The organism is Agrobacterium sp. 22-3639C2 (genome assembly GCF_053522105.1).
The window spans coordinates 171,344-402,029 of record NZ_JBNWDB010000005.1; the positions used below are offsets into that span (position 1 = coordinate 171,344).

Here is a 230,686-nt window from a genome sequence, read left to right on the forward strand (position 1 = left end):
AAATTCGATTGTCATGGTGTGTCCCTGGGAAAATTAGGCAGAAAGACCGCAGGCGTTCAGCATGGTCTTGAGCTTGGTCTGCACCTCGGCCCATTCGGATTCGGGTTCCGAGGCTTCAACGATGCCGGCGCCTGCGAACAGCCGCACGGTTTGCCGCTGCACGGTGCCGCAACGGATTGTCACCACCCATTCGCCGTTACCCTCGGCATCCGTCCAGCCGACCATGCCGGTGAACAGCCCACGCTCGAAAGGCTCGACGAAGCGAATAAGCCTGCGGGCACGCTCGGTGGGGAAACCGCAAACAGCAGGTGTGGGATGCAGCAGGCACGCGAGTTGCAGCGCATTGGTCTCGGGATCAGCAAGGCGACCCTCGATGCGCGTCGAAAGATGCCAGAGAGCGGCCGTGTTGATGAGGGAGGGCTTTTCGGGAACGTCGATTTCAGTGCAGCAAGGCGTAAGCAGCGAGCGTATATCTTCGATCACGAGGCTATGCTCGTAATGGTCTTTTTCCGAAGCCGAAAGCCGGTCTGCATTGGCCTTGTCCGCCACCGGGTCAGCCATGCGTTTTGCCGAGCCCGCGAGCGGGTTCGAGATGACTTTTTCACCCTGCTTGCGGATGAGGAGTTCGGGGCTCACGCCGATCAGATCGCCGCCATCGGGTAGCGGAATGCGGAACTGATAACCCTCGCGGTTCTGTTTGGCGAGGCTGGCCAGCAATCTTTCGACATTGACCTCGGAGGCGAAGGTCAGTTCGCGCATGACCGAAAGCACTGCCTTGCGGACATCGGAATGGCGGAAATTGACGATGGCATGCTCGACGGCGCGCTTGAAACCATTTTCATCGGGCAGGCTGTTCTGGCCGACAAGCGCTGGCATGGCCGAATCAGTCGAGATCGAAGCGATACCCTTCGTATTCCACTCATGGTTGTTGGGAATGTACAAGCAGGATGGCTCGTTGACGTCGAAGGGGATGGCGCCAATGGCGATGGGATTGTCCTGTCCGGCCCTGCGCGCCCTCTCAAAAGCGGCCTTTATCGCCTTCTGCAAAGGGCTTCCCGCGTCTTCAGCGCCATGGGCAGGAATCGTTATCCTTTCGCGAATGCCTCTGGCACGCAGTTCGCCCGAGCCAGAAGTGAACAGAAATTCTCTATCAAAATCAGTAATTTCGTCGGAATCGACGTCATTCGTCCTGAGTGCTCCCGTTTTCATGGGATGCCTCCTGTGCGAGTGGTTGACGGTGGCTTATACTTGATTATGATAATCATGTTTTGTCAATCGGTGCAAATTCACATGCTAAATTTAACCCCCATGCAGGTTGCCTACTGGGTCGGCCGAGAGGCGGACGGGATACTCGGAAAAGTTACGCCGCATCTCTATCTCGAGTTCGAAGGCAGGGGGCTGGAGGCGGAAAGACTGGCCGTCGCGGTCGAAAGGCTTTGCCGGCGTCACCCCATGCTCAGCCTCAGGATTGATGCGGAAGGGCGACAGACGGTGGACCCCGCCGGCCGACCGCTCGGCCTCGACGTGGAGGACATGGCGTCTCTCAATGAGGAGGCGCTTGCGCACCGTCTTGCCGCCAAACGTGAGGCGTGGAGCCATCGCCAGATCGATCTGCGCGTTGCCCCGCCGGCGGCGGTGTCGCTCAGCCTGCTGCCCGCAGGTCGCGCCAGGCTGCATGTGGATACCGACATGCTGGCCATCGATCCCGCCAGTATGCGTATCGTGCTGGAAGATCTCGCCCGCTTTTATGAAGCTGACGCGGACGAACTCGAGCCATTGGGGGATACACCACCATCGTTTTTCAGCTGGGCGGAACGTCTTGCATCCGATCCGGAACTCAAAGCCCAGCGTGAAAGGGACCGGCTGTGGTGGCGGCAACATATTGCCGATATTCCGGAGGCACCGCCATTGCCGTTTTTGCCCGAGGACCCGTCACGCGCCGTTCACACCGATCGCCTTGCAGCAAGACTTTCTCCGGCTGAACGCAGCAGTCTGGAACGGATGGCGCGGCGCTGCGGCGTGACCACGTCGACCCTGTTGCTTGGTATCTTTGCAGTGGTGCTTTCGCAGGCGACGAATACGGAAAAGTTCCGGCTTTCCGTGCCGGCTTTCTGGCGCGCGCCGCTGGTGGAAGGGGTCGATGGCATCGTCGGCGAATTCTCCAATGTGCTCATTCTTGGCGTTGATATCCGGCCTGAGGAAAGCCTTGAGCGACTGCTTGGACGGCTGCTCGGAGAGATGAACGGGCTTCTGGCGCACCAGTCCTATCCCGGGGTCAGCGTCATGCGCGACCTGTCCCGCCTGCGCGGCGGTTTGCAGACCTCACCGGTTGTCTTTACCGCGGGTGTCGATTTGCCCGGGGGCGAGTTGTTTTCGGAAAATGTGGCGCGCGTGTTCGGCCCGATGATCCACACCGTTTCGCAGGGGCCTGGAGTTGCGCTGGATGCGCAGGTCGCAGCGCTCGATGGCGGGCTTTTGATCAACTGGGATGTGCGGCTCGATGCGCTGCCGGAAAGCTGGCTGCGAGCCCTGTTCGACGCCCATACCGCCCTTCTTCGCCACCTCGCCGCCAGCCCCGATCTCGTTTCCGAGACCGTGGAGCGATTAGGCTTGCAAGCGCCGGAAGCGACAGTGCAGACAAAAGGAAAATCCATGGAACGGCCACTCTCAGCCTTGCAAAAGGCCTATCTGCTCGGTCGCGGCACCCATCTGCCGCTGAGCGGCGTGGCGATGCAGGAGTTCCGCGAATATCGCGGCAATATCGATCCGGCATTGCTTCGCTCGCGCCTCACCGCAATGGTCGAGCGGCATGAAAGCCTGCGCACCCACATCGATGAGCGGCGTCTGGTGCAGGTGGTCTCGAATGAGCCGAAGCTAAACCTTGATATTGTTGATCTTTCGCACCTGTCCGCTGCCGAAGCCGAACAGCGGATCGGCACCGTGCGGCAGGATTTCTCCCATGCCCATTTCGATCTTGCCGCTTCTCCCTGGCAGGTCACGGTCTTTCGTCTGCCGGAGGTTGCGGTGGGGGACAGCGTGGCGGTCTTCCTGCGCTTCGACGCCCTCATTCTCGACGGACGGGGAATAGCCAGCCTTGCGGCGGAACTCTTCGATGATGTCGTGCCGCCCGCACCAGCCGTCGCAGCCACCGCCGCGCAGCAAGATGTAGCAGCGGCCCGTGCCGAGGATGCCGCATACTGGGCTGAGAAACTTGAGGGTGCGGAAGTGCCCTCGCAACTGCCGTGGAAAGCCCCGCTCGAAACCATTGCCGTTTCGCGTTACAGCCGCCAGAGCCTGACCGTGGAAAAACAACGCTTTACCACCTTTTCACGGATCGGCGCGAAAGAGCGGCTGTTCAAAAATTCGGCGCTGACGGCGGTAATCCTCGATGTGCTATCGTTTTGGCTGAACGAAGGTGCCCTCGTCGTCGGCATTCCCGTCGCCCCGCAGGTGGAAGGCGCGTTTGCCAATCGCTCGAGCTTCATCGCAGTCAAATGGGATGCGGCCAAGGGCGATTTTGCGGAGCGGGCCGCAGCTTTGCAAACCGATGTGCTTGAGGGCCTCAATCATCTGGCTTTTTCAGGGATCGATCTCAATCGCATCCTTCTCAACGCCAATCCGGGTGGGCTCGCCCTGCCTGTCGTCATCACCAACGGTCTTTCATGGCCCACGCTGTCGCAAGCTTCGACGCTTCGGTGGACGGACGGGCTTACCCAGACGCCCCAAGTCGCGTTGGATTTCCGTTTTTCGCAAGATCCGAATGGCGATCTCGTCCTTGCTATCGACTATGCGGAGCAGGCGATCGATGCCGGAATGGTGGCTGGCATTCTCGGTGCCATAGAGCGTGCGATTACCGCGATCACCGCCAGCGGGACGTTTTCGATGAATTTCCGCGAGATCGTCGACCTGTCTCACTATCGGCTGAATGGCGACGAGCGGAACTTCGTCTGCCCGCCATTCCTGGAACGGATCGCCTCGCATCTTTTCGAAGGAGACGGATCGCGCACGGTCCTGATCAACGGCAAACGGCGCATCTCCTATCACGAACTTGGCGACGCGGTGGCGCGGGCGATGGCGGGCCTTAAGACGCGCGGCGTTGGCCGAGGCGATGTCGTAGCGGTGTGCCTGCCGCGCAGCCCGGAGCACACAGCCGTCACGCTCGCCGCTGCACTTATCGGCGCCATCTGGGTGCCGATCGATGCGAGCTCGCCGGAAGATCGCCTGCACTATCTGCTGACCAATTGCCACCCGGCCATGATCGTTGCCCGTTCCGTTCCGCAAGGATTCGACGCTGTCGGTCCCGAGGAGATTCTCGCAACGCCAGCCGCCTCCGGCGTGCCCGTTAACGCGGCGGAACTGGCGGCACTTTCAGCAAGCGAAGCACCCGCTTATTACCTCTATACCTCCGGTACCACCGGCAAGCCGAAATGCGTCGTGCTCTCTAACAGGGCCACGGCCAATGTCATCGGCAGTACGCTTTCGGAATGGGCGGTGACGGAAAAAGACGTCTTCATCTCCGTCACGCCCTTGCACCACGACATGTCGGTCTTCGATGTTTTTGGGTCGCTTGCCGCCGGTGCGACACTGGTGCTGCCGGAACCCGGCGAGGAAAAGGATGCGGTCCGCTGGAACGAGTTGGTGGCCGAACACGGCGTTACGCTGTGGTGCTCGGTGCCGGCGATCCTTGAGATGCTCCTGTCCTGCCATCGTGGCGACCAGCTCGGCTCGCTCCGGCTCGTCGCGCAGGGCGGTGATTACATCAAGCCCGTGGTCATCGAGGAGTTGCGCCGGCTGAAACCCGAGCTTCGGCTGATATCGCTGGGCGGGCCGACGGAAACGACCATCTGGAGCATCTGGCACGAGATCGTGACAGCCGATACCTCGGCGATACCCTACGGGCATCCCTTGCCCGGCAATCGCTATTTCATCCTCAATGATCAGGGCGGCCATTGCCCGGCGGGCGTTGTCGGACGCATCCACACAGTGGGCGTGAATGTGGCGATCGGCTATCTTGAAGATGGTGCCATTACCCAGACGGATTTCGTCATGGTCAGCGATCCCGGTGGACATGCGGTGCGCGCTTTCCGCACCGGAGACCGGGGCCGTTACCGGCCGGATGGCAAGATCATGTTCGCAAGCCGGGTCAACGGTTACGTCAAGGTGCGCGGGGTGCGGGTTTCGCTGCCGGATGTGGAAAATGAACTTATCCGCCACCCCTCCATCCAGCGAGTGCTGGTGGTGGATTACGGCGCCGAGCAAAAGGGCGAGGCCGCTATCGGCGTGCTTTATGTCCCGATGCCCGGCTTTGAACTTTCCACCACCGATCTGCGCAATTTCGCCCGCAGGCATCTGCCGGAATCGCATGTGCCCGGCCGCTTTCTCAATGTGGCCGATCTGCCGCTCTCGGCCAATGGCAAGCCGGATCGCCGCCGCGCCCGCGAATTGCTGATGGCAGCGGAACCGGCAAAGGCACCCGCAGCTGTAACAGTCAAAGCCGCCGATCAGGGTGATCGCCGGGTACTGGATATCTATCTCGGCGTACTGGGCAAAAACCCGGCAAATGTGGACACGAGCAGCGATTTGCTGGCGCTTGGCCTTTTGCCTTCGCATCTGAAAACCGTCTCGGCCGAAATTCGCAGCGCCTTCGGCGTGGAGCTTTCGCCGCAGCAACTCCTGCGTTGCCGAAACGCCAAACAGGTCAGTTCGCTTTTACCCGCTTCGGCGGCATGAGCCGCATCATTGCGGCCCAAATCACGGAAATAATTCAAGGAAAAACAGATGGCGCATATCGATCCTGCCGGCGGCTGGCTTCCCCTGACCCAGCCGCAACTCGATTTCTGGGAGGAGTTTTCCTTCCATCCCGACGAGCCGGTCTCTACCGTCGCCCATTACATCGAGCTTTCCGGTGCCGTGAACGAAGGCGCCCTGCTTGAGGCAATCAGGCGCACCGTGCGCGAATCGGAAGTTCTGTCGATCCGTTTTCGCGTCGGTGAGGATGGTGAGACGCCGCAGCAATGCTGCGATCCGCTCCACGCTCCGATGGTCGAGCTTGTCGATCTCCGTGCCCATCCGGCGCCTTTCGAGGAAGCGCTGCGGCGCATGAACGCGGATGTCGAGGCAAGGCTTGATCTTCGAACCGACAAGCTCTCCGCCCAGGTGCTTTACCGCATCGCCGACGATCGCTACCTCTGGTATATCCGTGCCCATCATATCGTCGTCGACGGTTATGGTCTCACGCTGGTGGAGCAGCGTTGCGGGCAGCTTTACGGGCACTATTGCGGCAAGGGCGAGGCGGGTCCGGATTTCCATCCTTTCCCCAGTTTTCTTGCCGAAGAGGACGCCTACCGGCAAAGCCGCCGTTTCGAAAAGGACCGCGAGTTCTGGACGGCCTATCTCGCGCCGCCGGTGGATTTGCCCGTGCTGGACAAGGATTGCGAGGATTACGGCGGCGGCGGCCTGCATGCCGATGCGGGATTGCCGGAAGGTTTCAGCACAAGACTGCAACAGATATCCGGCGCACTGGAGATCGGCTGGCCGGATCTGCTGGTGCTGCTTTCAGGCCTTTATCTTCACCGCGTATTGCCGCGCCCGGATCGCGATGTGCTGACGCTGTGGCTGCCCTTCATGAGCCGCTGGGGCAGCGTCGGCGCGCATATGCCCGCCATGCTCGTCAATATCCTGCCTTTCCATCTGACGATAGAACCGCAGGAGAGCCTTGGTAGCTTCCTTGCGCGCAATGCCGCCAATCTGCGCCGGCAACGCCTGCATGGCCGCTACCGCATCGAACAGATCGCCGCCGATCGCAACATATCAAAGGGCCGGCGGTTCTTCTTCTCACCGCTTATCAACGTCCTGCCCTTCAGCGCGCCGGTATTTGCAGGGCTTGCCGTTATCAGACACATTCTCGCCAATGGTCCGGGCGACGGGTTCAACCTGACCTTCCGTGGGGAGGATGACGGCAGTGATCTGAACCTGCATATCGACGCGGATTCCGCACTGACCGAAGCCGACGATTTCGCGCGTTACCGTGAGGAGTTGCCGCTGTTTCTGGATGCCATGCTGCGCGACGAGGCGCTGGCGGTTCCGGCCGGAGAGGTTTCCTCGGCCTTCCGTCTGGCGGTTTGAGAAGCCGGGTACTCTGCAAAAAGGGGACGGAAATCTCTCTGCCGTCACTCTGCATTTAGTCGGGAGTGACTGGGTGCGGATGTGATAAACCCGGCTCCGTTATGCAAAACCCTGCCTGATGGGGTGACACGCTGTCCTCCCGCACAACGTCATCCTTGGGTTTGTCCCAAGGATCCAATCACGTCCAATTAAATCCAGACGTCGCAGATGCTCGGGACAGGCCCGAGCATGACGGAAGAGAGCTTTCCAGACATTTGTCAAAAAGAAAAACCCGGCGCCGCCACGCGGAGCCGGGTTTATTGGGAAGCCTGGCCAGCACTCAGGCTAGCGTGGTCAGCACACGGCCCGAAGCGCCTGCTTCGGCGAAACGGCTGAAGACGCCGCTGGTGGTCGTGCGCAGCCGGTCGACATCCTCGGGGCCGTAGCGGTCGGAGCGGTAGCTCATCAACACGCGGATGGAGCGTTCGCCGCCAATCGTTTCTTCCATCACCTCGAATTGCAGCCCCAGCATGGATTCGTGCTTGTCGGGATCGATCTGCCGGAACTCGACGGTTTTGCCGTCCGGCCCTGAAAGCGTGCCGTTCAGCTTGTTCTTGGCGTGGATCTGGATGAATACCTCGAACAGATGGTCGCGGCCGGGCGTTATGCCGAGCGCCTCTTCGACGAGATCGATTGGAATTTCGCTGTGTTCCAGAGAGCCATTGACCGTGTTCTTCACCGAGGAAATCAGGTCGCCGACCGTCATCTCCTCGCGGAAACGCACACGATGGGCAACGACCGTGGTGAAATAGCCGATCGTATCGAAATAGCCGCTGTCGGTGCGCCCGGACGCCGATGTGCCGACCACGAGATCGCTCAGCCCGCGCAGATGGCGCAGCGACGCGGCGATGGCGGCATAAACGACGTTGAACAGGGAGGCGCTGTTCTGCTTGGCGATGGCGTAAAGTCCGTCGCTGACGTGTTTTTCCAGCTTGAACTCGATCCAGCCGCCCGCCGGCGCCTCGTCGTGTGCAGCATCTGTCGGCGTGCTGTTCTGTCCGGTAAGGGCAAGGCCCTTCGGTGCGTCCCGCAGCATATCGGTCCAGTAGGCAAGGTGGTCGCCGTTGACGCCGGATGCCACCTGTTTTCTGGCGAATTCATGGAAGGGTGCGGGCTTGCTCGCAAAGACAGGGGCCTTGCCGGTGGCTCTTGCCCTATAGGCTTCGGTCAGCTCGTCCATCATCAGGTTCACCGACCATTCGTCCAGTACGATATGGTGGAAGAGGAAAGAGAGCACCTGGCCGCCGGTTTGGGGATTGCGCAGGAAACGCAGCCGCATCGGCAATTCGCGGGCAAGGTCGAACCGCCAGGAAGCCTCCGTGTGCCGGTCTACGCCTTCGCTTTCTTCGCTGGTCCAGAACCACTTGTAGCCGGGCAGGTCGTGCATCGGCACGATCTTTTGCAGAACCGTGCCATCCTCGACATAGAAATGGGTTCGCAGACCGGGATGACGCTCGATAATATCGAGGAATGCACATTCGAAGGCGCTCTCATCCACCGGATCGAGGAAATCGAGCGCGAAGGGGATGTTGAAAATCTCGCCGAAACCGAAGGCGGCATAGGCTTTCCAGAGCGACATCTGCGCAAGAGAAAGCGGTGCCGTCAGGGAGCCGGTCGCGGTTGCTTCCGCCTGTGCCGGTGCGGCGGTTTCGAGACGCGTCGCCTGTTTTGCGAGCGATGCGGCGGTGGGATAGCTGAACAGGTCGTTGAAACGCAGCTCGATGCCGTGATTGCTCAAAAGGCGTCCGATGATGCGGGTGGCGATCAGCGAATGGCCGCCAAAATCGAAGAAATCGTCATCCGGTCCCATGTCTGGCGACGCAAGCGCTTCGCGGAATTCGGCAAGGATCGTTGCGGCAGTCTCGTCGTCGCTGGAGCGGGAGGCGGCGGGCAGGGATGCTGCAGCCTCCGGCCCTGCGGACGAGGTTTGATGCGTAACGCCGGAAAAATCCGCACCGCCTTCGAGATGGGCGATGAAACGCTCCAGCAGGAATGCCGTCGCATGCGGCGAGGCCTCCTTGCCGCCGGTCAGTTCCAGACGGATGTGGCCATCAACTGTGCTGCCGGCAGCGAGCGTCAGGCCAAGGCCGGACTGGAGAGAGGGGAGTGGCAGGCGCTCGAACCGGAGCCGCTCGACGGATGAGGTGTCAGCCGATGTTGGCAGCGTCTGAAGCGTGAAGGTGGCAACCTCGTCGTTGTGTTCGCCATGTCGGGCCAACCCAGCCAGCACGGCTTTTTCGGCCTCCTGCGGCGACTGGCCACGTGAGATCGAGACGCGGGCGACCGCATCTGCCGGAAGCGGCAGGCCGGCCTCGTTCCCGGGTTGCAGGGGCAGGCGCAGGGTAACAGTGTCGAGATCGCCACTGGCCGCCAGAAAAAGCGCGAAACGGGCACCGGTGCGTGCCAGAAGCGAGTCCGTTGCGGCCGAGCCGTTTGGGTCGAGAAGGGCAGTCGGAAGATCGACACTGTGGCAGTGGCTCGCCGGCTTGGTCCCGTTATTTCGCAGAGAGACGACGGGCGTGCTGGAGGCCGGTCCTTGCAGCCAGGGGAGCGGAACTGGATTGACGATGGCGTTTTCGGTGATGCGTGGCGAAAGCGGCTTTGGTGCCTCGCCAGCATAGGCTGCGGCAATAGCGCCCAGCAAAATCTGCGGTGAGAGGGATTCACCAAGCAGGCCATGCACCAGAAGCGCCAGCAGTACCTCTCCTTCGCTCAAGAGCACGATGGCCTGAAACGGCGGATCGATTTCCGCGTCGAACGGGCTTGCCTGAAGGTCGTGCAGAAGGGCTACCGCTTCGTCTTTCGATGCCGTCTGAAACAGTTGCACGAGAGATGCCGAAGGTGCCTCTATGCTTTTGGCCAGGGTGCCGTCTTCTCCAAAGGAAAACCGCACGCGCAGTTCGGGCCATGCCTCGCAAACCGTCTCCAGTGCCGATGTCAGGCGCAGAAGGTCGCTCTCGCCGCCGATGCGGTAGGTGAGAATATGCCGGAAGACCTGATCGGGGTCCTGAAACTGCTGGAACCAGACCCGCTCCTCATATTGGCTTGGCTGCGATCCGCTCCGTGGGGCTTCGTCTGCATTGTCGAAGGTTTGTTCGATGCGGCGCGCAAGCATGCGCGAATTATCTGCTGCCATGGTCCTCTCCTTGGAAGTATAATGTTGAGGTAGGTCGCGCTTGGCGGGAAAAGTTCCCTCTTGCGGGGATCAGCAGCCCGCGCGCGACTGCTCGATCAGCGCCTGCCAGGCGGCAAGCGTGGGCTGACGGGCGAGATCGTCATAGTGAAGTCGCGTGCCGGCGAGCTGCGAAAGCGGCGGGATCAGGCGCATGAGAGCGAGGGAGTGAAGTCCGCAGCCGAACAGGTTGGCGTTCGGGCCGATATGTCCCACCTCATCGTCCAGAACCTTGGCGAGATGGGCTTTGAGTTCCGTCGTCATCATGTCCGCCTCCAGCTTGCCAGCCGCCGCGATTGCCGATTCATTCATCGAAATGATCGTGAACGCCGCTTGCTCCGCGCCGCCAGTAGCCGGAAGCGCGCGTCCATTTGGGGTTCGCGCCGTACTCGCCGATCAGGATTGCGCGCAGGTCTTTCGCCGCTTTAGATTCGCAGGCGACCCAGCTGAAGAAATCGCCCTCAGGCAGTTCAAGGGTACGCAGCGCCTCCGTCAGGGCGTCGTGATCGGCGCCGCCCGCGGCCTCCTGCGTTACCCAGATGATCGACGCGTCAGCTTTCGTGGCGAGGTCCAGGCGATCAGCCTCCGTCTCAACTTCGATCAGCGCTACGACGCGGGTGCCCTCGGGCATTTCTTCCAGTCGCCGTGCAAGGGCGGGAAGGCCGGTATCGTCGGCAATCAGCAGATGCCAGTCGAAGGTGAAGGGAATGGTGAACGAGCCGCGCGGGCCTGCAATCCATGCCTTGTCACCCACCCTGGCGGATTTTGCCCAGTTGCTGGCGGGGCCATCATGGTGCGTGGCGAAATCGATGGCGAGTTCACCCTTCTCGGCATCGAAGCTGCGCGGCGTGTAATCGCGTGCGAGCGGGCGCGGCGCGCCTTCGGGAAATTCGAGGCCGTTCGGGCCGATCACCGGCAGGTTAGGTTCGGTTTCGCCGGGAAGCGGGAAGAACATCTTGACGTGGTCGTCAAAACCGAGACTGGCAAAGCCTTCAAGCTCAGGCCCGGTCAATACGATGCGCACCATGGACCGGCTGAGTTTTTCCACCCGGGCCACGTCAAGGCAGCGTAGCTTGACGGCGTAACGATGGCGTTTGGGTGTCCGGTCCGGAACGCCGGTTTCAATGCTTTGTGCAATGCTCATGTTGCTGTCTTCCCTGGGATATCGCCGATGGGGATCGGCAGTTTCGCTGTCCCGGATCGGCATGCCGGACAATCGCGCACCGGAGTTTTCCGGCGGGAGATCCGACGTCGTTGTGTCAAGATGCGCAAACCATAACAGGCGGTTCCGGCGGTCGCAATATAAGTTTCTTCAAAAACTCAAGTTTATGTCCGGCGCATGGTTTGCGCCGGAATTACGCTTGTCGAAAACGCGTTTAACGGCGGCCTGCCCAGCTTTCCACCGCGTCCAGCGTGTGCAGCGCGCTTGGGATGGACGGCGTCGTGACCCGGCTGGAATCGAGAAAGACGATCCGGCCGTCACGCGCCGGTTTGACGAAGCGTTCCCAGCCGGGAATGATTTTTTCGAGTGCGGCGCGCGTTCCGGCTTCGCCTCGGGCGGGGCTGTTATAGCTGTTCATCACCACCAGCAGATCCGGATTGAGCTTGCCAAAAGCCTCGGCACTGAGCGGCATCGCCAGGGTGGAACCCAGCCCACCCGACGAGGTGGCGTTGTCGATTTTCAGCCGTGCGTAACCCAGATCCTCGAGCGCCTGCACCGCACCGGACATATCGCCGACCGCGTTGATCTGGTCGGTCAGCAGAATTGCGAGATAGGTCTTGCCTTTTGCGTCTTCGCCGAGTGCTTTTTTGACGGTGGCGAGTTTCTCGTCATAGGTCTTCCGGCGCTCGGCAAAAGCGTCACTTCTGCCAACGAGACCCGAAAGATTCTCTTCGACGCTGAAGCCATAGGTGTGGCCAGTGCTTACCTTCTGCAGATAGACGGGCGCGACGGTGGAAAGCTGCTCGGCCTTGCCGCTGTCCATTTCCGTGGCGACGATCAGGTCAGGTTGCAGCGCTCTCAGCTTTTCCAGATCGATCTGACCCACCGCGCCGAAACCTTTCGGTTTCGTGCGGCCTTCACCGAGAACGGTGTCGATGAAATCAACGGCGGTTGCGAATTTGCCGTCGCTGTTGCGGCCATAGGCGCCTACCACATTGGCGCCAAGATCCATCAGCGGCACGCCCAGCAGCGGCTCGTGCATGACGACGATGCGCTGCGGCTGCTCGGGGATGGAGACCGTGCGGCCGGCGGCATCGGTGACGGTTCGCTCTGCGGCAAGGCTGCTTCCGGCGGTCAGAAGTGCTGCTACGAGGATGGCAAATCGCATGGCATACCCTTTGTTCAATTTCTTCAGTGGCGGTTGGTTCTGCGCAGCGCCTGCAGGCGCAGCGTGAGGATGAAAAGCGGCACGCCGATCAGCGTCAGCGCAAGACCTATCGGCATTGGCGTATCGGCCACCAGCCCACGCGAAAGCGTATCGGCGGTCACCACCAGAATGCCGCCCGTCAGCCCCGACAGGAAAAGCCTGGCGCGACCGACGGCGGGCGACAGGAAGGTGGCGAGATGCGGGGCGATGACGCCGAGAAAGGTCAAAGGGCCGACAGCGGTGACGGAAGCGGAGCTGAGGATGACCGCAAAAACGATGACGAGCGGGCGCGAACGTTTGACCGTTTCGCCGAGCGCCATGGCCATCTCGTTACCGAGATCAAAGACTGCAAGCGCCCGGCCGATGAGGAAAATGCCCACAAGGCTGACCGCGAAAAGAGGCGCAAATACGAGGATGATCGGCCAGCTCGCCTGAAACAGCGAACCCGCCATCCAGTCTGCAAGCGACAGCGATGTTTCCGTTGGCGTGTAGAGCAAAAGCACTGATGAGACTGATGAAAGGGCGGATTCGATTGCGATGCCCATCAGCAGGATGGCGAGCCCACTGGAACGTTCGCGCCCCACGAGCGCGATGAGCAGGAAAGCTACCGCAAGGCCGCCGCCGACGGCCGCAAGCGCCACCATGGTCTTGGGCGCCGCCGGCACCAGCACCAGAAGCAGCATGATGGTGGTCATTGATCCCTGGCTCAGACCGAACAGGCCGGGATCGGCAAGCGGATTGCGGGCGACCGATTGCAGCATGGCCCCGGCCAGCGCAACGCTCCATCCGGCCATGAAACCAAGCAGGATGCGCGGCAGCCGTACCGTCCACAGCGCATAGGCCTGATCGTCGCTCAAATGCCCGCCGGCAACGCCGTGGAGAAGGTCAATGAGACCGGTCTGTGTATTTCCAAGACTAACGGAAATGGCGGCCAGCACCAACGCCAGCAGGATCAGTGCAAGGCCGGCCTTTAGGTTGCCGATGCCGATCTGCAGACCGCTCGGCAGCCGCAGGACCGCTTTGCCATCGGTGGCCAATTGCCTTTTCATGACAGCCCTCTTCATGACAGTTTATTGGCCGAAGGCGAAAGATAGAAGCGCTTGACGATGACGATGAAGACGAGGCCGCCGAGCAGGTCCATGAACAGTCCGGTATTGACCACATACGGCCTGAACAGGGTTTGCGCGCCCAGATCGGCCACCACGCACAGACTCGCCCCGACAAGGGCGGAAGCGGGTAAAGCGAGCGTGAAATTCACCCCGACCAGCGGCCGGACCATATGCGGAACGATGAGGCCGACGAAGCCGATGGGACCGCAGATGGCCACGGCCGAGCCGGACGCCAGCATGGTGGCGAAAAGTGCCACCCGGGAAACGCGCGTGACGTTGACGCCGGCGGAGGCGGCTTTTTCCGCACCCAGCAGAACCAGCGTCAGCGGGCGGGCGACCGACCAGAGCATCACCATCGCAATGGCGCCAATCCACCAGAAATCGGTGAGCCGCTCGGCATAGACGTGGTTGATATTGCCGCCGACCCAGCTCAGGAATTCGGCGCGACGTGTGGGGTTTGACAAAAGGAGGGCATTGGTGATGCCGATCAGCAGCATGGAGACAAGAGCACCGGACAGGATGAGCGACAGGCCGCGCGGATCGTTTGACCGCCCGGCCAGCCGGGCAACGAGGAAGCAGGCGCCAAAGCCGAAGCCGGCGCCGATAAGCGCGATGAGCCCCTGTATTTCGGGCGAGAAATCGAACACCAGCGCACCGGCGACCACAAAAAGCGTCGCACCGGCATTCAGGCCCAGGGTGGAGGGCGAGGCGAGAGGATTGCGGGCAAGCCCCTGCAGCACGCAGCCACTGACGGCCGTGGTGGCGCCGACATAGATCGCAATCAGTGAGCGCGGGATTTGCTGATAGAGGAGAACCGACTGTTCATAGGTTTCGGCCTCGCCATGCACGAGCGTCGTCGCGATTTCGGCAAGTGGCAGGTCGCCAGTCATCAGCACGAAGTTGATGACGAGAACAGCGGCCAGCAAGATCGCGGCGGCAAAGATCAGCATTATTTTAGATGTCATGCCGGAATGGCCTGTTCCTGCCGCTCCAGCCGCGGCACGCAGATGAGCCGCCCCTGCCGGGAAAATATGTCGGCCTCGAGATCAAAGACGTCGGCAACATTGGCTGATGTGACCGTATTCGCGACAGGCCCGGAGGCGAGAACCCGTCCGGCTTTCAGCATGATGACGTCATCGGCGAAGGTGGAGGCGAGGTTGAGATCATGCAGCACGACGATAACAGTTTTGCCGTGCCTGTCCGTCAGTTCGCGCACGAGGCTGAGAACGGCATATTGATATTTCATGTCGAGATGGTTGACCGGCTCGTCCATCAGGATCACCTCCGTGTCCTGAGCGAGCACCATGGCGATGAAGGCGCGCTGGCGCTGGCCGCCGGACAGCGTGTTGACCTGCGCCCTGGCCTTGTCTTCCAGCCCGACGGTCTTCAGCGCTTCGGCAAAAAGCGCCCGGTCGCGTTCGGATGGACCGCCGCCAAGCCCGTAGCGCGCATAACCCGCAAGCTCGATCAATTCGCCAAGCGTCATATAGTCAGGGCAATGGCATTCCTGCGGCAGGTAGGAGATGCGGCGGGCGAGTTCGCGGCGTCCGATCGCGCCGATCAGGCGGTCACCTAGGCTTATCCTGCCTGAAGATAAAGGCACGAAACCCATGATCGTCTTCAACAGCGTCGACTTGCCACAGCCGTTGGGTCCGACCAGCGCTGTGACGCGGCCGGTTTGAAAGCGGGCAGACAGGCCCTGCAATACGGCGATGTGTCCGTAACTCGCATGAAGGTCCGTGGCATCAAGCACCGGATTACAACTCCTGTTATTCATAGGGCCATGCGTCGACTCGACGCACGTCCTACCTAAGCTGTTGAATTCACATATCGAACTTGCGGAAATCGGGTTCTGTACCGGCAAGCGCGACAGGCTGGTCTTGAAGCGACACTAAACTATAGTAAAATTCTCCACAAATCGAAATTTGCCGATTCACATCGCGGATTTCGTGATGATTTTTTCATTCGAGGTGTTTCATGTCAGTCGCGCTCAAGCTTCACGTCGGCATGTCGCTGGCGCCAACCTGGCTCAGCGGCGAGGCATGGCGGCGTCAAGACAGCGGTATAGACGGGGTTTTCTCCAGCGATTATTTCGTCGATCTTGCAAAGCGCGCCGAGGCTGCGCATGTGGATTTTGTCTTCCGGCCCGACACGCTGTTTCTGCGCACTGAGGGGCTGGAGACCGGCGGCGGATTTGCGAGCATGGACCCGAACATGCTTCTGGCCGCCATCGCACGGGAGACCAGCCATGTCGGCCTGTTATCCACGGTTTCAACGACATTCCTGCCGCCTTATGTGATTGCCCGCCAACTGCAATCGCTGAACTGGCTGAGCAATGGCCGGGCGGGATGGAACATCGTCACGGCGCTGGACGGCCACGAAAATTTCGGCCTGAAAGAAATGCCATCGCCACAGGAGCGTTATGAACGCGCCGCCGAGTTCACGCAGGTAGTACAGCAGCTCTGGGCGAGCTTTCCCAACGAGGCGCTGAAGCTGGACAAAGAGAGCGGGCGTTTTGCAGATCCGTCGCTGGTCCAGCCAATCGCGCATGAAGGAAAGCACTTCAGCGTCAAAGGCCCGCTCAACCTGCCGGCCCATTCCAGCCGTATTCCACTGGTGCAGGCTGGAGCTTCCCCCGAAGGCCGCGATTTCGCAGCCTCCGTTGCGGATGCGGTCTTCGCCTCGACGCCGGATATGCAGGCGGCAATCGAGCTTCGGGCGGATTTACGGCAAAGAGCGGAGCGGCATGGGCGCTCACCGGATGTGGTGAAGCTGATGCCGGGTCTCAGTCTTTATCTGGCGGACACCAAGAAGGAGGCGCTGGAGCTATTTGCGGAGACCCACGCAAGGGCCAACCATGGCCGCATATTTGCATCCATTCAAAATCTGACGGGTCTTGACCTTTCCGACTGGTCGCTCACGCGGATCGTCACCCCTTCTGACTTGCCGCCGCCGCCCGAGACACCGAGAAGCCGCACCCATGCCAATCTGCTCCGCCGGTTGATCGAACGGGAAACGCTGAGCGTTGCCGAATTGTTGCGGCGACCGGAAGTGATGGGGTCGGGCCATTGGCAGATCATCGGCACGGTTGAGGATGCTTTTGAAAGCATCCGCGAATGGGTGGCGGCCGGCGCGATAGACGGCTTTGTCGCGGTGCCCGGCGGTTCGGTCGCGTCGATGCGGCTGGTGCTGGAGCGGCTGCTTCCGAGGCTCGGCGATGCCGGGCTGTTCCGCACCGCCTATTCCGGCAGCACCTTCGCCGACCACCTGGCCGGATAGGTTTACGAGCCGCCGGATTCTGCCGTCGCCTTTCCGGCCGCTTCAAGAAGCTGCGGAAAGTGCCGCTCGGTCTCGGCGGTCGCGAGGAAAGAAACGGTGGTGACGACGCAACAGATTTCGCCCTGTGCGTCGAAAACCGGGGCGGCCTTGCCGGTCAGGGCGGAGAACAGGTGTTCGTTGAGTTCCGCCCCGCCTGTCTCACGAATGGCGTGCAGGACTTTAGCGTCTGGGCGGGACCCGCGAAAGGCGGGCGGCTGCAGCTTGCGCACCGGCGCTGTCCTATCCGGTGGCAGATAAGCCTGAAAAAGCAGCCCGCAGGCGCTGTTATCCAGCGGTAGAACATCCCCCAGCGCCACGGTGCTGATGGAGAAGCTGGCACTCCTGTGCCACTGCACCACGGTCGGGCCGCGATCGGTCCAGATCGCCACGCCGCAACTGGCGCCGATCTGCGAGGCCAGTGCTTTCATCTGTCGACCGGCGGTTTCGACCGGATTGATTCGTCTGAGCGCGCTGACGCCTATCGAGAGCGCGGTTGGGCCGAGGTCGTAGCTGCCGGTTGCAGGGTCCTGTGCCACCAGTCCTTCCCGCACGAGGCTTTGCAGGTAACGATGAGCTGTGGAACGGCCTGTGCCGGCGCGTTTGGCGAGTTCGCCCAGTGCAAGCGCCCCGTCCGATTTTGCCAGAAGGTCGAGAAAACGGGCAGCAATAGAGACCGACTGAATGAGGGCAGAGCGCTTCTCTCCGTCGTTTTCAGGCAGATTGTCCGGCTCGTCATCCATGGCGTCCAAGTCGCTCCCCGATTTATGTCGTGAACATGCCTAGCGCATCCGACCGGAAATCGGAATCGATTTCTGAGTTATTTCAACGCCTTCCCCTTGAGGCGGGGAGTTACATGACAACGGCCAGTCGATAAACTTTGTTGTAAATATGGCACATCCCGTTACGGAACCCTATCCGTCCACAATACGGAACGCATTCTCTATTGCGAAACGGATAACGCTTCCGTTACTTGAATATGACTTTGATACTCATGTTTATTAGGGGTGTGTTATGGGGTTTCGTTCTAGCGGCCGTTTGATGGGCGGGGGCAGCGTTTTGACGCTGGCCGCCCTGTTTGTGACGCCGATTTTCGCCCAGGAGCAACAGGCCGAGGCCTCGGGAACGACCGTTCTCAAGCCGATTGTGGTGACCGGCGAAAAAGTCGCGCGCGACATGAAGAACACGGCGTCTTCCGTCTCGGTCAAATCCAGCGATGAACTGAAAAAGGAAAAGACCGGCGATCCAACCGTCTCAGACGCGATCAAGGACATTCCAAACGTTGTTTATACCGACAATGTCAGCGCCCCGATCATTCGCGGTCTCGACACGCAGGGACCGAACACCGGAGCAACGGCGTTCTTCGCCGGCACCGTGCCGCGCGCCACGATCAATGTCGATGGTCACTATCTCGGTTATAACGAGTTCATCTATGGCGCGACGTCCATCTGGGATGTCGAAAGCATCGAGGTCTTCCGTGGGCCGCAGACCACATCGCAGGGCGCTAACGCCATTGCCGGCGCCATTCTCGTCAATACCAAGGACCCGACGTTTACGCCGGAAGCAAGCTATCAGGCCGAAATCGGGAATTATCACCAGAAGCGGGCGTCCTTTGCGGTCTCAGGCCCGTTGATCGAAGACGAGCTGGCGGCGCGTCTGGCAATCGATTATTCGGGTCGCGATACCTTTATCGATTACATCAATTCCGGTTTTGCCCACGCAGGCACCAACCAGGATTTCAAGGAATTCAACGCGCGTTTCAAGCTTCTGTGGGAACCGCCGGAAATTCCGGGCCTGACGACCAAGCTGACCTATTCCTATAACGCCGCCAACCGGCCGAGCCAGGAAGCGGCGTCGCGTCCTTTCGAGGATCTCAACCACGTCACCACCACCATGCCGAGCTGGAGCCAGAATACCCACACCGGCATTCTCGACATCAATTACGACTTTGAAAACGGCGTAAAACTCTTCAACCAGACCCAATTTTCCGTTTCGGATGCGCGCCGCAGGGTGGGTGTGGTCAATAATGGCGACGCCAATATCGATCAGAAGAATGTGTCCCACGAGACCCGTGTGACCTTCGGTGACCAGGAAGACGTTCTGAGTGGCGTCGCGGGCATCTATTACGCCCATACGCAGGCCGATGAAATTCTCTATCTTCTGAACCCGGCAAACAGAAGAACCCTTTCGACATTTGACGATACCAAGGACAATCTCGGCATTTTCAGCGAGTTGAGCTACCGTCTGACCGACCAGTGGACGCTTACCGGCGGCCTGCGTTACCAGACCGATCGTATTCAGCGCGCGGGCCGCTCCGTCTATTCCAACGTCGCGGTTGATTTTGACGAGACCTTTTCCGAATTGCTTCCCAAGGCCTCGCTTGCCTATGCGATCAACGATGACTGGACCGTTGGCGGCATGATCAGCCGTGGTTACAATCCCGGCGGCATATCGCTGAACATCTCGTCCGGCCAATGGTTGCCCTTCGAGAAGGAAACCATCTGGAACTACGAACTCTACACGCGCGCGAAGTTGCTGGATGACAGGCTGACGCTCAACAGCAACCTGTTCTACATGGATTACAAGAACGCCCAGTACAATATTCCGGTCGTTATCTCGTCAGGCATTACTCAATCCTACACCATCAATGCGCAGAAAGCGCATGCCTATGGTCTGGAAATCGGCGCCGATTATCAGGTTCTCGACAATCTGACGCTGAAGGCAAGTGCCGGCGTGCTGAAGACCGAAATCGACCAGATTTCCAGCAATGCCAGCTATGCAGGCAATGAATTCGCGAAATCGCCTGGTTACATGTTCAGCATCGGGGCAAGCTGGGATGTGACCGACAAGTTCACCGTCTCGGGTCAGGTGCGTCATATCGACGGTTATTATTCCGATACGGCCAACACGGCTGCCTATGCGATCGACCCCTACACCATCGCCGATGTGCGTGCGAGCTACAAGTTCCAGGAGGAGATGGAGGTCTACGCTTACGTGAAGAACGTCTTCGACGAGCGTGCGCCGACCTATATGCAGCAGAACCGCGGCATTGGCGGCATCGAGGCCAGCATGACCGAACCGCGCATGTTCGGCATTGGTGTCAGAGGCACGTTCTAAGCGATTGCCTGAACCGGAAAAGTAAAAAGGCCTTCGAATTGATTTTCGAAGGCCTTTTTTTCATGAAGGAAATGATGCGGAGAAGGTCTTAGAAAAACGCCTGAATGCCCGTCTGCGCCCGGCCGAGGATCAGCGCGTGAACGTCGTGCGTGCCCTCGTAGGTGTTTACCGTTTCGAGGTTCTGGGCGTGGCGCATCACGTGGTACTCGATCTGGATACCGTTGCCGCCGTGCATGTCGCGGGCCTGGCGGGCGATATCCAGCGCCTTGCCGCAATTGTTGCGCTTGATGATGGAGATCATTTCCGGCGCCATTTTGTGCTCGTCCATCAGGCGGCCGACGCGCAGCGATGCCTGGAGGCCGAGAGCGATCTCGGTCTGCATGTCGGCGAGCTTTTTCTGGTAAAGCTGCATGCCGGCCAGCGGCTTGCCGAACTGCTTGCGGTCGAGACCATATTGCAGGGCGCGGAACCAGCAATCTTCCGCAGCGCCCATCACGCCCCAGGAAATGCCGTAGCGGGCGCGGTTGAGGCAGCCGAACGGGCCTTTCAGGCCGGAAACATTCGGAAGCAGCGCATCTTCGCCCACTTCCACTCCATCCATGACGATCTCGCCTGTTATGGAGGCGCGCAGCGAAAGCTTGCCGCCGATCTTCGGTGCAGACAGACCCTTCATGCCTTTTTCCAGCACGAAGCCGCGAATCTGGTTGTCGTGGGCTTCGGATTTCGCCCAGACGACGAAGACATCGGCGATTGGCGCATTGGAAATCCACATTTTCGAACCACGCAGGCGATATCCGCCGGCGATCTTTTCGGCGCGGGTCTTCATTCCGCCCGGATCGGAGCCGGCATCCGGTTCGGTCAGGCCGAAACAGCCGATCAGTTCGCCGGAGACGAGGCCGGGCAGGTATTTCTTCTTCTGTTCGTCCGAGCCATAAGCGAAGATCGGATGGATGACGAGCGAGGACTGCACGCTCATCATCGAGCGATAACCGCTGTCGATCCGCTCCACCTCGCGGGCCACGAGACCATAGGCCACGTAGCTGGCATTTGCGGCGCCATATTCTTCCGGCAGGGTGACGCCCAGAAGGCCGGTGCGGCCCATCAGGCGGAACAGTTCCGGTTCGGTGGTCTCAGAAAGATAGGCCTCGGACACACGCGGCATAAGTTCCGATTTGCCGAAGGCTGCGGCGGCGTCGCGGATCATCCGCTCGTCTTCGGTCAGTTGGTCTTCCAGCAGAAAAGGGTCCTGCCAATTGAATGCTGCGCGTTCGCTCACGTTATGCCTCCGGATTTGCTGGCCGGATTATTCGTATCCGAGCCCACGCGCGCAAGCCATGTTTACTCATTTTTGCATTACCTATAGTAATAGGTCATGACATCTCTCAGCCGCAAACTCCTGCCCTCCACCAGTGCGCTTGCCGCCTTTGATTCCGTTGCCCGGCTTGGCAGCTTTTCAGCCGCTGCCGATGAACTTGCCTTGACGCAAGGGGCGATCAGCCGTCAGGTTATGTCACTGGAAGAACAGCTTGGCGTGCGCCTGTTCGAGCGCGGCGCGCGTGGAGTGTCACTGACGACCGAGGGTGGTGCTTACGCGAAATCGATTGCCGCAGCCCTTGGCGAGATACGTGCCGCCTCGTTGCAGATCATGACCAAAACGCATGGCAATACGCTCAATCTAGCGATGCTGCCGACATTCGGCACCCGCTGGCTTCTGCCGCGCATTCCTGATTTCGTCTCCAGTCATCCGGAAATCACCATCAATTTCGCCACCCGCATCGGCCAGTTCGACTTTGAGCGTGAGCAACTGGATATGGCGATCCACATCGGGCAGGCGGATTGGCCGGGGGCGGAAAGCACCTTTCTAATGCATGAGATGGTTGCGCCGGTGTGCAGCCCCGAATTCCTGAAGGCGCATCCGGTCGAAAAAGGTGAGGATATTGCCGGCCTGCCACTGCTGCACATGGCCTCGCGGCCGGGTGCCTGGAGCCACTGGTTCGAGAGTCTCGGCCATTCGCTTGCCTTGCCGCAGGGCATGCGGTTCGAGCAGTTTTCCAGCGTGGCACAGGCCTGTATCGCCGGACTTGGCGTGGCTTTGATGCCGCTTTTCCTGATCGATAACGAACTGAAATCGCGGCAACTGGTGAAAGCCTACGATCATCAGGCCAAAAGCCCGAGTTCCTATTATGCGGTCGCGCCGCTATCCCGTGCCAACCACGTTCCAGTCGTGCTGTTTCGGGACTGGCTCGTACGGCAGGTCGAGGCCTATCGTGCGGCTGGCAATCTGCCACTGGAAAAATAAGCGCACTTTTTTCGGGCATTTAGACTTAGTGCTTCAATTTTTGCCCGGTTTTGTCTCTGGCCGGACTCGACAGGACGGTTTTGGTCGATTATCGTGATTAAACGTTTAATCAGCCCTTTCGGACCATCATGGCGTCTTCACGGCCTGCCACCAATCTGAGCGCGATAGCAGCGGCACTCGGCGTGTCGGTTGCAACCGTGTCCAATGCGCTGTCGGGCAAGGGCCGTGTTTCGCCGGAACTGGTGGAGCGCATCCGCAAGACCGCAAGCGAACTTGGTTATGTGCCAAGTTCCGCGGGCAGGGCGCTGCGCACCGGCAGGTCAGGAGTTCTCGGGCTGGTGCTGCCGGATATCGCCAATCCACTCTTCCCACAGATCGCGCAGGCCATTGAAAAGGCAGCCGTCAATGCCGGTTATGGTGTTTTGATCGCCGACTCGCGCGGCGAGATCGCCATGCAGACGGACGCCATCAACCGGCTGATCGAGCGTGGAGTGGATGGCATGGTCGTCGTTCCCCGCCGCGGCACGCGTATCGCGGATGTCGATTGCCCGGTGGCGGTGATCGACAGCCCCTCGACGCCCGGAAACACCGTAGCCGCTGACCACTGGGATGGCGGCCGGCAGATCGGCGAATATCTGGCAGCCCTCGGACACGACAAGGTGGTGCTGATCGGCAAGAACCGCGACTCAAATGTGCAGAACGACCGACTCGGCGGCATTCGCGATGGTTTGGGCAAGGCCTGCGTCACGGAGACGCTTTGGGTAGACGCCATTGAAAAGGCGGATGGTGCGGGTTGCCGTCTCGGCCTTACCGAAAAGGTGAGGGATGGTTTCACTGCCTTTGCTGCCGTATCCGACCTGCATGCGTTGCGCGCGCTCACTGAATTGCAGCGCGAGGGCATCGAGGTGCCGGAAGAGGCGAGTGTCACCGGCTTCGACGATCTGATTTTCTCCGCCGTGGTGACGCCGCCGCTGACGACGATGCGCATGGATATGCGCCGCATCGCCGATCTGGCCGTGGATGCGCTGTTGCGCGCGATCGATGGCGAGGCGGGCATCGAAAACGGCATAGCTGCCGAGGTCACGGCAGAAATCTCGAAAGTACCGATGGCGCTGATCATGCGCGGCTCCACCGGCGAAAAAAAGCATGATGCGATTGAAGCCAAAAACACGACAGCAGGAGAACTCACACCATGAAAAAAATCATTCTTGCATCGGGCACCGCCCTGATGCTGACGATGGGTGCCGCGCAGGCGCAGGACAAGACGCTGACGATCTCGGTCTACGCCTTCGCGCAGGACGAATTCAAGGAACTGGTCTATACACCGTTCGAAAAGCAATGCGGCTGCAAGCTGGTCGTAGAGACCGGCAACAGCGTTGAGCGCCTCGCCAAGATGGAGGCCAACAAGGCCAATCCGGTGGTCGATCTCGCCATTGTTTCCATGGCGGATGCGCTTTCCGCCACCCGCAAGGACCTGATCCAGAAGATCGATGCCGCCAAGGTGCCGAATATCGGCAAGCTCTATGACATCGCCAAGGATCCGAATGGCGACGGCATGAGCGTTGGCGTCAACTTCTACGCCACGTCAATCGTTTACCGCACAGACAAGATGAAGATCGACAGCTGGGCCGATCTTTTGAAGGACGGTATCGTCGACCACGTCGCTTTCCCGAATGTCACCACCAATCAGGGCCCGCCGGCGCTTTACATGCTGGGCAAGGCCATCGGCAAGGATACGCCTGATCTCTCCGGCGCTATCGAAGCCGTGGGCGAAAAGAAGGACGATATCGTCACGTTCTACGTGAAATCCTCGCAGCTGGTGCAGCTCATGCAGCAGGAAGAAATCTGGGCCGCCCCCATCGGCCGCTTCTCCTGGGCGCCCTTTACCAAGCTCGATCTGCCGCTTGCCTGGGCAACGCCCAAGGAAGGCCAGACCGGCGGCATGAACGTGCTCGTGGTGCCGAAGGGCACGAAGAACGAAGATCTGGCGCTGCAGTTCATGGATTTCTGGCTCTCGACCGACGTTCAGAAGGCGCTGGCCGAAAAGCTCGTGGACAGCCCGACCAACAAGGAAGTCAAGGTGTCCGACGAGGTGGCGAACAACATCACCTATGGCGACGAAACCGCAAAAAGCCTGCAGCTCATTCCTTCCGCCGTGACGCTCGACAACCGTGACAAGTGGCTGTCGGAGTGGAACGCCAAGGTCGGTCAGTAAGTCCTTATCAAGGTTTGGAATGGGGCATTTAAAACGTCCGAAAGGGCGGCTCCATTCCCGGAAAAGCGGTTTGGTCGTCCCCTGACCGCTTTTCCACCTCTCAATTCCGCAAGCTGGCCCTGGCCGGTTGCAGTAACAATCGGCCGCGGGCCGTTCAGGGAATAAAGCGATGTTTCAGAACCGGGCCGAAGCGCTGGCGCTTGCCTTGCCCGCCGCTATTTTCGCGGCGGCGGTCTTTCTTGTGCCGGTCTTCATGCTCCTGTCGGAAGGCTTTCACACCACTGACGGCTGGACATTGTCCGCTTACGCCGATTTCTTCTCCGATCCGCTGAACAGGGCGGTTTTCCTGCGCACCCTGAAGCTTGGCGCGCTCGTCACCATCGTATCTGCGGTGGTGGGTTATGCGGCGGCTTTCGCCATCGTCAATCTGTCGCCGGGCGCGAAAGGACATGTCGTCAATCTGGTCGTCTTGCCGCTGATGATCTCGCCGGTTGCCCGCACCTATGCCTGGATCGTCATTCTCGGCAGAACCGGCATCGTCAACCAGGCGCTTCAGGCGGTAGGACTGAGCGATGCGCCGATCCGTATACTGTTTTCCGAAACGGCTGTTTTCATCGGCCTTCTGCAATTGTTCCTGCCATTGATGATCATTTCCCTCATCAGTGCGCTGGAGAATATGCCCAAGGATACGATCGCAGCCGCTCGCGTTCTCGGCGCAAACTGGCTGCAGGTGTTCTGGAAGGTCATCCTGCCGCTCACCAAGGAGGGGCTTGTTGTCGGCGGCACGCTGGTCTTCACCGGTTCGCTCACGGCCTATATCACGCCGGCCATTCTCGGCGGCTCCAAGGTGCTGATGCTGGAAACCCTGCTCTATCAGCAGGTGACGGTCTCCAACAATTTCGTCGCCGCCAGCGTCATCGCCTTCATCCTGATCGTCATGAGCTTTGCCGCCAATATCCTGCTGAAGCGCATCGCCACCGCAAGGAACAAGAAATGACCCGGCAGCTCTTCATTCCGCTCACGCTCCTGCTCGTTGTCGGCTTCCTGATCGGGCCGTTCCTCATCATCGTTGCGGCCTCGTTTTCGGCCGGCGACACGCTCGCCTTTCCGCCGCAGGGCTTTTCACTGAAATGGATCGCGAAGGTCTTCACCGTCGAAAGTTTCCGTGAAAGCTTCGCGATGTCGATGTTCCTCGCCATTGGCGGCACATTCACGGCGCTCGTCCTCGGTATTCCCGCTTCCTACGCCATGTCGCGCTACAAGCTGCCCTTTGCGGAAACCGTGCGCACGATCGTTTCGGCGCCGATCATCGTGCCGGGTATCATCGTCGGTCTGGCGCTGCTGCGCTATTTCGTCGTGCCCTTCGGCATCGGCATCACGCTTGCCCTGTTCCTCGCGCACACGGCGCTCATCCTGCCCTATGCGGTACGGGTGGTTTCGGCCAGCCTCAACAATCTGCGTTCGGATATCGAGGAGGCGGCGGTGCTGCTCGGCTCGTCGCGGTTTGGCGCATTTTTCCGTGTGGTGCTGCCCAATATTCGCGGCGGCATCCTGTCGGCCTTCATCCTCGGTTTCGTGACGAGTTTCAATCAGGTGCCCGTGTCGCTGTTCCTGTCGGGTCCGGGCGTGCGCACGCTGCCAATCGATATGCTGGGCTACATGGAAATCGTCTTCGATCCGTCTGTCGCCGCACTCTCATCGCTGCTCGCCTTCCTTTCCATCGGCATCGTCTTCCTGGCCGAACGTTTTCTGGGGTTCTCCCGTTATGTCTGACGCAAATTACCTTTCGCTCCAAAAAGTCTCGCTCGCCTACGGCAACAGCATCGCCGTCAAGGATCTCGACCTCGATATCCGCAAGGGTGAACTTCTCGCGCTGCTCGGTCCTTCCGGCTGTGGCAAGACCACCACGATGCGTGCCATTGCCGGGCTGATGCCGGTGGCGGGCGGGCGCATCGATCTCGACGGCGCCGATATCACCCGCGTCGCCGCCAACAAGCGCGCCGTGGGGCTGGTGTTTCAGTCCTATGCGCTGTTTCCGCACCTGACGGTTTACGAAAACGTCGCCTTCGGCCTGAAACTCAAGGGCATGAACGGCAAGGCGCTTGATGACAAGGTCGCCTCCGGCCTGAAGTCCGTGGGATTGTCGAACTTCGCATCGCGCAAGCCGGCCGAGCTTTCCGGCGGCCAGCAGCAGCGCGTGGCGCTGGCGCGCTCCATGGTCATGGAGCCGAAGGTGCTGCTGCTCGATGAGCCGCTCTCCAACCTTGATGCGCGCCTCAGGCTTGAAATGCGCACCGAATTGCAGCGCGTGCAGAAGGAAACCGGTGTGACGATGATCTTCGTCACCCATGACCAGATCGAGGCGCTCGCACTGGCCGACCGTATTGTCGTCATGAAGGGCGGCAAGATTGAGCAGATCGGTACACCGGAAGAGATCTATAATGCGCCGGTTTCCGCCTTCGTGGCGGATTTCGTCGGCTTTGAAAACATCTTCGCGCTGGAAGGCGGCGCGTTGAAAACCGAAAACGGCACAACACCGCTTACCGGACCAGTCCCTTCAGCATCTGGACTGGCCTGGCGGCCGCGCATGGTCACCCTTGGTTCAGGTCCTTTCCAGGGAACCGTGCGCGGCACATCCTTTGCCGGAAATACCCGTGAGTACCTGCTGGATACGCTGCTTGGTCCCATCAAGGCGGAGACCGATGCTGCGCTGACCGCCCATACGATCGGTGATACGCTCGCCTTCGACCTTCCGGTCGAAAAGGCGGCAAGCCTCAAGGTGTTTGGCTGATCATGGGTGTGTGGATCGATACTGATATGGGCTTTGACGATATCGCCGCCATCATGGTGGTGCAATCGGCAGGCCTTGCCATAGACGGCATTTCGCTGGTCTTCGGCAATGCGACGCTGGATGTTGTCTGCAGCAACGCCGCAGGCGCGGTCGCCGCCTTCGGCTGGTCCATGCCGCTCCATCAGGGCCGTGCCAAACCCGTCCTTGGCGCGCTCGAAACCGCACAATGCATTCTGGGTGACAGCGGCATTCCGACCGTTGGCCGCAGCCTGCCGGATGCGCCCGCTCTGCCGCAAAGCGACGCTTTCACTGCGCTGTGCGGCTGGCTTGAGGGGGCAGGCGAAAAGCGTATCCTCGCGCTCGGCCCGCTTACCAATATCGCCGCCCTTTGCCTTGCCCGGCCCGATCTTGCCGCGAAAATTTCCGATCTGACCTGGATGGGTGGCGGCGTGACGAGCGGCAACCACACCGCATCTGCCGAATTCAACGCCTTTGCCGATCCGGAAGCGCTGGCCATCGTGCTTTCCCATGACCTGCCGCTGCGCATGGTCGATCTGGACGCCTGCCGCAAGGTCACCGCCTCGCCAGCCGATGTGCTGCCGATCCGAAATGCTGGCGGCAAAAACGCCGGCCTGATTGCCGACCTGTTGGAAGGTTTCATCGGCATCGCCACGAGACGCGGCAGACCGGCCATGGCGCTTTACGATCCCGTTGCCGCTGTCGGCTTCACCTCCGAGCTGCTTGGCTGGCGCCATACGCGGATCGATGTCGAGCTTCACGCGGCGCTAACGCGCGGGCGAACGGTGGTTGAGCCGCGTGCCGACAAGGTTGCCGCCTTCAACGCGCATTTCGCCGACACCGTGAATGCCGAAGCGGCAAAGGCTGCGGTTCTCGAGGCGTTGCGCCGCGAGGCTGCCCGATGAGTGCACAATCCCCGATACGCGAGCCGGTCGATCTCAACGACGATGCGCTGCGCGCCCGCGCGGTTGCCGCTGCGCGCGGCGATGCGGCTTTCGATGTTCTCATTACCGGCGGAACGCTGGTGGATGTGGTGACGGGGGAGATTCGCGCCGCTGATATCGGCATTGTCGGTCCGCTAATCGCCAGCGTTCACGAACCGGCAAGCCGCAGCGATGCTGCGCAGCTCGTCGACGCGTCGGGCGCCTTTGTCTCGCCCGGCCTGATCGACACGCATATGCACATCGAAAGCTCGATGATAACGCCCGCTGCCTATGCGGCAGCAGTGGTTGCCCGCGGCGTCACGACTATCGTCTGGGACCCGCATGAATTCGGCAATGTCCATGGTGTCGAAGGGGTGCGCTGGGCGGCGAAATCCATCGAAAACCTGCCGCTGCGCGCCATTCTGCTTGCACCCTCCTCAGTGCCATCAGCACCGGGTCTGGAGCGCGGCGGCGCTGATTTCGATGCCGGAATTCTCGCTGATATCCTGTCATGGCCGCAGATTGGCGGGGTTGCGGAAATTATGAACATGCGCGGCGTCATCGAACGCGATCCGCGCATGAGCGGCATCGTACAGGCCGGTCTTGTCTCGGAAAAGCTGATCTGTGGCCATGCGCGCGGCCTGAAGGACGCCGATCTCAACGCCTTCATGGTGGCAGGCGTTTCTTCCGATCACGAGCTGGTCTCGGCTGAAGACCTGATGGCGAAGCTTCGGGCGGGGTTGACCATCGAGCTGCGCGGCTCGCACGATCATCTGCTGCCGGAATTTGTGGAGGCGCTGAATGCGCTCGGCCACCTGCCGCAGACGCTGACGCTCTGCACTGACGATGTTTTCCCGGATGACCTGCTGCGGGGCGGCGGGCTGGATGATGTGGTGCGCCGCCTTGTCCGTTATGGCCTGAAACCGGAATGGGCGCTGCGCGCCGCAACACTGAATGCTGCGCAAAGGCTTGGCCGTGCCGATCTCGGCCTCATCGCCGCCGGTCGCCGTGCCGATATCGTCGTTTTCGAGGATTTGAGTGGTTTTTCAGCCCGTCATGTCTTGGCCGGTGGCAGGGCGGTTGCGGAAGCCGGGCATATGCTCGTCGACATTCCAGCCTGCGATGCGGCGGCGCTCGAAGGCTCGATGAAGCTGCCGCTGCGCGCAGCCGATGATTTCCGGGTTGCCTGCGAGGGCGCAAGGGTGCGCCTTGCCACCATCGACCGCCCACGCTTCACGCAATGGGGCGAGGCGGAAGCCGAGGTGAAGGATGGTTTCGTCGTTCCCCCCGAAGGCGCCACGATGATTTCCGTCACCCACCGCCACGGCAAGGCCGAGCCAGTTACCAGGACCGGCTTCCTTACCGGCTGGGGACGCTGGAACGGCGCCTTCGCCACCACCGTCTCGCATGACAGCCACAACCTCACTGTCTTCGGCGGTAATGCCGAAGACATGGCGCTGGCCGCCAATGCGGTGATTGCGACAGGCGGCGGCATGGCTGTCGCGTCTGAGGGTAAGGTGACCGCGCTTCTACCCCTGCGGCTCTCAGGCCTCGTTTCCGATGCGCCGCTTGAAGACGTGGCAAAGGCTTTCGAGGAATTGCGTGCCGCTGTCGGCAAGGTGGTCGAATGGCAACCGCCCTATCTCGTTTTCAAGGCCTGCTTCGGCGCCACGCTCGCCTGCAACATCGGCCCGCACCAGACGGATATGGGCATTGCCGATGTGTTGACGGGACGGGTGATGGAAAGCCCGGTGCTTGCGGTTCTCGAATAGCGGCGGTTCGCATCTGCGGGCTGCGATTTATTCCACCTTGGGCCCGTCAGGCGTCTGTGTTTCACGCGCGGCAATGCGCGCTGCCATCACGAAATTCTTCACCACGGGCGATGTCGTTCCGCGCCGATAGGCGAGCGATATGGAAAGCTGTGGCGGCGGACCGCTGGAGGGCAGCAGGACGATGTTGTGCATTTTGACTTGTGCGACGGATTCCGGAACGAGGGAAACCCCGAGTTCGGCCGCGACCAGCGACAATATCGAGACGATTTGCGGTGCAGCCGGCCCGAGACGCGGCGTGAATCCAGCCTCCTCGCAGGCTTTTATCGATGCATCGTGAAGGCTGGTGCCGATGCTGCGTGGCGTCAGAATGAAAGGGTCGTCGCGCAGTTCCATCAGGTCTATGGCGGTTCCGCGCCGCGCGAGTGGATGGGATGCCGGCAGGGCGACCAGAAGCGGTTCGTCAGTGAGCACTTCCTCGAGCAACGTATCAGGGTCGGATTGTGAGGGGCGCAGCAGCGCCACGTCCAGCCGATCTTCAAGTAGGGCCGGCGTTAGTGCGAGAGCAGCGGCCTCCATCACCTGAAGTTCTACGTCAGGGTATTTGCGTCTGTAAGTGCGGATGCAGGCCGGAACCAGAGGGTTGAGCGCCGCCGTGCCGGTAACGCCTATTCTCAGGATACCGGTTTCACCGGCCGCCGCCCTGCGTGCAAGCCGGATACCTTCGCTCACCTGATGCGGGATATGGGTCACCGCGATGCGAAACGCATGACCCGCCGGCGTTAGTTCCGCGCCATGCGCGAGACGCCGGAATAGCCGCACGCCGATTTCCTGTTCCAGAACCTTTATCTGCTGGCTGAGCGGCGGCTGCGCGATTCCCAGATGTTCTGCCGCCCGCGTGAAGCTGCCTTCATTGGCGATGGCCAGAAAATAGCGGATGTGCCTGAGTTCCATGATATTAGATCCAGATATGACAGCAACGCCTTCCATATATTAGAATGAAAGACGAAGCTGCGCTATAGCTGGGAGCGAAAAGGACAAACCCGATGCGCCAGCTCAAAAAACAGGATTTCACCCCGCCGATCGTCATGACGGAGGAGCCGCCGGATGTGCTCTGGATCCGGCAGGGAAGCCGCCAGTTTCGCCGGGCGAGTTGGGCGCTCTTTCTGGCCGGCTTCGCCAGCTTTTCGCTGATTTATTGCGTGCAGCCACTGCTGCCGGAATTTCCGGCGGAATTCGGCATAAACCCCGCAACCGCATCGCTCGCCCTGTCGCTGACGACGGGAACGCTGGCCTTCGCCATTCTTCTCAGCGGTGCTTTTGCCCAGCTCTTCACCCGCCGAAATCTGATGTTCGTTTCGATGATGCTGGCCGCTATCGCCAATATCATTGCAGCAAGCACGGAAGGTTGGGCATGGCTGCTTGCCGCCCGCGCGTTGGAAGGGTTCGTGCTCGGCGGCGTTCCCGCCGTCGCCATGGCTTATCTTGCCGAGGAGATCGAACCTTCCAGTCTCGGCAAGGCGATGGGGCTTTATGTCGGCGGCACGGCCTTCGGCTCCATGGCCGGGCGTGTCGGCATGGGGCTGGTGTCCGCCTATACGTCCTGGCAGGTCGCAATGTATGCGCTGGGGGCGGTCTGCATCCTTGCGGCCATCGGCTTCCTGCTGCTTCTTCCGCCCTCGCGGAATTTCCGGCCGCACCACATGCCGCTGAAAAATCATTTGAGAATATGGGCGCAACATCTTGGAAATCCTGAACTTCGGCGGTTCTATTTCCTTGGCGCGATGCTGACGAGCGTGTTCACCACCGTTTTCAACTATTGCGCCTTTCGCCTCGTCGCGCCGCCTTACGAATTGGGCCGCACCGCCGTCAGCATGATCTTCCTGACCTTTGCCCTGGGTATCGTCGCTTCCTCCTATGGCGGTGCTCTGGTCGACCGGTTCAGCCGGCGGATCATGCTGGTGGTTGCCTTTTCCACCATCCTTGCCGGTATCCTGCTGACCTTCGCCTCAAGCATCATCCTCATCGTGGCGGGGATTGCGGCGATAACCGTCGGATTTTTCATTGGGCATTCGGCTGCCAGCAGTGGTGTGGGTGCCAATGCGGGAGGCGCCAAAAGCCATGCTTCCGCGCTTTATCTGCTGTTTTATTATTGCGGAGCGAGCATCACCGGTTGGATCGGTGGCTGGTTCTGGATCCATGCCGGCTGGCCCGGCATCATGGCCATCACCGCCGGCTGCGCGCTTGCCGGAATTTTCGCCAGCCTTGCCGGTCCGAGCGCGCGGCGCGTCTGAGCGGCCATCGCCGATGCATCCGGCCGTTTTTACTCCGCCGCCAGTTCCTGCTCCACCAGTGTTGCCCAGAAAGCGACGCCGGGAACGATTGCCGCGTCGTTGAAGTCGTAGGAGGTGTTGTGGTGCAGCGCGCCATCCACCGCGGGGCCGTTGCCGAGCCAGACGTAGCAGCCGGGGGCCTCGCCCGCGAAAAAGGCGAAGTCGTCGCCGGCGGTCGAGGGCGGGAAGGCGGTGCGGGATTTGTTGCCGAAGACGGTCTTGGCGGCTCGGAGCGCCCGTTTCGTCGCATCGGCATCGTTGATGACGGGCGGAATGCGGCGGATGAATTCATAGCTTGCCTCGATGCCGAACATCGCCGCCGTACCCTTGGCGAGCCTGCCGATTTCCGTTTCAAGCTGGCTGCGCACCTCAGGCGCGTAGGCGCGTGCGGTGCCGCCGATTTCGACGATATCGGGAATGACGTTGAGCGCCTTGGGGTCACCCGCCTGCACCGAGCAGGCGCTGACGACGGCAGGTTGCAGCGGATCGACGACGCGGCCGACGATGCTTTGCAGCGAAGCGAGGAAGGTGCCCGCCGCCGTTACCGGATCGCGGCCGAGATGCGGCTTGGCGCCGTGGGTGCCAATGCCCCTGAAGGTGACGCGCCAGCTATCGGAAGAGGCAAGCTGCGGTCCTTCCACCACGGCCATCTCATCGATTCCGAGCCCCGGCATGTTGTGCAGGCCATAAACTGCATCGCAGGGAAACAGGTCGAAAAGCCCGTCCTCAACCATTTTTTTGGCGCCGCCACGGCCTTCTTCGGCCGGCTGGAAGATGAAATGGACGGTGCCGGAAAAATCGCGGGTACTGGCGAGATAACGCGCAGCGCCCAGCAGCATGGCGGTGTGGCCGTCATGGCCGCAGGCATGCATCTTGCCGGGGAACTTCGATTTATAGGGCCGGTCGGGAATTTCCGGCATGGCCAGCGCATCCATGTCGGCGCGAAGACCGATACTGCGGGTGCCGTTGCCCACCTGCAGCGTGCCGACCACGCCGGTACCGCCAAGGCCGCGATGCACCTTCACCCCCGCCCTTTCGAGAAGATCGGCGACGATGGCGCTGGTTCTCTCCTCTTCAAAGCCCAGTTCCGGATGGGCGTGGAGATCGTGGCGAAGCTCCGTCAGGAATGGCAGGTCCTCGCCGATGCGGTCCAGCAGTCTCATGGGTAGCTTGTCCTTGAATATGGGGAAAACCCACGCCATAGGTGGGCTTGTCCGAATGCCTGTTGCTTTGTTTCCTTCTAGCTGAAAAACCCAATGAAATGAACCCGCCGCATGCCTGCGGTTGTCGAAATGCCTGATATGCCGAACGGGGATGGCGCGGATGAAAATCACTTCCGCTTTTGCCGTCCCGCTTCTGAAAGGAAAACCGATGCCGCAATCCGCATCGCCCGCCGCATCATCCCCCGCCGCGCCGCATGAGTTCTGGCAGGATGTTCTTCCGCCCCGTTCATTCGATACGACAGGCCCGCATTCGGCTTTCTTTCCGGCGGAGCTGGATGACGGGCGGCAGATCTGCCTGCCGATCCGGCCCTTGGCGGATGGCGAACATGCGCTCGCCTCGCTCATCGTCAATCAGGCCTCTTTTGACGTGCTGGAAGTGCTGGCCGCCGACCTGGCGGAAAAGCTTCTCCCCCTCAAGCCAGATGTCGTGATCGGCCTGCCGACTCTGGGGCTCACGCTTGCCGCAGCCGTTGCCCGTCACCTCGGCCATTCACGATATGTGCCGCTCGGCACTTCGCGCAAATTCTGGTATCTGGAGGAATTGTCGGTGCCGATGTCCTCCATCACCACCAAGCAGGAAAAACGGCTTTACATCGATCCGCGCATGTTGCCACTCATCGAGGGCAGGCGGGTGGCGCTGGTGGACGATGTCATCTCCAGCGGCAGTTCCATCATTTCAGGTCTTTCGCTTCTCGCCTCATCCGGCATCAAGCCGGTGGCAATCGGCGCTGCCATGCTGCAATCGGATCGCTGGGTGCAAAAAATCGCTGCTTTCGGGCCGGAATGGCCGGAGCGGGTGAGGGGTGTTTTCGCGACGCCGCTGCTGAAAAAAGCCGTAGGCGGCTGGCAGGCTTGACGTTGCGCAATTCCCGGCAAAAGGCAAGTGGTGATAATTTCATCGTTGCCTAATTTGCGTCTTGCGGAGCCGTGAGAGATCGTCCTAAGATCGTTTCTGACAGACTATAGCAGTCGGCGAAAAATGCGCCGGTTTGCTCTCGCGCGGTGTTATTCCGGCGTCTGCCCGCCCCCTTTGGTTTTGCCGCTTACTGGAATTTCTTGACATGCATGCAGTGTTCGACGGTCATAATGATGTGCTGCTTCGGTTGTGGCGCAACAGCAAGGCCGGTGGCGATCCGGTGGCTGAATTCAAGAACGGTACCCGCGAAGGCCATATCGACGGTCCGCGTGCACGTGCAGGCGGTCTCGGCGGCGGCATCTGCGCCATCTACATTCCCTCCGGCGATCTGGTCCTGCAGGAGCCGGACGCGCAGGGTCATTACGATACACCGCTTGCGGCGCCGCTCGAACGCCAGCCCTCGCTCGATATTGCGATGGAAAAGGCTGCGATCGCGCTCAGGCTTGACCGTGCCGGCGCCTGGCGCCTTTGCCGCTCGACGGCCGATATCCGCAAGGCCTTTGCCGAGGATATTTTCGCGGCCGTGCTGCACATGGAAGGCTGTGAGGCGATCGGTGCCGATCTCGATGCGCTTGAGGTTTTTTATGCCGCCGGCCTGCGTTCGCTCGGTCCGGTCTGGAGCCGGCACAATATTTTCGGTCACGGCGTTCCCTTCTCCTATCCAATGTCGCCCGATACCGCGCCCGGCCTTACCGATGCCGGTTTTGCGCTGGTCAAGGAGTGCAACCGGCTCGGCATTCTCATCGATCTCGCCCACATCACCGAAAAGGGCTTCTGGGATGTGGCGAAGACCACGAACCAGCCTTTGATCGCCAGCCATTCCAACACACATGCGCTCACCCCCGTCGCCCGCAATCTTACTGACCGGCAGATGGATGCCATCAAGGAGAGCGGCGGTCTGGTGGGTCTCAACTACGCGGTCACCATGTTGCGGGCGGATGCGCGCGACATTGCCGACACGCCGCTTTCCGACATGGTGCGCCACATCGACTACATGGTGGAGCGTATGGGCGTCGATTGCGTGGCGCTCGGATCGGATTTCGACGGCGCGACGGTACCCGTTGGCGTTGCCGATGCCAGCGGCAACCACAATCTGGTTGCGGCGCTGAAATCGGCGGGCTACGGTGATGGAGAACTTGCTAAAATATGCCGGGAAAACTGGCTGCGCGTCCTATCCCAGGCCTGGCACGAGCCGGCCTGAAGGCAAATAAAAGCGAACTAAATCAATCTCATAACAAAAGGGGAGATCCTATGATCAAATCGCTCAACAAGTCCATGCGTATCCTCAGCACCAGCGCTGCTCTGTCGCTGATGATGCTGTCTGCGCCGCACGCTTTTGCCGCCACGCCGGCCGATACGCTGGTTGAAGGTTTCGCCATCGACGACATCATCACGCTCGATCCGGGTGAGGCATTCGAGCTTTCGGCAGCTGAAGTTACTGGCAACACCTACAGCAAGCTGGTTTCCATCGATCTCAACGACACGTCCAAGGTGATCGGCGATCTGGCCGAGAGCTGGACGACCTCTGAAGACGGTCTCACCTATACCTTCAAGCTGAAGACCGGCCTGAAATTCGCCTCCGGCAATCCGGTGACGGCAGATGATGTTGCCTTTTCCTTTGAACGTGCCATCAAGCTCGACAAGTCGCCAGCATTCCTTCTGACGCAGTTCGGTCTCAAGGGCGACAACGTCACTGAGAAGGCGAAAGCGACGGATGCCAACACCTTCGTACTGACGGTCGACAAGCCCTACGCACCGAGCTTCGTGCTGAACGTTCTGACCGCGACCGTTGCCGCAGTTGTCGACAAGAAGCTGGTGACCGAAAAGGCCAAGCCCGTCACGCCGAGCGCCGATTACAAATACGACACCGATTTCGGCAATGCGTTCCTGAAAACAGGTTATGCCGGTTCCGGCCCCTACAAGATCCTTGGCTGGAAGGCCAACGAAGCCGTCATTCTGGAGGCCAACCCCAACTATTACGGTGAGAAGCCGAAGTTGAAGCGCGTGGTCTATCGTCACATGAAGGAAAGCTCCGGCCAGCGCCTGGCGCTTGAAAACGGTGATATCGACGTTGCCCGCAACCTCGAGCCGGGTGATATGGAAGCCGTTTCCAAGAAGGAAGGCCTTGCCGTCACCTCCGCGCCCAAGGGCACCGTTTATTACTTCAGCCTCAACCAGAAGAACGAGAACCTGAAGAAGCCTGAGGTCGTTGAGGCCTTTAAATATCTCGTCGACTACGACGCGATCGGCGCGACGATCATCAAGGGCATCGGCGAAATCCACCAGACCTTCCTGCCAAAGGGCCAGCTCGGCGCGCTTGACGAGAACCCATACAAGCTCGACGTCGCCAAGGCCAAGGAACTGCTGGCGAAGGCTGGTCTGAAGGACGGCTTCACCGTGACCATGGATGTGCGCAACACGCAGCCGGTGACCGGCATTGCCGAAAGCGTACAGCAGACGCTGGCGCAGGCTGGCATCAAGCTGGAAATCATTCCCGGCGACGGCAAGCAGACGCTTACCAAGTATCGCGCCCGCACGCACGATATCTACATCGGCCAGTGGGGTTCGGACTATTTCGACCCGAACTCGAATGCCGAGACCTTCACGATCAACTACGACAACTCCGAAGAAGGCAAGAACAAGACGCTTGCCTGGCGTAACGCCTGGGACGTTCCGGAGTTGACGAAGGAAACGCAGTCGGCACTTCTGGAAAAGGATAATGCCAAGCGCGCCGCCATCTATCAGAACCTCCAGAAGGAAGTTCTCGAAAAAGGCCCGTTCGTCATCATCTTCCAGCAGACGGAAGTGGCGGGATACTCCGCGAAGCTCAAGGGCCTGAAGCTCGGACCGAGCTTCGACACCAACTATGTCTATACGATCTCCAAGGAATGATCCGGAAGGATCGGTCTCTTGAGCATCGTTGAAGCAAATAGCCGGGCGAGGCAGGGCAAACGCCGTGCCAACGCCCGCGCGAAGGCCATTCTCGGCTTCGCCGTCACCGTCATCACCACCTTTCTGGGGCTGATGGCGGTCACATTTTTCATTGGCCGCGTTGTGCCGATCGATCCCGCACTGGCGATCGTCGGCGACCGCGCGCCTGCGCATGTGGTCGAGCGCGTGCGTGAGCAGCTCGGCCTCAACCTGCCGCTCTGGCAGCAGTTCTTCATCTATCTGAAGCAGGCGCTGTCGGGTGATTTCGGCATCTCAGTCCTCACCACCAACCCGGTGATGGAGGATATCAAGCGGGTTTTCCCGGCAACCATAGAGCTTGCCACGCTCGGCACCATCATCGGCGCCGTTTTTGGCATTCCGCTCGGCGTGCTTGCCGCGGTCAAGCGCGGCAGCTTTGCCGACCAGGTCGTGCGCGTCATCGGCCTTATCGGCTATTCCGTGCCGATTTTCTGGCTTGGCCTCCTGGCGCTGCTGGTGTTTTACGCCCGGTTGCAATGGGTCGCCTATCCCGGCCGGATGGATATCGTCTACGAATTCACCTTTACGCCGGTCACGGGTTTCTTCCTGATCGACGCGATCTGGCAACGGCAATGGGACGTATTGTGGGATCTGTTCCGCCACATCATCCTGCCCGCCTCGCTGCTCGGCTATTTTTCGCTGGCCTATATCAGCCGCATGACGCGTTCGTTCATGCTGAATGAGCTCGCCCAGGAATATATCGTTGCGGCGCGCGCCAAGGGGCTTTCTGAAACGCGCATCATCTGGTTTCACGCTCTGCGCAACGCCGCCGTGCCGCTGGTGACCGTGATTGCGCTATCTTACGCCGGTCTGCTGGAGGGTTCGGTGCTGACCGAAACCATCTTCGCGTGGCCGGGGCTCGGCCTCTACATCACCAATTCCCTGCAGAATGCGGATATGAATGCCGTTCTTGGCGGCACGATCGTGATCGGCGCCATCTTCGTCGGCATCAATCTCTTCTCCGATCTGCTTTACCGGACGCTCGACCCAAGGACGCGCAGCCGATGACGATTTCGACCGATACACTCAAACCCTACAGCCGCGAATGGCTGCTCTCCGACCGGCCTGCCTCGCGCAGGCAGGCACGGCTAGGCCGTGCCTATGTCATCTGGCGGCGCTTTTCGGAAAACCGGCTGGCGCTGCTTGGCCTCGGCATCATCATTGCGCTGCTGCTTGTCGCACTGTTTGCCAATGTGCTTGCACCACACGATCCGGTGCAGGGCGATCTGCGCAATGCCCGGCTTCTGCCTCCGGGGACAGAAGGTTACCTGCTCGGCACTGACGATCAGGGGCGTGATATCCTCTCGCGCCTCATCCACGGTTCGCGGCTGACCCTGTTCGTCGTGCTGCTGGTGGCCATCATCGCCGCACCCATCGGACTCATCGTCGGCACCGTCTCGGGTTATGCCGGCGGCTGGGTGGATGCCGTTCTGATGCGCATCACCGATATTTTTCTGGCCTTTCCGAAGCTGGTTCTGGCGCTTGCGCTGGTGGCCGCACTTGGACCGGGCATTGAAAACGCGGTGCTCGCCATCGCGGTCACCTCATGGCCGCCCTATGCGCGCATCGCGCGCGCCGAAACCATGACCTTCCGCAATTCCGATTTCATCGCGGCGGTCAAGCTCATGGGCGCGTCGCCGTTTCGCATCGTCCTGAAACACGTCATGCCGCTTTGCATGTCGTCGCTCATCGTGCGTGTCACGCTCGATATGGCGGGCATCATCCTCACAGCAGCCGGTCTCGGCTTCCTTGGCCTCGGTGCACAGCCGCCGCTGCCGGAATGGGGCGCGATGATTGCTTCCGGACGCCGCTTCATTCTCGATCAATGGTGGGTTGCCGCCATGCCGGGTATTGCGATCCTGATCGTCAGCCTCGGTTTCAACCTTCTGGGCGATGGCCTGCGCGATGCGCTGGACCCCAAGGAGGCGAACCAATGAGCGCGCCGCTTCTGACCGTCGAGAACCTGCGCGTTTCCTTCCCCACCCGCACCGGGCTGGTGGAGGCGGTGCGTGGCGTCTCGTTCACGCTGGGACGCGAACGCCTTGGCATCGTCGGCGAGTCCGGCTCCGGCAAATCGCAGACCGGCCGCGCCATTATGGGGCTGACCCCGAAAAGTGCGCGCATCGAGGCCGATGTGTTGCGCTTCGGAGATGTCGATCTTCTCGGTGCTTCGGCAAAGGAGCGGCGGCTCATGCGCGGCAAGCGCCTGGCCATGATCCTGCAGGACCCGAAATATTCGTTGAACCCGGTCATGCCCATCGGCCGCCAGATCATGGAAACGCTGCGTACCCATGAAAGCATCGGTTCCGGCGAGGCGCGCCAACGCACGCTCGCCATGCTGGAGGCGGTGCAGATCCGCGATCCCGAGCGCGTGTTCGATCTTTACCCGCACGAGGTTTCCGGCGGAATGGGCCAACGCGTCATGATTGCCATGATGCTGGTATGCGGCCCGGAACTTCTGATCGCCGATGAGCCGACTTCCGCGCTCGACGTGACGGTCCAGCTCGAAGTGCTCGATATTCTCGACAAGCTGGTTCGCGACCGCGGCATGGGGCTGATTTTCGTCAGCCACGATCTGCGGCTGGTGTCGTCTTTCTGCGACCGCGTTCTGGTCATGTATGCGGGCAAGGTCGTTGAGGAGCTGTCTTCTGCCAATCTTAAAGAGGCGAAGCATCCCTATACGCAGGGTCTTTTGAACTGCCTGCCGGAAATTGGCGGCCACCGGCATCCGCTGCCGGTTCTGGAACGCAAGGCGGAGTGGCGCGCATGAACACGGTTCTTTCTATCAAAGACATGGTGGTCGATTTCGACGGATATATCGCCCTCGACAGCGTCAGCATCGATGTGGCCGAGGGTGAGTCCTTCGGTATCGTCGGCGAGTCCGGTTCCGGCAAGTCGACGCTGCTTCGGGCGATTGCCGGCCTCAACCATTTCGATGAAGGCTCGTTGATGGTGGCAGGTCGCTCCTATTCGGGCAAGCACCGCGACAAGAGCTTCTATAGCGATGTGCAGATGGTGTTTCAGGACCCTTACGGTTCCCTGCACCCCCGCCAGACAGTGGATGCGCTGCTGCTGGAACCACTCGTCATCCATGGTCTCGACAATCGCGAGCAACGCATCGCGCGTGCGCTTGATGAGGTGGGTCTCGGCACCGGTTTCCGCTTCCGCTATTCGCACCAGCTTTCCGGCGGTCAGCGGCAGCGTATTGCCATTGCCCGCGCGCTGATCGTCGAGCCGAAGATCCTGCTACTGGATGAGCCGACCTCGGCGCTCGACGCGTCCATTCAGGCGGAAATCCTCAATCTGCTGGAACAGGCCCGCAAGGACCGCAACCTCACCTTCGTTATGGTCAGCCACGATCTCGGCGTCATCAGCCACATGTGCGATCGCCTTGCGGTAATGAAAAGCGGCAAGGTGGTGGAAATGCTGGAAGCGGAAGCGCTGGAAAGCCGCGAGTTCACTGCGGATTATACCAGGCAGCTGCTGGTGGCGAGCGAGGGCTTCAAGCGCGCTTGAGCTGCCGCTATAGTCGGGTCAAGCCCGGCATGACGGACAGTGTCGGCCAAAACAGGGTATCCAGACCATGCAATTGCGCGCATTGATGTATTTCGACGAACTTGTCCGCACCAATTCCATGCGCGCCGCTGCCGAAAACCTGAATGTCGCGCCGACGGCAGTCAGCCGCCAGATCGAGAACCTCGAATATTATTTTGGCTCGCCTTTAGTGGAGCGTTCCAGCCGGGGCGTGAAGCTGACGGCGGCGGGGGAATTGCTGGCTGCCCGCGCTGGCAAGACGCTGCGCGAACTCGACCATGTGCACCAGCTGATCGATGACCTGAAGGGGCTTCAGCGCGGCCGGGTCACCGTTTATGCCAATGGCGCGACGGTGGCGAACCTTCTGGCGCCGGTGCTGGCGCAGTTCAGCCTCAAATATCCGCAGTTGCGCTTCGAGGTGCACATCACCAGCGCGCGCCAGGCGATGGAAGCACTGGGTGCAGCCGAAGCGGATCTGGTCGTCAGCCTTTTTGCGCCCAAGGTCTCCGGCGTGAAAGTGCGCTCGCGCACCCGTATCAGTTACGATGCTATCTTTCCGACCGGCCATGCGCTTGCCGCGCAGGCGGAAGTCTCGCTGAAGGAACTGGCCAGCCTGCCGCTTGCCCTGCCGGACAAGAGTTTCGCGGCGCGTCAGGCCTTCGATACGCTGTTTGCCGATGCCGGTATCGAGCTTGATCCCGTCTTTATCACCAGTTCGCTGGAAATGCTGAAGGAACTTGTTCTGGGCCATGCGGCGGCCACGCTGTTGCCTGCCTTGTCGGTAGCGCGTGAAATCCGCAGCGGCCAGATGGTTGCTGTTCCGCTTTCCGGCAAGAAGGGCATCCACACCCAGATCGATCTCTGCGTGGCGCCCGACCGGCAACTATCCTTCGCCGCCTCCAAGCTTGCCGATTTCATCGAGCGTTTCATGCGCGAGGCGACAGCGGGGTAGGGGAATTCGTCAGCCTGGAGAATTGTCCATCCCGGTTGATTTCCATCCGTATTTCCGTGTAGCCATTTCAGCTACACGGAGCACACAAAAATCACGATTGTGTGTGCGCCTGCAACATGACACTCTTTTTGCAACGGGCGGTCTTCGAAAGGCAAAAATGCCTCGGCCGCCAGACAGGGGACAATGATGCCACGCACTTATTTTTCGCAGCCGCTGAAAGTTACGCGGCGCGCCGCGCTTGCGCTTGCACTGGGGACGGCGCTCTGGATGCCGCTTTCGATGACGGACGCCGCGGCCGCGCCAAAGACCGCCTTGACGCTGGGCATGACAGTGGAGCCGACGGGTCTCGACCCGACAATTGCGGCACCCGTCGCCATCGGTCAGGTCAGCTGGCAGAACATATTCGAAGGTCTCGTCACCATCGACCACGACGGCAAGGTGAAACCGCAGCTTGCCGAAAGCTGGGAAATTTCAGCCGATGGCAAGACCTATACGTTCAAGCTGCGCCAGGGTGTTACTTTCCACGACGGCGAGGCCTTCGATTCCTCTGTTGCGAAATTTTCGCTCGACAGGGCGCGCGGTGAAACGTCGGTAAACCCACAAAAACGCTTCTTCACCGCCATCGAGAGCATAGAAACGCCGGATGCCGCGACGCTGGTACTGAAGCTGAAGCAGCCGGCGGGCAGCCTGATCTACTGGCTCGGCTGGCCGGCCTCCGTCATGGTTGCGCCGAAGAGCGCTGACAATAACCGTACCACGCCCATCGGCACCGGCCCGTTCAAGTTCGCAAACTGGGCCAAGGGCGACAAGGTGGAATTGGAGAAGAACGCGGCCTATTGGGACAAGGCGGTGGCGGTGAAACTTGAAAAGGCCACCTTCCGCTTCGTTTCCGATCCGCAGGCGCAGGCAGCGGCACTGAAATCCGGCGATATCGATGCCTTCCCGGAATTCGGCGCGCCGGAACTGATGACGTCCTTCGACGGCGATGCGCGTCTCGGTACCTTCGTCGGCAATACGGAACTCAAGGTCGTGGCTGGCATGAACAATGCCCGCAAACCCTTCAACGACAAGCGCGTGCGCCAGGCGCTGATGATGGCGGTGGACCGCGGCACGGTGATTGAAGGCGCATGGTCGGGTTACGGCACGGCCATCGGCAGCCACTACACGCCGAACGATCGCGGTTACATCGATACGACCGGTGTTCATTCTTACGATATAGACAAGGCAAAGGCGCTTCTTGCCGAAGCGGGTTACCCCGACGGTTTCAGCTTCACGATCAAGGCCCCGCAAATGGCCTATGCCCAGCGGACCTCGCAAATCCTCCAGGCGATGTTGGCCGAAATCGGTGTCACCATGACCATCGAGACCACGGAATTTCCGGCAAAATGGGTGGCGGATGTTTTGAAGGGCGCGGATTACGACATGACCATCGTCGCCCACGCTGAGCCGATGGATATCGATATCTACTCCCGTGATCCCTATTATTTCAACTATAAGAACCCTGCCTTCAACGAGGTCATCGCCAATGTCGAAAAGACGGCGGATGCGGCCGAGCAGGAAAAGCTTTACGGCGAAGCCCAGAAAATCCTCGCCGAAGATGTGCCGGCGCTGTTCTTGTTCGTGATGCCGAAACTCGGCGTCTGGGACAAGAAGTTGAAGGGGTTGTGGGAAAACGAACCCATTCCGTCCAATGTGCTGACGGATGTGCATTGGGAAGAGTGACGTTTGTTGTGAACGGCGAGGCGCATTCCTACCCACCACCTCATTCCCGTGCCTGTCACAGAAATCCAGCCAGCCCAAGTCGTTGGGCTGAAAGGAAACTTTCCGCCGCGCAGGCACGCTTCGGCTGGATCCCAGTGACAAGCACAGGGGTGAGGGAAGAGTGTGCGGGGATGACAATAAATCCATCCGCCACATCCCGAAACGAAACAACGCAAGGAAAGAATGCCAGATGTTAGCCGTTCTCGTCCGGCGCCTTGCAAGCCTCATCGTCACGCTGTTTGCGGTGTCGCTCATCATCTACATCATCATGGGGCTGTTGCCGGGTGATCCGGCGGCCATCATGCTCGGTACGTCGGCGAGCCCGGATACGCTTCTCGCGCTGCAAAAGCAGATGGGTCTCGATCAGCCCTTGCCATTGCGTTACATCCACTGGCTTGCAGGCGTATTCCGGGGTGATCTCGGACAATCCTACACCTACGGCGTGCCGGTAGCTGGGCTTATTGTCGAGCGGCTTGCCGTCACCCTGCCGCTTGCGCTGCTCGCGGTCTGCCTATCGGTCGCCATCGCCATTCCGCTCGGCGTCGCGGCAGCGAGAAGCCGAAACGGGCCGGTGGATTTCGCAGCCGGGCTGTTTTCCCATGTCGGCATTGCCGTTCCCGGTTTCTGGGTTGGGCTGCTGCTCATCATCGTCTTTTCCACCACGCTCGGCTGGATGCCATCAGGCGGTTTTCCCGGCTGGCGTCCGAGTTTTTCTGCCGGATTTATCGCGCTTGTGCTTCCAGCCATTGCACTTGCGCTGTCGCAGGCAGGCGTCCTCACCCGCGTCTGCCGCTCGGCAGTACTTGAGGTAATGAACGAGGATTTCGTGCGCACCGCCCGCGCCAAGGGGCTGAGCGAGCGGGTAGCGCTGTGGCGACATGCGGTGCCGAACGCCATGATCCCCGTTGTCACCATGATCGGCCTGCAATTCACCTTCCTGATTGCCGGGGCAGTGCTGGTGGAGAATGTCTTCAACCTGCCGGGCCTCGGGCGGCTTGCCTATCAGGCGTTGACCCAGCGGGATATCGTCGTCATGCAGTCCGTCGTGCTGTTCTTCTCGGCGCTTGTCATCGTCATGAATTTTCTGGTCGATATCGCCTATCTCTTTATCGATCCAAGACTGCGGGCAGGTGCACGATGATGCGACTGATCCGCCGCCGCCCCGCTTTCGTCCTTGGCATCGCCGTCACTCTCTTTCTTGTCGCGGTTGCCCTGCTTTCGCTGGTCTGGACGCCGGTTTCTCCGACGAAGATACAGATTGCCCAGAAGCTGAAATCGCCCTTTGCCTATGGCGGGCTTGGCACCGACCATTTTGGCCGCGATGTGCTGTCCATGCTGATGGCGGGGGCATGGAATTCGCTCTCCACCTCCATCGCCGCCGTTGCGATCGGCGCGCTCATTGGCACGGCGCTTGGCGTATCGGTCGCGGCACTGCGCGGTTTCACTGAAACCCTGGTGATGCGCGCCTGCGATATCATCTTCGCCGTACCGCCGATTTTGTCGGCCATGATGCTCGGCGCGTTCATCGGTACGGGGCGGTTCACCGCCATCATCGCCATTGCCACCTTCATGGTGCCGGTCTTTGCGCGGCTGACGCTGGGTGCGGCCTTGCAGATATGGTCGCGGGAATATGTCACCGCCGCCACCAGCATCGGCCAGAACCGCGCCAAGATCACGCTGTTTCATATCGTGCCGAATATTTCCAACCAGATCATCGTGCAGGTGACCATCCAGCTCGGCCTTGCCATCCTCACCGAAGCGGGACTCTCATTCCTCGGTCTCGGCATGCCTCCGCCGGCCGCCACCTGGGGGCGGATGCTGGCCGATGCGCAGACCTATCTAGGTGCTGCACCCTGGCTTGCCATCATGCCCGGCCTTGCCATTGCGCTCGCGGTCTTCGGCCTCAATCTGCTTGGCGATGGCCTGCGCGACCTGCTGGACCCACGCGATACCAGCTGACCGCTTCAAGCCGATATCGCCCATATTATCTGTTTTCTGACGAGACGAAGCTTATGACCGATCTCATACACCTCAACACGCTCGAAATCCTGGCGCTTTACGGGCAAAAGAAGCTGTCGCCATCGGAATATTGGCAGGCGGTAGAGGCCCGTATCGACGCATTCGAGCCCACGGTGAACGCGCTTTACGCCTATGATCCCGAGGATGCCCGCAAGCAGGCGCTGGCCTCGACGATGCGCTGGCAAAAAGGTGAAACGCTCGGGGCCCTCGATGGGATTCCGGTGTCGCTGAAGGAACTGATCGCCACCAAAGGCCAGCCAGTTCCGCTTGGCACCAAAGCGGTGGAACTGGTGCCGGCTCTGGAAGACGCGCCAGTTGCGGCCCGCTGCCGCGAGGACGGCGCCATCATTTACGCCAAAACCACCTGCCCGGATTACGGCATGTTGTCATCGGGTCTTTCCAGTTTCCACAAGCTCAGCCGCAACCCGTGGGACCCGACACAGAACCCCGGCGGCTCCAGTGCCGGTGCGGCTTCTGCCGGTGCTGCGGGTTACGGCACGCTGCATATCGGTACGGATATTGGCGGCTCGGTGCGGCTACCGGCGGGGTGGACGGGGCTGTTCGGCTTCAAGCCCAGCCAGGGCCGCATACCCGTCGATCCCTATTATACAGGCCGCTGCGCCGGGCCGATGACCCGCACCGTCGTTGACGCCGCCTATGCCATGGCTACGCTTTCCCGCCCGGACTGGCGTGACGGCACCGCGCTGCCGCCCAACGATATCAACTGGATGGACCTCGATATCGACGTAAAGGGCCTGAGGATCGGCCTGATGCTGGATGCCGGCTGCGGCTTGGCTCTGGACGATGAGGTGCGGGATGCTGTTTTGGCGTCCGCAAAGCTGTTCGAAGATGCAGGTGCCATCGTGGTCCCGGTCGAGCCGGTGCTGTCTCGGGACATGCTGGATGGGCTGGATGATTTCTGGCGGGCGAAATTCTGGGGCGATATGGCGGCGCTGAGTGACGAACGACGCGCGGCGATCCTTCCCTATATTCACGAATGGGCGCAGAAGGGCGCTGATGTTTCCGGCGCGCGTGCCGTTTTCGGTTTCAACCAGACCATGGAAATGCGCAAAGCCTGCGGGCGGTTGATGCAGTCAGTTGATGTGGTGATTTCACCCGTCAATCCCGTCGTCTCCTATCCGGCCGACTGGGCCTCGCCCACCAACGACCCCGAGCGACCCTTCGAACATATCGCCTTCACCGTCCCTTGGAACATGTCGGAACAGCCGGCATCCTCGATCAATTGCGGCTTCTCGAAATCCGGGATGCCCATCGGCTTGCAGATCGTCGGCCCGCGTTACGCGGATCTGCTCGTTCTCAAGCTTTCCAACGCCTTCGAGGATTGGGGCGGCGGTGTTCGTCGCTGGCCGGAGCCGCCCAAAGCGCGCTGATCCCGTCTTTATCGGCCCTGTAGTATAGCCATAATACCCGCTTCTCCACCCCTCCTGTTACGGTGCCCCGGGCATTCGAAATGGGAGGAGCAAGCATGCCGAAGAAGATTTTGATGATCACCGGCGATTTCGCCGAGGACTACGAGACCATGGTGCCGTTCCAGACGCTGCTTGCGGTTGGTCACACGGTGCATGCCGTCTGCCCCGGCAAGAAGGCTGGCCAGACGATCGCGACCGCGATCCATGATTTCGAGGGCGACCAGACCTATTCAGAAAAACGCGGCCATAATTTCGCGCTCAACGCAACTTTTGCCGATATCATGGTCGCGGATTACGACGCGCTGGTCATTCCGGGTGGTCGCGCGCCGGAATATCTGCGGCTGAATGCGGATGTGCTTGCCGCCGTGAAGCATTTCTTCGAGGCTGACAAGCCGGTCGCGGCTGTCTGCCACGGTGCCCAATTGCTGGCGGCTGCGGGTGTCCTCAAGGGCCGCACCTGCTCGGCCTATCCGGCCTGCCGCCCCGAGGTGGAACTGGCGGGCGGTACCTATGCCGATATCGCCATCGATGCGGCGGTTACCGACGGCAAGCTGGTGACGGCGCCCGCATGGCCGGCGCATCCGGCATGGCTTTCGCAATTCATGGTGGTGCTCGGCAGATAAGGCCGGCGGAATGGGGCTTTTACCGGTCCCGTTTCCCGTCTATCTTCTGCAGCTTGCTGAGGGAGGACACCATGTGCAAGCTTTTCATCAAGGCAGACCCGACGCTTTGGGAAAGCCATACCCGGTCTTTGCGGATCGATGGCATGGTCACCAGCGTCAGACTTGAAAACTTCTTCTGGACGACTCTGGACGAGATTTCACGCCGCGATGGCATGAACAGCGCGCAGCTCATTGCCAAGCTTTATAATGAATCGATCGATGCCGGGCATGATCTCGGCAACTTCACCTCGTTTTTACGAGTCTGCTGCGGGCGTTATCTGGCCTTGCAGCTTTCCGGCGATATTCCGGCGCGCAGCGACATTCCGATTGCTGCGCTGGATGCAGACAGCATTCTCGACGCGGAAAAGATGAATTATCACTGAGATAAAGGGAAGGGCGCAGCCACCGCGCCCTTCGCCTCAGCTCTTAAGCGCCCTTGGATCAAGCGCATCACGCACGGCGTCGCCGATGTAGTTGACGCTCAGAACCGTCAGCGAGATTGCCAGTCCAGGCCACAGCACGCGCGAGGGCGTCAGCTGCAGGAAGTTGGCGCCATCGAACAACAGCCGTCCCCAGGTCGGAAAGTCGGACGGAAAACCGAGGCCGAGGAAGGACAGCGCCGATTCCGTGATGATGGCCGAGGCGATGCCGAGCGTGGCTGAGACCATGATCGAACTCCACACATTCGGCAGGATATGGCGCAGGATAATGCGGTATTCGCGCATGCCGCTCGATTTCGCCGCCATGATAAACTCCTGGCTTTTGATCGTCAGCACGTCGCCGCGCACGATGCGTGCGGTATGCATCCAGCTGGTTACCCCGATCACGAAGACGATGAGGATGAAGATACCGGTTTCCGGCCCGAAAGCGGCACGCAGCGTATCGCGGAACAGCATGAGAATGACGAGCAGCAGTGGCAGCAGCGGCAGGGCCAGAAAAAGGTCCGTCAGCCGCATAAGCGGCCCGTCAAGTCTTCGGAAATAGCCTGACAGCACCCCCACCAGCGTGCCGAGAAACAGCGCCAGCAGCATGGCGGTGATGCCGACGGCAAGCGAGATGCGCCCGCCCGCCAGCACCTGCGCCAGCATGTCCTTGCCCAGATTGTCGGTGCCGAAGGGATGCGCCAGCGACGGCCACTGGTTGCGTTCCTTCACATTGATGGCATTGGGCGCGACAGTGTGGATATAGGGGCCGACATAGACCGCAAGCAAAATAAAGATGAAAACGAACAGGCCTGCCACGCCGCCCTTGTGGACCCGGAACTGTTTCCAGATATCGGCAAGTGCCGATTGCACAGGCGTGGCGGCGACGGCTGGTGCTGCGAGGGTGGCGTCAGTCATAGCGGATCCTCGGGTCGAGAATGCCGTAAAGCACGTCGGCAATCAGGTTGAAGAGCACGATAAGCACCGCGAAAATGAAGGTCAGCGTCTGCACCAGCGGAATATCCGCACCCTGAACGGCGGTGATCAGCAATTGGCCAAGCCCGTTCACACGGAAAATCTGTTCGGTAATGATGGCGCCGGAAAAGATCGTCGGCACGCCGAGTGCGATGACGGTGACGACGGGTATAAGGCTGTTGCGCAGGACGTGAACGAGCAGAACGGATTTTTCCTTCACGCCCTTGGCACGCGCGGTGCGTACATAGTCCTGATGGAGATTGTCCAGCATCGAGGCGCGCACGAAACGGCTGATCTGCGAGACGTTGTAAAGGGTCAGCACCAGAACCGGCATGAACATCTGTTTGATCTGTGCCACGAGGCTTCCCCAGTCAGTCACCTGCAGATTGGTGTCGTAGACGGAAGGGAACCATTGCAGATAGGAGCTGAAGATGACGACCAGCAGCACGCCGGTGAAGAAGGTGGGAACCGAATAACCCACCATCGAGACGAAGGTGCCGATCTGATCGAAGATCGAATATTGCTTGTAGGCGGAAATGACGCCGATCGGGATCGCCAGAAGCGCGCCGAAGAGATAGGCAAGGCCGACGACCCAAAGCGTTTGCGGCATGCGCTGGATGACGAGATCGACCACCGGGCTGCGCGTTGCCCAGGACAGCACACGCATGCGGCTGCCGTCGCCGATCTGCCAGCCTGTCAGCTTCTCGAACAGGTTCAGCGGTTCATTGATGAAGAATTGCTGCAGCCACAGCATGTAACGGATGAAGAAGGGCTGGTCGAGACCGAGCGAGGCGCGGATCTGCTCGCGCACTTCGGGCGGAATGGTCAGCGGCAGGTCGCCGGTCGGATCATTCGGCGCCAGATCGAGTAGGGCGAAGATGACGAAGCTGATGACGAGCAACGTCGGTACGGCAAAGGCAAGCCGCCGGAGCGTAAAGGTAAACATCGGAAAGTCTCCAGACCGTCAGGGTCTCGCAAAATGAGCGCGGTCCCCCCGTCAGGGGCGACCGCGCATTTGCGGGTTACTTTTTGCGGGACCAATCCGCGACGTTCCAGAGTTCCGAATCCCAGGCGTTCATGCGAACGCCTTCGAGTGTCAGCGAATGCGAGGAGACGCTGCCGCGATGGATGAGCGGAATATGCGCGCCTTCTTCGGTCAGCATATCGTTCAGCTGCTTGGAAATCTCACCGCGCTTGGCAGGGTCTGCGGTCTTGGAGAGTTCGCCCACCAGCTTGTCGAATTCCGGGTTGCAATAACGCGGAATGTTCTGGCCCTGCCAGCCGTTAGCCGGAGCCGGGATCTTGTCGCATAGCCATTCCGCCAGATATTTTTCCGGGTCTGTACCGTCGAAATTGTTGGTGTACATTTCAACATCGGCGAAAAATTTCTGGAAGGTGTCGGGGCTTGCCGGATCGCCGCCGAAGAAGACGGAGGCGCTGACATTGCGCAGTTCGGAAGCAACGCCAATCTGCGACCACATGTCCTTCACCAGTTCCTGCGTGGCCTGGCGAACAGAGTTTGTGGAGGTCTGGTAGAGGAAGGACAGTTTCACACCGTTCTTGGCGCGGATGCCATCGGCGCCCTTTACCCAGCCCGCATCATCCAGCAGCTTGTTTGCGCCTTCCAGATCCTGTTTCAGGCACCAGCTGTCATTCTTGGTCGAAGCGACGGCTTCCGGGGCCGGCACGATATTGCAGGTCGGCTTGCCTGCCTCGCCATAACCTGCCTCATCGATAATATCGCGGTCGATTGCAAGCGAGAGCGCGCGGCGCACGGCCGGGTCGGAAAGGGCCGGATGCGGGCCGCCTTCCTTGGTGGAGCGCTTGTCACCCAGCGCAGGATCGGCGTTGTACCAGTTGAGATTGATACGCTCGACCTGCGTGCCGAAGGCAGTTTCCAGCTTGCCCTTGCCGGCAGCTACCATGGTGGCCAGAATTTCCGGCTCCACCTGCATGTTCCAGGCGTAGTCGAATTCGCCGGTTTCAAGAACGGCGCGTGCAGCGGAAGCTGCGTCACCGCCGCCCTTCAGGGTAGCCGTGGCGAAGGCGGGCTTGGCCGGATCGCGATAATTGGGGTTGGCCACGAAGCTGATGACGTCGTTCGGCTTGAAATCCTTGACCACGAAGGGGCCGGTGCCGATGGGGCCGAAATTGGCGGATGTGCAGCCGGGAGCCGCAGCGCCGACGCATTTTTCAAACTGTTTCTTCTGGATGACAGGCGATTGTGCGCCAACAAATGCGGAGTAGGGGTAGGGCTTCGGTTCGTTGAAGCTGATCTTGATGGTGTGGGCGTCGATCGCCTCGACGTTCTTCACGCCTTCATATTGTGCCGCCTGCGCGCAGCCGCCGTCCGGTGCGATGCAATATTTCCAGGTGAAGATGACGTCGTCAGCGGTAAAGGGCGTGCCATCAGACCATTTGACGTCGCTCTTCAGTTTCCACGTCATGCTGAGCAGATCTTTCGCGATGCCGCCATTGTCGACCGTCGGAATTTCGCTCACCAGCATCGGCACCAGCTCGCCTTTTTCGTCGTAGCGCGCCAGCGGCTCGATCACCATGGACGAGCTGTAGACTTCCTTCGTGCCAGCGGAAAGATATGGGTTGAGTGTCGATACAGCCTGCCAGAAAAGGATTTTCAGTTCGCCGTCACTGCCACGCTCGGCATGGGCGGCAGAGCCTGCCATGGCCAAGGCCGCCACCGTGCTGGCAAAGAGAACGCTGCGCTTCTTCATTGTGATTTTCCCCTTTGAAGATTTTATCTGTTTGAATGTTTGACGCTTTTCCTCAACGTCATTTGCAAGTCTTTTGTTTTAAGTGTTTGACTTTGCTAACGAATATTCTTCCGTTCCTAATGATGCTATTGTCAGTTTTTTTGAAATGCAAGCCCCAAACTCTGATTGATGAACAAAATTTGAGCCGATTGGCTTCGGGCCTATTTTTCACTCATCTAGCGAAATTCATACTTGCAAAAGCAGAAATTCCAAACGCAATATGGTTCCCGACAACCCGGCGGGGAACAAAAAAAGGAAAAATGGGAATGCCGATATTGAACCGTGTGGCCGAGATGCAGGAAGAAGTAGCCGGTTGGAGGCGCCACCTGCACGAGACGCCGGAGCTGCTCTACGACGTCTTCGAAACCTCGAAATTCGTGGCGGAGAAACTCAAATCCTTCGGATGCGATATCGTCGAAACCGGTATTGGCAAGACCGGCGTGGTGGGCATCATCAAGGGGCGGCACGGGGACGGCCCGACCATCGGTTTCCGCTCCGACATGGATGCGCTGCCGATCCTCGAAACCAGCGGCAAGCCCTGGGCTTCCAAGGTTCCGGGCAAGGCCCATTCCTGCGGCCATGACGGGCACACAGCCATGCTTTTGGGCGCGGCGCAATATCTGGCCGAGACCCGTAATTTCAAAGGGTCCGTGGCCGTCATCTTCCAGCCGGCTGAAGAGGGTGGCGCAGGGGCACTTGCCATGCTGAACGACGGCATGATGGAGAAATTCGGCATTTCTCAGGTCTATGGCATGCATAACGAGCCGGGCATTCCGGTCGGCAACTTCGCCATCCGCAAGGGTTCGACGATGGCGGCGGCGGATAGTTTCGAGATCGTCATTACCGGTAAGGGCAGCCATGCGGCGGCCCCCCATCTTTCCGTCGATCCGGTTCTGACCTCGGCCTATATCATCATCGCCCTGCAATCCATCGTCTCGCGGGAAACGGACCCGTTGAAATCGCTGGTCGTCACCGTCGCCACCACCCACGGCGGCACAGCGGGCAATGTCATTCCCGGTTCGGTGACGCTGACCGGCACGGTGCGCACCCTGCTGCCGGAAACCCGCGATTTCGCCGAAAAACGGTTGAAGGAAGTGGCGACAGCCACCGCCATGGCGCATGGCGCGACGGCGGAGGTGAGATACGATCGCGGTTATCCCGTCACCTTCAACCACAATGACGAAACCGAATTCGCAACCAGCGTGGCGGCAGGTGTGGCAGGCGCAAACGCCGTCAACACCAATCCCAACCCGCATATGGGCGCGGAAGATTTTTCCTACATGCTGGAAGCACGCCCGGGCGCCTTCATCTTCATCGGTAACGGCGACACGGCCGGGCTGCACAATGCCGCCTATGACTTCAACGACGAGGCCCTGCCTTACGGCATCAGCTACTGGGTCTCGATGGCCGAAACCGCGCTTGCTGCGTAAGACATCCGGCGGCCTTCATGGCCGCCTTTCGCTTTTCAGGAGATCGGCATGCTTTTGGCGGCAACATCCATGGAACAGACCGGCGGTTCGGTAAGTCCGGTTCTTTCGGTTCAAAATCTGACCACGTCCTTCCGCGTTGATGGCGGCTGGAAATCGGTCGTCTGCAATATGAGTTTCGACATTGCGCCCCGCGAGACGGTGGCGATCGTTGGCGAGAGCGGCTCGGGCAAAAGCGTGACGTCGCTGTCGATCATGCGGCTTCTCGATAAGAAAACGAGCCGCATCGAGGGTAAGGTCATGCTCGGCGGGCGCGATTTGCTGGCACTTCCGGAAGAGGAGATGCGCAAGGTTCGTGGCAAGGACATTTCGATGATCTTCCAGGAGCCGATGACCAGCCTCAATCCGATCTTCCCGATCGGCAAGCAGATCGCCGAAGCGCTGACCGTGCACCAGGATATTTCCTCATCTGCTGCCAAGGCCGAGGTTGTCAGGCTTCTGGAAAAAGTCCGCATTCCCAATGCGAAGAACCGTTTCGACGACTATCCGCACCAGTTTTCCGGCGGCATGCGCCAGCGCGTGATGATTGCCATGGCGCTTGCCTCCAAGCCGAAGCTCCTGATTGCAGACGAGCCGACGACGGCGCTCGACGTGACCATTCAGGGCCAGATTCTCGACCTTATCAAGCAATTGCAGGAAGAGGAGGGCATGTCGGTCCTGTTCATCACCCATGATATGGGCGTGGTGGCGGAAGTGGCTGACCGCACCATCGTCATGTTCCGCGGCGACGTGGTGGAAACCGGCACGACGGACGATATCTTCCATCGCGGGAACCATCCCTATACGCGCGCCCTGCTTTCGGCGGTGCCGAAGCTCGGTTCGATGAAAGAGCGGGTACTGCCCGCCCGTTTTCCGATCATCGATATCAAGACCGGCGAAAGCCAACCGGTCGAAGAGGTCAGGAACACGGTTTCCGGTGGTCGCACGCCCATTCTTTCGGTCCGGGACCTGACGACCCGCTTCGATATCCGCTCCGGTCTTCTCGGTCGCAAGTCCGGTGCCGTGCATGCGGTGGAGAAGGTCTCCTTCGATCTGGCTGAGGGCGAGACACTATCGCTGGTCGGTGAATCCGGCTGCGGCAAGTCCACCACGGGGCGGTCGATCACCCGGCTGATCGAACCGACCTCCGGTAACGTGACGCTCGACGGTTACGAGGTGATGAAACTCGACAAGACGACGTTGCGCACCATGCGCCGCAGCGTGCAGATGATCTTTCAGGACCCCTTCGCCAGTCTCGATCCGCGCATGAGCATCGGGACGGCGATCATGGAGCCCTTCATCGAACACCGGCTTGGACCGAAGGCGCAGGCGCGTGAAAAGGCGGCGGACCTGATGGAGAAGGTTGGCCTCAGCCCGGATATGATGCGGCGCTTCCCGCATGAGTTTTCCGGCGGCCAGCGCCAGCGCATCGCCATTGCCCGTTCGCTGATGCTTGACCCCAAGGTCATCGTTGCCGATGAAGCGGTGTCGGCGCTTGATGTCTCCATCAAGGCGCAGGTCTGTAACCTGCTGCTCGATCTGCAACAGAGCCTCAACCTCGCCTTCCTGTTCATTTCTCACGATATGGCTGTGGTGGAGCGTGTCAGCCATCGTGTCGCGGTGATGTATCTCGGCGAGATCGTCGAAATCGGCCCACGCGCCGCCGTCTTCGATAATCCGCAGCACCCCTATACGAAAAAGCTGATGTCCGCCGTTCCGGTGCCGGATCCGGCCCGGCGCCAGATCAGGCGCAACATGGCAACGGACGAGATCAAAAGCCCGATCCGTCCTGTGAACTATGTTCCGCCGCAACGCCATTACCGCGAGGTTTCGGAAGGGCATCTGGTGCAGGAAGCGGCTTGATATAGAGGAAACTGCGCAGGGATAGGTGCCTCTGTGTTCACAACGTCATCCTGGGTCTTGTGCCGAGGATCTGCCAATGTCTCGTAAATCGGTGCATTGCAGATGCTCGGGACAGGCCCGAGCATGACGGAGGAAATGTTTTGCATCTTCTTTAGAGGTGCCCGGTCCCGCCAAACGCTTCGCTCAGTCGCTGTGCCGTTTGACAGGCGGCCTGAAAAAATGCCAGCAAATGCTCGAGCATAATTCTTAGAGGGCGGCGGCATGGCCAGACGGAACGACGCACATGGACGGCTGGATGATGCGGCGCGTGCTGGCTGGCTTTATTATGTCGCGGGCCGCACGCAGGACGAGATCGCCGCTGCCATGGGCATATCCCGGCAATCGGCGCAGCGGCTGGTATCGCTGGCCGTCGCCGAGCGGTTGATCAAGGTCCGGCTCGATCATCCTATCGCCGCCTGTCTCGAAAAGGCGGAGCGGCTGAAGCAGAAATTCGACCTTAGATATATCGAGGTGGTGCCGAGCGATCCCGCTGGCGTTTCCTCCACGGTCGGCATTGCCGAGGCCGGCGCGGCGGAAATCGAGCGCTGGCTGAAAAATGCCGATCCCATCGTGCTTGCCATCGGCACCGGCCGTACGCTGAAGGCGGCTGTGGACCAACTGCCGCCGATGGAATGTCCGCAGCACCGCATCGTGTCACTGACAGGCAATATCGGGCCGGATGGATCGGCCGCCTATTACAACGTCATCTTCAGTATGGCCGATGCCATCAAGGCGCGGCATTTCCCGATGCCGCTGCCGGTTCTCTGCTCGTCTGCGGAAGAGCGGGAACTGCTGCACGACCAGTCCATGGTGCGCTCCACGCTGGCGCTGGGTGCAGCCGCCAATGTCACCTTCGTCGGCGTCGGCGAACTGGGAGAAAATGCACCGCTCTGCGTTGATGGTTTTCTCGGTGTCGACGAGATGAAGGCCCTGATGGCAAGCGGTGCGATCGGCGAAATCTGCGGCTGGATGTATGATGCCAACGGCCGCATTCTCGACCATTCCGTCAACGAGCGCGTCGCCTCCGTTCCCATTCCGTCCAGAGAGACCTGCACGGTCATCGGCATGGCGCAGGGCGCGCGCAAGAATGCCTCGATTCTCGCGGCACTGAGGGGTGGTCTTTTGAACGGCCTCATCACCGACGAAGCGACAAGTGAATATTTGCTCACACACTGAGCAAAAATTAATCCATTAAAATCAATAGTTTGATTTTTCCATGTGCGCCGCAGCACAGGATGTTGCTTGACTTTTTTCGGCTGCGGGTGAGTAAATGCCCCAGAGCAAAGCGAATGCTCATAAATTTCTTCTGGGAGGAAGATATGACATTGAAGACCATTTTGCTGGGCGCATGCTCGGCACTCGCCTTTTCGACCCTTGCTTCCGCCGAAACGCTGACCATCGCCACCGTCAACAACGGCGACATGATCCGCATGCAGGGTCTGACCTCCGACTTCACCACCAAGAACCCCGACATCAAGGTGGAATGGGTCACGCTTGAAGAAAACGTCCTGCGCGAGCGCGTGACGACCGATATCGCCACCAATGGCGGTCAGTACGACATCATGACCATCGGCAACTATGAAGTGCCGATCTGGGCCAAGCAGGGCTGGCTGCTGCCGCTCGAAAAGCTTGGCGACAAATACGACGTGGATGATATTCTGCCGGCGATCCGTGGTGGTCTTTCCAGCGAAGGCAAGCTTTATGCGGCGCCGTTCTACGGCGAATCCGCCATGATCATGTATCGCAAGGACCTGTTTGAAAAAGCCGGCCTGAAGATGCCTGAAAACCCGACCTGGGAATTCATCGGTGACGCTGCCCGCAAGATTACCGATCGCAAGGCGGATATCAACGGCATGTGCCTGCGCGGCAAGGCTGGCTGGGGCGAGAACATGGCCTTCATCAGCGCGCTCACCAACTCCTTTGGCGGCCGCTGGTTCGATGAGAACTGGAAGCCGCAGTTCGATCAGCCGGAATGGAAGAGTGCTCTTCAGTTCTACGTCGATCTGATGAAGGATGCCGGTCCGTCGGGTGCTTCCTCCAACGGCTTCAACGAAAACCTGACGCTGTTCCAGCAGGGCAAATGCGGCATGTGGATCGATGCCACGGTGGCTGCTTCCTTCGTTTCAAACCCGAAGGATTCGACCGTTGCCGACAAGGTCGGTTATGCGCTCTTCCCGACGCATGGCGAACTGAAGAACCACGGCAACTGGTTGTGGTCATGGAACCTTGCTATCCCGAAGAGCTCGCAGAAGGCGGATGCCGCCGAGAAGTTCATCTCCTGGGCAACCAGCAAGGAATATACCCAACTCGTCGCTGCCAAGGAAGGCTGGGCAAACGTGCCTCCGGGTACCCGCACCTCGCTTTACAAGAATGCTGACTATGAAAAAGCAGCCGCCTTCGCCAAGCCGACGCTTGCTGCGATGGATGCCGCCGACATCACCAAACCGACCGTAAAGCCCGTGCCTTACACCGGCGGTCAGTTCGTGGCGATCCCTGAATTCCAGGCGCTCGGAACCACGGTCGGTCAGCTGTTCTCGGCGGTCGTTGCCGGCCAGTCCAGTGTCGACGATGCGCTTGCCAGCGCCCAGTCGACAGCGACGCGTGAAATGACCCGCGCCGGTTACATCAAGTAATCCTCCTGAAGATCGCTGTCCGGCGCCAATGCCGGGCAGCGAACCTTGGGGGCGCAAGCCGCGAGCTGCGCGGCGGCCTTTAAGCCTTTCAAATCAAAACTGGAATGAGCCGGTTCTTCCGGATATGCCGGGGGCATTTCGTGATGCCCGAGCCCATGGGGAGGTTAGTGCAATGGCAACACGAAACACGAGCGGTCTGGCGCGGGTTATGCTTGCGCCTTCGGTGCTGCTTTTGCTGGTGTGGATGATCGTGCCCCTGGCGATGACGCTGTGGTTTTCGTTCCAGAACTACAATCTGCTCAACCCTGCCAATGTCAGCTTCGCGGGCCTGTTCAATTACCAGTATTTCTATACCGATCCGGCCTTTTTCCAGTCGATCTTCAACACGCTTGCCATCGTCGGCGGCGTGCTTCTGATCACTGTCATCGGCGGTATTGCGATTGCGCTTCTGCTTGACCAGGACATCTTCGGTCAGGGCATCGTGCGCATCATGATCATCTCGCCCTTCTTCGTCATGCCGCCTGTTGCGGCGCTGGTGTGGAAGAACATGATCATGCACCCCGGTTACGGCGTGCTTGCCGATCTGTCGCGCTTCTTCGGCCTGCAGCCGGTCGACTGGTTCGCGCAGTTTCCGCTGCTCTCCATCATCATCATCGTCGCCTGGCAATGGCTGCCCTTTGCCACGCTGATCCTGCTCACCGCCCTCCAGTCGCTCGATGGCGAGCAGAAGGAAGCGGCCGAGATGGATGGCGCCAACTTCATCAACCGCTTCATCTACCTGACGCTGCCGCATCTTGCCCGCGCCATCACCGTCGTCATCCTCATCCAGACGATCTTCCTGCTCGGCGTTTACGCGGAAATCCTCGTCACCACCAATGGCGGCCCGGGTTATGCCTCGACCAACCTTGCCTTCCTCATCTATCGCACGGCGCTTCTGGGCTACGACGTCGGCGGCGCATCGGCCGGTGGCATCATCGCCGTCGTGCTCGCCAATATCGTCGCCATCTTCCTGATGCGCGCCGTCGGCAAGAACCTCGACCGTTAAGGAGAAGCGATCATGGCCCGCAAGACAACGACACGCGCAAAGATCGGCTTCACCATCGCGGCATGGGCCGTGGCGTTGCTGCTGTTCTTCCCGATCCTTTACGCCTTCCTCACCTCGATCAAGACCGAGCCGGAGGCGATCGCAGGCTTCAGCCTCATTCCCTCGGGCACGCTCGAAAACTACATCACCGTGCAGACCCAGCGCGATTACTTCAAGCCGTTCATGAACTCGGTCGTGCTGTCGCTCGGCTCGACGATCATCGCGCTCATGATCGCCATTCCCGCCGCCTGGGCCATGGCATTCTCGCCGACCAAACGCACCAAGGACATTTTGATGTGGATGCTCTCCACCAAGATGATGCCGGGGGTGGCGGTGCTGGTGCCGATCTACCTGATCTTCCGCAATGCCGGCCTGCTCGATACCCGCATTGGGCTGACCGTCATGCTCACCTTCATCAACCTGCCGATCGTGGTGTGGATGCTTTATACCTACTTCCGCGAAATCCCCGGCGAGATCCTTGAAGCAGCCCGCATGGATGGTGCCTCGCTCTGGAACGAGATCGTGCATGTACTGACCCCAATGGCGGTTCCGGGCATTGCCTCGACGCTGCTCCTGAACGTCATTCTTGCCTGGAACGAATCCTTCTGGACCATCCGGCTGACGACCACCAATGCGGCACCGCTGACGGCCTTCATCGCCTCCTTCTCCTCACCGCAGGGGCTGTTCTGGGCCAAGCTCTCGGCCGCCTCGATGATGGCGATCGCCCCCATTCTCGTCATCGGCTGGTTCTCGCAGAAACAACTCGTGCGTGGCCTCACCTTTGGCGCCGTGAAATAAGGAACGACAATAATGGGCAGCATTTCCCTTCAGAACGTGTCCAAGCTCTTCGGCGAGGCAAAAGTCATCCCGTCGATCGATCTCGACATCCATGACGGCGAGTTCGTCGTCTTCGTCGGCCCCTCCGGCTGCGGCAAGTCAACGCTGCTGCGCCTGATTGCCGGGCTGGAAGACGTCTCCGGCGGCAGAATAGTCATCGACGGCAACGACGCCACCGAAAAGGCCCCGGCCGAGCGCGGCCTTGCCATGGTGTTCCAGTCCTATGCGCTTTATCCGCATATGAGCGTCAGGAACAACATCGCCTTCCCGCTGAAGATGGCCAAGCTCGACAAGGCCGTCATCGACAAGAAGGTCGACGATGCCGCCCGTATCCTTAACCTCACCGATTATCTCGAACGCCGGCCCTCGCAACTGTCCGGCGGCCAGCGCCAGCGCGTGGCCATCGGCCGCGCCATCGTGCGCGAACCAAAGGCGTTCCTGTTTGACGAGCCGCTCTCCAACCTCGATGCGGCGCTGCGCGGCACCATGCGGCTGGAAATCTCCGAGCTGCACAACACGCTGAAGACGACGATGATCTACGTCACCCACGACCAGGTGGAAGCCATGACCATGGCCGACAAGATCGTGGTCCTCAACCGCGGCAATATCGAGCAGGTCGGCTCGCCGATGGAGCTTTACCGCTCGCCCGCCAACCTCTTCGTCGCCGGCTTCATCGGCTCGCCGCGCATGAACCTGGTGACCGGCGACTACGCCCGGCAAAAGGGTGCGACCACCGCCGGCGTGCGGCCCGAGCACCTGACGCTGTCGAAAGAAACCGGCCTGTGGCAGGGCAAGGTCACGGTCGCCGAACATCTCGGCTCCGACACCTTCCTCCACCTCGACGTCCCCGGCATCGGCCCCATCACCGCCAGAACCGACGGTGAATTCGAATGCAAACACGGCGATACCGTCTTCATCACACCCGATGATGCCAAAATCCACAGGTTCGATGACAAGGGCATCGCGATATGACGCGAAGACCGGAAGGCAAATCCGTGCTGCGTGCCGGGTACCTGTCATCCGGTCCTGGCACAAACAACGTTTCCCCTTCGAGGATCGTGACATGACATGCAAACTCTCCCTCGCCACGCTTGATGAAGCTAAAAAAACCGCGGCGATTCCGGCCTATTCCCGGGCCGATCTTTCCGCCGGAATCGTGCATTTCGGCGTCGGCAATTTCCATCGCGCCCATCAGGCGGTCTATCTGGACGACCTGTTCAACACCGGCGCGGACCACGACTTCGCCATTATTGGTGCGGGTGTACTGCCATCGGACGCGGTAATGCGCGAAAAACTTGCCGCACAGGATTTCCTGACCACTGTCGTGGAGCAGGACAATAATCGCACCGGTGCGCGCGTCACCGGGCCAATGATCGACATTCTGAAGGTTGGCGATACCCAAGGCATTATCGACACGCTCGCAGATCCGAAAATCCGAATTGTTTCGATGACGATTACCGAAGGCGGTTATTTCATCGATGCTTCCGGCTCCTTCAATCCGCAGCATCCCGCGATTGCCGAGGATGGCAGGAACCCGTCTTCCCCGAAAACCGTGTTCGGCCTTATCGTTGCCGGGCTGAAGGCGCGGCGCGACAAGGGGCTTTCACCCTTCACCGTCATGTCCTGCGACAACATTCCCCATAATGGCAAGGTCACCAAAAACGCGGTGGTCGGTCTCGCCGCCTTGTTCGATCCGGCCTTCGCCAACTGGATCGGCGACAACGTCGCTTTCCCCAATTCGATGGTCGACCGCATCACCCCCGCCACGGGAGAGCGCGAACGCAATATCGCCCGTGACGATTTCGGCATCGAGGACAATTGGCCGGTCTTCTGCGAAGAGTTCAAGCAATGGGTGATGGAGGATAATTTCCCGGCGGGCCGACCGGCGCTCGAAAAGGCGGGCGTTCAGTTCGTCAAGGATGTTGCGCCTTACGAGCACATGAAGATCCGCATCCTCAATGGCGGCCATGCGGCGATCGCCTATCCGGCAGCGCTGCTCGACATCCATTTCGTGCATGAGGCGATGGAGCATCCGCTGATCCGGGCGTTTCTGGCAAAGCTCGAAAAGGAAGAGATCATCCCGGTCATTCCGCCCGTGCCCGATACCGATCTTGGCGAATATTTCGGCCTGATCGAACGGCGTTTCCTCAACCCGAAAATCGGCGATACCATTCCGCGCCTCGCGCAGGATGGCTCCAACCGCCAGCCGAAATTCATCCTGCCCTCCACCGCCGACCGTCTGGCGCGCGGTGAAGATATCGTCGGTCTGTCACTGGTTTCAGCACTGTGGTGCCGTTATTTCTACGGCACCTCCGACAGCGGCAGGCAAATCACCTTCAACGACGCCAGCGCCGAGCGGCTACAGGCGGCGGCCACAAAGGCCAAGGACGACCCGATGGCCTTCCTTTCACTTGACGATATCTTCGGGGAGGTTGCCGAATCGGAGCTTTTCCGTAAACGCTTCTCTCATGCATTGACGACACTGTGGCACGAAGGCACGGCGAAGACCTTGCAGCTTTATCTGGATGACAAGCTGGCTGAAAAGTGACGTGAGATGCGAGACGGAACCGGACCTCTTCTGATTTTCGACTGCGACGGCGTTCTGGTCGACAGCGAGCCGGTCTCCATCTCGGTTCTTCTCGACATGCTCTCCCATCTTGGCGTGGAGATGGGGGAGGAAGAGGCCTACAACCGCTTTCTCGGTCGCAGCGTTGCCAGCATGACGACGACTTTGTTTGAGGAATACGGTATCGAGACCGACATCGATTTTCTCGAGCATATGCGCGCGACGCTGTTTGAGCGTTTCCGCACCGAGTTGCGTCCCATCGACGGCATTGCCGAAACGCTGGACAGGCTGGTGGCCTTCAAACGCTGCGTTGCCTCCTCAAGTCAACCGGAACGCATCCGTTACTCGCTGGGGCTGACCGGTCTCATCGATAAATTTGAGCCGCATGTTTTCAGCGCCACCATGGTGAAGAACGGCAAGCCGGCACCCGACCTTTTCCTGCATGCGGCGAGGCAGATGGGCACTGATCCGCGTCAGTGCATCGTGATCGAGGACAGCCCGGCGGGCATTGCGGCGGCGAAGGCAGCCGGCATGGCGGTTTTTGCCTTCACCGGCGGCTCGCATGCGCGGTTTCCGGCATTTCGCGAAAAGATCGCGGAGCTCGGGGCCAATGCCACGTTTGACGCCATGGAAGATTTGGTTCAACTTGTCGGGGATTATATGGGGAAGGGCGGTTTTGACAGCCAGGTGGAACGTGACGCAGGCTGAAGGAAACCATGCCTGCCACCGCCCGGAGGTCGTTACGCAAGGGATGGAACTGAAGTCTTGATGCGTCAAAATCTCGTCGCTGTCGATGTCGGAACGGCGAGCGCCCGCGCCGGGATTTTCGACCCGACCGGCAGGCTTCTCGCCCGCTCAACCCATCCCATCCTGATGCAAAGGCCGCAGGAAAACCACGCCGAACACGATTCCACCGATATATGGAACGCCGTCTGCCTTGCGGTGAGAGCAGCGCTTGCCGATGCGGGTGTGTCACCCGACAGCATAGCCGCCATTGGTTTTGATGCTACCTGCTCGCTCGTTATCCGTGATGAGCGTGGGGAACCGGTTTCTGTCTCCGTCACGGGCAAAGACCGGTTCGACACCATCGTCTGGCTGGACCATCGGGCAATCGGCGAGGCCGACCGGCTGACGGCATCCGGCCACCGCGTGCTGGATTTCGCCGGTAAAAGCGTGTCACCGGAAATGCAGATGCCGAAGCTGATGTGGCTGAAGGCGAATTTGCCGGCAAGCTGGGCGCGCATGTCTTTCGCCTTCGATCTGGCGGACTTCCTGACATGGAAGGCAACCGGTTCCACCAAGCGTTCAAATTGCACGCAGACGGCGAAGTGGAATTTTCTGGCGCAGGAAAATCCCGGCTGGCAGGCGGATTATCTCAATCTTGCCGGGCTTGGCGATCTGAAACAGCGGGCAGGCCTGCCCGAAACGACCGTGATGCCGGGCACAGCCATCGGCCCGCTTTCGCCCGAGGCTGCCGCCGAACTCGGCCTTGACACCGGCTGTCAGGTGGCGGCGGGCATGATCGATGCTTACGCCGGCACGCTGGGTGCGCTTGGCGGATGCCTTTCTGATGATGTGGGTAAACATGTGGCGCTGATCGCCGGCACCTCCAGCTGCCTTGTCGCCATGTCCGAGCGGCAGATGCCAGGCCACAGCCTGTGGGGTCCCTATTGGCAGGCGGTGCTGCCCGGCCACTGGCTGGTGGAGGGCGGGCAATCTGCCACCGGCGCGCTGCTTGATCATATCGTGCGCATGCACGCGGCGGGCGGAGAGCCGGATACGGCGCTGCACGCCCGCATCGTTGCGCGGGTTACCGAATTGCGCGCGCTCGAGGGCGCGGCCTTTGCCGAACGGCTACATGTACTGCCGGATTTCCACGGCAACCGCTCACCGCTCGCCGATCCGCATGCGGTGGGCGTCGTCAGCGGGCTGACGCTCGATACATCCTTCGACAGTCTTTGCCGGCTCTACTGGCGCACTGCCGTGGCGATTGCGCTTGGCGCGCGCCATGTGCTCGATGCGATGGAGCGTTTCGGTTATGCCGTCGAAAGCCTGCACGTTACCGGCGGCCATGTGAAGAACCCGCTGTTGATGGAGCTTTACGCTGATGTGACTGGCAAGTGCATCGTCGTGCCTGCCACAGCCGACGCCGTTCTTCTCGGCACGGCGATGACGGCGGCAGCCGCCGGCGGTGTGCATGCGGGCCTTGCAGCGGCGGGTGCCGCCATGTATCCGGGCAATACGGAAATCCCAGGCAATCCGGCGCTCACACCGCTTTACGAGCGGGATTATCGCCGTTTTCTCGCCATGCACCGCCATCGCCAGGAGCTGGAAAGCCTCTGATCTTTGCCGACAACGGCAGGTAAGGTCGTGGCGGACGGGCGCGATCCGTTTCCTCCCGCCGAGGGTCAGATGCCAAGCGAGCGTTTCAGGCCGGTTAGGTTTTTCATGCGTGCCGTGCGCTGCTCGTCGGCTCCGGCAATCAGGCTGCAGAGGGTGAATTCCATCAGCGCAACGAGCTGCAGCAGGCCTTGTCCGCCGGTCTGGGTGTGCGGCATGGCAAGACAGATATCGGCGCTTTCCGGTCCCCATTCATAAAACCGGGTGGTGATCAACAGGGTTCTGTAGCCGCTCTTTCGCGCTGTCGCAGAAAGGCTCTGCAAGGGCGTGATGCTGCCGCCGCAATCCATGAGGATGAGAAGCGCTTCTGCGGGATCGAAGTCCCAAAGGGCGATATAGGCGGCGCTGTCGCTGCCGAGGAAGTGCACGCGTCTGCGATACTCCAGCAACCGCCCGTGAAAGTGCCTTCCAGTGCCAAGGCCTTCCGGTGACGTTGCCAGAAAAACATCTGCCGCCGAAGCGATCTCGCTCATGGCGACGCGCCATATCGGCTGGTCCGTCATTTCGAAAGCAGCCTGAATGGCCTGGATCTGTTGGGAAAGGAGTTGCGAAAACGGATTGGACTTCTGATCGCCGCTTTCAACAATAGCGGGCTGGTCCACGCCCGCGGTCTCTTCGGCGTGGCGCAGATCGATGCGAATATCGCTGAATTGCCGGTATCCGAGCGAGCGCAGAAAACGTCCAACCGTCATCGGACTGAGACTGAGCTTGGCAGCCAGCGTCTGCGCCGTCTCAAACGGCAATTCGTCCAGATGCTCGATCAGATATTTGGCGATCTTGCGCTCTGAAGGCGTACCGGCCTTCATGGCACGGGTCAGATTCAACAGTAGCTGTTCCACCAACGCCTCATTCTTTTATATTTATGAACGATGATGCATCCGCGCGCCCGGGCGAGCGTGCGAACCGCGACTTGTCGGTGGGGGCGAGCTTTTCCGGCCTTGTCCTCCACCGGACCGGAATGCGAATTCTAATAGATAGATTATTATATTTTAGAGACGTCTTTTATTCAAGGGAAATTCCATCAGCGGTTTAATTCCCAACAGCGACGTCTTCATTCCTGTCTTGCGGAGCGGATGGGCGGCGCCTATCTCTCCTGAATGCCAGTTTAAAACGCGAGAGGCGTCACAGGAGTTCCGAATGATTTTTAATGCGGCGAGGCTTGCCTTCAGCAATCTTTTTGCCACCGAGACCCGGTCGGTGTTCTGGAAGGTTCTAGGGCTGACGCTTCTGGTGCTGGCAGCGCTGTGGTTCGCCATCCGCTCTGTCTTCATCTATTTCGCCTTGCCGTGGGTGGATACGCTGATCCCCAGCGTGCCTGACTGGGCGGGATGGCTGACTTTCGTTTTCGCCATTTTCGCCGGAATCGGGCTGGCTTTGGCGTTGGCCTTGCTGATCTCGCCCGTCACTGCCGTTATTGCCGGATTGTTTCTCGACGATGTCGCCGAAGTCGTGGAGAAAAAGACCTATCCCGATGATCCGCCGGGCAAGGCGATGCCCATCGGTGAGGCCGTGGTGTCATCGATCAAGTTCTTTGGCGTCGTCATTGCCGGCAACCTGATTGCGCTTTTGTTGCTGCTGGTGCCGGGCGTCAACCTCATCGCCTTTTTTCTGGTGAACGGTTATCTGCTGGGCCGGGAGTTCTTCGAATTTGCAGCCATGCGTTTCCGCTCGCCCGCTGACGCGCGGCTGTTCCGGCTGAAACACCGCACAACCGTGTTCATGGCCGGGCTGGTGATTGCAGCGTTCCTTGCAATCCCCTTCCTCAACCTTCTGACGCCGCTTTTTGCGGCTTCGATGATGGTGCATCTGCACAAGGCCGTCAGCCGGCGCGATCCGTCATTCGCCGCTGGCCGCACCGAACAATTGCGCGGGTAGTTCCACGAGCGGAGCTGGAATATCGAAGGTCTTTTCCGGTGACTTGCAGATATCGGCAATCACGCAGCGCTCGCATTCCGGTTTGCGCGCCTTGCAGCAATAACGCCCGTGCAGGATCAGCCAGTGATGGGCATGGAACAGATATTCTTCGGGAATGATGCGGACGAGCCGGTCTTCCACTTCATCCGGGGTTTTCCCCGGCGCAAGACAGAGCCGGTTGGCAATACGAAAAACATGGGTGTCCACGGCGAGTGTGGGCACACCGAAGGCCATCGACATCACCACATTGGCCGTCTTGCGGCCCACGCCGGGCAGGGTCACCAGCTCCTCGCGCGTCCTCGGCACCTCGCCGCCGAAATTGTCGATCAGCATCTGTGACAAAGCGATAACGTTCTTGGCCTTGTTGCGGTAAAGCCCGATGGTCTTGATATGGCCGATCAGCTCCTCCTCGCCAAGTGCCAGCATTTTTTCCGGCGTATCGGCCACCTTGAACAGCGCCCGCGTCGCCCGGTTTACGCCCACATCGGTCGCCTGCGCCGAAAGCGCCACGGCCACCAGCAGGGTAAAGGGGTTGGTATGTTCCAGCTCGCCTTTCGGCTCCGGCCGCTGAATGGAGAAACGGCGGAAGATCTCGTTCAACTCGTCCTTCGAATAGATCGTCTTCACACGCGCCGGTCTGCGGGCGGATGTCGCATTTGACTTTTTCAATGTTTGGGTGCTGGATCGTTTTTTGGCGACTGTCATGACCTATCTATAGCCAGCCCGCCCTGAGGAAATCAACGTGGATACGCTCAACGATCAGCCGATTTTTGCGGCGGAACTCGTTCCGCACCGTTCGCTCGGAAGAAGGGGTTTCCGGCTGCTTCTCGCCTTGTCCGGGCTTGCCTGCCTCCTCCATGGCGGCTTTTTCCTCACCACTGGCGCATGGCCCGTCGGCCTGTTCCTCGGGTTGGATTTTCTGCTGCTTTATGTCGCCTTTCGCGCCAATTACCGGGCAGCGAAGGCGCGGGAAGAGGTGAGCGTCTCGCGCACCAGCCTGTCTATCCGCAAATTCTCCCCGACTGGCCGCGTCGTCGAGCATCGTTTCAACCCATTCTGGGCCCGCTTCAGGGTTCAGCGGCACGAGGAAATCGGCATCGTCTCCATGCATGTAACGGGCGAAGGCAAGGCAACGGATATTGGCTCGTTTCTCAATCCGGAAGACCGGGAAAGCTTCGCCAAGGCTTTCGGCGGTGCGTTGGCGACGGTGCGGCGGATGTGAGCGGATAATTCCGCTTAAAACCCGTCAATCGGCTCGAGGCCGGTATCTCGGCAGAAACTGAGTACGGCGCAAGAAACGGGTGGAGACCGACGCGCTTTGATGGTTTTCTGTGAGGCGTTAGGAGACATGCGATGAACGCCAATATCATGCTGAATGAAGACATCACCCCCATCGGTTCGGATTATGATACGGTGCGCGGGGTTATCGAGCTTTTGACGCTGGATTATCGCGACCAGCCGTCCCTTGAAGCCATTGCCGCAAGGCTCGGCCAGTCGCCGACGCAATTGCAGAAGACCTTCACCCGCTGGGCCGGTCTTTCCCCCAAGGCGTTTTTGCAGGCCGTAACGCTCGATCATGCCAAAAGGTTGTTGCGCGAAGAGGATCTGCCGCTGCTGGAAACCTCGATCGAGGTCGGCATGTCTGGGCCCGGCCGCCTGCACGATCTGTTCGTCACCCACGAGGCCATGTCTCCAGGCGAATGGAAGGCCAAGGGCGGTGGGTTGACGATCCGGTACGGTTTCCATGTTTCACCCTTCGGTCTTGCATTGGTCATGGTGACCGATCGCGGCCTTGCCGGCTGCGCTTTCGCCGATCCCGGCGAGGAAAGAGCCTGTTTCGAGGACATGGCAGGTCGCTGGCCGAATGCGGATTATGTCGAGGATCGTGAAGCCACCGCGCCCTATGCCGCACGTATTTTCGAACCGACGCTGTGGTCGGCGGACCGGCCATTGCGGGTCGTACTGCTCGGCACGGATTTTCAGGTGCGGGTATGGGAAAGCCTTCTGAAAATTCCCATGGGCCGCGCCGTTACCTATTCGCACATCGCCTGCGATATCGGCCAGCCAACTGCCTCCCGTGCGGTCGGTGCAGCTGTTGGCGCGAACCCGGTCTCCTTCGTCGTTCCTTGCCATCGCGCTGTGGGAAAAAGCGGGGCGCTCACGGGTTATCACTGGGGCCTTACCCGCAAACGGGCGATGTTGGGATGGGAAACAGGGAAGGTGTGAGGCAGCTCTCCCTCATCCCTGTGACAGGCGCAGGAATGAGGAACAGCCTGGGTCGCCTGTCGAGGCCTAAACCAGTTCCATCAACGCTCTGGCCGCCGCCTCGTCTGTAATCAGCGTATTGCACCCGATGCGCTTGATGGTGGCGCGGATGGCGATGGCGCGGTGGGCGCCGCCGGAGGCGAGCACGATGTGTTTGGCCTTGCGCAGCGTGTCTAGATCGATCGCCATGGCGCGCTCGTTGATCGGGTGATCGACGGAGCGGCCTTCCGCGTCGATGAAGTTGAACATGGTGTCGCAGACGCAGCCGGCATCGACGAGTTCCTGAAGCGTTTCCTTCGAAATGAAACCTTCCGAAAGCGAAGTGGAATGCGGGCCGATATCGCCGCAGGATACGATGGCGAGGTCGAGCGTTTCGGCCAGATCATAAAGCGTGGCAAGTCCGCATTTCTCAATCAGCGCCCGTTTGGTCTCGACGGAGTCTACCAGCAGCGGTGCAAGGAACATGTAACATTCCGCCCCAAGCGCGCTTGCCAGCCGCCAGGTGTAGTCAAGCGGGTTTGTCTGGTGCACGGCGACGATACCGCCGAGCAGCGAGACGACCTTGCAGTTTTCCCGGCGCGGCGGGCGAAAGCTGGATAGCGAGGCGGTCATGGTGCGGCCCCAGCCGACGCCGATGGTGGCGTCGTTCGGCACCGCTTCGGAGAGGAATTGCCCGAGCGCCAGGCCAACGGCCTTGGCCGTGCCTTCGGCATTCGCCTTGCCGGGGGAGGGGCCGGGGGAGGGAATGATCACCGCCTCATCCAGCCCATAAGCTGCCTCCAGCCTGCCGGCCAGTTCGACGAAATCCTCGATGCCCTCGTTGATCCAGATCTGTACTTCGGAGCGTTTCATCGCCTCGTCCAGAAGGCGTATGACGGTGGAGCGGCTGATGCCGAGCTTCTCGGCGACATCTTTCTGCGTCAAACCCTGATTATAGTAGAGCCATGCGGCACGCAGCCTCAGCGAAGCCGCTTCCGAATAGGCCGTATGGGTTTCTCTTCTCAGTTTCGCCACGGTTTTTGTCACTCTCTTTATGGGGCGGAGTATCGCAGGCATGAAACTTATGTCAATTGCGATGCGCAAATGTCTTGACTTTCGACCTTGCCGCTTGCGATAGTCGGAGCCGGACAAAACCGTGATTTCGGCCTTGGGCGCACCATGGTGCGGGAACGAAAAGACGGCTGTGCAAGTTTACAAGAGATCATGAAGGATCATTCGCCATGACGTCCAAACTCGAACAACTTCGCGCTATCACCACGGTCGTTGCCGATACCGGCGACATCGAGGCGGTTGCGCGCCTGAAGCCGGTGGATTGCACCACCAACCCCACCATCGTTCTGAAGGCGCTCGGCACCCCCGCTTTTGCGGATGCGGTGAAGGAAGCCGTTGCCTGGGGCAAGAAACAAGGCGGCCAGTCTGACGCTGTCGTTGCGGCCGTTGCCGACCGTCTTGCCATTTCCGTCGGTGCAGCCCTTGCAGGTCTGGTTCCCGGCCGCGTATCGACGGAAGTCGATGCCGACCTGTCCTTCGACACACAGGCCTCCATCACCAAGGCACGCCACATCATCGCCTCCTACAAGGAGCGCGGTATCGAGCGTGAACGCATCCTCATCAAGCTGGCTTCCACATGGGAAGGCATCAAGGCCGCGGAAGTCCTGCAGTCCGAGGGCATCGATTGCAACCTGACTCTGCTGTTCTCGCAGGCACAGGCCATCGCCTGCGCGGAAGCCAAAGCTTTCCTCATCTCGCCCTTCGTCGGCCGCATCCTCGACTGGTACAAGAAGTCGACCGGCGAGACCTACACTGCCGAGACCGATCCGGGCGTCGTTTCGGTGCGCAGCATCTACAATTACTACAAGGCCAATGGCATCGGCACCGTCGTCATGGGCGCATCGTTCCGTAATGTCGGCGAGATCGAAGCGCTTGCCGGTTGCGACCGCCTGACGATCAGCCCGGCGCTGCTGGAAGAACTGGACAAGGACACCGGCACGCTTGAGCGCAAGCTTTCGCCCGACAATGTGAAGGCCGAGCCGCTGCAGTCGCTCGATGAAAAGGCGTTCCGCTGGGCAATGAACGAAGACGCGATGGCAACCGAGAAGCTCTCGGAAGGCATCCGCCTGTTCGCCAAGGATCTGGTAACGCTGCGCGAAATGGTCCGCAAGGAACTGACGCTGGCTGCCGCCTGATAACAAAAAGGGGAACCATCCCGGTCCCCTTTGCGTTTAAGATACAGAAATCTCCAGTCACTTTAAACGCGATCGGTCCCTGCCGGTCGCGTTTTTTTGTGCGTCTCAGATGGTTCCCTGACCCGTCGCCACTTCGGAAATGCGCCTTGCCGCATCGCGGATCAGTACCTCGCAGGCCTCGCGCGTCGGGGCCTTGCCGCCAAGCGGGGTGATATAGGGGCAGGTGATGACGGCAAGTGCGGTACCATCTAGTGTAAGCACCGGGGCGGAAATATTGCGCACGCCTGCGGTCTGCATGCTGTCCATGGATTCGAAACCATTCCTGCGAACTTCCGCCAGCCGCTCCTCAAGGTATGAAGGCTCGGTTTCCCCGCCACCGCGCACCTGCTCGGTGATCATGATCTTGCGCTGTACCTCGTTCTGGAAGGCCAGCAGCACATGGCCGGAACCGGTCTGGAAGAGGCTCATCTGCGCGCCCACCCGCATGGACATCGCCCAATAGGTGGAGGACTCCTGTTGGGCGATGACGACAACACTGCCGCGGTCGTAAACGGCCAGATGACAGGCCTGCTCGGCGCTTGCGGAAAAATCGCGCATCACCGGGGCTGCGAAAGAGACCAACCGGCGCACCGGCGCGTGAAAATGTGCGAGCCCGAACATTTTCAGCGTCAGCGAAAACCGGTCACCCTCCAGCCGCTGTACGTAACCACGGCGCACCAGGCGGTCCAGCATGCGGTAAAGCTCGTTCGGGGTTTTGCCTATGGCCTTGGCAATCTCGATCTGCGTCAGCCCGCCATCCGTGCGGGCGAGAAGCTCCAGAATGTCCAGACCCTTGTCGAGGGCGGGGGCGCGATATCTTTCGCTGTCGTCTTCGGTCATCTTGCCTCGGTGGCGTTTTGCAGGATTGCCTGGCGGGAAATGCACTTTTTAAATACCGTTGCCGCACGCTGCCGTTTTGCGCAAGCCTGCTTGACGTTACATGAATACCGCGTTTACATATGAATTGTCGATCCATATTTGAGATCAATGAAATTCACTGGCGAAATTCAGCGGCTCGGCCCCAGCGGGCGGGTGCGCCGTAGCGGGAGGCTATTCATGGTGCAGGATTTTAACGGGCGGACAGTGGTGATCACCGCAGCCGGCCAGGGTATCGGCCGTGCGACGGCGGAGCGATTCATATCGCTCGGTGCGCGCGTCATCGCCACTGATATCAACGAGCAGGCGCTCTCGACCCTGAAAGGTGCGGAAACGCGGGCTCTGAACGTGCTGGATGGCGATGGTGTGAAGGCTTTTGCTGCCGATATCGGCCATGCGGATGTTCTGTTCAACTGTGCGGGTTTCGTTCATTCCGGCACCATTCTCGATTGCGAGGAAAAGGACTGGGATTTCTCCTTCGACCTCAATGCCAAGGCCATGTACCGCACCTGCCGCGCCTTTCTGCCAGGCATGCTGGAAAAGGGTAAGGGCGCAATCGTCAACATGTCCTCCGTCGCATCCAGCGTGAAGGGCGTGCCGAACCGTTTCGCCTACACCGCCTCCAAGGCGGCGGTTGTCGGTCTGACCAAGGCAATTGCTGCTGATTTCGTCACCAAGGGTATTCGCTGCAACGCCATTTGCCCAGGCACAGTGGATAGCCCGTCCTTGCACGACCGCCTGCGCGCCACCGGCAATTACGAACAGGCCCTGGCCGACTTCATTGCCCGCCAGCCTATGGGCCGCATTGCCACGCCGGAAGAAATCGCCGCACTCGTCACCTATCTCGCTTCGGATGAGGCAGGTTTCACCACTGGCCAGATCCATGTGATCGACGGTGGCTGGACAGGCTGATAATTCTATACGGGAGAGAGGAGAAGGCGACCGGCCCAAAAGCCGGTCGCCTTTTTTGTTACGCCACCACGCTTCCAGCGATCAGTGCAAGCACGAGGAAGACCAGGAAGATCACGACGGCGATGAAGAACAGGATACGGGCAATGCCCGACGCCGCTGCCGAAATGCCGGTAAAGCCGAATACGCCCGCGATCAACGAAATAACAAAGAAAATAAGAGCCCATTTCAGCATGGAGCTTCCCCTTTCGCTTAATTTTCATGAGTTTGCCGCTTGAGGGCAAGCTCATGAAAATGACGCGCAAAAGGGGAAAATGTTCCACTCGCCCGCAAAAATCGTTCTTTTACACCACCGTTTCATTGGCGGCGTCGATCCGGCGGGCCTTGAGGCTGGTGCGAATGAATGTCGCGACGAATGCCAGGCTCATGAACAGTACAATGGTCGGGGCTGGCGCGCTGTCGATCAGGAAGCTTAGCCATATTCCTGCAAGTGAAGAGAGAACCGCAACCGAGATGGCGACCAGGAGCATTGCGGAAAAGCGCCGCGCCAGCAGGAAGGCGATGGCGCCGGGGGTGACCAGCATTGCGACGGAGAGGATGATACCCACAGCCTTCAGCGCGCCGACCACGGCAAGCGACAAAACCATCAGCAAACCGTAATGTAGGATGCGAACGGGCAGGCCGATTGCCTTGGCATGCTGCGGATCGAAGGCATTGACCAGCAGGTCTTTGCGCAGCACCCCGAGAAACAGGGTGGCAAAAAGCGCGATCAGCCCGGTCTCCAGCATGTCTGAAGGCGCAATGCCCAGCATGTCGCCGAAGAGGATGTGATCCAGATGCATGTCGCTCTGCACCTTCACGTAAAGCACCAGCCCCAGCCCGAACATGCCGGAAAAGACGATGCCAAGCACCGTGTCTTCCTTGATGCGGCTGTTTTCCTTGATGAAACCGGTTCCGAGAGCGCAGATCATACCGGCGGTGAAGGCGCCGATGGAAAGGGGAATTCCGACAATGTAGGCAATCACCACGCCGGGCAGCACGGCGTGCGAAACCGCGTCCCCCATCAGCGACCAGCCCTTAAGCACCAGAAAACACGAGAGCATGGCCATCGGCACGGCAATCATCAGGGTGATGATGAAGGCATATTGCATGAAGGGCAGCTGAAACGGCAGGATGGCGAGTTCGAGATATTCGCTCATTGCGCTTCTCCCAGTGCCTTGCGCGCTTTGGCGCGCGAAGCGAGCAGCCCGTGTTTGGGTGCAAACACGAAAGCGGAAAGGAAGATCGCTGTTTGCAACACAACGATAACGCCGCCGGTGGCGCCGTCGAGGAAGTAGCTGAGATAAGCGCCGACGAAGCTGGTGGTCGCGCCGATCACAAGGCTCATCAGGATCAACCGCTCGAAACGGTCGGTCAGAAGATAGGCAGTCGCGCCTGGGGTCACCACCATGGCAACGACAAGGAAGGCGCCGACGGTTTGAAGGGCTGCAACCGTGGAGGCGGCAAGCAGGGTGAAGAAGATCACTTTCAGCACTTCCGGTTTCAGCCCCACTGTGCGCGCATGGTTCTCATCGAAGAACACCACCATGAAGTCGCGCCATTTCAGCGCCAGTACGATGAGGCTGATGCCGCCGATCAGGGCAAGCTGTATCGTGTCTTCGGTGGTAATTGCCAGAATATTGCCAAGCACGATGGTCTGGATATTGATCGAGGTGGGCGACAGCGACACCATGAACAGCCCCAGCCCGAAGAACGAGGTGAAGATCAGGCCGATGATTGCGTCTTCCTTGAGCCGGGTTTTCTGATTGAGGAACAGCATCGAGCCAGCCGCAAGCCCGCCGGAAAGAAAGGCGCCGAGCGAAAAGGGCAGCCCCAGCATATAAGCGCCCGCAACGCCGGGAACGATGGCGTGCGAGAGCGCGTCGCCGATCAGCGACCAGCCCTTTAGCATAAGATAAGCGGAAAGAAAGCCGCAGACGCCGCCCACAAGTGCGCTGACCCAGATGGCGTTCAGCATGTAGCCATAGGTGAAAGGCTCAAGAAGGCTGTTTATCATCGGCTTTTTCCTTCGGAGCCTGCGGATCATGTCCGTTCTGGCCGTTCTTTCCGTAGATCACGAAAGGCCGCTCATCGTCGGTAATCACCTTCACCCGGCGCGGATCGGCATCATCATGCAGTTCGGCCCCGCCGAGAACGAAGTGGCGCAAGCTGCCGCCAAAGGCTTTTTGCAGGTTCTCTTCGTTAAAGGTGTCCGCTGTTTTGCCCGACGCCAGAACGGTACCCTTGACGAAGACGGCGCGATCGCAGAATTCCGGTACGCTACCGAGATTATGGGTGGAAACCAGCATGACGCGGCCCTCCTCACGCAGTGCCTTCAACAGCGCGACGATCTGTTCTTCCGTCGTCACGTCGACGCCGGTGAAGGGTTCATCCAGCAGGATAACCTGACCTTCCTGCGCCAGCGCGCGGGCCAGAAACACCCGCTTCTTCTGTCCGCCGGAAAGCTCGCCGATCTGCCGCTTGCGATAATCAAGCATATTGACGCGCGTCAGCGCTCTCTCGACCATCTCGTGATCGTGTTTCGACGGAATACGGAAGAAGTTCATGTGGCCGTAACGGCCCATCATCACCACATCCTCAACCAGTACGGGAAAACTCCAGTCCACCTCTTCAGCTTGCGGCACATAGGCGACGAGGTTTTTTCTGAGTGCATCCTTCACGGGTAGGTCGAAAATAGAGACGGAACCGGCGGCCAGCGGCACAAAACCCATGATTGCCTTGAAAATCGTGGACTTGCCGGCGCCGTTGACGCCGACAAGTGCAGTGATCGTACCGCGTGGAATGGAAAAGCTGGCATTTCTTAATGCGGTGTGGCCGTTGCGATAGGTCACTGTCGCATTTTGAACCGTCAGGCCGCCGCCGCTTTTTTTGCTGCCCATTCTCATGAAGACAGTCCTTTGGCGATGGTGCTGCTCGTCACGCGCAGCAGGTCGAGATAGGTCGGAACAGGGCCGTCGGCCTCGCTCAGCGAATCCACGTAGAGTATGCCGCCATAGGCCGCTCCGGTTTCCTTGGCCACCTGCCGGGCGGGATCGGCGGAAACCGTGCTTTCGCTGAAGATGACCTGAATATTATGTTCGCGCATGGCGTCGATCACGCCGCGCACCTGTTGCGGCGTACCTTGGCTGTCGGCATTGACCGGCCACAGGAACAGTTCCTTCAGCCCGAAATCCCGGGCGAGATAGGAGAACGCCCCTTCGCTCGTTACCAACCATCGCTTGTTCTCAGGAAGCGCGGAAAGCTCATCGCGGATGGGCTGCACAGTGGCACGGATCTTGTCGGAATAGGCCTTGGCATTGGCGGCGTAAATCTCGGCGTGGGCGGGATCTATTCCAGCGAGTCCCTTGCGGATATTTTCCACATAGATCAAGGCGTTATCGGGTGACATCCAGGCATGCGGGTTCGGTTTCCCCTGATACGCCCCGCCATTGATCGCCATCGGTTCGATGCCGTCGCTGACAGTCACATCAGGCACGCCTGAAAGATTGGCCAGAAACTTCTCGAACCACAATTCCAGATTGAGGCCGTTGCGCAGCACCAGATCGGCCTTGCGGGCCTTGAGAATGTCGCGAGGCGTCGGCTGGTAGTTGTGAATTTCAGCGCCTGGCTTGGTGATGCTCTCCACCTCTGCCGCATCGCCCGCCACATTGCGCGCCATATCGGCAATGATCGTGAAGGTGGTCACCACCTTCGGTTTTTCCTGCGCGACAGCCGCAGCAGGCAGGAAAAGCGAAAAAGCAAAAAGGGCATGGCGGATTTTATGGAGATTCACGTCTGTCACCGATTTTTGTTGCGATCAACTCGCAACACCATCTGTCATGGAAACACACTTGTCAACGCTATTGCAAATCATTCGCAATTTAGCGGATTTCAAAAATGTCTGAAAATGGTGCGCTTTTGCCCGCACGGCGCCAGGGGGATTAAACTTTTTTCAATGAGAAAGCGGCACTATCGCAAGGCTCGGACAACGAGGTCCCGAGCTTATCCCGCGTGTGTTCCTCATCCTTCGAGCCACGTTCCGGGGTGAGGGCGATAGGCGGGGTACTGAATGTCAGGATTTTGCGCGTGAAGGCTGTATTCGGACGAATGCGGTTTTCGCGCAAACTCGTTATGATCGGAGGCGGGATCCTGCTTTTGGCGGGTGCGACCGGTTCTGCTGCCGTGTTTATCGGCAGCGAGCGGCTGCTCGGGTCCACCTATGCCTCCGCGAACGGGCTTTCCTGTGACGCAGTCCAGACAGTCAACATCCGCAAGAACGGTTCCCTTTGGGTCCGCAAATTCATTCGTACTGACGGCGGCAACGGCACGGACCGGTTGAAAACGGCGCTGCGTGTCGCCAGGGCAGTTTACGACAAACAGAAGCCTGATCTGGTCCAGGTTTCCGTGCTGGATAAAAACGGCCCGCAATTGCGCTCGGAAATGCGCGGCCGCGCCATCGCGGCCCAGGTGGTCTTCATTGCCGACCCGGCGAAAATTCCCGAAGGCGCCGATGCCCAGCGTTATTCCGCCTTTTATTACGATGGTGCATCAAACGGCAGCGGCCAGTTTTACGGGCTGCGCATCGATCTGCCGCTGGAAGATGCCGAAGCAATGGCCGCAAGCCTGAGCGATGCCGCCGACTGCGCAACCCCCGCTTCGGACGCCGCACCCGAAGGGCATGGCGGAAAAGCCGCAAAAGGCGCGGGCGGACACGGCGAAACCAAGGGCGAAGGCGGCGGCGGCCACGACGCTGCGCCGGCGCAAACGCATGAGGGCGGACCCGGTGCGGAAGCCCACGGCGAACCCGTAGCCGACGAAGAACTTCTGACCTCGACCCCGGAAGCCGATGGCGGGAGCATCTTCAGCATCAGCTATCTGAAATCACTGATCTTCGGAAAAGGCACAACGACCGCGCAGGCGGCGGAAGAGAAGCTGGCTGAGGGTGAGGTTGCGCCTGCCGAAGAGCCGGGCGCGGCAAAGGCGAAGGCGGGGCATTAGGAGCGTTTGAGCTCTTGCTGACACCTCGGAATTAAAACCATCTGGAAAATTGATACGGCTGTGCCGACGTTTGTAAAATATCGTCGCAGCGCCTTCTTTCGTGATGCCGGACCTGATCCGGCATCCAGCCGTTGCGCGTCTGCGCCATGAGACGATCTAGCAGGAAATTTTGCTATAGGGACGCAATGTTCGGTAGAGGCCGAGCGCATGAGGGCAAGGGCGGCCATGCGGCCGCCTTCGCTTGATTGTCCTTAGTCCGCCTTGTTGCGGCGGGCCGGGAAGAGGATGACGTCGCGGATCGAGGGGGCGTTGGTCAGGAGCATGATCAGACGATCGACGCCGATGCCGAGGCCGCCGGCAGGTGGCATGCCCTGATCGATGGCGTCGAGGAATTCGTCATCCAGCTGCTTGTCCTTTTCACCGCGGGCATGGGCCTGCTCAAGCTGCTCCACCATGCGGCGGCGCTGCTCTTCGGGATCGTTGAGTTCGGAGAAGGCATTGCCCACTTCCCAGGCGTTGCAATAGCTCTCAAAACGCTCAACGAGGCGCGGTTCGCCCGGCACTTCCTTGGCGAAGGGCGAGATATCCTTCGGGAAATGCGTGACGTGGCTCGGCTGGATAAGCGTACCTTCGACCTTCTCTTCGAAGATGAAGGCAAGGCATTCGCCCCAGGTCCAGTCCTTCTCGACGGCAAAACCGGCAGCCTTGGCGGCGGCGCGGGCTTCCTCGTCAGTCTTGATCGCAAGGAAGTCAATGCCGGTCGCTTCCTTCACCGCATCAGGCATGGGCACGCGCTTGAACGGACCCTTGAAGGAAATTGTCTGGCCCTGGAATTCCACCTCGGTCGTGCCGTGGAGGGCAATCGCCAGCGTCTCGAACAGACGCTCTACGAGACCCATGATGTCTTCGTAGTCGGCATAGGCCCAGTAGCACTCCATCATGGTGAATTCAGGATTGTGCCTTGTGGAAACGCCTTCGTTGCGGAAGTTGCGGTTGATTTCAAAGACCTTGTCGGAAAGGCCCGATACCAGCGTGCGCTTCAGGAACAGTTCCGGCGCGATGCGCAGATACATGTCCATCTTCAGCGTGTTGTGGAAGGTCTTGAACGGATCGGCCGTCGCACCGCCATAAACTGTCTGCAGCATCGGCGTTTCCACTTCGAGGAAGCCTTCGGCCTCCATGAAGCGACGGATGCCGGACAGGATCTTCGAGCGCTGCAGGAAGCGCAGCTTGGAGTCCTCGTTCGCCAGAATATCGAGATGGCGCTTGCGGTAACGCAGCTCGATATCGGAGACACCGTGCCATTTTTCCGGCATCGGCAGCAGCGACTTGGTGAGCATGGTGATTTCTTCGGCGTTGATCGTCAGCTCGCCGCGCTTGGTGCGGCGCACCTTGCCGGTTACGCCGATGATGTCGCCAATGTCGATCATCGGCAGAAGATTGCGCGCCGTTTCCGGCGTCGTATCTTTGTGAGAGAAGATCTGCACCTTGCCCGAGGCGTCATGGATATCCATGAACATGCCGGAATTGCGCGACGAATAAACGCGGCCCGCCACCGTTACCGTGTCGCCGGTTTCCGTGTCCGGTTCGATATCGGCATATTTTTCCGCCAGCTCCGCATTGGTCAGCGTGCGATGGAAATGCGCCGGATAGACATCGCCGATCTGCTCGCGCAGCAGCGCAAGTTTCTGGCGGCGCACTTCGGTGGCGTCGGAGGAAAGGGCGGTGGTTTCGGTTGTCTTGTCGTTCATTGTTCAATCCTGTTGCGGCGTTGCCGCGGCGACAATTGCCTCCCGTATCCCTCATTCCTGTGCTTGTCACAGGAATCCAGTGCGCCCAAGTCCTTGGCGCGGGAGACCTCAATTCATTCTTTCACGGCGCCGACGCGCCGTGGCTGGATTCCTGTGACAAGCGCAGGAATGAGGGGTGGATCTAAAACCCGCCCCGGCAGGCATCAAGCACCGCTGCCAACCATCGTGGCCACAACGGCAATAGCGACCTTCAGGCGCTGGCGCACCACGGAGCGGCCGAGCAGCGCCATCGAGTCAAACAGCGGCAGCGAGCGCGAGGAGCCGGAGACGGCGACGAAGAGCGGCGGCGTGACGACGCGCAGTTTCTTGCCCGTGCGTTCGGCAATGTCGCGCAGCTCGGCCTCGATGGCTTCAACGTTCCAATCAGGCATTTTTTCCAGATCGGTGGCAACCGTGGTGAGGATTTCGTGGATTTCCTCGGGCTTGCTTTTGAGACCGGCAAAGGAGGCGGGCGTCAGGCCAACGTCGCTCGAAAGCAGGAAGCCGGCAAGGTTTGGCAATTCGCCGAGCTTGGAAATGCGGCTCTGGGCAAGCTTCAGGCCTTCGGTCAGGCGGGAATTTTCCATCGCCCATTCCAGCGTGCGGGCGATGAAGTCCTCAGGCGTGAGCTTTTCGCGCAGCCAGCGGCCGTTCAGCCAGTCCAGCTTCTGGATATCGAAGATGGCGCCGGCCTTGGAAAGTGCTTCCGGATCGAACTTCGCGGCCAGCTCTTCCATGGTCAGCAGCTCTTCGCCTTCGGCGATCTGGATGAAGAACAGGCCGAGGAAGTTCATCAGCGCTTCCGGCAGGTAGCCGAGCGCGGAATAATAGGAGATCGACGTCGGGTTCTTGCGCTTGGAAAGCTTCGATTTGTCGGCGTTGCGCATCAGCGAAAGATGCATGAACGTCGGCTGGTCCCAGCCGAAATAACGGTAAAGCAGGATGTGCTTGGGCACTGAAGCCAGCCACTCTTCGCCGCGCGCCACATGGGTGATCTTCATCAGATGGTCGTCGATGACGTTTGCCATGTGATAGGTCGGCATGCCGTCGGCCTTGATCAACACCTGCATGTCAACCGAATCCCAGGGGATCGAGACATCGCCGTAAACGCCGTCATGGAAATCGCACGAACCTTCGGTCGGGATTTTCATTCGCACGACGTTGGCTTCGCCGGCGGCGACGCGGCTGGTCACTTCTTCAGCCTTCAGGTGGAGGCAGAGACCGTCATATTTTGGCGGCTTGCCAGCGGCGCGCTGCGCTTCGCGCATTTGCTCAAGCCGCTCGGGCGTGCAGAAACAACGGAAGGCATGGCCTTTTTCCAGCAATTCTTCGGCATAGGGCCAGTACATCGGCTTGCGCTCGGACTGGCGGTAGGGACCGTAGGGGCCACCGACGTCAGGGCCTTCCGACCAGGTGAGGCCGGTCCAGCGCAGCGCCTCCAGAACCTTCTGCTCATATTCCAGCGTCGAGCGGGTGGCGTCGGTATCCTCGATGCGCAGGATGAACTCGCCGCCGTGTTTCTTGGCGAAGAGATAGTTGAACAGCGCGATGTAAGCGGTGCCGACATGCGGCTCGCCGGTGGGGGAAGGTGCGATGCGGACGCGAACGCCGGAAGTGGTCATGAAATTCACTCGTCGTGACGGGGTGGTGACATCGGGGCGGCTTCACCCTTCTATCACGAAGTTTTCGTTTGAATGCGGCGGGAAAGGGTGCGGAAAGGCGTGTTGAACGCACTTTTGCATATTTCCGTTCGGCATCGGCTTAGGCCATATTATGCCGCAGGCGTCAAGGAAATATGGCGCTTGCGATGTCTTCGCCCGGACGTAAACCGCCCCTAATTCACCGGCCAGACATAAAGCAGCATCGGAATGCTGGCAATGACGATCATGATCGACAGCGGCAGTCCAAGGCGCGGATAATCGCTGAAACGATAACCGCCCGGACCCATGACCAGCGTGTTGCACTGGTGGCCGATGGGCGTGAGGAAATCGCAGCCGGCGCCGATCGCCACCGCCATCAGAAAGGCCTCCGGCCGAAAGCCGAGCGTGGTGGCGAAACCGGCGGCGATGGGTGCCATAACCAGCACGGTTGCAGCATTGTTGAGGAAGGGCGTTACCGCCATGGCAGTCAACAGGATCATGCCGAGTGCTGCGAAGGGCGGCAGTCCTTGTGCGGCATGGCCGAGCCAGGCGGCGATCAGCTCGCTGGCGCCGCTGGTGCGCAGACTGTCGCTGACGGGAATGAGGGCGGCGAGCATGACGAGGATCGGCCCGTCGATCGATTTATAGACTTCGGTCAGCGGTATCGCGCCGACGACGATCATCAGGAAGGCGGCGGCGAAAAAGGCGACGGATACCGGCACCAGCCCGCTGCCGGCGGCAATCATGGCCGCGGCAAGCACGATGACGGGCAAAAGCGCGCGGCGCTGCACCCCAAGCAGGATCTCCCGCTGCGCCAGGGGCAGCAGCGAAAATTCCTGCAAGACCTGTGGCAGGTTCTTGCGGCTGCCCTGCAGGAGAATGACGTCGCCCGCCTGCAAGGTCAGGTCGGAGAGCCGCTGGCTGACGCGCTGGCCGCGACGGCTCACTGCAATCAGATTGACGCCGCGGGTGTAGGATAGCGCCAGTTCGCGCGCGGAAATCCCGTTAAGAACGGATTCGTTGCTGATAACCGCTTCCATGGAAATAAGGTCGGCGGTCTTCTGGCCGTTCTCGGTGAGCGGCTTGCCTGACAGCAGCAGCTTGGCCTGCGAGACGATGCGGTCGAGGCCCTCCGGGTTGCCTTCGAGAAGAATGGTGTCGCCCGGCTTCAGATTGACATCGGGGAAGGGGGAGATACGCCGGGGTCCGCGCAGGATCGTGCTGGCGATTACGTCGCCATCCGCCTGTTTCAACAGCTCCCGCAGCGGCTTGTCGGCGTATGTGCTGTCGGCGGGAAGCGTCGCCTCGGCGGTATAGGCCGACTGGTCCAGAATATCTTCCATCGATGCCTGCTGGCGGTTGCGCACCGGCAGCAGGCGGTAACCGAAGGTCAGGAAGATGATGCCGATCACGGTCAGCCCGGCACCGACCGGGGTGAAATCGAACATCGAGAAGCTCTGCCCGGTCATTTCCTCACGCAGCCTGGAAACGACGATGTTGGGCGAGGTGCCGATCTGCGTCATAAGCCCGCCCAGAAGGGCGGCGAAGGCCATGGGCATCAGATAATAGGAAACAGGGCTGCCGGATTTGCGGGCGAACTGGAAAGCAACCGGCATCATGATGGCAAGCGCGCCGATGTTCTTGATGAAGGCCGACATGATGGCGACGACGATCATCAGAAAGGCCAGTTGCAGGGTTTTGGAATGCATCTCCGGGAAATATTTCTTGATCGTCATATCGACGACCCCTGAACGCGCCACGGCTGAACTGACGATCAGCGCGCTGCCGACGATGATGACGATATCGTCCGAGAAACCGGAGAACGCCTTGTCGAAAGGCACGACCCCAACCGCCACCGCCACCAGCAACGCGCTGCACGCGACCACATCATAGCGGAACCTGTCCCATATGAACGCGACCATCATGCCGGCGATCACGGTAAAGGCGAGGATCTGGTCGGTCGTCATGCTTGCTTATGCTTTCGAAGGAGAGACGGCGGGACGGACGCTTCCGGTAGGGATGTCGAAGAACGCGAGGCGGGGCATGCGGTTCCGACTGGCCGGCGCGTTCCACACGTTCGCGTCATACCGGCCTTGAGCCGGTATCCAGCCGCCGCGCGTCGGCGCGGCGGAAAGTGTCCCTTCAGCCCAAGGGCTTGGGCTGAAGGGATGCCGGATCAGGTCCGGCATGACGGTCAGGGCAATCAGTGCGGTTTGGCCGCCTGTGCTTTCTTGCGCTGTCTGGCGTTACGCGCCAGCATGTTGAGCAGTTCCACCAGCGCCGAAAACGCCATGGCGGCATAGACGTAGCCCTTGGGAACATGGAAGCCCATGCCTTCGGCGATCAGGGTCGTGCCTATCATCATGAGGAAGGCGAGTGCCAGCATGACGATGGTGGGGTTGCGCTCGATGAAGTTGGCGAGCGGTGTTGCGGCGAGCAGCATCACGGCAACGGCAAAGATCACGGCCACGATCATGATCGGCAGATGCGGTGTCATGCCAACGGCGGTGATGATGCTGTCCACGGAGAACACGAGGTCGAGCAGCAGGATCTGGCCGATGGCGGCGCCGAAATTCATCGCAACCGGGCCGCCCACCATGTCTTCCTTGTGATCTTCAGGATCGACATTGTGGTGGATTTCCTTGGTGGCCTTCCACATCAGGAAGAGACCGCCGGCGATGAGGATCATGTCCTTCCACGAGAAGGCGTGGCCGAAGATTTCGAAGACCGGCGTGGTGAGCTGCACGATCCAGGCCACAGTGCCGAGAAGGCCGAGACGCATGATCAAGGCAAGCCCGATGCCGATCTTGCGGGCTTTTTCGCGCTGTTCAGGCGGAAGCTTGTTGGTGAGGATCGAGATGAAGATCAGGTTGTCGATGCCAAGCACGACCTCCATGACGATCAGGGTGACCAGCGCCACCCAGGCAGCGGGGTCGGACAGAAGAGGGAGAACGGACTCCATCAGGGAATTTTTCCTTTCAGCAACAAGGCCACCCGAAACATTCGGTTCGTGGAATTTATAGCGCAATACGCGAGAAACAAGGAGACCGCGCCTGTGATAGGCAAGATTTCATCGAAATTTCGCGCAAACCGCGTATCAGGCCCCGTGCCGTTGCCGGTCCAGTCGCCCGTTGCTGAATGATTTCAGGCCTTGTCGGTTCCGTAAGCCGCCATGAACACCATGATGGCGCTGTCGATCACCCGGTCCAGCTCCTCTTCGGGAACCGGACCTTCGAGTTCTCCGAACAGGCGCAGCTTGAAGAAAGTGCCCGTGGAAAGCTCGATATATTGCCGGGCGGCAAGTTCGACGTCATCGACCTTGAGATGGCCGAGCGAGACCTGATGCTCGATGAAATCCTGAAGAACGGTGCGCACGTTGTTGGGTGCTGCGATGAAGAAACGCTGCGCCAGCTTCGGCATGCGGTCGATGACGCCGATCACCGAGCGCATGGCCGGTATCATTTCGGAGCAGATCATCTTGTTGGCGAAGGCCTTGCCGAACTGTTTCAGGCCGTCGCGCACCTCTTCGGTGCCGGCCAGAATGTTGCGCATGGAGGTCGCGAATTCCTGGCGGTGATGGTCGACAAGGGCGGCGAACAGGTCTTCCTTGTTGGAGAAATAGACATAGATCGTTCCCTTGGAAACGCCGGCTTCCCGCGTGATGTCGTTCATGCTGGCGGCATCGAAGCCCTTGCGCTTGAACACGCGCCAGGCGCCGGCAACAATCTGCTCACGCTTGGCCGGGTCTTCGCCCGCAGCAAAACGCCCGGCGGGGTTTCCCGGACAGCCCGTTTCGGTTTCCGTCTCCATATCCATGTCTTCACCTGCCATCGTTACCGGTTCCTAGCACTGCAATGGCGTAAAAAAAATTAACCGAACGCCGAACCAATCAGTTCGATTACACTTGATATGTGTCAGGAAAGGGATTATGTCAATCGAACCGAACGGTTCAGTTCGAAAAACTTTCTTCAATTTATCACGGTACAATCTCATGTCGGCCCAGAAGAATAGCGCGGTTCGCGCCGTCAACGATGCGGAAGAGGCGGACGTTTCCGCCAAGGCTGAGACCTCTCCGGCAAAGCCGGTGGAGGCCCCGCCGCAACAGCCGCCACAGACAATTGCCGCACCGAAGAAGAAGAAGCGTTCGCCGCTTCTGCCGATCTTTGCGATCGCCCTTCTCGCCGGCGCCGGCTGGTACGGTTATAACTGGTGGATCGACGGTCGCTTCATGGTTTCGACGGATGACGCCTATATACAGGGTGATATCGCGGTCATCGCGCCCAAGGTTTCGGGTTACATCGCCAAGGTGAACGTTGTCGAAAACCAGGAAGTCAAGGCGGGTGATCCGCTGGTTACTCTGGATGACGGCGACTATCGTATCGCGCTTGAACAGGCCGACGCGCAGATCCGCACCGAGGAACTGTCGCTGAAGCGCATCGATGCGCAGATCATCGGCGGCGAGGCAGCGCAGGAACAGGCCGTTGCCCAGAAGGGCGCTCTGGATGCGGCCCTTCGCGGTGCGGAAATAACCCAGAAGCGCGCCACCGAATTGCAGGCGAAGGATGTCGGCACCGTTGCCGCTTCCGACAGCGCGCAGGTCGCGCTCGATCAGGCCAGGGCGAATGTCGTAGCCGGCGAGGCGGCGATCTCGTCCGCGAAAGCCAATGTCGAGCTTCTTCGCGCCCAGCGCGAGGAAGCCGAAAGCACCATCCGTTCGCTGCAGCTTTCCAAGGACAAGGCGGCTCGCGATCTGGCCTTCACCGTGCTGAAAGCGCCTTATGACGGCGTTATCGGCAATCTGGCGGTGCAGACGGGCGATCTCGTTTCGGTCGGCAAGCGCCTTGCTTCGCTGGTGCCGTTGAACGAGCTTTATATCGACGCCAATTTCAAGGAAACGCAGCTGGCCCGCGTGGTGCCCGGTTCGAAGGTCCGCGTCCATGTGGATGCTTTCGACGACGAGACCATTGAAGGCACGGTCCAGTCGATCTCGCCCGGTTCCGGTTCGGTCTTCTCGATGCTGCCGCCGGAAAACGCCACGGGTAACTTCACCAAGGTCATCCAGCGCGTACCGGTGCGTATCGTCTTCTCAAAGGAAGATCTCGCCAAGCACAATCTGCGTGCGGGCCTGAGCGTCGTCGTCGATGTGGATACCCGCACGGCGCCGGAAAACACGAAAACGGCGCACGTTAACCCATAGGCCAACCAGGGCGTCGTTGAGGGCAAGATCATGGCGGCTACGGTTGTCGGCACAGGCGGGGTATCTGTCCCCGTCGATCCACCCATGGACAAGCGCAGGCTCATCGCGTTCTTCGCGATGGTCTTCGGCATGTTCATGTCCATTCTCGATATTCAGATCGTCTCCGCCTCGCTTGCGGAAATCCAGGCAGGTCTCGGGGCGGGCTCCGACGAGATCGCCTGGGTGCAGACATCCTATCTGATTGCAGAAGTCATCATGATCCCTCTGTCGGGCACGCTGGCGCGCATCCTGTCCACGCGCGTGCTGTTTGCCACCTGCGCCGCCGGCTTCACCCTGTCGAGCGCGCTCTGCGCCACCGCGACCAATATCGACCAGATGATCGTCTACCGGGCGATTCAGGGCTTTATCGGCGGCGGCATGATCCCGTCGGTCTTTGCGGCCGCCTTCACCATTTTCCCGCCCTCCAAGCGTTCGGTCGTCTCGCCGATCATCGGTCTCGTCGCCACGCTTGCGCCCACCATCGGTCCCACGGTCGGCGGTTATCTTTCCAACGCCTTCTCCTGGCACTGGCTGTTCCTCGTCAACATCATTCCCGGCATCATCGTCACCATCCTGACATGGAGCCTGATCGATTTCGACAAGCCTGAAACCTCGCTCTGGAAGAAGTTCGACTGGTGGGGGCTGATCTCCATGGCCGTCTTCCTCGGCTCTCTGGAATACGTGCTGGAAGAGGGCAACAACAAGGACTGGTTCAACGACGAGCATATCGTCATCGGTTCGGTGGCCATGGTCATCGGTGCGGTGGTGTTCTTCTGGCGTGCCTTCAAGGTGGACTTCCCCGTTGTGGACATCCGCGCCTTTGCGGACCGAAATTTCTCCATCGGCTCGCTGTTTTCCTTCGTGATGGGCATAGGGCTTTACGGGCTGACCTATCTCTACCCGCTCTATCTCGGTCGCGTGCGCGGTTACGATGCGCTGATGATCGGCGAGACCATGTTCGTTTCCGGTCTTGCGATGTTCTTCACCGCGCCGATTGCCGGCAAGGTGTCCACCAAGCTCGATCCGCGCATCATGATGGCCATTGGCTTCATCAGCTTCGGTTGCGGCACGTGGATCATGACGCATGTGACCACCGACTGGGATTTCTACGAGCTGCTGATTCCGCAGGTCCTGCGCGGTTTCGGACTGATGATGTGCATGGTGCCGATCAACAACATCGCGCTCGGCACGCTTCCGCCCGCGCGCATCCGCAATGCCTCGGGCCTGTTCAACCTCACCCGCAACCTCGGCGGCGCGGTTGGCCTTGCCGTCATCAACACCCTGCTGTCGCAGCGCACCGACGATCATTATGTGCGGCTGGCGGAACATGTCAGCTATTCCAATCCACAGGCGCTGGAGTGGCTGAACAATGTCGGCGCGAACTATGATTCCTACGGGCTGGACGGTGCTTCCGTCGCGATCAAGAAGCTGGTCGGCATGGTCTCGCAGCAGGCGTGGATACTCGCCTTTGCGGATGTGTTCTTCGCGCTGACGCTGCTGTTCGGCAGCCTGATCTTCATGACCGTGCTGATCCAGAAACCCAAGGCAGCGCCGCCACCAGACGCGGCGCACTGAACAAAATCCCCTCCCATCCACCGCAGAGCTGGGGCCGTCGGAAATGACGGCCCCTTTTTTTGTCTGGTTGCGATACTTTTCCGTCACGCCGGTCTTGAGCCGATATCCAGTAAGCCCAAGTCCTTGGTCCAGGGCTAAAATGACGGAAGTTGTTGGTCAGCCCCGATAGTCTGCAGCCTGTTGATTTTATTGATGTGTCTAAATCCTTGGGAAAAGCCGAGGGATGACGCCGGGCAAAGGCGCACACCCGCAGTTTAGAGATGGAAATAAAGCGAAATCATCATCTTGCTGAAAATGTGAGGTACGTACATCATTTTTCGGTTTACGACGGCGGCAAAGCTGGATATTCAAATGGCACGGGAGGAAACATGAAGCCGACAGTTCACGATATCGCCGAGCGGGCGGGTGTCAGCCTTGCCACCATCGACCGGGTGCTGAACATGCGCCCCGGCGTTCACGCCGCTACTCGAGCGCGGGTGGAGGCGGCGATTGCCGAGCTTGGTTATGTGCGCGATATCGCCGCCGCCAATTTGGCTAAGGGTCGCAATTATTCACTGGTCTTCATCCTTCCCGGCAACGACAATTCCTTCATGGCGACGCTGCGAGCCGAAGTTCGTGCCGCAGCCGCCCGTGCCCATCTGGAGCGCACGGCGATCCGCGTTATCGAGGTGCCGCCTTTCAATGCCGCGGCACTGACGGAGGCGCTGGAAGTCGCGCGGCGGGAAAAGCCGTCGGGCGTCGCCTTCGTCGCCACCGATTCTGAGGATGTTGCCGAAGCCGCAGACCGGCTGGCCGAAGATGGCATCGCCACCGTCACGCTGGTTTCCGATCTCTCCGGTTCGCGCCGCGACCATTATGCTGGCGTCGACAACGTTGCGGCCGGGCGCACGGCGGCTAGCCTCATGGGGCGCTTCCTGTCCGGGCGCGGCGGCGATATTGCGGTCGTTGCCGGCTCCATGCTGGTGCGCGACCATCGCGAACGCCTAGATGGCTTCCGCTCCGTCATCGAAAGCGAATTTCCGGACCTGCGACTATTGCCGGTCCTCGAAGGCCGGGACGATCCCGTCACCGTCGAGGCGCTGGTCACCAAGGCGCTTGCGAGCGACGCGCTGTCCGGCATCTACAGTCTCGGCGCCGGTAATCGCGGCCTCATCCGGGCGCTCAGGGCGTCATCGGGCGAAAGGTCGCCATCCGTCATCGCCCATGAGCTCACCGAAAACACGGCCAATGCGCTGCGGGAAGGCGTGCTCGATGCCGTGCTCAACCAGGATGCAGGGCATGAGGTGCGCAGCGCCATTCGCGTGTTGAAAGCGCGCGCGGATGGTCTCGCTGTCATTGCCGCGCAGGAGCGTATCCGTATCGACATATTCCTCAGGGACAATCTGCCCTGAGGAGAGCATTTCCAGGAAAAGTGGCCGCCGGTTTTCCGTCCGGAAATGCGGTGACCCTTAAAACCGCTGAAGTGGCGCAAGGAGCGCCGGAATGGAGAATTACATGTATCTCGGTCTCGATCTTGGAACATCCGGTGTCAAAGCCCTGCTGATGGACGGCGATCAGAAGATCGTCGGCTCGGCCAACGGCTCGCTGGAGGTCTCGCGCCCGCATCACGGCTGGTCGGAACAGGACCCGGCGGACTGGATCGCCGCCACGAAAACCGCAGTCGAAGGTCTGAAGCAGAAGTTTGCGAAGGAACTCGCTGCCGTGAAAGGTATCGGCCTTTCCGGCCAGATGCATGGCGCGACGCTGATAGACGCGAGCGGCAATGTGCTGCGGCCGTGCATTCTGTGGAACGACACGCGCTCCTATGCCGAGGCTGCCGAACTCGATGCCGATCCGCGCTTCCGCAAGATCACCGGCAACATCGTATTCCCAGGCTTTACCGCACCGAAACTGGCTTGGGTGGCGAAGAACGAACCTGAAATCTTCGCGAAGGTGGCCAAGGTACTGCTGCCGAAGGATTACCTGCGACTGTGGCTGACGGGTGAATATATCTCGGAAATGTCGGATTCCGCCGGCACATCGTGGCTGGATACCGGTGCGCGCAAATGGTCTGCCGATCTTCTGGCGGCGACCGGCCTTGAAGAAAAACACATGCCGTCGCTGGTCGAAGGCACCGAGGAGGCAGGTGTGCTGCGTGCCGAGCTCGCCTCGCAATGGGGCATTGCGGGCAAGGCCGTGGTGGCCGGCGGTGCGGGTGACAATGCCGCTTCCGCCTGCGGCATGGGCACGGTGAAAGAGGACCACGCGTTCGTTTCGCTCGGCACTTCCGGCGTGTTGTTTGCCGCCAACGCCTCCTATCTGCCGAAGCCGGAAAGCGCCGTACACGCGTTCTGCCACGCGCTTCCCAACACATGGCACCAGATGGGCGTCATCCTGTCCGCTACCGATGCACTCAACTGGTATTCGCGCCTCACCGGCAAGTCCGCAGCCGAACTGACGGGTGAACTGGGCGACGAGCTTCTGGCGCCGAGCGGCGTCACTTTCGCACCCTATCTTTCCGGCGAGCGCACGCCGCATAACGATGCCGCCATTCGCGGCTCTTTCATTGGCCTTTCGCATGAAAGTGACCGCAGGGCGCTGACGCAGGCCGTGCTGGAAGGCGTGACTTTCGCCATCCGTGACAATCTCGAAGCGCTGAAGTCGGCCGGCACCTCCATTTCCCGCGTCACCGCCATCGGCGGCGGTTCGCGCTCGGCCTATTGGCTGGCCTCGATCGCGACTTCGCTCGGTGTGCCCGTGGATATTCCGGCCGAGGGCGATTTCGGCGCCGCTTTCGGCGCCGCCCGCCTCGGTCTCATCGCTGCAACAGGTGCAGATCCGGTTGCAGTCTGCACGCAGCCGGAAACGGCGCGGACGATCGAGCCGGTGGTGGCGCTTGGCGATGCTTATGAGGAGGCTTACCAGCGGTATCACGCGCTTTATCCCGCCATTCGGCCGCTTTCGCATTGAGGTTTTGCGTGCGCCGTTCACCCCTCTCTGCCCTGCCGTGCATCTCCCCCACAGTGGGGAGATCGACAAGCGGCTAGGTCACGTCCTCCTGTGAGGTCGCGATCGAAGCGATTGAGCGCAACTTGCTGATCTCCCTCCTTGTGGGGGAGACGTCCGGCACGACAGAGGGGGTAAGCGGCCCGCGCAGACCTCGAATTTTTGAACACCACCTAAACCCACCCCAGAGGAGGAACCATCCAATGAGCACAGGCTTCTTCGGCGATATCGCCAAGATCAAATATGAAGGCCCCGACAGCACCAACCCGCTCGCCTTCCGCCACTACAATCCCGACGAGATCGTTGCCGGAAAGCGTATGGAAGATCACCTGCGCTTTGCCGTGGCTTACTGGCACACCTTCACCTGGCCGGGCGGCGACCCATTCGGTGGGCAGACGTTCCAGCGTCCGTGGTTTGAAGACACCATGCAGGCCGCCAAGCTGAAGGCCGATGTCGCCTTTGAATTCTTCTCGCTGCTCGGTTCGCCGTTCTATTGCTTCCACGACGCCGATGTGCGCCCGGAAGGCAGGAACTTTGCCGAAAACACCAGGAACCTCAACGAGATCGTCGACTATTTCGCGCAGAAGCAGGCTGATACCGGCGTAAAGCTTCTGTGGGGCACGGCGAACCTGTTCTCCAACCGCCGCTTCATGTCGGGTGCCGCGACCAATCCGGACCCGGATGTCTTCGCATTCTCGGCTGCGACGGTGAAGACCTGCATGGATGCCACCAAGAAGCTCGGCGGCGCCAATTACGTGCTATGGGGCGGTCGTGAAGGTTACGAAACGCTGCTCAACACCGATCTTTCGCGCGAGCTGGATCAGCTCGGCCGCTTCCTCAATCTGGTTGTGGAATACAAGTACAAGATCGGTTTCGAAGGCACGATCCTGATCGAGCCAAAGCCGCAGGAGCCGACCAAGCACCAGTACGACTACGACGTCGCAACCGTTTATGCGTTCCTGCAGAAGAACGGTCTCGAAAAGGAAGTGAAGGTCAATATCGAGCAGGGTCACGCCATCCTCGCCGGCCATTCCTTCGAACACGAACTGGCCATGGCCAATGCCTTCGGCATTTTCGGCTCCATCGACATGAACCGCAACGATTACCAGTCTGGCTGGGATACCGACCAGTTCCCCAACAACGTACCTGAAATGGCGCTGGCCTATTACCACGTGCTGGCCGGCGGCGGCTTCACCAATGGCGGCACCAACTTCGATTCCAAGCTGCGTCGTCAGTCGCTCGATCCGCAGGACCTGCTGATCGGCCATATCGGCGGCATGGATTGCTGCGCCCGCGGTCTGAAGGCGGCAGCGAAGATGATCGAGGACGGCGCGCTGTCGAAGCCGCTTTCGGAGCGTTACGCGAAGTGGGACGCACCTGAAGCCCAGAAGATGTTGCGCGGCGAGCTGAAGCTCGAAGAAATCGCAGCGCTGGTCGAGCGCCAGGATATCAACCCCGAGCCGAAGTCCGGTCGTCAGGAATATCTGGAGAACGTCGTCAATCGTTACGTTTGACGGGCTGGTACGTTCATAAACAAAGGACGGGGGAGCATCCCCCGTCTAGAGGCTGGTTAAAGCCGCAAAACCTCTCCTCCGTCATCCTCGCGACATGCCCGAGGATGACGTCGTATCTGCGGTGTACGGCCCCCGTGCGGTCTCCGGGCCCGATGCTGCAGATAACATTCCATAAAGTGAGACTAAGAAGGTTGCGATAGCCGGATTAGGGGGCATGCTCACCGTCTGCTGCCAAAGGCGAGAACAATTCCGCGCCACCCCTCCTTTCTTTCCAGTCAGTTACCGCAAAACCTTTCCCCGCATGTCCCCACCCGTCCATTTTGCTGCATTATTCCCCTGCAACCGGAACGGAAGGGCGATACGCGCGGCGCCTTTCGCGGACCGGCTGCCGGCATCGACAAGCGTGGTTCTGGCAAACCGCGTTCCGGAAAGGCGTCCCGCAATTGCCAGCAGCGGGAAGGGCCGATCCGGTAGGTGTCGTGAAAAGGCTGTCACCGATGGACCGGCATTCCGGTCGGACAAGGCGCGGCCCGGCAGATGCAAGACTTTCCACCACACTCAACTCCCATCCGCATTTGCCGGGCTGTCCTTTCTCCCGCCGCCGGGAAACCGTTGCGGCGACTTTCGTGTACCTAAAGCGCTTTGGATATCTTAACCGCGCTGCTGAAACGTTGCAGATTTTGCGTGCCTGCGGCTGTACCTCATTGCTGACTTGGTCTAAACCGCTCTCCATCTTTTGACGCTCGATGGATGACGAAAGGGCCTATCCGATGACCGATCACAAAGCGCTTGCAGCCCGTTTCCCCGGCGATTTCCTGTTCGGCGTGGCGACCGCCTCCTTCCAGATCGAGGGTGCCACCAAGGTTGACGGCCGCAAGCCATCCATCTGGGATGCCTTCTGCAACATGCCGGGACATGTCTTCGGGCGCCACAATGGCGACGTTGCCTGCGATCACTATAATCGCTGGGAGGATGATCTCGATCTCATCAAGGAAATGGGTGTCGAGGCCTATCGTTTCTCCATTGCCTGGCCGCGCATCATTCCCGATGGCTTCGGTCCGATCAACGAGAAGGGGCTGGATTTCTACGACCGCCTCGTCGATGGCTGCAAGGCGCGCGGCATAAAGACCTATGCGACGCTTTACCATTGGGACCTGCCGCTGACACTGATGGGCGACGGCGGCTGGGCCTCGCGTTCCACCGCCCATGCCTTCCAGCGTTACGCCAAGACCGTCATGGCACGGCTGGGCGACCGGCTGGATGCGGTGGCGACCTTCAATGAGCCCTGGTGTGCGGTTTGGCTCAGCCATCTCTATGGCATTCATGCGCCGGGCGAGCGCAACATGGAAGCAGCCCTTGCGGCCATGCACCACATCAACCTTGCCCATGGTTTCGGCGTCGAGGCGTCCCGCCATGTTGCGCCCAAGGTGCCGGTCGGACTGGTGCTGAACGCCCATTCCGTCATCCCGGCCTCCAATAGCGACGCCGACCTGAAGGCAGCTGAACGGGCATTCCAGTTCCACAACGGCGCGTTTTTCGATCCGGTCTTCAAGGGCGAATATCCGGCCGAAATGATGGAGGCCCTGGGCAGCCGCATGCCGGTGGTGGAGGCGGAAGACCTGTCCATCATCAGCCAGAAGCTCGACTGGTGGGGCCTGAATTATTATACACCGATGCGCGTTGCCGACGACGCCACCGAAGGTGCGGAATTCCCCGCCACCAAACCAGCCCCGGCCGTCAGCGATGTCAAGACCGATATCGGCTGGGAAGTCTATGCGCCGGCGCTGCACTCGCTGGTGGAGACGCTCTACGAGCGCTACGAGCTGCCCGATTGCTACATCACCGAAAATGGCGCCTGCTACAATATGGGCGTCGAAAACGGCGAGGTGGATGATCAACCCCGTCTTGACTATTACGCCGAACATCTTGGTATCGTTGCTGATCTGGTGAAGGACGGTTACCCCATGCGGGGTTACTTCGCCTGGAGCCTGATGGACAATTTCGAATGGGCGGAAGGGTACCGCATGCGCTTTGGCCTTGTGCACGTGGATTACGAAACGCAGGTTCGTACGTTGAAGAACAGCGGCAAATGGTACAGCGCGCTGGCATCGGGTTTTCCGAAGGGGAACCACGGTGTGATGAAGGGGTGAGGCTTTCTCCCTCATTCCTGTGACAAGCACAGGGATGAGGGTGGAAAGGCTGGCTCGTGTGTGAACTTTACCTGCTGTATTCCTCACCAGGAAAGTACACGATCGCTCTCCCCAATAAAGTTCTTCCACCTTACTATCAGTTTTCCAAACTTTTTTGCCAGTTACCCGGCAGTGCCTGCTTGCGCCTGCCATCCTGTCTCCTATGTCAGGCAGGCTACGCAGACGTAGCGCCTGCTGCTGCCTCATCCGGAGCGGTGCGGGCTGGTCCTCCCAGGGAAAACGAACATGCTTATCGAAAAACTCAACTGGCGTTATGCCACCAAGAAAATGGATCCTTCCAAGACTGTTGCGGAAGACAAGGTCGAGCGCATCGTCGAAGCCGCCCGGCTGGCGCCTACTTCCAGCGGGTTGCAGCCGTTCGAAGTCATCGTCGTTACCGATCCGGAAGTGCGCGCAAAGATCCGCGAGATCGCCTGGAACCAGGCGCAGGTGACTGAAGGCTCGCATCTTCTGGTGTTTGCGGCGTGGGATAACTACACGCAAGAGCGGATCAACCATATGTTCGATCTGGTCAACGAAGAACGTGGCGTCAAGAACGAGGGCTGGGAAGCGTATCGTCAGAAGCTTCTCTCCTCCTATCCGCAGCGTGATGAGCAGGTGAATTTCGAACACGCAGCCCGTCAGGCCTATATTGGTTTCGGCATGGCGGTGGCGCAGGCTGCTTTCGAGGGTGTGGATTCCACACCGATGGAAGGTTTCGATCCGGCCAAGCTGGATGAAATCCTCGGCCTGCGTGAAAAGGGCCTGCGCTCCGTCACCATCCTGCCGCTCGGATACCGCGAGCCGGAAGGCGACTGGCTGGTGAACCTGAAGAAGGTCCGCCGCCCGCTTGAGGAATTCGTCAGCCGCGTCTGATTTTCACGCACTCGCGAAGTCTTGACTGCCGCAGGGCCGCACAGACGGCTTTGCGGTAGATTTTTTCTCTGATTTCAGATAATTGAAAAATCATCCCTGTTAAAAGATGGCGCCTGCGGGCAAGTATGCGCCATCGAATTGCCGATCCCCGGCATTTCTGAGTGAAAGCCTGACGAAATGACCCGGAAAATCAGCTGTCATCGAATGTGCCGGAAGGCTGCATGAAGAGAGCGGTTCAGCACCGCAACAGGATTTTTTGAGACCCGATCCGTCAAGAGTTTTCGCAGAGTTCCCAATGAGTTTTTCATCCAACGCGACATCGCTCGCGCGCGCACCGCAGACTGCCAAGGACGCGATGGTCACGTTTGAAGGCGTGACCAAGACCTTTGGCGGCAGCGATGGCAAGCCGGGCTTCGCAGCCCTCGCCGGCATTGACTATGTCGTGCCGAAGGGTTCCATCACCGGCATAATCGGCCGCTCTGGTGCCGGCAAATCCACCCTCATCCGCCTCGCCAACGGCCTTGAAAAACCGTCGTCCGGCCGGGTGGTCGTCGACGGCGTCGATGTTGCCGCCCTTGATGAGAAGAGTCTGAGGACCCTTCGCCGTTCCGTCGGCATGATCTTCCAGCACTTCAATCTCCTGTCGTCGCGCACCGCTTTCGACAATGTGGCGCTGCCGCTAGAAATTGCCGGTCTCGGTAAAAAAGAGATCGAAACGCGGGTAACGCCGCTGCTCGAACTCGTCGGCCTTTCCGACAAGGCGAAGCGTTATCCGGCGGAACTGTCGGGTGGGCAGAAGCAGCGTGTCGGCATCGCCCGCGCGCTTGCGACGCAACCCAAGCTGCTGTTGTCGGACGAGGCGACGTCCGCGCTCGATCCGGAGACGACCCAGTCCATCCTTGAACTCCTGAAGCGGATCAATGCCGAACTTGGGCTGACAGTGCTGCTCATCACCCACGAGATGGAGGTGGTGAAGACCATCGCCTCGCAGGTCGCCGTCATCGACAGGGGCCTGATCGTGGAGGAGGGGCGCACCTTCGATATTTTCACCGCGCCGAAACACGAGACGACCCGCAGCCTGCTGTCGTCCTCGGTCGGGGTTAAGCTGCCGCACTGGGTTACATCAGGTTTGAAGCCGGAAGCCGCGGAAGGTGACCGCGTTCTCGTGCGCCTGGTGTTCTTCGGCGAAACGGCATTCCAGCCGCTGACCGCGCGTCTTGTTGCGGAAATAGGCCCTGACGTGAACATCCTTGCCGGCACCATCGAGGAAATTTCCGGTGAACCATTCGGCTCGCTGGTTGTGTCCTATCCGGCCACGGCGGAAATCACCGCCCGCGCCGGCCGCTTTTATACTGAGACCGGTCTTCACACGGAGGTGCTCGGTTATGTCGCCTGATATGCTTTTCAACCTTCTGTCGAAGGGTCTTCTGCAGACGCTGCACATGGTCGCGGTCGCCGGCATCGTCGGCTCCATCATCGGCGTGCCGATGGGCGTTTTCCTTGCCACCAGCGGCAAAGGCGAACTCTTCCCCGCGCCGATGACGAACCGCATCCTCGGCCTTGTCGTCAATGCGGCGCGCTCCACGCCCTTCATCATTCTGGTGGTGGCGATCATTCCCTTCACGCGGCTGGTCGCCGGCACTTCCATCGGCACCAGTGCGGCCATCGTGCCGCTGACGGTTGCCACCGTGCCTTTCATCGCGCGGCTGGTGGAAGCGGCGATCCGCGAGGTCGACAAGGGCCTGATCGAAGCGGCCCGCGCCATGGGCGCAACACCGTTGCAGATCGTCACCAAGGTCCTGCTTGCGGAAGCAAAGCCGGGCATCACGCTGGCGCTTACCCTCACGCTCGTCAGCCTCATCGGTTATTCGGCCATGGTCGGTGCTGTCGGCGGCGGCGGATTGGGTGATCTCGGCATTCGCTACGGCTACCAGCGCTTCATGCCTGACGTGATGCTGGTCGTGGTGCTGGTGCTGATCGTGCTCGTACAGCTCGTGCAGAGCGCCGGCGACCGGCTTGCCCGCAGCTTCGACAAGCGCACCCGCAAGAACTGATAAAACCGTTCAAGAACAACAAACCCAAGAACAACAAACCCAAGGAGACATCCATGAAGAAAATCATCCTCGCGGCTTCGCTCGCCGCTCTCTTTACCGCCGGTCAGGCGCTGGCCGAAACCATCAAGATTGGTGTTACACCTGCCGAGCACGCGCAGATCATGGAACAGGTCAAGAAGATCGCCGCCGCCAAGGGACTGGACATCGATATCGTCGAGTTCTCCGACTACGTCGTGCCGAACCAGGCACTGGCAGACGGTGAGCTTCAGGCCAACTCCTTCCAGCACCAGCCTTACCTCGACAACCAGATCGCTGACCGCAAGTTCGATCTCGTCAGCGTCGGCACTACCATCACCACGCCGATGGGCGTTTATTCGAAGAAGGTGAAGAGCCTTGACGAGCTGAAGGACGGCGCGACGGTCGGTATTCCGAACGACCCGACCAATGGCGGCCGTGCGCTTCTCGTTCTCGCTTCCAAGGGTGTGCTCAAGGTCAAGGAAGAAGCCGGTCTGAAGGTAACGCCTGCCGACATCACCGAAAACCCGAAGAACATCCAGATCGTTGAACTTGACGCTGCGCAGTTGCCGCGCTCGCTGGATGACACCGACGCGTCGGTCATCAACACCAATTATGCCACGGCAGCAGGCCTGAACCCCAAGAAGGACGCCATCGCCATCGAAAGCGAAAAGTCCCCTTACGCAAACGTCATCGCCGTTCGTGCGCAGGACAAGGACAAGCCGTGGGTGAAGACGCTGGTGGAATCCTACCACAGCCCGGAAGTGAAGGCCTTCATTCTGGAGAAGTTCAACGGCACGGTCATTCCGTCCTGGTAATCAGGCCTGACACGATTGAAGTTGCAGCCTCTCCCGTTCGCGGGGGAGGTTTTTTGTTTGCGGGGCGAACGCATCCGCGGTTTTTATGAAAATCCCCCACCATTGTGGGGAGAATTTTTCTCTATTTCACCCCTACTGTCGTTTTATACCCGTTGTTTTTTGTGGCGTCGCCACAATCCAACTTAACGGCTTTTGAATGTTTCCTTCGCAAGATGATGCTTTCGAAGGGGATTTTATGCGGATTGCGCCGCGAAACATTGGGGAATATTTGCCGGTCGGGCGTAGAACCGCCGTCGGCGTCGTGTTGTCCACATTTGCGCTGGTGCTTCTCATTGTCACCGCGCTGGTCTTGTCTGCTCTGAGCCAGGTCAGGGAAAGAGCGAACTCGCTCGACAATGCCCGCTCGCGAGAGACAACGGCGGGCGCCCTTGTCACCTTCCGCGACCAGCTTGGCGCGACGCTGAACGACTACGCCGCCTGGGACGATGCTGCCGACTATGTCTACGCCCCCGACAGGTTCGACTGGGTGGCGAGCAATTACGGCGAGATGACGGTCAACAGCGATCTTTTCGATACCGCCGTCGTCCTCGACGAAGACGGCAAGGTCCGCATGGCCTACCAGAACGGCAAGCCGGTTGCCTGGAAGCCCCATGACTATTTCGCAGAAGGCCTCAAGGAGATGATCGAACGGGTGCGCTCCATGCGTCCCGGCATCGCGTCGCAGGTCACCGGTTTCGTGAAAACCCGCGACGGCGTCGCGGCTACGGGTGTCGCGCTGGTGCGGCTCAAATCCGGGGTCTTGCCGCCGGTCGGGTCCGAGCGGCGATATCTGATTTTCGCGCGTCATCTCAAACAGGCGACGGTAGACAAGCTGGCCCGCAACTACGTCATCGATGGTCTGCAACTGCAATATGGCGACGGACCGGCGACCAACCATGTGGATGTCGTCAATCCGCTTGGCGATGTGCTGGCGCGGCTCGTCTGGCGCTCGCAGCTGCCGGGGGACGTGAGCTTCCATGAGGCCCGGCCGGTCGTCTTCACGGCACTCGGCATTGCCGGAACGTTCTTTCTCGTACTTCTCATCATCGGTTCGGCGACGCTCGACCGGCTGAAGGCTGACGAGGCGGCGGCGAGGGAAGAGGCGCTGCGCGATCGTCTGAGCGGGCTCAGCAACCGCGCCGGGCTGTTTTCCAAGCTGAACCGCATGGTGGGCAAGGCCCGCCACGACAAGACCGATATCAAGCTGCTTTACCTCGATCTTGATGGTTTCAAGGAGATCAACGATTCCTACGGTCACGCTGCCGGCGATCGGCTGATCAAGGGCGTTGCGGCGGCGCTCAGGGTGCTTGTGCCGGAAGATGCCGTGCTCGCGCGGCTCGGCGGCGATGAATTCGCCATCGCCATTCAGGGCAACGACGTGTGGTCGGAAGGCCGCAAGCTCTGCCAGGCGCTGCTCGAACTGTTCACCGAGCCGTTCAGCATCGGCGAGCGGGTGGCGAGCATCGGTTGCAGCATCGGCACTTCCGTCTCCAGAGCCGGTGATATCAACGGTGAGGAACTGCTGCGCCGCGCCGACATGGCCATGTATCAGGCCAAGGAAAACGGGCGTGGGCGTTACGTCGCCTACGAGCTGAAAATGGATGCGCTGCGCGAGGAAAAGCTGCAGCTTGAGGCCGATCTGCGTTATGCCATCCTGAATGACGAGATATCGGTGGTCTACCAGCCGGTCGTCAACGCCGCCACGCGCAGTATCACCGGGGTGGAAGCGCTTGCCCGCTGGCAAAGGCCGGGATACGGCTTCGTGCCGCCGGATATCTTCATCGCCGCTGCCGAAACCAGTGGCCTTATCGAGCGGCTCGGCCTTCTGGTGCTGCGCAAGGCCTGCGAGACGGCGGGTCAATGGCCCTCCATCAAGCTCTCGGTGAATATTTCACCCGTTCAGTTCCGCAATCCGGCCTTTTCCGGCAACGTGGCGGATATTCTCGCCGCCACGCAGACGCCAACCGCAAGGCTGCGGCTGGAAATGACCGAGGGCTATTTCATCCAGAATCCGGAGCGGGCAAGTGCGGCAATCGACAAGCTGAAACAGCTTGGCCTGCATATAGCGCTCGACGATTTCGGAGCCGGTTTCGCCAGCGTCGGATATCTGCGCCGCTTCGGTTTCGACCGCATGAAGATCGACCGGTCGCTTGTCATGGCCCTGGAGCAGGGTGGGCGGTCACTGGAAATGTTGCAGGCAACCGTGGCGCTTGCGAAATCTCTCGATATCCCTGTCACGGCGGAGGGCGTCGAGACAGAAGAACAGGCGGCTATCTTGCATCTGTGTGGCTGTGACGAATTGCAGGGCTACCTGTTCTCAAAACCCGTCGCCGCTGAAGAGATTACCGCCATGCTGGAGGAGCAGACGGCGCCGCTGTTTGCGCTTCGGGCAGGGGCAAAAGGGTGATCCACACTCTGCCACCCCGGACCTCATCCTGGGCCAGAGCGATCAAGTCGTTAATCGCGTAAGAGCCTTCTCACCGTGAAGACGTGCCGTGACTGGATGCCGATCCGCTTTAGCGCCCCAGATGGCGCTCGCCGCGCTTCTTTGCCAGTTCGATCTGCTGCTGCCGGTCGCGGAACCTCTGGCGATCCTCTTCTGTCCGGTCGTCGTAACAGCTCGGGCAGGACACACCTTCCTCGAACAACGGGGATTGGCGCACCTGCGATGTGATCGGGTTGCGGCAGGCGTGGCAGAGCTTGTGATCGCCTTCGGCAAGACCGTGGACGACGGAGACGCGCTCGTCAAACACGAAGCAGGCGCCTTCCCACAGGCTTTCTTCTTCCGGCACCTCTTCCAGATATTTCAGGATGCCGCCCTTGAGGTGATAGACCTCATCGAACCCCTGTTCCTTCATGAAGGCGGTCGCCTTTTCGCAGCGGATGCCGCCGGTGCAATACATGGCGATCTTCGGCTTGTTGTGCAGGCCGGGATTGTTCTTTACCCAGTCGGGAAACTCGCGGAAGGTCTTGGTCTTCGGGTCCACCGCGCCCTTGAAGAGACCGATCGCGGTCTCGTAGTCGTTGCGGGTGTCGATGACGATGGTGTCCGGGTCGGAGATCAGCGAGTTCCAGTCGCGCGGATCGACATAGGTGCCGACGATGCGGTTGGGATCGATATCCGGCACGCCCATGGTGACGATCTCTTTCTTGAGCTTCACCTTCATGCGCACGAAGGGCATGTTCGATGCCCGGCTTTCCTTATGTTCCAGCGCCGTAAATTCCGGCTGCGCACGCAGGAAGGCAAGTATGGCGCGCACACCCGCATCCGGCCCGGCAATGGTGCCATTGATGCCTTCCACCGCCAGAAGCAGCGTGCCCTTGACGCCGTTTTCCCGGCAAAGCTGAAACAGCTCGTCGCGCAGGCTTTCAAACCGCGGCAGGCGGGCGAAATGATAAAGCGCAGCCACGAGAAAATCGCCAGTGGGGTGAGGGGCGGCTTCCGGGCGGGGGAGAATGGTGGTGTCGGTCATGGCCGCTGAAATACAGCGGCGGCGGCCGCAAATCAATATTTATCCGCCGCTGCCGGTATTTTGAAAATCGTCAAATTCTCAGTCTCTTCGGGCTTTCCGGTCTACTTCGCCGCCTGCCGCCATAAAAGGCCGACGATGCGGCTTTCGGTTCTGGCGGATTCGGAGAAGACTTCGTTTGCCAGCTCAAGGCCATCTCCGCGCAGCGCCTGCTGCCTCTGAATGATTGCATCGAGAAGCAGAGCCAGTCGCTCGCCATTGCCGAAACGCTCCGGTTCCCGGTCCGCAAAGGCTGCAAGGACCGAAAGATCGTGCTCGTGGCCGAGGATGTCGACCAGCCGCTTGGTGTCGGCCCGCTTGGCGCGCATGGCCGATGGCCAGAGGCGGCGCAGAAGGCCGAGATGCATCCAGTAGGCCTGGCCCGCCTTGCGCAATTCGTGGAAATGTTCGACGTCGGCCTGCTCATGGCAGTCGGTAAGTGCTTTACGCGCCCTCTTCCTCTGCTTCGCCCACCCGGTTTTCACCAGCCTTGTCACATCTTTAAGCTCGTCCGGCAGCGACACTGCCTTCAGCCTCTTGCGTGCTTCCTCGCAGCCGGCGATGGCGGCCGCAATGGCCTCGTCGAGACCTGCCTCATGTTCGATGGCGTGGTCACGGCGCTTGCGCAGGACTGTCGCGATCGATCGCAGCGCCTTTCCTTGCGTCGTGGAGGCCGCGAAAGTCTCGAGATACTCCACCGTCTCCACCAGCGCCGTCGCTTCCCGCGCAAAAGCGAGCGAGCGGGCGATGTCGCGAAAGCGGGCGTTTTCCTCTTTGCTGAAATCGGGTGCTGCCCTGGCGATGAGGCGGTAGAGGGCGCGCAGCCGCTTGAACCGCTTGCGGGCATCGTGCACCGCCTCATGGCGCCCGGAAGGCTGGTCGCGAAGGCTGGTTATCGCCTCTTCAATCAGCTCCAGTCCCGCGCGGCGGATTTCATCGTCGAACGGTTTGTTCGGGTCAATCCTGAAGGGCATCCGCCAAGTCTCCGTGGGGACAGTCCATGGCGAGCGACTGGTTGGAGAAGCGACGGTCGCCCGTTACCTCCTTGCCAAGCCAGGAGGGCAGATCGGGGTTGGCGTTCTCGTCGTCCATCTCTACCTCCGCCACGATCAGCCCCTTGTATTTACCCTCGAAAACATCGACTTCCCAAGTGAATCCACCGTGATCAACCGTGTGGCGCATCTTCTCGATCACCACGCCGGGGGCGCTGGCCATCAATTCTTCCGCGTCATTCAGTGGAATGGAATATTCATATTCATCGCGGACGAGCGAACTCGCGCCGATCTTGATGGTCAGTGTCGCGTCAAGCCCGTTGACGATCCTGACCCGGACCGAACGATTTTCCAGCGAGGCAACATATGCCTGCCGGAAAGCCATGCTATGCGTCACTTCATTACGCCATTCATCGCCTGCAACCAGAAACTTCCGCTCGATTTCCTTGGCCATGCTGTCTCCGTAAACCGGTGCGCCAGATTATCGCATGAAGACGTCATAAAGAAGCGAATAGATTGAAGTATCTGGATAAAAATGGTCTTGCCATGCCTCGACATCAAGGCCGGGGCAGGCTAATCGATAAACCGGATTTCAATCGTTTCAATCGCGCAAGGGAGGCTTATCTTGGCCCAGGACTCCGAAAAACTGCTCTCCATCCTCAAGCTGCAGCCGGTCGTGCCGGTGCTGATCGTGGATGATGCCGCTTCCGCCGTGCCGCTCGCGCGCGCTCTGGTCGCAGGTGGCCTGAAGGCAATCGAGATCACCATGCGCACGCCGGCGGCACTCGATGCCATCCGTGCGGTTGCGGCGGAAGTGGAGGGCGCCCATGTCGGCGCTGGCACCATCCTCAACGCCAAAGATTTCGAGGCGGCCGCCGAAGCCGGTTCCACCTTCATCGTCAGCCCCGGCATCAACAAAAGCGTGCTGGAAGCTGCGCGCGCCTCCAACGTGCCGCTGCTTCCAGGGGCCGCCACGGCAAGCGAAGTCATGGCGCTGCGCGACGAAGGCTACAAGGTGCTGAAGTTCTTCCCGGCGGAACAGGCCGGTGGCGCGCCATACCTCAAAGCACTGTCCTCGCCGCTCGCCGGCACGGTGTTCTGCCCGACCGGCAGCGTCTCGCTGAAGAATGCCAATGACTATCTTTCCCTGCCGAACGTCGTCTGTGTCGGCGGTTCCTGGGTTGCTCCGCGCGAACTGGTGGCAACGGCTGACTGGGCCGGCATCACCAGGCTCGCCGCCGAAGCCGCAGCACTGCGCGGCTGATCTGCCACTTCTTCAAGCCCGTTCACGAAGGCGTGAGCGGGTTTGTCATTTGTATTCGTGCCATGGCTCCCTATCTTCCCGTGTAGACTTTACCCTCACAGGAGATTTTGATGTTCGACGCCAAGAAGCTTCTTGAACAATTCCTCGGCTCACAGGTGCCGGGCCTTTCGGGAAGCGTCCGTGACAGAGCCGGGCAGGCCGCCGATATCGCCAAGAACAATCCGATGAAGGCCGGTGCGCTCGCCGCCGCCATTCTGGGCACCAAGACCGGCCGCAAGCTCGCCGGCAATGTCGCCACCATCGGCGGCGTCGCGGCCATCGCCGGTCTCGGTTATCTCGCCTACAAGAATTACAAATCCGGGCAGGCGCCTGAAGTAGCTCCAAAACCAGAGCCGGAGCTTCTCGCCCCGCCCGCCGATTCCGCCTTCCATCCGCAGTCCCCCGCCCTTTCCAACGATTTTGCGCTGAAACTCATCCAGGCGATGATTGCCGCTGCCAAGGCAGACGGCCATATCGACGAAAAAGAGCGCGCCAACATCATGGATAAGGTGCAGGTGTCCGGCCTCGACACTGAAGCCGAGCGGTTCCTCGAAAAGGAACTGGCCGATCCGCTGGATATCGACGCACTGGTGGCTGCTGCCCGCACAGAGGAGCAGAAGGTGGAAATCTACACCGCCTCGCGTCTTGCCATAGAGGCCGATACGCGGGCTGAGCGCGGTTATCTCGATCTGCTTGCCGGGCGGTTGGGATTGCCCGATGCGCTGGTCGATCATATCGAGTCGACGGTGGTGGCGGCGAAGGTTTGAGGTTAGAACAGGGGGGTGAACCACGCCCCCCTGCCGTATATGCACTGTTGTCATCCAGCCCCGCTTGGCCTAATCCTTCTCCCAGACAATGGGGAAGAGAATGCGCGATCTGAGTGATTTTAAGGGATGTCCGGCGCCGCAGCCGGTGACGCTGAAGGGCCGTTATGTGACGGCGGAAACGTTCGATCGCGACAGGCATCTTGCAAGGCTCTGGACTGCGCTTGGTGGTGAGGGGGTCAATGCGCTTCTCAAATATTTCCCGCAAAGCGGCTTTGCCGATGCTGCAGCCTTTGGTGACTGGCTTGTCAACGCGGGTGATAAACTCAACTGGCTGACATTGGTTTTCGTTGAAAATGCCACCGGTGACGTCGTCGGAATGGCAAGCTACATGCGGCCCGATCCCGCCAATGGCGTGGTCGAGGTCGGTTCGGTTGCCCATGGCGCCAGGATGAAGCGCTCGCCGCTTTCGACCGAAGCGCATTATCTGATGGCGAAACACGTTTTCGAGGATCTGGGTTACCGCCGCTACGAGTGGAAATGCCACAATCAAAACGAACCCTCCAAGATCACGGCGAAGCGTTACGGCTTCACCTTCGAGGGTGTGTTCCGCCAGCACATGATCTCCAAGGGTGCCAACCGCGATACGGCGTGGTTTTCCATGATCGACGGCGAATGGCCGTTGATTGGCAAGGCGTTTGAAATCTGGCTTTCGCCGGAGAATTTTACGGCCGATGGCGCGCAGAAGCGCAAGCTTGAGGATATCCGCGCGGAGCTCGCCCATGACCACGCCTGAAAAGAAGGCTGGCTCTGGCCGTAAAGACTGGTCGCCGGGCCTTGCAGCCGCTGGCATCATCCTTGGTTTTGGGCTGGTGTTTTACGTGATGCCGAAAATCATGCTGTGGCTGGGGGATTATTCGCCCTTTCTTGCGGCGGCGTTTGGCTCGGTGGTGGTGCTGTGCTTTTTCCTGCTGTTCTGGCTGCGCGCCCGCTACCAGCGCCGCCGCGACAGTCAGAACTGAAGCGACGCGCCAAGTAGCATAAGGCCCATCAAAAGCACGAACAGCGCACCGGCAATCTCGATCGCGTGGCTGATGCCTGCTGCCCTGCGGCTTCCGGGGCCAGCGAAGCGCACGGCAAGCCCCTTGGCCGAGACGGCCATGATGGCAAGCAGCGATACGGTGATGGCGGTACCCAGCGACATGGCAAGCACGGAAAGCACGCCGCCGAGAAAAATCCCGTTCAAGAGCGCAAAGCTCATGACGATGATGGCGCCGGAGCATGGCCGCAGGCCAACTGCGATGATCGCCGACCACGCTTCGTGCAGGCTGAAATTCTTGCCTTTGAGAAGCAGCGGATCGGGCGCGTGCGATTTTCCGCAGGAGACGCAAAGATCACCTGTGCCGCTATGGGCGTGGTCCGCGAAAACCGGCTTGCCCTGAAACCTGAGGCCCGTGCCCATGCCCGTGGTTCTGACTGGTGTTGCTTCTCCCGCAACGGCGAAGGCGGCAACCGGTACGCGCCGGATGCGCAGCGACCAGAGCTTGCGTAGCAGAAGCCAGGCGCCGAACAGCGCCACCATGGCAAAGCTGGCGATCTCCATTGCCTGCGTGGCTTTCGTCATCGTGATGGAGGTGCCGCGCAGCACGAGCCAGGCTGCGACAACGAGGCCGATGGCCATTGCGCCCTGAATGAGTGCTGAAATGAAGGAAATGAGAATGCCGCGTTTCAGCTGCGTTTCATTGGCGATCATATAGGAAGAGATGACAGCCTTGCCGTGGCCAGGACCGGCGGCATGAAAGACCCCGTATGCGAAGGAGAGGCCAACCAGCGATGCCATCGCCCAATTGTCTTCGCGCATGGCTTTCAGGGCACCGGTCAGCGCCCGGTAGAACATCTGCTGGTGCACGTTGATCCATTGCATCAGCGGCGCGAACGGCCCGCCAGGGGCAAAGGACGGCTCGGCCGAGCCTATGCCGAGCGGCGATTGCGCATGGGCAGCACCTGCCACAGCCAGCACGCAGATCGCGACGATGGTCAGGTGTCCGCAAAGGCGCCCGCTTCGGCTCAGCATGTCACCTCCAGCCGGGTGGCGAAGAGTTTGGTCATGTCGGTGCCGGTCGGGTCGTTGAAGAAGGCGTCGGTGAGCGAACTCTGGTTTTGCGAGATCACCTCGTCCGGGTCGGGACGCACGACATGGTGTTTGCAGGCGGCGAGATCCTTGCCGACGGTCGCCAGATCGCCGTCTTTCGCAAAATCGATCGCCGTATACATGGTCGGGTCCCACGCGCCGAAGCTGAGCTTGCCCTTGATGGAAAGCGGCGTGTTTGGCTTGACGGAAAAGAACATCAGGATCTGCTTGTCCTTGTAGTCCACATGAATGGTGTCGGGCTTTGCGAAATCCACCTGTTTTCCGTTGGCGGTAATGAAGGTGTAGTAGGAATATTCGCCGAGCGATTCACGCACGGTGTTGCCGATTTCGGCCAGCTCGTTCTTGTCCAGCTTCAGGTCGCCGTTCTTGTCGTAATCCATCACCACGCTTGCCGAGAACATCTCGTCGAAACGCCAGATGTTGCGCACCTCCTGGATGGTACCGTTCGGCCCCTCGACGATTTCCATGCGCGCTTCGGCGAAAATATGCGGATGTGCCGCGGCGGCAACGGGAATGGAGGTCAGGCCAGCCGCAAGGAGCAAAAGTCGTCTGTTCATTATCCGGTCTGTCCTGCCTTCGAATCTCGGAGCTGGATTCTAGCAGAAATTGGGACCGAATTTCGACCTGATATGCGCTTTGGTGATGTGGCTGCCCTATGTTTCAGAAGGTGCCGGTGAAACGCGAGGTGACGCTCGATCCGCTATAGGACAGGTCGGTGTCGCGCTCGCCATGCAGAAGGCGGTTGAATTCCACCTCCAGCTTGCTGTTCTTGCCGGTGTCGAAGGACAGTGTGGCCACCAGCCTGCGTTCGCTGGTGTCGTAATTGTAATAGATCCAGTCCTTGTGGACACGCTGCAGCGCCAGGTCCAGCCCCACCTTGTCGGTGAGCTTGCTTTTAACCACGAACTGCCAGCGGCGGTGGAACTCGGCAATGGGATCATCAGGGTCGAAAAGTGCATAATCCTGGGAGAAGCCAGCACCGAAGGCGATGCGGTCCGTGGCCTTTACCTCGGCTTCGGCCCTGAGATAGGGCCGGGTGCGCTTCACCTTGTCGCTGATATCGTCGCCGGAAATGGTCGTCAGGCCCCCTTCGGCCAGAACGGCGAAGCGTTCGGAGAACTTGTAACCGTAGGCAAGTGATCCCCGCAACGTGCTGGCCGGAAAACGCTCGTATTTCTCCTGCTGGCTTTCCGGCACGACAATGTGGTCATAAGCAATTGTCAGTCCGGCCTCGCCGCCGGCCAGCGGGCGCACATGTTCGGCCTTGAGCGACAAGAGCGCTTCATTGGCTTCCAGGCGGGTTGGCTCGAAATAGGCCGGACGAAAACGCGCCCTGCCTTTCATCAGGCTGGCAAAACCCGCCGTCAGCGTGTTCTTTCCGCCAAGAGCAAGGATGCCGAGCTGTGTCGATGCCTCCAGCTTGTGGTCCAGTCGCCGGTAACCGATGTCTTCTTCCGGCAGATGCAGGAAGATATCGCCGGCATCGCTGCGTGTGCCACGCAGTTCCACGGCCCATTCCAGCCGCTCCGACAGACGCCTGGTCAGCCCCAGGCTGGCAATGGTGTTGTGTTCATTGGCAAAACGGTAACGGGGGAGGCGAACCTCCTCATGCTCGAGCGAATAACGCAGTTCCGTGCCATCAAGCGCGAACTTTCCGTTAAGCCCGAAGCCGGCGCGCAGCGAAATCGCCTTCAGCCGGTTGGTATCACCGAAGTAATTGGTGTCGTAGCCGATGCCGGTTTTATAGGTGATATTGTGTTCATCGGCGTTTTCCCCCGCCTGCGCACCGCAGGTGCAGGCAAGCCCAAGAACAAGCGCGATGTATCCTCCCAGCCGCATTTGCATCTCCGGTCTCTAATTAAGCAATATCTTATATTTGGATGGTTAATAAAGTTTCAGGGGCGATATATTGTCGAGGCCGGAAGTCATGGTGTATTCCACGGAAATTCCAGAAGAATAGACCGGTGCCAATCGCGTAAAACTTGATTAAAATCACCAGTATTAAAGTTAATTATTTATTGTAATATTAGGCTTTGCTTGAATTAGAATCCTCTAAATATACAGTTCGACTACGCCATGGGGCGTGATCAAACATAAGAGGAGAGAGAAATGATTGCCAAATTTGCTTGCATAGCCGCTGTTCTTACTGTCGCTTCCGTTGGTCAAGCCAATGCCGGTGGTCTGCTGGGCGGTATCCTGTCCGGAAACAGCAACAAGGGCGGCGCACTCGTCGTCGTGTCGCCAAGCATCGATCTGGGTGTCAGCGGTATCCTGTCCAATAACGGGATTCTGAACGGCAACAAGACCGGTATCCTGAATGGCCTTCTCAACGGCAACAAGACTTCCGTCGATGTCATCGACAACAAGAACGATGGCGGCAAAAAGCGTCGCCACTAATGGTGCAGATCGAAAATCGACAGGGATTTTCGGCGTGAACGGTGCGCGCAGGATATAAGCCGGAAGCAGTCCTCCAGCTACGTGTGTATGACACACGGTGCTTCCGGAAATAACAAACGGCGCATCGCATGACTGCAAGGGGGCCTTCGGGCTCCCTTTTTTTGTTTGTGTGGCCGCCAATGACTGCACACACAAAACTGCGGGATGGCCACTACTCATGAGGGTTTTGTGACGCGATTGCTGTCGTCATATGTCGGGACGCACGGTTCGGGGTCATCCGCGTGAGTTCTAATCTATATTTGATAAATATTGGCAATATTAACGGGAATACGTTCTGCAAGGGCCTTTTTGTCCGTACCGTTTACGCGATTTTAACCACGATGTTCTTCAATCTAGGGGTGCGTCAACCCCGTCATTACGCTGCGTTTCTGGTCGCGAAAACTCGCATCACGCAGGTGCCGGGATGGTATTTTCAAGGAGCTATCGCATGTTGAAACAATATCTTCTCGCCCTCGGCCTGCTCGGCATTCTTTCTGACGCATCCGTTGCCGCCGACGCCGTCGGCGATATTCCAGCGGCACCGGTCGTCAACGATGTTGCGCCTGCCTTTTCCTGGGAGGGTGTTTATGTCGGTGCCTCCGCCGGTTATGGTTGGAACCGCGTGAAGTCGACCACTTTCGGTGTCACCACGAAGCATGAATTTGACGGCGGCCGTTTTTCCGGTTTCGCTGGTTATAACGCTGAAGTGGCCCCCTCCATCATTCTGGGTGTCGAGGGCGATCTCGGTTATGCCTGGGGCGACAAGACCATCGTCACCAGCGAGGTTTCCGCAGGCCTGAACGGCTCCGCGCGTCTGCGCGCCGGTTATGCAATCGACCGGGCGCTGATCTACACCGCTGCCGGCTACACCGCGACGGACAGCGAAGTGAAGGCGCCCTTCGGTGAGGACAGCAAGGTGCTGCACGGCTGGACGGTCGGCGCGGGTGTAGACTACGCCTTTACCAACAACCTGTTTGGACGCGTCGAATATCGTTACAACGACTTCGGCAAGGCAACCTACCATACCGGTCCGATCACTTCGACCGGCGATGTCAGCGAACATGTCGTCAAGGTTGGCCTTGGCGTGAAGTTCTGACGGTTTTTCCGTCTTCGACAAGGGGCGGCGCAAGCGTTGCGACGCCCCGGTGCTCAGGGAAACAGGGGTGGCGTGCTTCGTGACGAACGAAAACACACATCGCCTTCCGCTCGGGCTTGAACAGCATACCCTTTTGGTGTGATGGTGGCATCAATCCACTTCCCGCTGCCGATCTCCAGTCGATTCCCCCATGCTACAGAAAAACACCTCGCCGGGCGTTTTTGATCGTCAGGCCTATATGATCGCCGTGCTGGTCTTCATCGCCGGCGGCACCAATGCGGCTGTTGTGCCATTTATCGGTTTTTACATCATACAGGTCCTTGGTCACCCGCCGGCCACGCTTGGTCTCTACAGCGTGACGGCAATGGTTGCTTCGATCATCGCCAGCCGCACTTATGGCGAACGTGTCGATGCCGGTGTGCGGGTGCGGCCATTGCTGCTGCTCTCTGTGTTCGGTGCTTTTATCGCAGCGGCAGCGGCGACCTCCGGGCATCTGGCATTGCTCGTGGCGGTGACGGCAACGGGAATGGGGCTTTCCAACGCCGCCAGTACCCTGATTTTCAGTTATGGTCGCTACCATGGTCGGGTAAAAGCACTGGATGCACCTGCCTATAACGCCTTTCTGCGGACAATGGTGTCGCTGGCATGGATGCTGCTTCCGGCCGCCGCCTATCTGATCCTCGATCTTGCCGGTGCGCAGGCCGTGTTCATGAATGCCATGCTGATGGCGGCCATCTGGGGCGGGCTTGCCCTTGCCTTCGTGCCGCGCGGCCAGACATGCCCGATGGAACGACGGAAAGAGGGCGACAACGATACGCGGCGCAACCTGCCGCTGTTGATGGCGGCGGCGGCCAGCTTCTGCATGTCTTTCGCCCACGCCCTGTGCGCCTCGGCCCTGCCGGTATTTCTGGTGCGCGAGGTGGGCCTGCCGGATTACGTGCCGGGCCTGTCGCTCAGCGTCAAATGCGCGATGGAGGTTCTGCTGATCCTGCTTGCGCCAAGGATCATGCGCCGGGTCAGCGCCCGCATCCTTCTTTGTATCTCTGCGGTGATGGCAATCGTCGCCTTCAACGTCATAGCCTCGGTCCAGACCCTTCCGGCCATGTTGTTCGGAGCAGCACTTGAAGGGGCCTATTACGGGCTTTGCGCCGGAACGTGCCTCACCTTCGTGCAGGGCTTTGCGCGCGGACGCACCGCGCGGGCGACCGCGCTCTACATGAATTCCATCTTCCTTGCCGGGTTGTTTGCAGTGCCGCTTATGGGGTTTGTGTCGCAATATGCAAGCTTCGGTACGTCGATCAGACTTGCTTCGGTTGGTGCAGGGGCAGCCCTGCTGCTGCTGTTCCTGACGCGGCGTCAGGTCAGCGAATAGCGAGACAACGCCGAGGTTTCTGGCGCTGACACCTATCAGCCCTCATCCCTGTGCTTGTCACAGTAAGCCAGTCGATGCGCGTCTGCGTGGCGAAAAGAGCCCCTTTCAGCCCAAGGACTTGGGCTGGCTAGATTCCTGTGACGAGCACAGGAATGAGGGCGGAGACTGAGCCGTATCGAGCCATCCGTCGAAACCGGACGTGCGCCTGTTGCTGTCCTTACGCCGAAATATCGACAATGCCGCAGTCGCCTGCCTCGGAGGCAAATGCGAGCAGTTTGCCGGTGGCGCTCCAGTCCATGCCGGTAATGGCGCCCTTGCCGGGGCGGCGAAGCAGGGCTTCCTTGCCATCCGCAAGCCGCACGCCGAGGATCATACCGTCAATGAAGCCAATGGCCAGCACATCTTCCAGCGGGTGAAAGGCGACATTGGTAGCCATGATGTTGGCGCGGCTGCCGAGTTCTTCGGGTGCCTTGCCCATCGGGCCGTCCTTGCCGGAAAACGGCCAGACGATCGCGGCCGGGGCACCTGATGAGGCGAGCCACTTGCCCTTTGCCGACCACGAAACGGATTTCACCTTGGCGGGATAACCCGTCATGCGCATATGGCGGGCTTCCATGCCGCCCTTGGTGGCCTCCATCTTCCAGCCATGCAGGGCGTTTTCCTGCATGGTGGTGACGAGGAACTTACCGTCAGGCGAGAAGGTGACGCCGGTATGGGCACCTTTCCATTCCAGATCGACCGGATCGCCTGCACTCGCCACCCAATGCAGCGTCACGCCGTTATAGCGTGCAACGGCAATGCGCAGGCCCTTGGGCGCGAAGGCTATTGCCTCCACCGTGCGTTCTTCCTTGAATTCCTTGACCGTGCCGTCCGAGAGGCGCACGAAGCTGGACTTGCCGACACCATAAGCGACCGCCTTCTGCGGACCGCCGGCAACAACGCCGACCCATTTCCGCGGCACATTGGCGATCTCGCTGAGGCTGCCATCATGGCCAATGCGCAGCACGCGCCCGTCCTCGCCGCCGGAAAGCAGCGTGGCGCTATAGGGGTCGCGGATGCAGGTCAGCAGACCCTCATGCGCCTCAGTGACCTTCTCGCCGCCATCCAGCCGGTGAATGGTGCCGGCGGCGGTGGCAAACAGCGGAATGTCGCCGAGAAAATGGGTCGAGACCACGTGGCCTTCGATATCAAGCGGGGCAACAGTCGGCATGGGGCATCGGTCTTTCGTCTATGTGTTTGTCATTGATGGATTTCGGTCGCAGACCAGGTCGGGAAGACCCGTTGGTGCGGTTTCAACCCGTGGCGTCAAGGTCGGTCCTCGGGTCATACCCGGGGATCACTCGACCATCCATATGCTGGCGGCAATGGCTCCTCGGGTCAAGCCCGAGGATGACGTCGAAAGTGAGGAAGGGCACCGAAAACGCCAAGGGTGGCACGGTGCCCCGTCAAGGATGTCAAGCCGTGGCAAGGCAGGCGTTGAAGCTCTTTTCCAGCTTTTCGCGGTCGAGTTCGCGGCCGATGAAGACAAGGCGGCTTTCGCGCTTTTCGCCTTCCTTCCACGGGCGCTGGTGATCGCCCTCGATGATCATGTGCACGCCCTGCACCACGTAACGTTCCGCATCGCCCTTGAATGCGATGATACCCTTGAGGCGCAGGATGTTCGGGCCGTCCGTCTGGGTGACCTTCTGGATCCACGGGAAGAAGCGCTCAGGGTTCATTTCGCCGCCGCGCAGCGACACCGACTGCACCGTCACGTCATGGATCGGGGAGGCCGCGCCATGGTGGTGGTGATCGTGGCCGTGGTCATGATCGTGGTGCGCGTGATCATGGTCGTGATGATGGTGGTCATGGCCGTGATCGTGCCCATGATCATGGTGGTGGTGGTCGCAATCAGGACCGCACGCGTGATCCTCGTGGCCGTGCTCGAGGAAGTGCGGATCGTTTTCGAGCGCACGTTCCAGATTGAAGGCGCCCTGGTCGAGAACGCGGGCAAGGTCGACGCCGGAACGGGTGGTCTTGTAGATGCGCGCAGAGGGATTGATGGCGCGCACGATATCCTCGATGCGGGCGACTTCTTCCGGCGAAACGAGATCGGTCTTGTTGACGATGACGACATCGGCAAAAGCGATCTGGTCTTCGGCTTCGCGGCTGTCCTTCAGGCGCAGCGGCAGGTGCTTGGCATCGACAAGTGCGACCACCGCGTCAAGCTCGGTCTTGGCGCGCACGTCGTCATCCATGAAGAAGGTCTGGGCGACCGGAACGGGATCGGCAAGGCCAGTGGTCTCGACAATGATGCCGTCGAATCGGCCGGGCCGGCGCATCAGGCCTTCGACCACGCGGATGAGGTCGCCGCGCACCGTGCAGCAGACGCAGCCATTGTTCATTTCGTAGATTTCTTCGTCGGATTCGACGATCAGATCGTTGTCGATGCCGATCTCGCCGAATTCGTTGACGATGACCGCGTATTTCTTGCCGTGGTTCTCGGACAGGATACGGTTGAGAAGCGTCGTCTTGCCGGCGCCTAGATATCCCGTCAGGACGGTGACTGGGATGGGCTTGGCTGGTGCTGTTTCGGTCATGGAAACCTCGCGTGGAGAAAGGCCGGTTGAGGCCTCAAGGAATAAGTGTCGACGTCCATATAGGCGCGACGTTCGGGCAGTTCAAAGGGATTCTGGCCGGTTTCGGCGCAGTTTTTCAAATTTTGTTATGAAATAACGTTATGTCAAAAGCGTGGACGTCTTCAAGCAGTTCGACAAGGCCCGAAACGGCATGGGAAATGATCCTTTCGCCCTTCTCGGCTGAGGCGGCCGCGGCGTTTCCGGCAACGCCATCCGGGTTCAGGTCGCTCATCAACCAACCGAAAGCGTGTGGACCATAGGCACGCAGATGCCTGAAACGGCTGGCGAAATCGCTCTGGCGGGAGGGGAAGTTGGCGGCTTTTTCCATCGCCACCCGCTCCGGGCAAAGCGCCAGCATGACCGACGTCTCGATATCTCCACCATGGATATCGATCGCCTTGTCTTCAGGCTTCACGATATCCACCGGCACGCCGAAACGAGTCCAGCTGGTGGCGACCGCCAGCATACCGAAGCGGGCGCGCGCCTCGGTGGCGACGATGGTCATTAATGGCGAATTGCCGCCATGGGCGTTCAACATCACGAATTTGCGCACGCCTTTTTCATATTCGGCCTTAGCAATGCCGAGCCAGCGCTCAACGGCCTCATCGTAACGCAACGACTTCGTGCCCGGCACATTCATGTGCTCGATGGAATATCCAACGGGCTCCACCGGCAGGAAGGAGACCGGCAGACCGGCGGGCAAAACAGCAGCCAAACGGGAGACAATGCCCGTCGCAATCAGCGTGTCTGTCTCGAAGGGCAGGTGCGGCCCGTGCTGCTCGTGCGCACCGAGCGGCAGCACTGAAATTGCACCTGTTGCGCGAAGATGAGGGTCTGTTACGTTTTCGTCGTGATAATGCGTGTATGAGTTTGGCATCTGGCAGTCCGCGCGTGCATTCGGTAAGGATTTCCAGCAACATATATCGGTTCCGCCACAGGGTAAAAGGCACTCGCATATGAGCAAGGACAAAACTGGGCATAAGGACAAGGGCGCCAAAAAGGACAAGGGCACCAAGAAAGTAAAGGACGCCAAAAAGAGGGATGAGAATTTCAACCCTGAGGAACTGGCGCAATCCATCACCCAGGCCGCCCGTTCCATGCGCACGGCGTTGAGCCACAGCCTTGCCGAAAGCGGCCTTTATGCCGGGCAGGACGGCGTTATTCTGGCGTTGGCGCAGGAAGGCAGCCTCACGCCTGGGCAGATCGCCCAGAAACTTGGTGTCAAGGCGCCGACCATGACGCGAACCATCGGCCGCATGGAAGCCCAGGGCTTCGTGGAGCGCAGTGGCGATGACGAGGATGGCCGCGTAACACTGGTGAAACTGACGGAGACAGGCCTGAAAAGCGTCGAACATATCAACGTATCCATCGCAAATTGCGGTGCGCGGGCGATTGAGGGGCTTTCGGCCAAGGACATCAGGACGGTGGTTAAACTTCTCAAGGTGATCGATACCAACCTTCAATAATTTGTTGAGTTTTTAAAAACCACTGTCTTTTTGTTGATATTCCTTAAACCGGTTGCGGATTTTGTTTAAATTGTTTAATTGCGATTTAAACAGAAACGTCTGTCAATGACATGGGTTTGGGGAGAAATGCCGTGGCACAAAAGATCAAACTGTCGACAATCGCCGAAAGCCTCGGTCTATCGACTGCCACCATCTCCCTTGCATTGCGCGACAGTCCGCTGGTCGCCTCTGACACTCGCGACAAGATCAAGGAACAGGCCCGGGCGCTCGGTTACATCTACAACCGCCGGGCCGCCAGCCTGCGCACCTCGCGCTCCGGCATTATCGGCGTGGTGTTCCACGATGTGATGAACCCGTTTTATGGTGAAATTCTCAAGGCCATCGAAACCGAGCTGGATCGCAGCCGCCAGACCTTCATTCTGTCCAACCATTATGATTCGGTTGAAAAACAGCGCACCTTCATCGAAACGCTGCTGCAACTTGGTTCTGATGGTATCATCATGTCGCCCGCCATCGGCACGCCGATCGAGGACATGACGCTGGCTGAGGAAAACGGCATGCCCGCCATTCTGGTGGCCCGCTCGCTCGAGGGCGTCGACATGCCGACCTATCGCGGCGACGACAGCTATGGCATTTCGCTTGCGACCAATCATCTGATCAGTCTTGGCCATCGCACCATCGCCATGGTTGGTGGTACCGACCAGACCTCGACCGGCCGCGATCGTTATCAGGGTTATGTCAACGCGCTGCGCAAGGCGGGAATCGAGGTCGATCCGAACCTGCGTATTCCCGGCCCACGCTCCAAGCAGGGCGGTTTCGAGGCCGCCGTGCATTTCCTGTCGCTGCCGCAGAAGCCCACCGCTGCCGTCTGCTGGAACGATCTGGTCGCCATCGGCCTGATGAACGGCATTTCGCGCGCCGGACTGGTGGCGGGCGTGGATATTTCCGTGACGGGTTACGACGATCTGGAGGAGGCGGCCATCGCCACGCCGGCGCTGACCACGGTGTCCAACGGACAGGCCGAGGTGGGGCGCCTTGCGGCGCGCGCGCTTCTGGACAGGCTGGCGGGCAGCCACGAGCCGGATGGCGTGCACCTCATCAAGCCGGAAATGCGCATCCGCCAGTCGACAGGGCCGGTGCGTCCGAGGGTTTGAGCAGCGTTTCTCTCTCTTTCGTCATTCCGGCCTTCAGCCTAAAGCCAGCCAGCTCAAGCCCTTGAGCTGGAAAGACTCTTTGCGCCCCGCCGACGCGCGCCTGAAGTCCGGCATGACGGAGGCGGGCGCGTAAAAAAACGGCATGAAACTTCCGTCTGCCCCCATAGCTTCCCCTTATTGCCCTTTTCACGGCCGCCGTTGTTTGAAAAGATCGCGGCCCAGAAGAGCGGGATGGCGAGTGGTTCGCCGATGAATCCGCTCTGACGATATCGGAATGCAATCAGGAGGAATATCCACCCATGTCTGACAGACAAGCCGTCGTTCTCGTTCCCGGCAAGATCAACCCGCGCGTGCTCGAACGCCTCGAAGGCAAGGTCGAGATCGTGACAGTGCCCGCCGGTGCTGAGCCGGTTCTGCCTGATGGCGCGGCTGAGCGCATTAATGCCATCGCCGTTTCAGGCGTCGTCAACGCCAAATGGATCGATGCGCTGCCGAAACTCGAGATCATTGCCAATTTCGGTGTCGGTTACGATGGCGTTGATGCCAAACATGCCGCCACGCGCGGTATCGTGGTGACCAATACGCCCGACGTGCTGAACGACGAAGTTGCGGACACGACGATTGCGCTGCTGATCAACACGGTTCGCCGTCTCTATCAGGCCGAAACCTGGCTGCGTGAGGGTAAATGGGTTGGCGAAGGGCCCTTCGCGCTTTCGCCGTTTTCCCTGCGCGGCCGCAAGGTCGGCCTGTTCGGCATGGGCCGCATTGGCCAGGAAATCGCCAAGCGGCTGGAGCCATTCAAGGTGGAGATCGGCTATCATACCCGCAGCAAGCGCGATGGCCTGCCCTATACCTATTACGGTTCGCTAAAGGAGATGGCGCAGGCTGTCGACACGCTGATCTGCATCGTGCCCGGCACCCCGGAAACGCACAAGGCGATCAACGCGGAAGTCCTCTCGGCACTTGGTCCGCAGGGCGTGTTCATCAATGTCGGACGCGGCTCCAGCGTTGATGAGGATGCGCTTTTGCAGGCCCTCAAGAGCGGTGCGGTGGGTGCTGCCGGTCTCGATGTATTCTACGCTGAACCGAAGGTGCCGGAAGCGTTCCTGTCACTGCCGAACGTTTCCCTGCTGCCGCACGTCGCCTCTGCGTCCATCCCGACGCGCAATGCGATGGCCGATCTGGTGGCCGACAATATTCTCGGCTGGTTTAGGGATGGCAAGGTGCTGACGCCGGTGCCGGAAACGCCGGTTAAGGGATAACACCTCTCCGCCGTCATCCTCGGGCTTGTCCCGAGGATCCAACTACGTAGCGTTAAATCAATCGGTTGCAGATGCTTAGGACAGGCCCGAGCATGACGAAAGAGGCAAAGTTCCGCGCTAACCCCGCCTCTGCCTATTCCGCAATCTCACTCGTCGCGACCCATCGTCCCTCGGCGAAGGACCGGGCCATGGCATGAATGCTGCGCTCGATCTTCAGGCCTTCCTCGAAGTCGATGATATGCGCCGTCTTGCCCTCGATGGCCGCGATCAGTTCCCGGCACTCGATGACCTTCAGATCGTTGAAGCCGAGCCCGTGGCCGGGTGCGGGGATGAAGCGGTCATACGGCTTGTGGTGAGGGGCGGCGAGAATGGTTCTGAAACCCTGCTCCTCCGGGCGCCCGTCCGTGGTGTAGAGCTGGAATTCGTTCATCCGCTCCTGGTCGAAAAGGATCGAGCCGGTGGAGCCGTAAATCTGGATGGCGATACGGCCCTTGCGACCCCAGGCCGAGCGGTTGGCGATCAGCACCGCCGAAATGCCGCCTTCGAGCTTCAGAAGCACGCTGGCAAGATCATGCGTTTCCACAGCGCGCTCGCCGCCGCCACTTAGCGGCCGCGTCTCGTAAGGCTTCACCATATCGGTGATCGCGCTTTCGGCATGGCCGAAAAGGGAAAACAGAAGTGACAGCGGATGAACAGCGAAATCATCCAGCGCGCCATAGCCGGAGGAGGCTTCGCTCTTCCAGTAGAAGGGCTGGGTGGCATCCGCCATGAAGTCCTCATCCATTTCCGCACGGACATGGTAGACATTGCCGATCGCGCCTTCGTCGATAAGGCGGCGCATATGGCGGATGACAGGGTTCTGGATGTAGTTGTAGCCCATGGCCGCCGCCTTGCCCGAACGGCGGGCCGCATCGCGCATCTTCACGGCATCCGTGAAGGCAGGCGCCATCGGCTTTTCGCACCAGACGTGTTTGCCGGCATCAAGGGCGGCAATCGCCATTTCGGGGTGAAAGGCATTGGGTGTGGTGACCGAGATCACATCGATTTCAGGGTCGGCAAGCAGATCGTGCCAGTCGCCGGTCGAGCGGGCGAAACCGAACTCGGCGGCCTTCTTCGCCGCAAGCTCGGGATTGACCTCTGCCAGTGTGACCAGTCGTGGACGCTCCACATCGCCGAAAACGCTGGTGACGTTGTTCCACGCCAAAGCGTGGCACTTGCCCATGTAACCCGTGCCAATAAGGCCAACGCCAAGAGCGGCCATGGTCTCTTCTCCCCTAAATCATTACGATGAAATCAATACGTTCGATTGCTTTTTTCTCTACGGCAATCGCGACGCGGACTTTCCTCGCCCCTCATTCCTGTGACAGGCACAGGGATGAGGAGGGTGCCGTGGACGCTGGCATGCCTCAGGGATTGTCGCGCTTGAAAATCCAGTCGTGATCGGGGTGGTTCTTGAAGCGCCATTTGCGCATCGGCCCGGCCATCACGTTCAGATAATACATCTCGTAGCCATAAGGCGCGCCGCAGGGGTGGTGTCCCTTGGGAACCAGCACTACATCGCCGTCCGCCACAGCCATGGTCTCGTCCAGCGACCCATCCTCGGTGAAAACGCGTTGGAAACCGAAACCCTGTACCGGGTTGAGACGGTGATAATAGGTCTCTTCCAGATAGGTCATATCGGGGTAATTGTCTTCGTCATGCCGGTGTGGCGGATAGGACGACCAGTTGCCCGACGGGGTGAACACTTCCGTCACCAGGAGACTATCGGCGACATCGCGCTCTTCCATGGCGATGGGGAAAATGTAACGCGTATTGGCGCCTTTGCCGCGCTCGGTCAGTTGCACGCCATCGGGACCGATCTGTTGCGCTTCGCGGCTACCTTTTTCACCCGGTGCGGTGCAGACACCGACGGTGCAATCCGTCGTGGCCGTCAGCGACCATTCGGAGCCGGCGGGGACATAAACGCAGTGCGGCGGCTTGCGCTCGAACACGTTCATGCGGTCGCCGAGTTCACCGAACTCCTTGCCCCCGGCGGAAATCTTCGCCTTGCCTTCGACAAGCACCAGAATGACTTCCGTATCGCCAGTCTTCTCGGCTGCGGCTTCACCGGGCTTCAGACGATAAAGGCCGAAACCGACATAACCCCAATCCGCGCTTTGGGGCGTGATGTCGTGCACCTTGCCGCTTGTCGCGACCGGCTTGCGCAGAAGTGAGGTCATGGTGGTGTTCCTTTTTGGTCAGTCGTTCAATTTATCGGGCGGCTATTCCCGCGTTTCCCTCATCCCTGTGCTTGTCACAGGGATGAGGGAGTAAAGGGCCTCAAGCCGCCTGAGCCTTGTCCAGTCCGGCCTCACGGGCAAACGCCTTCAGCGATTTCAGGCCGAGGCTCTGATATTCGAAGGGGTTGCGCACATCCGGGTCCTGTTCGGCCTCGATGACCAGCCAACCGCTGTAATTGTGCTCGGCGGCAATTTTCAGAACCGGCGGGAAGTTCACGCCGCCTTCGCTGTCACCCGGCACGGTGAACACACCGCGGCGAACGCCTTCGAGGAAGGAAAGCCGCTCGTTCCGAACCTGATCGGCAATCACCGGCCGCACGTTCTTGGCGTGGATATGGCCGACGCGGTGCATGTATTTCTGCGCGACGCGCACGGGATCTCCGCCGCCGAACAGGCAATGGCCGGTATCGAGCAGCAGATGGGTCTTCGGCCCGGTATGCTTCATCAGAAGGTCGATCTCGTCTTCGCTCTCGACCACGGTTCCCATGTGGTGATGGTAGACGAGGGTGATGCCCTGTTCGGCAGCATAGGCCGCCAGCGCCTCCACACCCGCGCCGAACTTCGCCCAATCTTCAGCCGCAAGGCGCGGACGGTCGACCAGCGCCGTGTCGTCGGCACCGTGAATGGCGTTCGAGGTCTCGCAGACGATGATGACTTTCGAGCCCATGGCTTTCAGCAGATCGAGCGCCGGCTGCATGGCCTTCTTTTCGGATTCGATGCTGTCGGTCAGAAGGTTCAGCGAATGCCAGCCGGAGACGAAGGAAAGGCCACGCGGCGCAAGCACACCCTTCAGGCCTTCCGGGTCAGTCGGGAACTTGTGGCCCTTCTCGATGCCGTCGAAGCCGATCTTGGCGGTTTCGTCGAGGCATTGTTCAAGGCTGATATTGGCGCCCAGTGTGCGGTCGTCGTCGTTGGACCAGGCAATCGGGTTGGTTCCGTAACGGATCATCTTACTGTCTTTCCTTGATATGGTTTTCGTAGCGCGCGCGCGCCGGTCCGATTTCGGCCCGGTCGGAAACTTCGGGTACCGCCACATCCCACCAGTGGCCACCGGCCTGCGGGGTCGGATAGGGGTCGGTGTCGATGACGATGACAGTCGTGCGGCTGGATTCGCGAGCGGACGCAAGCGCCGCTTCCAGCTCGGCGATGGTGGAAACCTTGCGCGCATCCGCGCCCATAGAGCCGGCATGGGCGACGAAGTCGATGGCGATGGGGTTGACGTTGGTGTGGGCGTAGAGGTTGTTGAACTCCGCGCCGCCGGTTTCCATTTGCAGCCGGTTGATGCAGCCGTAACCCCTGTTATCGGTGATGACGAGCGTGATCTTGACGCCCATGGCAACCGATGTCGCAAGCTCGGAATTCATCATCATGTAGGAGCCGTCGCCGACCATGACGATCACGTCCCGGTCCGGTTCCGCCATCTTGATGCCGAGGCCGCCGGCAACCTCATAGCCCATGCAGGAGAAGCCGTATTCCATGTGATAGGAAAGCGGCAGCTTGGATTTCCACAACTGATGCAGCTCACCCGGCATGGTGCCTGCCGCGCACATGACGACGGTATTGTCGCGCGACTGGCGCTGCACGGCGCCGATCACCTGCATGTCGGTGGGCAGGCTGTTGGCGTTTTCCTCACCCGGTGCCGCCGTATCGGCATCGGCCTTCTCGAACCATGCCGCCTTGAGCTTGGCATCCGGTGCCGTGAAGCGGTAGCTGCCGAGGGCGGCCGACAGTTTTTCGAGACCGATCTTCGCATCCGCCGTCAGGCTGATCGCATCATGCTTGGCGCTGTCATAGGGCTGCACGTTGAGGGCGAGGATCTTGCGGTCCGGGTTCTTGAACAGCGCCCAGGAACCGGTGGTAAAGTCCTGAAAGCGGGTGCCGACGCCGAACACCAGATCGGCTTTCTCGCTTATGATATTGGCGCTTTCGGCACCCGTGACGCCGACCGGGCCGAAATTGAGATCGTGATCCCACGCCAGTGCCGATTTGCCGGCCTGGGTTTCGACGACCGGGATGGAATGGGTTTCCGCAAATCGCTTCAGCGTTTCTGTGGCGCCGGAAAAATGCACACCGCCGCCGGCAACGATGACGGGGTTCTTCGCAGCCTTCAGCGCGGCGACGGCCTCTTCGAATTCCACCACATCCGGTTCCGGGCGGCGTTGCCGCCAGACGCGCTTTTCAAAGAAGCTGACGGGATAATCATAAGCTTCCGCCTGCACGTCCTGGCAGAAGGCCAGCGTTACCGGGCCGCAATCGGCCGGGTCCGTCATGGTGCGCATGGCGCGGGGAAGGGCGGTCAGCAATTGTTCCGGGCGCATGATGCGATCGAAATAACGGCTAACCGGGCGGAAGCAGTCATTCACCGTCATCGTGCCGTCGCCGAAATCCTCCAGCTGCTGGAGCACGGGGTCGGGACCGCGATTGGCGAAGACATCGCCGGGGATGAGAAGAACCGGCAGGCGGTTGACATGGGCGAGCGCTGCCGCCGTTACCATGTTGGCAGCACCGGGGCCGATGGAGGAGGTGACCGCCATTGCCCGCCGGCGACGCAGCTGCTTGGAATAGGCAATCGCCGCATGCGCCATGGATTGCTCGTTCTGGCCGCGATAGGTCGGCAGTTCCTCGCGAATGCCATAAAGCGCCTCGCCGATGCCGGCGACATTGCCATGGCCGAAGATGGCCCAGACACCGGCAATATAGGTCTCGCCATGCTCATTCATCTGCGCGGCGAGGTAACGAACCATAGCCTGCGCAGCCGTCAATCTGATTGTCTTCACGCTGCCTCTCCCTTTTTGGCGCGCGCCTCATCCCATATGCGGCACAGGCTGGTATAGCGCTGCGCCATGTCCTTCACCGCTTCCTCATCGGTGATCTTGCCACCGAGCCAACCCCGCGCGGCGTCGGCGAAAATCGTGCGGCCAACCGCGAAACCTTTGACCAGATCGAAACCGGCGGCAAGGCGGAAGCTCTCCTCCAGCTCGCTTTGCGGTGCGTCGAGACCAAGAACGACGATGCCGCGCACGTAAGGATCGTTGCGATGCACGGCGTCGCAGGCATTTTTCCAGGCGGCTCTGGTTTTCATCGGCTCCAGTTTCCACCAGTCGGGATAAACGCCGATCTCGTAGAAGCGTTCGATGATGCGCGCGGCGGTCAGATCGTCGGTCGGGCCAACCTTGGAGGGAATGACCTCGAGCAGCATTTCCAACCGGTTGCGGCGTGTCGCCTGGAACAGACGCATCACCGTCTCCTCCTGCGCGGCGCGCATTTCGTCGGTATCATCCGGGTGATAGAAGCACAGAACCTTGACGACATTTTCCAGCGGCCATTCGGAAAGCCCGCCGAAATCCTTGCCGAGTTCCGGTTCCAGCGTCAGCGGGCGCGAACCCGGCCATTCCACCGGCCGGCCGATCCACAGACCGGAGCCGCTGGCTGCAAAGAGTGCATCACGTCCGAGGCGTCCGTCACAGAGAATGCCGTAACCCGCCTTGCCACCGGCGACCGTTTGCGCCGCCTCGAGGCAGAGCTTCTTGAATGCGCCGATGCGCTCATGTTTAATGCCGAGTTCGTCGGCGATCGCTTCCAGTTGCATGCGATGGTCGAAGGCGAAGACGCGCATTGTGTCCCATTCGCCCTTGCGATTGGTTGACCAATGCACCTGTTCCAGCGCCTCATCCTTGCGCAGCGCCTTGTTGCGGATGCCGGCCTTGAAGAAATATTGCAGCTCTTCCCAACTCGGATAGGCGGGAGTGCAGCCGTGGCGGGAAACGGCAAAGGCGCCACAGGCATTGGCGTATTTCAGTGTCGTCGGCCAGTCCTCGCCGCGCAGCCAACCGCGGAAAAGCCCGGCCATGAAACCATCGCCCGCGCCGAGAACATTGAAGACCTCGATCGGGAAACCTTCGCCCGTCTCGCCATCGTCCAGGCTTGCCGGAATTTCGCCGGCGAAAACCGAAGCACCCATCGGGCCACGCTTGCACACCAGCGTCGCGTTCGACACCTTGCGTACGGCATTCAGTGCGGCCAGCGTATCGGTCGAGCCGCCGGCAATGTGGAATTCTTCTTCCGTGCCTACAATCAGATCGAAGAGATGCAGGGTGGATTGCAGCTTGGCGGTGACCTTCTGCGATTCCACGAAGCGGCTTTCGCCATCGCCATGGCCGGCAACACCCCAGAGATTGGGTCGATAGTCGATGTCGAGCGCTGTTTTCGCACCGTTTTCGCGGGCAAGTTTCAGCGCCTTCAGTACGGCCGCTTCCGTCTTCGGATGCGACAGATGCGTGCCGGTGGCGCAGACACAGCCTGCTTCGGCAATAAAGGCGGGATCGATGTCGTCTTCGCTGAGCGCCATGTCGGCACAGTTCTCGCGATAGAAAATCAGCGGAAACTGGTTCTGGTCGCGAATGCCGAGAAGCACCAGCGCCGTCAACCGCTCCGGGTCGGTTTTCACGCCGCGTACGTCCACGCCTTCGCGCACCAGCTGTTCACGGATGAAGCGGCCCATATGCTCGTCACCAACGCGGGTGATGACGGCGCTGGCAAGGCCGAGCCGCGCAGCGCCGGCCGCAATATTGGTGGGGGAGCCGCCAATATATTTGGCAAAGGAGGCCATGTCCTCCAGCCGGCCGCCGACCTGCGAACCATAAAGGTCGACCGACGAGCGCCCGATCGTGATAAGGTCAAGTTTTTTCAAAAGCTTCCTCCTTCGGACCCCGCATTGAGGGAGCCTGATGCCAGTGGGCCTCCTCCGCCCACTTTCTGTCTCACCACCTTCGGGTGCATTCACGAGACGGACAATTATGGAATGCCCGTTTCATGAATTTGGATCATAAATTCTATTTTTTATGTTTTCAATAAAAATATTCAGGCTGTTTTGCGTGTTCCCACAGCGACAGCGAGTGTGATGGCGAGACAGAGCGTGGCGGAAAGCGAGCGGAATGCGCCGAAATCGATTTCCGTTACCGTGAGCAGCGTCGCGCCGGACTTGCGTAGCGGATTGACGGCCGAATCGGACATGGCGACAACGGGAATGCCGTTGGCGCGGGCCATCTCGGCCAATTCCAGCGTTTCCGCCGAATAGGGGGAGAAAGTGATCGCAATCAGCGCGTCATCGCGGGAGATGGCGCTGAGATTGCCAAGGCCACCGACGGCGCTGTGCAAAACCGCAGGTACCTTCATTTTCTCGAAGGCGTAAGCGAGGTAACTGGCAATGGGGAAGGAGCGCCGCAAACCGATGATATGCACGGTGCGCGCCTGTGCCAGCGCCGAGACCGCCTCGTCAAGCTGCCGTGTATCGACCGATTTCAGCAGCATTTCCAATGAGGACCGGCCAGCCTCCACGAATTCCGCCAACAGGCCCGACGCGCTCTCGTCGCCCTTTTCGCGCAGGTGGTCCAGCCGGGTCGCATAATCCGGCCAACCGCCGACATAGGAATCGCGAAACAGGCGTTGCATCTCCGAAAAGCCGGAAAAACCCATGATCTGGCAAAAGCGCATGAATGCAGACGGCTGCACGCCGGCACCTTCTGCCATTTCGGCGACGGTGGAAACGGCAATGCGATCCTGATTGGACGCGACATAATCTGCACATTGACGTAATCGTTTCGGCAGGCCTTCCGCGACCTGAAGCAACCGCTCCTCAAAAGCCTTCACGGAGTCTGGCGCATCGATTGCCGTCATTGTCGTTCCTTTGTGCAGATTGAAATCGTGTGCACTTTAACTGCAATGGAATTTTTATTCCATTGTGTTTTTTACGAACGGATCATGAAGCGGGATCGGGGTTTGTTGCGGTGTGTGATCGGGTTAACTTTCATCATTCCGGCTCGAGGCCGGAACGACGAAGAGGGGGTGATTGACGCTTTTGGATCAGTGCAATCCACCCACACCAAGATGCGTATCAACAATATCCGGGTTCGCCGCAAGATCGTCGGACGGTCCTGACCAGACGATGCGGCCGCGTTCCATGATGATGGCGTGGTCGGCGAAGTCGATGGCCATCTGGATGCGCTGTTCGATGAGAAGAATGGTCATTTCGCCCGATTGCGCGAGTTTCGAGAAGGCCGCCATCAGTTCCTCGCAGATAACAGGGGCGAGGCCTTCGAGGGGTTCATCGAGAAGCAGCACCTGCGGCTGGCCGAGGATGGTGCGGGCGGTGGAAAGCATCTGCTGCTCGCCACCGGAGAGTTGTGAGCCGAGATTGCGGCGTCTTTCCTTCAGGCGCGGAAACAGCGTGTAGGCTTCCTCGATGGCCGATTTCGGCCGGCCCTTGAGGCCGACGAAGAGGTTTTCTTCGACTGTGAGTGTCGGAAAGACATCGCGGGTCTGCGGCACGTAACCGAGACCGGCGAGGGCGCGGGCAGCACTCGGCAGGGCGGTGATGTCCTGCCCGCCGAGATGGATATCACCGGCAAATCGTTTCGTCTGCCCTGCAAGCGTGGCAAACAGGCTTGTCTTGCCAACGCCGTTACGTCCGAGCACCGCGAAACGCGAACCGGCGGGAACGGAGAGCGACAGACCCTCGATGACACGGGTGGGGCCGTAACCGGCGGTCAGGTTGGCGATTTCAAGCGGCGCTGCGGGCATTGGCGTAACTTCCGAGATAGGCTTGGCGAACTTCTGCGTTGCTGGTGACTTCGCCAGGCGAACCGTCGAATATGACGGCGCCTGCGGCGAGCACGACCACACGTCTGGCGAAACGGAAGACCAGATCCATGTCGTGTTCGATCATCAATATGGCGAGGTCGGCGGGCAGGCGATCGAGCGCCTGTTCGATACGCGCCGTTTCCGTCGAGGGAACGCCGGCGGCAGGTTCATCAAGCAGCAGGATTTTGGGCCTGAGCGCCATGGCAAGTGCGATCTCGATGAGCCGCTGCTGGCCATAGGCGATTTCACGGACGCGGGTTTCGGCGATGGCAAGCAGGCCAAGCGTTCCGAGAATGTCGCGCGCCTCGCTCATCACCGTTGGCATGGAGCGGTAACGGCCGAAAATCCGGCCCGTTCTGCCTTCCCTTTGCAGAATGGCGAGTGCGACATGTTCCTCCGGCGTCATGTCCTGGAACAGCCGCGTCACCTGAAACGAGCGGACAAGTCCGCGCTTCACGCGCTGACTAGCGCTGAGCCCCGTCACGTCTTCTCCGGCAATCCGCACGGTTCCGGCGGATGGCTTGATGTTTCCGGTAACGAGGTTGACGAAGGTGGTCTTGCCGGCGCCGTTGGGCCCGATCAGCACGGTGCGATCGCCGGGCGAAAGCGACAGCGAGACATTGTTGGTAACGACGAGACCGCCGAAATTTTTCTGCAGGCCGGAAACTTCGAAAATGGCGCTCATTTGCGATCTCCCCGCAGGCGCGCGATGATCTGTTCGCCCGCGCCATAAAGGCCGCGCGGCGCAAACAGCACGACGGCGATCAGAAGCAGGCCGACGATTGTGAGCCAGTGGAACGGATTGGCGGCGGAAACGACGTCTTCGAACCACATGAAGGTGACGGTGCCGATCAGCGCGCCATAAAGCGAGCCCGCGCCACCGAGAACCAGCATGACCAGCGCTTCGGCAGACAGCGTGAAGCTGAGGCTGTCGAGGCCGACCACCTGCGTGGAGATGGCGTTCAGCGCGCCGCCGATTCCGGCGACGATGCCTGATATCACGAACATCTTCAAAATCGTGCCATTGACCGAACCGCCCATGGCCTGAATGCGGATGCTGTCCTGCTTGACGCCGCGACACAGCATGCCGAAGGGCGAATTGACGACGACGCGAAGTGCCAGAAAAACCAGAAGCAGCAGGCAGACGCCGTAGATATAGGCGGTGCGGCCGTAAAGATCGAATTCGAAGGTGCCGAACAGCGCATCGGGCGAGACGCCGGCAAGCCCGTCGCTGCCGCCCGTCCAGTCCGACGCCTTGTTGGCCGCCTCATGGAAAAGATGGACGACGGCGATGGACAGCACCAGCTGCGGCAGGCCGTGCGCGCGCAACAGAATGGTGCCGGACAGCAATCCCGCGATGCCGCCCACTGCTGCGCCGATGAGGGTCATGAGAAGCGGGTCGGTGATACCGTAGTGGGCAGCGGCAATGCCGGCGGCATAGGCGCCGGCACCGAACAGGGCCGCATGGCCAAGTGTCGCCACGCCACAATAGCCGGTAACGAGATCGATGGAGAGCACGAGAAGCGCTATCGCGATGATACGCGTCAACAGCGCCAGATTATCCGGGAACAGGAAGTAACCGGCGATGGCGGCGATGATGATGAGCAGCGGACCGCCAATCGCGCGCAGGGGCGAGCGGGCCTTCGGCGGTTTTGCCGTTTCAGTGAGGTCGTTCATGAGCACCGCCATCTCATTTCGCCCTTCCAAGAAGGCCGCGCGGAAACAGCGTGATGATCACGATGACCGCCAGATAGAAGAAGAATTCGCCGTATTCGGGGGCAAGATACCGCCCGGTCGTATCGATGGCGCCGAGCAGCAGACAGGCAATCAGCGCGCCGGGGATCGAGCCTGCGCCGCCGACGGATACGACCACCAGGAAGGTGACCATGTAGCGCAGCGCATAATAGGGTTCGACCGGCAGCAATTCTGCGCCGATGACGCCGCCCATGGCGGCAAGGCCGACGGCGATGGCGAAGCTTACGGCATAGATGATTTCGGTGCGCACGCCGAGGGCTGCTGCCATGGCCGCATTGTCCACCGCTGCCCGCAACTTGATGCCGAAGGCGGTCTTTTCGAACGTGAACCAAAGTGCCGCCGCCACCACGAGGCCAGCGACGATGGCGAAGATGCGGTGGGTGGCGATGGTGCGAAACCCGAGATCGGTGGGACCGGCCAGTTCCTGCGGCAGCGGAATGGTTTTGAGTGTTGGCCCGAACACGAAATTGGCGATGCCGATGATGCAGAAGGTGATGCCGATGGTCATCAGCACCTGCGTCAGTTCCGGTGCGCCGTAGATGCGCCGGTAGAGAAACCGTTCAAGCGGTATGGCGATCACGATGGTGCCGACAATCGCAACGAGGATTGCCGCCGCGTAACCAAGGCCGAGGCCATGGGCGGCATAGGAGGCGAGATACCCGCCGATCATGGCGAAGGCGCCGTGGGCGAGATTGACCACACGCATCAGCCCCATTGTCACGGATAGGCCGATGGAGATGATGAAAAGCACCATGCCATAGGCAAGCGCATCGACAAGGATGCTGAAGACCGTCTGCATGTTCGAAAGCTCCTCCCGATGCGATTGCGCGCTTGCCGGAGCCGCCCACAAAAGGCGGCGCCGGTCATTTCCGTCTCAATGCTTACTTGGCGGCGGCAAGGCCCGGATCGCCCTGTTTTTCGAAAGTCTGGACTTCCTTGTTGTAATAATTGCCGTCATCGCCCTTGGAGACTTCGCGCAGATAGATGTTCTGCGTGATGTGGCGGCTCTGCGGATCGATGCTGACAGGGCCGCGCGGGCTTGTCCAGGAAAGACCCTTCACCGCCTCGACAGCCTTTTCCGCATCCTGTTTGCCGCCGGTCGCCTCGATCATCTTGGTGATGATATACATGCCGTCAAACGCGCCGACTGCGGGGAAGGACAGTTCCTTGGGATTGCCAATGGCCTTGGTTGCGGCCTCCACGAAGGTCTTGTTTTCGGGTGAATCGTGGGAGACGGCATAGTGGAAGGTAGTCTGCATGCCGAGTGCTGCTTCGCCAAGGGCCGGCAGATCCGATTCCTGTGTAAGATCGCCCGGCGCGAAAAGCTTGATGCCTGATGATTTCAGGCCGTTGTCGTTGAAGGCCTTCACGAAGCCGAGCGTCGTCGGGCCGGAGGGCAGGAAGGCGAAGACGCCTTGTGCGCCGGAATCCTTCACGCGCTGCATGATGGGGCTGAAATCATTGGTGGAAAGCGGCATGCGAATGCTTTCCACAACTTCGCCGCCAGCGGCGGTGAAGGCTGCCTTGAAGGCGTTCTCCGCGTCAACGCCCGGGCCGTAATCGCTGACCAGCGAAATGACCTTCTTGACGCCGCCATCGAAAGCCACCTTGGCGATGGGCGTGGATGTCTGCCATGTCGTGAACGAGGTGCGCACCACGTAGGGGCTTTTGGTAACGATGGCCGATGTGGCCGCATTCATGATGACCATGGGCACATTGCCTTGTTTCAGCAGTGGCGTAACCGCCATGGCGTCGGGCGTAAAATAGAAGCCCGCGAGATATTGCACGCCTTCCTTTACAACCAGCTCCTGCGCCAACGCCTTGGATTGCGCCGGATCGGCCTGCGGCACATCGCGGTAGACGACTTCGACAGTGTCATTGCCCACCTTGTTGCCGTGAAGCGAAAACCAGGCGTCTATGCCAGCCTTGAAGTTCTTGCCCTGCAGCGCGAAGGGGCCGGAGAACGGGCCGACCACGCCGACCTTGATCGTCTCGGCATAGGCAACGGAACTGAAGCAGATGGCCGCGATTGCGGCGGTGATCCGTAATTTCATGATTTCCTCCCAATTGATCCGTGGCTCCCTCCACCGATCCAGCCAGTCAAACTGGTAAGTGCGATGGCCAAAGTAAAATGAAAAAAAGGGGGCAATAAATAACCTGATGGTTATGGATCGCCGCCTTATCCGGTTCTGCCCGATATTGGATCATACAATAGGGATAGTCTGGCGATTCTCAATTGCCGCAGCCGCTGCAGCCATCACGAATGGTCCCGTTTCAGCATGCTGCTTCCAAATGTCGCCGTTATGAAAAATGCCCTGCGCCACGCGGCCGGAAAATGACGATAATATGCACGTAATCCCGGTGCCTTAACCAGTTCTAAGGGGATTGTCCGTAGTCTCCCGAAGCATATTTTGAATTTCATTTGGTGTCTTGATGGGCGAATACCAGAATAAAGCCGTTGATCTTATGCGGAATCGTGTTGGCGACAGTATACTCAACAACAAGATCGAGCGCCGCGAAGCTTTTCTCCGCAAGGCGCTGGCGCTGTATCACGTCATGGGCGGCGAGGCGGATGGCATGCGCGCCGCGGTGGAAGATGTTGTGCACCTGCCGAAGCCGAGCGTCGATGTCGCTGTTGGCGACGTGATGCATGAACTGGCAGCAATCGGTCACGTCGCCGATCTCGATATTATCCAGGCCGGATATAACAAACTTGATGCCGCCAATCTGCATATTTTGAGCAAGGGCAAGCGGCTTTTGCAGAAGCAGCAGGAAAAGAAGCTTGCCGCCACGGCTGAGAAGTAAGCCGTACAAGGGCAACTGAGGGTGATGACAAAGCTCCCTCACACCCGGCGTCATCGCTGGATTGCCCCAAGGATCCAATCACGTCCAACTAGATCAAGACGTTGCAGCTGCTCCGGACAAGCCCAAGCATGACGGACGAGGGATTCGGGACTTCGTCATCATTCCGAGGCCCCCAATCGGGGGCGCTTCTAAATCAGGCAACGTCCGCGACGAAAATATCCTGCCAGGCGTCGTAAGCTGAAAGAACCGTTTCCATCTGCGCGGTGTGGCCGGTGATGAAGTCATCGCCGTAGATCGTCTCATCAGGATATTCGGTAATCAGCGTCATCGGCACTGTGTGGCGGTCGTCGATGGACGACAGGCACGGGAAACCGTTGATGATGCGGAAACCGGTTTCACCGGCGTGAATCTCATAAAGCGCGATCTGGCGGTTGTTGTAATCCAGCAGGCCCGGAATGGCGCCGAGATGGCGGGTAACCCGGTCGAGCAGGGCTTCCGCCTGCTTTTCCCAATCCGCATGGTGGCGGATGATGAGGAAGAAACCCTTCGGCAGCGTCCACATGGCGAAATTGCGGGGCACATAACCGGAAAGCGGACGGGTCCATTCGTGCGAGGGATAACCGTGCAGGTTCACATGCAGGCTCGCGCCGCTCATCTCTTGCGCGCTGAAACGGATTGCCTTCTCGTTGAGATGGACGCCCGAATTTTCCCGCGTGCGATATTCGAGATCGTCACCGAGCGCCGTATACCGCGCCGCATGGTGCATATGGCGTGGATTGTCGGCGCGCAGCCGCTGGTGCAGGGCATAACCATCGGGGTTTTCCAGCGGCGAAATGGTGAAATGCGCGCCCTGTCTTTCCGCAAGTTTGCGGGCGGCGCGGACGGCGCCAACGATGCCGGTGGTTTCATTGGGATGCTGGCCGCCGCTGATCATCACGGCAGCATCGCTGCCCGCGACATAACGGGCGGCAAGAACGCGGCCCGACCGCGAGCGGGCCTCGAACGCCTCGCCGCCGATCTCGGCAAGCATCCGCGCGATCTGACCCGCCGCCACCGGTTCGCGGGCCTCGTCGATCCGCTGTTCGCCGCCATCCAGGAAAGTGGTGGTGAGTGCACGGGTCTCGATACGGACCGAAACGTCGCCGTTGCTTTTGACGACTTCCGGAACGATCTGGCCGGGTTTCAGGCCCCGGTCGCCCAGCGGCCGGCCGGACTTCTTCTGGAAGAATTCCAGGAGGGAGAAATAGAAATCCTCATGCAGCGCTTCACGCAGGCTGACCACCTCTTCCCCGACCGGCAGCGCCATGTCTTCGGACGGGTGCGTGACGTGGATGTTCAATTCCTCGAAATAGGGTTCTTCATCGCCCCAGCCGTGATTGGCAACGGCATTGATTGCCGCTTCGAAAAGCTGCTCGTAATCCGTCTCCAGCCGCTCGCCCGTAGCGTCACCGGCCGGACGGAACCAGCCGGTTGGCGAGACATTGGTTTCGCCGACGATATCGGTATGAACCCGGTTGGGAGCGAGAACCTTCAGGGTTTCCATCTTGCCGTTGCGGCTCAGCGTAACGTCATAATGAAGGGCGTCGTCGTCGCGGGCGATAAAATCGATCTTCGCGTCGCCGGCTAGTGCCGCCAGCGGATAGGCCTCCAGCCGGAAACGATTGGCGGGTGCATTGGCGTGCACCGGGTAATGCACCTCGATGGCATCGACGCCACCAAGATTGATCTCTTCCAGAAAGGTGAAGAGGAGTGGCTTGTAGGCGCTGCGGATGCGGGCACTGACGCCTTTTTTCTTCAGCCTTTCTTCGGCCTCGCGGCGGCTTTTGGCGTCATCGAACGTCCATGCCTCGAAGGACTGGCCGGGCGCGGCATTGGCGAGAAGCACATCCAGAGTACGCTTGAAGGTCTGGTCGAAAATCTGGCTCATCACGATCACCTTGAGGTTCTGCCGGTGGGGTCGAGGCTGTCGCGCAGCCAGTCACCGAGAAGGTTGAGGCCAAGCACGGTCAGAAGGATGGCAAGACCGGGGAAGACGCTGACCCACCATGCCGTTTGCAGATAGGTGCGGCCATCCGCCAGCATGCCGCCCCAGCTCGGAATGGTCGGATCTACGCCGAGGCCGAGGAAGGTGAGGCTGCTTTCCAGCAGGATGTTGTTGGCGACGTTGAGCGTCATCAGCACGATGACCGGGCCGATCAGGTTCGGCAAAAGGTGCTGGAGAATGATGCGCCAGTCCTTCACGCCAATGGCGCGGGCGGACAGGATGAATTCCCGTTCGCGCAGCGTCAGCACCGAGCCGCGCACCAGACGGGCATATTGTACCCATTGCGAGACGATCAGGAGGATGATGGTGTTGGTGAGGCTGCCGCCAACAATTGCGATGAAGGTGATGGCCAAGAGAATGAAGGGCATGGCGAGCTGGATATCGGCAAAGCGCATGACCAGCATGTCCCAGAAGCCGCGATAATAACCGGCGACCAGGCCGACGATCACGCCGAAGACCACGGCCCCGATGACCGAGGTGAAACCGACGAGCAGCGAAATCTTGCCGCCGGCCACGACACGGGCCAGTACGTCACGGCCGAGCGGATCGGTGCCGAGCGGATGGGCGGCGCTAGTGAAGGGCTTGGCAAGGCGCGCCATCAGGTCGATCTTTTCGGCACCGCCCGGAAACAGCACGTCGGAAAGAAGAACGGCAAGGCAGATGACGACGGTAAGCAGGGCGCCGAGGATGAATTCGAGATTGTTGAAGCGCGACAGGCGCGAGGTTTTGGCAGCCATCGTCAATTACTCCGTGCGGATGCGCGGATCGACCAGCCCGTAGGCGATATCGACCAGAAGGTTGATGCCGACGATCATCAGCGACAGCACGGTGATGACGGCCTGAAGCACGGGATAGTCGCGCGCGCCCACCGCATCGAAGGCGAGCGTGCCGAGACCCGGCCAGTTGAAGACGCGCTCGATGACGACGATGCCGCCGAGAAGTCCGCCGAATTGCAGGCCGAAATAGGTAATCAGCGGAATGGCGCAGTTACGCAGCGCATGCTTGTAAAGCACCTTGTTTTCGCTGAGGCCCTTGGCGCGCGCCACCATGACATATTGCGAGCGCAGCGTATCGAGCATGGCCGTGCGCACCAGGCGCACATTGGTAGCCGTCAGGATAACGCCCATGGTGACCGATGGCATGATGTAGCTTGCAAAGCCGCCCATGCCGCTTGGCGGCAGCCAGCCGAGCGTGATGGAGAAAAGCAGCACCAGCATGGTGGCCAGCCAGAAATTGGGGAATGACAGGCCGACGAGCGAGAAGATACGGATCACCTGATCGGCCGTCTTGCCGCGCGAGGTCGCGGCCTTGATGCCGAGCGGAATGGAAAGCGCAATCGACACCGCCATGGAGATGAAGGCGAGAAGCAGCGTGGCGGGCAGGGCATCGGCGATGAGCCGCGATACCGGCGTGCTGCCGGTGAAGCTGCGGCCGAAATCGAGCGTAACCAGGCCTTTCAGGAAGCTGAAATATTGCACGAAGAACGGCCGGTCGGTTCCAAGCGCCGCACGAATGCGCGCCAGATCGTCTTCCGTCATGCTGCCGCCGCCCTGGAACATGGTGACAGCCGGATCGCCCGTCAGGCGGATGGCGAAGGAAACGAGAAGGGTGATGGCGATGACGACAAAAATCGCCTGCAGCAATCGCTTGATGAGGAAACCGGCCACGTTTTTTACCTTGAAGAGAGACCCGACCTTGCCCGCGGGATGGCGGGCAAGGCGCTTTTAGGGAGGATAAGCCTGATTATTCGACGGTGACGTCGGTCAGCTTCAGGCGGTTATCCGGCGGTGCCACGAAACCCTTGACCCGCTTGTTGATGCCGTAAATGGCATTGGTGTTGTAAAGCGGAATTTCCAGCGCGCGCTCAGCGGCATAGGCGCCGACTTGCTTGAGGATCTTTTCGCGCTCGGCTCGGTCAGTCAGCGGGCGCTGCGATTCCAGCAGCTTGTCCAGCTTCTCGTCCTTGTCGTAAGGATTCCACTTTTCACCCGAGTGGTACATGGAATAGGCCGTGTTGTCGTAATCGAAGGTCCAGCCGCCCCATTTCTGCTGGAACATCGCGCCGGTCTTGCCCTGCGGGATGATGTCGTTCAGGAGCACGTTGGTCTCATAGGGCTTGATGGTGGCGGTGATGCCGACCATGGACAGATAGCTGGAGATGACCTGCGCGACTTCGTTCATCGTCGCATCGTTGCCTCTGATATCGATCTGCAGCGCCGCACCCGGCTTGACGCCGGCTTCCGCGAGCAGCTTCTTTGCGCCTTCCGGATCATAAGGCAGCGGCTTCAGATCGGCGTCGTAACCGAAGGACAGCGCGCTCTGGAAGCTGGCGATTTCCGAGGCCTGACCGGCAAGGATCGACTTGACGATCGTGCCGCGATCAACGGCCATGATGATGGCCTTGCGCACCTTGGGATCAGCGGTGATGCCGTCACGAGTGTTGAAACGCAGCGCATCCACCGTCGGGCCTGGAACGCTGACGATCTCCAGCTTGGAATCGCCTTCGATGACCGGGATCATGCCAATCGGGATGGTGGGCGGAATGACGAGATCGACGCGGCCGGCCTGCAATTCGGCAACTGCGGTCGCCGGCTCGGCGATGAAGCGGAATTCCAGTTCGGAGAGCTTCGGTGCGCCGCCCCAGTAATCCGGGTTGGCTTCCAGCTTGATGTTGGTCTTCGGCGCATAGGAGACGAATTTGAACGCGCCGGTGCCGACCGGGTTGAGGTTGAAGTTGTCCTCACCCTTTTCTTGGATGTATTTCGGCGGAACGATCATGCCGCCATAACCGGCAAGCTTGGTCAGAAGCACCGGATCGGGCGCCTTAAGCTTCATGTCGACGGTGTAGTCGTCGATGACGTCGACGCTTTCGATGGCGACATAGTTGGAGCGCTGCGGGCCCTTGGCACCCTGTTCGCCGAGAAGGCGCTCGAAGGTGAACTTGACGGCGGCGGCGTTGAAGGGCTCGCCATTATGGAACTTGACGTTCTGGCGCAGCTTGAAGCGGATGCGCTTGCCTTCATCCAGCTCTTCCCAGGATTCGGCAAGGCCGGGCACGAGTTTCAGGTCCGGACCGCGATAGGTCAGGCCATCAAAGATGTTGGTGGCGACAGCTGCCCATTGCACCAGGAAGGTGTCGATCGGATCCCAGCTGCCGGGGTCCTGCGGGCTGGAAATGGTCATCTTGCCAGCGGCGAAAGCCGGCGCTGCGGTGAAGGCCGTGCCGGCCAGCGCAAGCGCGACGAACGTTGCCGTCATCCCCTTTTTGATTTTTGTCATCTACCTGTTCCTCTTCAGATGGTTACGGTTTTGGTTATTGTTCAGGCACTCTTCGCGATGAAGTGGCCTGGATTGATTTCCTCATGGGCGAGAATGGCGGGCTCATCGCCGACGCGGCGCACGGGATTGGGAATTTCGCCCTCGATCATGGCGATGCGGCGCTCGATCAGGGGATCGGCAACCGGCACTGCGGAAAGCAGCCGGCGCGTATAATCATGCGTGGGCGTTTCGAAGACCTGCTGGCGGCTGCCCATTTCCATGATCTGGCCGAGATAAAGCACCGCGACGCGGTGGCTCATCTTTTCCACCACCGCCATGTCATGGCTTATGAACAGGTAAGCAAGACCACGTTCCGCCTGCAAATCCATGAACAGATTGATGATCTGCGCCTGGATGGAGACATCGAGCGCCGACAGCGCTTCGTCGGCGATGATGAGCTTGGGATCGGAGGCGAGCGCGCGGGCAATGCAGACACGCTGCCGCTGGCCGCCCGAAAACTCGTGCGGATACCGCGATGCATGTTCCGAACTCAGACCCACCCGTTCCAGCAGTTCATCCACCCGGCGGCGCACCGCCTTGGCATCGTTGATCAGGCCGTGGGTATTGATCGGTTCGGCGATCGAGAAGCCTACCGTCTTGCGCGGATCGAGCGAGGCGAAGGGGTCCTGGAAGATATATTGCACTTCCTGCCGCATGCGGAAACGTTCCGCCGCCGACATCTCAGAATAGCTGCGGCCGTTGAAGGATATTTCGCCTGATACCGCCGATTGCAGCTGCTGGATTGTGCGGCCGATGGTGGATTTGCCCGAACCGGATTCACCGACCAGCGCCAGTGTCTCCCCGGCGTGGATGTCGAAGCTGACCTTCTGCACGGCGCTGCAACGGTGCGTCGCCTTGCCGAACAGGTTCTTGCGAATATCGAAGCGAACGAACAGGTCGCGAACCGAAAGCAGCGGCTTCTCGTCGTATTTTGCGGTGTTCTGCACCCGTTCCTCGCCCACCACGACCGGCTGGCCATCCTGCAGGACGGTGAGCGGAAGGCGCTTGGGAAACTCTTCGCCGGTCATGCTGCCGAGGCGCGGAACGGCGGAAAGCAGCGCCCGCGTATAGGGATGCTGCGGATTGGCGAAGATGTCCTTGACCGGGCCTTCCTCAACCTTCCTACCCTTCCACATGACGACGACGTCATCGGCCATTTCCGCCACCACGCCCATGTCATGGGTGATGAAGACCATGCCCATGCCGAGCTTCTTTTGCAGGTCGCGCATGATGTTGAGGATCTGCGCCTGAATGGTGACATCAAGTGCCGTCGTCGGTTCGTCGGCGATCAGCAGCTTCGGCCGACAGGCAAGCGCCATGGCAATCATCACGCGCTGGCGCATGCCGCCGGAAAGCTGATGCGGATAACGGTGCAGAAGCTCGGCCGCATCCGGCAACCGCACCATGTCGAGCAACTTTTTTGCCTCGGCCATGGCCGCCGCCTTGCCCATTTTCTCGTGCAGGACAAGCACTTCGCAGATCTGGTCACCGATGGTGAAGACCGGGTTCAGCGATGTCATCGGCTCCTGGAAGATCATGGCGATCTCCTTGCCGCGGATCGACCGCATTTCCTTCTGCGATGCCTTCAGCAGATCCTTGCCTTCGAACATGATGCGACCGGCGGGGTAAGTCGCGCCCATCATATCCGCAAGACGCATGGTCGAGAGCGACGTGACCGATTTGCCCGATCCGGATTCTCCGACGATCGCCACTGTCCTGCCGGCTTCCACGGCAAAGGAAATATCGTCCACGACGCGACTGTCGCCGAACTCAACGCTCAGGTTTTCAACCGAGAGGAGGGCGTTGCGGTTTGCGGCGGTCATATCAGCGTCTCCGGCTTGGCATGCGCGGCAATGCCGGCGCGGCCATCTGAAATAGTGAGGTGGCAAGGGCGTGGGGCAGGCGCGCGGGATGAAACGCTGTGCCGGAAGATGGGAGTGTCAAAAGAAAGCGCATGGCGTTTCAGGCGCGATGTAGATTGGCTGCTGCCGGTCGATACGGGAATTGCGACCTGGTCGAAGTGCTATGGGCGACCTCACCGGTGCCGGTAAAATGCCTGGTGCCAGTCTCAGAATCGATGATGCGCATGAACTTGTATTCCCCACCCCTTGTTTTACAAAAAAGCTAACAAAACAGGACAATCATGTCCAGAGTGTTGAACAATTTTTGTATACTGCTCTACAAATACGCAAGTGCATTTATTTTGGGCGCGGGTGTGCCGAAGGGCCGGACCCCGATTAAGGGATGGTTTTAGTCTGTATTGAGGATGTATCGATTTCAGTGGTTGCGGGTGCCGCTGCCCGTGATACAGGCCGGACGAAGACCATTGAAAAAGGATACCGGGTATGACGAATAGAACGGGTGCGGTCAGGCTATCCGGCTTCCTGTGTTGCGCATCGGTGCAGGATGTCCAACTTGTAGAAAGCCATCTACCCGATCACATTCGCCTGACCAGAGCGGAGCCGGGCTGTATTTCCTTTGAGGTATCGCAGACCGAAGACCCCCTGATCTGGAGGGTGGAAGAGCTTTTTGTGGACCGCGCTGCTTTCGATTTTCATCAGCAGCGCACGCGCGCATCTAAATGGTTTGTGGCCACCTCCGCCATTCCACGGGACTATGAGATAGTGATGCTGGCGTAAATAAAGACAGGCCGCAGCGGCATTCCTGCTGGCTGCGGCCTGTTTGCATTTTTGAAGCACCAGTGGACTGGTGTCTGCGCCTATTCCTTCGGCATGCCGATCGGTGGCGCAAGGCGCCGCTGCGCAGCGATGCGGAAGGGGGCGTTCATCGCGCCATATCCGCCGTAGGCACCGCGCCTTTCGACGATTTCGAAGAAGAACCCTTCGCCGAAGGTGCGGCTGTATATCTGGAAATATTCGCCGTTGTCGTCCCGGTCGTAGAGGATGCTTGCTTCCCGGAGTGCGTCGGAGAATTCCGGTTCCAGCCCGAAGCGGGCCTCCAGATCGTCATAATAATTGCGCGAGATCGGCAGGGCGTGAAAGCCGCGCGCATGCAGAGCCTTGGCGGTGGCGAAGATATCGTCCGTGGCGAAGGCGATGTGCTGGATGCTGGTGCCGAAACCCTCCGCCAGAAATTTGCCGGCAAAGGTCTTTCGGTTGTCGGCGCCGTTCATGGTCAGGCGGAAACGCGGGGAGGGCACGCTTTCTATGGCCTGGCTGCGCACCAGACCGCCGGGATCGACCACATCCACCATCGGCGTGCGGCGCGTTGAAAACAGCGATGTGTAAAACAGAAGCCAGGTCAGCATTTCATCGTAATGCGTTGTTTGCGCAAGATGGTCGATGCGGGTCAGTCCGGTATTGCCTGCCGGTGCCGTCGCATCTACCGGTGCGAATTCATTGTCCCAGATGGAGGCGAGCGCCGTGGACCCGTCGAGGAAATAGATGACGCCATTGCCCACGCCCTGAATGGCTGGAACCGCGACTTCGCCGGATTTGCGCGGTTCGGCGAATGTCGGCGCGCCCAGCGCTGCCGCACGCGCAAGCGCTGCCTGCGCATCATCGACCTTCAGGCCGAATGCATAGGCATTGGTGCCGTGGATGGAGTAGGATGCACCGGCGAAACTCTCACCGGTACCGCCGGTATTGATGACGATGCGAATGTCGCCCTGCGTATAGAGATCGACATCGCGATTGCGGTGCCTCGCGGTTTTATCAAAACCGAGTGTGGCGAGCAGCGCTTCCAGATTGGCCTTTTCCTCCGGTGCCGTTGTGAACTCGACAAACTCCACGCCTTCCGTCTGCACCCGCTCAGGCATGGCGGGCGCCTCGATGCGGATGTCGGGCTCCAGACGGCGCACCTGATCCATGAGGTTGATGAGCGAACGATGGCCGTCCTCAGCCAGCAGGCGCGCCGAGCCACCGCGGAACTGGTCGTTGAAGATTTCGAGCGACAGCGGGCCGCTATATCCGGTTGCGGCGACAGCGCGCATGAAATCCACCACTGGCAGATCGCCTTCGCCGGGCATGTTGCGGAAATGGCGGCTCCAGTACAAAAGGTCCATGTCGATCAGCGGTGCGTCGGCCAATTGCACGATGAAGATCTTGTCGCCGGGAATGGAGCGGATGGAGTTGGGATCGATCTTGCGCGACAGCGTGTGGAAGCTGTCGAGGATGATGCCGACATTGGGGTGATCGGCGCGGCGCACCACTTCCCACGCATCGCGATGATCGCTGATGTGCCGGCCCCAGGCCAGCGCCTCGTAACCCACGCGAACACCATGCCTGGCCGCAAGTTCGCCAAGCTCATGGAAATCGGCGGCGGCGCGGTCTATGCCACCCAGCGACACCGGCGAGACATTCGAGCAGATCAGCATCAGATCGGTCCCGAGTTCGCCCATGATGTCGAATTTACGCCCTGCGCGCTCGAAGGCGCGGGCGCGGTGCGGTTCCGGCATGCCTTCGAAATCGCGGAACGGCTGGAAAAGCGTGATATCCAGCCCATGATCTGCCGCAAGGGCCTTCACCTCGCGCGGCGAGGCGTCGTAGGTCAGGAAATCGTTCTCGAAAATCTCCACGCCGGTGAAACCGGCTTTCGCAATGGCCGCCAGTTTCTCCGGGAATTCGCCGCTGATGGAGACGGTGGCGATGGAAGTACGCATTGGCACGCCCTGTTTGCCTGTGTCATAGCTCGCCATATTGCGTTCCTTTTCAGCGTTATGTACTAATTGGTTAATAATAGGGGTGCGGCGGCAAGCCGTATACCCTGCTGATGGATGGATCATGACAAAAAGCGCAACTTCGAACGGCACCAGCGAAACCCGGCAGGCGAAGCGCGATCCGGAAGGCGTGCGCCGAGACATTCTTTCCGTTGCGATGGAGGAGTTTTCGCAAAACGGCCTGTCGGGGGCGCGCATCGACGAGATCGCCGCCCGCACGCGTACATCCAAGCGGATGATCTATTATTATTTTACCGACAAGGAAGGGCTTTACCAGCGCGTTCTTGAAGAAGCCTATGCCAAGGTGCGTGGCGGCGAGAGCGATCTGGAGCTGGACGGTCTGGAGCCGGTTGCGGCGCTCGAAAAGCTCTGTCGGTTCACTTTCGATCACCATCGCCGCAACCCGGCTTTCATCCGCATGGTGATGATCGAGAACATTCATCACGGCCGGCACATGCAATCGTCCGGAACGATCCGCCAGCTCAACCGGCCGGCCATCGATGCCCTGGAAAGCGTGCTGCTGCGCGGCCAGAAGAGTGGCATTTTCCGCAACGGCATCAACGCGCTGGAACTTCACTGGCAGATCAGCGCGCTGTCCTTTTTCAACGTCTCGAACGTCGCAACCTTCTCGTTCATCTTCGGCGACGGGCTGTTTACCGAGAAGGGTCAGCAAACATTGTCGCATCACGTCAGCGACATGGTGTTGCGATATGTGCTGAGCCCGGACCATATCACGAAGATCGGGAAAGACGGCCGATGAGGTGGCTGAGCGCCACCCCGTAACCTTCGATGCCGAGACCGGCGATCACGCCTTCGGCGCGCGTCGAGATATAGGAATGGTGGCGGAAGATCTCCCGTTTGTGGATGTTGGAAATGTGAACCTCTATCACCGGTGCCTCGAAGGTATTGAGTGCATCGAGGATCGCCACCGAGGTATGGGTAAAGGCACCGGGATTGATGACGATGCCTGCCGATGTGCCGCGCGCCGCATGGATCCAGTCTATCAGCTCGTATTCCCGGTTGCTCTGGGCAAAGAATATCTCGTGGCCCGCCGCCTCGGCAATCGCGCGGCAATTGGCCTCCACATCGGCCATCGTTTCGTAGCCGTAGATTTCCGGCTGGCGTTGGCCGAGCAGGTTGAGGTTCGGTCCGTTAAGTATGGTGAAAAGGCTCACGCCACACCCTCTTTCGTGCAAATTTCGGTAAAATGTGCCGTCATGCGCTCGGCATCAGGTTCACGGCCGCAGAACAGCCGAAACGCGCCAACAGCCTGAAACACCGTCATGCCGCCGCCGGGCAGGGTGCGACAGCCTTTTTGGGCCGCCGTCGCAAGAAGCTCGGTCACCAGCGGCATATAAACGATATCGGCCACCCAGTGCCGTTGTTCAAGGAGGTCGGCCTTGACCGGCATGCCGGGATGGGCGGGCATGCCCATCGGTGTGGCGTGGATCAACCCATCCGCGAAGGGCAGGGAATCTGCCGGGTCTTTCACGGCAAAGGCGTGGCCTTCGCCAAAACGGGCGTTGAGTTCGGCAGCCAGATGATCTGCGCGGCTGAAATCGCGGTCGCAGATATCGAGATGGGTAATGCCGAGTTTCAGCGCCGCATGGGCCACCGCAACACCTGCACCACCAGCACCGACCAGCAGCGCCCGGTCGCGTTTCGCATCCGGCAGGCCGCGCATGAAGCTTTCGTAAAATCCGTACCAGTCCGTATTGTGCCCAATGCGACGTCCGTCCTTGAAGACGACGGTGTTGACCGCGCCGAGCATGCGGGCATCATCAGACAATTCATGCAGGTGCGGAAGCACTGCCTGCTTGAAGGGATGGGTAATGTTGGTGCCGGCAAAGCCGCGCGATTCCAGCTCATTGAGCAGATCGGGAAGCGCGCTTTCCGGCAGCTTGCGCGCCACGACATCGACAAGCTCATAGGAATAATCGAGGCCGTGGGCAGCCCCTTCGCGCATGTGCAGCGCGGGAGATTTGGAAAGCTGGATGTCGGCGCCAATCAGGCCGACCTTGAAGGATTTGGTGTCTGTCATGATCAGGTCATCGCTCATCGAACGTGGTGGGAGAGGCGGGGGTCATCCCCGCCTGCCTGTCGGCTCCGGGTGAGCCTTAGTGATGGGCGAGAATTTCGCCGAGGAATGTGCGGGTACGCTGGTGCTTGGGATCGCGGAAGAACTCGTCCGGCGGGCCTTCCTCGATGATTTCGCCTTCCGACATGAAGACCACACGGTCGGCAACCTGCCGGGCAAAGCCCATTTCGTGGGTCACGCAGATCATCGTCATGCCGTCGCGGGCAAGACCGATCATTGTGTCGAGCACTTCCTTGACCATTTCCGGATCAAGCGCCGAAGTCGGCTCATCGAACAGCATGGCTTTCGGCTCCATGCAGAGCGCACGGGCAATCGCTGCGCGTTGCTGCTGGCCGCCGGAAAGCTGCGCCGGATATTTATCGGCCTGATTGAGAATGCGCACGCGCTCCAGATATTTGCGCGCGGTCGCTTCCGCATCGGCTTTCGACAGGCCCTTCACCCGCATGGGCGCCAGGGTGCAGTTTTCCATGATGGTCTTGTGCGGGAAGAGATTGAAGCTCTGGAACACCATGCCCACTTCACGGCGAACCGCATCGATGGCGCGGGTCGAATCCGAAAGCGTGGTTCCCTCGACCGTGATCTTGCCCTCCTGGATTTCTTCCAGATGGTTGATGCAGCGGATAAGGGTGGATTTTCCTGAACCGGACGGGCCGCAAAGAACGATTTTTTCGCCTTTGCGAACCGTCATGTTGACGCCTTTCAGCGCATGGAAGGCTCCATACCACTTTCCAACCCCTTCAAGGGCGATCAGCGGAGCCTGTGCGGCGGAGGATTGCGACATGGAACTTTCCTTCATGCTGGGAAGCAGCGTTAGTTAACGGTGTAGGGAATGTCAGGAAGCGAGGCCGGGAAGTCCGGAACCGGGCGCTTCATCCATTTGGCATAGACTTTTGCGAGCTCGCCATTGGCCTTGGCTTTGTCGAGCCAAGCGTTGAGTGCCTCGTTCCAGTCCTTTTCACCGGGGCGCGTGGCGGCGCTGTTGTAGAGGGTCACGAGGTCGAACTTTACCTCATAATCCTTGCCGCCAGCGGCTGCGAGACGGTCACCATAAAACTGGTTGCCGCCGATTGCCTCGATCTGGCCCGACAGGATCGCCTGAATGGTGGCGGCGTCATCGTCGAAACGCAGAATTTTTGCCTTGGTGCCGGCACCTGCGGTCAAAGCCGTGTCCATCGGACTGGATTTCGGCGCGCCGACGGTCATTCCCGTGAGATCGTCGAAGTTGGCTATCTTCTTGTCCTTGGTGGCATAGACCGACATGACGTTATGCGCGTAAGGCTGCGCATATTGTACGTTTTTCGCGCGTTCCGGCGTCATCCCCATCGACGCGAACAGGGCATCGACCTTTCCGGTGCGAAGCGACGGGATGCGGTTGGCGACTGCAAGCGGTACGAACTCCACTTTCAGTCCAAGATATTCCGCAAACCCGCGGGCCAAATCCGCATCATAACCTTCCTGAACACCAGAGGAATTTATGAAGCCCCAGGGCGCGTTGTCGCCCTGAATGCCGATGATGATCTTGCCGCTGGACTTTGCTTCTTCAAGTGTTCTGGCTTCTGCGCCTGCGGGTGTCAGGATTGGCAGCAAAGCTGCCAATCCGACGGCGATGGCTGTTCGCCAACGCGTCTGTTTGTTAAAGATTCCCATTGGTTACTCCTCCCAATCCAGCCTCTTCCGGTCTTCACTTCACGGTGAAAGGAATATCCGGCAGGCTTTCCGGGAAAGCGGGAACTTCGCGCTTCATCCACTTGTCGTAGATCTTGGCAAGCTGACCATCCGACTTGATCTTGTCGAGGAAGGCGTTGACGGTCTCGTTCCAGTCCTTTTCACCCGGACGGGTGCCGGCGCCGTTGTAAAGCGTCGTCAGGTCGAACTTCGGCTCGTATTTGCCGTTGGCAGCCTGATTGAGGCGGTCGCCATAAAACTGGTTGCCACCGACAACCTCTACCTGGCCGGAAATCAGTGCCTGAATGTTGGCGGCATCATCGTCAAAGCGCAGGATCTTAGCCTTGGAGCCTGCACCTGCCGTGATCGCCGTGTCCATGGCGCTGGACTTCGGAACGCCGACGGAAACGCCGGTCAGATCGTCATAGTTGCCGATCTTCTTGTCCTTGGGGCCGTAGACGGAAAGCACGTTACCGGCATAGGGCTTGGAATACTGGATGGTCTTGGCGCGCTCGGCGGTCATGCCCATGGTTGCGAACAGCAGGTCGACCTTGCCCGTCAGAAGGGCCGGAATGCGGTTTGCCACGGCAAGCGGTACGAATTCCACCTTGACGCCGAGATATTCGGCAAACGCCTTGCCGATATCGGCATCGAGGCCGTCCTGAACGCCGCTCGAATTGACGAATCCCCATGGCGAATTGTCGCCCTGAATGCCGATTACGACCTTGCCCTTGGCCTTGGCCTCATCCACCGTGCCGGCGAAGGCGTCGACCGGTGCGATAAAGGGAAGGGCGACCGTTGCTGCGGCGAGCGCGAGCAGGGTGCGACGTGAGAATTTACCGTTGGATTTCATCTTTTGCTCCTCCTTACAAAGCTTGATGACATGTTGATGGGTATTAGCGGGAAGCGGCTTGCATCCGCTTTTCTACACTGGCGCCCCACAGGGAAAGCGGCCAGCAGATCAGGAAATACATGATGCCGACGATGGCAAAGACCGTCAGCGGACGGAACGTCTGGTTGGAGACGATCTGGCCGGCGCGGGACAGTTCGACGAAGCCGACAATGGCGGCAAGCGACGTGCCCTTGATGAGCTGCACCAGAAAACCGATGGTGGCGGGCAGCGAAATCTTGAAGGCCTGCGGCAGAACCACGTCCTTCATTCGCGACACGTAGTGCAGGCCAAGCGCGTTGGCGGCTTCGGTCTGACCCTTCGGCACAGCCTGGATGCCACCGCGCCAGATTTCACCCAGAAAGGCGCTGGCATGCAGGGTGAATGCGATGGCGACCGCAATCCAGGCATCGACATTCAGGCCCGCAAGCGCCACGCCGTAATAAACGACGAAAAGCTGCATTAGGAGCGGTGTGCCCTGGAAAATCGCGATGAAGCCGGTGCTGGCGCGCTGGATCGCCGGGGTTTCGGCAACGCGGCCAAGCGCGACGCAAAGACCGAAAATGCCGCCGCCGATGAAGCCGATCAGGGTCAGCGCAAGGGTCCATTTCAGGCCCTGCAGCAGGAAGAACAATTCGTTGGAACCGATGGATGCCATTGTCTTTTCCTCACTTGACCGGATAGCTGAACGATGTGCGGGAGATGAGGGAAAATACCCCCATCATCAGCGAGGAAATGACCAGATAAAGCAGCGTGATCGAGAAATAGACCTCAAAGGAGCGGAAGGTGTCCGCTTCGATCTGCTGGGCCACCGAGGTCAGCTCGTAAGCCGCAATCGAGGTACAGACCGAAGTGGTCAGCGTTAGCATGATGAACTGGCTGGTGAGTGACGGATAGACCGCCCGAAGCGCCGGCTTCAGAATGATGTGCCGGAAGATCTGCGCCCGGTGCAGGCCAAGCGCCAATCCCGCCTCAACCTGACCCTTGGGAATGGAATCGACGCCGCCGCGAATGATTTCAATGGCATAAGCGCCGCCGTTCAACGCAAGCGCAATGATTGCCGTGACCGTGGGGTTAAGCTTGATGCCGATTTGCGGCAGGGCGAAGAAGATGAAGAATATCTGCACCAGAAACGGCGTGTTGCGAATGGCTTCCACGAATCCGATGACCAGACCGCGCAGCAGCTTGAAGCGCGAGCGGCGGGCCACGACGCCGAGAACCCCGATGACGGTGGCAAGCGACATGCCGGCGATTGCAAGGCCGATCGTTGCAAGACAGGCCAGAAGCAGCTCGGGCAGACGGTCTATAACCGCCGAAAAATCGAGACTGTAAGACATATTTCCTCCCAACCCGTTCGGGTCCGAACAGACGTTTCGCCTTGTTCGCATCGCTTTGGAAACCCTGTGGCTCCAAAGCCCTCCGTTTGTTTTTACCGTGCCGGGGAAGCTCCACACTTCTGTGCCAGCATAGCGTTAACCTGAATGTTTGTACCAGTTAGTTCAATTTTGTGTCAAGCGCCAACTCCGGTTAGAAACAGCTTAAAGATCACTTTTTCTTCATTCATCTTGTTCAAGAAAGTCGTTTTTTATCAACGACTAATGTGATTGGTCGCAAGCGTTTTCATCGCGCGCCCGCGCCATTCCCATCTCGCTGGCAAAAGCGCCCGAAGGCCGCTCAGTCCTCGCGAAAATCTGTCATTCCCTCTTTATTCTTCGCTTGCTCCCAGCCGGTCGATCTGCCCCGCGAGGCGCTCGGCGATCAGGAGTGAGGACCCCGTTGCCGTCACCATTTGCGGCAGCGACAGCCATTCGAGCATCCAGCCCGCGCCCGAACGTTCCTGTTCGTGAACGAGAGACTGGTGCAACGCCGAAATCTGCACGGCGTTGAAGCGTGCCAGCGTCACCAGCGTTTCCGCATTGACCGGGTTCTGCTTGTGCGGCATCGCCGAGGAACCACCCCCGCCGCTCATGCGAATTTCGGCGCCGACTTCGGCCAGAAGCGCGATATCCTGCCCGAACTTGCCAAGCGTGCCGGTGACGAGCGACAGCAGATTGGCAAGCTCGGCGATACCGTCGCGCTGGCTGTGCCACTGCGGCCTGTCAGAAAGGCCGAGACGCTTTGCGAGATCGGCGCGGACAGTGCCGGCATTGTCGCCGAGCTTTTCCAGCGTGCCGGCCGCGCCGCCGAACTGGACGGCAAAACCGTGCTGCAAAAACGTGTCGATCCGAACCAGATGCCGTTCCAGCGGATCGATCCAGCTTGCCACCCTGTCGCCGACCGTGATGGCGATGGCGGCCTGCATGCGGGTATATCCCGTCAGCGGGTTGCTGCCATCGCGGGCCGCAATATCACCCAGCGTATCGATGAGGCGGCCGAGCCGTGCCGTGATGATTTCCGCTGCCGCCTTCAGCCGCAGCATCAGGCTGGTATCGATGACATCCTGGCTGGTGGCGCCGAAATGCAGCTTTTCCGCCGCAGTACCGGCAACCGCCGCCCGCATCTGCCGGACAAGTTCCGGCACCACAACGCCGTCCTTGGCGACGCCATGGCGAAGCGAGGTGGTATCGGCGGCAAAATCGGAAAGGCGCGAGACGATCGCATCCGCCGCATCCGCTTCTATGACGCCCGCCCCGGCTTGCGCCTGCGCCAGCGCCGTCTCGAAACGGATCATGGCATCGATATCCGCTCTGGCCGAAAACAGCTCAACGATTTCGCTGTCGCCAAAAAGGCCGGAGAGAAACGGATGTTCGAAGGGGGAAAGGCTCATCTCAGGTTACAGCTCCGCTCAGATGTCGAAAAACACGGTTTCGCCCTCGCCCTGAAGGCGGATATCGAAACGATAGATGTTTCCTTCCTCCTTTTTGGCGACAAGCGTGGCGATGCGGCTTTTCTGCTCGACGCGGGCAAGGACCGGATCAGCGGCATTGGCCTCCTGCTCCTCGGGAAAATACATGCGGGTTTGCAGGCCGATATTGATACCGCGCGCCACGATCCAGAAAGTGATGTGCGGCGCCATCCACCGGCCGTCGCGGAAGGGCACCTTGCCGGGCTTGATGGTGTCGAAGATGAATTCGCCGGTATCCATGTCGCCGGGCGAGCGGCCCCAGCCGGTGAAATTCGGATCCGCCTTGCCGCGTGTTTCGCTGGGGCTGTTGTAATAACCGTCCGTATCCGCCTGCCAGATTTCGATCAGGGCGTCTTTCAGCGGCATGCCAGCGCCGTCGTAGACCGTGCCACGCACGCTTATGCGTTCGCCGCGAGCCTTGTCGTTATAGAGCGCGCCGGAGCCCAGGTCCTTTTCGAACACGCCCTCGATGCCAACGAAATTGGGGGTGCAGCCGATATGGACATATGGACCTGCCGTCTGCGATGCTGATTCCTTGAGATAACCGAGCGGCTGGACCATGATCAGTTGCCTTCCTTGCGATTTTCGAAAAACGTGGAGCGGCGGCCGCGAAGCACGATGTCGAACTTGTATGCCAGCATGTCCATGGGAATATTTGAATTCATATCCAGCGGCGCGATCAGCCGCTTGATCGCATCCTCGTCCGGGATCGTTTTGACGATCGGACATTTCCAGATCAACGGATCGCCTTCGAAATACATCTGGGTTATCAGCCGCTGGGCAAAGCCGTGGCCGAAGACCGAGAAGTGGATATGGGCAGGCCGCCAGTCGTTGACGCCGTTCGGCCAGGGGTAAGCGCCAGGCTGGATGGTCTTGAACCAGTAATAACCGTTCTCATCCGTGATCGTGCGGCCGACGCCGCCAAAATTCGGATCGATGGCGGCGAGATAGGTTTCCTTCTTGTGGCGATACCGCCCGCCGGCATTGGCCTGCCAGAATTCCACGAGCGCACCGTCCACGCCGCGGCCGCGCTCGTCCAGCACCCGGCCGTGGACCAGAATGCGCGGGCCAATCGGCATTTCGCCAGGGCGGGCATAATTGAGGATCAGGTCGTTATCCAGCTCGTTCAGCAGGCTGTGGCCGAAAACCGGCCCGGTGATCTCGCTTTTGGTGCCTTCCAGCGAAATCAGGGCGCGCTGCGGAGAACGCAGGACAGAGGTCTTGTACCAGGGAGCATAGGCCAGCGGATGAATGTCGCGGTCGCGTGCGAAGAACGGCCCGGTTTCGGGCTTTGTATTACTCATTTCGTCTCCTCCTCGTCGCGGGAACTATCGGCTTTCATGCCGGCCAGAGCAAGCTTGGCGGTCTTGAAAGCGTGGTTGGCGGCGGGAACGCCGGCATAGATTGCGACATGCAGCAGCGCTTCGCGAATATCCGCTTCGGTGGCGCCGGTATTGGCGGTGGCGCGCACGTGCATGGCGAGCTCCTCGTCCTGACCGAGTGCGGCAAGCAAGGCGATGGTGACCATCGAGCGCTCGCGCTTCGTCCAGTGGTTACCGGACCACACCGTGCCCCAGGCCGCTTCGGTGATGAGCTGCTGAAACGGCTGGTCGAACCCCGTCGTCACCGTCTGCGCGCGGTCGACATGCGCGTCACCGAGCACGGCGCGGCGCGTTTTCATGCCCTGCTCAAATCTCTCGTTCTTATCGATATTGTCCGCCATCTGTCAGTGCTCCGGCAAGGTCTTCAGAAAATCACCGACCGCCTGCGCATAGGCGAGCGGTTGTTCAAGGCAAGGAATGTGGCCGCAGCGTGTAATGGTGGCGAGACGGCTTGCGGGAATGAGGTCCGCCAGCGATTGCACCAGTGCTGGCGGTGTCGACCCGTCTTCATCGCCCGCCACGCAGAGCGTCGGAACAGCGATGCGGCCCGCTTCGTGCGTGAAATCGGCATCGCGTATGGCGGCGCAGGTGCCGCTGTAACCGGCCTCCGGCTGTTGGGAAAGCATGTTGCGTGCACCCGCATAAACCACGTTGTCCGGCTGGCGAAAGGCTGGTGTGAACCAGCGCTCCATCACCGGATCGATCATCGAGGCAAGGCCGTCAGCGGCGATCTTGTCGATGCGCGCGTTCCACATCTCGGCGGTGCCGATCCTGTGGGCGGTATTGCTGAGCACAAGGGCACGCACGAGATCGGGACGCCGGGCATAAATTCCCTGTGCAACCAGTCCACCGACCGACAGACCCCAGATGACCGCATTGTTGACGGAAAGATGATCGAGGATGGCAATCAGGTCGTCCGCGTGATCGTCTATCGAATAGGCAGGGCGGCCGATATCGGACAGGCCATGGCCACGTTTGTCGTGCAGGACGAAAGCATATTTGTCGCCAAGTTCCGCAATCACCGCGTCCCAGATACGGAAATCGGTACCAAGTGAATTGATAAAGGCGATGACCGGCTTGCCGCTTTCCAGTTCGTGCGCACGATAATGGATCGCGTTTTCGCCACAGCGCAGAAAATGCATGATGTACGTCCTCCTGTTGACGATATTGCAAGCACGTTCCGGTTAAGTAAAATGACATTATCGGTGAAAAATATAACCAATGGATTATATGTTCGATGGTCGAGCAGCGTATAAAGTTCCGGCATCTTCAGACCTTCGTGGAGGTGGCGCGCCAGAAAAGCGTCATTCGTGCGGCGGAAATCCTGCATGTCAGCCAGCCGGCGGTAACGAAAACCATCCGCGAACTCGAGGAGATTCTCGGCGTCTCGCTGTTCGACCGCGAGGGGCGCGGCATCCGCATCAGCCGCTATGGCGAGGTGTTCCTGCGCCATGCCGGGGCGACGATGACGGCACTTCGCCATGCGGTCGATTCCGTCTCGCAGGAGGCGGCGCGTGCCGGCCCGCCGGTTCGCGTCGGTGCCTTGCCGACCGTTTCGGTGAGGATCATGCCGAAAGCCATGGCGGGATTTCTTTCGGAAAAAACCGGCAGCCCGGTCAAGATCGTCACCGGTGACAATGCCGTTCTTCTGGAGCAGTTGCGCGTCGGCGATCTGGATCTAGTCGTCGGGCGCCTGGCTGCGCCGGAAAAGATGGCGGGCTTTTCCTTCGAGCATCTCTATTCCGAAAAGGTGCGGTTCGTCGTGCGCGCCGGCCATCCGCTGCTGTCGCCGGGCATTTCGGTTTTCGATCACCTGCACGAGTTCCCGGTATTGATCCCCACCCGCCAGTCGGTAATCGGTCCCATCGTCGAGCAGTTCCTGATCGCCAATGGGGTGCCGGCCTTGCCGATCCGCATCGAAACGGTATCGGATGCGTTTGGCCGCGCGTTCCTGCGCACCAGTGATGCCGTCTGGATCATTTCGGAAGGCGTGGTCGCAGGCGATGTGGCAGATGGAACTCTGGCGATCCTGCCGGTCGATACCGGCGATACCAGCGGTCCGGTCGGCTTGACGGTGCGGGCCGATACGCAGCCCTCACTGCCGCTGTCGCTACTGATACAGGCCATTCGCGAAGCTGCGCGCGAACTGCTCGACCCGAAGCCCGAAACTGTTTCCTAATAGGGAAGCCCGACATAGTTTTCTGCAAGCGCCGTGGAGGCAGCGCGGGAATGCACGAGGTAATCCAGCTCCGCTTCCTGGATACGCTGGCCAAATTCGCCGGTATCGGGAAAGCGGTGCATCATTGTCGTCATCCACCAGGAAAAGCGCACGGCCTTCCAGACGCGAGATAGCGCTTTCTGCGAATAGGAATCGATGCCCGCTTCCGACCCTTCACGATAAAATTCGATGAGCGCCTCGCTGAGATAATGCACGTCGCTGGCCGCAAGGTTGAGGCCCTTGGCGCCGGTCGGCGGCACGATGTGGGCGGCGTCGCCCGCCAGAAACAATCGCCCGAAGCGCATCGGTTCACACACGAAGGACCGAAGCGGTGCGATGGATTTTTCAAATGACGGCCCAGTCACCAGGGCATCGGCATGGTTTTCCGGCAGGCGGCGGCGGATTTCATCCCAGAAGCGCTCATCGCTCCAGTCCTCCGGCCGGTCTTCCAGCGAACATTGCAGGTAATAGCGGCTGCGCGTGTGCGAGCGCATGGAACAGAGCGCAAAACCACTGGGATGGTTGGCATAGATGAGTTCGTGGCTGACGGGTGGCACTTCGGCCAGAATACCGAGCCAGCCGAACGGGTATATTTTTTCGAATTCCTTGATCGAGCGCTCAGGCACGGATTTGCGGCTGATGCCGTGAAACCCATCGCATCCGGCAATAAAATCACAATCTATCCGATGGCTTACGCCGTCTTTTTCATAGGTGACATAGGGGCTGGCACCATCGAAATCATGAGGCTCCACATTCAAGGCTTCATAGATTGTGGTAAGCCCCGCTTTTTCGCGGGCATCCATCAGGTCGTGCGTCACCTCCGTCTGACCGTAGACCATTACCCGTTTGCCGCCGGTAAGATCGAAGAGGTCGATACGGTGATCGCGCCCGTCAAAGGCCAGCGAGAAACCGTCATGCGGCAGACCTTCCTTGTGCAGGCGTTTGTCGGCGCCAACCTTTTCCAGAAGGTGCACTGTGCCTTCTTCCAGCACCCCGGCGCGGACCCGACCGAGGATGTAGTCCTTGCCGGCCCGGTCGAGAATGACGGTATCGATGCCTTCATTGGCAAGCAGCTGACCAAGCAGCAGACCCGAAGGGCCGGAGCCGATGATGACGACCTTGGTGCGCATTAGTTTCCTCCCGGAATTGTCTCCTGTCAGGAAATTGACCAAAGCGCGCGACAAGCTCAATGGACTTTCTGATCCGTAAATTGCACAATTCGATCATGATGAGTGGAGCCGGGGGTGACATGCGGGTTGCGGCGAATGAAGGCCTATATGGTGAGGAGACAGCGCAAGGAACCGCTTTCCGCTTTCATTGCGAGACGCTTTTTTCCAGAAGCAGCCTGCATCGCTTTGAAATCGGCCTGCACCGGCATGCCGCGTTCCTGCAAATCTTGTACATTTGGGGCGGCGAGGGCGATGCATTGCTGGATGGCCGCACCGAGGCTATCCGCCCACCGGTCGCCATTGTCGTGCCGCCGGGTTTCGAGCACGGCTTTCGTTTTTCGCGCGATATTGGCGGGGTGATCGTCACCGTGCTGCCCGGCGCGCTTGCCGCATCCGTGCAGGCGCTGCTGCTGCGGAATTTCCAGCAGCCCGTGTTGTTGCCGTTGCAGGATTTCTCCGAGGGCGAGCGATTGCGCAGGGATTTCGAACATATCTCCGCGGAGTATGAAAGCCACGAGATAGGCCGGGAGGCCATGATCGAAGGTCAGCTTGCTACCGTGGCTGCGCTTCTTGCGCGAGCGGCGCGGCCTCTACTGGAGAGAACCGGGGAAGGCCCTGCGGAACAGCGCTTCGAACTCCTGCTGTCACTGATCGCCCGACATATTCGCGAGCCGCGCAAGGCGGCGTTTTATGCGCAGAAGCTCGGCCTTTCCGAGACCCATCTTAACCGTCTCGTCCGTTCCGTTTCCGGCCTCAGCCTGCAACGGCTTGTCGCCAGGCGCCAGATCGAGATCGCCCAGCAGGAACTGATCTTCACCGTATCGACCGTGCAGATGATTGCGGAAGATCTCGGTTTTGCCGACCCGGCCTATTTCAACCGCTTCTTCAAGCGGGAAACAGGCATGACACCCCGGGCATGGCGATTGGCTGAACGGCGGAAAATGGGAGATGACGGCGCGGCTTCGGCCTCACCTCAGGCAAGCATTCTTCCCAGTTCACGCTGAACGGAAAGCAGTGCCGGCAGATAACGCTCCACCAGATCGTCCATCGACGCTACCGAGGCGGCAAGCCCGACATTGAGTGCTGCGACCGTCTGCCCGCGCACGGTTTTCACCGGCACGGCAATGGAGCGAAGGCCGATCTCCACCTCCTGATCGATCAGGGCATAACCGCGATTGCGGGTCGCTTCGAGTTCCTCGAGCAGGGCGTCGATACCGGTCATCGTCTTTTCCGTCCGTGCCACCAGCCGCGAGTGTTCCAGGACCTCGCGCTGCCGTTCCGGTGTAAGGGCTGAGAGGAGAACGCGGCCCATGGACGTGCAATAGGCGGGCAGGCGCGAGCCAGGCATGAGGGCGATGGACATGACCCGCTGCTGGGCGGCGCGCGCCACATAGACGATTTCGGTATCGTCCAGAATGGAGACTGATGTGCTGTGGCCGATCTCTTCCGAAAGACGGTCGAGAAGGGGCTGGACGATGCGCGGTAGCGGCATGGTGGCAAGACAGCCGGTTCCAAGCCGCAGAACCTTGGGCGTCACAGTGAAGAACTTGCCGTCATAGGCGGCGTAACCCATTTCCGACAGTGTCAGCAGACAGCGCCGCGTGGTGGCGCGGTCAAGGCCTGCGATGTCAGCGGCATCGGATATGGACAGGCGCGGGCGCTCGGCGCTGAACGCCTCTATCACCTTCAGCCCCTTGGCGAGACCGCCCATCATGTCTCTTTCATTGACGGCCATGTCACGCTCCATTTGTGCGATATACGAACAAAAATCATATAACGCACAAAATTGTTGCCGTCGAGGAGGATTCGGATTTAGCTCTGCGCCAAGCAGCCTTGCGAGTTCCCATTGCTGGGCTGGATGGAGGATTGATATGGACAAGACAATCAAAAGCGCGACTGATGCCATTTCCGGTATCGGCGACGGCGCGACGGTGATGATCGGCGGTTTTGGCGGCTCCGGCGCGCCCATCGAGCTGATCCACGCCCTGATCGACAAGGGACCGAAAAACCTGACGGTCATCAACAACAACGCCGGCAATGGCCGTATCGGCATTGCCGCAATGATCGATGCGGGCATGGTCAAGAAGATGATCTGCTCGTTTCCGCGCTCTTCCGATCCGCGCGCTTTCACCGACAGATATCTGGCCGGCGAAATCGAGCTGGAACTTGTGCCGCAGGGCACGCTTGCCGAGCGCATCCGTGCCGGTGGCGCGGGCATCCCGGCATTCTATACTCCGACTGCCTTCGGCACGGAGCTTGCCAATGGCAAGCCGATCGCCGAATTCGACGGTCGGTCGTATGTTCAGGAACGCTGGCTGAAGGCGGATTTCGCCATCGTCAAGGCTGAGCTTGGCGATACCTACGGCAATCTCACCTATAACAAGGCGGGGCGCAATTTTAACCCGCTGATGTGCATGGCGGCAGCCACCACCATCGCCCAGGTCTCCAAGATCGTCGCTGCCGGCGAGATCGACCCCGAGCATGTCGTCACGCCCGGCATTTTCGTCAATGGCGTCGTGGAAATCGCCAATCCGCAACAGGAAGAAGTCCTCATTCGCGCGGGAGTAGCCTACGCATGACCCAGCCAATCAACACTCGCGACGATATCAAGCTTTCCAACGCCCAGATCGCCTGGCGCGCGGCGCAGGACATCGAGGATGGCGCTTACGTCAATCTCGGTATCGGTTTTCCCGAAATGGTCGCCCGTTACCAGCCGCCCGGCCGTCAGGCTATCTTCCACACCGAAAACGGCATCCTGAATTTCGGCGAAGCGCCGCCGGAAGGTGAAGAGGACTGGAACCTCATCAATGCCGGCAAGAAGGCCGTGACGCTGAAGCCGGGTGCCTCCTTCTTCCACCATGCCGACAGCTTCGCCATGGTGCGCGGCGGGCATCTGGATGTTGCGATCCTCGGCGCCTATCAGGTGGCGCAGAATGGTGATCTCGCCAATTGGCGCGTTGGCTCCAAGGGCGTGCCCGCCGTTGGCGGCGCCATGGATCTGGTGCATGGCGCCAAGCAGGTTTTCGTCATCACCGAACATGTGACGAAGAACGGCGAGCCGAAGCTTGTCGAAAAATGCGCCTTTCCGCTGACCGGCGTCGGCTGCATCACCCGCATCTACACCAGCCATGCGGTGATTGACGTCGTGGATGGCCGTTTCGTTTTGCGCGAAAAGCTGGCAGCGATGAGCTTCGATGAATTGCAGGCCATGACCGGCGCGCCTCTTCATGTCGATGGCGAAGTCGCCGATCTTGTAGCGCCGGAACTTTGAGGAACAACCGATGACCGATGCATTCATTTGCGACTATATCCGCACACCGATCGGCCGTTTCGGCGGTGCATTGTCTTCAGTGCGGGCTGACGATCTCGGTGCTGTGCCCTTGCGGGCGCTTGTCGAGCGTAACCCGTCCGTGGATTGGGAAGCCGTTGAGGACGTGATCTTCGGCTGCGCTAACCAGGCGGGCGAAGATAACCGCAATGTTGCCCGCATGTCGCTGCTGCTGGCCGGCCTGCCGGTTTCGGTGACCGGAACCACGATCAACCGGTTGTGCGGTTCGGGCATGGACGCTGTCATCGCCGCTGCCCGTGCCGTCAAATCCGGCGAGGCGGAATTGATGATCGCAGGCGGCGTGGAAAGCATGAGCCGCGCGCCCTTCGTGCTGCCCAAGGCCGAAAGCGCCTTTTCACGCAACGCCGAAATCTACGACACGACCATCGGCTGGCGTTTCGTCAACCCGCTGATGAAGGCGCAATATGGCGTCGATTCCATGCCGGAGACCGGTGATAACGTCGCCGTCGATTATCAGGTCTCCCGCGAAGATCAGGACGCCTTTGCCGTTCGCAGCCAGCAAAAGGCAGCCGACGCGCAGGCCAATGGCCGCCTCGACAAGGAAATTGTCTCGGTCACGATCCCGCAGCGCAAGGGCGATCCGCTGGTGGTGTCTAAAGACGAACATCCGCGCGCGACGAGCCTTGAGGCCCTTGCAAAGCTGAAGCCGGTCAACAAGCGCGACGGTGCGACAGTGACGGCGGGCAATGCATCCGGCGTCAATGACGGTGCGGCGGCTCTCATCATCGCTTCGGCTGAAGCCGCAAAGAAATACGGCCTGACGCCGATTGCCCGCATTCTCGGCGGAGCAACTGCCGGCGTTCCGCCGCGCGTCATGGGCATTGGCCCCGCGCCTGCCTCAGCCAAGCTTCTGGCGCGTCTAGGCCTGAAACAGGAAGAGCTTGACGTGATCGAGCTGAACGAAGCCTTCGCTAGCCAGGGTCTCGCAACGCTTCGCCAGCTCGGCATTGCCGATGACGATGCGCGGGTGAATGCAAATGGCGGCGCGATTGCGCTTGGGCATCCGCTTGGGATGTCCGGTGCGCGCATTGCCGGTACCGCAGCACTCGAGCTTTCTCTGACCGGCAAGCGTTATGCGCTCTCGACCATGTGCATCGGCGTCGGGCAGGGCATTGCCGTGGCGCTCGAGCGGGTCTGACGCGACCGCGGCATTCGGTTCTGTTGAACGGTCCGGATGCCGCTGCCGCCGTGTCTTCACCTATGTCGGCAGGTGCTCAGGAACTCCACGCACGATTTTCTCGCATTGGTGCATTCCAATTACCCTCATTCCTGTGCTTGTCGCAGGAATCCAGCCGACGCGCGCCTGCGCGGCGGAGGGAGTATTTTCGGCCCAAGGACTTGGGCTGGCTGGATCTCTGTGACAAGCACAGAGATGAGGGAAGTGGAAAAGCAGGCCTCGCACCGGACACCCCAGCCATCAATATTTATGCCGCGTGCTCTGGCACCCCTCGCCGAAATCTCGGTTTGCGTTGGATTCTATCATGATCCGTGACATGTTTTGCGGGGTATGACAGGATTCTTTCCGTGTAAGGGGTGTCTTCATGAAGCGTCCGACAATCACAGATGTTGCAAACGCCGCCGGCGTCAGCGTTGCGACTGTCGACAGGGTATTGAATGGTCGCCTGCCGGTGCGTGAGGAAACCTCGCGGCGGGTGTTCGAGGCGGCGGAAAAGATCGGTTTCCATGCCACCAACATCATCCGCCAGCGCATGCTGGCCGATCTGCCGTCCTATAATCTCGGAATCATTCTGCGGAAAGAACGGCACTCCTTTTACCAGGCATTTGCCGATGAGCTGGAGCTTGCGGCGCGCAACGTGAGGGATCGCCATCTGAACCTGCGCATCGAATTTGCGCAGTCGGGCGAGCCGAGCGAGCTTGCGGCCCTTCTGTCCGGCATGAAAGGTCGGGTGCAGGCCGTTGCGGCCACCGGTCCTGACCATCATGACGTTACGGCGGCCGTTGAGGCTCTGAAGGCGAAGGGTATTCCCACCTTTTCCCTGCTTTCCGATTTCGCGCAGGGTGTGCGGGAGGCCTATCTTGGCGCGAATAACATGAAGGTTGGGCGCACGGCGGCCTGGATGATCTCGCGGCTGGCGCGCAGCAAGGGCAAGGTGCTGCTATTGCTCGGTGGCCACCGTTTTCACGGTCATTCGCTGCGGGAAACCGGCTTTCGGAGCTATATCAGGGAATATGCGCCGGAATTCGAGGTGATGGACGCGCTGATCACGTTGGAAACGCGGCGGCTGACCTACGAGCTTGTCATGGACACCATCGCCAAACACCAAGATCTCGTCGGCATCTATTGCATCGGCGGCGGCATGGAAGGTGTGATCGAGGCCTTGCAGCAGGAGAACCGCCAGGAAACCATCGTCTGCCTCGTCAACGAGTTGACGCCGGAATCCCGTCAGGCGCTGCTTGAGCGGCGTATTACCGGCGTGTTCCAGACACCGCTTCGCGAACTATGCACGGACCTCGTTGCCACGATGGTTCACACCATCGAACACGGCATGGCGGAAACGCCGGGACAGAGATTTGTGCCCGCTCATCTATGGGTTCCTGAGAGCCTTTGATGGTTTGATAGATTCTATCATAAATGCCGCGTCTATTTCTATCAGCCATGATGGTTTTGCCCGCCGAAGACGCGTTGACGCCGGCCCCGGACTAGGATCATGTTGCCGGCATGTGGAGCGGGCAGGAGGCTGATCCACGACAATAACGATGTTTCAAGGTTGCCAAACGCCGCAGATTTCCATCTTCGGCGACGGGTATCCTTTTGCCGGCGATCGGCTGTGGCGCGATGCACTTGCGGCTGTGCGACCGGTTTCTTTTCAAGAGTTTCGGAGGAGGATGACATGAAAAGACATTTTGCGATTGCGGCTCTGGCCACCATGCTGGCGACCACGGCCTCGGCTCAGACCATCGGCGTTTCGATGGCCCTGTTCGACGACAATTTCCTGACCGTGCTGCGTAACGGCATGATCGACTATTCGAAGGGCATGAACGGTGTCTCGCTGCAGATCGAGGACGCCCAGAACGATGTCGGCAAACAATTGAGCCAGGTGCAGAACTTTGTCGCGGCTGGCGTCGACGCCATCATCGTCAATCCCGTCGATACGGATGCGACGGTGGCGCTTTCGCAGGCGGCTGCCGCAGCCGGCATTCCGCTTGTCTACGTCAACCGCCAGCCGGTCAATCTCGACAACCTGCCGGACAAGCAGGCCTTCGTCGCTTCCGATGAAAAACAGTCGGGAACCTTGCAGACGCAGGAAGTCTGCCGGCTTCTGAAGGCTGCCGGCAAGACGGAAGCCAAGGCCGTGGTGATGATGGGCGAACTCTCCAACCAGGCGGCTCGCATGCGGACTGAGGACATCAAGGAGGTCGTCGCCACTCCGGATTGCAGCTTCATCAAGCTCGTTGAGGAGCAATCCGCCAACTGGTCGCGCACGCAGGGGTCGGACCTGATGACCAACTGGCTCTCGGCTGGGGTTGAGTTCGATGCGGTGATTTCCAACAATGACGAGATGGCGATCGGCGCGATCCAGTCGTTGAAGGCGACCGGCCGGCCGATGGATGGCGTCATCATCGCGGGCATCGACGCGACCCAGGATGCACTTGCCGCGATGGCGGCGGGCGAACTGGATGTCAGTGTTTTCCAGAATGCCGCCGGCCAGGGCAAGGGCGCGGTGGATTCCGCGCTGAAACTCGCCAAGGGCGAGACGATCGACAAGAAGGTCTTCGTGCCCTTCGAACTCGTTACACCCGCCAACCTCAAGGATTATCAGGCGAAGAACTGAGGCCAGCATTCACTGGGAATGCCGGCAATAAACCAAGGGGCCGCTCATGGACAAGCAGGCCCAAGGCCGCGGTCTCTTCTCCCGGACCGCGGCCTAACCTGTCCGCAACGACCTCAACAGATACCGACGACAAGGAAGCGTAAATGCGCATCGCCATCGACCCGTTCATGCACCGCCATCTCAGCCTCGAAGCCCTTCCCGCCAAAGTTAGGGAGCTCGGCTACGACTGGATCGAGCTCAGCCCGCGCGCCGATTTCCTCGAATGGTTCAAGGCGCCGCGCGTGTTTCCCGAAAGGATCCGCTCGTTCAAGAAGGCGCTGGCGGCCGAAAACGTCAAGATTGCCTCGCTGCTGCCGATGTATCGCTGGGCCTCCAATGACGAGACCGAGCGGCAGGCGGCAGTGAAGCACTGGAAACGCGCCATCGAGATCGCCGTCGAACTGGGGGTCGACACGATGAACTCCGAATTTGGCCGTGGACCGCATCCCGACAAGGGTTCCTGCTATTGCTGCCATACCGGCTCGATGATCGAGGCCTGCGAGGATGCCTGGTGGCGTTCAATGGAAGAGTTGGTGCCGATCTTCGAGCGCGAAGGCATCAATCTGCATGTCGAGCCGCATCCGGAAGACTGGTGCGAGACGCTTCAGCCGGCGCTCGACATCATCCGCACCGTCAATTCGAAGAATGTGAAGTTTCTCTATTGCGCCCCGCACACCTTCTATTTCGGCGACGACACCAAGGCGATGCTGCGCGAAGCGAAAGATGTGCTCGCCCACGTACATGTCGGTGATACCTTCAATCACAAGGCCAGTTCAGGGCTGCGCTACATTCTCAACCCGCCCGGCACGCAGGCGCGCGTGCACCAGCACTTGAACATCGGCCAGGGTGAGGTGCCGTGGGACGACTTCTTCGGCACGCTTTCCGAAATCGGCTTCGACGGCATCATGACCTCCTGTGTTTTTGCCTGGGAGGACAGGGCCGATGAATCGGGCAGGTTCATGTGCGCCGAGATCAACAACTATATCGAAAAATACCGCAAGTGAGGTTTTTCCCATGACTGTGAGAATTGGTGTCATCGGCACCGGCGCGATTGGCCGTGACCATGCCCGCCGCATCAACAAGGTCCTCGGAGGCGCAAAGGTCGTGGCGCTGAGTGACGTCAACCCTGCATCCGCCGAGGCGGTGAAGAACGACATTGCTGCGGACGCCGTCATTTTCGCCACCGGCGAGGAACTGATTGCATCGCCGGATGTGGACGCCGTTCTGGTGACCTCCTGGGGTGCAACGCATGAGCAATATGTGCTGGCGGCCATTGCCGCCGGCAAGCCCTGCTTTTGCGAAAAGCCGCTGGCGACAACGGCGGAAGGGGCAAAACGCATCGTTGACGCCGAGGTGGCGCAGGGCAAGCGGCTGGTTCAGGTGGGCTTCATGCGCCGTTATGACGCCGGTTATGCGGCGTTGAAACAGGCCGTCGACACCAAGATCGGCGCACCGATCATGGTGCACGCCGCCCATCGCAATCCGGCGGTTCCGGAGCAATATGTGACTGCTATGGCCATCCACGACACGATGATCCACGAGATCGACGTGCTGCGCTGGCTGCTCGACGATGACTATGTTTCGGCGCGGGTCCTCTTTCCCCGCTCGGCGGCCAGAAGCCATGCGCAGCTGAAGGATCCGCAGATCGTCATTCTGGAGACCACCAGGGGCACGCTCATCGACGTCGAAATTTTCGTCAATTGCCATTATGGCTATGATATTCAGTGCCAGGTGGTGGGAGAGGATGGCATCGCCAGCCTGCCAGAACCGATGTCCGTCCAGACCCGCCTTGGCGCCAAGCTGCAGAACGATATCCTGACAGACTGGAAGGATCGCTTTATCGCGAGCTATGATGTCGAGCTGCAGGATTTCATCCATGCGGCGGCGAAGGGGACCGCTGCCGGACCAAATTCCTGGGACGGTTACGTGGCCGCCATCACATCCGATGCCTGCGTCACGGCGCAGGAAACCGGTGGCGCTGCGGTCGCCATCGACCTTCCCGCGCGTCCTGCCCTTTATAAGTGAGGATATCTCATGCGTTTTGCCATCAACCACATCACCGCACCAAAACTCTCCCTCGAGGACTTCTTCGCGACAGCGCGCAATCTTGGCCTTAGCGAAGTCGAAATCCGCAACGACCTGCCTGACATCGTCGGCACGGTGGACCCGGCTGCCGTGAAGGCTGCGGCCGAAAAGGCCGGCGTGACCATCATCTCCATCAACGCGCTATACCCATTCAACGTCTGGTCGGGCGATCTGCCAAAAAGGGCAGTCGTGATGGCTGATTACGCCGCCGCAAGTGGCGCTAAGGCGCTTGTCATGTGCCCGCTCAACGAGGGCCGACAGGTACCCTTCGACGATCTAGTGGCCGCGCTGAAGGCCATGAAGCCCATCCTCGAGGAACGTGGGCTGACCGGCCTTGTCGAACCACTCGGTTTCCCCGTCTCGTCGCTGCGCACCAAGGCTGAGGCCGTCAAGGCCATCGACGCGGTAGGCGGGGGCGATGTCTACAGGCTGGTGCACGACACTTTCCATCATCATCTGGCAGGAGAGACGGTGTTTTTCCCCGAACGCACCGGCCTCGTCCACATATCAGGCGTGACAGACCCCGCCGTCTCCGTCGCCGACATGCTGGACGCCCACCGCGTTTTGGTGGATAGCGATGACCGGCTGGAGAATCTTGCCCAGATCAGGACGCTGGAGGCCGCTGGCTACAAGGGGCCTTACAGCTTCGAGCCTTTCGCGGCTGAGGTGCATGAGTTGAAAGACCCGGCTGCTGCCGTCAGAGACAGTATCGACCATATCTCCCAGGCGCTATGACCGCCTCACCGCCTGCGGTTTGCTGCAGGCGGTGCTTGCGTTCGAATACAGGCTGATTGGTAGAAAACACAGAGAAATCAATTCCGCTTTTACGGATGATGCTGTAATCTTTGCGTGACAAAACAGAGCAGCAATCGGGCTCGGGTATTCTTGAAATCAACTGCTTTGTGCCGGTTTCTTGCCCGCCCCATCCTTAAAAGAGCGGGTGAATTTCCCTTTTATGAAAATGGACAGGAAAACGACGCTTAAGGATGTGGCGCAGCAGGCAAATGTTTCGCTCAGCACCGCTTCGCACGCCCTTAACGGCACGGCCCCCCTGACCACGCTGGTGCGCGAGCGGGTGCTGGAAGCGGCCCGTTCGCTCGGTTATCTCGAAAACCGCCGACAGAAGGCGACGATTGCGACCCTGCGCGTGGTGTTGCTGGCAATGACCAACGATGCGGCTCCGCAAAGTGATCTCAACATGGTCAGCTGGACGATGCTGAACGGCTTCCGGCGCGAATGCGAACGGCGCGGCATTCGCATCGTGCCCTTCGTCAGCGCCACAAGCCGGCTTGACCCTGTCGCGGTGGCGCAGGCGGCGGATGCCGACAATGTGGATGGCATCGTGGTGTTGAACGATGACCGATCGCAACTGGTTCAGGCGCTTTCGGCGCTCGGCAAACCGGTGGTGCTGATCAATGGCGAGGACCCGGCCATGATCGTCGATACGGTGACGGCCGAGAACCGTTTCGGCGCCCGCCTCGGCATCGAGCACCTGCTTTCCCTTGGGCACCGCAATATTTTGCACATTACCTGGAAGGGGCGCACGACGATCCGCCGCCGTTACGACGGCTATAGCGACGCATTTCTTGCGGCGGGGTTTCCGGTGCCTGCGGATATGGTCATTGAGGTGGAGAGTTATGAACCCCAATGGGGCGAAACCGCCATTCGTCGCCTGCTGGCCGAGGAGCGCCCGCTCAGAAATGCAACGGCGATTTTCTGCGCGGCCGACAATCTGGCACTTGGCTGTCTGAAAGCGCTGACGGAAGCCGGTGTCCGGGTTCCCGATGACGTTTCGGTATTGGGTTTTGACGATATCATGCCGGCGGCCTTCAGTGCGCCGCCGCTCAGCACCATTCAATTGCCCGCCGACAGGCTGGGTGGTGCGGCACTTTCCCTGCTGGAGCAGCGGCTTGTCGCCGCCGACCCGACCCGGCCTGCGCACCGGCTGGAACTTGGCTGTCGACTTGTGCTGAGGGGCAGCATCGCACCGCCCCCCAAGTGATACCGAGCTTTTACTTCATGCCCGTCCCAGCAATGCCTGTCGTGATATAGCGTTGCAGGAACAGGAACACGACGGTAACCGGCGCCAGGCTGAGGAAGGTCATGGCGAGAATATAGTGCCATTGCACCGAGAACTCGCCCTGGAAGGCGTTCAGACCCACCTGCAGTGTGAAGTTCTCGCGGCTGCTGAGGACGATCAACGGCCAGAGGAAGTCGTTCCAGCGCCACAGCACCGAGAAGATTGCGAGAACCGCTAGTGCAGGTGCCGTCAGCGGCAGAATGATGCGCCAGAAGATGCGGAATTCGCTGGCCGCATCGACGCGTGCGGCTTCGATCAGTTCGTCGGGGATCGTCAGCATATATTGCCGGAGCAGGAACACGCCGGTTGGCGTCGCGACGGTGGGAATGATGACACCCCAGAGATTGTCGACGAGGCCGACACCGACGATAACAAGATAGGCTGGCACCATGACGACGGTAAGTGGGATCATCAGCGTGGAGATGATCAGCACGAAAATCGCCTTCTCGCCGCGGAAGCGGTATTTCGAGAGAGCAAACGCCGCCATGGCGTTGACGATCAAGGTTAAAACCGTCGCGACAACAGTGACGAAGACCGAGTTTTTCAGGAAAGTCAGGAAGTTGAACTGGGTCAAGGGATCGGTAAAATTCTGCGTCGCGATCGTCAGTTTCTGGACGGGCGACATTTCGCGCGTGTCGACGCTGACCGGTGGGCCGGGATTGGCCGGATCCACCATCTGCGCCTTGATGCCAACGCGCCGGACCATGGCCATCTCCCGCTCCATGCCGTCGATGGTGACGGTCCAGAGGCTGAGCGGCCTGTCATAACCTGGAACTTCCACCTGCACGGCGGCGCGCGGCAGAAGGCTCGGCGGAAACCGTGTGATCTCGGCTTCCGGCTTCAGCGAGGACATCGCGGCCCAGACGACGGGTATGAGCACCGCGAGCGTGCCGCCGATGAGCCACACCCAGGAGAGAATATCGGTGAGACCGATCCTGCCGGGGCGGCGGGTTCGCGTCAGGAAAGTGACTGCGTTCATATTGCCGGACATGATCAGGACTCCATCTTTTTGCCGAGGCGCAGTTGCACGAGCGTCAGCGCGAGAAGAACAAGGCCCATCAGAACCGATGCGGCGGATGCGAGGCCGAAGAGCCTGAGATCGCTGCCAAAGGCCATCTGGTAGATATATTGCACCACGAACGTGTTGGCCGTGCCCGGCCCGCCGCCATTGGTCAAAACCCAGGCTTCATCAAATATTTGCACTGAGCGGATCATCAAAAGGATCAGTACGACGAGAAGGTTGGGAGCCAGCAGCGGCAGGGTGATGCGCAGCAATGTGCGCCGGGGCGAAGCGGCGTCGATTGCGGCTGCTTCATAAAGGTCTTTGGGAATGGCCTGCAGCCCGGCCAGCAGGATGAGCGTGTAAAAGCCCATGTGGAACCAGACGGATACGACCACGACGAAGAAGCGCGACCAGCCGACATCCAGCAGGAAGATTTCCGGCGGCACGCCGAGCATCTGGAAGAAGGCGTTCAGCAGTCCGTTGCGGTCAAGAAACCATTTCCAGATGAGGCCAATGACGACAGGTGACAGCAGCACGGGATAAAAGAACATGGCGCGGAAGAAGCCGCGCGCGGCAATCGCCCTGTTAAGAATAAGGGCCGTGACCAGCGCGACGAACAGCGTGGCGACAACGTTGAAGCCGACGAACCAGAGCGTGTTCCAGATCGCTGTCCAGAACAGCGATTCCCGGCAGCTTCCGGGGTCCATATAGCTCTGGCAATCGAGCAGCTTGCCGAAATTCTCCAGACCGACAAAGGGGCGGTCGGTGATCAGCAGCTCGGTGCCGCCGGTAAAGGCGTAACCGACGGCAATGGCAATCGGCAGGAAGGTGAAGATGCCGAAAAGAACGAGGTTCGGCATCAGGAAAATATAGGGCATGCGCCTTTTGCCGATCAGCCGCTCTATGAGGTTGAGCGGCACTTCGGCAATCGCCATCACGGCGTCGAGCACGCGGTCGGAAAGTCTCGCAAGCGTCGGATTGGCCATGCTAGTCTCTCCCGTGGCTGTCAAGGCGCGGCAGCGCCAGTTCGGTTTCGGGGTCGAAGACATGCACCCTTTCGCGCGCCGGCATGATGTTCAGAACTGAGCCTGAAGCGGGTGCGAAGTGGCCAGCCTGGTGCACGATGATCTGCTCTTTCTGGCCCTGAAGATTGCCGTAGAGATAGGTCTCGGTGCCGAGGCTCTCGTGATACTGCACCTCGAAGGGCAGGCCCTTTTCCTGCGTGATGACAAAATGCGAGGGGCGGATGCCCGCCAGAACTGCCTTTCCGGGGGTAGCCACGGCGGGATCGACGAGGCAGGGCAGGGACACGCCGTATCCGGAGTCGATTGCGAAACCGCCGTCGCTGCCGGCGACGAATGTGCCCTTTAGTATGTTCATGCGCGGTGAACCGAGGAAGCCGGCGACGAAGAGGTTGCGCGGATTGTCGAAAAGCTCGAGCGGGCTGCCAACCTGTTCGATGCGGCCTGCACGCAGCACCACGATCTTGTCGGCCATGGTCATGGCTTCCACCTGATCGTGGGTCACATAGATCATTGTCGTCTTGATATCGCGATGCAGCCTTGTGATTTCGGCGCGGGTCTGCACGCGCAGCGCCGCATCGAGGTTCGACAGCGGCTCGTCAAACAGGAAAATGTCAGGCTCGCGCACGATGGCGCGGCCGATGGCGACGCGCTGGCGCTGGCCGCCGGAAAGCTGTTTCGGCTTGCGGTCGAGATAGGGTTCGATGGCCAGCATGCGTGCCGCCTCGTTGATGCGGCTTTCGATTTCCGCCCGCTTGAAACGCAGGTTTTCAAGGCCGAAGGCGAGGTTCTTGCGCACACTCATATGTGGATAGAGCGCATAGGACTGGAAGACCATGGCGATCTTGCGCTCGGCCGGCGAGAGCGCGCTGACATCGCGTCCGCCAATGCCGATGGTGCCTGACGTCACATCCTCAAGGCCGGCGATGATGCGCAGCAGCGTGGATTTTCCGCAGCCGGAAGGACCGACGAAAACGACGAATTCCCCGTTCTCGATCTGAAGATCGATATCATGCAGGACATGAACGGCACCGAATGCCTTGTTGAGGTTTTCCAGCTTTAGACTTCCCATTACCTGCTCCCTTCGGGCAAGGTCGTCTCTGCGACGATCTCTTTTGCATTCCAGCCCTCGGGTAAGGGCATCGTTCTTCCAATGGCAACGTCGCGCGCAGAAAATCCGTGAACGCCGGACAGATAGACCGCAGGCATGCCGCCGGGGTAATCTTCAAGTCCGACGATCCTGCCGTCGGCGCTGCGTGTCCAGGCATTGGCGCGGCCGGCAGCCTCCGGACTTGGCGCAATATCCGCATTGGTCGGGCGAAGATCATATTGCAGGCCGGTGCCGAGTTTGCCGGGCTGCTGTGACAGCGAAATGCGCGCGAGCGTGACATTGTGGATGCCGGCGCTCGAGGTGGCGACGAGGTTTATCGCCCCTTCCATCGAGCCGTTCAGGTCTTCCACCACAAGGTTTTCAACCTTACCGGCCTGACGTTCCGGCCGGCGGTCTACCACGGTGACAGTCACGGCTTCGCCCGATCCCCAGAACCCGCCCGGCGTTTCGTAGCACTCCGCCTCGATCCGCGAAAAGCGGATATTGCGCATGGCGCCGCCATCGCGGGAGAAAAGGCCGATGCCGCGATTGGACGCGATGACTTTGCAGTCCTCGAACGCTACATCGGTGAAATCGCCGAAGGATTCCGTGCCGAGCTTCAAGGCGCAGCTCATGCTTGAGACAGTGCAGCGGCGAACCGTGATATCGGCGCAGGCGCCAACAGCCTTGCCATCCGGTCCGGCGCTGGTCTTCAGGCAGATACCGTCATCGGCGGTGGAGATGGAGCAATCCTCGATCAGTGCGCGCCGGCAGGCATCCAGCACGATGCCGTCGGTGTTGGGCAGGCGGCGATCGTTTTCGACACGGATGTTGCGGAAACTCAGATCTTCGCAATCGACCATGTGCAGGGTCCACATTGGCGAACCGCTGACGACGAGGTTTTCAAGGCGAACGTCGCGGCAGGATTCCAGAACCATGACACGCGGCCTCTTTTTCGCGGGCACATAGGTTCCCATGGCTTCGTCGTCACCGATGATGAAGTTCTCACCGCCAGCCTCGATACGGCCGGGGCCGGTGACGGCAATGTTGCTCGCGCCCTTTGCGACGATCATGCCGCGATCCGAATCCTCGGCAATGACAGAAACGGGCGTATGGGCATAGGCGTCGTAGTCGGAAATCGGCGCGAGCACCGCGTCTTGTGCAAGGTGAAGTTCCACGTCGCTTCTAAGATGAAGGCCGCCGCTGACGTGCCGTCCGGCCAAGAGCGACACGACGCCGCCGCCTGCAGCCGATGCTGTATCTATTGCCTGCTGGATATCGGCAGTGGCGTCACGGCCCTCGGCGGCTATGGTGATATTGGTGTGAGCACTCATGATGCCTGCGGCCTCTTCAGAAAGACGTCGATCAGCAGCAGCATCGTCAGCGCCTGCCCATAGGGTGTCGGCAAATTGGGAATGCGGCGGTAGAAATCGAGGTCGTGGCCCATGGGCGTTCCGTCCGACACACCGTGCACGACGCCTTCATCATCGATATTGCCCAGCACCGCCTTCAGCGCCCGCTCGGCATGGGCGCGGTTTTCTTCGCCGAGAATACCTGCCTCGATGCCGCGCAGAATGCCATAGGCGATGCCAGCGGTTGCCGACGTCTCGACCGGCGAAGTCGGATCGTCGAGGAGCGTGTGGAACATGCCATCCTCGCGCTGATACTGGCGCAGCGAACGCACCTGGCTTGCAAGCACATTGGCGAGGAAACGTTTGTCCTTTTCGGCAAGCGTCGGCACCAGTTCGAAGAGTTCGGGGATTGCAACGGTGATCCAGGAATTGCCGCGTGCCCAGAAGGCATGCGCAAAATTGTGGCGTCCGATGAAGGTCCAGCCGTGATACCACAGCCCGGTCACGGGGTCTGACAGGTAACGCGCATGGATCATGAACTGGTAGACTGCCTCATCGATCCAGTCCTGACGTTTGCAGACCACACCTGCGCGGGCAAGGAACAGACAAGCCATGAACAGCGTGTCGTCCCAGAGTTCACCCTCGTTAAGCCGCTCCTTTACCACGTGCTGGAAGCCGCCATCTTCGGTTTTCGGCAATTTGTGCACAAGCCAGTCGGCCCAGTCTTCAACCAGCGCCCGGAAATCCGGCCGGTCGACATGTTCGGTGAGGATGACGAGCGGCAGCATTGGCGCGGAACTGTTGATCTGGCGTGGCGGCAGGCCACGATCGATCTGCCAGCCGTACCAGGTCACGAGATCGTCCAGAGCTTTCTGGTCGTTTGCGGCAAGCGCCCGGCGCAGGAAGCCATAAAGGCCAACGCCCACTTCCCAATCCCATTCATCGAACTGGATCTTGCCGTCGGAACTGCCGCTTGCCAGGCCTTCCTGTATGCCCTTGAGGCGGCTGAAGGCGGCGGCGACGCTGTCGATCGTCGTTCTGAGAGTGTCTTTCTCGATGCTTTGCTGGTTCATCTGGTCATTCCGCTTAGGAGTAAAATGGCTGTGCCACGCCGTTGCCTGCGGCGGTTTTGGCACTGTCGAAGGTGATCTGTGGCTGTGGCTGCTCGTGGTCGAAGGCCATGGCTTGCCCGCCGATGGTTAAGTTGCCGTCCCAGTTGAGGGAGAGTTCGGGGCCACCGGGTGGCGTGACACACAGTAGGCGCCTGTCGGCGTCGAACATGACCTGCGTGGCGAGAATTCTTTCGCGGAAGTGCGCGAATGCGTTGGTATCTCCGCAGCCGATAATGCCGATCCAGCCAGCGCGGCGGCCAGGTGATCTGATCTCGCGGTCGGCGGTGGCGCCTGCTGTTACAGGTTCAAGCCCATTGGTCGCATAAAGTGCTGCAAAGCCGCGGCCCGCGCGGGTAATGAGCCAGTTACCGTTCGTCACCACCTCGTCCAGCCCGTCGCGACCGAGATAGGCATGGGTCCAATCATTGCGGTGATCATCCGTATCGAAGATCATCATGGCGATATCCCGGTGCTGCGCCACGCGCGGCAGGATGCCGCTGCCGGCCCAATAAGAGGGGCGCTGCGTGCCCCACGGATCATCTTCGCCGGGATGGTTGACCCACAGCCGCGCCATCGGATGGCCGGCAAGCTTGATGTCCATGACGTGCTGCTGGTGGCCCTTGCGACCTGTCTTGTGGTCCACCACAGTGGAAAGCTGGGCTGCTTCGTTCTTGAAAAGCACGAGTTTGCCCGGCTCCAGTCCCTGCGCATAACGCGCCTCGACCATGCGGCCGCCTGTCAGTTGCGACAGGGCGGCAAGATGCGGAGGCGGAAGGTAATCTCCACAGCAGAACATCGGCAGCGAGGCGACGCCATTGTTGAGCCAGCCCTGACCGAAGGCAACTTGCGCAAAAGGTGCAAGTTCCGTCAGCGGCCCGGCGCGCAGCTCCTTGTCATAGGCTCTGCCCTGGGAACCGGAGGGAACGCCACTAAGCGTGTGCAGAGCGATCATTTCGAAAATGAGATCGAGCTGGTGGCGGGCGCGGGCGGCAAGTTCCGGTTCGGCCCAATGTTCGATGGCAAGAAGGCCGATGAAATCCACCGGATAATAGGCGGCCGAATTCCATTCGGCGAGACCGTGCGCCTCGACGCTGCCGAACCAGCGTTGCAGCCGGTCTGCGGCCAGCGCCGCCTGCTCCCTGCCGGTGCGCCCGGAGGCGCTGAAGATGGCGTCCGGCAGATAGTCTCCCGCGAGCAGCTGGCTGGTATGGAAGCACAGAACGTGGTTTTCGCTCCAGAACCACATGACGTCGTTGCCGGGTTCGTCCACCCAGTAGCGATAGGAGAGAATAGAAGAGTTGATCCGCTCAAGCATCTGAGGGGGAAGCCGGTCACCATAGGAGCGCACCAGCCAGAGAAGCGGCACCAGCACGAAATCGGAGCAATCCTCGCGCCGGTCGATGGACCGCAGCGTTGCGTCGACGATGCCGGAAATCGTCTTCATGTCACCGCTGCCGGTAGCGACCATGGCCAGCGCACGGCCGATGCGCCATGCACCAAAGCGGGCGCTGAAGGACAATGCCGCTTTCTTTCGCTCGGCAATATCGGTGGCGGCCGGTTGTGGCGCCATATCGCCCATGAAGGCTGCGTCGATGACGCGCGTTACCGTTCCGGCACCTGAACCGATGGTGATCCTGACGCCATGATATCCGTCCGAAATGCCTGCCGTCTCGGGGATCGTCAGGGTCGATTGCCCGGCTTTCAGCACGGTATCGACCTCGGCAAGGGCGGCGCGCTCGTGGCCGTGGCTTTTCACCGCGATGTGGACGGGAAGGTCGCTGGCAGGTGCTGCCCCGAAAACCAGCTCGAGGGCCGCGCTGGAAAAAACGTCGCGTGCGGGGCGAACATCGCGCACCAGTGCGGCAAGACGTTTCGTTTCTTCCCGGTCGAGCGGCACCGGCAGCACGACGGTGAGCGGCGTGGCGTCCGTAACCTCAAGCTCGAAGAACCAGATGATGTCACGTTCCGCCAGATCTTCGCAAAGCAGCAGCACTTCGTTATCGCCGGCCGCAAGTTCGAGCGTGATATCGCGGCTGCTTTCGACATTGCGGATAAAGGGCTCAAAGCGGACCTGTTCCACGCCGCCCACCCAGATGCGCACGCCGCCGCAGGTGCGCAGCCGGAAATGCGCCTGTCTTGTGGTGTCGCTGCGGAACGAGCCCTTCAGCCAGCGCTGCACATGGGTCGGAACGTGCCAGAAACCGGTGAATTCAACGCGTCGGTTGGAACCCGGCAGGTTGAGGTGCGAAACCGTAAAGCTGGAGTCGGGCGCGATGTCGCGGCCGATCATCGTCTGTTGAAAGGCCTTGCGGCAGGGCAGGTCGCCAACATCCACAAAGCCGTTGATGAAGCGATAATCGACCCGGTCTTCCGCCGGTGCCGCAATTCCCGGAAATGAGGTTTCCACCAGATCCGAGACGATCCAGGCGGTAACCGTTTCGCCTGGCGGTACGGTATATGTGGGCTGCGACAAGCCCGTCGCCAATGGTCCATCCGTCATAATGGATCGCCTCCCGTCGATCTTTATGAAATTATTTTCACAAATCTATTTTCGCTTTGTTGCGTCGATTTGTGCGATTTAGCCGAAACAAACAGCTTGACGTTTATTCTGTCAAGTCGCAAAACAAGCGAAATCGAATTAAGACGAGGAGCTTCAATTCGATTCGTGAAAAGTTTTTCATTGGGAGGATGAGCATGCTGAAACTGTTTTCGGGCGTCAGCGCCCTCGTATTGGCCTCTATCGCCGGCCTTTCGGTCGCAGAGGCCGAGACAAGAACGATCACGTTCCTTTTTACGGATGACGACCAGGGTTATGTGCAGCGCATGTCTGAACTCAGCAAGGAGTTCGAGGCGGCCAATCCGGGCGTGAAGATCAACTTCGTGTCTTCCGGTTATGATGCCGTTTCCAAGCAGCTGCCGGTACAGCTAGCGGTGGGCGAGGGGCCGGATGTTGCCAAGATCACCGACTGGCAGCTCGCTTCCTACTATCTCGACATGCGCCCCTACATGAAGGATGCGGATGGCTTTGCCAAACTGCACGGCTCGAGCCTTGCCCAGCTTCGTCTGCCTGGTGTCAACGATCCGCAGTCGATCAACGGTTACATGGCCTCGCAGACGCTGAACCTGCCCTTCGTCAACAAGACGCTGTTCGAGCAGGCGGGTGAACCCTTGCCCGGCCCAACCGCGAAATTGAGCGAGATTGTCGAGGCGTCCGCGCGCGTTGCCAAGTCGACCGGCGTGCAGATTCCCTTCACCATGGACCGCTCCGGCCACCGCTTCTCCGGCGGCGCCTTCGCTTATGGTGCGACCTATGTGAAGGACGGCAAGTTCAGCTTCCCCGACGACGCGGCGAAAAAATACATCTCCGACATCTACTCATGGACGCAGAACGGCAGCTTCCCAAAGGAAATGTGGGGTGCTGCGGGTGGCTCGCAATACAAGAACATGGGCGATGAATTCGTCAACGGCAATGTCGTGACCTATCTGGCCGGCAACTGGATGGTCAATCCGTTCCAGAACAAGATCGGTGACAGCTTCGAATGGACCGCGATCAACGCCCCCTGCGGCGATGCCGGTTGCTATGCCATGCCCGGCGGCACGGCGATTGTCGGCTTCAAGCGCACCAAATATCCCGAAGATGTCGCCCATTTCGTCGAATTTCTCGGCTCTGAAAAGGTGCAGCGGGAAATCGCCGAAAATTACGTGATCCTGACGGGCGCCGAAATCGTCGATCCGCAATACAAGCTGAAGAGCGAAAACGCCAAGGCGGCGATGAAGGTCTTTCTGGACAACAAGAAGAATGTGCCGCAGGCCGCCCGCGAATTCGAGCACGCCAAGGGTGGCACTGCCATGTATCAGCAGATCGTCCAGCGCATGAGCCAGCTCATCGTCGGCGAACTGACGCTCGACCAGACCTACAAGGTCCTGGAAGACGATGTCGCCAAGATCAATGAGGCCGTTGCGGTCAAGAAATGATGAGCGCCCGTTCTTTCATCACGAAATAACGATGCTCTCGATCTGCCCGGAGTTATGCTCCGGGCATACGTCACCGCTTGTTCGCCGGCTGTTGTGGCATATGCGATCTGACTTAATCAGCAAGTCGAAAAAAAACTGCAATACGCCCGGCATAAAAGCTGACGGCGAGGCGCGCCGGAAGCTGCGTGCGCGCTTCGTCACGCGTCATTCGCTGAAATCATAGGATTCGTCATGGCTAAACTGAAGATGTCGTCTTTTCCGTTCGTGCGGTCGGCCTTGCTTGCCTCCGTCGCATTGCTGGTTCTTGTCCCGAACGCACAGGCATTCGAGCGCACTCAACCCGCAGGTCAGGGTTATGCCATTACGGTACCCGAACCCGCAGTAAGATATCCGCTGCCGCTTTCCGACACCTATCGCAACCAGACTGGCAAGAACGCCAGGGGCGAAGACGTCCGTGCCTATGACGACCGCGACAATCCCGTCATCGAAATCCTCTCGGGTTTTAATCGCATCTGGACGCTGGGCGATGAAAAATGGGCGGATGGCGGCGCCAATGGCGACGGTCCGAGTGATTTCAGCCATGTGAAGGCCGTCAATCCCGCTGTCTGGCAGGAAAACATGCGTTACGTGCTTTCCGTAACCGGTGAGAACCGCACCCCCGCCGCGGCCTTGAACGCCTATATGAAAGACCGCCGCTCGCAGGGTTATAGCATGATCGACGGCATGGGGCCGCTTGCTCCGTGGTATCGCGAAGGCGCGGGCGCGACGACGACCATCAACCACACCCTGGCGGATTTCGATCCGAACGAGGTCATCACGCGCAAGGAAGAGGACAAGGGCACCGAGGCTGGAGCGGCCGATTCCGAGCTGAAGGATGTCGTGGCCCTCATGAAGGTAATGCGTGGCCCGGAAGGTACGACGTCGCCAGCGAAATATTTCTATTCTACGCCGCGCCCATGGCGCATGAATGCCAAGGGCGAGGTGATAGAGACAGGTACCGAGACCATCGGCGACCGCAAGTTTGAAACTTACGAAACCGATCCCGGCGTCATTGTGCCCGCGCTCAAATATGCGCGCGAGAACCGTGGACGCGGCAAGGATGGCGGCTTTCCGAGCGGTCACACCAATGCCGCCTATCTCGCTGCCATCACTTATGCCTACGTTGTGCCGGAGCGGTTTTCCGAATTGCTGACTGCCGCTTCCGAGCTTGGCGAAAGCCGTATCGTTGCAGGGATGCATTCCCCAGTCGACGTGATCGGCGGCCGCATTACGGCCACCGCTATAGCCGCCGCTATTCTGCAGGATCCGAAAAATGCCGATCTCAAGAAGGCCGCGCATGATGAATTGCAGGCCTATTTTGCCAAACGCTTACCAGCGGGACACTCCCTGATCGACTTTGCCCATAGCGCGAAACCGGATGTAGACCCTTTTGCCGATGCGGCGACCAACGAGGCTGATTATCGCCGGCGTATGACCATGTCCTTCAGCCGCGACAAAACCGTTGGCGATGCGCCCATGGTGGTGCCGAAGGGTGCCGAGGTTCTGCTGGAGACACGCCTGCCTTATCTCGATGCCGCACAACGCCGCGCCGTCCTGTTCTCCACTGGTATCGAGGCCGGTTATCCGCTGCTTGACGACAGCAATGGCTGGGGCCGGATCAATCTGGTGGCCGCCGCTGCCGGTTATGGTGCCTTTAACGGCGATGTCGACGTGACGATGGATGCTGCAGCCGGCGGGTTCAATGCGGCTGACCGCTGGACGAACGATATTGCCGGGGCAGGGCGTCTCGTCAAATCCGGCAGTGGCGCGCTCACGCTCACCGGCGCCAACAGCTATAGCGGCGGCACCGTCTTGCAGGACGGAACGCTTGTGGCATCCTCCGCCAATGCGCTTGGTACAGGTGGCGTGCTGGTCTCCGGCGGAACGCTTTTGCTGAACGGTGAAAGTGACATCGTCATTGGCGGCGATTATGCCCAGACGGGCGGCACGCTGGCGCTTGATCCGCAAAAGGCTCCGCTGCTGGTCAAGGGCAACGCGACGCTTGATGGCGCAACCCTGCGGCTCGCCTTCGATGACGCCGCACCCGCTGCCGGCACGCGCTTCAACGTCATCGCCGCAGACGGCCTGACTGGCACCTTCGCTGCGATCGACGCGGGCAATGTGAAGGTGCGGCCGGTTTATACCGGCTCGTCGCTGTCCGTGGTGGTCGAATAGGCTGCGAGGCCAAGGTTTCGCGGGCGCGGTTTAATCGCCGCGCCCGGCCGACCCTGGTTACAGGAAATAACGGATCCTGAGCGGCAGCAATGTGGCGCCGAGTGCCGAGGAATCGCCTTCTGTCTCGCTGAGCACCAGTTTTGCTTCCTGCGGGCCGATGCCGTAACGGTGTTCGCGTTGCGAGGGCATGTGTACACGTTCGATCATCATCCGGCCGAGTGCGCGCGGCAATTGTCCACCAAAGACGATCGCCTGTGGATCGAGAACCGCAATCAGGCTCGCCACCAGCCGGTCCACCTGCGGCATGGTCCGCTCAAGCCATTCCTCGACGCCCGGCCAGGCAGGGTCAAAATGCTGATAGAGCGCTTCGATCGAATCTATCTCGCTCCCGTGTTTCTGCAGCGTCGCGATCAGATATTGCAGCGCCGGCCGCCTGTCGGCTTCATCCGGGTTGAAGATGCCGCTGAATTCACCGGCATTGCCGTGGAAACCGTAGAAAGGCTGACCTCCCAGAATGAGGCCGCCGCCGAAGCCATAGTTGAAGGATAGATAGGCGAAGGTCTGGCACCACAGTCCCACGCCGCGAAGGCTTTCGCCGATCGCGCCGGTGGTTGCGTTGTTTTCCAGCCAGACCGGCAGACTGAATTTCTCTTCAAGGATCGGTTTCAGGTCCATCAGCGACCAGTCGCGCAATGGTTCCGGCGCGTTGAACGCCCGATCTTCCGACACGAAAAATCCCGACATGGAAAAGCCGAGGCCGAGCAGGCGTTCGCGCGGGATGCCGTGGTCCGCCAGCAACCGGTCCAGAGCGAGCGACAGTGCGGCAAGCGTCATTTCGCGATCGCTGGGAAGCATGCGCAATTTTTCTTCGACAACCACCATGCAGCGGAAATCGGCAATGCAGATCACCACGGAGTCAGTGTTGATGGAAATTCCGAGCGAATAGGCCGCCTCAGGCACCAGTTCAATTGTCGGGCTCGGCTGGCCACGCGTTCCTTTAAGCGGTGCGCCGGTACGCAAAAGGCCGCGTTCCAGCAGGCCTTCGATCAACCGATGCACGGATTGCTGCGTCAGGTTCGTGTGACCGGTGATTGTTGCACGGGCAATGGGGCCGTGGCGGCGCACGATATCGAGAATGAGGCGCTCATTCTCGCTGGCAAGCGGCTGGCGGTCGAAGGTCTGGCGCGGTGTCTTATCTGTTGTCATGGCCTTGGATAGCGGGTGCACAAGGCCTTCGCAACTCGGGCCGCGCGCCGGGGACGGCATTTTTCACTGGACTGTCACAAATAATACACTTAGAGTGTAGTAATAAGAAGCCGGTCAATAACGGATCCCCAGGAGGAACCATTCAATGAGCATGAAATTTATTGCGATCGCCGCGCTTGCGCTGGCGACGACGGTAGCGCCTTGCCTTGCGGCGGACACCAACATGAAGAACCTCGACTTCGATCTGTCGAAGGTCACGCGCGAAAATTTCTATGACATCGTCGTTCCCGCTGCCAAAGCGGAAGGCACGGTGACGATGTACAATTTCGCCGGCAGTTTCGCGGATACGTGGAAGGAACTGATCACCCGGTTCGAGGCCAAATATGGCATCAAGGTTACCTATAGCGACGTGAAGGGTGATCAGGCGAACCAGCAGCTCATCGCCGTGCAGGCGGCTGGGCAGGATTCACCCGTCGACGCCTATTTCGCTGGCGGTGGCGGTTATCCGCTTTTGTCTTCCAAGGGCGTCGTCGGCAATATTCCGCTGACGAAGATCTTGCCCAACATGGCCAATTACAATCCGGAACTGGCCGAGACCGTTTTCGGCAAGGCGCATGGCGGCAGCTTCCCTCTTGTGCATCTCAACCAGACCGCACTCGGCTACGATTCCGCCTTCGTGAAAGCCGAAGACGTGCCGAAGAGCTTTGACGATCTTCTCGTCTGGGCTGAGAAGAACCCGAAGCGCCTTGGCGTCACCCTGCCAGCCAAGGGCGGCTCCGGCGGCGGCTTCATCTATTCGGTGGCGCTCAATTATCTCACCGGCGACTGCCGCAAGCAGCTTACCGACTATAATCAGACGCTGCAGCAGGCCGAAGACTGGGCAATGACGTCCGAGTGCCTTACGCCGGTCTGGGATTATTACCGCCGTCTTCTTGCCGTGGCTGAACTGACCAACGGCAACGCCGACACGCTCAACCTGATCAACAACCAGCAGCTCTACATGGGCACCGTCTGGGAAGACCAGGTCATGAGCTTCCTCGGGACCAAGCAGTTGCCGGAGAGCTTCCGCGTCACGCTGCTGGAAAAAGGCCAGGTCGGCTCGGGCGATGCCATTTTCGTGCCGGCAAATGCCAAGAACGTCGCGTCCGCCCTGCTTCTGATCGATATGGCGATGAGCAAGGAGTTCCAGCTCTGGAAGCTGGAGAACAAGGCTTCGCGGTCTCCACGGGCGGATGTCACCAACGACCTGATGCCCAAAGCCGTACAGGAGCATGTTCTGCCGCAAAGCGTTTATCCGCGCCTGTCGGTTCCGGCGTTCTGGGACATGTCGACGGCCCTTGCCGAAGCGCTCGATGAAAAAGTGCTCAACCAGTAACACCTGCCCGGATCGACCGGACCGTGGGGCTGGAAACCGCCAAACGGTCCGGGAGCCTTGGTCGAAACCATGAGGGAGCCTCGCCATGAGTGAACTCGAGATCAGCAATATCAGCAAGGATTACGGTTTGAGCCGGGCGCTTCATCCCGTGTCGATCACTGTCGAGCGGGGCGAATTCGTCACCATTCTCGGCCCCTCGGGCTGCGGCAAGTCCACGCTTTTGCGCATCCTCACCGGCATCAGCCAGCCTTCGGGAGGCGAAATCCGGCTGGGCGGCAAGCGTATCGATCAGGCGCCGCCGGAAGCGCGCGACATCGCCTTGGTTTTTCAGTCCTATGCGCTTTTCCCGCATATGTCGGTTGCCAAAAACCTTGGCTTCGGCCTGAAGATGAAGAAGGTCCCGAAGGACGAGCGCGCGCGCCGCATCGCCCATGCGCTTGAAATCTGTAATCTTGCCGGTCTGGTGGATCGCATGCCGCGGCAACTGTCCGGCGGGCAGCAGCAGCGCGTGGCGCTGGCGCGCGCCATTGTCATGCAGCCAAGCCTCTTGCTGTTCGACGAGCCGCTCTCGAACCTCGACGCCAAGCTCCGCGACACGCTGCGCCATGAACTGACTGAACTTCACCGCCGGATCGGCGCGACCAGCCTTTATGTGACGCATGATCAGGCCGAGGCCATGGCGATGTCGGACCGGATCGTGGTGATGAATGCCGGCCGCGTCGTTGAAGTGGGAACACCGCTCGAACTTTACCGTGCGCCCAAACACGCCTTTACCGCCGGTTTTCTGGGGCAGACCAACCTTTTGCCGGTTTTGGCTGAGGGTAGGCAGGCGCAATTGCCCTGGGAGCAGTCCGTAACGCTGGATGCGACTGCTGCCGGCTCCGCACAGATTTCGGTTCGTCCGGAAAACATCCACATCAGCGCCGACGAGGCGGGTGCCGGCACGGTCTCTGCCGTTTCCTTCATGGGCGCCAATGCGCTCTATACGGTCGAAATCGGCGGCCACCAGATCAAGATCAGCCAGTCCGGTGCGGAAAATCTTATCGATGCGGGACGCAGGGTCGCCTTGCGTTTTCCCGGATCGGTGCATTTGCTCGATGACGGGCAGGCAGGGGAGGCGGCGTGATGCGCGGGGTGCTTCGCGACAGGCGCGCCCAGCTGCTGGTCCTGCTTGCGCCGGGAGTGGGGTATTTGCTGATCTTCTTCGGCGGTCCGCTGCTTTCGGCACTGATCGGCAGCTTCAGGCAGGACGATGGCAGCTTCACGCTGATGTTCTACGAGCGGATCTTCACACGTCCGTCGATGATCCGCGGCCTGACGACTTCCATCTATTACGGTGTCATGCCGGTGATGGTGTCGCTTGCGGCTTCGGTGCCGCTGGCGCTTCTGATCCGCAAGAGCTTTCTCGGCCGCAAGCTGTTCAGCGGCCTTTACAAGCTGCCGATGGCGGTGCCCGGCATTATCGTTGGCCTGATGGTGATCGTCGTTTTCGAAAGGGGCGGTTTTCTCGACCGGCTGGTCGCGCCGCTCGGGCTTGAGTTGCCCAAACTCGTGCGTGACGACTGGGGCATTGGCGTCATTCTCGCCAGTGTCTGGAAGCAGATACCCTTCATGACGCTGATCATCACCAGTGCCTTTGCCGCCATTCCGGAGGACATCCGTTACGCGTCGCGCACGCTTGGGGCTTCGCGGCTGAAGACCTTTCTGTTCGTCGAAGTTCCGCTCGCGATGCCAGGCATCACCGCCGCCATCCTTCTTACCTTCATCGGCTCCATGGGTTCCTACGCCATTCCCGATATTGTCGGTCCGCCCACTGCCCGGCCGCTTTCGGTTCTCATGGTCACGGAGTTCAATCAGGGGCGGTTCAATCAGGTCTATGCCATGGGCATGGTGCTGAGCCTCTTCGCGGTCTCCGTCCTGCTTCTGTATTACTCCCTGACATCCCGCATCGGCCCCGGCCAAACCCGAGGAGACGCATAATGAGCGCCATTGCCCTCGAACCTGTCACCATGACCCGCCGCCGCACCTTCACGCCGGACGACCGGATTTTTGTCTCCATCGGGCTCTTTACCGCGCTGGCGCTCGCTATCGCCGTGCCTCTGGTGCTGATGTTCCTGTGGAGCATTGCCGATGGATGGACGCCGCCTCTGGTGGTGCCGAAGGATTACACCACCACGCGCTGGGCGAGCATTCTTGGCGATGCAAGCCTCATCCAGGCCGCCGTCAACAGCATCCTCATCGCCATCGTCGTGACTTTCTCGACGGCCGCGATCGCACTGCCGACCGCGTGGGCCATGGCCCGTTTTCCCTTCCGGCTGAAACGGCTGGTGGAGATCTTCATTCTGGCCCCCATCATCATTCCGGGGCTGGTCGTCGCTGTCGGCATCGGCCAGGTGTTTCTTCTTTTCGGTCTCGCTTATTCGGTGACCGGGGTCATCCTTGTGCAGATCGTCGGCACGCTGCCGCTGATGATACGGCTGATGACGGCGACGCTCGAAACCATTCCCGACGACCTGATCCATGCCGCCCGTTCGCTCGGCGCGGGAACGGTCGGCATCGTCATCCACATCATCCTGCCGCTTGCGGTGCCCGGCCTTCTGGCCGGTGGCCTGATGTCTTTCATCGGCAGCTTCGAGGAATTCGACAAGTCCTTCATCGTCGGTGCGCCTGTCGTGCAGACGCTGCCGATCAAGCTCTACATGTATCTCGACCCCTATTCGATGCAGATCCCGCTCGCCTCCATCGTCTCCTTCATCCTGCTTCTTCCCGCACTCGTCGTTTTCATCATCGCCGGCCGCATTCTGCGTGACGACCTGATGGCGGCGGGCATGGGGAAAATCTGATCCGGGCAACCCAACTCCGGTAAACGCAACATCCGAAAGTGAAAAAGATGCCTCAAGCCCTTGCAGCCCAACGAAAAGTCTCCAATCCGTGCAACGTTCTCGCCCTCTGCTCGCGCGACAATCCCGCGATCCTCACCATCGCCCATCGTGGGTTCTGGACCGCGACCGCTGAAAATTCGCTGGCTTCGGTTCGCGCAGCGGTCGCTGCCGGTGTGGAGATGATCGAGATCGACACGCAGGCGACGGCCGATGGTCGGCTGGTCGTCATTCACGACGAGACGCTCGACCGCACGACGACGGGGCGGGGGACAGTGAGCGAACTGGCCTTTGATGTCGTCCGTTCCGCACGGCTGAAGGCAGGTGCTGGCGGCGATGCAGCCGATGTGACGGAGGAATGCGTACCGACGCTGGAAGAATTGCTGGAAGAGGCGCGTGGCAAAATCACCGTCAATATCGATACCAAGTTCACCCGTGACCTGCCGCAGGTCATGGAAACCGTACTGCGCCTTGGCGTCGCGGATCAGGTTCTGGTGAAAACCGATATCGATCCTGAAGCCGCGCATTTTGATGTGCTGGATACCCACTGGTTCGGCAAAATCCCGCATATGCCGATGTTTCCGGTGAGAAAGGGCAAGTTTGCCGAGGATCTGCGCCGCATCGAAGCGTTGCGCGCGCCGATGATAGAGGTAAAATTTACCGATATCGCTGATCTGGTCGAAGGCCGCGCCGAAATGGAGCGTCAGAATATCCGCCTCTGGATCAACACGCTCGACGTTTCCCATTGCCTTGATCTCAACGACACGCGCGCACTTTCCGATGCAGAAGGTGTGTGGGGCGCACTGGCGCAGGTCGGCGTCGGTGCAATCCAGACGGATGAAGTCGAGGCCTTCACGGGCTGGCTGAAGGCTGATGCAGGCGAGACGGGCAGGTCATGGACACGATGAACCAGCGCCTCGAGCGTGCAGCCGGCATCATAGAGGAGGCGATGGGTCTTGCCCTTCGCTTTTTCGAAGCGCGCGGCAGCATCGCCACCCGCACCAAGGGTTTTCAGGACTTCGTCTCGGAAGCGGATACCGCGGTTGAAAGGCTGGTGCGCGACCGGCTGGCGGCGGCATTTCCGGGTGAAACCGTTCTCGGCGAGGAGATGGGCGGGATCGCAGATGACGCCTATTGGATCATCGATCCCATCGACGGCACCGCAAACTTCCTGCGCGGCTCACCACTCTGGGGCATCTCGCTGGGCTTCGTGCGCAACGGCGTCCCGGAAATCGGGGTCGTCGCCATGCCAGTCTTCCAGGAGATCTATTCGGCTGCCGAAGGAACAGGGTTGCTGCTGAACGGCAAGCCGCTTGCGCGCGATGTTCCATTTAAGGAAGTGCAGGTGATGTCGCTCGGTGACAGCGCGTCTGCCGATGCCGCGGAGGTGGCGGCGCTCAATGTCGGTTTGAGGCATGCCGGCTGGGTGGTGGAATCCATCCGTTCGACCTCGATTTCACTGGTTTTTGCAGCGCGCGGCATCTTCGATGGCCATCTGCAAAAACTGACGACCATGTGGGACATCGCCGGTGGCGTTGTTCTGGCAAGGGAGGCGGGTCTTGACGTGCGGATTGGAACGCGCGGCGAAACCGGCATTCCCTGGGTTGCCGCCGCAACGCCTGAATTGATGGCCGCGACGGAGACGCTCTGGCCGGAGATCGCGGAATTGGTCCCGGCCGAACTTGCCTGAAATTCCCATAAAAACCGGTGCCGGGTGAGAGATCCAGACACCCGGCGCCTTCCACCGGCACTGGACCGAAAAGCCTCTGATGACTGGTGGTTATGCCCAACCCTTCAGCGCCCGGCCGGAATAATAGCTGGGCGTTGTGGCGCGGTAGATCGGTATGCTGGCGGCACCGAGATGGGGCAGGTCGCTCATCATCGATTTGCGTATTTCAGGCGGCTCGACGAAAAAGTCTTCGCCTAGCATTTCAAGCGAGCCGATGCGCTGGACGATGTGTTCAAGAACCCAGTCGGGTAGCGATCCGCCAAAAATGATGGCACCGGGATCCATCGTCCGGGCAACCGTCAGCGCCAGCAGACGAAGCTGGTCGGTCGCCCTTTCCAGCCAGGCAACCACGGCGGGGTGGTCGCAATAGCTTTCATCAATATCTTTCAAACGCCGGATGCCCACTCCGTGGGCGGCCAGCGTGTCGCAAAGGTCCTGTCCAGAGGGACGTGGATGGGATTTGGGAAACAGGCCGCCAAACTCGCCGGCATTGCCGTTCGTGCCGCGATAGAGATGGCGCTGAACCACAACGGCGCCGCCTATGCCGTATGTCAGCCAGATCATCGCAAAATTGCGGATGCTTCGACCCGCTCCGTAATACAGCTCCGAGAGGATGACGGTATTGCCGTCATTTTCGTGAAAGACCGGGAAATCGAAATAGGGCTGGAAGTCCTTGTCCACGTCGATGTCGCGCCAGCTCTCGAATTGCTTGATGCGAAAGACATGGCCTCGGTCACGTTTGAAGTGGCCTGGAAAGCTGATGCCGCAGCCAAGTACATCCTTCTTTTTGATCTTTGCCTTTTCAACCACCTGTCGGGCGGCCGTCTCGGCCATCTCCATGATATGCTCGAAACTGTGTCCCTCAAGCTCGGACCTGATTTCCTGCCTGATCGTGCCGTTGAGATCGGCCAGGCAGACACGCAGATCGTCCGGGTTGAAATAGACCCCGAGCGTGAAAAGTCCGTTCGGATTGATCTCGATGGCAGTGGATGGCTTCCCCCGTTTGCCGTCGCTGCGCGCTTCCTCGGCTTCCAGGATCAGGCCGGATTCCAGAAGATTGGCCGTCAGGCGGGTGAGGGTCGGTGCGGAAACATCCATCTCGCGCGCCAGTTCGATGCGCGACATGCCTCCCTTGCCGCGCAGGATTTCGAGCAGACGCCGTTCATTGTAGCCGAGGTCGATCAACCAGGTCTCCCACGAGAAGTTAAGTCGGATGATTAGCGCAATTTCAGTGGCTGTGCACCTTGTTTTCCGGAACGTCCTGACTTTTCAGGTTCGCAGATTAAGCGCGGCTGTCTTCAAATGTTGAGTTTTTTCAGACGGATATTGGATTTTTGTATTCAAGATAAATTGCAGCTTGACTAATTAATTTACGTAAAGAAAATAAATAGCAGACGGCGGGTAGCGACACGCAAAATCAATAAGAAGTTATGTCGTACTGCCTTGCCAGTCAGGGAACAAAAAACGGAGCACCCTTTATGCGTCAATCATGCACTATTTTCGCGCGCCTTGTTGCTGGCGCAACTTTCCTTGCCAGTGCGGCTTTCGCCCATGCGGAAGGTACCGTCGTGGTCTATTCGGCAGCGCCGCAGCAGCTCATGGATGAGTTGCTGCCCATGTTTGAAAAGAAGACCGGCACCAAGGTCGAGCTTGTCAAAGCCGGTTCCGGCGAGCTGATGAACCGCATCAAGGCGGAAAGCGGCAAGGCGGCGGGCGACGTGATCTGGAGCGTTGATGGCACCGTCATCGACTTTTCCGCCGACCTCTTCGAACCTTACAAGCCTGTCGAGGCAGCATCGATCAACCCTGCCTTTTCGCCGAGCACCAACTGGGTTCCTTTTACCGCAGTCGTTACGGCCTTCATCGTCAACAAGGAAGCGCTGAAAGGTGCGCCGGTTCCGACATCCTGGGCCGATCTTGCCAAGCCTGAATACAAGGGCCTGATTTCCTCGGCCCGTGCAGATCAGTCCGGCTCCGCCTATATCCAGATGGCGACGGTTTTGCAGGACTTCGACAGTGAGGAGAAGGGCTGGGGGGTCTATACCGGCATTCTCGGCAACTCCGTTCTTTCCACCTCTTCAGGCGCTGTTCCGCGTTTCGTCAATGATGGCGAGCAGGCGGTTGGTATCACGCTCGAAGACGCCGCCCTGCGCTACAAGCTTGGCAGCGCCCCGGTAGAGATCGTTTATCCGAAAGAAGGCACGGCAATCGCGCCTGACGGCATGGCGCTCGTCAGGGGTGCGCCGAACGCCGAAAACGGCAAGGCCTTCATCGATTTCATCGTCTCCAAGGAAGCGCAGGAAGTCGTGGTGAAAGCCGGTCGTCGCTCTGTCAGAACCGATGTTCCTGCCAATTCGGCGCTCGTTCCGCTGTCCGATGTTCCGGATGCGAAATACGACTTCAAGTGGGCTGCGGACAACCGCTCGCGTCTGATGGAAAAGTGGAACGAGATCCTGCTCGACGTCCAGTAAGAACATTGCCGGGGGCGGCGCGTCAGGCAGCCGTCCCCTGCTTACCTCGTTCACAACAGCATTTTCGTTCCGTCCACCGTGGTCGCGTGCCGCGCAGGATATGTCATGGAGCAGCACATGGCCGCCGTAGAAATTACCAGCATCAAGAAAAGTTACCGGGATGTCGTTGCCCTCTCCGACATCAACATCTCTATTCCCTCCGGATCGTTTTTTACGCTTCTTGGACCCAGCGGTTGTGGCAAGACGACCCTTTTGCGTACGATTGCCGGTTTTCACCAGCAGGATAGCGGCAGCATCAGCATCGAAAGACAGGCGATCGAACATGTGCCCGCCCACAAGCGCGATGTCGGCATGGTATTTCAGGATTATGCGGTGTTTCCGCATATTTCGGTGTTTGACAACATTGCCTTCGGTCTGAAACAGCGCAAGGCGTCTTCAGCCGAGATCCGCGAACGGGTCGGCAAGATTCTCGATGTCGTGCAGCTCGCTCCCTATGCCAAGCGTATGCCTCACGAACTCTCCGGCGGCCAGCAGCAGCGTGTGGGTCTTGCGCGCGCACTCGTCATCAACCCGAAAGTGTTGTTGATGGACGAGCCGCTGTCCAACCTCGACGCCAAACTTCGCGTGGACCTGCGCCGGGAACTGCGTGAAATCCAGCAGGCCATGAACATCACCACCGTCTATGTCACGCATGATCAGGAAGAGGCGCTTGCCATGTCCGATCTGGTTTGCGTCATGTATGGCGGCGTCATTCAGCAGGCTGCACCTCCCTGGGAAGTCTACAACAATCCCGCCAACCGCTTCGTCGCGTCGTTCGTGGGCGCAAACAACTTCCTGACGCTTGACCGTGCAGGCGGGCAGACATCCATTTCCGGCCACAAGGTCGCATTGCCGCAGGCGGATGCGATTTCCCCGCAACGGAAGATCGTCGCCGCCATCCGCCCGGAGGCGATTTCTGTCGGTCCTGCCGCGATCGATGGTGACGAGCGCATCGAACTGCCCGTGACCATAAGACTGGTCAGCTTCACAGGGCGTGAGATGAACGTTGCAGCCGTTCTCTCGTCGGGCGAGGAAATCGAGGCGATCACCAAGCCATCGCCTGAGATCATTGCACTGCAGCCCAACCAGAAGACCACTTTCTCCTGGCGCGCGGCCGATGCGAAGCTGTTCGGCGAGGGCGTAACCGGGGAGCGCCTGTCATGACGGATATGACTGCGACTGCAACTCCCGGCGGTTTCCGCCTGCGACTGCCAGGTTTTTGGACAAGCGTGACGGTATTTGCCGTCATCCTGCTGGCGATATTCCTGGTCCTGCCAATTTTCAGCGTCTTCTTCATCAGTTTCTTTGATGCCAAAACCGGTGCGTTCGGTCTCAGCAACTATGCGGAAGTGTTCACGCGACGTTTTTACACCGTCGCACTCTGGAATACGCTTCTGATCGGCGTGCTGGGCATGCTGGGCGCCTGCCTTCTCGGTATTCCGCTTGCCTTTTGCACCTCCCGTTATCGCATAAAGGGGCGCACTTTCATTGCCACCTTCGCGGTTCTGGTTCTGTGCGCACCACCGTTCATTGGTGCTTATGCCTGGATCATGCTGTTCGGTGCCAATGGTGCTGTCACCAATCTCTTGTCCTTCGCCGGCATTTCATTGCCGACGATCTACGGAATCCCGGGCATCGTGATGGTCTTCAGCCTGAAGTTCTTTCCCTACATCTTCCTGATGACGGAGAACGCGCTGAACACCATCAACAAGTCCTATGAGGACGCGGCGGAAAATCTCGGCTGCACGGCGTTCGAGCGTTTCCGCAAGATCACCTTGCCGCTGGTCTTTCCGGCAGTCAGCACCGGCGCGATCATCTGCTTCGTGCTGTCCATCGCCGACTTCGGAACGCCGGCAATCCTCGGCAAGGGCATCAGAACGCTTTCGACCATCGCCTATGCGCAATACACCTCCGAAATGGCCGGTACGCCGACCATGGCGGTGACGATTTCCATGGTGATGATTGCAATTTCGATGGCGGCACTTCTGTTACAGCGGCACATTCTTGCCAAGCGCCGTTACGCCAGTTCATTGACCAACAGGCCGGTAAAGCAGTCCATGCGCCCGTTGAAGTCGTTCATCGTGCACGGCTTCTGCTATCTGGTCGTCTTCATCGCCATGCTGCCATCGCTCACGGTCATCTACACCTCGTTCCTCGCAACCAGCGGTCCCGTCTTTACCGGCGGCTTCGGGTTGGACAGCTATGCCCGTATCCTTCGTGATTCACCGCAGGCGATTGCCAACAGTTTCACGTTTGCACTGGCTGCCGTGGTACTGATTGCGATCGTTTCCGGCCTGCTGTCCTTCATCGTGGTGCGACGCGACAATGCGGTCTCCGGCTCGCTCGATCTTCTGCTGATGGTGCCTTACCTCATTCCCGGCGTTGTCATGGCGATCGGCTACGTCACGACGTTCCGCTATCCACCCTTCGATATCACTGGGACGGCGCTCATCATCATCGTCCTGGTGTTTATCCGCCGGCTGCCCTACGGCGTCCGCTCCACGACATCGATCCTCAGGCAGATCAAGCCGTCCATCGAGGAGGCTGCGGTCAATCTCGGGGCTTCGCCGGCAAAGACCTTCGTGTCGGTGACGGTGCCGCTGATGCTGCCCGGTCTCATCATCGGTTCGCTGATGAGCTTCATAACGGCTATCAACGAGCTGTCCTCGACGCTGATCCTCTACACGGCACGAACGATCACCATGCCGGTTCTCATCTATGTTCAGGTGATTGACGGCGAGTTTGGCACGGCTGCGGCGCTTTCAACCGTCCTTCTGGTCAGCACCGGACTTTGCGTCTTCATCGTGTTCCGCCTCTCGGAAGACAAAGAAGCCTCTTTCGTCTGAAACCATACCATCCCTCACCAAACGACTGCAGGAGCGGCGACATACGTGTCGCCGCCAGCCTCCCTCTGCCCAGCCTCCCTCTGCAAGGAATACACGACGATGAATATCGCGAGCTTTTCGCAATCGAAATACAAGAACGCCGCGACGCCCGGGGACGATGTGGCGCTGATCATACCGGGACGGGTTCTGGCCGTTTTTGACGGTGCGACCGACCCGACCGGTGCAAGTTACGGCGGCTTGAGCTCGGGCCGTATCGCAGCACTTGCTGCCGCAAATGCCGTGGCGAAAATGGGCCTCGATGGCACGCTGGAAACAATTGCCGCGCCCAAACTTTTTCAGAACATCAGCGATATCTTGAAGCAGGAGGCCGAGCGCATCAATGCCAGCCATCCACCGTCGACAACCCTGGCAATCGTTGCCGACCTGGGAGACAGTTTCCGCCTGCTTCTGGCCGGCGATTCCGGTGTGCGTATCAACGGCTCCCGGTTGCTGCAGCATGCCAAGCTTATAGACAAGGTAAGTACATCGGCGCGCATCCTTGTCTTCAAACAGCTTTTTGCCGTTATGGGGGATGGTGATGCAGCCGAGGCACGCACGCGTGCGACCATCTTTTCCGGCCTGCGTTCCGCTGTCGAAAACGGCATCATGACTGCGCAGGAGGCGGAGAATGTTGTCATTGCCGCAGCCCGCATGAGCGGCCTTGAGAGCGATATCGAAGCGGTCGAGGAATTCCTGATGGGAGGAATTCGCGTCCAGCCGCAATTCGCAAACAGGCAGGGACACGTACTGGGATACGCCTCGGTCAATGGCGGAACGGTCATAGAAGATGGGACGGTCGATCTTAGCATCGCCAAGGACAAGCTTGTAAGCCTTGAAATCTTTTCCGACGGTTATCTGTCTCTGCCGGCTGGAACCGATGTCGCTGACTGGGAAGCGGAATTTGACCGCGTCGAGGCGGCAGATTTTCACAAACTCGCCGACTATCCTTCGGTAAAAGGCTCGACAAGCACCGAATTTAGCGATGACAGGACGGTCGTCTGCCTGAATGGCTGGTAAGGGCAGGGTGCGGCGCCGTCGCCGCGGCACTCTCAAAGTCCGAGGAATTTGAAAGGCTTGCTGTCCTTCAGCCTGTCGTTCGCCATGCCGGAGTAAATGTGGATCTGATTTGGCCCCAGGTCGAGTTTCTTCACGGAGCCTGTTTCTTTCGAGACGTCGAGCTTTGTCATGTCTATCCAGAAGATGTTCGGCGTCAAAGCGGATTCGAAGAAATAGAGCTTTCGCTTGTGGTCGATCACCGTGCGCCAGCGCGTTGAAGAAATGTTCGGCTGGTCGGGGGTGGTTATGCCATAGGGCACCGAGACGTTGCGGATGACGCTGAACACGCTGGCGATTGCCTCGACTGGGTCTTCGCTTTTGGGGATTGCATTGGCGTAAAACGCTGCGCGGGCAAATCGGTCCGATGCCCGGTTCGTGCCGGGAAGCATCACCGTGCCCCCGATTTGCGTCCAGTATTCGTTGAGGGCCAGCTGTTTGTCGAAAGTCGGGGAATTGGTCATCACCTGGTATTTGCGGCTGTGGTGAATGACCTGTTTGCCATCGATATATTCAACGATTGCGCTGTCGCCGCTCGCATCCGACAGCGATAGATGCAGCGTTGCGAGACGTTCTTCCCCCGGCACACTGTCCGTCACCACCGTGAAGGGGTTCTTCTCGAGTGCGTTGACGGCCTCGCCGACCGTGGCGAAATTGTCGAGTACATATTGCGTCCATGCCGCAATGGACAGTCCCGGAGACTTGCCATCATAGGCTGGGTAACTCGACTCGACCAGCCAGAGCACGTTGGCGGCAAGGCCAGCTTCGTTCATGCCATCCGTGGTGGAGATATCGTAGCCCGAGGCAATGACGCTTCCGTATTTCGAGGTCCATTTGACCGAGTTCGGCCCGGCCTCCCCAGATCGCTCCATTCCGCGCGGAAAGACCCAGATGTTCGTGCCAACATCTGTTTTCCAGTCCATGGAGCGGGCAGTCATGACCTGGTCGTTTTCACCCAGATAGACGAACCGTGTGCAGGCTTCAGCCACCGATGTCGCAAGCGTGGCAATGGAAAAAACGGTAGCGGTGCAGGCAGACAAAAAAGGAATGGTCTTCAGTCGCATGGTGCATCCTCCGGTGCTCGCGGCGCGATTGCAGCGTATGATAGAAAATCGGACTTGTTGCCGGATGTCAAATCGGTTTACCTTCGGTGCCGGACGGGGGGTAAGCCTTTGCTAAAATTATCTATTTTTTCGACCGTTATGGTTTTTTCCGCAAGCTTGGCCTTAGGTGCGGATGCGCAGAGTTTCACTCCCGCGGGAGTTGATCAACCCGATTGGGCGCTTCAGGTCACGGGCTATTTGTGGGCAACCGGGTTGAACGGCAACATTTCACCGTTCCGGCGTGCGCCGACGCTTCACGTCGAGAAATCATTTTCCGACGTCATGGATGATCTCAACTTCGGGGGATTTGTTAATATCTGGGGGCGGTACGACCGCTTCGTTCTGTCCGGCGACTTGATGTATGTCGACACGACCGACAGCAAGGCCACCGGCCCGTTGCCGGCCCTGCAAATTCCCGCCTTGCCGACGCTGCCCCCGGGGGCGGCCATCAACGCTGATGTCGATACCCAGGAATTCATGGCAACGCTGCAGGCCGGGTATCGGATCGTGGATACCGAAGGGTTCACGCTCGATGCGCTGGCGGGTGCACGCTTCTGGCATATTTCCAACGAGGTTGCGGTTACGGCCAGTCACCCATTGATCGGCAGCGTGTCGGCAACCCATAAGGAAAACTTCGGCTGGGTGGATCCAGTCATCGGCGCAAGGGTATTTTTTGGCGTGACGGACCGGCTTTCACTTCAGGGTCAGGTCGACATCGGCGGATTTGGCGCAGGATCGGATCTGACATGGTCGGCCCTGGCGACGGTGAACTACATCTTTACCGATACACTCTCTGTCTCGGCCGGCTACAAGGTGCTTGATGTCGATTATTCGCATGACGGCTACGTCTTCGATTCGCGGCTGAGTGGCCCTGTTGTCGGGCTGACCTACAGGTTTTGACGGTTTACGCCCGACGCACACCCTGTGCGGTCTACCCGCCTGTGGTTGTGAAGATGCACTTCACCCGCTGCGTCCGCGCTTTGCACTGATGTTTGTTGGGGCTCGTCCTGATCTCATCCGCGCATGGACCACTGACCGTCCCGCGTGACCTTGACACAGCGACCATGCCGACTAGACGGGGATCGAGTGTTCATTGTGGGAGTATAGACATGAAATCGCTGGCAGCCGTTTCGGCTTTCGTGGGAAGAACCTTTGCGGTCTGGGTCATCTTGTTTGCCGTGCTCGGCTTTTATTTTCCAGAAACCTTCAAGCAGATTGCGCCGTGGATCGTTACGCTTCTGTCGATCATCATGTTCGGCATGGGGCTCACGCTTTCGGTCGACGATTTTCGTGAAGTCGTGAAGCGCCCTGTTGATGTCACCATAGGGGTGCTCGGCCAGTTCCTCATCATGCCGTTACTTGCGGTGCTGCTGACCCTGCTAATCCCGATGCCACCGGAAGTGGCAGCAGGTGTCATCCTGGTTGGCTGCTGCCCGGGCGGCACATCGTCCAATGTCATGACGTATCTTTCGAAGGGCGATGTCGCCCTTTCCGTCGCCTGCACGTCAGTGACGACGCTTGCTGCTCCCTTGGTGACGCCCTTCCTCGTGTGGTTGTTCGCCAGCCAGTTCCTGCCTGTCGATGGCTGGGCAATGTTCCTGAGCATCGTCAAGGTCGTGCTGGTCCCGCTGGCGCTTGGAGCCGCCTTGCAGAAGCTGTTGCCGAACGTCGTCAAGGCGGCTGTGCCTGCGCTGCCGCTTGTCAGCGTGATCGGCATCGTTCTGATTGTTTCGGCGGTTGTCGGCGCATCGAAAGGTGCGATAGCCCAGTCTGGACTGATGATATTTGCCGTCGTGGTTCTCCATAACGGTCTTGGATATCTGCTTGGCTATTTTGCGGCGAAGGCGACCGGTCTCTCCCTCGCCAAGCGCAAGGCAATCGCCATCGAGGTGGGAATGCAGAACTCCGGTCTCGGTGCCGCTCTCGCGACGGCATATTTCTCGCCTCTCGCAGCTGTGCCCAGTGCCATCTTCAGCGTCTGGCACAATATCTCCGGCGCGTTGCTGGCCAACTGGTTTTCGGGCCGGGTGGACACGACGGCGACGACGAAAGCCGGATAGGATCGCCGGACGAAGATTGGCCGACGGGGGATGTGAAGCAGCCCGAAGAGGTTCTTCGGGATATGACGCTGCAGGTCCGCAACGCCTCGACCAAAATCGCCATCGACGCGGAAGCACTATCCGCGTCTATGGCGGCAGGCGACGATCAAGAGCATGAAAGTGTGAAAGCCCCGACCGGTTTCATATCGATATAAGTGTCGGCTGCAAGGTTGCTTGTTATTGCACCACAAAGACTGCCGGTGGTGACGATCTGTCCGCGCTTCAGCGTTCCATTTCTATTGAGCTTGGAATTGGCGAAAGCGATGAGCGGGGCGAGTGGATCGGTATTAGGGTGTTTCACCACCGCATCGAAACGGATATCTGTGCCTTCGGTCACCGTCAGATGCGGCAGATCGCCGGTATTGTCGGCAAAGGTATCAACGATTGCCGCGTTGATTTCCGGCCCGAGAACAAATCCGCGATTGGCAAGACGATCCGCCAGAAAAAGCGGGAAGGGAACCTGGTTCTTTTCCACCAGCCGGTAGCCGAGGAGCTCGACGCCGAGGTGCACCGCATCGATATGCTTTAATATATCGGCTCTGCTGAACGGGGACGTCGTTGTGGCAGGAATATCGGAGGCGAGGGTGAAACAGATTTCCACCTCGATGCCTTCAACGTCTCTTCCCGTAAAAGACGCGACGTTATCCTCATCGACGCCATAACAATCGACCATCGGCGCAGCAACCGCGTTCCCGTCCGGCCGGATCGCCAGCTTCCAGCCTCCCACTGTTTTACCGGAAACTTCAACGAAAGCGCGTTGAACGGCCATGGCATCTTCAAGACTACCGGGAACGAGACCATCCGCCTCAATCGTCGCCAGCGGAATTTTGCTGCTGTTCAGGTCTGCTTTCAGAAGGCGCTGGGCCAGTTTTTCGATCGCCGTCATTCCAATCATCATCCCTCATTCTGTCTATTGGCCGAATGCTGTCACGATTTGGCGCTGCTTGCCAAGGCCATCAATGCCAAGTTCGACGACTCTCCGGCTTTCAGGAAGACCGTCGGCTTACTTTCATGGCCGACGCGTGGCGGCATGCCGGTTGTGACGACGTCACCGGGCATGAGCCGCATCGAGCCAGAGCACTAGGTTTTGTAGATTGTCGATTTGGTCCGGGTTCACAAGCCATGGGGCGAGCGGAATCAAGCTTTGGCCGCCGAGTATGGGGCAATCGTGGTTGCCATCCGTCAGGCGAAGGAAGTTTTCGGCAACGTGAGCGTTGCCGCGCCGCTAATAGGGTTGAGCGATGAACGCGTGGTAGATTCTGCCGCTCCTGGTGAGGGCAGCGAGCGATATGGATATCGCGTTGTAATCGGCATAACCGGCCGAAGGTATCTAACGTAACAGGCAAGCTTAATAAGGATCGGGCGGCAATGCCGCCCGATAATTGTTTGACTTAGGCTACGTCCGCATCGAACTGGATGCTGTGCAGGCGTTTGTAGAGACCATCCGTTGCAAGCAGCTCGCGACGGCTTCCCTGCTCGACAACCTGACCATTGTCCATCACGACAATCTTGTCGGCCCGGTTGATCGTGGAGAGCCGGTGGGCAATGACAATCGACGTCTTGTTGAACGTCAACCGCTCAAGCGCGTCCCGAACAAGCGCTTCGGATTCCGAATCGAGCGCGCTCGTTGCTTCATCGAGGATCAATATGTCCGCATCTCTCAGCATGGCGCGGGCGATGGCAACACGCTGACGCTGGCCACCGGACAGACCGGAACCGTTTTCGCCAAGCTTGCTGTCATAACCATCAGGCATGCTCATGATGAAATCATGTGCGTTAGCCGCTTTGGCCGCAGCGATGATTTCCTCATCGGTAGCGTTGTCACGACCGACGGAAATATTGTGCTTCACCGTTCCCGAGAAGAGGAAGGTTTCCTGACCCACGTAAGAAACATGCTCGCGCAGGCTTGCGAAGGACACATCGCGCAAATCCATTCCGTTGATCTCGACCGAACCGCTTTGCGGATCATAAAGACGCATCATGAGGTTGATGATCGTCGACTTGCCGCTGCCGGAAGGCCCGACCAGCGCAGTCATCTTGCCACCCTCGAAGAGGACACTGACGTCCTTCAGAACCGGCTGGTTAGCAACATACTCGAAGCTGACGTTCTTGAGTTCCACATTGCCGCTTGCCTTGGGGAGCGGCTGGGCATCCTTCTTTTCGGCAAGTGTCAACGGAGCGTCCAGAACCTCGAACATCATACGCACGCCGATCATACCGCCCTCGATCTGGACACGCATGCGTGCCAGACGCTTGGCTGGCTCATAGGCGAGAAGCAGGGCAGTAATGAAGGCCATCAGGTCGCCCGGCGAACCACCTTTTTCAAGAACGGTGTAACCGGATACGGCGATGACGACTGCAATGGCGAGACCGGACAGTGTCTCCATGATCGGGCTGGTCGCCGCTTCAAGCTTCGCAATGCCATTGGCGCGTTGCTCGACATCGGATACCGCCTTGTTCATGCGCTGGCGCATCAGCTTTTCAAGCGAAAACGCCTTGATAACGCGAACCCCAATGCTGGTTTCCTGCACGACGTTGACGATCTCGCCGAGCGAAGCAAGTTCCGCTTCCATGATGTGGCGCACACGCCGCAAAACCAGGCGAACACTGAAAATCGCCAGCGGTCCTATGATCATCGAGATCGCGCTCAGAAGGAAATTCTGGGCGAACATTACGATGATCAAGCCGATGAGCGAAAGAAGATCGCGTATAAAGGATGTGACAATGGTATCGATGACGCTACGGGCAGCCTGCGCGTTGTAGGTAACGCGAACGAGCAATTCCGACGATGGCAGGTTCTGAAAGAACGAAACGCCCTGCTTTAGAAGCCTGTCATAGATTTTGCGCTGCTGTTCGGCAACAATACTGTTGCCTGCCTTGCTGAGATAGTAGCTCTGTACGAAGGTGGCGAGACCTTTGACAATGAAGATTGCAGCCACTGCAAACGCGATCTCCAGAACAACGTCAAAACCCTGCTTCAGATAAACACTGTTGACGATATCGCGCATGATCCATGCGCTGAGAGAGGTCGTGCCGGCAACGACAACCATCGCCACAATTGCCGCACTGTACCAACCGACATGTTTTTTGAAGTTCTCTTTGAAAAGCCGCACCAGCAACTTCTTGTCGTTTGGCGACAAAAACGATCCGATCACAGAAATATCCTTATTTGGTGTCGACGCCCACACAGATTCCAAATTGCACATTCAGCTGCATGTTATTCATGCGGGATGGCTTTCTCAGTTTCCACTCGCTGCCGTGCCAAGCTCGATAATCTCTCTCGCGCCCGAGCAAAAATGCGCGAAAGGCTCTGGTAGGTAAAGAGCCCGACTGATTTGAGACCACGCCAATAAGCCTAGCGATCTAAAGTGTCAACATTGAGCGTTGATGCGGCCATGAAAAGGCGTGACCGGAAGATAAGTAAGGATGAGCGAATATCGTTACTCAGAGCAACAGATTGGGAGGAACTGTGCCTGACGAACCCGCAATGTACGTCTACAAGGCGCTGGCAATTCCAAGTGCGGCATCTTTCCAACTGTAATGTGGCTCCGGGCGTTTGACCGGCTGCGTGATTGACAAGCTGGCTGGCTAAAATCTATATCGACGCGAAGTCGCGAAAGCTCTCGCCTGAAACGTTCTGGCTTATTGGTGAACGGTGCATTATCCCATTCACTGATTGCAGGAGAATTTTTAGTTGCATCCCCGATGACCGTCGTCGGGCCAGTTCAAAGCAGGCAGGTCAGTGAATGTCCGATGTATTTTTTGATTTATCAGAACTGTATTTGAATTCCGGTGTGAAATTCAAATATTACGGTATAGCGCGAACCGTAATGGAAGTTGCATACGAGCTTACAAAGCTTGATGCGTCCATTCGATACGTCATATACTCACCGTTGCATCGGCGTTTCTTTGAGGTTTTCCCACGCGTAGGCGATGCGTCTCCAACGGGCGTACTTGATCCGAATATTCCTTCTTCGGCAACGCCTTTGCGCCTTCGTCAAAATTTATATGATAAAAACGCCATTAAAAACGCGCTTTACCGGATTCTGCACAAGATCGTTCAGCATCGCAACAGGAAGCGCTGGGCTACCGTTCCCGTTGGGGCGGTTAAGGATGTAGACCTCGACGGGCAAATCCTGATTGCGCTCGGGCGTCCGAAGATAATGTCAGACTATCTGATGGCTCTCGCTGAAAATGGCACCAAGCCGATTTTCATCCCGCTTCTTCACGACATGATCCCCTTGCATGATTTCACCCATCGAAATCAGTTTTCGTTCCCGAGAAACTTTATTTATGACAATCAGGTGGCGATCACGGCTGCGTCTATGGTTCTGACCAACTCGGAGTTTACCGCGTCAGAAGTCCGGCATTTTTCGGAAGCCGGGATTTTGCCGGCCGTGTCATCTGTTGTTGCCGTTCCCTTATGTCATGAATTGCGCCCGACTAACGAGCCGGTTGATAAACATGGCCCGGAAAAGCCATATCTCTTATGCGTGGGTATCTACAACGGACGGAAAAACCTTGAGTGCGTCGTCGAAGCGATGCTCTCCTTGCATCAACGGGGCATTCAGGTGCCTGAACTCGTCTTGGCGGGTGCGCGGCGTAAAAGAGTGGAAAAATTTCTTAAAAAAGAGAAATTTGCGCCGCTATCCGGAAAGTTTCATTTCGTTTTCAATCCCAACCAGGCGGAATTGCGCGCGCTGTATGAAAAGGCTTATGCGCTTCTTTTGCCCAGTCGAATGGAAGGCTGGGGCCTGCCGGTAAGTGAAGCATTGTGGTGTGGAACGCCGGCTCTGGCTGCAGATGTTCCTGCACTCCGAGAGGCAGGGGGAGATTTGGCGCGCTATTTCGATCCAGAAAGACCGGAAGAACTAGCGGGTCAGCTTCAGAAGCTTCTGGAAAAACCTGCTGAATATTCGGAATGGAAAAAAACTATCGAGCTTTCCCGTCCACAAATGCGGACCTGGAAAGATGTTGCGCAAGGAATTCTTGAGGCAATCAAACCCGTACGCTCTTGATACGGGCAAATATGCTCAAGAATTATCAGACCCGTTTAAATGCAATGCTGCCCGGGGATAATGTTTTCCAAGGCATATGGTAGACCTTTTTTTCGATGTTCGTGATGGTTTTTTGGGCGTTACGGCCAATATGGTTGGCCTTTTGCTTTTGTGAATTTTCATTTACGACAAGCAAATGTTCGATTCATCGAGGTTGAAGGGTAGCTGTAAAAATTGTGATAATCATGCCCTTTTAAATGTCTTAAGCGCAATTGGGGCACATTGGGCAGCTAATTCGATTCAGTTGAATCGTCTCGGGGGCGATGGCGGTTCTGCAATTTGCAGAGCAGTTGAATTGGGCATTCCGTTTTGCGTGTGTTGTGGCTCACGTGTAGGACAGCGACAGGATGAATAACTGGTGATGTTGGACTATTTGAGATTTTCTGAAGTTAAGGTTCTCTGCATTGGCGATGTAATGCTGGACTGCTTTATTTCCGGCGATGTCGGCCGCATTTCCCCGGAAGGCCCGGTCCCGGTTATGTGCGCGCGATCAGAGGAATATTTTGCCGGTGGCGCAGCTAACGTTGCGCGCAACATATCTTCTCTTGGAGCAAGTTGTACATTGCTGGGAGCGGTGGGCAAAGACAACAATGGCAGCAAACTGCTGGAGTTGCTGAACAATGTCCATGGCGTTTCGGCGCCCTTCGTGACATTGGATGAGCGCCCGACAACTATCAAGACGCGTTTCCTCGGTCACGGCCAGCAAATGTTGCGCGTTGATTTTGAGGATGCCTCTCCGATTTCCCACGAGGAAGAGGATCGTGTCATCTCTACTGCGCTTTCCTTGATCTCATCTCACAGCGTTGTCATTTTGTCGGACTATGCCAAAGGTCTGTTAAGCGAAAGGGTTGTGAAAGCAATTATTGCTGCGTGCCGGACTGAGGGAAAACCGGTCATTATCGATCCAAAAACGTCTGATTTTACCCGCTATGCAGGTTCCGCGATTGTAACACCCAATCAAAAGGAAACGCAGGCCGTAACGGGTGTATGGCCGGATACCGATGAGGAAGCTGAATTGGCTGGCGAGTTGATCCTGTCGCGCTTCGACATCGAGGCGGTCCTCATAACGCGAGCGGAAAAAGGGATGACCCTTGTTGAGCGAGGCCATCCGCCTTTCCATATTCGCACGGAAGCTAAAGAAGTGTTCGATGTCGTTGGTGCTGGCGACACGGTAATTGCGACGCTCGCCGTTGGCCTGGGCTCCCAAACTTCACGTGCCGATGCAGCACGAATTGCAAATGCAGCTGCTGGCATCGTGGTTGGTAAAAAAGGTACGGCAACTGTTTCTGCTGCCGAACTCCGAGATGCCTTGTCTCACGACACCTCGTCGGGGGAAGTCAGCCCTTCGGACAAGCTTTTTGACAGGCAAGATGTCCAGGCGCTGGCAGAGGATTGGCGGGGCGATAATCTGAAGGTCGGCTTTACGAACGGTTGCTTCGATATCCTGCACGTTGGCCACATCAGGCTTTTGCAGTTTGCGAGGGATAATTGCGATCGTCTGATCGTTGGCGTTAATGCAGATAGCTCGGTAAAGCGGCTTAAAGGTCCATCGAGACCGATAAATACCGAACTGGATCGCGCCGAACTTCTGGGCGCATTGGCTTTCGTCGACGCGGTGGTGGTGTTTGACGAAGACACACCGCTTGAACTCATTAAGACGATACGCCCGAATGTGCTGGTTAAGGGGGCGGACTATACGATCGACAACATTGTTGGTGCGGATGTCGTGATGGCGGATGGCGGCAAGGTCGTTACATTCGAAATAGTGCCCGGAAAAAGCACGACGGCGACGATTGCGCGCAGTAAAAAAGAGGCAGTTTGATGTATATTGTAACCGGAGCTGCTGGATTTATCGGGTCCAACATTGTCGCTGATTTGGAGGCGGCGGGTCTGGGGCCGATTACCGTCGTTGACTGGTTTGGCCGTGGCGATAAGTGGCGCAATCTCGCAAAGCGTAACATCGCAGCTTATGTGTCACCCGAAGGACTGCTCGACTATCTTCGCAGCATTAAAGTGGATGTGAAAGCCGTCATACATATGGGCGCGATTTCCGCCACCACGGAAGCTGATGTAGACAGACTGATCGAGCTGAACATCAACTATTCTGTAATGTTGTGGGACTGGTGTGCTGAGCATGGCGTTCCTTTCATTTACGCGTCTTCCGCTGCGACCTATGGCGGCATCGAGGAGGGGTTTGATGACGACGAGGCTGCATCGGCACGCGCCTCTCTTGCACCGCTGAATGCCTATGGCTGGAGCAAAAAGACGACCGATGATATTTTCATCGAACGTGTTGCGCGTGGTGAGAATGCCCCTCCGCAGTGGGCTGGCCTAAAATTTTTCAATGTTTACGGGCCAAATGAATATCATAAGGATGATATGCGCAGTGTCGCCTGCAAACTCTTTGACGTCGTGCAGGCCACCAACGAGGTATCCCTGTTCAAGTCTTATCGACCTGATATCGAACATGGAGAACAGCGTCGGGATTTCGTATATGTGAAAGATTGCACATCGTTCATCTTGTGGCTTTTGAACAATCAGAAATATAGCGGGATCTTTAATTGTGGATCTGGCAAGGCACGATCTTTTGCAGACATCGTTCATGTCATGGGCGATCTTCTCGGCAAGAAGCTGAATATTAATTTCATTGAAATGCCGGAGGCGATCCGCGGTAAATATCAGTACTTTACCGAGGCAAATATGTCGAAAGTCGCGTCAATCGGATATAACGGCCCCCAATCGTCGCTTGAAGAAGGGCTTGACGATTACATCAATTCGTATCTAAGCCGCGAAGACAGATATCGCTAGCAGTAGGCATAATTGATGCGAAAAGACTGTATGCGCTCATATGAAGCTGGATTGAACACCCTCAAAATCGCAACCGCTGAATGGCGTCCTTCGAAAACGGATTTGGATAGCTATCACTCATGTCAGCCAAACCAGTCTGGTTAAGGATAATTCTTGATGACACAGCCGGGCTTCGAATCCGCTCAGAATGAGTATCTGAAACTCAAAAAATGGCTTTTCGAAGCGGCGCTTCCACTATGGTCCTCGGTTGGGCGAGATGATGTGAGTGGTGGCTTTTTCGAAAAAATCGATAGAAGCGGTGCTGCCGTTGAAGTGGCGAGAAGAACGCGGGTCGTTTGCCGTCAGATCTACAGCTTTTCTGCGGCTAAGAGAATGGGTTGGGCCGGCGATGCTGAAGGGGTGGTTCAGCACGGATGGGACTTTCTTCAACAGCACTGTTTTAATGCGGACGGTTCCCTGATTACCACGGTCGATTTGGCGAGTGGGGTCAGGAATACGTCATTCGATCTATATGACCATGCCTTTGCGTTGTTCGGTCTGAGCTATGCTGCTGACACGCTTGAAAACGAGGACACCATTGCCGAAGCCGCGCTGCACTGTCTCGAGGCGATGATCGCGGGTTGGAAGCATCCGGCCTCAGGTTTTGAAGAGGCCGCGCCGCCTATCGTGCCTCTGCGTTCCAATCCGCATATGCATCTCTTTGAGGCGTTTCTTGCATGGATGGAAAATCCTTCGGTAAAAAAGCCTGAACGCTGGCTGTCGTGCCTCAATGAAATAGGCGAATTGTGCCTGTCGGCATTTATCTCGCCTGAAAACGGGGCTCTTCGTGAATATTATAATCACGACTGGTCGGTAATGCAGCACCACACCCTGGCGCCAATCGAGCCGGGGCACCAATTCGAATGGGCATGGTTGCTCACGCGATGGGGTAAGATGGTAGGGCGGAAAGACGCTCTTATCGCTGCGCGCAAACTCGTGGAGATTGGCGAAAAAGGTGTCGATGAATCCCGTGGTCTTGCGCGCAATGGTCTGAATTTTGATCTGACACTCAACGACAAAGCATTTCGTCTGTGGCCACAGACTGAGCGGATCAAAGCTTGGCTTATGATGGCCGAGACGGCGATAACTCTCGAAGATAGAGAAGTGGCATACGCAAAGGTTGCTGAGGCGGCCGGTGCATTGCAGGGTTTTTTCAAGGGAGTTCTACCCGGCCTTTGGGTGGATCGTTTTCACGAAGATGGTACCGCAGTCGAGGAGCATGCGCCCGCGTCGTCTCTTTATCATATCGTCTGCGCTGTCGAAGAAATGCACAGATTGCTGCAGCCTTATACCGAAAGCGTACCCGCGCTTTTTTTAGATCGAGATGGCGTGATTATCGAAGACACGGGATATCCAGGTAAGATTGAGGACGTCCGACTTATCCCTGGGGCAGCGGAAGTTATAAGTTCTTTCAGAGACCGGGGATATCGGGTATTTGTCGTAACAAACCAGTCTGGCATCGGTCGCGGTTATTACGATGATCTCGACTATATCATTTTGCGGGCTCATATTGGGAAGTTGCTTCACGAACAAGGCGCATCTATTGACGATGAACGCCTCTGTCCTTTCCACGAGAATGCCACGATCGAAAAATACCGGGGTGATCACTATTGGAGAAAACCCTCTCCGGGAATGATAGAAGATATCATCATGCGATGGAACGTGAATCGGGAGCGCAGCGTTCTCATCGGCGACAAGGTGTCGGATGTTGAGGCTGCTGTTGCAGCCGGTATTCAAGGCGCGTTGTTCTCCGGAAAAAACTTGTTTGATTTTGTTTCAAGCAAAAAACTCTAACGTCTTGGTTGTGATGTTATGGAAAGTACGCGGTTGCTTAACTTGAACGGCACTGAATTCTCGAATTACCAAGACGCTTACGCGAAATGGAGGGAAACACAGACCTCTGCCGGCACTCACTATTTACCAATCTTCCAAGCCGTCGAAGCGAGCAAAAGCGGATTGTGCACTGTCCGCGTTGATGGCGTGGATGGCGTGGAGTTTTCTGGGATAAATCCCCAGATGTGGTCGCTTGTATCGGGTGGGGGAAGCTCATCCGAGAAGGCGGAAACTTCTCCAGCGACGCTGCAGTTCGACATATTTTTTAAGCGCTCGTCGACACTCGATAGCCTCGAAAACATCCACAAGTGCGTGAGCGATGTCGAGCGCAGTCTTTTGCCAAACGGTTTGTTGATATTTGAACTGAAATTAGATCGACAAACTGCTGGAAGCGACATAGACGAAGCGCTGCATCGCTGGCGCTATGTTCTAGACACGTTCAACTTACGTATTCTAGCAAAAATATTGATGCCTTATTCTGGCGGCAACGATGGGCACGCGAAGCCTGAAGGCCGTATATCCGGCTCAACTTACTTGACGATCGTTGTCTGTCGTGACTTCGACGTCGAGAACTCTTTTATTAGAGAAGTTAGAAGAGCAATCGACGACATTCGGGCCGTAACGCAATCCGAGAATTTGCAGTTCACTATCGGGTCGCCCCAAGCCACGGATGGGGCCAAGATGGCAGATCACGATCTCTCGGACATCTGGCAGATGCACTATACATTGCAGGCCCAAGCAAGCACGGCGGAAGCGATGATAGCGTCTCTGTCCGAAACCGCTGTTTCCGCAAAGGACGCGTCTCGCCGCCTTTTGAAAACTGAGCGGCGTGTTCTGGCGCTCAGAAAACAGACATCCCTATTTTTACCGATTACCTATCCATGGTCTCTTTTCGCCGGTCTGGTGCTGTCGCTAATAAAAAAAGCTAAGGCAAAACGAAAAAAAAAACATATAAGTCAGGCGCCTGATTTAGAGCCTCTTCGTTCTCCTTCGGCGCCTGAAAATGGCGTTGTGGTCGAGAATAGAACTACTTATGGGCTAACCCCTTTTGGTCAAAAACCTAAGATACTTATTCTGAAGCTTGATCATATAGGTGATTTCTTTCTGTCGCTTCCCGCCGTCGATGTGCTGAAAAGAGCGTGGCCTGATGCGGAGGTCACGTTGGTCTGTTCGCCGACGAATGGTGATCTGGCCAGGGCAAGCGGCTATTTCGATTCAGTAATCGAATATAAATTCTCTGCGGAACTCTCGCAGGATGTTCAGAAAGCCCAACTTGAAAACTACGCGAACATAAAAAGGCTAGTACCAGATCGCTACGATTTGGCTATCGATCTGAGGCATGACCCGGATACAAGGCCGCTTCTGATGTTTATTCAGGCCGCCGTAAAGGCAGGCTTTCAGGGCTTTGACAAACATTTCATGCCCCTCAATATTTCATTGCCGCCGATGGAGGTTCCCCGCGGACTATATCAAAACGCGCATAACATCCATCGTCTCATGTTGCTGAGTAGCCATGTCGTCAACACTTTAAAGGGATTTGACAGCTCCGACGCGACCTCTGCATTGATAGCGAGTGGAAGCTTCAATAATCCCTTCGTCGGCTCTCGATATGTGGTCATTGCTCCCGGCGGAGGGACATTGGCCAAGAAATGGGCTCCTTCGAAGTTTGCGGAGCTTGCGCGCAGGCTTGTATCGGAAGACGATTTCAAGATAGTCGTTGTCGGTGGTAACGCGGAATCTGAATATCGCGATGCGATATTTAACGCGATCCCAGAGGGCATGGGGTTGGATTTGATCGCCAATCTCCCCTTAGTGGACCTTGCTTCGGTCATCTCCAATGCGCAGATTTTTGTCGGCACAGATACCGGTGCCACCCATCTTGCGGCGTTAATAGGCGTACCAACTGTTGTCGTGTTCAGCGGTGTTGCCGATCACAATATATGGCAACCAATGGGAAGGTCTGTTGCGATCGTCAGAAAACCGCTAGCCTGTTCCCCCTGCCATATAGCGCGCATCGAAGATTGTGTTGCCGCTCACAAATGCATGACTGGAATATCTGTCGACGTGGTCATTGATACGATTAGAAACACATTGTCGGCGCATGATGCCGAATGATTGCTACTAGTGTGTAAGGAAGTTTGTTTGCAGTGTCACGGTCGGTCTCATAGTGACTTGCCTTCAATGTACACGAACATATAGAGATTCTGGCGTCACGAATTCGCAAGCCAATGCGTGTCGAGGCTGAACTGTGTTGTTGCGAGATGGAAGGTGCCTCCTGTGATCGAAAAAGGTTTCTATTATGAGTTTGAAAACAGGCACAGGGGCAGTCGAAGCGAAATTCGTGGTCGTCTGGAAATCTACAATCAGACCATCGAGCTTTTAGAGCTGGAGCTACTCCCCAGGAATGCGATTGATTATGGATGCGGGCGTGGCGAGTGGCTACGTTTGCTGTCCGAGCGCTCCTGGCAGGTTTTGGGCGTCGACTCGAACGACGATATGCTTTCTCCTGCTCAGGCGGATGGTTTAACTGTCGAGGTTGGTGATTGTCTTAGCCATATTGCGAGCCAGCCAGACAATAGTGTGACTTTGATAACCGGGTTTCACATCGTGGAGCACCTCCCGCCGGATGTGCTGCACGACTTTGTCAAGCATGCGCATCGCGTAGTGCGGCCCGGTGGCCTCGTGATCTTCGAGACTCCCAATCCTGAAAACATACTTGTCGGTTCGAACCGCTTTTACTCGGATCCAACCCATGTTCACCCGTTGCCTCCTAAGTATCTCGAATTTGTCGTCGAGTTCTATGGCTTCTCCGAGGCAACATGTATCGGCATAAATCAGCCGAATCTCCGTTATCAAACAGGGTCAGCAGCCGCATTCTTGGAAATGATGGAACTCTTCCCCGATTATGCTGTGCTCGGGCGCAAGCCCAAGGAAGGCGCGACCTCGACCGGGTTTCTGGAGTTTGTACGCAAAACATATCCAGACAGTAATCCATATAGTTATCGGGTCATCGACGATTTCATAGATAAAACCCATCGGAATGAGATGGAATTGGCTGATCTGAAAACGCACAATGAACAGAATAGAGACGAGATTGAGCGTCTGAAGGCAGAAGTGAGGTTTTTCCGGGAGAAACTGGAACGACGTGGTCTGTCGGCCATGTGGGATCGCTTGAAAAAGAAAATCCGGTCTCAGCGATAGGCTTCAGTTACATCGGAGACATATCTGTAATCGATAGGTTTCTGGAAGTTGTCAGTTTCGAAACCAGGCCGCGCCTGGCGCAAGCAAAATCGGCCTAGTTCTCTCATTGGACGTTGGTTTAGGGTCTTAAAATATGAACATCAGCAGGCTTCGAACCTCAATCCTGAAGAGATGGCGGAAAGTCTTCAACGCCGGTGACAATACAGCCCTGTCGGACGTTAATCTAAAAGAAATTGCCGAATGGATAAGGCAAGCAAATGAAAACTCGTTCATAAATAAAGAGCTTTCAGCTATTTATTACGAAGATATGCTTTGCGAAGCTCTACTTCGCAGGTATGGCGAGAAATTTGTTGCCAAACATAACGCTCACGTTTTTTCCCAGACTTATGAAGATTCTGCGATCGCTGAAATTTTTGCCAGAATAGGTGTGAAGCATAAAACGTTCATAGAATTGGGCACTGAGAACGGCAATCAAAATACGACCAGGTTTCTGCTCGAAATGGGGTGGCGAGGTGTGTGGATCGAAGGAAGCTCCCGTCACGTGGCTGAGATTAGAGAGAAATTTGCCAATGAGATTAGAGACGGACGGCTTATTGTTGAGCAAGCGTTTGTCGCCGCTGAAAACATATCGGGGATTCTGGAAGGCACTGGCATAGGCGCGGAAGTCGATTTTATGAGCGTCGATATCGATCAAAATACCTCTCACGTATGGAAAGCGATACCGATTAGCGCCCGAGCTGCATGTATTGAGTACAATGCGCACATCCACCCAAGTATCGAATACGAAGTGCCTTATGATCCAAATTCGCTTTGGGATGGAACCAACCTATTTGGCGGCTCCTTAAAGACCATGGAGTTGATTGGTCGCAGCAAGGCCATGTCGCTTGTCGGGTGCGACATTATCGGAGTGAATGCCTATTTTGTTTCAGATGATTGTCTGGAGGACAAGTTTTTGTCTCCGTACACGGCAGAGTTTCACTATCAGCCACCACGCTATCGTTTCGCCCGCGGAAACCGTGGCAACCCCCACGCATTACGCTGATATCTACCTTTAGTACGGCCAGTTCCTTCAATCTTGACGTGTTTTACCCATTGCTGGATGCGGTGTGTAACGCGGCTACGGGAGATAATAGGGGACTTGTAAGCTTGTTCTCATATCCAACGTCCTTTATGAGCCTGATATCGTGGCAGCCCTTGCCGGATAAAATGCTCGATCGAGAGGACAGTGAGTGAGAGAGTCCGAGAGATATCAGTTCATAGACGTTCTTCGCGGCATCGCGGTGCTTCTTGTTTTGATAATTCACATTTCCGAGCTTTATGTCGGCTTCGCGCAACAGGGCAAGGCCGGAGGCAGATGGATCGCAGAAATCGCGCATCAGTTCGATTTCGGTCGGATGGGTGTTACGATCTTCTTTATAATAAGTGGATTCGTGATACCAGGTAGCTTGTCGGGAGGAAGATTTGACGGGAGCGTGAAATTTTTATTGTCTCGATTTTTCAGGCTATTTCCGCTCTTTTGGCTCTCGTTGCTCTTCGCCCTCATCGCCCAGCAATGGGCATCCGGCAAGTATCCTAGTACGACAGATATCTTTCTCAACGCGACAATGGTGCCGGATCTTTTCTCCGTTGAGCCTATAAACGGAGCCTACTGGACTCTCGCTGTCGAGCTGGTTTTCTATGGAATGTGCTTGGCGCTTTTCCTGTTGAAGGGCGTAAAGAACCCCAACGTCTTGGCGCTGCTTGCGCTTGTCCTGACGGCTACTTTCATAGATCGTGAATATCTTCATAAATTTCAAATGTTTGAAGGCAAGCTCGGCGAATATCCCATGCTGTTGGGCTTCATGTTCTGGGGCGCCTTGGCGCGCGCTCGTTTTGAAAAGCAGGGGCTACAAGGATTTGCAGAGCTTGCCTACTGGATCGTAGCAATTGGATGGCTATTTGTGTTCCCAATGGCAGGCTTCAATGAAGCCTACGTCAGAACGCACGCTGAGCCAGATATGGTGTCCCGTTTATATGGCTCTTATTTTGCAGCCTTCGCCGTATTTTTCTTTTCCATTCATTTCTTCAAAATTAAATCGGCGTTTTTGTCATTTACCGGCAGAATTAGTTATTCCATATATCTGATGCATGGTCCCGTCATGTATGCGGGGATCTATTACCTTGATAATTATGGTCAATCACTGCGTGGAAAGATTTCGGTATATCTCTCACTTTTGGTGGTAAGTCTGGCAACATTCTTATTGTCTTACTGTACTTATATCTGGATAGAGAAGCCATCCCAGCGCCTTGGCAAAAGAATATACAATCGTATAGAAAATCGTTACATGCAAAAAATACCGATTGGGCGTCAGATTGGCTCCAAGAGCATGTGACTATTCTTAGGAAATTTTTGGATGATCTTGATGCTCAGGGGTAGCATACTGACCTGGATCCGAATTTCATATTTTTCGTACGCGCAGGCACGCCGACCATAGTCGTCAGCCAGGTTTCGACCATGTTGTTGCGGTCAGTTGCTGATCGGAGACCATCCTTGGCCTGGGTTGTGCAGATAGAGAAAGACCATCATCGTCGACGGTCTTTCTGTCTATGCATTTACGGCGACTGATCCTCAGCGAAGAAGCGTTTGCGCCAGGCCATGTTTCTTGTAAATCATACTCGCTATCAAAGCCTGGGCGATGCGATCATCAGCGTTATTCACGTCCTTGCGAAAGAAGACGGCATCGCCCCATATCAGTCTCTCGCGCTTGGCGGTCTTGAACGGCACCGATGTGTACTCGTATCTATTCAAGTGCGAAAAGTCGATAAATTCAAATCCTGCTTCTGAAAGGATATGATCTATATCCCGGAAAAATGCCGTCTCGTGATACATGGGGCCGAAAAAAACTTCGCAGTGCACGACGTTGGTTTTCTGCAATACATCTTTTGCGCCCGACAGTGCGCGACCCTCGAAGCCCTGTATGTCGAATTTTAAAAAGTCGATGTGTGGCTCTCCAGCTAAAGCTTCATCTAGAGTGGAGGTTTTAACAACGTCAGTCGATACAACACGCATGTCGCCTATATCATCAAAATCTGCGTTGAACTTCAGATTGAGATCAAGCAGGGAAGAGCTGCCATCGTCATTAACAGTATGGAACAGCGCTTCTTTGCCATCCCCGATAAACGCTTCAATCAAAACTAGTCTGGGGTCTGGTTCTGCTGCTGCCCGTTCCTCTATGCGGTGCTTTTGTGGCTCGAAACCGATGGCACGCCAATCGAGAGTACCTTTTGTCAATGGCGCGTAGATGTGATCCTCTGTTGCAAGCAGACGGGCGCCGACATCCACAATAGTCAATCGTCGACGCTGTCTTTGAGAAATTTGCAAAGGATCGACTTCCTCTGCTCGCATTTTTGCTTTGTATTCGTCGCCTGCGAGAATGCTTTCGACAATATTCTTCAAGTCCTCCCCTGACGCCAAACGGTTGGAAAAATGATCCAGCCCGCTTTCGTCCGCGTCCCTATGTAAGAGCGTTTTATAAATCCAATTTACATATTCTTTATTCGACCATTCACTCATTTCAGTTTCTTTCGTACGGCCCGTCGACAGGAGCGGAGTTGCAAAGCTAATTTCTTACAGATTTTTATCCAACACATTTTTGAGATTATTCGAATGCTCTAATCTCGTGGAGGGCATCCATTTTGACGCAGTGCTGCTGCTGATGGCCTCTCAGCACGCGTTGTCAGATGACGTCGTGCGTTTCTTGCATGGCTGCGCTGCATTAAAGCCTATTTAATATGCGGCAAAACCGGGTATCTTGTTTTCATCGAAGCGATGCACCTCCTCCCGCAAAGCTTCGGATTGAGATGACCCTATCCTCCTCCCAAGGGTTGTCTTGTGAACAATGGCACTCCTCCTCCCAGCCGTTGTTCGAAATTTCGGAAAGCCTGCCGCACCTCCTCCCGCGGCGGGCTTTTTCGTTTTCGGGACAGGGGCATCACAGGCCAAGCGCGAGCTGCGCTTCCTCTTCACTCTCTTCGGTGCTCAGCGAGGAAAGGGTAATCCCCAACAGCCTTACCGGACGTTTGAATGGAAAGACGGAGGCAAGCAGGCTCTCTGACATCTCCTGGATCGTTGCGAGGTCAGACACGGCTCCCGACACTGTTTTGCTGCGTGTCGCCTGGCTGAAATCCGAATATTTGATTTTCACGGTCACCGTCTTTCCCGTGATGTCGTGGGCCTCGCAATAACGCCAGACTTTCTGAGCCAAAGGGCCAAGCTCCGCCTTCGCCAAGTCGAGATCGTCGATATCCTCGACGAATGTGTCCTCGGCGCCGACAGATTTGCGGATGCGATCGGGCTTGACCTGCCGTTCATCGATACCGCGGGCGATGTTGTAGAAATAAGGGCCGGATTTCCCGAAATGCTGTTGCAGAAAACCGAGTGATTTCGACTTGAGATCGAGGCCTGTTTCGATGCCGTGCCGTTTCATCCGCTCGGCCGTGGCGGGTCCTACGCCATGGAATTTCTTGACGGCCAGGGCTTCAACAAAGCCAGGCCCATTCTTCGGCGTAATGACCGCCTGGCCATTCGGTTTGTTCAGGTCGCTTGCCATCTTGGCCAGAAACTTGTTGTAGGAGATGCCGGCAGATGAATTGAGGCTGGTGACCGCCTTGATCTTTGCGCGGATCTCCAGCGCAATTTCGGTGGCGATCTCCATGCCTTTCAGGTTTTCGGTGACATCGAGATAGGCTTCGTCGAGCGATAGCGGCTCGATCAGAGGGGTATATTCGGCAAATATCTCCCGTATCTGTTGCGACACCTGCCGGTATACCTCGAAGCGTGGCGGTACGAAGATCAGATCCGGGCATTTCCGTTTGGCAGTGACGGACGGCATGGCTGAATGGACGCCGAAGGTTCTCGCCTCGTAACTTGCCGCAGCCACCACGCCTCGTGCGGCCGATCCGCCGACGGCGACCGGCAGGCCGCGAAGTGCGGGGTTGTCGCGTTGCTCCACCGATGCATAAAAGGCATCCATGTCGATATGGATGATCTTTCGAACAGCCGTGTTATCCATCGTTCCAGCCTGTACGATCTTCCCTATTTCCACATCGCCCGCATCCGCGCGCCTACATCGATGCGGATCTGCTGCGCGCTGCGCTCGGAGGCTGCGGCCGAAACCAGGGGCCAGGTGGCGGTTTCAAAGAACTGCAGCAAAGTTGCCGGTATGAAGCGGGTTCTAGCGGCATAGACATGCCGGTCGCCCTGCGCGTTCTGGCCATGGGTGAAGAACCGTTGCGGGGTTATCAGTGACAGACTGTCCTTGGCGCGCGTCATGGCGACATAGAGCAGCCGGCGTTCCTCTTCGACTTCATGGGTGGAGCCGACACCCAGATCGGAGGGTATGCAGCCATCGACCACGTTCAGGATAAAGACGGAACGCCACTCCTGGCCTTTTGCCGAATGAATGGTTGAAAGCGTCAGATAATCCTCATCGAGCAGCGGCACGCCTGCCTGATCGCTGGTGGCATCCGGTGGATCGAGCGTCAGTTCGGTGAGGAAGCGTTCGCGGGAAGGATAGCCGCCGGCAATCTGCTCGAGTTGCAGCAAATCGGCCTTCCGCGTCTCGGCATCCTCATGGATGCGTTCGAGGTGGGGCTCGTACCAGAGCCGCGCCTGCTCGATATCTGATGGCCAGCCGCCGTGCAATTTTCGCAGGTTCGCCAGCAACTGCACGAAGGATACCCAGTCATCACCGGTTTTGGGTGGCGGCGGAATTTCGGCTAGGGCGAGCAGAGGTTCAGGATCTGCCGCAATCGTATCGAGAATATTGCCGGCTTTCTTCGGCCCGATACCCGGCAGCATCTGAAGTAGCCTGAAACCTGCGACGCGGTCGCGCGGGTTTTGCGCGAAACGCAATACCGCCAGCATGTCCTTTACATGGGCACTGTCGAGAAACTTCAGGCCGCCAAATTTGACGAAGGGAATATTGCGGCGCGTAAGTTCAACTTCAAGCGGCCCGCTATGACTGGAGGTGCGAAACAGCACGGCCTGTTGCTTCAGCGTCATGCCGGTCTCACGATTGGCCAGCACCTGGTCGATAATGAAGTTCGCCTGCTCGGTTTCGCTTTTTACTGTCACGAGCTTCGGCCGCTCGAGTGACTGTCGTTCGGTCCAGAGGTTTTTGGTGAATCGCTCACGGGCAAGGTCGATGACACCATTGGCGGCAGCCAGTATCGGCTGTGTCGAGCGATAGTTGCGATCAAGGGTGATAATATCGGCAGCCGGGCTGAAAGACGCCGGAAAATCAAGGATATTGCGCACCGTTGCTGCCCGGAAGGAATAGATCGACTGGGCATCGTCACCCACCACGGTCAACCCGTGACCGCCCGGCTTCAGTGCCATCAGCACCGCGGCCTGCAGCCGGTTGGTATCCTGATATTCGTCGACCATCACGTGGTCGAAACGATTGCCGATATCGCCTGCAAGGTCGGGATCGCTGACCATCTGGGCCCAGTAGAGCAGAAGATCGTCGTAATCGAGAACGTTCTGGGCCTGCTTGGCCTCCACATAGGCGGCGAATAATTGCTTGAGTTCTTCTTCCCAGCTGGACACCCATGGATAGTGCTGGCGCAGGATTTCTTTCAGCGGCGTTTGTGAATTGACGGCGCGCGAATAGATCGCAAGGCAGGTGCCCTTTGTCGGAAAACGGCTCTCGGTCTTGGAGAAACCCAGTTCGTGTCGGGCAAGGTTCATCAGATCAGCGCTGTCTTCGCGGTCGTGGATCGTGAAATCCACGTCCAGTCCAATCTGTTCCGCATAGATTCGCAAGAGGCGGGCGCCGATCCCGTGAAACGTGCCGGACCAGGCCATCGCATCCGTGAGGGCTCCGGCGTTGGCGCCGATGACCTGCTTGCAGATAAGCTCGACACGACGCGACATTTCGGAAGCGGCACGCCGTGAAAACGTCATCAGCAGGATGCGGCGAGGATCGGCGCCATTGACGATCAGATGCGCCACCCGGTGCGCCAGCGTATTGGTCTTGCCGGAACCGGCACCGGCGATGATCAGCAACGGTCCAGCCGTGTGTCCGCCTGAAGGCCCAACGCCATGTTCCACGGCCTTGCGTTGCTGCTCGTTCAGTTTGTCCAGATAGGCAACCGCCATGCCTGCATCCTTGATATTTGCCTATCCGCACGACGACGGCATTTTTCAAAAGCACTCTTGTTGCAATGATTAGCAAAAACTCAAACAGCAGGCCAGAACAAATAATGAACGCATGTCTCTGTCCTCCACACTGCGGTGGACAAACCTGGCTGATCGATATTCGCAGCCTCAATCGGGTTCCGCATGGCGTGTTGACCGGCATGCTTTTCAAACCACTGAACCAACCCGGCGGCTGATGAGTTCACCAGTCGCGTCTTGGAAGACGTGTTTGTTGGGAGGACAAAAGCATGAAGCATCTGAAACTATGCCTGATCGCTGTTGCGGCACTGGCCACATCGACATTTGCGTTTGCCGAGCAGAAGGCCATGAGGTCTGACGCCACGATCGCGTCGGATATCAATTATCTGCTTTATACGCCCAAAGACTATGCCGGTTCGGACAAAACCTATCCTCTCGTGGTCTGGCTGCATGGCGGCGATCAGGGCGGGAGCGACGTCGAAAAGCTGCGCCGCAGCGGCCTGCCAAAATTGATCGAAGGCGGCCGTGATTTTCCTTTCATGGTGTTTTCGCCACAAAATCCGAGCGAGGAACTGCTTTATCCGATCGAACGTGTCGCAAGCGTCCTGGCTTCCGTTGTAGCGGATCATCGGGTGGACCGCAGCCGTATCTATCTGATTGGATATAGCCGGGGAGGGTTCGGCGCCTGGTCAATGGCCGAACAGTTTCCGCAAACTTTTGCTGCGGTCGTCCCAATTGCCGGTGGCGGCATCCGCCATTACCTCAACCGCACCAATGAAAAGACAGCCTTCTGGGCCTTTCACGGCTCACGGGACGAGGTGATTCCTTTGTCCGATACTGTTGTCCTCGTTCAGCGTCTCCAGGAACTGAAACGCAATGTGCGGCTGACGGTGTTTGAAGATACGAACCATGAAGAGGTGGAGGCAAAAGTGCTCGGCGATGAGGCGATGTGGACCTGGCTTCTCCAGCAAAAGCTTGCCGACGCAAAGACGCCTTCGGCACCCTGAACCCGCAGCGGGCACCATTTTACCGCTGGTATGAAAGCCCATAACCCAGCGCGGCCGTCATAAGGCCGGGCTGGCCGCCTCATAAGCCTTCGTCAAAACATCTCTCCGCAAGCGTGTCTTTCCCCTCTTGACACCGAGTAGGGCAGTCGTGCTAATACGCATTAACAGCTAATACGTATTAGCAGTCAACGAATGTCGGGGAGGGCATTGCGTGACCAGCCATAAACGCCTTACTCAGAACGATATTGCGAAGCTTGCCGGCGTCAGTCAGGCAACAGTATCGCTTGTTCTGAACGGCGCGCCGACCGCGATTGCGCGTATCCCGGCTGAAACACGCGAACGCGTACAGGCGGTCATTCGCAAGACGGGTTATGTCGCCGACCCGATCGCGCGCCGCATGGCCAAGGGGCTTAATCGCATCCTCGGCGTCTTCACCTACGAGCCTGCTTTTCCAAGCGCACAGGCGGACTTCTTCACGCCGTTCCTGTTGGGCATCGAGGAAGAGGCGCAACAGCAGGCGTACGATCTTCTGCTTCTGACCAGTGCCGGCGTCGGCAACAACCGCAAGATTTTTTCCGAGGGCAACAGGCTCCGGATCGCCGATGGCTGCCTGGTCCTGGGCCGTGAATTCGACCGCAAGGAGCTTACCCGGCTGGTCTCGGAAGATTATCCATTCGTGGCGATCGGCCGACGCGACGATGCTGGCGGGCCCGTGCCCTATGTTGGCGGCGACTATGCCGCGGGCACACGGCAGCTTGTTGAAGATGCCATGATGCTCGGGCATTCCAAGCTCGCCTATATCGGCCCTGCGGGTCCGGCGGAATCGATTGCCGACCGCTGGCGAGGTTTCAGTGATGCGCTCGGCACGGTGGCGACGCTTGCCTTGCACATAAAGGCGGTAAACCGGCCTGCCGAAAAGATCCTCGACGCGATCATCGAAAGCGGCGCGACGGTGGCATTTTTCATAGAACTGGCGGATGCGGTGCGCGTCGAGACTTTGGCACGGGAGCGCGGAATTGGGGTGCCCGACGTGTTTTCGATGGTCGTGCTTGGCAGCCATATTCGTGCCGGCCGCAGCCCGGTGCGTTTCACATCCTATGAAATTCCCCGTGAAGAGATGGGCCGGCAGGCGACTGCAATGCTGGTGAACCGCATCGAGACCGGCAGCCTGGGAAGTCAAATTCTACTCAAGTGCCAACCCGTCAAGGGTGAAACATTGGGGCCGGCTCCAGTGGCCTCCCCAGATAAGTCCCCAGTCAACAAAACGGATGAGACGACGTGAAAGAGATGCAAGCAGACATTCTTGTGGTCGGTGGTGGCCTTGGCGGCGTGGCGGCGGCGCTCGGTGCCGCACGCGCCGGAAAGCGCGTGATCATGACCGAGGAATATGACTGGATCGGCGGTCAGTTGACCAGCCAGGCCGTGCCATCGGACGAACATAGCTGGGTCGAGCAGTTCGGTATCACCCGCTCTTATCGCGCGCTGCGCAACGGCGTGCGCCAATATTACCGCGACCATTATCCTTTGACGGAAGGCGCCCGCTCCTGGAGTGACCTCAATCCGGGTGGCGGCTGGGTCAGCCGCATCTGCGCCGAGCCGCGCGTGACCCTTGCGGTGATGGAAAGCATGCTTATGCCCTATATCGGTGCCGACCGGCTGACGGTGCTCAAGCCCTATCGGCCGGTTGCTGCTGATGTGGACGGCGATAGGGTCCGCGCGATCACCGTGCGGCATCGTGACAGCGGAGCGGAGATCGTCATTTCCGCCGACTACATTCTTGATGCCACCGAGCTTGGCGATCTGTTGCCGATGACGGGCACGGAATATGCCAAGGGGTTCGAGGCGCAATCGGACACGGGTGAGCCCAGTGCGCCGGCCAGAGCCCAGCCTGATAATGTGCAGGCCGTGTCGATCTGCTTTGCAATCGATCATGTCGACGGCGATCAGACGATCGACAAGCCTGATAATTACGACTACTGGCGCAAGTACCAGCCGCATTTCTGGGGTGGGCCGATGCTCGGTTTCACCGCGCCGCATCCGCGCACGCTGGAACACACGACCCGCTCCTTCACGCCCAATCCGGACGACGATCCGTTGCTGGTTGATGCCGACCAGCGCAAGGGCGGTGGCGATGAAAACCTCTGGATTTTCCGACGGATCGCGGCACGCAAGAATTTTGCCTCTGGCTTTTACAAATCCGACATCTGCCTCGTGAACTGGCCGATGATCGACTATATGGACGGCACCATCATCGATGTGTCGGAAGAAGAAAAGGCGCGGCATCTGAAGGCGGCGGCCGAACTTTCCTATTCGGTGTTTTACTGGTTGCAGACCGAAGCGCCGCGCCTTGATGGCGGACAGGGCTTTCGCGGCCTGCGCCTCAGAGGCGATATTACCGGCACCGAACACGGCCTTGCCATGGCGCCCTATATCCGGGAAAGCCGCCGCATCAAGCCGGTCAGGCGCATCGTCGAACAGGATCTTTCCTACACGGTTCGCGGTGACAGGGGGGCTGTCCGCTATCGCGACAGCATCGGCATCGGCATGTACCGCATCGATCTGCACCCATCGACCGGTGGCGACAACTATATCGATGTGCCTTCCTGCCCGTTCGAGATTCCGCTTGGCGCACTCATACCCGAGCGCGTGAAGAACCTTATTCCGGCGGGCAAGAACATCGGCACGACGCATATCACCAATGGCTGCTACCGCCTGCATCCAGTCGAATGGAATATCGGCGAAGTGGCTGGAATGCTGGCGGCCTATTGCCTGGAAAAAGGTCTCACACCGCATCAGGTGCAGGAAGACGATGACCATCTTCATGCCTTTCAGACGGCGCTGACCCGCGAGGGCATCGAAATACGCTGGCCGGATATCGCGGCCTATTAGGACGGCGGATTGTCGTTCGATCGAACCCATCTTTGGAGGAGGACTGGGAATGAATAGTCATTGGAAAATGCAAACCACGGCCTGCGCGCTGGCCCTTATCGGCTCGTTTGCGCTGGCAGGGGCAGCGGCGGCGCAGGATGCGGTCAAGCTGCGCATGACGATCTGGAGTGCCAACGAGGCGCATCTAAAGCTGTTCAACGACATTGCAGCCGGCTTCAAAAAGGACCATCCAAATGTCAGCGTGACCTATGAGTCCCTGCCTTTCGACACCTATACCACTGCGTTGACGACCCAGATCGCCGGTGGCAACGCCCCTGACATGGCCTGGATTTTCGAGACCTCGGCCTATGATTTCGTGAAGTCAGGCGCGCTCTATCCGCTTACCGACACGCTGAAGGCCGTACAGGGTTACAATCTCGACGAAGTCAGCGCCGGGGCCACGGAACGCTGGTCGCAGGACGGAAAGCTCTTCGCCTATCCGTTCTCGACCTCGCCCTTTGCGGTCTTCGTCAACAATGATCTCATCAAGGCCGCAGGTGCAAAGACGCCGGCGGAGATGATCGCTGCCGGCGAATGGACCTGGGAAAACGCCATCGCGACCGCCTCGGCGGTCGCGAAATCCGGCAAGGGCGGGCTTGTCGTCCGCGACTTCAATTACCAGAACTGGCAATATCTGACCTCCGTGTGGAACGGCTGGGGCGCATCGCCCTGGAGCGCGGATGGCGCAACCTGCACCATGGCGGAAAAGCCGATGGCGGATGCTTTATCGTTCATCCATGATGCCATCTTCAGCAAGAAGGCCATGCCCGGCCCCGGCGAGACGGTCGATTTCTTCGCCGGTAATGCCGCGATGACCATTACCCAGATCAGCCGGGCCTCGCTTTTGCCGAAGGACAAGCCTTTCGGCTGGGACCTCGTGCCGCTGCCGAAAGGACCGGCCGGTGAATACGCGCTGATCGGACAGGCCGGCATCGGCGTCATGCAGTCTGGCAAGAATGCGCAGACGGCGGCCGAATTCGTTGCTTACATGACCAATCCGGAAAATTCGGCAAAGCTCAGCCAGTTCTTCCCCTCGGCACGCAAGTCGCTGTTGAATGCGGAGGTGTTGAAAAAAACCAATCCGCTGCTCAGCCAGGAACAGATCGAAAAGGTCGTCATATCAGGCATCGCCACGGGCAAGGTCATGCCCGGCCACACCGGCTTTGCCCAGATCCAGCAGATCGTGCGCTCAAACCTCGATGCGGTCTGGCGGCCGGAGGCCGATGTCGCGGGAGCGCTTCAAAAAATCTGCGGCCAGATCGCGCCGCTCCTGAAGCGCTGAGGAGAAAGCCATGGCTGTCGCGCAGGAGATTACCCGTACCCGGCATCGCCCTGCATCGGCGTTCTGGACCATCGCGCGGCGCGACAGTCTCGCTGGCTTTCTGTTCATCGCCCCGCAGCTGATCGGGATCATCATCTTCGTGCTGATCCCGCTTGGGCTGGTGTTCTGGTATTCGCTGCATGAGTGGAACGTGCTCGCCAATACCTTCACCTATACCGGTGCGCAGAACTACCGGATGCTCATCGAAGATGGCAATCTTCTGGAGGTGCTGGGCGCGACCGGGATATTCTCAGCCGGCCTCGTCGTGTTTAACCTGTCGCTGGCGCTGCTGCTTGCCGTGCTGCTCAACCAGAAGCTTGCCGGCATTGCGATATTCAGAACGCTGTTCTTCTCGCCCGTCGTCGTGTCTCTGGTTGCCTGGACGATCGTCTGGGGTTTCCTGCTGCAGAAGAACGGCGGCATCAACGGCATGTTGCTGATGGTCGGCATCGAAGGCCCCAACTGGCTGCGCGAGGAGACGACAGCGATGATTTCGGTCATCGTCGTACAGGTCTTCAAGAATGTCGGGCTCAACATGATCCTGTTTCTGGCGGCACTTCAGGGCGTGCCGAAGGAACTCTACGAGGCCGCCCGCATCGACGGTGCGCCAGCCTTCAAACAGTTCCGTCGCATCACCCTGCCGCTGATCAGCCCGACGATCCTGTTGACCTCGATCATCACCATTGTCGGCTCGTTACAGGTTTTTGCTCAGATCGCTGTTTTGACCCAAGGCGGGCCGGGTCTGTCGACCACGGTGCTGGTCTACTACCTCTATCAGCAGGCCTTCCAGTTCCATTTCTTCGGTTACGGCTCGACCCTGTCCATCCTGCTGTTTCTGATCGTTGCCGTGCTGACCTTTGCCCAGTGGCAGATGCGCAAGAGGATCGTCTTTTATGAAAGCTGACCTTTCCCCCCGCATGCAGGTGGCGCTCTACGGGTTGCTGTGCGTGCTGCTTATCCCCTTCGTCTTTCCGACCTGGTGGATGGTTACCTCGTCCATCAAGCCCATCAGCGACATCTTCGCCTTCCCACCGCAGCTCATCCCGCAGAGCCACGACTGGACGACCTATGCGAAGGTGTTCGAGTTGCAGCCCCTCGTGCGGCAATATTGGAACTCCGCCTACATTGCCGCTGTGGTGACGATCGGCACGATGATCATCTCCTCAATGGCAGGCTATGCCTTCGCACGGATTCGGTTTCCGGGCGCCAATGTGATCTTCATGATCGTGCTGCTTGGCCTGCTGATCCCGTCCGAAGTGACGATCGTGCCGCTCTTCCAGATGTTCCTGAAGGCAGGCATGGTCAACACCCACTGGCCGCTGATCCTCGTGCCGATTTTCGGGGCGCCAAGCGTGTTTGCCACCTTCGTCATGCGGCAGTTTTTTGTGACGCTGCCGGGAGAGCTGGAGGAGGCCGCGCGCGTCGACGGTCTTGGACGTTTCAAGATATTTCGCAAGATTGCCTTGCCCCTGGCAAAGCCGGCGCTTGCTTCTGTCGCGATCTTTACGTTCCTGCATTCCTGGAACCTGTTTCTCGAACCCATCGTCTTTCTCTCCAGCGCCGAGATGTTCACGCTGCCGCAGGCGCTGACGCAATATACCGACGCCTATGGCGGGCCGATGTGGAACATCCAGCTTGCCGCAGCGACGCTGACTGCGCTGCCCGTGCTCATCGTCTTCGTGATTGCCCAGAAGCAGTTTGTCGAAGGCCTCGCCCATACCGGCCTCAAGGGCTGAAGAACCGGAAACCGATTGATGGCTCACGTTACTCTCTCCGACATCCGCAAAAGCTATGGCGCGGTCAAAACCATTCACGGCATCGATCTCGCCATTAAGGACGGCGAGTTTGTTGTGCTTGTCGGGCCTTCCGGCTGCGGCAAGTCGACCCTGCTGCGGATGATAGCCGGTCTCGAAACGATTACCGGCGGAGAGCTCAGGATCGGCGAACGGGTCGTCAACGATCTCGATCCCAAGGACCGCGATATTGCCATGGTGTTCCAGTCCTATGCCCTATATCCGCATATGACGGTGGCCAGCAATATGGGCTTTTCGCTGGAGCACCGCGGCTCGAGCAAGCAGGAAATTGCTGAAAAGGTGAACTGGGCAGCGGATATTCTTGGCCTTGCGCAGCTGCTCGACCGTTATCCGCGCCAGCTTTCCGGCGGCCAGCGCCAGCGCGTTGCGATGGGCCGGGCCATTGTTCGCAATCCGCAGGTGTTCCTGTTCGATGAGCCCCTGTCAAACCTTGATGCGAAGTTGCGCGTCGTCATGCGCGGCGAGATCAAGGCACTGCACCAGAAGCTGAAGACCACCACGATCTATGTGACGCACGACCAGGTCGAGGCGATGACGATGGCCGACAGGGTCGTGGTTCTCAATGGTGGCAGGGTCGAGCAGATCGGCACGCCGCTCGAACTTTACGACCGCCCGGCAAATCAGTTCGTTGCGGGCTTCATCGGTTCGCCATCGATGAACTTCCTGACCGGCACGATAACTGAAAGAGGTTTTGAAACCGCAGGTATCGTGTTGCCCTTGCCAGTTTCCGCGGCCGGCTTTGCCGGCAAACAGGCCGTTTACGGCATCCGCCCGGAACACTTCCTGCTTGATGCCGGCGGCGTGCCTGCCGAGATAATGCTGGTTGAACCATTAGGATCGGAAACGCAGGTCACCATTAAACTCGGCGATACCAAGGTGCTCGGCGTCTTTCGGGAACGCATAGGGCAGGCAGTCGGCGACAGCATCATGGTCTCGCCGACGCTTAACAGCGTCCATCTGTTTTCGAGTGAAGACGGAGCACGGCTGAACTGATCACGGGGCCATCTGCCTCTTGCGCGGCCCGACGGCCTGATCGACTACTGGACTGCCAGGGAAAACCTCGCAGTCCAGCTGTTCCCATGGCTCACCCCATGACGGCTTTCAAAGGAAGCTGCTCTCGAAGAGTTCGCCTGAATACGCCGCGTGGGTGATGCCCGCTTCAAGATCGGCCTTGGTCAACTCATCGACAAAAACGCCATTCTGCATGACCAGAACGCGGTCGCACATATGGGCTATAACCGACAGGTCGTGGCTGACGAGAACGAAGGTGAGGTTCTGCTCGTCGCGCTGATCGGCCAGCAGGTTCAGGATTTCCGCCTGAATGGAGACGTCGAGAGCGGATGTCGGCTCGTCGAGAAGCAGGATCGGCGGCTCGAGGATAAGCGCGCGGGCGATCGCAACACGCTGACGCTGGCCTCCGGACAGTTCGTGCGGGAAGCGCTCGGCAAAATGCGCGGGCAGGCCAACCTGCTGCAGCGCGGCCGGAACCTTCGACCAGCCGTCACCAAGCCCCATGGAGCGGATCGGTTCGGCAAGAGCCCGGCCGATGCGGTGGCGTGGGTGCAGGGAACCATAGGGGTCCTGGAACACCATCTGCGCCAGCTTCAGCTCGTCGCGGCTACGGACTTTGCCTACAGGCTTTCCTTCGAAAGAGATCGATCCGGTCCAGCCGGATTCCAGGCCGGCAAGCGACCGCAGCAATGTCGACTTGCCGCAACCGCTTTCGCCAACGATGCCGAGTGTCTCGCCTCGGTTGACCCGAAAGCTGACGTCGCGCACGACATGATTGCGGTTTTCCTTCGTGCCGTAGACGACATCAAGCTTGTCTACCGTGATCATCGCATCACCTCCGCATCGATTGCCTGGCGATCCAGCACCTTGAGGCGCCGGACCGGATTGCGGGGATCGGGCATGGCCGCGATCAGGCCCCGTGTATAGGGGTGTTGCGCATCTTCGAGCTTGGAAAGCGTCTCCACGACGCGTCCGCCATACATGACCAGCACGCGTTCGCAAAAGGCCGCGACCATGCGGATATCGTGACTGATGAGGATGAGGCCCGAATTGTTTTCGCGCACCATCTCGTCCAGAAGCAGAAGGACATCCTTGCGGACGCTGACATCGAGTGCTGAGGTCGGTTCGTCGGCGATGACCAGCTTGGGTTTGGCAAGCAGCATCATGGCGATCATCACGCGCTGTCCCATGCCGCCTGAAATCTGGTGGGGATAAAGCCCCATCACGCGGTCAGGATCGTTGATGCGCACGCGCAGCAGCATGTCGCGCGCGGCATTTCTGGCGGCCTTGCCCTTGAGGGCCAGATGCAGCTCGGCCGCTTCCGCCACCTGCTTTCCGATCGGCAGGACCGGATTGAGGGAATAACGCGGATCCTGCATGATGAGCGCCATCTCGCTGCCGCGGATCGCACCCATCTGGCGCTCGGATTTTTCAAGCAGGGGTTCGGAGAGGAAATCCATCCGTTCGGCCGTCACCGTGGCGCTCTTGGGCAGAAGGCGCATGGCGGCACGGCCGGTCGTGGACTTTCCGGACCCGGATTCGCCGACGATACCGACACGCTCGCGTCCGACGTCGAAGTTGACATTGGAGACGGCGGGGATGGCGTTGCGGCCAAAGCGAACGTTAAGATCGCGGACCGAAAGAATGGGAGAGCTATCAGGAACGGGCATGACGCGGATCCAGTAGGTCGCGCAGCGTATCGCCAGCGATGTTGAAGGCAAGGCTCGTCAAAAGGATCGCGATGCCGGGCATGACGGCGACCCACCAGTAATCGAGCATGAATTTACGGCCGCTGGAAATCATCGCCCCCCATTCGGGAAGCGGCGGCTGAGCGCCAAGACCGAGGAAGCCAAGCGAGGCGGCCGTCAGGATGATACCGGCCATATTCAATGTCAGTCTGACGATGACCGAAGGAATGCACATCGGCGCGATATAAAGAAACAGGATGCGCATCGGCGAGGCCCCATAGAGGCGTGCGGCCGCAACATAGTCGGTGTTGCGCACGACCAGCGCTTCGGCACGCGCCAGACGCGCGATGGGCGGCCAGGCGGTCAGCGAGATCGCGATGATTGCGGTGCCGAGACCGGCTCCCATTGCAGCAGCAAAGGCAAGTGCCAGAACGAGCGAAGGGAAGGAAAGGACAATATCGGTCGCGCGCATCAGAATGGCGTCGGTTCTGCCGCCGAAGAAACCGGCCATGACACCGATTGCAAGGCCGATAGGGCCGACGATGACCGAGACCGACAAGACGGTCTGGATCGTGATGCGGGTGCCATAGACGAGGCGGCTGAAAATGTCTCGGCCAAATTCGTCGGTCCCCGCCAGATGCGCCCAGCTGGGAGGCTGGAGCGCATTGTCTAGCACCTGGCGCACCGGATCATATGGCGCAATCAGGGGAGCGAAAATGGCAACCACGACCAGAATGGCGAGAATGGCAAAGCCGAACATTCCAAGCGGCTCGTCGCCAAGCTTCCGCAGCGTCCGCGCCGTCGTTGTGGATATCCGAGACAACGCGCTGCGGCTCCGTACGGGAGTGTTCTGAGTTATATCGGTCATCGAGCGACCTCCCGTGTCCGCGGGTCAAGCGTGGTGTAGGCCACGTCTGCGAGGAAGTTGAGCATCATGAAGATGAAGCCGATGACGATCGTGGCTGCGAGGATCGCATTCATGTCACCAATAAGCAGTGCATTCGTCATGTATTGTCCGATGCCGGGCCAGGAGAAGACGATTTCGGTCACAACGGCGCCTTCCAGCAGGTTGCCATAGGAGATGGCGAGAACGGTGATCAGCTGCACCGCGATATTCGGCAGTACATGGCGGGTTACGGTGCGCGCCGGGCTGACGCCTTTCGCACGCGCCGCAATCACGTAATCCTGGCTGAGCTGTTCGAGCGTGAAAGCGCGTGTCATGCGGGTAATATAGGCCATTGCCATATAGGCAAGGATGATCGCCGGCAGCATGATATGCGCGAGCGCATTCCAGAAAATCTCTGTCTCACCTGCGAGAAGAGTGTCGACCAGCATCAGCCCTGTTCTCGGCTCCACGAGGCCTTCGTAAAAGACGTCCACGCGACCGGGCCCGGCGACAAGGTTGAGATTCGCATAAAAAATAACGAGCCCGACGATACCGAACCAGAATACGGGTATCGAATGCCCCACCAGCGCAAAGACACGTGCGAACTTGTCGATGAACGTGTCGCGAAACAGGGCCGCGGCGAGACCGAGCGGGACGCCGATGACGGTGGAGATGATGATTGCCAGCGTTGCAAGCTCAAGCGTCGCCGGGAAGGCCTGCGCCAGGTCCCGCGTTACCGGGTTTCCGGTCAGGATAGCTATACCGAAATCGCCGTGCAGTAGCCCGCGGAGATAGATGAAAAACTGCTGGTAGAGAGGGAGATCAAGCCCAAGCCGAGCCCGCATGGCTTCATAGGCCTTGGGATCTGCAAGCTCACCGACGATTGCCCCGACCGGATCGGTCGGCATCACCCGGCCAATGATGAAGGTGATGCAGAGCAGGATGAAGAGGCTGACGACAAGTTGCAGGAAGCGATGTCCAAGCCCGCGCAATGAAATTTCAGTCATCGCAAATCGCACTTCCACGAGAAAACGCTGTCAGCGATGCCACTTTTTGAACGGCTCGCCGCAGACGAGCAATTCTACCCTGCAAAAACTTTTGATGGTACTTCATCCCAACTCCTCCCTGAGCTAACATGAAAACATATGACGTAACGCCACGTCATCATATGAGTAACGAAGGGATTCGTTTTCTGCAAGAGGGAAGAGTGGCATGATGGGCGATAGGGAAAAGCCGCGGGAGCGGCGGGCACAACAGATCATCGATAATCTCAGTGCAGAAATTCGCAGTGGAAAACTGAAGAACGGCGATCAGCTTCCCACGGAACCGCAGCTTGAGCGTACCTACGGCGTGAGCCGCACAGTGGTTCGCGAGGCGATCGCGGATCTGCGCTCTTCCGGCTATGTCATTCCCATTCACGGCAAGGGCGTGTTCGTCAGCAATGTCAGCGAGTGGGCGGGTGTGAAGCTGACGCAATCCGAAGTTGGCACAATTGCAGAAACGCTGGAAATGCTTGAGTTTCGGCTCGCAACCGAAGGCGAAGCAGCGGCAATTGCTGCCTATCGCCGCACAGCCCAGCAGGAAGCGGCGATTTCCGCAGCCCATCGGAAAATGGGCAGGGCCATCGATGCGGGCGAAAGCACCGTCAGTGCCGATTACGAGTTTCACACGGCCATTGCGATAGCGACCAACAACCGGTTCTATCTCGAGGCACTGCGCCAGTTCGGGTCACGCTCGATACCGCGCGGTCAGTTTCCAACCCTGCCGGAGACGGGCGACGCGGATTATCTGCGCAAAGTGCAGGCCGAGCATGAGGCAATCCTGCGCGCCATCGTAGAGCAGGATCCGGATGCCGCGCGGAAAGCCATGCGCGATCATATGCTTGCGAGCCAACGTCGATACAGGTTGCTTTCCGAGGCGCAATAGCATCTCGACACTCATCTTATTTCGTGCGATGTCATATGATGACTAGCATGGAGTGAGGAGAGAATCGATGTATGTCGGCACCCAGGTGACAGCGCGCGATGACGAGGATTTCAAGGTTTGGGCGCAGCTTGGCGTCAGGAATATCAACGCCGATCCGCCTGGTGCACCCGCAAGCTGGACCTTTGAGGATTTTGAGCGTCACCGTGACAAGGTCGAGAGCTTTGGCCTCGTGCTCGACATGGTGCAATTGCCGTTGCCATCAAGGCCGATCGAACAGGCGTCGTTTCCCGATATCCTGCTTGCCGGGCCAGAGCGCGACCGGCAGATTGATGCCGTCTGCAGAATGATTGAGGATATCGCCAGGGCCGGCATCCCGGCGGCGAAATATAACCTCAATCTCATCGGCATCCCGCGCACTGAAATGGAGCGTGGGCGCGGTGGTTCGCTCAATGAAGCCTGGCGATGGGACAAGGCGGACCATGACGCGGCTCCGGGCCTTGCCGGTGTTCTATCCGAGGACGAAAACTGGGAACGCATCGACTATTTCCTCGAACGCGTGGTGCCGGTTGCCGAAAGCAACAAGGTGCGGCTCGCCTGCCATCCGCATGACCCCTACACCCCGCCCGGCTACAAGGGTGTCACCCGGGTGCTCGGCACCGTCGAGGGCCTGAAGAAATTCGTGCAGATGCGGGAAAGCCCCTATCACGGCCTGAATTTCTGCCAGGGATCGATCGGCGAGATGCTCGACAATCCGCGCGAGGAGATCGACGAGATCATCCGCTGGTTTGGCAGCCGCGACAAGATATTCAATGTCCATTTCCGCAACATCAGCGGCGGCAAGCTGTCGTTCATGGAAACGTTTCCCGACGAGGGTGACATGGACATGGTCCGTTCGCTGAAGCTCTACCATGAACTCGGCTATCGCTACATGATCATGCCCGATCATGTGCCGACGATTGCGGGCCGCGATCCCGTCGGTGTCGCCTTTGCGTTTTGCTACGGCTACATCGCCGCGCTCATCGAGGCGCTTAATAACAACCATCTTTGACTGTTTCAGGCCGGTTGGCGCACGTGGCGCTGCCGGCTTGCAATTACCGATCTGTAGGAGGAGCAGGTATGAAAAAATCAATGATCCGTCTCGCATTCACCACCGTTCTGGGCGCCATGTTGGTGCAGGCGTCGCCGGTGGCGGCCAAGACCCCCAACGACCAGCTCGTCGTCGGGACATCGCTTGCCCAGGTGCTGTCGCTCGACCCCCATCAGGCTACCGAAGCGAAAGCCAACGAAATCATGGCCAATCTTTACGATCGGCTGATCTCGGTCGATGGCTCGGGGAAGGTTTCGCCGCAGCTGGCAGAGCGCTGGGAGACAGATGACAAGGGCATCACGTTTCATCTTCGCGCCGCCAACTTTGCGTCGGGCAATCCCGTTACCTCCGCAGATGTGGTTTATTCGTTCAGCCGCCTTTTGAAGATGAATCAGGCGGCGGCCGCCAACCTCAAGCGCGTTGGTTACAACGCGGAAAATGTCGACAAGCTGGTGAGCGCCCCGGACGAAAAGACCGTCCGCATCGAACTGTCGGGGCAAACGACATCCGAACTGCTGCTCTATCGTCTGGCGATGGTCATTGCCAGCGTTGTCGACAGCAAGGAGCTCAAGTCCCATGAAGTTGACGGCGACTGGGGCAATGCGTGGCTGAGAACAAATTCCGCCGGTTCAGGCCCCTTCACCCTCAATCGCTGGTCGCCGAACGAAATCATTATTCTTGAGGCCAACAAGGACTATGTGGCTGGCAGCCCGAAAATGCGTCGCGTGATCGTGCGGCATGTACCGGAAAGCCAGGTGGAGCGCCTGATGCTGGAGCGAGGCGACATCGACATTGCCAGCGCGCTGACGGCATCCGACCTTGCGACCTTCAACAACAAGGAAGGTTTTCAGATCCAGCGCGTGCCGACGGGTGGTTTCTACGTCCTGTCCATGAATGCCGGCAAGGAGCCTCTTTCCAACCCCAAGGTTCGCGAAGCGATTGCTTACGGCATCGACTACAAGGGAATGGAAAAGACCATCATGGGCCCCTATGGCAGGGCGCGCACGGTGCCGGTTCCGGAGAATTTCGAATATGCCATTCCAAGCCCCGACTGGAAGCTTGATGTCGAGAAAGCGAAGTCTCTCCTGAAGGAAGCCGGTTATGAGAATGGCTTCACGCTTAATCTGAAGACAATTGCCCAAACGCCGCGTATCGATCTTGCTACGGCCATCCAGGCATCGCTCAGCCAGGTCGGTATCAAGGTGAACATTCAGCAGGGTAACGGTTCGGATGTGATTGCCGCTCACCGTGCGCGGGACTTCGATCTGCTCATTCCGCAGACGGGCGCCTATATGCCCAACGTCCTCGGCTCGATGGAGCAGTTCTCCAGTAACCCCGACAACTCGCTTGCTGCCAACAATGCCGGCAATTTCGTCTGGCGCTCTGCCTGGGACATTCCGGAACTGACGGCTCTGACCGCAAAGGCTTCCCTTGAGCCCGATGCCAAGAAACGTGGGGAAATCTACACCCAGATGCAGGAAATGTTCGTCGCGCAGAAGCCAGCGGTTCTGCCTCTCTTCGAGAGATACGAGCCGATCGTTTTGACGTCGCGCGTCAAGGATTATGTCGGTCACCCCAGCCAGACGACGCGACTGGAAAACGTGACGAAGCAGTGACTGCAAACCACTAGACGGAAAACATGTGACGGGCGGTGACTTTACCGCCCGTTTTTTTGTGGGTCCCCCGACTGCTTGCTTGCCAATTAAGACAGGGCCGCCGTGCGAACTATTACGCCCGCATCCTTGAATTCTTGGGGTTTTCGCGATGGCTCTAGCGGGTTAGACCGTGCAGCGATCAACCCTTTCCCAGAGCGGGATTCCCAAACCCCGCTCGCTCACATTCCACTAAATGCGTTGGCACCATGAGCTTCCCACAGATCAAACTTCCCGCAAGGCCGCTCGGTTTGAAGCGCGGTGTCATTTCGGTACCGGCGGCCTATTATTTTTCCATCCCCGTGCTGCTGGTGATTACAGTCTTCCTGCTCG

199 protein-coding genes (2 of these 199 cut by a window edge) are annotated in these 230,686 nt (G+C 59.1%); 111 read left to right on the forward strand and 88 right to left on the reverse strand.

The window, feature by feature from the left end; genetic code table 11:
- Positions 1–15, reverse strand: the 5' end (the start) of a protein-coding gene (locus tag ACQZ6D_RS21240; RefSeq protein WP_448730085.1) for a (2,3-dihydroxybenzoyl)adenylate synthase. It extends 1,605 nt beyond the left edge of the window; 15 of the gene's 1,620 nt are visible here — the first part of the coding sequence; it begins with the start codon at positions 13–15; its stop codon lies beyond the left edge, outside the window.
- A gap of 18 nt (positions 16–33) precedes the next feature.
- Positions 34–1,209 carry an isochorismate synthase gene (locus ACQZ6D_RS21245; RefSeq protein WP_025595091.1) on the reverse strand — a complete coding sequence of 392 codons (1,176 nt, stop codon included), beginning with the start codon at positions 1,207–1,209 and terminating at the stop codon, positions 34–36.
- Between the two features lie 81 nt (positions 1,210–1,290).
- Between ACQZ6D_RS21245 and ACQZ6D_RS21250 the strand changes: the two genes are divergently transcribed.
- Both ACQZ6D_RS21250 and ACQZ6D_RS21255 read left to right on the forward strand, forming a co-directional pair.
- Complete coding sequence (locus ACQZ6D_RS21250; RefSeq protein WP_448730084.1) at positions 1,291–5,730, forward strand: amino acid adenylation domain-containing protein; 4,440 nt, start codon at positions 1,291–1,293, stop codon at positions 5,728–5,730.
- Positions 5,731–5,778: 48 nt separating this feature from the next.
- A complete protein-coding gene (locus ACQZ6D_RS21255; RefSeq protein WP_448730083.1) occupies positions 5,779–7,125 on the forward strand; it encodes a condensation domain-containing protein in 1,347 nt (448 codons plus the stop codon).
- Between the two features lie 319 nt (positions 7,126–7,444).
- Here the strand turns inward: ACQZ6D_RS21255 and ACQZ6D_RS21260 are convergent, their stop codons facing one another.
- The 7 genes from ACQZ6D_RS21260 to ACQZ6D_RS21290 all read right to left on the reverse strand — a co-directional run bounded on the left by ACQZ6D_RS21260 (position 7,445) and on the right by ACQZ6D_RS21290 (position 15,591).
- Complete coding sequence (locus ACQZ6D_RS21260; protein WP_448730082.1) at positions 7,445–10,300, reverse strand: condensation domain-containing protein; 2,856 nt, start codon at positions 10,298–10,300, stop codon at positions 7,445–7,447.
- 69 nt (positions 10,301–10,369) lie between these two features.
- Positions 10,370–10,648, reverse strand: coding sequence for a phosphopantetheine-binding protein (locus ACQZ6D_RS21265; RefSeq protein ID WP_019566924.1), 279 nt, complete (start codon positions 10,646–10,648; stop codon positions 10,370–10,372).
- Entirely contained in the window at positions 10,641–11,480 is an 840-nt protein-coding gene (locus tag ACQZ6D_RS21270; protein ID WP_013762282.1) for a siderophore-interacting protein, read from the reverse strand. Before ACQZ6D_RS21270 ends, ACQZ6D_RS21265 begins: the two co-directional genes overlap by 8 nt.
- A gap of 232 nt (positions 11,481–11,712) precedes the next feature.
- On the reverse strand, positions 11,713–12,666 hold the full coding sequence (locus ACQZ6D_RS21275; RefSeq protein ID WP_065663459.1) for an ABC transporter substrate-binding protein: 954 nt from the start codon (positions 12,664–12,666) through the stop codon (positions 11,713–11,715).
- 23 nt (positions 12,667–12,689) lie between these two features.
- Positions 12,690–13,754: a FecCD family ABC transporter permease gene (locus ACQZ6D_RS21280; RefSeq protein ID WP_448730081.1), complete on the reverse strand. Its 1,065-nt coding sequence runs from the start codon at positions 13,752–13,754 to the stop codon at positions 12,690–12,692.
- Between the two features lie 11 nt (positions 13,755–13,765).
- A complete protein-coding gene (locus ACQZ6D_RS21285) occupies positions 13,766–14,779 on the reverse strand; it encodes a FecCD family ABC transporter permease (RefSeq protein ID WP_112492865.1) in 1,014 nt (337 codons plus the stop codon).
- Complete coding sequence (locus ACQZ6D_RS21290; protein ID WP_065658486.1) at positions 14,776–15,591, reverse strand: ABC transporter ATP-binding protein; 816 nt, start codon at positions 15,589–15,591, stop codon at positions 14,776–14,778. Before ACQZ6D_RS21290 ends, ACQZ6D_RS21285 begins: the two co-directional genes overlap by 4 nt.
- A 200-nt stretch (positions 15,592–15,791) precedes the next feature.
- Between ACQZ6D_RS21290 and ACQZ6D_RS21295 the strand changes: the two genes are divergently transcribed.
- Positions 15,792–17,093, forward strand: coding sequence for an NtaA/DmoA family FMN-dependent monooxygenase (locus tag ACQZ6D_RS21295; RefSeq protein ID WP_065658487.1), 1,302 nt, complete (start codon positions 15,792–15,794; stop codon positions 17,091–17,093).
- Positions 17,094–17,095: 2 nt separating this feature from the next.
- On the opposite strand, the gene ACQZ6D_RS21300 is transcribed toward ACQZ6D_RS21295, so the two are convergent.
- A complete protein-coding gene (locus tag ACQZ6D_RS21300) occupies positions 17,096–17,872 on the reverse strand; it encodes an IclR family transcriptional regulator (RefSeq protein WP_065705812.1) in 777 nt (258 codons plus the stop codon).
- 271 nt (positions 17,873–18,143) lie between these two features.
- Here ACQZ6D_RS21300 and ACQZ6D_RS21305 point away from each other — a divergent pair, with 271 nt between their 5' ends.
- Positions 18,144–20,246: a TonB-dependent receptor gene (locus tag ACQZ6D_RS21305; protein ID WP_448730080.1), complete on the forward strand. Its 2,103-nt coding sequence runs from the start codon at positions 18,144–18,146 to the stop codon at positions 20,244–20,246.
- 88 nt (positions 20,247–20,334) lie between these two features.
- Here ACQZ6D_RS21305 and ACQZ6D_RS21310 read toward each other — a convergent pair whose 3' ends face one another.
- A complete protein-coding gene (locus tag ACQZ6D_RS21310) occupies positions 20,335–21,522 on the reverse strand; it encodes an acyl-CoA dehydrogenase (protein WP_035200144.1) in 1,188 nt (395 codons plus the stop codon).
- A gap of 96 nt (positions 21,523–21,618) precedes the next feature.
- Here ACQZ6D_RS21310 and ACQZ6D_RS21315 point away from each other — a divergent pair, with 96 nt between their 5' ends.
- The 8 genes from ACQZ6D_RS21315 to ACQZ6D_RS21350 all read left to right on the forward strand — a co-directional run bounded on the left by ACQZ6D_RS21315 (position 21,619) and on the right by ACQZ6D_RS21350 (position 30,264).
- The gene (locus tag ACQZ6D_RS21315) at positions 21,619–22,545 is read left to right on the forward strand and encodes a LysR family transcriptional regulator (RefSeq protein ID WP_003518111.1); all 927 of its coding nucleotides are present in this window, start codon (positions 21,619–21,621) and stop codon (positions 22,543–22,545) included.
- 128 nt (positions 22,546–22,673) lie between these two features.
- On the forward strand, positions 22,674–23,741 hold the full coding sequence (locus ACQZ6D_RS21320; protein WP_111783986.1) for a LacI family DNA-binding transcriptional regulator: 1,068 nt from the start codon (positions 22,674–22,676) through the stop codon (positions 23,739–23,741).
- The gene (locus ACQZ6D_RS21325; protein ID WP_003518109.1) at positions 23,738–24,760 is read left to right on the forward strand and encodes an ABC transporter substrate-binding protein; all 1,023 of its coding nucleotides are present in this window, start codon (positions 23,738–23,740) and stop codon (positions 24,758–24,760) included. The genes ACQZ6D_RS21320 and ACQZ6D_RS21325 overlap by 4 nt, the downstream gene beginning before the upstream one ends.
- A 169-nt stretch (positions 24,761–24,929) precedes the next feature.
- On the forward strand, positions 24,930–25,757 hold the full coding sequence (locus ACQZ6D_RS21330; RefSeq protein WP_019566933.1) for an ABC transporter permease: 828 nt from the start codon (positions 24,930–24,932) through the stop codon (positions 25,755–25,757).
- On the forward strand, positions 25,754–26,533 hold the full coding sequence (locus ACQZ6D_RS21335) for an ABC transporter permease (RefSeq protein ID WP_003504740.1): 780 nt from the start codon (positions 25,754–25,756) through the stop codon (positions 26,531–26,533). Before ACQZ6D_RS21330 ends, ACQZ6D_RS21335 begins: the two co-directional genes overlap by 4 nt.
- Entirely contained in the window at positions 26,526–27,551 is a 1,026-nt protein-coding gene (locus ACQZ6D_RS21340) for an ABC transporter ATP-binding protein (RefSeq protein WP_003504741.1), read from the forward strand. The genes ACQZ6D_RS21335 and ACQZ6D_RS21340 overlap by 8 nt, the downstream gene beginning before the upstream one ends.
- A 2-nt stretch (positions 27,552–27,553) precedes the next feature.
- Positions 27,554–28,474 (forward strand): nucleoside hydrolase, encoded by a 921-nt coding sequence (locus ACQZ6D_RS21345; protein WP_003518107.1) that lies wholly within the window; start codon positions 27,554–27,556, stop codon positions 28,472–28,474.
- On the forward strand, positions 28,471–30,264 hold the full coding sequence (locus tag ACQZ6D_RS21350; RefSeq protein ID WP_448730079.1) for an adenine deaminase: 1,794 nt from the start codon (positions 28,471–28,473) through the stop codon (positions 30,262–30,264). Before ACQZ6D_RS21345 ends, ACQZ6D_RS21350 begins: the two co-directional genes overlap by 4 nt.
- 27 nt (positions 30,265–30,291) lie before the next feature.
- Here the strand turns inward: ACQZ6D_RS21350 and ACQZ6D_RS21355 are convergent, their stop codons facing one another.
- Positions 30,292–31,215, reverse strand: a complete 924-nt coding sequence (locus ACQZ6D_RS21355; protein ID WP_003504744.1) for a LysR family transcriptional regulator — start codon at positions 31,213–31,215, stop codon at positions 30,292–30,294.
- A gap of 92 nt (positions 31,216–31,307) precedes the next feature.
- Between ACQZ6D_RS21355 and ACQZ6D_RS21360 the strand changes: the two genes are divergently transcribed.
- A complete protein-coding gene (locus ACQZ6D_RS21360) occupies positions 31,308–32,555 on the forward strand; it encodes an MFS transporter (protein ID WP_111802265.1) in 1,248 nt (415 codons plus the stop codon).
- 29 nt (positions 32,556–32,584) lie between these two features.
- On the opposite strand, the gene ACQZ6D_RS21365 is transcribed toward ACQZ6D_RS21360, so the two are convergent.
- The gene (locus tag ACQZ6D_RS21365) at positions 32,585–33,757 is read right to left on the reverse strand and encodes a M20 aminoacylase family protein (protein ID WP_065705843.1); all 1,173 of its coding nucleotides are present in this window, start codon (positions 33,755–33,757) and stop codon (positions 32,585–32,587) included.
- A gap of 208 nt (positions 33,758–33,965) precedes the next feature.
- Between ACQZ6D_RS21365 and ACQZ6D_RS21370 the strand changes: the two genes are divergently transcribed.
- The 14 genes from ACQZ6D_RS21370 to ACQZ6D_RS21435 all read left to right on the forward strand — a co-directional run bounded on the left by ACQZ6D_RS21370 (position 33,966) and on the right by ACQZ6D_RS21435 (position 48,444).
- Positions 33,966–34,673, forward strand: coding sequence for a phosphoribosyltransferase (locus ACQZ6D_RS21370; RefSeq protein ID WP_113048263.1), 708 nt, complete (start codon positions 33,966–33,968; stop codon positions 34,671–34,673).
- Positions 34,674–34,878: 205 nt separating this feature from the next.
- Entirely contained in the window at positions 34,879–35,934 is a 1,056-nt protein-coding gene (locus ACQZ6D_RS21375; protein ID WP_448730078.1) for a dipeptidase, read from the forward strand.
- A gap of 50 nt (positions 35,935–35,984) precedes the next feature.
- Positions 35,985–37,625 (forward strand): ABC transporter substrate-binding protein, encoded by a 1,641-nt coding sequence (locus ACQZ6D_RS21380; protein ID WP_003518100.1) that lies wholly within the window; start codon positions 35,985–35,987, stop codon positions 37,623–37,625.
- A gap of 18 nt (positions 37,626–37,643) precedes the next feature.
- Positions 37,644–38,711: an ABC transporter permease gene (locus tag ACQZ6D_RS21385; RefSeq protein ID WP_003518099.1), complete on the forward strand. Its 1,068-nt coding sequence runs from the start codon at positions 37,644–37,646 to the stop codon at positions 38,709–38,711.
- Positions 38,708–39,640: a nickel transporter permease gene (gene nikC, locus ACQZ6D_RS21390; RefSeq protein ID WP_003518097.1), complete on the forward strand. Its 933-nt coding sequence runs from the start codon at positions 38,708–38,710 to the stop codon at positions 39,638–39,640. Before ACQZ6D_RS21385 ends, nikC begins: the two co-directional genes overlap by 4 nt.
- Positions 39,637–40,473, forward strand: coding sequence for an ABC transporter ATP-binding protein (locus tag ACQZ6D_RS21395; RefSeq protein WP_003518096.1), 837 nt, complete (start codon positions 39,637–39,639; stop codon positions 40,471–40,473). Before nikC ends, ACQZ6D_RS21395 begins: the two co-directional genes overlap by 4 nt.
- Positions 40,470–41,219, forward strand: coding sequence for an ABC transporter ATP-binding protein (locus ACQZ6D_RS21400; RefSeq protein WP_065658493.1), 750 nt, complete (start codon positions 40,470–40,472; stop codon positions 41,217–41,219). Before ACQZ6D_RS21395 ends, ACQZ6D_RS21400 begins: the two co-directional genes overlap by 4 nt.
- Positions 41,220–41,286: 67 nt before the next feature.
- Positions 41,287–42,189 carry a LysR family transcriptional regulator gene (locus ACQZ6D_RS21405; protein ID WP_013762298.1) on the forward strand — a complete coding sequence of 301 codons (903 nt, stop codon included), beginning with the start codon at positions 41,287–41,289 and terminating at the stop codon, positions 42,187–42,189.
- A 186-nt stretch (positions 42,190–42,375) separates the two neighbouring features.
- Positions 42,376–43,911: an ABC transporter substrate-binding protein gene (locus ACQZ6D_RS21410; protein WP_003518093.1), complete on the forward strand. Its 1,536-nt coding sequence runs from the start codon at positions 42,376–42,378 to the stop codon at positions 43,909–43,911.
- A gap of 229 nt (positions 43,912–44,140) precedes the next feature.
- The gene (locus ACQZ6D_RS21415) at positions 44,141–45,091 is read left to right on the forward strand and encodes an ABC transporter permease (RefSeq protein ID WP_003518092.1); all 951 of its coding nucleotides are present in this window, start codon (positions 44,141–44,143) and stop codon (positions 45,089–45,091) included.
- On the forward strand, positions 45,088–45,909 hold the full coding sequence (locus ACQZ6D_RS21420) for an ABC transporter permease (RefSeq protein WP_013762300.1): 822 nt from the start codon (positions 45,088–45,090) through the stop codon (positions 45,907–45,909). The genes ACQZ6D_RS21415 and ACQZ6D_RS21420 overlap by 4 nt, the downstream gene beginning before the upstream one ends.
- 53 nt (positions 45,910–45,962) lie before the next feature.
- Positions 45,963–47,360: an amidase gene (locus tag ACQZ6D_RS21425; RefSeq protein WP_065658495.1), complete on the forward strand. Its 1,398-nt coding sequence runs from the start codon at positions 45,963–45,965 to the stop codon at positions 47,358–47,360.
- A gap of 95 nt (positions 47,361–47,455) precedes the next feature.
- Entirely contained in the window at positions 47,456–48,022 is a 567-nt protein-coding gene (locus tag ACQZ6D_RS21430; protein WP_019566944.1) for a DJ-1/PfpI family protein, read from the forward strand.
- A 71-nt stretch (positions 48,023–48,093) separates the two neighbouring features.
- The gene (locus tag ACQZ6D_RS21435; RefSeq protein WP_003518088.1) at positions 48,094–48,444 is read left to right on the forward strand and encodes a ribbon-helix-helix domain-containing protein; all 351 of its coding nucleotides are present in this window, start codon (positions 48,094–48,096) and stop codon (positions 48,442–48,444) included.
- A gap of 36 nt (positions 48,445–48,480) precedes the next feature.
- On the opposite strand, the gene ACQZ6D_RS21440 is transcribed toward ACQZ6D_RS21435, so the two are convergent.
- The 3 genes from ACQZ6D_RS21440 to ACQZ6D_RS21450 all read right to left on the reverse strand — a co-directional run bounded on the left by ACQZ6D_RS21440 (position 48,481) and on the right by ACQZ6D_RS21450 (position 52,190).
- Positions 48,481–49,401, reverse strand: coding sequence for an ABC transporter permease (locus tag ACQZ6D_RS21440; RefSeq protein ID WP_448730077.1), 921 nt, complete (start codon positions 49,399–49,401; stop codon positions 48,481–48,483).
- Complete coding sequence (locus tag ACQZ6D_RS21445) at positions 49,394–50,404, reverse strand: ABC transporter permease (protein WP_003518086.1); 1,011 nt, start codon at positions 50,402–50,404, stop codon at positions 49,394–49,396. Before ACQZ6D_RS21445 ends, ACQZ6D_RS21440 begins: the two co-directional genes overlap by 8 nt.
- Positions 50,405–50,480: 76 nt before the next feature.
- Entirely contained in the window at positions 50,481–52,190 is a 1,710-nt protein-coding gene (locus tag ACQZ6D_RS21450) for a peptide ABC transporter substrate-binding protein (protein WP_003518085.1), read from the reverse strand.
- Positions 52,191–52,495: 305 nt separating this feature from the next.
- Between ACQZ6D_RS21450 and ACQZ6D_RS21455 the strand changes: the two genes are divergently transcribed.
- From ACQZ6D_RS21455 to ACQZ6D_RS21500, 10 genes are all read left to right on the forward strand, one after another.
- Entirely contained in the window at positions 52,496–53,659 is a 1,164-nt protein-coding gene (locus ACQZ6D_RS21455; RefSeq protein ID WP_003518084.1) for a M20 aminoacylase family protein, read from the forward strand.
- Between the two features lie 48 nt (positions 53,660–53,707).
- Positions 53,708–55,558, forward strand: coding sequence for an ABC transporter ATP-binding protein (locus ACQZ6D_RS21460; RefSeq protein ID WP_448730076.1), 1,851 nt, complete (start codon positions 53,708–53,710; stop codon positions 55,556–55,558).
- Positions 55,559–55,819: 261 nt separating this feature from the next.
- Positions 55,820–56,773, forward strand: a complete 954-nt coding sequence (locus ACQZ6D_RS21465; RefSeq protein ID WP_003518080.1) for a sugar-binding transcriptional regulator — start codon at positions 55,820–55,822, stop codon at positions 56,771–56,773.
- A gap of 143 nt (positions 56,774–56,916) precedes the next feature.
- Complete coding sequence (locus tag ACQZ6D_RS21470; RefSeq protein ID WP_003518078.1) at positions 56,917–58,230, forward strand: ABC transporter substrate-binding protein; 1,314 nt, start codon at positions 56,917–56,919, stop codon at positions 58,228–58,230.
- A gap of 172 nt (positions 58,231–58,402) precedes the next feature.
- Positions 58,403–59,275 carry a carbohydrate ABC transporter permease gene (locus tag ACQZ6D_RS21475; protein ID WP_013761441.1) on the forward strand — a complete coding sequence of 291 codons (873 nt, stop codon included), beginning with the start codon at positions 58,403–58,405 and terminating at the stop codon, positions 59,273–59,275.
- Between the two features lie 12 nt (positions 59,276–59,287).
- Positions 59,288–60,112: a carbohydrate ABC transporter permease gene (locus ACQZ6D_RS21480; protein WP_003510506.1), complete on the forward strand. Its 825-nt coding sequence runs from the start codon at positions 59,288–59,290 to the stop codon at positions 60,110–60,112.
- Between the two features lie 12 nt (positions 60,113–60,124).
- The gene (locus tag ACQZ6D_RS21485; protein WP_013761442.1) at positions 60,125–61,123 is read left to right on the forward strand and encodes an ABC transporter ATP-binding protein; all 999 of its coding nucleotides are present in this window, start codon (positions 60,125–60,127) and stop codon (positions 61,121–61,123) included.
- Positions 61,124–61,214: 91 nt separating this feature from the next.
- Positions 61,215–62,699: a mannitol dehydrogenase family protein gene (locus ACQZ6D_RS21490; protein WP_003516168.1), complete on the forward strand. Its 1,485-nt coding sequence runs from the start codon at positions 61,215–61,217 to the stop codon at positions 62,697–62,699.
- Positions 62,700–62,705: 6 nt separating this feature from the next.
- Positions 62,706–63,425, forward strand: a complete 720-nt coding sequence (locus tag ACQZ6D_RS21495) for an HAD family hydrolase (RefSeq protein ID WP_003516170.1) — start codon at positions 62,706–62,708, stop codon at positions 63,423–63,425.
- Between the two features lie 60 nt (positions 63,426–63,485).
- On the forward strand, positions 63,486–65,060 hold the full coding sequence (locus ACQZ6D_RS21500; protein ID WP_448730075.1) for an FGGY-family carbohydrate kinase: 1,575 nt from the start codon (positions 63,486–63,488) through the stop codon (positions 65,058–65,060).
- Between the two features lie 65 nt (positions 65,061–65,125).
- Here the strand turns inward: ACQZ6D_RS21500 and ACQZ6D_RS21505 are convergent, their stop codons facing one another.
- Positions 65,126–65,959, reverse strand: a complete 834-nt coding sequence (locus ACQZ6D_RS21505) for a MurR/RpiR family transcriptional regulator (RefSeq protein ID WP_025595058.1) — start codon at positions 65,957–65,959, stop codon at positions 65,126–65,128.
- Positions 65,960–66,254: 295 nt separating this feature from the next.
- Here ACQZ6D_RS21505 and ACQZ6D_RS21510 point away from each other — a divergent pair, with 295 nt between their 5' ends.
- Positions 66,255–66,992 (forward strand): sulfate transporter family protein, encoded by a 738-nt coding sequence (locus tag ACQZ6D_RS21510; RefSeq protein WP_003516176.1) that lies wholly within the window; start codon positions 66,255–66,257, stop codon positions 66,990–66,992.
- On the opposite strand, the gene nth is transcribed toward ACQZ6D_RS21510, so the two are convergent.
- A complete protein-coding gene (nth, locus tag ACQZ6D_RS21515) occupies positions 66,954–67,736 on the reverse strand; it encodes an endonuclease III (RefSeq protein WP_003516179.1) in 783 nt (260 codons plus the stop codon). The genes ACQZ6D_RS21510 and nth overlap by 39 nt on opposite strands.
- 37 nt (positions 67,737–67,773) lie before the next feature.
- Here nth and ACQZ6D_RS21520 point away from each other — a divergent pair, with 37 nt between their 5' ends.
- Both ACQZ6D_RS21520 and ACQZ6D_RS21525 read left to right on the forward strand, forming a co-directional pair.
- Positions 67,774–68,253, forward strand: coding sequence for a DUF2244 domain-containing protein (locus tag ACQZ6D_RS21520; RefSeq protein WP_112391567.1), 480 nt, complete (start codon positions 67,774–67,776; stop codon positions 68,251–68,253).
- A 131-nt stretch (positions 68,254–68,384) separates the two neighbouring features.
- Positions 68,385–69,257 (forward strand): methylated-DNA--[protein]-cysteine S-methyltransferase, encoded by an 873-nt coding sequence (locus tag ACQZ6D_RS21525; RefSeq protein ID WP_003516183.1) that lies wholly within the window; start codon positions 68,385–68,387, stop codon positions 69,255–69,257.
- 66 nt (positions 69,258–69,323) lie between these two features.
- Here ACQZ6D_RS21525 and ACQZ6D_RS21530 read toward each other — a convergent pair whose 3' ends face one another.
- On the reverse strand, positions 69,324–70,310 hold the full coding sequence (locus tag ACQZ6D_RS21530) for a sugar-binding transcriptional regulator (RefSeq protein WP_448730074.1): 987 nt from the start codon (positions 70,308–70,310) through the stop codon (positions 69,324–69,326).
- Between the two features lie 206 nt (positions 70,311–70,516).
- Here ACQZ6D_RS21530 and tal point away from each other — a divergent pair, with 206 nt between their 5' ends.
- Positions 70,517–71,482, forward strand: a complete 966-nt coding sequence (gene tal, locus ACQZ6D_RS21535) for a transaldolase (protein WP_013762313.1) — start codon at positions 70,517–70,519, stop codon at positions 71,480–71,482.
- Positions 71,483–71,587: 105 nt separating this feature from the next.
- On the opposite strand, the gene ACQZ6D_RS21540 is transcribed toward tal, so the two are convergent.
- Complete coding sequence (locus tag ACQZ6D_RS21540) at positions 71,588–72,361, reverse strand: IclR family transcriptional regulator (protein WP_080849771.1); 774 nt, start codon at positions 72,359–72,361, stop codon at positions 71,588–71,590.
- A gap of 216 nt (positions 72,362–72,577) precedes the next feature.
- Here ACQZ6D_RS21540 and ACQZ6D_RS21545 point away from each other — a divergent pair, with 216 nt between their 5' ends.
- A complete protein-coding gene (locus ACQZ6D_RS21545) occupies positions 72,578–73,309 on the forward strand; it encodes an SDR family oxidoreductase (RefSeq protein ID WP_111801985.1) in 732 nt (243 codons plus the stop codon).
- A 58-nt stretch (positions 73,310–73,367) separates the two neighbouring features.
- Here ACQZ6D_RS21545 and ACQZ6D_RS21550 read toward each other — a convergent pair whose 3' ends face one another.
- The 5 genes from ACQZ6D_RS21550 to ACQZ6D_RS21570 form a co-directional block, all read right to left on the reverse strand.
- Entirely contained in the window at positions 73,368–73,541 is a 174-nt protein-coding gene (locus ACQZ6D_RS21550) for a DUF1328 domain-containing protein (RefSeq protein ID WP_003516193.1), read from the reverse strand.
- A 109-nt stretch (positions 73,542–73,650) separates the two neighbouring features.
- Positions 73,651–74,505 (reverse strand): metal ABC transporter permease, encoded by an 855-nt coding sequence (locus tag ACQZ6D_RS21555; RefSeq protein WP_065688481.1) that lies wholly within the window; start codon positions 74,503–74,505, stop codon positions 73,651–73,653.
- The gene (locus ACQZ6D_RS21560) at positions 74,502–75,362 is read right to left on the reverse strand and encodes a metal ABC transporter permease (protein ID WP_003516197.1); all 861 of its coding nucleotides are present in this window, start codon (positions 75,360–75,362) and stop codon (positions 74,502–74,504) included. Before ACQZ6D_RS21560 ends, ACQZ6D_RS21555 begins: the two co-directional genes overlap by 4 nt.
- Complete coding sequence (locus ACQZ6D_RS21565; protein WP_162694205.1) at positions 75,343–76,251, reverse strand: manganese/iron ABC transporter ATP-binding protein; 909 nt, start codon at positions 76,249–76,251, stop codon at positions 75,343–75,345. The genes ACQZ6D_RS21560 and ACQZ6D_RS21565 overlap by 20 nt, the downstream gene beginning before the upstream one ends.
- A complete protein-coding gene (locus tag ACQZ6D_RS21570) occupies positions 76,248–77,138 on the reverse strand; it encodes a metal ABC transporter substrate-binding protein (protein WP_013762318.1) in 891 nt (296 codons plus the stop codon). Before ACQZ6D_RS21570 ends, ACQZ6D_RS21565 begins: the two co-directional genes overlap by 4 nt.
- A 314-nt stretch (positions 77,139–77,452) precedes the next feature.
- Between ACQZ6D_RS21570 and ACQZ6D_RS21575 the strand changes: the two genes are divergently transcribed.
- On the forward strand, positions 77,453–78,343 hold the full coding sequence (locus ACQZ6D_RS21575; protein WP_065663285.1) for a hypothetical protein: 891 nt from the start codon (positions 77,453–77,455) through the stop codon (positions 78,341–78,343).
- A 251-nt stretch (positions 78,344–78,594) separates the two neighbouring features.
- Here the strand turns inward: ACQZ6D_RS21575 and lysS are convergent, their stop codons facing one another.
- The 5 genes from lysS to ACQZ6D_RS21600 all read right to left on the reverse strand — a co-directional run bounded on the left by lysS (position 78,595) and on the right by ACQZ6D_RS21600 (position 85,604).
- Positions 78,595–80,094: a lysine--tRNA ligase gene (gene lysS / locus ACQZ6D_RS21580; RefSeq protein WP_013762320.1), complete on the reverse strand. Its 1,500-nt coding sequence runs from the start codon at positions 80,092–80,094 to the stop codon at positions 78,595–78,597.
- A 203-nt stretch (positions 80,095–80,297) separates the two neighbouring features.
- Positions 80,298–81,755 carry a glutamate--tRNA ligase gene (gene gltX, locus ACQZ6D_RS21585; RefSeq protein ID WP_003516206.1) on the reverse strand — a complete coding sequence of 486 codons (1,458 nt, stop codon included), beginning with the start codon at positions 81,753–81,755 and terminating at the stop codon, positions 80,298–80,300.
- 212 nt (positions 81,756–81,967) lie between these two features.
- Complete coding sequence (locus ACQZ6D_RS21590; RefSeq protein ID WP_003516208.1) at positions 81,968–83,740, reverse strand: SLC13 family permease; 1,773 nt, start codon at positions 83,738–83,740, stop codon at positions 81,968–81,970.
- 236 nt (positions 83,741–83,976) lie between these two features.
- Positions 83,977–84,735, reverse strand: coding sequence for a TerC family protein (locus ACQZ6D_RS21595; RefSeq protein WP_003516210.1), 759 nt, complete (start codon positions 84,733–84,735; stop codon positions 83,977–83,979).
- Positions 84,736–84,917: 182 nt separating this feature from the next.
- Positions 84,918–85,604, reverse strand: coding sequence for a TetR/AcrR family transcriptional regulator (locus tag ACQZ6D_RS21600; RefSeq protein ID WP_003516212.1), 687 nt, complete (start codon positions 85,602–85,604; stop codon positions 84,918–84,920).
- Between the two features lie 160 nt (positions 85,605–85,764).
- Here ACQZ6D_RS21600 and ACQZ6D_RS21605 point away from each other — a divergent pair, with 160 nt between their 5' ends.
- The 11 genes from ACQZ6D_RS21605 to ACQZ6D_RS21655 all read left to right on the forward strand — a co-directional run bounded on the left by ACQZ6D_RS21605 (position 85,765) and on the right by ACQZ6D_RS21655 (position 101,481).
- Entirely contained in the window at positions 85,765–86,970 is a 1,206-nt protein-coding gene (locus tag ACQZ6D_RS21605) for an HlyD family secretion protein (RefSeq protein WP_019566960.1), read from the forward strand.
- A gap of 30 nt (positions 86,971–87,000) precedes the next feature.
- Positions 87,001–88,584, forward strand: a complete 1,584-nt coding sequence (locus ACQZ6D_RS21610) for a DHA2 family efflux MFS transporter permease subunit (RefSeq protein ID WP_013762324.1) — start codon at positions 87,001–87,003, stop codon at positions 88,582–88,584.
- Between the two features lie 368 nt (positions 88,585–88,952).
- A complete protein-coding gene (locus ACQZ6D_RS21615) occupies positions 88,953–89,975 on the forward strand; it encodes a LacI family DNA-binding transcriptional regulator (RefSeq protein WP_013762325.1) in 1,023 nt (340 codons plus the stop codon).
- Positions 89,976–90,078: 103 nt separating this feature from the next.
- Positions 90,079–91,533, forward strand: coding sequence for a xylulokinase (gene xylB, locus ACQZ6D_RS21620; RefSeq protein WP_448730129.1), 1,455 nt, complete (start codon positions 90,079–90,081; stop codon positions 91,531–91,533).
- Positions 91,534–91,772: 239 nt separating this feature from the next.
- A complete protein-coding gene (gene xylA / locus ACQZ6D_RS21625; RefSeq protein ID WP_003516221.1) occupies positions 91,773–93,083 on the forward strand; it encodes a xylose isomerase in 1,311 nt (436 codons plus the stop codon).
- Positions 93,084–93,853: 770 nt separating this feature from the next.
- Positions 93,854–95,233 carry a GH1 family beta-glucosidase gene (locus tag ACQZ6D_RS21630; protein ID WP_025595048.1) on the forward strand — a complete coding sequence of 460 codons (1,380 nt, stop codon included), beginning with the start codon at positions 93,854–93,856 and terminating at the stop codon, positions 95,231–95,233.
- Positions 95,234–95,518: 285 nt separating this feature from the next.
- On the forward strand, positions 95,519–96,148 hold the full coding sequence (locus tag ACQZ6D_RS21635; RefSeq protein WP_003516226.1) for an NAD(P)H-dependent oxidoreductase: 630 nt from the start codon (positions 95,519–95,521) through the stop codon (positions 96,146–96,148).
- 295 nt (positions 96,149–96,443) lie between these two features.
- Positions 96,444–97,544, forward strand: a complete 1,101-nt coding sequence (locus ACQZ6D_RS21640; RefSeq protein WP_013762329.1) for a methionine ABC transporter ATP-binding protein — start codon at positions 96,444–96,446, stop codon at positions 97,542–97,544.
- Positions 97,534–98,202, forward strand: a complete 669-nt coding sequence (locus ACQZ6D_RS21645; protein ID WP_003516230.1) for a methionine ABC transporter permease — start codon at positions 97,534–97,536, stop codon at positions 98,200–98,202. Before ACQZ6D_RS21640 ends, ACQZ6D_RS21645 begins: the two co-directional genes overlap by 11 nt.
- A 53-nt stretch (positions 98,203–98,255) precedes the next feature.
- Positions 98,256–99,035, forward strand: a complete 780-nt coding sequence (locus ACQZ6D_RS21650) for a MetQ/NlpA family ABC transporter substrate-binding protein (protein WP_003516232.1) — start codon at positions 98,256–98,258, stop codon at positions 99,033–99,035.
- A 196-nt stretch (positions 99,036–99,231) separates the two neighbouring features.
- Positions 99,232–101,481 carry a bifunctional diguanylate cyclase/phosphodiesterase gene (locus ACQZ6D_RS21655; protein ID WP_003516234.1) on the forward strand — a complete coding sequence of 750 codons (2,250 nt, stop codon included), beginning with the start codon at positions 99,232–99,234 and terminating at the stop codon, positions 101,479–101,481.
- A 109-nt stretch (positions 101,482–101,590) separates the two neighbouring features.
- On the opposite strand, the gene trhO is transcribed toward ACQZ6D_RS21655, so the two are convergent.
- The 3 genes from trhO to ACQZ6D_RS21670 form a co-directional block, all read right to left on the reverse strand.
- Entirely contained in the window at positions 101,591–102,547 is a 957-nt protein-coding gene (trhO, locus tag ACQZ6D_RS21660; RefSeq protein ID WP_448730073.1) for an oxygen-dependent tRNA uridine(34) hydroxylase TrhO, read from the reverse strand.
- A gap of 101 nt (positions 102,548–102,648) precedes the next feature.
- Complete coding sequence (locus ACQZ6D_RS21665) at positions 102,649–103,557, reverse strand: CHAD domain-containing protein (protein WP_448730072.1); 909 nt, start codon at positions 103,555–103,557, stop codon at positions 102,649–102,651.
- Positions 103,541–104,029, reverse strand: coding sequence for a CYTH domain-containing protein (locus ACQZ6D_RS21670; protein ID WP_025595043.1), 489 nt, complete (start codon positions 104,027–104,029; stop codon positions 103,541–103,543). The genes ACQZ6D_RS21665 and ACQZ6D_RS21670 overlap by 17 nt, the downstream gene beginning before the upstream one ends.
- Positions 104,030–104,200: 171 nt before the next feature.
- Between ACQZ6D_RS21670 and ACQZ6D_RS21675 the strand changes: the two genes are divergently transcribed.
- The 4 genes from ACQZ6D_RS21675 (at position 104,201) to ACQZ6D_RS21690 (ending at position 106,664) form a co-directional block, all read left to right on the forward strand.
- A complete protein-coding gene (locus ACQZ6D_RS21675) occupies positions 104,201–104,839 on the forward strand; it encodes a 2-dehydro-3-deoxy-phosphogluconate aldolase (protein WP_003516242.1) in 639 nt (212 codons plus the stop codon).
- A 110-nt stretch (positions 104,840–104,949) separates the two neighbouring features.
- Complete coding sequence (locus tag ACQZ6D_RS21680; RefSeq protein WP_003516244.1) at positions 104,950–105,645, forward strand: tellurite resistance TerB family protein; 696 nt, start codon at positions 104,950–104,952, stop codon at positions 105,643–105,645.
- 100 nt (positions 105,646–105,745) lie between these two features.
- Positions 105,746–106,438, forward strand: coding sequence for a GNAT family N-acetyltransferase (locus ACQZ6D_RS21685; protein ID WP_448730071.1), 693 nt, complete (start codon positions 105,746–105,748; stop codon positions 106,436–106,438).
- Positions 106,425–106,664 (forward strand): hypothetical protein, encoded by a 240-nt coding sequence (locus ACQZ6D_RS21690; protein ID WP_003516247.1) that lies wholly within the window; start codon positions 106,425–106,427, stop codon positions 106,662–106,664. Before ACQZ6D_RS21685 ends, ACQZ6D_RS21690 begins: the two co-directional genes overlap by 14 nt.
- On the opposite strand, the gene ACQZ6D_RS21695 is transcribed toward ACQZ6D_RS21690, so the two are convergent.
- From ACQZ6D_RS21695 to ACQZ6D_RS21705, 3 genes are all read right to left on the reverse strand, one after another.
- Positions 106,655–107,716 (reverse strand): nickel/cobalt transporter, encoded by a 1,062-nt coding sequence (locus ACQZ6D_RS21695; protein ID WP_448730070.1) that lies wholly within the window; start codon positions 107,714–107,716, stop codon positions 106,655–106,657. The two genes, ACQZ6D_RS21690 and ACQZ6D_RS21695, sit on opposite strands and share 10 nt — an antisense overlap.
- Positions 107,710–108,351, reverse strand: a complete 642-nt coding sequence (locus ACQZ6D_RS21700) for a DUF1007 family protein (RefSeq protein ID WP_004430943.1) — start codon at positions 108,349–108,351, stop codon at positions 107,710–107,712. Before ACQZ6D_RS21700 ends, ACQZ6D_RS21695 begins: the two co-directional genes overlap by 7 nt.
- 103 nt (positions 108,352–108,454) lie before the next feature.
- A complete protein-coding gene (locus ACQZ6D_RS21705; protein WP_448730069.1) occupies positions 108,455–109,633 on the reverse strand; it encodes a hypothetical protein in 1,179 nt (392 codons plus the stop codon).
- 270 nt (positions 109,634–109,903) lie between these two features.
- Here ACQZ6D_RS21705 and ACQZ6D_RS21710 point away from each other — a divergent pair, with 270 nt between their 5' ends.
- The 3 genes from ACQZ6D_RS21710 (at position 109,904) to ACQZ6D_RS21720 (ending at position 112,698) form a co-directional block, all read left to right on the forward strand.
- Entirely contained in the window at positions 109,904–110,191 is a 288-nt protein-coding gene (locus ACQZ6D_RS21710) for a hypothetical protein (RefSeq protein ID WP_004430950.1), read from the forward strand.
- A 487-nt stretch (positions 110,192–110,678) separates the two neighbouring features.
- A complete protein-coding gene (locus ACQZ6D_RS21715) occupies positions 110,679–111,326 on the forward strand; it encodes an outer membrane protein (protein WP_065703283.1) in 648 nt (215 codons plus the stop codon).
- 190 nt (positions 111,327–111,516) lie between these two features.
- Entirely contained in the window at positions 111,517–112,698 is a 1,182-nt protein-coding gene (locus tag ACQZ6D_RS21720; RefSeq protein WP_065663296.1) for an MFS transporter, read from the forward strand.
- 217 nt (positions 112,699–112,915) lie between these two features.
- Here ACQZ6D_RS21720 and ACQZ6D_RS21725 read toward each other — a convergent pair whose 3' ends face one another.
- From ACQZ6D_RS21725 to ACQZ6D_RS21735, 3 genes are all read right to left on the reverse strand, one after another.
- On the reverse strand, positions 112,916–113,908 hold the full coding sequence (locus tag ACQZ6D_RS21725) for a WD40 repeat domain-containing protein (RefSeq protein WP_013762340.1): 993 nt from the start codon (positions 113,906–113,908) through the stop codon (positions 112,916–112,918).
- A 244-nt stretch (positions 113,909–114,152) separates the two neighbouring features.
- Complete coding sequence (locus ACQZ6D_RS21730) at positions 114,153–115,277, reverse strand: CobW family GTP-binding protein (protein WP_004430957.1); 1,125 nt, start codon at positions 115,275–115,277, stop codon at positions 114,153–114,155.
- Positions 115,278–115,392: 115 nt separating this feature from the next.
- Complete coding sequence (locus ACQZ6D_RS21735; RefSeq protein WP_065660221.1) at positions 115,393–116,193, reverse strand: creatininase family protein; 801 nt, start codon at positions 116,191–116,193, stop codon at positions 115,393–115,395.
- A gap of 79 nt (positions 116,194–116,272) precedes the next feature.
- Here ACQZ6D_RS21735 and ACQZ6D_RS21740 point away from each other — a divergent pair, with 79 nt between their 5' ends.
- The 3 genes from ACQZ6D_RS21740 (at position 116,273) to ACQZ6D_RS21750 (ending at position 119,198) form a co-directional block, all read left to right on the forward strand.
- Positions 116,273–116,782: a MarR family winged helix-turn-helix transcriptional regulator gene (locus tag ACQZ6D_RS21740; RefSeq protein ID WP_004430960.1), complete on the forward strand. Its 510-nt coding sequence runs from the start codon at positions 116,273–116,275 to the stop codon at positions 116,780–116,782.
- 131 nt (positions 116,783–116,913) lie between these two features.
- Positions 116,914–117,936: a LacI family DNA-binding transcriptional regulator gene (locus ACQZ6D_RS21745; RefSeq protein ID WP_004430963.1), complete on the forward strand. Its 1,023-nt coding sequence runs from the start codon at positions 116,914–116,916 to the stop codon at positions 117,934–117,936.
- A 299-nt stretch (positions 117,937–118,235) separates the two neighbouring features.
- On the forward strand, positions 118,236–119,198 hold the full coding sequence (locus ACQZ6D_RS21750) for a 2-hydroxyacid dehydrogenase (protein WP_004430968.1): 963 nt from the start codon (positions 118,236–118,238) through the stop codon (positions 119,196–119,198).
- 133 nt (positions 119,199–119,331) lie between these two features.
- On the opposite strand, the gene ACQZ6D_RS21755 is transcribed toward ACQZ6D_RS21750, so the two are convergent.
- The 11 genes from ACQZ6D_RS21755 to ACQZ6D_RS21805 form a co-directional block, all read right to left on the reverse strand.
- Positions 119,332–120,459, reverse strand: coding sequence for a Gfo/Idh/MocA family protein (locus ACQZ6D_RS21755; RefSeq protein WP_060642661.1), 1,128 nt, complete (start codon positions 120,457–120,459; stop codon positions 119,332–119,334).
- Between the two features lie 145 nt (positions 120,460–120,604).
- Complete coding sequence (gene iolB / locus ACQZ6D_RS21760; RefSeq protein WP_448730068.1) at positions 120,605–121,417, reverse strand: 5-deoxy-glucuronate isomerase; 813 nt, start codon at positions 121,415–121,417, stop codon at positions 120,605–120,607.
- A gap of 100 nt (positions 121,418–121,517) precedes the next feature.
- On the reverse strand, positions 121,518–122,426 hold the full coding sequence (gene iolE / locus ACQZ6D_RS21765) for a myo-inosose-2 dehydratase (RefSeq protein ID WP_019566982.1): 909 nt from the start codon (positions 122,424–122,426) through the stop codon (positions 121,518–121,520).
- A 1-nt stretch (position 122,427) separates the two neighbouring features.
- Complete coding sequence (gene iolD / locus ACQZ6D_RS21770; RefSeq protein ID WP_448730067.1) at positions 122,428–124,254, reverse strand: 3D-(3,5/4)-trihydroxycyclohexane-1,2-dione acylhydrolase (decyclizing); 1,827 nt, start codon at positions 124,252–124,254, stop codon at positions 122,428–122,430.
- Entirely contained in the window at positions 124,251–126,167 is a 1,917-nt protein-coding gene (locus tag ACQZ6D_RS21775) for a bifunctional 5-dehydro-2-deoxygluconokinase/5-dehydro-2-deoxyphosphogluconate aldolase (protein ID WP_019566984.1), read from the reverse strand. Before ACQZ6D_RS21775 ends, iolD begins: the two co-directional genes overlap by 4 nt.
- A 170-nt stretch (positions 126,168–126,337) precedes the next feature.
- Positions 126,338–127,153: a MurR/RpiR family transcriptional regulator gene (locus ACQZ6D_RS21780; RefSeq protein ID WP_004430982.1), complete on the reverse strand. Its 816-nt coding sequence runs from the start codon at positions 127,151–127,153 to the stop codon at positions 126,338–126,340.
- A 186-nt stretch (positions 127,154–127,339) separates the two neighbouring features.
- A complete protein-coding gene (locus ACQZ6D_RS21785; RefSeq protein ID WP_004430985.1) occupies positions 127,340–128,056 on the reverse strand; it encodes an ABC transporter ATP-binding protein in 717 nt (238 codons plus the stop codon).
- The gene (locus ACQZ6D_RS21790) at positions 128,037–128,801 is read right to left on the reverse strand and encodes an ABC transporter ATP-binding protein (RefSeq protein ID WP_112154169.1); all 765 of its coding nucleotides are present in this window, start codon (positions 128,799–128,801) and stop codon (positions 128,037–128,039) included. The genes ACQZ6D_RS21785 and ACQZ6D_RS21790 overlap by 20 nt, the downstream gene beginning before the upstream one ends.
- The gene (locus ACQZ6D_RS21795) at positions 128,798–129,805 is read right to left on the reverse strand and encodes a branched-chain amino acid ABC transporter permease (protein ID WP_025595027.1); all 1,008 of its coding nucleotides are present in this window, start codon (positions 129,803–129,805) and stop codon (positions 128,798–128,800) included. The genes ACQZ6D_RS21790 and ACQZ6D_RS21795 overlap by 4 nt, the downstream gene beginning before the upstream one ends.
- 1 nt (position 129,806) lies before the next feature.
- Positions 129,807–130,670: a branched-chain amino acid ABC transporter permease gene (locus ACQZ6D_RS21800; protein ID WP_013762353.1), complete on the reverse strand. Its 864-nt coding sequence runs from the start codon at positions 130,668–130,670 to the stop codon at positions 129,807–129,809.
- A gap of 82 nt (positions 130,671–130,752) precedes the next feature.
- Entirely contained in the window at positions 130,753–131,925 is a 1,173-nt protein-coding gene (locus ACQZ6D_RS21805; RefSeq protein ID WP_448730066.1) for an ABC transporter substrate-binding protein, read from the reverse strand.
- 379 nt (positions 131,926–132,304) lie between these two features.
- Between ACQZ6D_RS21805 and ACQZ6D_RS21810 the strand changes: the two genes are divergently transcribed.
- A complete protein-coding gene (locus tag ACQZ6D_RS21810) occupies positions 132,305–132,676 on the forward strand; it encodes a hypothetical protein (RefSeq protein ID WP_019566989.1) in 372 nt (123 codons plus the stop codon).
- A 193-nt stretch (positions 132,677–132,869) separates the two neighbouring features.
- On the opposite strand, the gene ACQZ6D_RS21815 is transcribed toward ACQZ6D_RS21810, so the two are convergent.
- From ACQZ6D_RS21815 to ACQZ6D_RS21835, 5 genes are all read right to left on the reverse strand, one after another.
- Complete coding sequence (locus tag ACQZ6D_RS21815) at positions 132,870–134,603, reverse strand: M14 family metallopeptidase (RefSeq protein WP_448730065.1); 1,734 nt, start codon at positions 134,601–134,603, stop codon at positions 132,870–132,872.
- Positions 134,604–134,608: 5 nt separating this feature from the next.
- On the reverse strand, positions 134,609–135,457 hold the full coding sequence (locus tag ACQZ6D_RS21820; protein ID WP_004430999.1) for an ABC transporter permease: 849 nt from the start codon (positions 135,455–135,457) through the stop codon (positions 134,609–134,611).
- Between the two features lie 6 nt (positions 135,458–135,463).
- Entirely contained in the window at positions 135,464–136,387 is a 924-nt protein-coding gene (locus ACQZ6D_RS21825; protein ID WP_003499197.1) for an ABC transporter permease, read from the reverse strand.
- A gap of 76 nt (positions 136,388–136,463) precedes the next feature.
- Complete coding sequence (locus tag ACQZ6D_RS21830; RefSeq protein ID WP_004431003.1) at positions 136,464–137,999, reverse strand: ABC transporter substrate-binding protein; 1,536 nt, start codon at positions 137,997–137,999, stop codon at positions 136,464–136,466.
- Positions 138,000–138,040: 41 nt separating this feature from the next.
- Positions 138,041–139,861: an ABC transporter ATP-binding protein gene (locus ACQZ6D_RS21835; protein ID WP_004431005.1), complete on the reverse strand. Its 1,821-nt coding sequence runs from the start codon at positions 139,859–139,861 to the stop codon at positions 138,041–138,043.
- A 522-nt stretch (positions 139,862–140,383) separates the two neighbouring features.
- On the opposite strand from ACQZ6D_RS21835, the gene ACQZ6D_RS21840 reads away from it, so the two are divergent.
- Positions 140,384–140,677 (forward strand): antibiotic biosynthesis monooxygenase, encoded by a 294-nt coding sequence (locus tag ACQZ6D_RS21840; RefSeq protein ID WP_162647819.1) that lies wholly within the window; start codon positions 140,384–140,386, stop codon positions 140,675–140,677.
- An 80-nt stretch (positions 140,678–140,757) separates the two neighbouring features.
- On the opposite strand, the gene ACQZ6D_RS21845 is transcribed toward ACQZ6D_RS21840, so the two are convergent.
- Complete coding sequence (locus ACQZ6D_RS21845; RefSeq protein ID WP_026331045.1) at positions 140,758–142,659, reverse strand: bifunctional sugar phosphate isomerase/epimerase/4-hydroxyphenylpyruvate dioxygenase family protein; 1,902 nt, start codon at positions 142,657–142,659, stop codon at positions 140,758–140,760.
- 121 nt (positions 142,660–142,780) lie between these two features.
- Between ACQZ6D_RS21845 and ACQZ6D_RS21850 the strand changes: the two genes are divergently transcribed.
- Positions 142,781–143,476, forward strand: coding sequence for a TetR/AcrR family transcriptional regulator (locus ACQZ6D_RS21850; RefSeq protein WP_004431011.1), 696 nt, complete (start codon positions 142,781–142,783; stop codon positions 143,474–143,476).
- Here ACQZ6D_RS21850 and aroQ read toward each other — a convergent pair.
- The 12 genes from aroQ to pcaD all read right to left on the reverse strand — a co-directional run bounded on the left by aroQ (position 143,448) and on the right by pcaD (position 152,737).
- Positions 143,448–143,891 (reverse strand): type II 3-dehydroquinate dehydratase, encoded by a 444-nt coding sequence (gene aroQ / locus ACQZ6D_RS21855; protein WP_004431014.1) that lies wholly within the window; start codon positions 143,889–143,891, stop codon positions 143,448–143,450. The genes ACQZ6D_RS21850 and aroQ overlap by 29 nt on opposite strands.
- On the reverse strand, positions 143,888–144,775 hold the full coding sequence (locus ACQZ6D_RS21860; protein ID WP_410171756.1) for a shikimate dehydrogenase: 888 nt from the start codon (positions 144,773–144,775) through the stop codon (positions 143,888–143,890). Before ACQZ6D_RS21860 ends, aroQ begins: the two co-directional genes overlap by 4 nt.
- 58 nt (positions 144,776–144,833) lie before the next feature.
- Complete coding sequence (locus tag ACQZ6D_RS21865) at positions 144,834–145,595, reverse strand: amino acid ABC transporter ATP-binding protein (RefSeq protein WP_004431018.1); 762 nt, start codon at positions 145,593–145,595, stop codon at positions 144,834–144,836.
- A 29-nt stretch (positions 145,596–145,624) separates the two neighbouring features.
- Positions 145,625–146,461 carry a transporter substrate-binding domain-containing protein gene (locus tag ACQZ6D_RS21870; protein WP_448730064.1) on the reverse strand — a complete coding sequence of 279 codons (837 nt, stop codon included), beginning with the start codon at positions 146,459–146,461 and terminating at the stop codon, positions 145,625–145,627.
- 34 nt (positions 146,462–146,495) lie between these two features.
- A complete protein-coding gene (locus ACQZ6D_RS21875; RefSeq protein ID WP_004431022.1) occupies positions 146,496–147,332 on the reverse strand; it encodes a transporter substrate-binding domain-containing protein in 837 nt (278 codons plus the stop codon).
- A 43-nt stretch (positions 147,333–147,375) separates the two neighbouring features.
- A complete protein-coding gene (locus ACQZ6D_RS21880; RefSeq protein ID WP_004431025.1) occupies positions 147,376–148,026 on the reverse strand; it encodes an amino acid ABC transporter permease in 651 nt (216 codons plus the stop codon).
- 10 nt (positions 148,027–148,036) lie between these two features.
- Positions 148,037–148,705 (reverse strand): amino acid ABC transporter permease, encoded by a 669-nt coding sequence (locus ACQZ6D_RS21885; protein ID WP_004431026.1) that lies wholly within the window; start codon positions 148,703–148,705, stop codon positions 148,037–148,039.
- A gap of 368 nt (positions 148,706–149,073) precedes the next feature.
- Complete coding sequence (locus ACQZ6D_RS21890) at positions 149,074–150,135, reverse strand: 3-carboxy-cis,cis-muconate cycloisomerase (protein WP_448730062.1); 1,062 nt, start codon at positions 150,133–150,135, stop codon at positions 149,074–149,076.
- Positions 150,136–150,153: 18 nt separating this feature from the next.
- Positions 150,154–150,774, reverse strand: a complete 621-nt coding sequence (gene pcaG, locus ACQZ6D_RS21895; RefSeq protein ID WP_025595017.1) for a protocatechuate 3,4-dioxygenase subunit alpha — start codon at positions 150,772–150,774, stop codon at positions 150,154–150,156.
- A 2-nt stretch (positions 150,775–150,776) separates the two neighbouring features.
- Positions 150,777–151,517, reverse strand: a complete 741-nt coding sequence (gene pcaH, locus ACQZ6D_RS21900; protein WP_060642656.1) for a protocatechuate 3,4-dioxygenase subunit beta — start codon at positions 151,515–151,517, stop codon at positions 150,777–150,779.
- A complete protein-coding gene (gene pcaC / locus ACQZ6D_RS21905) occupies positions 151,514–151,936 on the reverse strand; it encodes a 4-carboxymuconolactone decarboxylase (RefSeq protein ID WP_004431033.1) in 423 nt (140 codons plus the stop codon). The genes pcaH and pcaC overlap by 4 nt, the downstream gene beginning before the upstream one ends.
- A gap of 3 nt (positions 151,937–151,939) precedes the next feature.
- Positions 151,940–152,737: a 3-oxoadipate enol-lactonase gene (pcaD, locus tag ACQZ6D_RS21910; protein ID WP_448730061.1), complete on the reverse strand. Its 798-nt coding sequence runs from the start codon at positions 152,735–152,737 to the stop codon at positions 151,940–151,942.
- A gap of 95 nt (positions 152,738–152,832) precedes the next feature.
- Here pcaD and pcaQ point away from each other — a divergent pair, with 95 nt between their 5' ends.
- Positions 152,833–153,774, forward strand: coding sequence for a pca operon transcription factor PcaQ (gene pcaQ / locus ACQZ6D_RS21915; protein ID WP_019567002.1), 942 nt, complete (start codon positions 152,833–152,835; stop codon positions 153,772–153,774).
- Here pcaQ and pobA read toward each other — a convergent pair.
- Positions 153,771–154,943: a 4-hydroxybenzoate 3-monooxygenase gene (pobA, locus tag ACQZ6D_RS21920; RefSeq protein ID WP_448730060.1), complete on the reverse strand. Its 1,173-nt coding sequence runs from the start codon at positions 154,941–154,943 to the stop codon at positions 153,771–153,773. The two genes, pcaQ and pobA, sit on opposite strands and share 4 nt — an antisense overlap.
- Before the next feature lie 119 nt (positions 154,944–155,062).
- On the opposite strand from pobA, the gene ACQZ6D_RS21925 reads away from it, so the two are divergent.
- Entirely contained in the window at positions 155,063–155,986 is a 924-nt protein-coding gene (locus tag ACQZ6D_RS21925) for a helix-turn-helix domain-containing protein (RefSeq protein ID WP_145166907.1), read from the forward strand.
- Here ACQZ6D_RS21925 and ACQZ6D_RS21930 read toward each other — a convergent pair.
- Positions 155,956–156,717, reverse strand: coding sequence for an IclR family transcriptional regulator (locus ACQZ6D_RS21930; RefSeq protein WP_112199253.1), 762 nt, complete (start codon positions 156,715–156,717; stop codon positions 155,956–155,958). The genes ACQZ6D_RS21925 and ACQZ6D_RS21930 overlap by 31 nt on opposite strands.
- Positions 156,718–156,853: 136 nt before the next feature.
- Here ACQZ6D_RS21930 and ACQZ6D_RS21935 point away from each other — a divergent pair, with 136 nt between their 5' ends.
- From ACQZ6D_RS21935 to ACQZ6D_RS21975, 9 genes are all read left to right on the forward strand, one after another.
- The gene (locus ACQZ6D_RS21935) at positions 156,854–157,561 is read left to right on the forward strand and encodes a 3-oxoacid CoA-transferase subunit A (RefSeq protein WP_019567005.1); all 708 of its coding nucleotides are present in this window, start codon (positions 156,854–156,856) and stop codon (positions 157,559–157,561) included.
- Positions 157,558–158,253: a CoA transferase subunit B gene (locus ACQZ6D_RS21940; protein ID WP_004431045.1), complete on the forward strand. Its 696-nt coding sequence runs from the start codon at positions 157,558–157,560 to the stop codon at positions 158,251–158,253. The genes ACQZ6D_RS21935 and ACQZ6D_RS21940 overlap by 4 nt, the downstream gene beginning before the upstream one ends.
- 10 nt (positions 158,254–158,263) lie before the next feature.
- Positions 158,264–159,469, forward strand: coding sequence for a 3-oxoadipyl-CoA thiolase (gene pcaF, locus ACQZ6D_RS21945; RefSeq protein WP_019567006.1), 1,206 nt, complete (start codon positions 158,264–158,266; stop codon positions 159,467–159,469).
- 403 nt (positions 159,470–159,872) lie between these two features.
- Positions 159,873–160,901 (forward strand): LacI family DNA-binding transcriptional regulator, encoded by a 1,029-nt coding sequence (locus tag ACQZ6D_RS21950; RefSeq protein ID WP_038495107.1) that lies wholly within the window; start codon positions 159,873–159,875, stop codon positions 160,899–160,901.
- A gap of 282 nt (positions 160,902–161,183) precedes the next feature.
- On the forward strand, positions 161,184–162,125 hold the full coding sequence (locus tag ACQZ6D_RS21955) for a sugar ABC transporter substrate-binding protein (protein WP_448730059.1): 942 nt from the start codon (positions 161,184–161,186) through the stop codon (positions 162,123–162,125).
- A gap of 143 nt (positions 162,126–162,268) precedes the next feature.
- Positions 162,269–163,168: a sugar phosphate isomerase/epimerase family protein gene (locus ACQZ6D_RS21960; RefSeq protein ID WP_112682887.1), complete on the forward strand. Its 900-nt coding sequence runs from the start codon at positions 162,269–162,271 to the stop codon at positions 163,166–163,168.
- 10 nt (positions 163,169–163,178) lie between these two features.
- Positions 163,179–164,189, forward strand: a complete 1,011-nt coding sequence (locus ACQZ6D_RS21965) for a Gfo/Idh/MocA family protein (RefSeq protein WP_448730058.1) — start codon at positions 163,179–163,181, stop codon at positions 164,187–164,189.
- A gap of 9 nt (positions 164,190–164,198) precedes the next feature.
- Complete coding sequence (locus ACQZ6D_RS21970) at positions 164,199–164,984, forward strand: TIM barrel protein (RefSeq protein WP_112682886.1); 786 nt, start codon at positions 164,199–164,201, stop codon at positions 164,982–164,984.
- Positions 164,985–165,204: 220 nt separating this feature from the next.
- Positions 165,205–166,251, forward strand: coding sequence for a LacI family DNA-binding transcriptional regulator (locus ACQZ6D_RS21975; protein WP_333717481.1), 1,047 nt, complete (start codon positions 165,205–165,207; stop codon positions 166,249–166,251).
- Between the two features lie 10 nt (positions 166,252–166,261).
- Here ACQZ6D_RS21975 and ACQZ6D_RS21980 read toward each other — a convergent pair whose 3' ends face one another.
- Genes ACQZ6D_RS21980 through ACQZ6D_RS22005 form a run of 6 tightly spaced genes read right to left on the reverse strand, consistent with a single transcriptional unit; the run spans position 166,262 to position 174,408 of the window.
- Positions 166,262–167,308, reverse strand: a complete 1,047-nt coding sequence (locus tag ACQZ6D_RS21980) for a carbohydrate ABC transporter permease (protein WP_004431060.1) — start codon at positions 167,306–167,308, stop codon at positions 166,262–166,264.
- A gap of 14 nt (positions 167,309–167,322) precedes the next feature.
- Positions 167,323–168,318, reverse strand: a complete 996-nt coding sequence (locus tag ACQZ6D_RS21985; RefSeq protein ID WP_004431062.1) for a carbohydrate ABC transporter permease — start codon at positions 168,316–168,318, stop codon at positions 167,323–167,325.
- Between the two features lies 1 nt (position 168,319).
- Entirely contained in the window at positions 168,320–169,426 is a 1,107-nt protein-coding gene (locus tag ACQZ6D_RS21990) for an ABC transporter ATP-binding protein (protein ID WP_004431063.1), read from the reverse strand.
- On the reverse strand, positions 169,426–170,778 hold the full coding sequence (gene pglB / locus ACQZ6D_RS21995) for a polygalacturonase PglB (protein ID WP_448730057.1): 1,353 nt from the start codon (positions 170,776–170,778) through the stop codon (positions 169,426–169,428). Before pglB ends, ACQZ6D_RS21990 begins: the two co-directional genes overlap by 1 nt.
- A complete protein-coding gene (bglB, locus tag ACQZ6D_RS22000) occupies positions 170,775–171,869 on the reverse strand; it encodes a beta-galactosidase BglB (RefSeq protein WP_013762386.1) in 1,095 nt (364 codons plus the stop codon). The genes pglB and bglB overlap by 4 nt, the downstream gene beginning before the upstream one ends.
- A 13-nt stretch (positions 171,870–171,882) precedes the next feature.
- Positions 171,883–174,408 (reverse strand): hypothetical protein, encoded by a 2,526-nt coding sequence (locus tag ACQZ6D_RS22005; RefSeq protein WP_448730056.1) that lies wholly within the window; start codon positions 174,406–174,408, stop codon positions 171,883–171,885.
- Between the two features lie 194 nt (positions 174,409–174,602).
- Here ACQZ6D_RS22005 and ACQZ6D_RS22010 point away from each other — a divergent pair, with 194 nt between their 5' ends.
- Positions 174,603–175,883, forward strand: a complete 1,281-nt coding sequence (locus ACQZ6D_RS22010; protein ID WP_004431072.1) for an ABC transporter substrate-binding protein — start codon at positions 174,603–174,605, stop codon at positions 175,881–175,883.
- A gap of 231 nt (positions 175,884–176,114) precedes the next feature.
- Positions 176,115–178,097, forward strand: a complete 1,983-nt coding sequence (locus ACQZ6D_RS22015; RefSeq protein ID WP_113473377.1) for an acid phosphatase — start codon at positions 176,115–176,117, stop codon at positions 178,095–178,097.
- 57 nt (positions 178,098–178,154) lie between these two features.
- On the opposite strand, the gene ACQZ6D_RS22020 is transcribed toward ACQZ6D_RS22015, so the two are convergent.
- A complete protein-coding gene (locus ACQZ6D_RS22020) occupies positions 178,155–179,303 on the reverse strand; it encodes an ROK family protein (RefSeq protein WP_112682922.1) in 1,149 nt (382 codons plus the stop codon).
- Positions 179,304–179,448: 145 nt separating this feature from the next.
- Between ACQZ6D_RS22020 and ACQZ6D_RS22025 the strand changes: the two genes are divergently transcribed.
- The 6 genes from ACQZ6D_RS22025 to ACQZ6D_RS22050 all read left to right on the forward strand — a co-directional run bounded on the left by ACQZ6D_RS22025 (position 179,449) and on the right by ACQZ6D_RS22050 (position 185,247).
- Complete coding sequence (locus ACQZ6D_RS22025) at positions 179,449–180,678, forward strand: ABC transporter substrate-binding protein (RefSeq protein ID WP_065660248.1); 1,230 nt, start codon at positions 179,449–179,451, stop codon at positions 180,676–180,678.
- Positions 180,679–180,763: 85 nt separating this feature from the next.
- A complete protein-coding gene (locus tag ACQZ6D_RS22030) occupies positions 180,764–181,804 on the forward strand; it encodes an ABC transporter ATP-binding protein (protein ID WP_111795311.1) in 1,041 nt (346 codons plus the stop codon).
- Entirely contained in the window at positions 181,804–182,658 is an 855-nt protein-coding gene (locus ACQZ6D_RS22035; protein ID WP_060642645.1) for an ABC transporter permease, read from the forward strand. Before ACQZ6D_RS22030 ends, ACQZ6D_RS22035 begins: the two co-directional genes overlap by 1 nt.
- Complete coding sequence (locus ACQZ6D_RS22040; protein ID WP_013762394.1) at positions 182,658–183,521, forward strand: ABC transporter permease; 864 nt, start codon at positions 182,658–182,660, stop codon at positions 183,519–183,521. The genes ACQZ6D_RS22035 and ACQZ6D_RS22040 overlap by 1 nt, the downstream gene beginning before the upstream one ends.
- 47 nt (positions 183,522–183,568) lie before the next feature.
- Positions 183,569–184,465, forward strand: a complete 897-nt coding sequence (locus ACQZ6D_RS22045) for a glycerophosphodiester phosphodiesterase family protein (RefSeq protein WP_112494596.1) — start codon at positions 183,569–183,571, stop codon at positions 184,463–184,465.
- A complete protein-coding gene (locus tag ACQZ6D_RS22050; protein ID WP_162248397.1) occupies positions 184,453–185,247 on the forward strand; it encodes an inositol monophosphatase family protein in 795 nt (264 codons plus the stop codon). The genes ACQZ6D_RS22045 and ACQZ6D_RS22050 overlap by 13 nt, the downstream gene beginning before the upstream one ends.
- A 90-nt stretch (positions 185,248–185,337) precedes the next feature.
- Here ACQZ6D_RS22050 and ACQZ6D_RS22055 read toward each other — a convergent pair whose 3' ends face one another.
- A complete protein-coding gene (locus ACQZ6D_RS22055) occupies positions 185,338–186,471 on the reverse strand; it encodes an ROK family transcriptional regulator (protein WP_004431088.1) in 1,134 nt (377 codons plus the stop codon).
- Between the two features lie 293 nt (positions 186,472–186,764).
- Here ACQZ6D_RS22055 and ACQZ6D_RS22060 point away from each other — a divergent pair, with 293 nt between their 5' ends.
- From ACQZ6D_RS22060 to ACQZ6D_RS22075, 4 genes are all read left to right on the forward strand, one after another.
- Positions 186,765–187,757 carry an ABC transporter substrate-binding protein gene (locus tag ACQZ6D_RS22060; protein ID WP_112651183.1) on the forward strand — a complete coding sequence of 331 codons (993 nt, stop codon included), beginning with the start codon at positions 186,765–186,767 and terminating at the stop codon, positions 187,755–187,757.
- 117 nt (positions 187,758–187,874) lie between these two features.
- The gene (locus ACQZ6D_RS22065) at positions 187,875–188,960 is read left to right on the forward strand and encodes an ABC transporter ATP-binding protein (protein ID WP_004431090.1); all 1,086 of its coding nucleotides are present in this window, start codon (positions 187,875–187,877) and stop codon (positions 188,958–188,960) included.
- Positions 188,957–190,642 (forward strand): ABC transporter permease, encoded by a 1,686-nt coding sequence (locus tag ACQZ6D_RS22070; protein ID WP_448730055.1) that lies wholly within the window; start codon positions 188,957–188,959, stop codon positions 190,640–190,642. Before ACQZ6D_RS22065 ends, ACQZ6D_RS22070 begins: the two co-directional genes overlap by 4 nt.
- Before the next feature lie 99 nt (positions 190,643–190,741).
- Complete coding sequence (locus tag ACQZ6D_RS22075; protein WP_145166883.1) at positions 190,742–191,698, forward strand: hypothetical protein; 957 nt, start codon at positions 190,742–190,744, stop codon at positions 191,696–191,698.
- 32 nt (positions 191,699–191,730) lie between these two features.
- On the opposite strand, the gene ACQZ6D_RS22080 is transcribed toward ACQZ6D_RS22075, so the two are convergent.
- Complete coding sequence (locus tag ACQZ6D_RS22080) at positions 191,731–192,798, reverse strand: linear amide C-N hydrolase (protein ID WP_448730054.1); 1,068 nt, start codon at positions 192,796–192,798, stop codon at positions 191,731–191,733.
- A gap of 138 nt (positions 192,799–192,936) precedes the next feature.
- Between ACQZ6D_RS22080 and ACQZ6D_RS22085 the strand changes: the two genes are divergently transcribed.
- Positions 192,937–193,737: a hypothetical protein gene (locus tag ACQZ6D_RS22085; protein ID WP_448730128.1), complete on the forward strand. Its 801-nt coding sequence runs from the start codon at positions 192,937–192,939 to the stop codon at positions 193,735–193,737.
- 209 nt (positions 193,738–193,946) lie between these two features.
- Positions 193,947–194,897 carry a bile acid:sodium symporter family protein gene (locus ACQZ6D_RS22090; RefSeq protein ID WP_111799944.1) on the forward strand — a complete coding sequence of 317 codons (951 nt, stop codon included), beginning with the start codon at positions 193,947–193,949 and terminating at the stop codon, positions 194,895–194,897.
- Positions 194,898–195,042: 145 nt separating this feature from the next.
- Here the strand turns inward: ACQZ6D_RS22090 and ACQZ6D_RS22095 are convergent, their stop codons facing one another.
- Positions 195,043–195,822 (reverse strand): 2-keto-4-pentenoate hydratase, encoded by a 780-nt coding sequence (locus ACQZ6D_RS22095; protein ID WP_112651313.1) that lies wholly within the window; start codon positions 195,820–195,822, stop codon positions 195,043–195,045.
- 505 nt (positions 195,823–196,327) lie between these two features.
- Positions 196,328–198,091, reverse strand: a complete 1,764-nt coding sequence (locus ACQZ6D_RS22100; RefSeq protein WP_026330991.1) for an ABC transporter ATP-binding protein — start codon at positions 198,089–198,091, stop codon at positions 196,328–196,330.
- A gap of 591 nt (positions 198,092–198,682) precedes the next feature.
- Here ACQZ6D_RS22100 and ACQZ6D_RS22105 point away from each other — a divergent pair.
- The 8 genes from ACQZ6D_RS22105 (at position 198,683) to ACQZ6D_RS22140 (ending at position 210,246) form a co-directional block, all read left to right on the forward strand.
- Complete coding sequence (locus ACQZ6D_RS22105) at positions 198,683–199,954, forward strand: glycosyltransferase family 4 protein (RefSeq protein ID WP_448730053.1); 1,272 nt, start codon at positions 198,683–198,685, stop codon at positions 199,952–199,954.
- Positions 199,955–200,354: 400 nt separating this feature from the next.
- Positions 200,355–201,815 (forward strand): D-glycero-beta-D-manno-heptose-7-phosphate kinase, encoded by a 1,461-nt coding sequence (gene rfaE1 / locus ACQZ6D_RS22110; RefSeq protein WP_025594985.1) that lies wholly within the window; start codon positions 200,355–200,357, stop codon positions 201,813–201,815.
- Complete coding sequence (gene rfaD / locus ACQZ6D_RS22115) at positions 201,815–202,801, forward strand: ADP-glyceromanno-heptose 6-epimerase (RefSeq protein WP_025594984.1); 987 nt, start codon at positions 201,815–201,817, stop codon at positions 202,799–202,801. The genes rfaE1 and rfaD overlap by 1 nt, the downstream gene beginning before the upstream one ends.
- 156 nt (positions 202,802–202,957) lie before the next feature.
- Entirely contained in the window at positions 202,958–204,634 is a 1,677-nt protein-coding gene (locus ACQZ6D_RS22120; protein WP_173997735.1) for an HAD-IIIA family hydrolase, read from the forward strand.
- Positions 204,635–204,676: 42 nt separating this feature from the next.
- On the forward strand, positions 204,677–206,788 hold the full coding sequence (locus ACQZ6D_RS22125) for a glycosyltransferase family 9 protein (protein WP_162706801.1): 2,112 nt from the start codon (positions 204,677–204,679) through the stop codon (positions 206,786–206,788).
- A gap of 162 nt (positions 206,789–206,950) precedes the next feature.
- Positions 206,951–207,874: a class I SAM-dependent methyltransferase gene (locus ACQZ6D_RS22130; protein ID WP_051365531.1), complete on the forward strand. Its 924-nt coding sequence runs from the start codon at positions 206,951–206,953 to the stop codon at positions 207,872–207,874.
- Between the two features lie 133 nt (positions 207,875–208,007).
- Positions 208,008–208,916, forward strand: coding sequence for a hypothetical protein (locus ACQZ6D_RS22135; protein WP_025594980.1), 909 nt, complete (start codon positions 208,008–208,010; stop codon positions 208,914–208,916).
- Between the two features lie 187 nt (positions 208,917–209,103).
- Positions 209,104–210,246, forward strand: coding sequence for an acyltransferase family protein (locus ACQZ6D_RS22140; protein WP_448730052.1), 1,143 nt, complete (start codon positions 209,104–209,106; stop codon positions 210,244–210,246).
- A gap of 236 nt (positions 210,247–210,482) precedes the next feature.
- Here the strand turns inward: ACQZ6D_RS22140 and ACQZ6D_RS22145 are convergent, their stop codons facing one another.
- The 3 genes from ACQZ6D_RS22145 to ACQZ6D_RS22155 all read right to left on the reverse strand — a co-directional run bounded on the left by ACQZ6D_RS22145 (position 210,483) and on the right by ACQZ6D_RS22155 (position 215,015).
- Positions 210,483–211,427: an FkbM family methyltransferase gene (locus tag ACQZ6D_RS22145; RefSeq protein ID WP_080849754.1), complete on the reverse strand. Its 945-nt coding sequence runs from the start codon at positions 211,425–211,427 to the stop codon at positions 210,483–210,485.
- Between the two features lie 418 nt (positions 211,428–211,845).
- A complete protein-coding gene (gene dinB, locus ACQZ6D_RS22150) occupies positions 211,846–212,925 on the reverse strand; it encodes a DNA polymerase IV (protein ID WP_448730051.1) in 1,080 nt (359 codons plus the stop codon).
- A 23-nt stretch (positions 212,926–212,948) separates the two neighbouring features.
- Positions 212,949–215,015 (reverse strand): ATP-dependent helicase, encoded by a 2,067-nt coding sequence (locus ACQZ6D_RS22155; protein ID WP_448730050.1) that lies wholly within the window; start codon positions 215,013–215,015, stop codon positions 212,949–212,951.
- A gap of 287 nt (positions 215,016–215,302) precedes the next feature.
- Between ACQZ6D_RS22155 and ACQZ6D_RS22160 the strand changes: the two genes are divergently transcribed.
- The 7 genes from ACQZ6D_RS22160 to ACQZ6D_RS22190 all read left to right on the forward strand — a co-directional run bounded on the left by ACQZ6D_RS22160 (position 215,303) and on the right by ACQZ6D_RS22190 (position 223,096).
- Complete coding sequence (locus ACQZ6D_RS22160) at positions 215,303–216,040, forward strand: carboxylesterase family protein (RefSeq protein ID WP_013761149.1); 738 nt, start codon at positions 215,303–215,305, stop codon at positions 216,038–216,040.
- A 211-nt stretch (positions 216,041–216,251) separates the two neighbouring features.
- Positions 216,252–217,322 (forward strand): LacI family DNA-binding transcriptional regulator, encoded by a 1,071-nt coding sequence (locus ACQZ6D_RS22165; protein WP_065660271.1) that lies wholly within the window; start codon positions 216,252–216,254, stop codon positions 217,320–217,322.
- Positions 217,323–217,327: 5 nt separating this feature from the next.
- Positions 217,328–218,929: an FAD-dependent oxidoreductase gene (locus tag ACQZ6D_RS22170; RefSeq protein WP_448730127.1), complete on the forward strand. Its 1,602-nt coding sequence runs from the start codon at positions 217,328–217,330 to the stop codon at positions 218,927–218,929.
- A 49-nt stretch (positions 218,930–218,978) separates the two neighbouring features.
- Entirely contained in the window at positions 218,979–220,250 is a 1,272-nt protein-coding gene (locus ACQZ6D_RS22175) for an ABC transporter substrate-binding protein (protein WP_448730049.1), read from the forward strand.
- Positions 220,251–220,260: 10 nt separating this feature from the next.
- On the forward strand, positions 220,261–221,193 hold the full coding sequence (locus ACQZ6D_RS22180) for a carbohydrate ABC transporter permease (protein ID WP_111796677.1): 933 nt from the start codon (positions 220,261–220,263) through the stop codon (positions 221,191–221,193).
- Positions 221,183–222,025, forward strand: coding sequence for a carbohydrate ABC transporter permease (locus tag ACQZ6D_RS22185; RefSeq protein ID WP_448730048.1), 843 nt, complete (start codon positions 221,183–221,185; stop codon positions 222,023–222,025). Before ACQZ6D_RS22180 ends, ACQZ6D_RS22185 begins: the two co-directional genes overlap by 11 nt.
- 18 nt (positions 222,026–222,043) lie before the next feature.
- Positions 222,044–223,096 (forward strand): ABC transporter ATP-binding protein, encoded by a 1,053-nt coding sequence (locus ACQZ6D_RS22190; protein ID WP_025594969.1) that lies wholly within the window; start codon positions 222,044–222,046, stop codon positions 223,094–223,096.
- Positions 223,097–223,204: 108 nt separating this feature from the next.
- On the opposite strand, the gene ACQZ6D_RS22195 is transcribed toward ACQZ6D_RS22190, so the two are convergent.
- Genes ACQZ6D_RS22195 through ACQZ6D_RS22210 form a run of 4 tightly spaced genes read right to left on the reverse strand, consistent with a single transcriptional unit; the run spans position 223,205 to position 226,695 of the window.
- Positions 223,205–223,942 (reverse strand): ABC transporter ATP-binding protein, encoded by a 738-nt coding sequence (locus ACQZ6D_RS22195; RefSeq protein ID WP_025594968.1) that lies wholly within the window; start codon positions 223,940–223,942, stop codon positions 223,205–223,207.
- Entirely contained in the window at positions 223,939–224,784 is an 846-nt protein-coding gene (locus ACQZ6D_RS22200; RefSeq protein ID WP_025594967.1) for an ABC transporter ATP-binding protein, read from the reverse strand. Before ACQZ6D_RS22200 ends, ACQZ6D_RS22195 begins: the two co-directional genes overlap by 4 nt.
- Positions 224,771–225,670: an ABC transporter permease gene (locus tag ACQZ6D_RS22205; protein ID WP_013761140.1), complete on the reverse strand. Its 900-nt coding sequence runs from the start codon at positions 225,668–225,670 to the stop codon at positions 224,771–224,773. The genes ACQZ6D_RS22200 and ACQZ6D_RS22205 overlap by 14 nt, the downstream gene beginning before the upstream one ends.
- Positions 225,667–226,695, reverse strand: coding sequence for an ABC transporter permease (locus ACQZ6D_RS22210; RefSeq protein WP_004431168.1), 1,029 nt, complete (start codon positions 226,693–226,695; stop codon positions 225,667–225,669). Before ACQZ6D_RS22210 ends, ACQZ6D_RS22205 begins: the two co-directional genes overlap by 4 nt.
- Before the next feature lie 205 nt (positions 226,696–226,900).
- On the opposite strand from ACQZ6D_RS22210, the gene ACQZ6D_RS22215 reads away from it, so the two are divergent.
- The 4 genes from ACQZ6D_RS22215 to ACQZ6D_RS22230 form a co-directional block, all read left to right on the forward strand.
- Positions 226,901–227,614, forward strand: coding sequence for a FadR/GntR family transcriptional regulator (locus ACQZ6D_RS22215; protein ID WP_004431172.1), 714 nt, complete (start codon positions 226,901–226,903; stop codon positions 227,612–227,614).
- Between the two features lie 67 nt (positions 227,615–227,681).
- Positions 227,682–228,662, forward strand: coding sequence for a mannonate dehydratase (locus ACQZ6D_RS22220; RefSeq protein WP_004431175.1), 981 nt, complete (start codon positions 227,682–227,684; stop codon positions 228,660–228,662).
- A 116-nt stretch (positions 228,663–228,778) separates the two neighbouring features.
- Positions 228,779–230,317 carry an ABC transporter substrate-binding protein gene (locus tag ACQZ6D_RS22225; RefSeq protein WP_370953851.1) on the forward strand — a complete coding sequence of 513 codons (1,539 nt, stop codon included), beginning with the start codon at positions 228,779–228,781 and terminating at the stop codon, positions 230,315–230,317.
- A gap of 245 nt (positions 230,318–230,562) precedes the next feature.
- A protein-coding gene (locus ACQZ6D_RS22230) for a hypothetical protein (RefSeq protein WP_448730047.1) crosses the window boundary here: on the forward strand, positions 230,563–230,686 show its beginning. 980 nt of this gene lie beyond the right edge of the window; only the first 124 of its 1,104 coding nucleotides appear in the window; the start codon lies at positions 230,563–230,565; its stop codon lies off the right edge, out of view.

Bases quoted from the DNA above. Each gene is read 5' to 3' on its own strand.
- dinB (WP_448730051.1), bottom strand. From the start codon at position 212,925: ATGGATAACACGGCTGTTCGAAAGATCATCCATATCGACATGGATGCC.
- rfaD (WP_025594984.1), top strand. From the start codon at position 201,815: ATGTATATTGTAACCGGAGCTGCTGGATTTATCGGGTCCAACATTGTC.
- ACQZ6D_RS21275 (WP_065663459.1), bottom strand. From the start codon at position 12,666: ATGCGATTTGCCATCCTCGTAGCAGCACTTCTGACCGCCGGAAGCAGC.
- ACQZ6D_RS21405 (WP_013762298.1), top strand. From the start codon at position 41,287: ATGCAATTGCGCGCATTGATGTATTTCGACGAACTTGTCCGCACCAAT.
- ACQZ6D_RS21560 (WP_003516197.1), bottom strand. From the start codon at position 75,362: ATGATAAACAGCCTTCTTGAGCCTTTCACCTATGGCTACATGCTGAAC.
- ACQZ6D_RS21340 (WP_003504741.1), top strand. From the start codon at position 26,526: ATGTCTGACGCAAATTACCTTTCGCTCCAAAAAGTCTCGCTCGCCTAC.
- ACQZ6D_RS22040 (WP_013762394.1), top strand. From the start codon at position 182,658: ATGAGCGCCATTGCCCTCGAACCTGTCACCATGACCCGCCGCCGCACC.
- ACQZ6D_RS21820 (WP_004430999.1), bottom strand. From the start codon at position 135,457: ATGGCTGCCAAAACCTCGCGCCTGTCGCGCTTCAACAATCTCGAATTC.
- ACQZ6D_RS21935 (WP_019567005.1), top strand. From the start codon at position 156,854: ATGGACAAGACAATCAAAAGCGCGACTGATGCCATTTCCGGTATCGGC.
- ACQZ6D_RS22160 (WP_013761149.1), top strand. From the start codon at position 215,303: ATGAAGCATCTGAAACTATGCCTGATCGCTGTTGCGGCACTGGCCACA.
- ACQZ6D_RS22225 (WP_370953851.1), top strand. From the start codon at position 228,779: ATGTTGGTGCAGGCGTCGCCGGTGGCGGCCAAGACCCCCAACGACCAG.
- ACQZ6D_RS22060 (WP_112651183.1), top strand. From the start codon at position 186,765: ATGCGTCAATCATGCACTATTTTCGCGCGCCTTGTTGCTGGCGCAACT.
- ACQZ6D_RS21270 (WP_013762282.1), bottom strand. From the start codon at position 11,480: ATGAGCATTGCACAAAGCATTGAAACCGGCGTTCCGGACCGGACACCC.
- ACQZ6D_RS21975 (WP_333717481.1), top strand. From the start codon at position 165,205: ATGAAAATGGACAGGAAAACGACGCTTAAGGATGTGGCGCAGCAGGCA.
- ACQZ6D_RS22015 (WP_113473377.1), top strand. From the start codon at position 176,115: ATGGCTAAACTGAAGATGTCGTCTTTTCCGTTCGTGCGGTCGGCCTTG.
- ACQZ6D_RS21845 (WP_026331045.1), bottom strand. From the start codon at position 142,659: ATGCGTACTTCCATCGCCACCGTCTCCATCAGCGGCGAATTCCCGGAG.
- ACQZ6D_RS22205 (WP_013761140.1), bottom strand. From the start codon at position 225,670: ATGACCGATATAACTCAGAACACTCCCGTACGGAGCCGCAGCGCGTTG.
- ACQZ6D_RS21425 (WP_065658495.1), top strand. From the start codon at position 45,963: ATGACCGATCTCATACACCTCAACACGCTCGAAATCCTGGCGCTTTAC.
- ACQZ6D_RS21835 (WP_004431005.1), bottom strand. From the start codon at position 139,861: ATGACCGCCGCAAACCGCAACGCCCTCCTCTCGGTTGAAAACCTGAGC.
- iolB (WP_448730068.1), bottom strand. From the start codon at position 121,417: ATGACCTCACTTCTGCGCAAGCCGGTCGCGACAAGCGGCAAGGTGCAC.
- ACQZ6D_RS21420 (WP_013762300.1), top strand. From the start codon at position 45,088: ATGATGCGACTGATCCGCCGCCGCCCCGCTTTCGTCCTTGGCATCGCC.
- ACQZ6D_RS21865 (WP_004431018.1), bottom strand. From the start codon at position 145,595: ATGTCGCAATCCTCCGCCGCACAGGCTCCGCTGATCGCCCTTGAAGGG.
- pcaH (WP_060642656.1), bottom strand. From the start codon at position 151,517: ATGAGTAATACAAAGCCCGAAACCGGGCCGTTCTTCGCACGCGACCGC.
- ACQZ6D_RS22155 (WP_448730050.1), bottom strand. From the start codon at position 215,015: ATGGCGGTTGCCTATCTGGACAAACTGAACGAGCAGCAACGCAAGGCC.
- ACQZ6D_RS21400 (WP_065658493.1), top strand. From the start codon at position 40,470: ATGAACACGGTTCTTTCTATCAAAGACATGGTGGTCGATTTCGACGGA.
- ACQZ6D_RS21805 (WP_448730066.1), bottom strand. From the start codon at position 131,925: ATGAAATTACGGATCACCGCCGCAATCGCGGCCATCTGCTTCAGTTCC.
- ACQZ6D_RS21380 (WP_003518100.1), top strand. From the start codon at position 35,985: ATGATCAAATCGCTCAACAAGTCCATGCGTATCCTCAGCACCAGCGCT.
- ACQZ6D_RS21335 (WP_003504740.1), top strand. From the start codon at position 25,754: ATGACCCGGCAGCTCTTCATTCCGCTCACGCTCCTGCTCGTTGTCGGC.
- ACQZ6D_RS22045 (WP_112494596.1), top strand. From the start codon at position 183,569: ATGCCTCAAGCCCTTGCAGCCCAACGAAAAGTCTCCAATCCGTGCAAC.
- ACQZ6D_RS21850 (WP_004431011.1), top strand. From the start codon at position 142,781: ATGACAAAAAGCGCAACTTCGAACGGCACCAGCGAAACCCGGCAGGCG.
- ACQZ6D_RS21375 (WP_448730078.1), top strand. From the start codon at position 34,879: ATGCATGCAGTGTTCGACGGTCATAATGATGTGCTGCTTCGGTTGTGG.
- ACQZ6D_RS21755 (WP_060642661.1), bottom strand. From the start codon at position 120,459: ATGGCCGCTCTTGGCGTTGGCCTTATTGGCACGGGTTACATGGGCAAG.
- ACQZ6D_RS21260 (WP_448730082.1), bottom strand. From the start codon at position 10,300: ATGGCAGCAGATAATTCGCGCATGCTTGCGCGCCGCATCGAACAAACC.
- ACQZ6D_RS21695 (WP_448730070.1), bottom strand. From the start codon at position 107,716: ATGCTGAGCCGAAGCGGGCGCCTTTGCGGACACCTGACCATCGTCGCG.
- ACQZ6D_RS21720 (WP_065663296.1), top strand. From the start codon at position 111,517: ATGCTACAGAAAAACACCTCGCCGGGCGTTTTTGATCGTCAGGCCTAT.
- gltX (WP_003516206.1), bottom strand. From the start codon at position 81,755: ATGACCACTTCCGGCGTTCGCGTCCGCATCGCACCTTCCCCCACCGGC.
- ACQZ6D_RS22020 (WP_112682922.1), bottom strand. From the start codon at position 179,303: ATGACAACAGATAAGACACCGCGCCAGACCTTCGACCGCCAGCCGCTT.
- ACQZ6D_RS21255 (WP_448730083.1), top strand. From the start codon at position 5,779: ATGGCGCATATCGATCCTGCCGGCGGCTGGCTTCCCCTGACCCAGCCG.
- ACQZ6D_RS21630 (WP_025595048.1), top strand. From the start codon at position 93,854: ATGACCGATCACAAAGCGCTTGCAGCCCGTTTCCCCGGCGATTTCCTG.
- ACQZ6D_RS21555 (WP_065688481.1), bottom strand. From the start codon at position 74,505: ATGAGCGAATATCTCGAACTCGCCATCCTGCCGTTTCAGCTGCCCTTC.
- pobA (WP_448730060.1), bottom strand. From the start codon at position 154,943: ATGCGCACCAAGGTCGTCATCATCGGCTCCGGCCCTTCGGGTCTGCTG.
- ACQZ6D_RS21990 (WP_004431063.1), bottom strand. From the start codon at position 169,426: ATGGGAAGTCTAAAGCTGGAAAACCTCAACAAGGCATTCGGTGCCGTT.
- ACQZ6D_RS21355 (WP_003504744.1), bottom strand. From the start codon at position 31,215: ATGGAACTCAGGCACATCCGCTATTTTCTGGCCATCGCCAATGAAGGC.
- ACQZ6D_RS22120 (WP_173997735.1), top strand. From the start codon at position 202,958: ATGACACAGCCGGGCTTCGAATCCGCTCAGAATGAGTATCTGAAACTC.
- ACQZ6D_RS21430 (WP_019566944.1), top strand. From the start codon at position 47,456: ATGCCGAAGAAGATTTTGATGATCACCGGCGATTTCGCCGAGGACTAC.
- ACQZ6D_RS21500 (WP_448730075.1), top strand. From the start codon at position 63,486: ATGCGTCAAAATCTCGTCGCTGTCGATGTCGGAACGGCGAGCGCCCGC.
- ACQZ6D_RS22030 (WP_111795311.1), top strand. From the start codon at position 180,764: ATGAGTGAACTCGAGATCAGCAATATCAGCAAGGATTACGGTTTGAGC.
- pglB (WP_448730057.1), bottom strand. From the start codon at position 170,778: ATGAGTGCTCACACCAATATCACCATAGCCGCCGAGGGCCGTGACGCC.
- ACQZ6D_RS21325 (WP_003518109.1), top strand. From the start codon at position 23,738: ATGAAAAAAATCATTCTTGCATCGGGCACCGCCCTGATGCTGACGATG.
- ACQZ6D_RS21300 (WP_065705812.1), bottom strand. From the start codon at position 17,872: ATGGATGACGAGCCGGACAATCTGCCTGAAAACGACGGAGAGAAGCGC.
- ACQZ6D_RS21940 (WP_004431045.1), top strand. From the start codon at position 157,558: ATGACCCAGCCAATCAACACTCGCGACGATATCAAGCTTTCCAACGCC.
- ACQZ6D_RS21670 (WP_025595043.1), bottom strand. From the start codon at position 104,029: ATGGCCAAGGAAATCGAGCGGAAGTTTCTGGTTGCAGGCGATGAATGG.
- ACQZ6D_RS21475 (WP_013761441.1), top strand. From the start codon at position 58,403: ATGGCAACACGAAACACGAGCGGTCTGGCGCGGGTTATGCTTGCGCCT.
- ACQZ6D_RS21685 (WP_448730071.1), top strand. From the start codon at position 105,746: ATGCGCGATCTGAGTGATTTTAAGGGATGTCCGGCGCCGCAGCCGGTG.
- ACQZ6D_RS21730 (WP_004430957.1), bottom strand. From the start codon at position 115,277: ATGACCGAAACAGCACCAGCCAAGCCCATCCCAGTCACCGTCCTGACG.
- ACQZ6D_RS21785 (WP_004430985.1), bottom strand. From the start codon at position 128,056: ATGCCCGCAGCGCCGCTTGAAATCGCCAACCTGACCGCCGGTTACGGC.
- ACQZ6D_RS22200 (WP_025594967.1), bottom strand. From the start codon at position 224,784: ATGCCCGTTCCTGATAGCTCTCCCATTCTTTCGGTCCGCGATCTTAAC.
- ACQZ6D_RS21615 (WP_013762325.1), top strand. From the start codon at position 88,953: ATGAAGCCGACAGTTCACGATATCGCCGAGCGGGCGGGTGTCAGCCTT.
- ACQZ6D_RS21970 (WP_112682886.1), top strand. From the start codon at position 164,199: ATGCGTTTTGCCATCAACCACATCACCGCACCAAAACTCTCCCTCGAG.
- bglB (WP_013762386.1), bottom strand. From the start codon at position 171,869: ATGAACCAGCAAAGCATCGAGAAAGACACTCTCAGAACGACGATCGAC.
- ACQZ6D_RS21550 (WP_003516193.1), bottom strand. From the start codon at position 73,541: ATGCTGAAATGGGCTCTTATTTTCTTTGTTATTTCGTTGATCGCGGGC.
- pcaQ (WP_019567002.1), top strand. From the start codon at position 152,833: ATGGTCGAGCAGCGTATAAAGTTCCGGCATCTTCAGACCTTCGTGGAG.
- ACQZ6D_RS21690 (WP_003516247.1), top strand. From the start codon at position 106,425: ATGACCACGCCTGAAAAGAAGGCTGGCTCTGGCCGTAAAGACTGGTCG.
- ACQZ6D_RS22220 (WP_004431175.1), top strand. From the start codon at position 227,682: ATGTATGTCGGCACCCAGGTGACAGCGCGCGATGACGAGGATTTCAAG.
- ACQZ6D_RS21540 (WP_080849771.1), bottom strand. From the start codon at position 72,361: ATGACCGAAGACGACAGCGAAAGATATCGCGCCCCCGCCCTCGACAAG.
- ACQZ6D_RS21705 (WP_448730069.1), bottom strand. From the start codon at position 109,633: ATGCGGCTGGGAGGATACATCGCGCTTGTTCTTGGGCTTGCCTGCACC.
- ACQZ6D_RS21665 (WP_448730072.1), bottom strand. From the start codon at position 103,557: ATGCCCTTCAGGATTGACCCGAACAAACCGTTCGACGATGAAATCCGC.
- ACQZ6D_RS21290 (WP_065658486.1), bottom strand. From the start codon at position 15,591: ATGAATAACAGGAGTTGTAATCCGGTGCTTGATGCCACGGACCTTCAT.
- ACQZ6D_RS21710 (WP_004430950.1), top strand. From the start codon at position 109,904: ATGATTGCCAAATTTGCTTGCATAGCCGCTGTTCTTACTGTCGCTTCC.
- ACQZ6D_RS22035 (WP_060642645.1), top strand. From the start codon at position 181,804: ATGCGCGGGGTGCTTCGCGACAGGCGCGCCCAGCTGCTGGTCCTGCTT.
- ACQZ6D_RS22005 (WP_448730056.1), bottom strand. From the start codon at position 174,408: ATGACGGATGGACCATTGGCGACGGGCTTGTCGCAGCCCACATATACC.
- ACQZ6D_RS21950 (WP_038495107.1), top strand. From the start codon at position 159,873: ATGAAGCGTCCGACAATCACAGATGTTGCAAACGCCGCCGGCGTCAGC.
- ACQZ6D_RS21860 (WP_410171756.1), bottom strand. From the start codon at position 144,775: ATGAGCGATGACCTGATCATGACAGACACCAAATCCTTCAAGGTCGGC.
- ACQZ6D_RS22190 (WP_025594969.1), top strand. From the start codon at position 222,044: ATGGCTCACGTTACTCTCTCCGACATCCGCAAAAGCTATGGCGCGGTC.
- ACQZ6D_RS21800 (WP_013762353.1), bottom strand. From the start codon at position 130,670: ATGCAGACGGTCTTCAGCATCCTTGTCGATGCGCTTGCCTATGGCATG.
- ACQZ6D_RS21465 (WP_003518080.1), top strand. From the start codon at position 55,820: ATGGCCAGACGGAACGACGCACATGGACGGCTGGATGATGCGGCGCGT.
- ACQZ6D_RS21590 (WP_003516208.1), bottom strand. From the start codon at position 83,740: ATGACGACCGACCAGATCCTCGCCTTTACCGTGATCGCCGGCATGATG.
- lysS (WP_013762320.1), bottom strand. From the start codon at position 80,094: ATGAACGACAAGACAACCGAAACCACCGCCCTTTCCTCCGACGCCACC.
- nth (WP_003516179.1), bottom strand. From the start codon at position 67,736: ATGACAGTCGCCAAAAAACGATCCAGCACCCAAACATTGAAAAAGTCA.
- ACQZ6D_RS21980 (WP_004431060.1), bottom strand. From the start codon at position 167,308: ATGAACGCAGTCACTTTCCTGACGCGAACCCGCCGCCCCGGCAGGATC.
- ACQZ6D_RS21315 (WP_003518111.1), top strand. From the start codon at position 21,619: ATGACATCTCTCAGCCGCAAACTCCTGCCCTCCACCAGTGCGCTTGCC.
- ACQZ6D_RS22215 (WP_004431172.1), top strand. From the start codon at position 226,901: ATGATGGGCGATAGGGAAAAGCCGCGGGAGCGGCGGGCACAACAGATC.
- ACQZ6D_RS21600 (WP_003516212.1), bottom strand. From the start codon at position 85,604: ATGGCAGGTGAAGACATGGATATGGAGACGGAAACCGAAACGGGCTGT.
- ACQZ6D_RS21740 (WP_004430960.1), top strand. From the start codon at position 116,273: ATGAGCAAGGACAAAACTGGGCATAAGGACAAGGGCGCCAAAAAGGAC.
- ACQZ6D_RS21650 (WP_003516232.1), top strand. From the start codon at position 98,256: ATGAAGAAAATCATCCTCGCGGCTTCGCTCGCCGCTCTCTTTACCGCC.
- pcaF (WP_019567006.1), top strand. From the start codon at position 158,264: ATGACCGATGCATTCATTTGCGACTATATCCGCACACCGATCGGCCGT.
- ACQZ6D_RS22185 (WP_448730048.1), top strand. From the start codon at position 221,183: ATGAAAGCTGACCTTTCCCCCCGCATGCAGGTGGCGCTCTACGGGTTG.
- ACQZ6D_RS21565 (WP_162694205.1), bottom strand. From the start codon at position 76,251: ATGAGAATGGGCAGCAAAAAAAGCGGCGGCGGCCTGACGGTTCAAAAT.
- ACQZ6D_RS21445 (WP_003518086.1), bottom strand. From the start codon at position 50,404: ATGTTTACCTTTACGCTCCGGCGGCTTGCCTTTGCCGTACCGACGTTG.
- ACQZ6D_RS21370 (WP_113048263.1), top strand. From the start codon at position 33,966: ATGCCGCAATCCGCATCGCCCGCCGCATCATCCCCCGCCGCGCCGCAT.
- tal (WP_013762313.1), top strand. From the start codon at position 70,517: ATGACGTCCAAACTCGAACAACTTCGCGCTATCACCACGGTCGTTGCC.
- ACQZ6D_RS22170 (WP_448730127.1), top strand. From the start codon at position 217,328: ATGCAAGCAGACATTCTTGTGGTCGGTGGTGGCCTTGGCGGCGTGGCG.
- ACQZ6D_RS21815 (WP_448730065.1), bottom strand. From the start codon at position 134,603: ATGAGCCAGATTTTCGACCAGACCTTCAAGCGTACTCTGGATGTGCTT.
- ACQZ6D_RS21715 (WP_065703283.1), top strand. From the start codon at position 110,679: ATGTTGAAACAATATCTTCTCGCCCTCGGCCTGCTCGGCATTCTTTCT.
- ACQZ6D_RS21460 (WP_448730076.1), top strand. From the start codon at position 53,708: ATGCTTTTGGCGGCAACATCCATGGAACAGACCGGCGGTTCGGTAAGT.
- ACQZ6D_RS21635 (WP_003516226.1), top strand. From the start codon at position 95,519: ATGCTTATCGAAAAACTCAACTGGCGTTATGCCACCAAGAAAATGGAT.
- ACQZ6D_RS22180 (WP_111796677.1), top strand. From the start codon at position 220,261: ATGGCTGTCGCGCAGGAGATTACCCGTACCCGGCATCGCCCTGCATCG.
- ACQZ6D_RS21545 (WP_111801985.1), top strand. From the start codon at position 72,578: ATGGTGCAGGATTTTAACGGGCGGACAGTGGTGATCACCGCAGCCGGC.
- ACQZ6D_RS21265 (WP_019566924.1), bottom strand. From the start codon at position 10,648: ATGAATGAATCGGCAATCGCGGCGGCTGGCAAGCTGGAGGCGGACATG.
- ACQZ6D_RS21435 (WP_003518088.1), top strand. From the start codon at position 48,094: ATGTGCAAGCTTTTCATCAAGGCAGACCCGACGCTTTGGGAAAGCCAT.
- xylB (WP_448730129.1), top strand. From the start codon at position 90,079: ATGTATCTCGGTCTCGATCTTGGAACATCCGGTGTCAAAGCCCTGCTG.
- ACQZ6D_RS21495 (WP_003516170.1), top strand. From the start codon at position 62,706: ATGCGAGACGGAACCGGACCTCTTCTGATTTTCGACTGCGACGGCGTT.
- ACQZ6D_RS22080 (WP_448730054.1), bottom strand. From the start codon at position 192,798: ATGCGACTGAAGACCATTCCTTTTTTGTCTGCCTGCACCGCTACCGTT.
- ACQZ6D_RS21830 (WP_004431003.1), bottom strand. From the start codon at position 137,999: ATGACAAAAATCAAAAAGGGGATGACGGCAACGTTCGTCGCGCTTGCG.
- ACQZ6D_RS21880 (WP_004431025.1), bottom strand. From the start codon at position 148,026: ATGGCATCCATCGGTTCCAACGAATTGTTCTTCCTGCTGCAGGGCCTG.
- ACQZ6D_RS21790 (WP_112154169.1), bottom strand. From the start codon at position 128,801: ATGAGCGCCATTTTCGAAGTTTCCGGCCTGCAGAAAAATTTCGGCGGT.
- ACQZ6D_RS21320 (WP_111783986.1), top strand. From the start codon at position 22,674: ATGGCGTCTTCACGGCCTGCCACCAATCTGAGCGCGATAGCAGCGGCA.
- ACQZ6D_RS21725 (WP_013762340.1), bottom strand. From the start codon at position 113,908: ATGCCGACTGTTGCCCCGCTTGATATCGAAGGCCACGTGGTCTCGACC.
- pcaC (WP_004431033.1), bottom strand. From the start codon at position 151,936: ATGGCGGACAATATCGATAAGAACGAGAGATTTGAGCAGGGCATGAAA.
- ACQZ6D_RS21525 (WP_003516183.1), top strand. From the start codon at position 68,385: ATGAACGCCAATATCATGCTGAATGAAGACATCACCCCCATCGGTTCG.
- ACQZ6D_RS21285 (WP_112492865.1), bottom strand. From the start codon at position 14,779: ATGACATCTAAAATAATGCTGATCTTTGCCGCCGCGATCTTGCTGGCC.
- ACQZ6D_RS21365 (WP_065705843.1), bottom strand. From the start codon at position 33,757: ATGAGACTGCTGGACCGCATCGGCGAGGACCTGCCATTCCTGACGGAG.
- ACQZ6D_RS22210 (WP_004431168.1), bottom strand. From the start codon at position 226,695: ATGACTGAAATTTCATTGCGCGGGCTTGGACATCGCTTCCTGCAACTT.
- ACQZ6D_RS22135 (WP_025594980.1), top strand. From the start codon at position 208,008: ATGAACATCAGCAGGCTTCGAACCTCAATCCTGAAGAGATGGCGGAAA.
- ACQZ6D_RS21345 (WP_003518107.1), top strand. From the start codon at position 27,554: ATGGGTGTGTGGATCGATACTGATATGGGCTTTGACGATATCGCCGCC.
- ACQZ6D_RS22025 (WP_065660248.1), top strand. From the start codon at position 179,449: ATGAGCATGAAATTTATTGCGATCGCCGCGCTTGCGCTGGCGACGACG.
- ACQZ6D_RS22090 (WP_111799944.1), top strand. From the start codon at position 193,947: ATGAAATCGCTGGCAGCCGTTTCGGCTTTCGTGGGAAGAACCTTTGCG.
- ACQZ6D_RS21410 (WP_003518093.1), top strand. From the start codon at position 42,376: ATGCCACGCACTTATTTTTCGCAGCCGCTGAAAGTTACGCGGCGCGCC.
- ACQZ6D_RS22105 (WP_448730053.1), top strand. From the start codon at position 198,683: ATGTCCGATGTATTTTTTGATTTATCAGAACTGTATTTGAATTCCGGT.
- ACQZ6D_RS21395 (WP_003518096.1), top strand. From the start codon at position 39,637: ATGAGCGCGCCGCTTCTGACCGTCGAGAACCTGCGCGTTTCCTTCCCC.
- ACQZ6D_RS21610 (WP_013762324.1), top strand. From the start codon at position 87,001: ATGGCGGCTACGGTTGTCGGCACAGGCGGGGTATCTGTCCCCGTCGAT.
- ACQZ6D_RS21700 (WP_004430943.1), bottom strand. From the start codon at position 108,351: ATGAACAGACGACTTTTGCTCCTTGCGGCTGGCCTGACCTCCATTCCC.
- iolE (WP_019566982.1), bottom strand. From the start codon at position 122,426: ATGATCCGTTACGGAACCAACCCGATTGCCTGGTCCAACGACGACGAC.
- ACQZ6D_RS21350 (WP_448730079.1), top strand. From the start codon at position 28,471: ATGAGTGCACAATCCCCGATACGCGAGCCGGTCGATCTCAACGACGAT.
- ACQZ6D_RS21470 (WP_003518078.1), top strand. From the start codon at position 56,917: ATGACATTGAAGACCATTTTGCTGGGCGCATGCTCGGCACTCGCCTTT.
- ACQZ6D_RS21885 (WP_004431026.1), bottom strand. From the start codon at position 148,705: ATGTCTTACAGTCTCGATTTTTCGGCGGTTATAGACCGTCTGCCCGAG.
- ACQZ6D_RS21890 (WP_448730062.1), bottom strand. From the start codon at position 150,135: ATGAGCCTTTCCCCCTTCGAACATCCGTTTCTCTCCGGCCTTTTTGGC.
- ACQZ6D_RS21360 (WP_111802265.1), top strand. From the start codon at position 31,308: ATGCGCCAGCTCAAAAAACAGGATTTCACCCCGCCGATCGTCATGACG.
- ACQZ6D_RS21780 (WP_004430982.1), bottom strand. From the start codon at position 127,153: ATGACGGCAATCGATGCGCCAGACTCCGTGAAGGCTTTTGAGGAGCGG.
- ACQZ6D_RS21735 (WP_065660221.1), bottom strand. From the start codon at position 116,193: ATGCCAAACTCATACACGCATTATCACGACGAAAACGTAACAGACCCT.
- ACQZ6D_RS21655 (WP_003516234.1), top strand. From the start codon at position 99,232: ATGTTTCCTTCGCAAGATGATGCTTTCGAAGGGGATTTTATGCGGATT.
- ACQZ6D_RS21680 (WP_003516244.1), top strand. From the start codon at position 104,950: ATGTTCGACGCCAAGAAGCTTCTTGAACAATTCCTCGGCTCACAGGTG.
- ACQZ6D_RS21875 (WP_004431022.1), bottom strand. From the start codon at position 147,332: ATGAAATCCAACGGTAAATTCTCACGTCGCACCCTGCTCGCGCTCGCC.
- ACQZ6D_RS21295 (WP_065658487.1), top strand. From the start codon at position 15,792: ATGTCAGTCGCGCTCAAGCTTCACGTCGGCATGTCGCTGGCGCCAACC.
- ACQZ6D_RS21455 (WP_003518084.1), top strand. From the start codon at position 52,496: ATGCCGATATTGAACCGTGTGGCCGAGATGCAGGAAGAAGTAGCCGGT.
- ACQZ6D_RS21305 (WP_448730080.1), top strand. From the start codon at position 18,144: ATGGGGTTTCGTTCTAGCGGCCGTTTGATGGGCGGGGGCAGCGTTTTG.
- ACQZ6D_RS21840 (WP_162647819.1), top strand. From the start codon at position 140,384: ATGACGAATAGAACGGGTGCGGTCAGGCTATCCGGCTTCCTGTGTTGC.
- ACQZ6D_RS22095 (WP_112651313.1), bottom strand. From the start codon at position 195,822: ATGACGGCGATCGAAAAACTGGCCCAGCGCCTTCTGAAAGCAGACCTG.
- ACQZ6D_RS21490 (WP_003516168.1), top strand. From the start codon at position 61,215: ATGACATGCAAACTCTCCCTCGCCACGCTTGATGAAGCTAAAAAAACC.
- nikC (WP_003518097.1), top strand. From the start codon at position 38,708: ATGACGATTTCGACCGATACACTCAAACCCTACAGCCGCGAATGGCTG.
- ACQZ6D_RS21640 (WP_013762329.1), top strand. From the start codon at position 96,444: ATGAGTTTTTCATCCAACGCGACATCGCTCGCGCGCGCACCGCAGACT.
- ACQZ6D_RS21810 (WP_019566989.1), top strand. From the start codon at position 132,305: ATGGGCGAATACCAGAATAAAGCCGTTGATCTTATGCGGAATCGTGTT.
- ACQZ6D_RS22010 (WP_004431072.1), top strand. From the start codon at position 174,603: ATGCTGAAACTGTTTTCGGGCGTCAGCGCCCTCGTATTGGCCTCTATC.
- ACQZ6D_RS21440 (WP_448730077.1), bottom strand. From the start codon at position 49,401: ATGACTGACGCCACCCTCGCAGCACCAGCCGTCGCCGCCACGCCTGTG.
- ACQZ6D_RS21250 (WP_448730084.1), top strand. From the start codon at position 1,291: ATGCTAAATTTAACCCCCATGCAGGTTGCCTACTGGGTCGGCCGAGAG.
- ACQZ6D_RS22195 (WP_025594968.1), bottom strand. From the start codon at position 223,942: ATGATCACGGTAGACAAGCTTGATGTCGTCTACGGCACGAAGGAAAAC.
- ACQZ6D_RS21925 (WP_145166907.1), top strand. From the start codon at position 155,063: ATGCGGGTTGCGGCGAATGAAGGCCTATATGGTGAGGAGACAGCGCAA.
- pcaG (WP_025595017.1), bottom strand. From the start codon at position 150,774: ATGGTCCAGCCGCTCGGTTATCTCAAGGAATCAGCATCGCAGACGGCA.
- ACQZ6D_RS22070 (WP_448730055.1), top strand. From the start codon at position 188,957: ATGACGGATATGACTGCGACTGCAACTCCCGGCGGTTTCCGCCTGCGA.
- ACQZ6D_RS21575 (WP_065663285.1), top strand. From the start codon at position 77,453: ATGCGGTTTTCGCGCAAACTCGTTATGATCGGAGGCGGGATCCTGCTT.
- ACQZ6D_RS21930 (WP_112199253.1), bottom strand. From the start codon at position 156,717: ATGGCCGTCAATGAAAGAGACATGATGGGCGGTCTCGCCAAGGGGCTG.
- ACQZ6D_RS21965 (WP_448730058.1), top strand. From the start codon at position 163,179: ATGACTGTGAGAATTGGTGTCATCGGCACCGGCGCGATTGGCCGTGAC.
- ACQZ6D_RS21480 (WP_003510506.1), top strand. From the start codon at position 59,288: ATGGCCCGCAAGACAACGACACGCGCAAAGATCGGCTTCACCATCGCG.
- ACQZ6D_RS21245 (WP_025595091.1), bottom strand. From the start codon at position 1,209: ATGAAAACGGGAGCACTCAGGACGAATGACGTCGATTCCGACGAAATT.
- pcaD (WP_448730061.1), bottom strand. From the start codon at position 152,737: ATGCATTTTCTGCGCTGTGGCGAAAACGCGATCCATTATCGTGCGCAC.
- ACQZ6D_RS22085 (WP_448730128.1), top strand. From the start codon at position 192,937: ATGGTTTTTTCCGCAAGCTTGGCCTTAGGTGCGGATGCGCAGAGTTTC.
- ACQZ6D_RS21645 (WP_003516230.1), top strand. From the start codon at position 97,534: ATGTCGCCTGATATGCTTTTCAACCTTCTGTCGAAGGGTCTTCTGCAG.
- ACQZ6D_RS22175 (WP_448730049.1), top strand. From the start codon at position 218,979: ATGAATAGTCATTGGAAAATGCAAACCACGGCCTGCGCGCTGGCCCTT.
- ACQZ6D_RS21415 (WP_003518092.1), top strand. From the start codon at position 44,141: ATGTTAGCCGTTCTCGTCCGGCGCCTTGCAAGCCTCATCGTCACGCTG.
- xylA (WP_003516221.1), top strand. From the start codon at position 91,773: ATGAGCACAGGCTTCTTCGGCGATATCGCCAAGATCAAATATGAAGGC.
- ACQZ6D_RS21960 (WP_112682887.1), top strand. From the start codon at position 162,269: ATGCGCATCGCCATCGACCCGTTCATGCACCGCCATCTCAGCCTCGAA.
- trhO (WP_448730073.1), bottom strand. From the start codon at position 102,547: ATGACCGACACCACCATTCTCCCCCGCCCGGAAGCCGCCCCTCACCCC.
- ACQZ6D_RS21595 (WP_003516210.1), bottom strand. From the start codon at position 84,735: ATGGAGTCCGTTCTCCCTCTTCTGTCCGACCCCGCTGCCTGGGTGGCG.
- ACQZ6D_RS21750 (WP_004430968.1), top strand. From the start codon at position 118,236: ATGTCTGACAGACAAGCCGTCGTTCTCGTTCCCGGCAAGATCAACCCG.
- ACQZ6D_RS22075 (WP_145166883.1), top strand. From the start codon at position 190,742: ATGAATATCGCGAGCTTTTCGCAATCGAAATACAAGAACGCCGCGACG.
- ACQZ6D_RS22145 (WP_080849754.1), bottom strand. From the start codon at position 211,427: ATGAGTGAATGGTCGAATAAAGAATATGTAAATTGGATTTATAAAACG.
- ACQZ6D_RS21955 (WP_448730059.1), top strand. From the start codon at position 161,184: ATGAAAAGACATTTTGCGATTGCGGCTCTGGCCACCATGCTGGCGACC.
- ACQZ6D_RS21330 (WP_019566933.1), top strand. From the start codon at position 24,930: ATGTTTCAGAACCGGGCCGAAGCGCTGGCGCTTGCCTTGCCCGCCGCT.
- ACQZ6D_RS21485 (WP_013761442.1), top strand. From the start codon at position 60,125: ATGGGCAGCATTTCCCTTCAGAACGTGTCCAAGCTCTTCGGCGAGGCA.
- ACQZ6D_RS21280 (WP_448730081.1), bottom strand. From the start codon at position 13,754: ATGAAAAGGCAATTGGCCACCGATGGCAAAGCGGTCCTGCGGCTGCCG.
- ACQZ6D_RS22050 (WP_162248397.1), top strand. From the start codon at position 184,453: ATGGACACGATGAACCAGCGCCTCGAGCGTGCAGCCGGCATCATAGAG.
- ACQZ6D_RS21870 (WP_448730064.1), bottom strand. From the start codon at position 146,461: ATGGGAATCTTTAACAAACAGACGCGTTGGCGAACAGCCATCGCCGTC.
- rfaE1 (WP_025594985.1), top strand. From the start codon at position 200,355: ATGTTGGACTATTTGAGATTTTCTGAAGTTAAGGTTCTCTGCATTGGC.
- ACQZ6D_RS21450 (WP_003518085.1), bottom strand. From the start codon at position 52,190: ATGAAGAAGCGCAGCGTTCTCTTTGCCAGCACGGTGGCGGCCTTGGCC.
- ACQZ6D_RS21985 (WP_004431062.1), bottom strand. From the start codon at position 168,318: ATGGCCAATCCGACGCTTGCGAGACTTTCCGACCGCGTGCTCGACGCC.
- ACQZ6D_RS21605 (WP_019566960.1), top strand. From the start codon at position 85,765: ATGTCGGCCCAGAAGAATAGCGCGGTTCGCGCCGTCAACGATGCGGAA.
- ACQZ6D_RS22065 (WP_004431090.1), top strand. From the start codon at position 187,875: ATGGCCGCCGTAGAAATTACCAGCATCAAGAAAAGTTACCGGGATGTC.
- ACQZ6D_RS21795 (WP_025595027.1), bottom strand. From the start codon at position 129,805: ATGGCGGTGCTCATGAACGACCTCACTGAAACGGCAAAACCGCCGAAG.
- ACQZ6D_RS21510 (WP_003516176.1), top strand. From the start codon at position 66,255: ATGATTTTTAATGCGGCGAGGCTTGCCTTCAGCAATCTTTTTGCCACC.